Origin of the sequence: Methylobacterium sp. Leaf99, from assembly GCF_001422375.1 — a bacterium.
Lineage (GTDB): Bacteria > Pseudomonadota > Alphaproteobacteria > Rhizobiales > Beijerinckiaceae > Methylobacterium.
Map to the genome: position 1 here is coordinate 1 of NZ_LMMU01000007.1, position 225,454 is coordinate 225,454.

Annotated in this window: 213 protein-coding genes, 4 tRNA genes and 4 pseudogenes (1 of these 221 cut by a window edge); 105 read left to right on the plus strand and 116 right to left on the minus strand. The window is 70.1% G+C overall.

Annotated elements, in window-relative coordinates:
- From ASF28_RS11085 to ASF28_RS22490, 5 genes are all read right to left on the minus strand, one after another.
- Positions 1-408, minus strand: a 408-nt coding sequence (locus ASF28_RS11085) for a CsgG/HfaB family protein (protein WP_274533122.1), incomplete at its 3' end; no start/stop codon positions are given.
- A gap of 134 nt (positions 409-542) precedes the next feature.
- Complete coding sequence (locus ASF28_RS11090; RefSeq protein ID WP_082476486.1) at positions 543-1,103, minus strand: curli assembly protein CsgF; 561 nt, start codon at positions 1,101-1,103, stop codon at positions 543-545.
- Positions 1,104-1,151: 48 nt separating this feature from the next.
- Positions 1,152-1,880, minus strand: coding sequence for a hypothetical protein (locus ASF28_RS21775; protein ID WP_082476488.1), 729 nt, complete (start codon positions 1,878-1,880; stop codon positions 1,152-1,154).
- A 10-nt stretch (positions 1,881-1,890) separates the two neighbouring features.
- Complete coding sequence (gene csgH, locus ASF28_RS23710) at positions 1,891-2,226, minus strand: curli-like amyloid fiber formation chaperone CsgH (protein ID WP_443189733.1); 336 nt, start codon at positions 2,224-2,226, stop codon at positions 1,891-1,893.
- 74 nt (positions 2,227-2,300) lie between these two features.
- Positions 2,301-2,870 carry a helix-turn-helix transcriptional regulator gene (locus ASF28_RS22490; RefSeq protein WP_157085562.1) on the minus strand — a complete coding sequence of 190 codons (570 nt, stop codon included), beginning with the start codon at positions 2,868-2,870 and terminating at the stop codon, positions 2,301-2,303.
- A 766-nt stretch (positions 2,871-3,636) separates the two neighbouring features.
- Between ASF28_RS22490 and ASF28_RS22495 the strand changes: the two genes are divergently transcribed.
- The 6 genes from ASF28_RS22495 (at position 3,637) to ASF28_RS11105 (ending at position 9,419) form a co-directional block, all read left to right on the plus strand.
- Positions 3,637-4,710 carry a hypothetical protein gene (locus ASF28_RS22495; RefSeq protein WP_157085563.1) on the plus strand — a complete coding sequence of 358 codons (1,074 nt, stop codon included), beginning with the start codon at positions 3,637-3,639 and terminating at the stop codon, positions 4,708-4,710.
- Positions 4,711-5,946: 1,236 nt separating this feature from the next.
- Positions 5,947-6,615, plus strand: a complete 669-nt coding sequence (locus tag ASF28_RS23715) for a lytic transglycosylase domain-containing protein (protein ID WP_443189734.1) — start codon at positions 5,947-5,949, stop codon at positions 6,613-6,615.
- 138 nt (positions 6,616-6,753) lie between these two features.
- Positions 6,754-7,308, plus strand: coding sequence for a recombinase family protein (locus ASF28_RS11095; protein ID WP_056092104.1), 555 nt, complete (start codon positions 6,754-6,756; stop codon positions 7,306-7,308).
- 315 nt (positions 7,309-7,623) lie between these two features.
- Positions 7,624-7,956 carry a hypothetical protein gene (locus tag ASF28_RS11100; RefSeq protein ID WP_056092107.1) on the plus strand — a complete coding sequence of 111 codons (333 nt, stop codon included), beginning with the start codon at positions 7,624-7,626 and terminating at the stop codon, positions 7,954-7,956.
- A gap of 39 nt (positions 7,957-7,995) precedes the next feature.
- Positions 7,996-8,565, plus strand: coding sequence for a hypothetical protein (locus tag ASF28_RS22500; RefSeq protein ID WP_157085564.1), 570 nt, complete (start codon positions 7,996-7,998; stop codon positions 8,563-8,565).
- On the plus strand, positions 8,562-9,419 hold the full coding sequence (locus ASF28_RS11105; protein WP_056092109.1) for a DUF3102 domain-containing protein: 858 nt from the start codon (positions 8,562-8,564) through the stop codon (positions 9,417-9,419). The genes ASF28_RS22500 and ASF28_RS11105 overlap by 4 nt, the downstream gene beginning before the upstream one ends.
- Positions 9,420-9,512: 93 nt before the next feature.
- On the opposite strand, the gene ASF28_RS11110 is transcribed toward ASF28_RS11105, so the two are convergent.
- Positions 9,513-9,589 (minus strand) — tRNA-Arg (locus ASF28_RS11110).
- A 561-nt stretch (positions 9,590-10,150) separates the two neighbouring features.
- Between ASF28_RS11110 and ASF28_RS11115 the strand changes: the two genes are divergently transcribed.
- Positions 10,151-11,239, plus strand: coding sequence for an HD-GYP domain-containing protein (locus ASF28_RS11115; RefSeq protein WP_056092113.1), 1,089 nt, complete (start codon positions 10,151-10,153; stop codon positions 11,237-11,239).
- 204 nt (positions 11,240-11,443) lie between these two features.
- On the opposite strand, the gene ASF28_RS11120 is transcribed toward ASF28_RS11115, so the two are convergent.
- On the minus strand, positions 11,444-12,022 hold the full coding sequence (locus tag ASF28_RS11120; protein ID WP_056092116.1) for a fasciclin domain-containing protein: 579 nt from the start codon (positions 12,020-12,022) through the stop codon (positions 11,444-11,446).
- A 231-nt stretch (positions 12,023-12,253) separates the two neighbouring features.
- Between ASF28_RS11120 and ASF28_RS11125 the strand changes: the two genes are divergently transcribed.
- From ASF28_RS11125 to ASF28_RS11140, 4 genes are all read left to right on the plus strand, one after another.
- On the plus strand, positions 12,254-12,805 hold the full coding sequence (locus tag ASF28_RS11125; RefSeq protein ID WP_056092119.1) for a sigma-70 family RNA polymerase sigma factor: 552 nt from the start codon (positions 12,254-12,256) through the stop codon (positions 12,803-12,805).
- Positions 12,802-13,521 carry an anti-sigma factor gene (locus ASF28_RS11130; RefSeq protein WP_056092122.1) on the plus strand — a complete coding sequence of 240 codons (720 nt, stop codon included), beginning with the start codon at positions 12,802-12,804 and terminating at the stop codon, positions 13,519-13,521. Before ASF28_RS11125 ends, ASF28_RS11130 begins: the two co-directional genes overlap by 4 nt.
- A 117-nt stretch (positions 13,522-13,638) precedes the next feature.
- Positions 13,639-14,832 carry a Na+/H+ antiporter NhaA gene (gene nhaA / locus ASF28_RS11135; protein WP_056092124.1) on the plus strand — a complete coding sequence of 398 codons (1,194 nt, stop codon included), beginning with the start codon at positions 13,639-13,641 and terminating at the stop codon, positions 14,830-14,832.
- Positions 14,833-14,847: 15 nt separating this feature from the next.
- The gene (locus ASF28_RS11140) at positions 14,848-15,351 is read left to right on the plus strand and encodes a DUF2721 domain-containing protein (RefSeq protein WP_056092126.1); all 504 of its coding nucleotides are present in this window, start codon (positions 14,848-14,850) and stop codon (positions 15,349-15,351) included.
- Here the strand turns inward: ASF28_RS11140 and ASF28_RS11145 are convergent.
- The 12 genes from ASF28_RS11145 to ASF28_RS11200 form a co-directional block, all read right to left on the minus strand.
- On the minus strand, positions 15,317-15,880 hold the full coding sequence (locus ASF28_RS11145) for a hypothetical protein (protein ID WP_056092130.1): 564 nt from the start codon (positions 15,878-15,880) through the stop codon (positions 15,317-15,319). The two genes, ASF28_RS11140 and ASF28_RS11145, sit on opposite strands and share 35 nt — an antisense overlap.
- 82 nt (positions 15,881-15,962) lie before the next feature.
- On the minus strand, positions 15,963-16,202 hold the full coding sequence (locus ASF28_RS11150; protein ID WP_056092136.1) for a hypothetical protein: 240 nt from the start codon (positions 16,200-16,202) through the stop codon (positions 15,963-15,965).
- Positions 16,203-16,224: 22 nt separating this feature from the next.
- Entirely contained in the window at positions 16,225-17,265 is a 1,041-nt protein-coding gene (locus ASF28_RS11155; RefSeq protein ID WP_056092141.1) for a formate dehydrogenase subunit gamma, read from the minus strand.
- Positions 17,266-17,332: 67 nt separating this feature from the next.
- Positions 17,333-17,929 (minus strand): formate dehydrogenase FDH3 subunit beta, encoded by a 597-nt coding sequence (fdh3B, locus tag ASF28_RS11160; protein WP_056092144.1) that lies wholly within the window; start codon positions 17,927-17,929, stop codon positions 17,333-17,335.
- Between the two features lie 16 nt (positions 17,930-17,945).
- Positions 17,946-20,888: a formate dehydrogenase subunit alpha gene (locus ASF28_RS11165; RefSeq protein ID WP_056092146.1), complete on the minus strand. Its 2,943-nt coding sequence runs from the start codon at positions 20,886-20,888 to the stop codon at positions 17,946-17,948.
- 7 nt (positions 20,889-20,895) lie between these two features.
- A complete protein-coding gene (locus ASF28_RS11170; RefSeq protein WP_056094054.1) occupies positions 20,896-21,141 on the minus strand; it encodes a formate dehydrogenase in 246 nt (81 codons plus the stop codon).
- Between the two features lie 68 nt (positions 21,142-21,209).
- Positions 21,210-21,857 (minus strand): TorD/DmsD family molecular chaperone, encoded by a 648-nt coding sequence (locus ASF28_RS11175; RefSeq protein WP_056092149.1) that lies wholly within the window; start codon positions 21,855-21,857, stop codon positions 21,210-21,212.
- A 107-nt stretch (positions 21,858-21,964) separates the two neighbouring features.
- Positions 21,965-22,663 (minus strand): DUF3306 domain-containing protein, encoded by a 699-nt coding sequence (locus ASF28_RS11180; protein WP_056092152.1) that lies wholly within the window; start codon positions 22,661-22,663, stop codon positions 21,965-21,967.
- Positions 22,660-23,199 carry a DUF3305 domain-containing protein gene (locus ASF28_RS11185; RefSeq protein WP_056092155.1) on the minus strand — a complete coding sequence of 180 codons (540 nt, stop codon included), beginning with the start codon at positions 23,197-23,199 and terminating at the stop codon, positions 22,660-22,662. Before ASF28_RS11185 ends, ASF28_RS11180 begins: the two co-directional genes overlap by 4 nt.
- An 11-nt stretch (positions 23,200-23,210) precedes the next feature.
- Positions 23,211-24,221, minus strand: coding sequence for a DUF6352 family protein (locus ASF28_RS11190; protein WP_056092158.1), 1,011 nt, complete (start codon positions 24,219-24,221; stop codon positions 23,211-23,213).
- Positions 24,222-24,258: 37 nt separating this feature from the next.
- Positions 24,259-24,816 carry a DUF6505 family protein gene (locus ASF28_RS11195; RefSeq protein WP_056092162.1) on the minus strand — a complete coding sequence of 186 codons (558 nt, stop codon included), beginning with the start codon at positions 24,814-24,816 and terminating at the stop codon, positions 24,259-24,261.
- Complete coding sequence (locus tag ASF28_RS11200; protein ID WP_082476490.1) at positions 24,813-25,592, minus strand: biotin/lipoate--protein ligase family protein; 780 nt, start codon at positions 25,590-25,592, stop codon at positions 24,813-24,815. The genes ASF28_RS11195 and ASF28_RS11200 overlap by 4 nt, the downstream gene beginning before the upstream one ends.
- Positions 25,593-25,815: 223 nt before the next feature.
- Between ASF28_RS11200 and ASF28_RS11205 the strand changes: the two genes are divergently transcribed.
- Together ASF28_RS11205 and ASF28_RS11210 are read left to right on the plus strand one after the other, a co-directional pair.
- Complete coding sequence (locus ASF28_RS11205) at positions 25,816-27,807, plus strand: 4Fe-4S binding protein (protein WP_056092165.1); 1,992 nt, start codon at positions 25,816-25,818, stop codon at positions 27,805-27,807.
- An 8-nt stretch (positions 27,808-27,815) separates the two neighbouring features.
- Positions 27,816-28,310 carry a GNAT family N-acetyltransferase gene (locus ASF28_RS11210; RefSeq protein WP_056092167.1) on the plus strand — a complete coding sequence of 165 codons (495 nt, stop codon included), beginning with the start codon at positions 27,816-27,818 and terminating at the stop codon, positions 28,308-28,310.
- A 10-nt stretch (positions 28,311-28,320) separates the two neighbouring features.
- On the opposite strand, the gene ASF28_RS11215 is transcribed toward ASF28_RS11210, so the two are convergent.
- Positions 28,321-29,616: a c-type cytochrome gene (locus tag ASF28_RS11215; protein ID WP_056092170.1), complete on the minus strand. Its 1,296-nt coding sequence runs from the start codon at positions 29,614-29,616 to the stop codon at positions 28,321-28,323.
- A gap of 233 nt (positions 29,617-29,849) precedes the next feature.
- Here ASF28_RS11215 and ASF28_RS11220 point away from each other — a divergent pair, with 233 nt between their 5' ends.
- From ASF28_RS11220 to ASF28_RS11250, 7 genes are all read left to right on the plus strand, one after another.
- Entirely contained in the window at positions 29,850-30,935 is a 1,086-nt protein-coding gene (locus tag ASF28_RS11220) for a molybdopterin-binding protein (RefSeq protein WP_244474992.1), read from the plus strand.
- A gap of 2 nt (positions 30,936-30,937) precedes the next feature.
- A complete protein-coding gene (locus ASF28_RS11225; protein WP_056092172.1) occupies positions 30,938-32,908 on the plus strand; it encodes a molybdopterin biosynthesis protein in 1,971 nt (656 codons plus the stop codon).
- Positions 32,905-33,456, plus strand: coding sequence for a molybdopterin-guanine dinucleotide biosynthesis protein B (gene mobB, locus ASF28_RS11230; RefSeq protein ID WP_056092175.1), 552 nt, complete (start codon positions 32,905-32,907; stop codon positions 33,454-33,456). The genes ASF28_RS11225 and mobB overlap by 4 nt, the downstream gene beginning before the upstream one ends.
- Positions 33,440-34,693: a molybdopterin molybdotransferase MoeA gene (locus tag ASF28_RS11235; protein WP_056094062.1), complete on the plus strand. Its 1,254-nt coding sequence runs from the start codon at positions 33,440-33,442 to the stop codon at positions 34,691-34,693. The genes mobB and ASF28_RS11235 overlap by 17 nt, the downstream gene beginning before the upstream one ends.
- 107 nt (positions 34,694-34,800) lie before the next feature.
- Positions 34,801-35,496 carry an ABC transporter permease gene (locus ASF28_RS11240; protein ID WP_056092178.1) on the plus strand — a complete coding sequence of 232 codons (696 nt, stop codon included), beginning with the start codon at positions 34,801-34,803 and terminating at the stop codon, positions 35,494-35,496.
- A gap of 5 nt (positions 35,497-35,501) precedes the next feature.
- Entirely contained in the window at positions 35,502-36,212 is a 711-nt protein-coding gene (locus ASF28_RS11245; protein WP_056092179.1) for an ATP-binding cassette domain-containing protein, read from the plus strand.
- Entirely contained in the window at positions 36,185-37,018 is an 834-nt protein-coding gene (locus ASF28_RS11250; RefSeq protein WP_056092182.1) for an extracellular solute-binding protein, read from the plus strand. Before ASF28_RS11245 ends, ASF28_RS11250 begins: the two co-directional genes overlap by 28 nt.
- Positions 37,019-37,021: 3 nt before the next feature.
- Here the strand turns inward: ASF28_RS11250 and ASF28_RS11255 are convergent, their stop codons facing one another.
- Positions 37,022-37,243 (minus strand): hypothetical protein, encoded by a 222-nt coding sequence (locus ASF28_RS11255; protein WP_056092185.1) that lies wholly within the window; start codon positions 37,241-37,243, stop codon positions 37,022-37,024.
- 10 nt (positions 37,244-37,253) lie between these two features.
- Positions 37,254-37,907 (minus strand): PRC-barrel domain-containing protein, encoded by a 654-nt coding sequence (locus ASF28_RS11260; protein ID WP_056092187.1) that lies wholly within the window; start codon positions 37,905-37,907, stop codon positions 37,254-37,256.
- 157 nt (positions 37,908-38,064) lie between these two features.
- Here ASF28_RS11260 and ASF28_RS11265 point away from each other — a divergent pair, with 157 nt between their 5' ends.
- From ASF28_RS11265 to mnhG, 6 genes are read left to right on the plus strand one after another with little or no spacing between them, the layout of a single operon-like run.
- A complete protein-coding gene (locus ASF28_RS11265) occupies positions 38,065-40,995 on the plus strand; it encodes a monovalent cation/H+ antiporter subunit A (RefSeq protein ID WP_056092189.1) in 2,931 nt (976 codons plus the stop codon).
- Positions 40,995-41,333 (plus strand): Na+/H+ antiporter subunit C, encoded by a 339-nt coding sequence (locus ASF28_RS11270; RefSeq protein WP_056092192.1) that lies wholly within the window; start codon positions 40,995-40,997, stop codon positions 41,331-41,333. Before ASF28_RS11265 ends, ASF28_RS11270 begins: the two co-directional genes overlap by 1 nt.
- Entirely contained in the window at positions 41,330-42,895 is a 1,566-nt protein-coding gene (locus ASF28_RS11275; protein WP_056092195.1) for a monovalent cation/H+ antiporter subunit D, read from the plus strand. Before ASF28_RS11270 ends, ASF28_RS11275 begins: the two co-directional genes overlap by 4 nt.
- The gene (locus ASF28_RS11280) at positions 42,892-43,380 is read left to right on the plus strand and encodes a Na+/H+ antiporter subunit E (protein ID WP_056094065.1); all 489 of its coding nucleotides are present in this window, start codon (positions 42,892-42,894) and stop codon (positions 43,378-43,380) included. Before ASF28_RS11275 ends, ASF28_RS11280 begins: the two co-directional genes overlap by 4 nt.
- Positions 43,377-43,661 (plus strand): K+/H+ antiporter subunit F, encoded by a 285-nt coding sequence (locus ASF28_RS11285; RefSeq protein WP_056092197.1) that lies wholly within the window; start codon positions 43,377-43,379, stop codon positions 43,659-43,661. Before ASF28_RS11280 ends, ASF28_RS11285 begins: the two co-directional genes overlap by 4 nt.
- Positions 43,658-43,999 carry a monovalent cation/H(+) antiporter subunit G gene (gene mnhG / locus ASF28_RS11290; protein WP_056092199.1) on the plus strand — a complete coding sequence of 114 codons (342 nt, stop codon included), beginning with the start codon at positions 43,658-43,660 and terminating at the stop codon, positions 43,997-43,999. Before ASF28_RS11285 ends, mnhG begins: the two co-directional genes overlap by 4 nt.
- An 11-nt stretch (positions 44,000-44,010) precedes the next feature.
- On the opposite strand, the gene ASF28_RS11295 is transcribed toward mnhG, so the two are convergent.
- From ASF28_RS11295 to ASF28_RS11325, 7 genes are all read right to left on the minus strand, one after another.
- Positions 44,011-44,745 (minus strand): ABC transporter ATP-binding protein, encoded by a 735-nt coding sequence (locus ASF28_RS11295; protein ID WP_056092202.1) that lies wholly within the window; start codon positions 44,743-44,745, stop codon positions 44,011-44,013.
- A 7-nt stretch (positions 44,746-44,752) separates the two neighbouring features.
- On the minus strand, positions 44,753-45,601 hold the full coding sequence (locus tag ASF28_RS11300; protein ID WP_157085565.1) for an ABC transporter permease: 849 nt from the start codon (positions 45,599-45,601) through the stop codon (positions 44,753-44,755).
- A gap of 2 nt (positions 45,602-45,603) precedes the next feature.
- Positions 45,604-46,596 carry an aliphatic sulfonate ABC transporter substrate-binding protein gene (locus tag ASF28_RS11305; RefSeq protein WP_056092206.1) on the minus strand — a complete coding sequence of 331 codons (993 nt, stop codon included), beginning with the start codon at positions 46,594-46,596 and terminating at the stop codon, positions 45,604-45,606.
- Positions 46,597-46,649: 53 nt separating this feature from the next.
- Positions 46,650-48,695, minus strand: a complete 2,046-nt coding sequence (locus tag ASF28_RS11310) for a family 2A encapsulin nanocompartment cargo protein cysteine desulfurase (protein ID WP_056092211.1) — start codon at positions 48,693-48,695, stop codon at positions 46,650-46,652.
- Positions 48,682-50,085 carry a family 2B encapsulin nanocompartment shell protein gene (locus ASF28_RS23590; protein WP_056092213.1) on the minus strand — a complete coding sequence of 468 codons (1,404 nt, stop codon included), beginning with the start codon at positions 50,083-50,085 and terminating at the stop codon, positions 48,682-48,684. The genes ASF28_RS11310 and ASF28_RS23590 overlap by 14 nt, the downstream gene beginning before the upstream one ends.
- A 341-nt stretch (positions 50,086-50,426) precedes the next feature.
- Complete coding sequence (cysE, locus tag ASF28_RS11320) at positions 50,427-51,290, minus strand: serine O-acetyltransferase (protein ID WP_056092216.1); 864 nt, start codon at positions 51,288-51,290, stop codon at positions 50,427-50,429.
- Between the two features lie 44 nt (positions 51,291-51,334).
- The gene (locus tag ASF28_RS11325; protein ID WP_056092219.1) at positions 51,335-51,526 is read right to left on the minus strand and encodes a hypothetical protein; all 192 of its coding nucleotides are present in this window, start codon (positions 51,524-51,526) and stop codon (positions 51,335-51,337) included.
- A gap of 909 nt (positions 51,527-52,435) precedes the next feature.
- Here ASF28_RS11325 and ASF28_RS11330 point away from each other — a divergent pair.
- On the plus strand, positions 52,436-52,705 hold the full coding sequence (locus tag ASF28_RS11330; RefSeq protein WP_056092222.1) for a hypothetical protein: 270 nt from the start codon (positions 52,436-52,438) through the stop codon (positions 52,703-52,705).
- Positions 52,706-52,816: 111 nt separating this feature from the next.
- On the opposite strand, the gene ASF28_RS11335 is transcribed toward ASF28_RS11330, so the two are convergent.
- From ASF28_RS11335 to sbnA, 10 genes are all read right to left on the minus strand, one after another.
- Positions 52,817-53,227: a DUF1236 domain-containing protein gene (locus ASF28_RS11335; RefSeq protein ID WP_056092224.1), complete on the minus strand. Its 411-nt coding sequence runs from the start codon at positions 53,225-53,227 to the stop codon at positions 52,817-52,819.
- A gap of 359 nt (positions 53,228-53,586) precedes the next feature.
- On the minus strand, positions 53,587-54,999 hold the full coding sequence (gene pyk / locus ASF28_RS11340; RefSeq protein ID WP_056092226.1) for a pyruvate kinase: 1,413 nt from the start codon (positions 54,997-54,999) through the stop codon (positions 53,587-53,589).
- Positions 55,000-55,251: 252 nt separating this feature from the next.
- On the minus strand, positions 55,252-55,638 hold the full coding sequence (locus ASF28_RS11345; RefSeq protein WP_056092229.1) for a ParB N-terminal domain-containing protein: 387 nt from the start codon (positions 55,636-55,638) through the stop codon (positions 55,252-55,254).
- Complete coding sequence (locus ASF28_RS11350; RefSeq protein ID WP_056092233.1) at positions 55,635-56,846, minus strand: type III PLP-dependent enzyme; 1,212 nt, start codon at positions 56,844-56,846, stop codon at positions 55,635-55,637. The genes ASF28_RS11345 and ASF28_RS11350 overlap by 4 nt, the downstream gene beginning before the upstream one ends.
- Entirely contained in the window at positions 56,843-57,625 is a 783-nt protein-coding gene (locus tag ASF28_RS11355; protein ID WP_056092237.1) for an HpcH/HpaI aldolase family protein, read from the minus strand. Before ASF28_RS11355 ends, ASF28_RS11350 begins: the two co-directional genes overlap by 4 nt.
- Entirely contained in the window at positions 57,622-61,083 is a 3,462-nt protein-coding gene (locus ASF28_RS21785; protein ID WP_082476492.1) for an IucA/IucC family protein, read from the minus strand. Before ASF28_RS21785 ends, ASF28_RS11355 begins: the two co-directional genes overlap by 4 nt.
- Complete coding sequence (locus ASF28_RS22860; RefSeq protein ID WP_056092240.1) at positions 61,080-62,228, minus strand: hypothetical protein; 1,149 nt, start codon at positions 62,226-62,228, stop codon at positions 61,080-61,082. The genes ASF28_RS21785 and ASF28_RS22860 overlap by 4 nt, the downstream gene beginning before the upstream one ends.
- Positions 62,225-64,039 carry an IucA/IucC family protein gene (locus ASF28_RS11370; RefSeq protein WP_056092244.1) on the minus strand — a complete coding sequence of 605 codons (1,815 nt, stop codon included), beginning with the start codon at positions 64,037-64,039 and terminating at the stop codon, positions 62,225-62,227. Before ASF28_RS11370 ends, ASF28_RS22860 begins: the two co-directional genes overlap by 4 nt.
- Before the next feature lie 8 nt (positions 64,040-64,047).
- Positions 64,048-65,058 (minus strand): 2,3-diaminopropionate biosynthesis protein SbnB, encoded by a 1,011-nt coding sequence (gene sbnB, locus ASF28_RS11375; RefSeq protein ID WP_056092247.1) that lies wholly within the window; start codon positions 65,056-65,058, stop codon positions 64,048-64,050.
- An 85-nt stretch (positions 65,059-65,143) separates the two neighbouring features.
- Complete coding sequence (gene sbnA / locus ASF28_RS11380) at positions 65,144-66,139, minus strand: 2,3-diaminopropionate biosynthesis protein SbnA (RefSeq protein ID WP_056092251.1); 996 nt, start codon at positions 66,137-66,139, stop codon at positions 65,144-65,146.
- A gap of 572 nt (positions 66,140-66,711) precedes the next feature.
- On the opposite strand from sbnA, the gene ASF28_RS11385 reads away from it, so the two are divergent.
- Positions 66,712-68,913 (plus strand): TonB-dependent receptor, encoded by a 2,202-nt coding sequence (locus ASF28_RS11385; protein ID WP_200912673.1) that lies wholly within the window; start codon positions 66,712-66,714, stop codon positions 68,911-68,913.
- Between the two features lie 343 nt (positions 68,914-69,256).
- Here the strand turns inward: ASF28_RS11385 and ASF28_RS11390 are convergent.
- Positions 69,257-69,332, minus strand: a tRNA-Ile gene (locus tag ASF28_RS11390).
- A 199-nt stretch (positions 69,333-69,531) separates the two neighbouring features.
- Here ASF28_RS11390 and ASF28_RS22505 point away from each other — a divergent pair.
- A pseudogene (locus ASF28_RS22505) lies at positions 69,532-69,706 on the plus strand (IS256 family transposase); the annotation flags it as partial.
- Between the two features lie 130 nt (positions 69,707-69,836).
- On the opposite strand, the gene ASF28_RS11395 reads toward ASF28_RS22505, so the two are convergent.
- From ASF28_RS11395 to ASF28_RS11420, 7 genes and pseudogenes are all read right to left on the minus strand, one after another.
- A complete protein-coding gene (locus ASF28_RS11395) occupies positions 69,837-71,642 on the minus strand; it encodes a glycoside hydrolase family 15 protein (protein WP_056094074.1) in 1,806 nt (601 codons plus the stop codon).
- Between the two features lie 516 nt (positions 71,643-72,158).
- Positions 72,159-72,710, minus strand: coding sequence for a DNA starvation/stationary phase protection protein Dps (gene dps / locus ASF28_RS11400; RefSeq protein WP_056092254.1), 552 nt, complete (start codon positions 72,708-72,710; stop codon positions 72,159-72,161).
- 661 nt (positions 72,711-73,371) lie between these two features.
- A complete protein-coding gene (locus tag ASF28_RS11405; RefSeq protein ID WP_056092257.1) occupies positions 73,372-74,448 on the minus strand; it encodes a catalase family protein in 1,077 nt (358 codons plus the stop codon).
- A gap of 455 nt (positions 74,449-74,903) precedes the next feature.
- Positions 74,904-75,128 (minus strand): annotated as a pseudogene (locus ASF28_RS22510) (IS21 family transposase); the annotation flags it as partial.
- Positions 75,129-75,133: 5 nt separating this feature from the next.
- A complete protein-coding gene (locus ASF28_RS11410) occupies positions 75,134-75,532 on the minus strand; it encodes a hypothetical protein (protein ID WP_056092260.1) in 399 nt (132 codons plus the stop codon).
- A gap of 142 nt (positions 75,533-75,674) precedes the next feature.
- Positions 75,675-76,334: a 3-oxoacid CoA-transferase subunit B gene (locus tag ASF28_RS11415; protein ID WP_056092264.1), complete on the minus strand. Its 660-nt coding sequence runs from the start codon at positions 76,332-76,334 to the stop codon at positions 75,675-75,677.
- 23 nt (positions 76,335-76,357) lie between these two features.
- Positions 76,358-77,086, minus strand: coding sequence for a CoA transferase subunit A (locus ASF28_RS11420; protein ID WP_056092267.1), 729 nt, complete (start codon positions 77,084-77,086; stop codon positions 76,358-76,360).
- A gap of 286 nt (positions 77,087-77,372) precedes the next feature.
- On the opposite strand from ASF28_RS11420, the gene ASF28_RS11425 reads away from it, so the two are divergent.
- Positions 77,373-79,295: an AsmA family protein gene (locus ASF28_RS11425; protein WP_056092270.1), complete on the plus strand. Its 1,923-nt coding sequence runs from the start codon at positions 77,373-77,375 to the stop codon at positions 79,293-79,295.
- Between the two features lie 88 nt (positions 79,296-79,383).
- On the opposite strand, the gene ASF28_RS11430 is transcribed toward ASF28_RS11425, so the two are convergent.
- From ASF28_RS11430 to ASF28_RS11445, 4 genes are read right to left on the minus strand one after another with little or no spacing between them, the layout of a single operon-like run.
- Positions 79,384-80,175: an ABC transporter permease gene (locus tag ASF28_RS11430; protein WP_056092273.1), complete on the minus strand. Its 792-nt coding sequence runs from the start codon at positions 80,173-80,175 to the stop codon at positions 79,384-79,386.
- Positions 80,172-81,068, minus strand: coding sequence for an ABC transporter permease (locus tag ASF28_RS11435; protein WP_082476508.1), 897 nt, complete (start codon positions 81,066-81,068; stop codon positions 80,172-80,174). The genes ASF28_RS11430 and ASF28_RS11435 overlap by 4 nt, the downstream gene beginning before the upstream one ends.
- Positions 81,065-82,138: an ABC transporter ATP-binding protein gene (locus ASF28_RS11440; RefSeq protein ID WP_056092276.1), complete on the minus strand. Its 1,074-nt coding sequence runs from the start codon at positions 82,136-82,138 to the stop codon at positions 81,065-81,067. The genes ASF28_RS11435 and ASF28_RS11440 overlap by 4 nt, the downstream gene beginning before the upstream one ends.
- Positions 82,139-82,141: 3 nt before the next feature.
- The gene (locus ASF28_RS11445) at positions 82,142-82,828 is read right to left on the minus strand and encodes a Crp/Fnr family transcriptional regulator (RefSeq protein ID WP_056092281.1); all 687 of its coding nucleotides are present in this window, start codon (positions 82,826-82,828) and stop codon (positions 82,142-82,144) included.
- A 469-nt stretch (positions 82,829-83,297) separates the two neighbouring features.
- Between ASF28_RS11445 and ASF28_RS23595 the strand changes: the two genes are divergently transcribed.
- The 4 genes from ASF28_RS23595 (at position 83,298) to ASF28_RS11460 (ending at position 86,889) form a co-directional block, all read left to right on the plus strand.
- Entirely contained in the window at positions 83,298-83,426 is a 129-nt protein-coding gene (locus ASF28_RS23595) for a hypothetical protein (RefSeq protein ID WP_274533123.1), read from the plus strand.
- An 84-nt stretch (positions 83,427-83,510) separates the two neighbouring features.
- Entirely contained in the window at positions 83,511-85,385 is a 1,875-nt protein-coding gene (locus ASF28_RS11450) for an ABC-F family ATP-binding cassette domain-containing protein (protein ID WP_056092284.1), read from the plus strand.
- A 264-nt stretch (positions 85,386-85,649) separates the two neighbouring features.
- Positions 85,650-86,519, plus strand: coding sequence for a tetratricopeptide repeat protein (locus ASF28_RS11455; protein WP_056092287.1), 870 nt, complete (start codon positions 85,650-85,652; stop codon positions 86,517-86,519).
- A 106-nt stretch (positions 86,520-86,625) separates the two neighbouring features.
- Positions 86,626-86,889: a YARHG domain-containing protein gene (locus ASF28_RS11460; protein WP_056092288.1), complete on the plus strand. Its 264-nt coding sequence runs from the start codon at positions 86,626-86,628 to the stop codon at positions 86,887-86,889.
- A gap of 12 nt (positions 86,890-86,901) precedes the next feature.
- Here the strand turns inward: ASF28_RS11460 and glpX are convergent, their stop codons facing one another.
- The 3 genes from glpX to ASF28_RS11475 all read right to left on the minus strand — a co-directional run bounded on the left by glpX (position 86,902) and on the right by ASF28_RS11475 (position 90,184).
- Entirely contained in the window at positions 86,902-87,894 is a 993-nt protein-coding gene (gene glpX / locus ASF28_RS11465) for a class II fructose-bisphosphatase (protein WP_056092291.1), read from the minus strand.
- A 113-nt stretch (positions 87,895-88,007) separates the two neighbouring features.
- Positions 88,008-89,330, minus strand: a complete 1,323-nt coding sequence (locus tag ASF28_RS11470) for a homoserine dehydrogenase (protein WP_056092294.1) — start codon at positions 89,328-89,330, stop codon at positions 88,008-88,010.
- Positions 89,331-89,479: 149 nt separating this feature from the next.
- Positions 89,480-90,184: a ceramidase domain-containing protein gene (locus ASF28_RS11475; protein WP_056092296.1), complete on the minus strand. Its 705-nt coding sequence runs from the start codon at positions 90,182-90,184 to the stop codon at positions 89,480-89,482.
- Between the two features lie 96 nt (positions 90,185-90,280).
- Here ASF28_RS11475 and xth point away from each other — a divergent pair, with 96 nt between their 5' ends.
- Both xth and ASF28_RS11485 read left to right on the plus strand, forming a co-directional pair.
- Positions 90,281-91,069 carry an exodeoxyribonuclease III gene (xth, locus tag ASF28_RS11480; RefSeq protein ID WP_056092299.1) on the plus strand — a complete coding sequence of 263 codons (789 nt, stop codon included), beginning with the start codon at positions 90,281-90,283 and terminating at the stop codon, positions 91,067-91,069.
- Between the two features lie 78 nt (positions 91,070-91,147).
- Positions 91,148-91,774 carry a glutathione S-transferase family protein gene (locus ASF28_RS11485; protein ID WP_056092302.1) on the plus strand — a complete coding sequence of 209 codons (627 nt, stop codon included), beginning with the start codon at positions 91,148-91,150 and terminating at the stop codon, positions 91,772-91,774.
- Positions 91,775-91,804: 30 nt separating this feature from the next.
- Here the strand turns inward: ASF28_RS11485 and ASF28_RS11490 are convergent, their stop codons facing one another.
- From ASF28_RS11490 to mnmA, 4 genes are all read right to left on the minus strand, one after another.
- Positions 91,805-92,701: a tetratricopeptide repeat protein gene (locus tag ASF28_RS11490; RefSeq protein WP_056092306.1), complete on the minus strand. Its 897-nt coding sequence runs from the start codon at positions 92,699-92,701 to the stop codon at positions 91,805-91,807.
- Positions 92,688-94,418, minus strand: a complete 1,731-nt coding sequence (gene ilvD, locus ASF28_RS11495; RefSeq protein WP_056092310.1) for a dihydroxy-acid dehydratase — start codon at positions 94,416-94,418, stop codon at positions 92,688-92,690. The genes ASF28_RS11490 and ilvD overlap by 14 nt, the downstream gene beginning before the upstream one ends.
- A gap of 400 nt (positions 94,419-94,818) precedes the next feature.
- On the minus strand, positions 94,819-95,472 hold the full coding sequence (locus ASF28_RS11500; protein WP_056092312.1) for a methyltransferase domain-containing protein: 654 nt from the start codon (positions 95,470-95,472) through the stop codon (positions 94,819-94,821).
- Positions 95,473-95,509: 37 nt separating this feature from the next.
- Entirely contained in the window at positions 95,510-96,658 is a 1,149-nt protein-coding gene (gene mnmA, locus ASF28_RS11505; RefSeq protein ID WP_056092317.1) for a tRNA 2-thiouridine(34) synthase MnmA, read from the minus strand.
- A gap of 713 nt (positions 96,659-97,371) precedes the next feature.
- Between mnmA and ASF28_RS23345 the strand changes: the two genes are divergently transcribed.
- The 8 genes from ASF28_RS23345 to flbD all read left to right on the plus strand — a co-directional run bounded on the left by ASF28_RS23345 (position 97,372) and on the right by flbD (position 104,907).
- Complete coding sequence (locus tag ASF28_RS23345; RefSeq protein WP_244474993.1) at positions 97,372-98,463, plus strand: flagellar hook-length control protein FliK; 1,092 nt, start codon at positions 97,372-97,374, stop codon at positions 98,461-98,463.
- Between the two features lie 13 nt (positions 98,464-98,476).
- Complete coding sequence (locus ASF28_RS11515; RefSeq protein ID WP_056092322.1) at positions 98,477-99,154, plus strand: flagellar hook assembly protein FlgD; 678 nt, start codon at positions 98,477-98,479, stop codon at positions 99,152-99,154.
- A gap of 101 nt (positions 99,155-99,255) precedes the next feature.
- Positions 99,256-99,531, plus strand: a complete 276-nt coding sequence (gene sciP / locus ASF28_RS11520) for a CtrA inhibitor SciP (protein ID WP_018044452.1) — start codon at positions 99,256-99,258, stop codon at positions 99,529-99,531.
- 261 nt (positions 99,532-99,792) lie between these two features.
- Positions 99,793-101,406, plus strand: a complete 1,614-nt coding sequence (fliF, locus tag ASF28_RS11525) for a flagellar basal-body MS-ring/collar protein FliF (protein WP_056094080.1) — start codon at positions 99,793-99,795, stop codon at positions 101,404-101,406.
- A 45-nt stretch (positions 101,407-101,451) separates the two neighbouring features.
- Positions 101,452-102,504 carry a flagellar motor switch protein FliG gene (gene fliG / locus ASF28_RS11530; protein ID WP_056092325.1) on the plus strand — a complete coding sequence of 351 codons (1,053 nt, stop codon included), beginning with the start codon at positions 101,452-101,454 and terminating at the stop codon, positions 102,502-102,504.
- Complete coding sequence (locus tag ASF28_RS11535; RefSeq protein WP_056092327.1) at positions 102,501-103,088, plus strand: FliH/SctL family protein; 588 nt, start codon at positions 102,501-102,503, stop codon at positions 103,086-103,088. The genes fliG and ASF28_RS11535 overlap by 4 nt, the downstream gene beginning before the upstream one ends.
- Positions 103,089-103,139: 51 nt before the next feature.
- Positions 103,140-103,484, plus strand: coding sequence for a flagellar motor switch protein FliN (gene fliN, locus ASF28_RS11540; RefSeq protein ID WP_056092330.1), 345 nt, complete (start codon positions 103,140-103,142; stop codon positions 103,482-103,484).
- A gap of 55 nt (positions 103,485-103,539) precedes the next feature.
- Positions 103,540-104,907, plus strand: a complete 1,368-nt coding sequence (gene flbD, locus ASF28_RS11545) for a sigma-54-dependent transcriptional regulator FlbD (protein ID WP_056092333.1) — start codon at positions 103,540-103,542, stop codon at positions 104,905-104,907.
- A 3-nt stretch (positions 104,908-104,910) separates the two neighbouring features.
- Here flbD and ASF28_RS11550 read toward each other — a convergent pair whose 3' ends face one another.
- Positions 104,911-105,192, minus strand: coding sequence for a hypothetical protein (locus tag ASF28_RS11550; RefSeq protein ID WP_056092337.1), 282 nt, complete (start codon positions 105,190-105,192; stop codon positions 104,911-104,913).
- Positions 105,193-105,233: 41 nt separating this feature from the next.
- Positions 105,234-106,547, minus strand: coding sequence for a hypothetical protein (locus ASF28_RS11555; RefSeq protein ID WP_056092340.1), 1,314 nt, complete (start codon positions 106,545-106,547; stop codon positions 105,234-105,236).
- A 191-nt stretch (positions 106,548-106,738) separates the two neighbouring features.
- Between ASF28_RS11555 and ASF28_RS22980 the strand changes: the two genes are divergently transcribed.
- Both ASF28_RS22980 and ASF28_RS11565 read left to right on the plus strand, forming a co-directional pair.
- Entirely contained in the window at positions 106,739-107,233 is a 495-nt protein-coding gene (locus ASF28_RS22980; RefSeq protein ID WP_056092343.1) for a (2Fe-2S) ferredoxin domain-containing protein, read from the plus strand.
- A 67-nt stretch (positions 107,234-107,300) separates the two neighbouring features.
- Complete coding sequence (locus ASF28_RS11565) at positions 107,301-108,350, plus strand: lysylphosphatidylglycerol synthase domain-containing protein (protein ID WP_056092345.1); 1,050 nt, start codon at positions 107,301-107,303, stop codon at positions 108,348-108,350.
- A 2-nt stretch (positions 108,351-108,352) separates the two neighbouring features.
- Here ASF28_RS11565 and gmk read toward each other — a convergent pair whose 3' ends face one another.
- The 3 genes from gmk to mltG all read right to left on the minus strand — a co-directional run bounded on the left by gmk (position 108,353) and on the right by mltG (position 111,499).
- Positions 108,353-108,997, minus strand: coding sequence for a guanylate kinase (gene gmk, locus ASF28_RS11570; RefSeq protein WP_056092348.1), 645 nt, complete (start codon positions 108,995-108,997; stop codon positions 108,353-108,355).
- A gap of 11 nt (positions 108,998-109,008) precedes the next feature.
- Positions 109,009-109,887, minus strand: coding sequence for a YicC/YloC family endoribonuclease (locus ASF28_RS11575; RefSeq protein ID WP_056092351.1), 879 nt, complete (start codon positions 109,885-109,887; stop codon positions 109,009-109,011).
- Positions 109,888-110,146: 259 nt separating this feature from the next.
- Positions 110,147-111,499, minus strand: a complete 1,353-nt coding sequence (gene mltG, locus ASF28_RS11580) for an endolytic transglycosylase MltG (RefSeq protein ID WP_056094083.1) — start codon at positions 111,497-111,499, stop codon at positions 110,147-110,149.
- Between the two features lie 346 nt (positions 111,500-111,845).
- Between mltG and ASF28_RS22525 the strand changes: the two genes are divergently transcribed.
- On the plus strand, positions 111,846-112,199 hold the full coding sequence (locus ASF28_RS22525; RefSeq protein WP_147709454.1) for a hypothetical protein: 354 nt from the start codon (positions 111,846-111,848) through the stop codon (positions 112,197-112,199).
- Positions 112,200-112,418: 219 nt separating this feature from the next.
- On the opposite strand, the pseudogene ASF28_RS23350 reads toward ASF28_RS22525, so the two are convergent.
- The 5 genes and pseudogenes from ASF28_RS23350 to fabD all read right to left on the minus strand — a co-directional run.
- A pseudogene (locus tag ASF28_RS23350) lies at positions 112,419-112,592 on the minus strand (beta-ketoacyl-ACP synthase II); the annotation flags it as partial.
- A 195-nt stretch (positions 112,593-112,787) separates the two neighbouring features.
- Entirely contained in the window at positions 112,788-114,050 is a 1,263-nt protein-coding gene (gene fabF, locus ASF28_RS11585) for a beta-ketoacyl-ACP synthase II (protein WP_056092354.1), read from the minus strand.
- Positions 114,051-114,137: 87 nt separating this feature from the next.
- Entirely contained in the window at positions 114,138-114,374 is a 237-nt protein-coding gene (locus ASF28_RS11590) for an acyl carrier protein (protein WP_018044468.1), read from the minus strand.
- A 324-nt stretch (positions 114,375-114,698) separates the two neighbouring features.
- Positions 114,699-115,439, minus strand: coding sequence for a 3-oxoacyl-[acyl-carrier-protein] reductase (gene fabG, locus ASF28_RS11595; protein WP_056092357.1), 741 nt, complete (start codon positions 115,437-115,439; stop codon positions 114,699-114,701).
- A gap of 14 nt (positions 115,440-115,453) precedes the next feature.
- Positions 115,454-116,392: an ACP S-malonyltransferase gene (gene fabD / locus ASF28_RS11600; protein WP_056092359.1), complete on the minus strand. Its 939-nt coding sequence runs from the start codon at positions 116,390-116,392 to the stop codon at positions 115,454-115,456.
- Positions 116,393-116,639: 247 nt separating this feature from the next.
- On the opposite strand from fabD, the gene ASF28_RS11605 reads away from it, so the two are divergent.
- Complete coding sequence (locus ASF28_RS11605) at positions 116,640-117,851, plus strand: FAD-dependent oxidoreductase (protein ID WP_056092362.1); 1,212 nt, start codon at positions 116,640-116,642, stop codon at positions 117,849-117,851.
- Between the two features lie 58 nt (positions 117,852-117,909).
- On the opposite strand, the gene ASF28_RS11610 is transcribed toward ASF28_RS11605, so the two are convergent.
- Both ASF28_RS11610 and ASF28_RS11615 read right to left on the minus strand, forming a co-directional pair.
- Positions 117,910-118,632 (minus strand): carbonic anhydrase, encoded by a 723-nt coding sequence (locus tag ASF28_RS11610; protein WP_056092365.1) that lies wholly within the window; start codon positions 118,630-118,632, stop codon positions 117,910-117,912.
- Between the two features lie 620 nt (positions 118,633-119,252).
- On the minus strand, positions 119,253-120,101 hold the full coding sequence (locus ASF28_RS11615) for a LysR family transcriptional regulator (RefSeq protein ID WP_056092368.1): 849 nt from the start codon (positions 120,099-120,101) through the stop codon (positions 119,253-119,255).
- 100 nt (positions 120,102-120,201) lie between these two features.
- Here ASF28_RS11615 and ASF28_RS11620 point away from each other — a divergent pair, with 100 nt between their 5' ends.
- Positions 120,202-120,606: a tautomerase family protein gene (locus ASF28_RS11620; RefSeq protein WP_056092371.1), complete on the plus strand. Its 405-nt coding sequence runs from the start codon at positions 120,202-120,204 to the stop codon at positions 120,604-120,606.
- Positions 120,607-120,691: 85 nt separating this feature from the next.
- On the opposite strand, the gene ASF28_RS11625 is transcribed toward ASF28_RS11620, so the two are convergent.
- The 4 genes from ASF28_RS11625 to ASF28_RS11640 all read right to left on the minus strand — a co-directional run bounded on the left by ASF28_RS11625 (position 120,692) and on the right by ASF28_RS11640 (position 123,875).
- The gene (locus ASF28_RS11625) at positions 120,692-121,945 is read right to left on the minus strand and encodes a type II toxin-antitoxin system HipA family toxin (protein WP_157085567.1); all 1,254 of its coding nucleotides are present in this window, start codon (positions 121,943-121,945) and stop codon (positions 120,692-120,694) included.
- Positions 121,905-122,243, minus strand: coding sequence for a helix-turn-helix domain-containing protein (locus ASF28_RS11630; RefSeq protein WP_056092378.1), 339 nt, complete (start codon positions 122,241-122,243; stop codon positions 121,905-121,907). The genes ASF28_RS11625 and ASF28_RS11630 overlap by 41 nt, the downstream gene beginning before the upstream one ends.
- A gap of 92 nt (positions 122,244-122,335) precedes the next feature.
- Positions 122,336-123,085, minus strand: a complete 750-nt coding sequence (map, locus tag ASF28_RS11635; protein WP_056092381.1) for a type I methionyl aminopeptidase — start codon at positions 123,083-123,085, stop codon at positions 122,336-122,338.
- Between the two features lie 58 nt (positions 123,086-123,143).
- Entirely contained in the window at positions 123,144-123,875 is a 732-nt protein-coding gene (locus ASF28_RS11640) for a GDSL-type esterase/lipase family protein (protein WP_082476515.1), read from the minus strand.
- 120 nt (positions 123,876-123,995) lie between these two features.
- On the opposite strand from ASF28_RS11640, the gene rpoZ reads away from it, so the two are divergent.
- The 4 genes from rpoZ to ASF28_RS11660 all read left to right on the plus strand — a co-directional run bounded on the left by rpoZ (position 123,996) and on the right by ASF28_RS11660 (position 128,553).
- Complete coding sequence (gene rpoZ, locus ASF28_RS11645; RefSeq protein ID WP_056092390.1) at positions 123,996-124,400, plus strand: DNA-directed RNA polymerase subunit omega; 405 nt, start codon at positions 123,996-123,998, stop codon at positions 124,398-124,400.
- Positions 124,401-124,608: 208 nt separating this feature from the next.
- Positions 124,609-126,858 carry a RelA/SpoT family protein gene (locus ASF28_RS11650; protein WP_056092393.1) on the plus strand — a complete coding sequence of 750 codons (2,250 nt, stop codon included), beginning with the start codon at positions 124,609-124,611 and terminating at the stop codon, positions 126,856-126,858.
- Positions 126,859-126,938: 80 nt separating this feature from the next.
- Positions 126,939-127,529 carry an orotate phosphoribosyltransferase gene (pyrE, locus tag ASF28_RS11655; protein ID WP_056092396.1) on the plus strand — a complete coding sequence of 197 codons (591 nt, stop codon included), beginning with the start codon at positions 126,939-126,941 and terminating at the stop codon, positions 127,527-127,529.
- 346 nt (positions 127,530-127,875) lie between these two features.
- A complete protein-coding gene (locus ASF28_RS11660) occupies positions 127,876-128,553 on the plus strand; it encodes a LabA-like NYN domain-containing protein (protein ID WP_056092398.1) in 678 nt (225 codons plus the stop codon).
- A gap of 269 nt (positions 128,554-128,822) precedes the next feature.
- Here ASF28_RS11660 and smpB read toward each other — a convergent pair whose 3' ends face one another.
- Positions 128,823-129,296, minus strand: a complete 474-nt coding sequence (gene smpB / locus ASF28_RS11665; protein WP_056092401.1) for an SsrA-binding protein SmpB — start codon at positions 129,294-129,296, stop codon at positions 128,823-128,825.
- An 82-nt stretch (positions 129,297-129,378) separates the two neighbouring features.
- Entirely contained in the window at positions 129,379-130,278 is a 900-nt protein-coding gene (gene dapA, locus ASF28_RS11670) for a 4-hydroxy-tetrahydrodipicolinate synthase (protein ID WP_056094085.1), read from the minus strand.
- A gap of 197 nt (positions 130,279-130,475) precedes the next feature.
- Between dapA and ASF28_RS11675 the strand changes: the two genes are divergently transcribed.
- Positions 130,476-132,764 (plus strand): lytic transglycosylase domain-containing protein, encoded by a 2,289-nt coding sequence (locus ASF28_RS11675; protein WP_056092404.1) that lies wholly within the window; start codon positions 130,476-130,478, stop codon positions 132,762-132,764.
- A 173-nt stretch (positions 132,765-132,937) separates the two neighbouring features.
- On the opposite strand, the gene ASF28_RS11680 is transcribed toward ASF28_RS11675, so the two are convergent.
- From ASF28_RS11680 to ASF28_RS11720, 9 genes are all read right to left on the minus strand, one after another.
- Positions 132,938-133,864, minus strand: a complete 927-nt coding sequence (locus tag ASF28_RS11680) for a molybdopterin-dependent oxidoreductase (protein WP_056092407.1) — start codon at positions 133,862-133,864, stop codon at positions 132,938-132,940.
- Positions 133,861-134,742 (minus strand): cytochrome b/b6 domain-containing protein, encoded by an 882-nt coding sequence (locus ASF28_RS11685; RefSeq protein ID WP_443189735.1) that lies wholly within the window; start codon positions 134,740-134,742, stop codon positions 133,861-133,863. The genes ASF28_RS11680 and ASF28_RS11685 overlap by 4 nt, the downstream gene beginning before the upstream one ends.
- A 77-nt stretch (positions 134,743-134,819) precedes the next feature.
- Entirely contained in the window at positions 134,820-135,053 is a 234-nt protein-coding gene (locus tag ASF28_RS11690) for a hypothetical protein (RefSeq protein WP_056092411.1), read from the minus strand.
- 480 nt (positions 135,054-135,533) lie between these two features.
- Positions 135,534-135,812 carry a hypothetical protein gene (locus ASF28_RS11695; RefSeq protein ID WP_157085568.1) on the minus strand — a complete coding sequence of 93 codons (279 nt, stop codon included), beginning with the start codon at positions 135,810-135,812 and terminating at the stop codon, positions 135,534-135,536.
- Positions 135,813-135,822: 10 nt separating this feature from the next.
- Entirely contained in the window at positions 135,823-137,802 is a 1,980-nt protein-coding gene (locus tag ASF28_RS11700; protein WP_056092414.1) for a hypothetical protein, read from the minus strand.
- A gap of 89 nt (positions 137,803-137,891) precedes the next feature.
- The gene (locus tag ASF28_RS11705; protein ID WP_056092415.1) at positions 137,892-139,718 is read right to left on the minus strand and encodes an ABC-F family ATP-binding cassette domain-containing protein; all 1,827 of its coding nucleotides are present in this window, start codon (positions 139,716-139,718) and stop codon (positions 137,892-137,894) included.
- Positions 139,719-139,782: 64 nt separating this feature from the next.
- A complete protein-coding gene (locus ASF28_RS11710) occupies positions 139,783-139,992 on the minus strand; it encodes a hypothetical protein (protein WP_056092418.1) in 210 nt (69 codons plus the stop codon).
- A gap of 58 nt (positions 139,993-140,050) precedes the next feature.
- Positions 140,051-140,365: a polyhydroxyalkanoic acid system family protein gene (locus ASF28_RS11715; RefSeq protein ID WP_056092422.1), complete on the minus strand. Its 315-nt coding sequence runs from the start codon at positions 140,363-140,365 to the stop codon at positions 140,051-140,053.
- Between the two features lie 109 nt (positions 140,366-140,474).
- Positions 140,475-140,822, minus strand: a complete 348-nt coding sequence (locus ASF28_RS11720; RefSeq protein ID WP_056092425.1) for a septal ring lytic transglycosylase RlpA family protein — start codon at positions 140,820-140,822, stop codon at positions 140,475-140,477.
- A gap of 598 nt (positions 140,823-141,420) precedes the next feature.
- On the opposite strand from ASF28_RS11720, the gene ASF28_RS11725 reads away from it, so the two are divergent.
- Positions 141,421-142,614, plus strand: a complete 1,194-nt coding sequence (locus ASF28_RS11725) for a site-specific DNA-methyltransferase (RefSeq protein WP_274533124.1) — start codon at positions 141,421-141,423, stop codon at positions 142,612-142,614.
- 314 nt (positions 142,615-142,928) lie between these two features.
- On the opposite strand, the gene mutY is transcribed toward ASF28_RS11725, so the two are convergent.
- Entirely contained in the window at positions 142,929-144,275 is a 1,347-nt protein-coding gene (mutY, locus tag ASF28_RS11730; RefSeq protein WP_157085569.1) for an A/G-specific adenine glycosylase, read from the minus strand.
- 124 nt (positions 144,276-144,399) lie between these two features.
- Here mutY and ASF28_RS11735 point away from each other — a divergent pair, with 124 nt between their 5' ends.
- The 9 genes from ASF28_RS11735 to ASF28_RS11775 all read left to right on the plus strand — a co-directional run bounded on the left by ASF28_RS11735 (position 144,400) and on the right by ASF28_RS11775 (position 150,515).
- Positions 144,400-144,897, plus strand: a complete 498-nt coding sequence (locus tag ASF28_RS11735) for a DUF721 domain-containing protein (RefSeq protein ID WP_056092428.1) — start codon at positions 144,400-144,402, stop codon at positions 144,895-144,897.
- A 103-nt stretch (positions 144,898-145,000) separates the two neighbouring features.
- A complete protein-coding gene (locus ASF28_RS11740) occupies positions 145,001-145,657 on the plus strand; it encodes a thioredoxin domain-containing protein (RefSeq protein ID WP_056092431.1) in 657 nt (218 codons plus the stop codon).
- 171 nt (positions 145,658-145,828) lie between these two features.
- Positions 145,829-146,203, plus strand: a complete 375-nt coding sequence (locus ASF28_RS11745; RefSeq protein ID WP_056092434.1) for an AtpZ/AtpI family protein — start codon at positions 145,829-145,831, stop codon at positions 146,201-146,203.
- 133 nt (positions 146,204-146,336) lie between these two features.
- A complete protein-coding gene (locus ASF28_RS11750; RefSeq protein ID WP_056092437.1) occupies positions 146,337-147,092 on the plus strand; it encodes a F0F1 ATP synthase subunit A in 756 nt (251 codons plus the stop codon).
- Between the two features lie 109 nt (positions 147,093-147,201).
- Positions 147,202-147,429: a F0F1 ATP synthase subunit C gene (locus tag ASF28_RS11755; RefSeq protein WP_018044493.1), complete on the plus strand. Its 228-nt coding sequence runs from the start codon at positions 147,202-147,204 to the stop codon at positions 147,427-147,429.
- Positions 147,430-147,554: 125 nt separating this feature from the next.
- Positions 147,555-148,118: a F0F1 ATP synthase subunit B family protein gene (locus tag ASF28_RS11760; protein ID WP_056092440.1), complete on the plus strand. Its 564-nt coding sequence runs from the start codon at positions 147,555-147,557 to the stop codon at positions 148,116-148,118.
- A 112-nt stretch (positions 148,119-148,230) separates the two neighbouring features.
- The gene (locus ASF28_RS11765; protein WP_187273059.1) at positions 148,231-148,716 is read left to right on the plus strand and encodes a F0F1 ATP synthase subunit B family protein; all 486 of its coding nucleotides are present in this window, start codon (positions 148,231-148,233) and stop codon (positions 148,714-148,716) included.
- A gap of 117 nt (positions 148,717-148,833) precedes the next feature.
- Positions 148,834-149,757 carry an ABC transporter ATP-binding protein gene (locus ASF28_RS11770; protein WP_056092445.1) on the plus strand — a complete coding sequence of 308 codons (924 nt, stop codon included), beginning with the start codon at positions 148,834-148,836 and terminating at the stop codon, positions 149,755-149,757.
- A complete protein-coding gene (locus tag ASF28_RS11775) occupies positions 149,754-150,515 on the plus strand; it encodes an ABC transporter permease (RefSeq protein ID WP_056092448.1) in 762 nt (253 codons plus the stop codon). Before ASF28_RS11770 ends, ASF28_RS11775 begins: the two co-directional genes overlap by 4 nt.
- A gap of 43 nt (positions 150,516-150,558) precedes the next feature.
- Here the strand turns inward: ASF28_RS11775 and ASF28_RS11780 are convergent, their stop codons facing one another.
- Positions 150,559-151,323, minus strand: a complete 765-nt coding sequence (locus ASF28_RS11780; protein ID WP_056092450.1) for an alpha/beta fold hydrolase — start codon at positions 151,321-151,323, stop codon at positions 150,559-150,561.
- A gap of 125 nt (positions 151,324-151,448) precedes the next feature.
- Here ASF28_RS11780 and ASF28_RS11785 point away from each other — a divergent pair, with 125 nt between their 5' ends.
- The gene (locus ASF28_RS11785; RefSeq protein ID WP_056092452.1) at positions 151,449-152,279 is read left to right on the plus strand and encodes an FkbM family methyltransferase; all 831 of its coding nucleotides are present in this window, start codon (positions 151,449-151,451) and stop codon (positions 152,277-152,279) included.
- A 6-nt stretch (positions 152,280-152,285) separates the two neighbouring features.
- On the opposite strand, the gene sfsA is transcribed toward ASF28_RS11785, so the two are convergent.
- Complete coding sequence (gene sfsA, locus ASF28_RS11790) at positions 152,286-152,996, minus strand: DNA/RNA nuclease SfsA (RefSeq protein WP_056092455.1); 711 nt, start codon at positions 152,994-152,996, stop codon at positions 152,286-152,288.
- A 190-nt stretch (positions 152,997-153,186) separates the two neighbouring features.
- Between sfsA and ASF28_RS11795 the strand changes: the two genes are divergently transcribed.
- Complete coding sequence (locus ASF28_RS11795) at positions 153,187-153,969, plus strand: DUF937 domain-containing protein (protein ID WP_056092458.1); 783 nt, start codon at positions 153,187-153,189, stop codon at positions 153,967-153,969.
- A 10-nt stretch (positions 153,970-153,979) separates the two neighbouring features.
- On the opposite strand, the gene ASF28_RS11800 is transcribed toward ASF28_RS11795, so the two are convergent.
- The 3 genes from ASF28_RS11800 to ASF28_RS11810 form a co-directional block, all read right to left on the minus strand.
- Positions 153,980-154,207: a Flp family type IVb pilin gene (locus tag ASF28_RS11800; RefSeq protein WP_056092460.1), complete on the minus strand. Its 228-nt coding sequence runs from the start codon at positions 154,205-154,207 to the stop codon at positions 153,980-153,982.
- 215 nt (positions 154,208-154,422) lie between these two features.
- Positions 154,423-154,674 (minus strand): DUF3072 domain-containing protein, encoded by a 252-nt coding sequence (locus ASF28_RS11805; RefSeq protein WP_056092463.1) that lies wholly within the window; start codon positions 154,672-154,674, stop codon positions 154,423-154,425.
- 98 nt (positions 154,675-154,772) lie between these two features.
- The gene (locus tag ASF28_RS11810) at positions 154,773-155,660 is read right to left on the minus strand and encodes a branched-chain amino acid aminotransferase (RefSeq protein WP_056092467.1); all 888 of its coding nucleotides are present in this window, start codon (positions 155,658-155,660) and stop codon (positions 154,773-154,775) included.
- 251 nt (positions 155,661-155,911) lie between these two features.
- On the opposite strand from ASF28_RS11810, the gene ASF28_RS11815 reads away from it, so the two are divergent.
- From ASF28_RS11815 to ASF28_RS11830, 4 genes are all read left to right on the plus strand, one after another.
- Positions 155,912-156,484: a MarR family winged helix-turn-helix transcriptional regulator gene (locus ASF28_RS11815; protein WP_244475027.1), complete on the plus strand. Its 573-nt coding sequence runs from the start codon at positions 155,912-155,914 to the stop codon at positions 156,482-156,484.
- Positions 156,484-157,209 (plus strand): response regulator, encoded by a 726-nt coding sequence (locus ASF28_RS11820; protein WP_056092471.1) that lies wholly within the window; start codon positions 156,484-156,486, stop codon positions 157,207-157,209. The genes ASF28_RS11815 and ASF28_RS11820 overlap by 1 nt, the downstream gene beginning before the upstream one ends.
- 54 nt (positions 157,210-157,263) lie before the next feature.
- A complete protein-coding gene (locus ASF28_RS11825; RefSeq protein ID WP_244475028.1) occupies positions 157,264-158,607 on the plus strand; it encodes an ATP-binding protein in 1,344 nt (447 codons plus the stop codon).
- A gap of 101 nt (positions 158,608-158,708) precedes the next feature.
- The gene (locus ASF28_RS11830; protein ID WP_056092476.1) at positions 158,709-158,894 is read left to right on the plus strand and encodes a hypothetical protein; all 186 of its coding nucleotides are present in this window, start codon (positions 158,709-158,711) and stop codon (positions 158,892-158,894) included.
- A gap of 469 nt (positions 158,895-159,363) precedes the next feature.
- On the opposite strand, the gene ASF28_RS11835 is transcribed toward ASF28_RS11830, so the two are convergent.
- Both ASF28_RS11835 and ASF28_RS11840 read right to left on the minus strand, forming a co-directional pair.
- Entirely contained in the window at positions 159,364-162,501 is a 3,138-nt protein-coding gene (locus ASF28_RS11835; protein ID WP_056092479.1) for an efflux RND transporter permease subunit, read from the minus strand.
- Positions 162,502-162,517: 16 nt separating this feature from the next.
- The gene (locus ASF28_RS11840) at positions 162,518-163,744 is read right to left on the minus strand and encodes an efflux RND transporter periplasmic adaptor subunit (protein WP_056092482.1); all 1,227 of its coding nucleotides are present in this window, start codon (positions 163,742-163,744) and stop codon (positions 162,518-162,520) included.
- A gap of 221 nt (positions 163,745-163,965) precedes the next feature.
- On the opposite strand from ASF28_RS11840, the gene ASF28_RS22985 reads away from it, so the two are divergent.
- Positions 163,966-164,139 carry a hypothetical protein gene (locus ASF28_RS22985; protein WP_187273104.1) on the plus strand — a complete coding sequence of 58 codons (174 nt, stop codon included), beginning with the start codon at positions 163,966-163,968 and terminating at the stop codon, positions 164,137-164,139.
- 59 nt (positions 164,140-164,198) lie between these two features.
- Here the strand turns inward: ASF28_RS22985 and ASF28_RS11845 are convergent, their stop codons facing one another.
- Both ASF28_RS11845 and ASF28_RS11850 read right to left on the minus strand, forming a co-directional pair.
- Positions 164,199-164,429 carry a DUF6894 family protein gene (locus tag ASF28_RS11845; RefSeq protein WP_056092485.1) on the minus strand — a complete coding sequence of 77 codons (231 nt, stop codon included), beginning with the start codon at positions 164,427-164,429 and terminating at the stop codon, positions 164,199-164,201.
- 67 nt (positions 164,430-164,496) lie between these two features.
- Positions 164,497-164,586, minus strand: a tRNA-Ser gene (locus ASF28_RS11850).
- A gap of 265 nt (positions 164,587-164,851) precedes the next feature.
- Here ASF28_RS11850 and ASF28_RS11855 point away from each other — a divergent pair.
- From ASF28_RS11855 to ASF28_RS11865, 3 genes are all read left to right on the plus strand, one after another.
- Entirely contained in the window at positions 164,852-165,505 is a 654-nt protein-coding gene (locus tag ASF28_RS11855) for an ABC transporter ATP-binding protein (protein ID WP_056092489.1), read from the plus strand.
- A 134-nt stretch (positions 165,506-165,639) separates the two neighbouring features.
- Positions 165,640-166,881 (plus strand): hypothetical protein, encoded by a 1,242-nt coding sequence (locus ASF28_RS11860; protein WP_056092492.1) that lies wholly within the window; start codon positions 165,640-165,642, stop codon positions 166,879-166,881.
- A 91-nt stretch (positions 166,882-166,972) separates the two neighbouring features.
- A complete protein-coding gene (locus ASF28_RS11865; RefSeq protein WP_056092493.1) occupies positions 166,973-168,127 on the plus strand; it encodes a dimethylmenaquinone methyltransferase in 1,155 nt (384 codons plus the stop codon).
- 480 nt (positions 168,128-168,607) lie between these two features.
- Here ASF28_RS11865 and ASF28_RS11870 read toward each other — a convergent pair whose 3' ends face one another.
- Positions 168,608-169,852, minus strand: a complete 1,245-nt coding sequence (locus tag ASF28_RS11870; RefSeq protein WP_056092496.1) for an acyl-CoA dehydrogenase family protein — start codon at positions 169,850-169,852, stop codon at positions 168,608-168,610.
- A 238-nt stretch (positions 169,853-170,090) separates the two neighbouring features.
- Here ASF28_RS11870 and ASF28_RS11875 point away from each other — a divergent pair, with 238 nt between their 5' ends.
- The 4 genes from ASF28_RS11875 (at position 170,091) to ASF28_RS11890 (ending at position 176,367) form a co-directional block, all read left to right on the plus strand.
- Positions 170,091-171,467 carry a Wadjet anti-phage system protein JetA family protein gene (locus ASF28_RS11875; protein ID WP_056092497.1) on the plus strand — a complete coding sequence of 459 codons (1,377 nt, stop codon included), beginning with the start codon at positions 170,091-170,093 and terminating at the stop codon, positions 171,465-171,467.
- A 132-nt stretch (positions 171,468-171,599) separates the two neighbouring features.
- The gene (locus ASF28_RS11880) at positions 171,600-171,866 is read left to right on the plus strand and encodes a hypothetical protein (protein WP_056092499.1); all 267 of its coding nucleotides are present in this window, start codon (positions 171,600-171,602) and stop codon (positions 171,864-171,866) included.
- Between the two features lie 321 nt (positions 171,867-172,187).
- Entirely contained in the window at positions 172,188-172,820 is a 633-nt protein-coding gene (locus tag ASF28_RS11885; RefSeq protein WP_056092500.1) for a DUF4194 domain-containing protein, read from the plus strand.
- Between the two features lie 88 nt (positions 172,821-172,908).
- Positions 172,909-176,367, plus strand: coding sequence for an SbcC/MukB-like Walker B domain-containing protein (locus ASF28_RS11890; protein WP_056092502.1), 3,459 nt, complete (start codon positions 172,909-172,911; stop codon positions 176,365-176,367).
- Between the two features lie 116 nt (positions 176,368-176,483).
- Here the strand turns inward: ASF28_RS11890 and ASF28_RS11895 are convergent, their stop codons facing one another.
- Positions 176,484-177,464, minus strand: coding sequence for a LysR family transcriptional regulator (locus ASF28_RS11895; RefSeq protein WP_056092504.1), 981 nt, complete (start codon positions 177,462-177,464; stop codon positions 176,484-176,486).
- A gap of 107 nt (positions 177,465-177,571) precedes the next feature.
- On the opposite strand from ASF28_RS11895, the gene ASF28_RS11900 reads away from it, so the two are divergent.
- Positions 177,572-178,501, plus strand: a complete 930-nt coding sequence (locus ASF28_RS11900; protein ID WP_056094101.1) for a VOC family protein — start codon at positions 177,572-177,574, stop codon at positions 178,499-178,501.
- 63 nt (positions 178,502-178,564) lie between these two features.
- The gene (locus tag ASF28_RS11905) at positions 178,565-179,197 is read left to right on the plus strand and encodes an alpha/beta hydrolase (protein ID WP_056092507.1); all 633 of its coding nucleotides are present in this window, start codon (positions 178,565-178,567) and stop codon (positions 179,195-179,197) included.
- Between the two features lie 39 nt (positions 179,198-179,236).
- Here ASF28_RS11905 and ASF28_RS11910 read toward each other — a convergent pair whose 3' ends face one another.
- Complete coding sequence (locus tag ASF28_RS11910; protein ID WP_056092510.1) at positions 179,237-181,393, minus strand: TonB-dependent receptor; 2,157 nt, start codon at positions 181,391-181,393, stop codon at positions 179,237-179,239.
- Between the two features lie 484 nt (positions 181,394-181,877).
- On the opposite strand from ASF28_RS11910, the gene purB reads away from it, so the two are divergent.
- Positions 181,878-183,185, plus strand: a complete 1,308-nt coding sequence (gene purB / locus ASF28_RS11915) for an adenylosuccinate lyase (protein WP_056092513.1) — start codon at positions 181,878-181,880, stop codon at positions 183,183-183,185.
- Positions 183,186-183,246: 61 nt separating this feature from the next.
- Positions 183,247-184,107: a D-amino-acid transaminase gene (locus ASF28_RS11920; protein ID WP_056092516.1), complete on the plus strand. Its 861-nt coding sequence runs from the start codon at positions 183,247-183,249 to the stop codon at positions 184,105-184,107.
- 61 nt (positions 184,108-184,168) lie between these two features.
- On the opposite strand, the gene ASF28_RS23720 is transcribed toward ASF28_RS11920, so the two are convergent.
- A complete protein-coding gene (locus tag ASF28_RS23720; RefSeq protein ID WP_082476519.1) occupies positions 184,169-184,405 on the minus strand; it encodes an ion channel in 237 nt (78 codons plus the stop codon).
- A 758-nt stretch (positions 184,406-185,163) separates the two neighbouring features.
- On the opposite strand from ASF28_RS23720, the gene ASF28_RS11925 reads away from it, so the two are divergent.
- The 3 genes from ASF28_RS11925 to ASF28_RS11935 all read left to right on the plus strand — a co-directional run bounded on the left by ASF28_RS11925 (position 185,164) and on the right by ASF28_RS11935 (position 188,409).
- Positions 185,164-185,457, plus strand: coding sequence for a hypothetical protein (locus tag ASF28_RS11925; RefSeq protein ID WP_056092519.1), 294 nt, complete (start codon positions 185,164-185,166; stop codon positions 185,455-185,457).
- A gap of 144 nt (positions 185,458-185,601) precedes the next feature.
- The gene (locus tag ASF28_RS11930; protein ID WP_056092522.1) at positions 185,602-186,894 is read left to right on the plus strand and encodes an adenylosuccinate synthase; all 1,293 of its coding nucleotides are present in this window, start codon (positions 185,602-185,604) and stop codon (positions 186,892-186,894) included.
- An 81-nt stretch (positions 186,895-186,975) separates the two neighbouring features.
- The gene (locus ASF28_RS11935; RefSeq protein WP_056092524.1) at positions 186,976-188,409 is read left to right on the plus strand and encodes a hypothetical protein; all 1,434 of its coding nucleotides are present in this window, start codon (positions 186,976-186,978) and stop codon (positions 188,407-188,409) included.
- Between the two features lie 52 nt (positions 188,410-188,461).
- Here the strand turns inward: ASF28_RS11935 and rpoH are convergent, their stop codons facing one another.
- Both rpoH and ASF28_RS11945 read right to left on the minus strand, forming a co-directional pair.
- Entirely contained in the window at positions 188,462-189,352 is an 891-nt protein-coding gene (gene rpoH, locus ASF28_RS11940) for an RNA polymerase sigma factor RpoH (RefSeq protein ID WP_056092527.1), read from the minus strand.
- 253 nt (positions 189,353-189,605) lie between these two features.
- The gene (locus tag ASF28_RS11945; protein WP_056092530.1) at positions 189,606-190,610 is read right to left on the minus strand and encodes an RluA family pseudouridine synthase; all 1,005 of its coding nucleotides are present in this window, start codon (positions 190,608-190,610) and stop codon (positions 189,606-189,608) included.
- 199 nt (positions 190,611-190,809) lie between these two features.
- Between ASF28_RS11945 and ASF28_RS11950 the strand changes: the two genes are divergently transcribed.
- Positions 190,810-190,884: transfer RNA gene (locus ASF28_RS11950), tRNA-Glu, on the plus strand.
- Positions 190,885-191,196: 312 nt separating this feature from the next.
- Entirely contained in the window at positions 191,197-191,370 is a 174-nt protein-coding gene (locus tag ASF28_RS22990; protein WP_187273080.1) for a hypothetical protein, read from the plus strand.
- Positions 191,371-191,425: 55 nt separating this feature from the next.
- Here the strand turns inward: ASF28_RS22990 and ASF28_RS11960 are convergent, their stop codons facing one another.
- A complete protein-coding gene (locus ASF28_RS11960) occupies positions 191,426-192,325 on the minus strand; it encodes a metallophosphoesterase family protein (RefSeq protein ID WP_056092536.1) in 900 nt (299 codons plus the stop codon).
- Between the two features lie 71 nt (positions 192,326-192,396).
- A pseudogene (locus ASF28_RS11965) lies at positions 192,397-192,873 on the minus strand (VIT1/CCC1 transporter family protein); the annotation flags it as partial.
- A 366-nt stretch (positions 192,874-193,239) separates the two neighbouring features.
- Between ASF28_RS11965 and ASF28_RS11970 the strand changes: the two are divergent.
- The 4 genes from ASF28_RS11970 to ASF28_RS11985 all read left to right on the plus strand — a co-directional run bounded on the left by ASF28_RS11970 (position 193,240) and on the right by ASF28_RS11985 (position 196,964).
- Positions 193,240-193,962, plus strand: coding sequence for a lysophospholipid acyltransferase family protein (locus ASF28_RS11970; RefSeq protein WP_056092539.1), 723 nt, complete (start codon positions 193,240-193,242; stop codon positions 193,960-193,962).
- On the plus strand, positions 193,959-195,278 hold the full coding sequence (locus ASF28_RS11975) for a 3-deoxy-D-manno-octulosonic acid transferase (RefSeq protein ID WP_056092542.1): 1,320 nt from the start codon (positions 193,959-193,961) through the stop codon (positions 195,276-195,278). Before ASF28_RS11970 ends, ASF28_RS11975 begins: the two co-directional genes overlap by 4 nt.
- Positions 195,279-195,288: 10 nt before the next feature.
- Positions 195,289-196,266, plus strand: coding sequence for a tetraacyldisaccharide 4'-kinase (gene lpxK / locus ASF28_RS11980; RefSeq protein WP_056092546.1), 978 nt, complete (start codon positions 195,289-195,291; stop codon positions 196,264-196,266).
- Positions 196,267-196,331: 65 nt separating this feature from the next.
- The gene (locus tag ASF28_RS11985; RefSeq protein ID WP_056092549.1) at positions 196,332-196,964 is read left to right on the plus strand and encodes a LysE family translocator; all 633 of its coding nucleotides are present in this window, start codon (positions 196,332-196,334) and stop codon (positions 196,962-196,964) included.
- A gap of 298 nt (positions 196,965-197,262) precedes the next feature.
- Here ASF28_RS11985 and ASF28_RS11990 read toward each other — a convergent pair whose 3' ends face one another.
- Positions 197,263-198,195, minus strand: a complete 933-nt coding sequence (locus ASF28_RS11990; protein ID WP_056092552.1) for a metal ABC transporter solute-binding protein, Zn/Mn family — start codon at positions 198,193-198,195, stop codon at positions 197,263-197,265.
- 149 nt (positions 198,196-198,344) lie between these two features.
- Here ASF28_RS11990 and ASF28_RS11995 point away from each other — a divergent pair, with 149 nt between their 5' ends.
- The 4 genes from ASF28_RS11995 to ASF28_RS12010 all read left to right on the plus strand — a co-directional run bounded on the left by ASF28_RS11995 (position 198,345) and on the right by ASF28_RS12010 (position 202,979).
- Positions 198,345-200,126: an ABC transporter ATP-binding protein gene (locus ASF28_RS11995; RefSeq protein WP_056092555.1), complete on the plus strand. Its 1,782-nt coding sequence runs from the start codon at positions 198,345-198,347 to the stop codon at positions 200,124-200,126.
- 58 nt (positions 200,127-200,184) lie between these two features.
- Positions 200,185-201,222, plus strand: coding sequence for an aldose epimerase family protein (locus tag ASF28_RS12000; RefSeq protein WP_056092558.1), 1,038 nt, complete (start codon positions 200,185-200,187; stop codon positions 201,220-201,222).
- Positions 201,219-201,539: a YnfA family protein gene (locus ASF28_RS12005; protein ID WP_056092561.1), complete on the plus strand. Its 321-nt coding sequence runs from the start codon at positions 201,219-201,221 to the stop codon at positions 201,537-201,539. The genes ASF28_RS12000 and ASF28_RS12005 overlap by 4 nt, the downstream gene beginning before the upstream one ends.
- Positions 201,540-201,689: 150 nt before the next feature.
- Positions 201,690-202,979, plus strand: a complete 1,290-nt coding sequence (locus ASF28_RS12010) for an alpha-hydroxy acid oxidase (RefSeq protein ID WP_056092562.1) — start codon at positions 201,690-201,692, stop codon at positions 202,977-202,979.
- A gap of 114 nt (positions 202,980-203,093) precedes the next feature.
- On the opposite strand, the gene ASF28_RS12015 is transcribed toward ASF28_RS12010, so the two are convergent.
- The 6 genes from ASF28_RS12015 to tesB form a co-directional block, all read right to left on the minus strand.
- Positions 203,094-205,733: a DNA translocase FtsK gene (locus tag ASF28_RS12015; protein ID WP_056092565.1), complete on the minus strand. Its 2,640-nt coding sequence runs from the start codon at positions 205,731-205,733 to the stop codon at positions 203,094-203,096.
- Between the two features lie 77 nt (positions 205,734-205,810).
- On the minus strand, positions 205,811-206,173 hold the full coding sequence (locus ASF28_RS12020; protein ID WP_056092567.1) for a type II toxin-antitoxin system PemK/MazF family toxin: 363 nt from the start codon (positions 206,171-206,173) through the stop codon (positions 205,811-205,813).
- A complete protein-coding gene (locus tag ASF28_RS12025; protein WP_056092570.1) occupies positions 206,173-206,451 on the minus strand; it encodes an AbrB/MazE/SpoVT family DNA-binding domain-containing protein in 279 nt (92 codons plus the stop codon). The genes ASF28_RS12020 and ASF28_RS12025 overlap by 1 nt, the downstream gene beginning before the upstream one ends.
- Before the next feature lie 156 nt (positions 206,452-206,607).
- Positions 206,608-208,113, minus strand: coding sequence for an ammonium transporter (locus ASF28_RS12030; RefSeq protein WP_056092575.1), 1,506 nt, complete (start codon positions 208,111-208,113; stop codon positions 206,608-206,610).
- Positions 208,114-208,243: 130 nt separating this feature from the next.
- Entirely contained in the window at positions 208,244-208,582 is a 339-nt protein-coding gene (locus tag ASF28_RS12035; RefSeq protein WP_056094106.1) for a P-II family nitrogen regulator, read from the minus strand.
- 288 nt (positions 208,583-208,870) lie between these two features.
- Entirely contained in the window at positions 208,871-209,749 is an 879-nt protein-coding gene (gene tesB, locus ASF28_RS12040) for an acyl-CoA thioesterase II (RefSeq protein WP_056092578.1), read from the minus strand.
- 168 nt (positions 209,750-209,917) lie between these two features.
- Here tesB and ASF28_RS12045 point away from each other — a divergent pair, with 168 nt between their 5' ends.
- Entirely contained in the window at positions 209,918-211,237 is a 1,320-nt protein-coding gene (locus ASF28_RS12045) for an FAD-dependent monooxygenase (protein WP_056092581.1), read from the plus strand.
- A gap of 39 nt (positions 211,238-211,276) precedes the next feature.
- Here the strand turns inward: ASF28_RS12045 and ppa are convergent, their stop codons facing one another.
- The 3 genes from ppa to ASF28_RS12060 form a co-directional block, all read right to left on the minus strand.
- The gene (gene ppa / locus ASF28_RS12050) at positions 211,277-211,816 is read right to left on the minus strand and encodes an inorganic diphosphatase (protein WP_056092583.1); all 540 of its coding nucleotides are present in this window, start codon (positions 211,814-211,816) and stop codon (positions 211,277-211,279) included.
- A 157-nt stretch (positions 211,817-211,973) separates the two neighbouring features.
- The gene (locus tag ASF28_RS12055; RefSeq protein ID WP_056092585.1) at positions 211,974-212,297 is read right to left on the minus strand and encodes a hypothetical protein; all 324 of its coding nucleotides are present in this window, start codon (positions 212,295-212,297) and stop codon (positions 211,974-211,976) included.
- 72 nt (positions 212,298-212,369) lie between these two features.
- Positions 212,370-212,876 (minus strand): GNAT family N-acetyltransferase, encoded by a 507-nt coding sequence (locus ASF28_RS12060; RefSeq protein ID WP_056094109.1) that lies wholly within the window; start codon positions 212,874-212,876, stop codon positions 212,370-212,372.
- Between the two features lie 204 nt (positions 212,877-213,080).
- Between ASF28_RS12060 and ASF28_RS12065 the strand changes: the two genes are divergently transcribed.
- The 3 genes from ASF28_RS12065 to ASF28_RS23725 all read left to right on the plus strand — a co-directional run bounded on the left by ASF28_RS12065 (position 213,081) and on the right by ASF28_RS23725 (position 215,120).
- A complete protein-coding gene (locus tag ASF28_RS12065) occupies positions 213,081-213,806 on the plus strand; it encodes a fused DSP-PTPase phosphatase/NAD kinase-like protein (RefSeq protein WP_056092588.1) in 726 nt (241 codons plus the stop codon).
- Positions 213,807-213,863: 57 nt separating this feature from the next.
- Positions 213,864-214,325: a hypothetical protein gene (locus tag ASF28_RS23355; protein ID WP_244474994.1), complete on the plus strand. Its 462-nt coding sequence runs from the start codon at positions 213,864-213,866 to the stop codon at positions 214,323-214,325.
- Between the two features lie 153 nt (positions 214,326-214,478).
- Positions 214,479-215,120: a cell wall hydrolase gene (locus tag ASF28_RS23725; RefSeq protein WP_244474995.1), complete on the plus strand. Its 642-nt coding sequence runs from the start codon at positions 214,479-214,481 to the stop codon at positions 215,118-215,120.
- Positions 215,121-215,376: 256 nt separating this feature from the next.
- Here ASF28_RS23725 and ASF28_RS12080 read toward each other — a convergent pair whose 3' ends face one another.
- Together ASF28_RS12080 and ASF28_RS12085 are read right to left on the minus strand one after the other, a co-directional pair.
- The gene (locus tag ASF28_RS12080) at positions 215,377-216,234 is read right to left on the minus strand and encodes a prephenate dehydratase (protein ID WP_056092590.1); all 858 of its coding nucleotides are present in this window, start codon (positions 216,232-216,234) and stop codon (positions 215,377-215,379) included.
- 10 nt (positions 216,235-216,244) lie between these two features.
- Positions 216,245-216,988: a 3-deoxy-manno-octulosonate cytidylyltransferase gene (locus ASF28_RS12085; RefSeq protein ID WP_056092592.1), complete on the minus strand. Its 744-nt coding sequence runs from the start codon at positions 216,986-216,988 to the stop codon at positions 216,245-216,247.
- Between the two features lie 298 nt (positions 216,989-217,286).
- Here ASF28_RS12085 and ASF28_RS12090 point away from each other — a divergent pair, with 298 nt between their 5' ends.
- From ASF28_RS12090 to ASF28_RS12115, 6 genes are all read left to right on the plus strand, one after another.
- Positions 217,287-218,057, plus strand: coding sequence for a c-type cytochrome (locus tag ASF28_RS12090; RefSeq protein ID WP_082476523.1), 771 nt, complete (start codon positions 217,287-217,289; stop codon positions 218,055-218,057).
- A gap of 236 nt (positions 218,058-218,293) precedes the next feature.
- A complete protein-coding gene (locus ASF28_RS12095) occupies positions 218,294-220,192 on the plus strand; it encodes an extracellular solute-binding protein (protein ID WP_056092595.1) in 1,899 nt (632 codons plus the stop codon).
- A complete protein-coding gene (locus ASF28_RS12100; protein ID WP_056092600.1) occupies positions 220,189-222,045 on the plus strand; it encodes an extracellular solute-binding protein in 1,857 nt (618 codons plus the stop codon). Before ASF28_RS12095 ends, ASF28_RS12100 begins: the two co-directional genes overlap by 4 nt.
- Before the next feature lie 10 nt (positions 222,046-222,055).
- Complete coding sequence (locus tag ASF28_RS12105; protein WP_056092601.1) at positions 222,056-223,165, plus strand: microcin C ABC transporter permease YejB; 1,110 nt, start codon at positions 222,056-222,058, stop codon at positions 223,163-223,165.
- The gene (locus ASF28_RS12110; protein ID WP_056092603.1) at positions 223,162-223,665 is read left to right on the plus strand and encodes a GNAT family N-acetyltransferase; all 504 of its coding nucleotides are present in this window, start codon (positions 223,162-223,164) and stop codon (positions 223,663-223,665) included. Before ASF28_RS12105 ends, ASF28_RS12110 begins: the two co-directional genes overlap by 4 nt.
- A gap of 32 nt (positions 223,666-223,697) precedes the next feature.
- Positions 223,698-224,594, plus strand: a complete 897-nt coding sequence (locus ASF28_RS12115; protein WP_056092606.1) for an alpha/beta fold hydrolase — start codon at positions 223,698-223,700, stop codon at positions 224,592-224,594.
- 21 nt (positions 224,595-224,615) lie between these two features.
- On the opposite strand, the gene ASF28_RS12120 is transcribed toward ASF28_RS12115, so the two are convergent.
- A protein-coding gene (locus ASF28_RS12120) for an HD-GYP domain-containing protein (protein ID WP_056092609.1) crosses the window boundary here: on the minus strand, positions 224,616-225,454 show its 3' portion. The gene runs 556 nt beyond the window's last position; 839 of the gene's 1,395 nt are visible here — the last part of the coding sequence; its start codon lies off the right edge, out of view — the gene reads right to left on this strand; its stop codon occupies positions 224,616-224,618.

Sequence of the window (225,454 nt, forward strand, 5' to 3'; positions counted from 1 at the left end):
CTTGGCGTTGGTGCCCTCGAACTCCGTTCGCGTGGCGCGGATGAGCTGGCGCTCCTGAAGCAGCGACTGCAGGCCGCCGCGCTCGACCACGTTGAACCACTTGCCGCCGCCGGCCCTGCGCAGGGCATCGACCGCGAAGGCCGACCCGCCCTGGGTCACCGCACGCGAATACTCGGCGAAGTTGTCGCTCGGCTTGTTCTGACCGGTAAGGTCGGGGAACGCGTAGATGGCGACGTCGATGGCCCGCTCCGGCGGCGGCAAGGTCTCCAGGCCGATGCCGGTGGGCGAGGCGGGCGTRAGGATCGGCGCTTCCGCCAGGGTTTCGCGCTGYCCCARGGTCGTCTCGCACCCGRCCAGAATCAGGCAGGCCAGACCGGCGGCGAACAGGCGCTGTGGAAACAGGATCATCCGAGGAAACACCGGGAGATTCTTGAGGGGCGGCAGGCCGCTCGGATGGGATCGCGCCKGAGGCCCCACGCGGTCCTACGCTACGACGAGAAGGCGGAATGGCCGGAAAGCCGGGTTTCGCGCRGGTTGGTCCCTYAGAACCCGAGGGGCACCGTCACGGTGGAGACGGTCGCGCCGTCATTGACCGTGATCTGGACGTTGGGACCCGCCTGCTGGAACTGGATCGTSGTGCCCTGGACGACGAAGGTGCCGCTCTGCTGCGCGTTCTCGCCGAAGATCGCGTTGGTGATGCGGTCGGCGACGGCCGCCAGCAGGCGCGCRTTGATCACGGCGGCGAAGTTCGAGGCGGTCGAGGGGGTGTTGTTCGCCTGCTGTTGCTGCTGCGCGATCTGCTGGGCCACCGTGTCCGCGAGCTGGCGCTTGCGCACGAAGATGTTCTGCGCCGTCGCCTGCGACTGGAGCCAGTTCCCGTTGAGCGGAGAGCCCCCGAACGACGGGACCGTGTCCGCGAGCTGGCGCTTGCGCACGAAGATGTTCTGCGCCGTCGCCTGCGACTGGAGCCAGTTCCCGTTGAGCGGAGAGCCCCCGAACGACGGRTTCACCGGCTGGTAGTTGAGCGGGCTCGCCGAGACGGGCATCGCCAGAGCGATCAAGGCAAGCACAGCACGCGAACACAACCGCAAAGGCATCGCCATCCCCAATCATCAACCGTGGCGACATACCTTTCTAGGAAAGCATGAATGTCACCGCGTTGGACGTGTAGAGATTGCACCGCCAGTGGGTGACGACAACCCAATTGTACCTGCTGCGGCCGCTGCTGAAATACTTCTCTGCTCAATTGTGATATATTTATCACCAGGATTTGTGGATGCTGAGTTGAAATTGTAAAAAAGTCCCGACCCATCTTGTATATTTTTGATATTGTACCCCGAACCAACCACAGAAATATTTGAGGAATTTGAATTACCGGTCTGAATATTTGTTAAAATGTTGCTTTCACCGCTGGCCCGTAGGCTTGATTGATTATATATGCCTTCCTGTCTTTGATAAGTATTATTGCTTATTCCCGATGTGGTGGAAAATGAATTGTTAAATTGGCCAGTTTGAGATATTATGCTGTTGTTATCGGAACCCGACTGATTGATAGTACCACGATTACCTGAACCAGTTTGATTAATCTCGGCGATATTTCTGAGTTGACCGGCCGTCATCGGCCCAGACTGGCCGGCTCCAGTAACGATCGCAGACAGGCTGTTACTGGTCGCTGGGCTGGCGATTGGTAGGCCAGTGACAGCTGGGTTCGTAGCTAGGAGACGGGAATCGACCGCATTCTGATTCCCAGTACGCGGAGCCGGCACTGCAGCCGTCGGGTCGATTTGAGTGATATAGACGCCTTGTTGAGCAGCGGCGGGAGCTGTGAGGCCAAAGCCGAGGAGTACCGCCAGGACATGCTTGGAATAGGAGACTGTCATCAGTTAGACCTCATAAAGGTGTCGTGGGGGCAACGCTGGCTTCGCAGCTAATACGATGGCCCTCCACCTCAAGCGTTAGGGTTGCCTCGAATCCGGCATTCGGCTCCAGGTTGAAACCGACCTCACCGAGTCCGGTCTGGGCGCCCGCCGCGGCTTGAAACCGCCCACCTTGCGAGAGGCGCGACGTACCCCCGGGGCCGGTCTTGACCACCAGCAGAGTGTAACCACCTGCAGTGTCCGTCTTTGCAAAGGCGATCCCACGCAGTGTCGTTATGTCATTTGTAGTTTCCCGCTGAATGCGACAACGGATAGACGTTTCTGCAAGCGCTTCGTATGTCGGCCCCATGCTACTTGCTCCGGAAGCGAAGACCAAAAAGATGGTGCAAGCGATCGCGCTAAGGCGGAGGGGGACCGCACATTTTAGGGGAAGATAGCGACCCGTGTGAGTACCGCGATAAGTTCGGCTTGCCGACGCGTTTTCGTTTTGGTGAACACCGCCGAGAGTTGTGTGCGCAGCGTCGCGCTGCTGAGCCTCATCTTGGACGAGATTTCTGACAACATCTGCCCACTGGCGATCTCGATGGCAAGCCGTGCCTCGGCTGGTGTGAGATCGAAGAGTTTCTGTAAAACGCTTACAGTTGGGCGCGGATTGTATCGCAAATCGATCAGGATGACGATCGTGCTCGCAGCTGTCGTTCCTGGTCCCCCTAGAGGAACGGTGTGTAGGACCAGTGGAGCGCCGCAGTCCCGTGAAATGGTCACCCAGCATTCGCTGTTTATCTGAAGGTCTTGACCCGACTGGATAAGCAGGTTGCGAAGGACTCGCCCGCTTTCGGCCAGGGACGACAAACCGAGCGTCGGCGCGCCCTCTCGTCCAAGAATACGAATCGCCATCGTATTCGAGGCGATGGGCTCCCCTTTCATATCGACAACAATCGCCCCGCAACTCATCCGATCGAGAAACTGCAGAAGGGGGTAGGGCGAACTCACGATCACTTACCTGCGTTTCTAGAGTGCTCAGCACTCTTAGAATGGAACGTCTACCTTTATTAAGACGTCTTCGCTTAACAGCCGACAAATATCCCCGATGAAAACTGCGGATAGAATGCGTAGCATTATCACCTATAAGGATAATGCCCTTTGCGAAGTAGTGCATTGGAGGGTCGAATGAATGAGGTCTCACCTTCATGAGCCATCTGCCCACCCGGACGGGATGCAGGTGCGGATCCAATCTTCGGCATCGCTTACAGACGCGAAGATCAATCCCTCCGCTTCGAATGGTCCAAGCCCAAACTGTAAGAACCACCCGCCATCCGCTTCAACGAGAAGGGCAGCGAGGTGATTACGAACCCACACGAGATAGCCGCTCTCGTGATAAAAGCCCGATGCTGCGCTAATCACCTGAGACGTCACATGCGGCATGACAGCGAAACGCCAATCAAAAGGACAGGCCGATTGCCCGTCTGAATCATTCCTTGTAACGCCTTGGGCCTACCCGGCGCATCATCCATTCAGATGATTAAGCTTAACAATCGCTTGGCGCACCCTCGACACCCTCAATCCTAAACAAAATCTAAAACATCATTCAATTGGATGATGCGAACCCCCTGCATACGGTGTAGCTAACAAACCGTTAAGGATCGGACGCCGGTTGAAACGAGCGCTCAAATCCTCAAACGGCAACAGCGGCGTAAGTCCGCTAATCGACACTTGGGAGGGGGCGTGAGCCTCTACTCCGCACAGGGGTTCAGCTACTATGCATAAGCATCTTTTTGCCCTCTCCATAAGCGTTGCTACGCTCGCCTTTTCGACCTCCGCATTTGCTGAGGGGAATTACGTTAATCTCTATCAGAGCGGCTTAAAAAACGAATTTGATGCTAATCAGACCGGTAATGGCGGCAAAATTGGCATTCCAGGTAGCAATAGTGCTTACCAATCTGGTGACTATAACTACCTCAAGATCGATCAGAGTGGCAATAACAATACGGTTGGCGCTGCGGATACTAGTTCGAATGGCTCCATCAACGTTTCTGATCAGATTGGGAACAGAAACACCCTGAATATTCGTCAGGCAGGAAATAACAACACTACCCAGTTCCGGCAGAACGGCAATGGGAATGGGAATGGCGAGCTTGGCCTTGCCACCAATCTTACCAGCATAACCACTACTGGAAACGTAGTTCAGCAAGACGGCAGCTTTAATAAACTGGACTTAAAACAGACTAACGAAGGTTCCAATATTGTTGGAAATCTTCTTTTCGTGAACCAGGTCGGAAATGGTGGCAACATAACTCTGAATCAGACCAGCCGCAAAGACCCAAATGTTGCAGTCTTCGATCAATCTGGTTTCAATTCTTCCGCTAATCTCACCCAGACGTCTAGCATCAGCGCAGATGGTGCTAACTTTGCATCCATTCGCCAATACGCCAATGATTCGAAGGTAACTTCTACTCAGAACGGCGCACAGAACAGACTTGCTGTCCTTCAGACTGGGACTAACAATGTTGCAAATTCAACGCAAGACGGACTTACGAGTGTCCTCAGCATTACCCAGAACGGTACTGGCGCCCGGAATGAAGTGACGGCAGTCCAAACTGGTGGCAACCATAACCTTACTGTAAACCAAAATGGCGGTCTCCTCTTGACCAACATGGTACAGGATGGAAATACGCAATATGCTCAGATTGATCAGTCTGGCTTTAACAACCAGTTCATTGGTATGCAGACTGGATTTACTCACCGCTTGACAGTTGATCAGGGCGGCAACAATAACTCTGCCTATTCCAGCCAGTACGGCACATCCAACGTGGCAATGATCCGCCAGCGATAACCATAATGCGATGCAGGGGGAATATTCTCCCCTGCATCGCCTTGGTTGTATAGCAAATTGTTAATGTTCTAGCCAGAAACCTTATACCCAAACATAGAAAGCTGAGGGCTCGGCATTTTGCTTAAGAAAATGTCATTAGCATATCCACTTATCATTTTCTGGACCGCTTTGGGTGCGAGTTCCGCCTTTACGGTGATGTCTGCTACATCTTGGGCCGAGAATGCTGTTCCGCCTTTATCTGGAACTGCGATCAATGATACCGTTGCGACAAGCGAACGAACGTCAGCAGGTCCCCCCCCTTCCTCGCCAGTTTCCCCACCACTTGCATCCAACTGTGATGCATCTTGTGTTCGACTGAATTCCGAACGGGCTGCCCAGGCTTGTGCTCCCCAGATTGAGGCACAGGCACCCGACGATTTCGATTGGATCTACCGGCCTCAAACTGGCATTTTTCAAGAAGCAAACACTTCCGATGGATCCGGATCGAGTGTGGTCCGCTATCGGGGGGATTCCATTCGCTTCCAGAATTCTCAGAAAGAGTGGATCCGGGTTAACTACGAGTGCAGTTGGGACTCAGCAAGCGGTCGTATCGTATCACTGACTGTGAAGGTTGGCCGGCTTGGTAAACCAAAAACTAGCCCCGTTGCTACAGTACCGTTGGCGGGACCACCAAAAAAGATCTCTGAGCGCCCTCCTGAAGCAACTGCTACATCCTCGGCAGCGGCAACAACGGGGCAAGCGGCTGTCAAATCGACGTTTGTGAAGCCGAAAATCGATGAGCCATCAGAAACACAGGTACGGCAGGTGGTCCCGAAACCTGGATCGACACGCTAGGGAGGCGTGCTCCATCCGCCCACAGCATTAATCTACTTGAAAACGATTCAGAGGACCGCGCGGGTGAGCGGAGGCAAGATTGTAAACATTACTCTCGGAAAGCTAGAATTGCATTTGGAAAACGAAAACTTACTAAATAATGGATAACAAGCTCTGAAAAAGGGCGAAGTTCGAGGGGCATAAATGTACGCGCTTGTAGCCGTTATTGGCATGCTTATTTTTGGAGGAAGTGCTTTTGCTAGCGGCCGGGCCCTATCCGGTGCAGGAGAGGCCGAACTCTTGACCCAGATGCGTACCACTGTAGAACAGTCTGACGCAAGTCTTGTGCTTCTTAATACAGTATCAGTCGCTGGGTCGGTGATAGCCGCAGCTCCACGCTTTACGCGAACGAGCGCACCTACGGTGTTCGAGCCTTTGGCAGAGGCCGCCGCGAGCCGTTATGGTGTTGGCATAGACTTCTTCAAGCGCCTCATCCGGCAAGAAAGCGGTTACAACCCAAATGCCGTTAGCCGGGCTGGCGCACAGGGCATCGCCCAGTTCATGCCCGGTACGGCGGCGATGATGGGGTTAGACGATCCTTTCGATCCGGCTAAGGCCCTGCCGAAGTCCGCCGAGCTGCTGGCGGCCCTGCATCGCCGATTCGGCAACCAGGGCCTAGCGGCGGCTGCCTACAATGCCGGCGAAGGGCGGGTGCGGGCATGGCTGTCGGGCCAGAGCGGGCTCCCCCTCGAGACGCGCAACTACGTCCGGGCAATCACCGGCCGGGACGCCCACGAATGGGCGCCGGCGGGCCTCACTGCGACCCTGATGCCAGGCTCCCTCGCATCGAATCGCGCCCCCGCCTTCACCGGCCTTTCGGGCCGCATCTCCCCGGAATGGGCTTTCACTCTCAAGATCCTGCCCCGCGCAAATGGGCAGGTTCCCTTCACAAAAACTTCGAACACGAGCGTATCGAAGACAGCTCAAGCTTCTACAGCACTACGACAGACGGTTTTGCGCCCACTCTCTGGTGAAAGCGCATTATGCGAAAGTATGCGCAGTACGGGTTGTATCGTTGCGGCAGTCTACTGAGCGAAAGAGTCTGCCCATTCCAATAGGGCGTGCCCCTGTGGAACGTTCCACCGCCCTTCGAGACAGTTCCGCAAGCATGGTGTTTGCTATTTGGAACGATCCGAGTCAGGAGGTCATAGAACCTAGTGGGACGGAAGCATGCTCGGTGGATACGCCCGCACGTCAACCTTGGAACAGGAAGCCGGCCTTGAGGCTCAAATTCGCGATCTGACGGCTCTCGGATGCGAAAGACTGTACAAGGAGCAGGTCTCCTCTATTGGGCAGCGTGCGGCCTTGCAGGAGGCTCTTTCGTTCTGCCGCAGCGGCGACACGCTGGTGGTGACGAAGCTCGACCGGCTCGCCCGCTCCGTTACGCACCTGGGGTCGATCCTCGCCGATCTTGGGGCCAAGGGCGTGGCTCTGCGGATTGAAAATCTCGGGGTCGATACCTCGACCCCAACGGGCAAGCTGATGCTGAACATCCTCGGCGGCGTCGCGCAGTTCGAACGGGAGATGATGCTGGAGCGGCAGCGCGAGGGGATCGCGAAGGCGAAGGCTGAAGGCGTCTACAAAGGGCGAAAGCCTACCGCACGGGCCAAGACCACAGAGATCAGGGCCTTAGCCGCTGAGGGCCTATCTATGGCCGCGATCGCGGCGAGGCTCGGCATCGGCAAAGGCTCCGTGCATCGGGCACTTAGCGTCAAAGCGGAGTGACGAGGGCGCCTCCTCGCCGGCTATGTGACCGCCGCGCTACGCCCGATGTTTTCCCTTCGTTCCCCACCCCGAAGGCCTCGCTTCTGGAGGGACAGAGGATCACATTGAGGGCACACGCGCTCCCGGTCCTCTGCCATGCTGCTCGCCTCGCGCACCGTCCTGCATCAACACCGCGAGGTCGCCGCCGTGGTAGCAACCTATGGGATGTTCCTAAGTGGCATCTTGGCCCTCGCTTTCGCCATCTCTTAGTTCGCGCCCCGGCGCCGCATGCCCCCTGGTAGCGCCGCTTGGCCAGCTAGTCAGCGAGAGAGAGTTATGAGCGAGGTCGGTCAACGCATCCATGAGCAAATCCAGGCCAACCGCGCGCTGGGGATGAAAGGCGACAACTGGGACAACTGGGCAGTCGGCTTGCTCACTACCCAGCATGAGATTGAGGACGATGACGGCCAGATCGGTTACGTCCTGACCGATGCGACGCGGGACAAGATACTTCGTAACGGTCGCCAGGACGGGGCCCACGCCCTCGCTAACACCACCTCAATCCTCAACCGGGTCCACCAACTGACGCGCCTCGTTTACGTCCTCCTAGTTCTGGTGATCGCCATCGGGGGAGCCCTCGTCTACGTTCTCATTCGACAGGTGCATTGATTTGCGGACCCGGTGTTCGGGCAGAATTTCGGGGGCCGTATGGACACAGCAGCAGAGCAAAACCTTCAAGCAAGGCGGAATGCTTTCCACGACACCCTTTTCAAAGAGGACGATCTAGGACTTGTTATCAGAGGGCATATTCATGTTGAGAATGAACTGATCGAGTTCATTAAGATACGCCTTTCCCCACCCAATGCGGTTGATGCATTAAGCCTTGGTTACAAGGAAAAGTGTAAGCTTGCAAAAGTCCTTGGAATGCCTAGGGCATTGCAGGCACCGCTTAGTTATGCAGGAAATTTGCGGAATAAATTTGCCCATAATTTGGGTGTTACAATTGGCAAACAAGAAGCCGACAGCTTCAATATTGCCCTTAAAGAGCATGGTATAGAATACTTCCAAGAAGCATACCATAGGATCTATCCAACCAGTACTAAACGACTAAATTTCTGGAATGCTCATGACTTTGAGCCGAAAAATAGGATTGTTATATCTCTGATACTGCTTTGGAGTGGGCTTGCAGTCGCTAATATTGAAGCGAGGGCCGGCAAGAGAATTTTGGGGGAGAGGTCGACGGCGCCCTTGGCTCCTGGCGAGCCGCAGAATATTTGAACGACGCGCAACGAAGTTGCCTCCCCTCGGGCCCACGCACGGCGGCCGACATCATCGAGATCGGGCGGGACCTGATCGAGATCAAGGGCCAGCTCGGCCACGGCCACTTCCTGCCGTGGATCGAGGCCGAGTTCGGGATGAGCGTCGATACCGCGCACAATTTTATGCGTGTTGCCGACTGCTACTCCAAACTCGGAACAGTTCCGAATTTGCCGGCGACCGTCCTCTACGAGCTTACCGCCCCCTCAACTCCCGAACTCATCCGCGAGGAGGGCTTCCACCGGCTCGCCCCAGCTCGGGAAGCTGAGCTTGAGACGATTGCGTGCGAGGTCCGCACCGGGACCATCCGGGACGCGATCCTGCACTCCGCCGGGGCCAACACGACCCACGGCCTGCGCCGGTCGAACGCCGACAAGCGGCGAGCGGTCCAACTCCTCCTTGAGGATAAGGAGTGGTCAAAGTGGGCGGACCGTGAAATCGCTCGACGCTGCTTCGTTGGACACCCGCTTGTCGCCGGCCTTCGCGCCTTGGTCACTGGAAGAAATTCCAGTGAGGCCGAGCCCCGAACTTATCAGGATCGGCACGGCAACGTCACGCAGATGCGGACGTCGGCCATCGGCCGCCGGCCGCCCGAGATGCCCGAGCCCGAGGCGCCCGCTGAGCCTGCCCCTCCCGCCGACCTCCCTAACCCGGCAGAGCCGCCGGCCGATCCCACGAACGTGGTCGCGCTTAACTCGCGCCTCAGCTCGCTTCCGACCCCCGAAGCCATGGGCGGCCGTTTCCTCCACCTGGGGGCTTTCGTGTTCCATCCGTGTTGCACGGACCTGCCTGCGCCGGGTCGTAACTCATTGTAAAATAACGGAACGTGTTGCAGCATGTTGCAACACCGAATGACGAGCGATAGCCAAAAAAAACCCGCCAAGTCATTGACTTGACAGGCTAATTTTTGGCGACCCCGGTTGGGCTCGAACCAACGACCTGCCGCTTAGAAGGCGGCTGCTCTATCCAGCTGAGCTACGGAGTCGGAGTGCCAGGGCTGGTAGAAGCCATGGGGGCCGCTCCTGGTCAACCCCGCGTGCGGCCGCGTGCCCGTGGCCCTCGAGACGACGCGCCTGCGCAGTGCTGCGATGCACCAAGACGGGAGATTCATGCCGTCGCGACCGATGGTTCGCGCGTGCGATGATGAAGCAACGGGCCGTGCGATCCCCGGGGCGGCCCTTTGAAGGACCGAATCTTGCTAAAGTGATCGCTCGTTCTGGACCGAAATGGCGCAGTCTCCGGCACGGCATGGCGGTCCTCTTTTTCGGGGACTCTTCTTCGAGGACCGCGGTCGACAACGGCTCCGGGTGGTGTGTGCAGGTGCCCGATTGGAAGGAATGGGTATTTCCTTGGACACGAAAGACGCGGATAATCTATACGCGAGTTCCGGGCTTCTTGCAGCGCCGCGCGCAGCTTCCGTACGACGCCGGGAGCCACGCGTCCGGTTCGGCGCGATCCTCCGGCAACGCGGGCGTGGAAGACGCAGGACCTTGGACGCACGGGGTAGGGTCTTCGACGCATGGGATAGGGGCTTGGACGCACGGGAATGACTGACGGCGCGATCTTCCTCCTGACCGATCGTCCCGATCGCAGCGCGGCCCTCGAAACGATTCTCAACACCGTCGGTCGCTGCGCGGTCGTGGCCGGCGAGGAGACGCCGCCGCCGGGCGCACCGGTCGCCATCGTCTCCGATCTCACCCTCAGCCGGCGGGAATCCGTTGGACGATTGCGCGCGCTGATGCCCTCCGGTCAGGCCGCCCGCCCCGGGCCCGGCCCCGTGGCCGGTCAAGCGGGGCGCATTCCGGTCATCTGCCTCATGCGCTCGACCTCGGACGGAGATTTGCGGCAGGCGCGCGATCTCGGGGCCACGGTCTGCCTGCCGGCCTACACGTCCCCGCACGTCGTCGCACAGGTGATCCGGGATCAGGTCGCCGCGCGGGACGAGACCGCCAGGGGCGTGGCGGGCCAGGGGATCGTGCGGGCCACGGAGGCGCTCACCGGCTTGTTCGCCGGGGCTCGCGTCGGCGGCGTGACCCTCGGCGTGGTCGAAGCGGGCCTGACGCCGATCCTGGCGGCCGTGCGCGAGGGGGGCCTGACCCGGTGGCTCGATACCGTCTGGACCCACGACGACGCCACCTATCAGCACTGCCTGCTGGTGGCCGGCGTCTCCGCCCAGTTCGTCAACTTCCTGCGATTTCCCGAGCAGGACCGGCAGCATTTCGTCCGGGCGGCCCTGCTGCACGACCTCGGCAAGGCCCGTATCCCGCAGGCGATCCTCAACAAGCCCGGTCGCCTCGACGCCGACGAGATGGCGATCATGCGCACCCATCCGGTGATCGGCTACGAGATCCTGCGCGACAGCGGCTGCGACGACGCCACCCTGGGCGCCGTGCGCCATCATCACGAGATGCTGGACGGGTCGGGCTATCCCGACGGCCTCGTCGGGTCGGCCATCGGCGACACCGTGCGGCTCCTGACCATCTGCGACATCTACGCGGCCCTGACCGAGCGCCGGTCGTACAAGGAGCCGATGCCGACGCGCGACGCCCTCGCGGTCCTCGAGAGCATGGACACGAAGCTCGAATCCGGTCTCGTGCGGTGCTTCGGCGATGCCATGACGGCGGTGGCGCCATAGGGCGGACGGGGTGAAGCCGGTCTTCCGCGGGTCCCCGTGATCGGGTGCGCTCGGGCCGCAACATCCACACTCGCATGCCGCGCGGTGGTACCGGCGGATACGACGGTGCCGGACCTGTACGCCGATCCTTCGCGAAAAAGCCCCCCGGCCGAGGGCCGGGAGGCGTTCATCACGGTTCGGCCGAGGGGCAGACCCCCGAAGGAATCAGGGCTGGAGGACGCCGTTGATCACGTGGATCACGCCGTTCGACTGCATGACGTTGGCGATGGTGACCGTGGCGGTGCTACCCTTGGCGTCGGTCACGTAGACCTTCTTGCCCTTGGTCTGGACGGTCAGGGGCTCGCCCGCGGCGGTCTTGAGCTGGGCCTCGCCGCCGCCGTCCTTGGCGAGCTTCATCAGGTCCTTTGCGGTGTAGGTGCCCGGGACGACGTGGTAGGTCAGGATCTTGGTGAGCGTCGCCTTGTTCTCGGGCTTCACCAGGGTCTCGACGGTGCCGGCCGGCAGCTTGGCGAAGGCGGCGTTGGTGGGGGCGAACACCGTGAACGGACCGGGACCCGACAGGGTCTCGACGAGGCCGGCGGCCTTCACGGCGGCGACCAGGGTGGTGTGGTCCTTCGAGTTGACGGCGTTCTCGACGATGGTCTTCGAGGCGTACATCGGAGCGCCGCCGACCGTCGGGTTCTTGGCGAGGGCGGCGGCCGGGAGCGCCGCGCCGATGGCGAGGCTGAGGCCGAAGGCGGCCAGCTTGGAGACCAGCGGACGGCGTGCGGTAAGATTATGCATCGATTTCTTGTCTCCTCGGATGTCCCGGGCGGGACAATCGGGGTGACTTACGGCGCGTTCGGAATGAAAGTTTCAGGAAAGATCTGCTATGAGGTGCTTCGTGCGGTCCGCGCTGCTTTAAGGGATCGCTAAGAATGCCGAACAAGCCGCGACCTGGCGTCGATGCCGAGGTTTCGATGCTTGGAGCACGGCCGGGGGGACGGGGAATGGTGAGTTCGGTGGCGGTGCCGCGTGCCTGACGATGATCTGCTCCAGGCGCGCCTGACCGCCATCGCGGGCGGGGATCAGGCGGCGCTCAAGGCGCTCTACGACGAGACGGGGGCGAAACTATTCGGGCTCGTGCTCCGTATCCTCCGCAATCGTGAAGCCGCCGAGGACGTGCTTCAGGATGTCTATCTCCGGATCTGGCAGAATGCCGGGGCGTATGTCCCCACGGCCGGCCGCCCGATCACATGGATGTGCGCCATCGCCCGCAATCGGGCCATCGACGTGGTGCGCGCCCGAAAGGAAACCACCCTCACGGATCTCGTCGAAGGCGAGGATTGGATGAATCAGGTGCCCGATCCGCACGACGGCGAGAGCGACATCCTCGATCGCGGCGCCCTGGCGCTCTGCCTCGGCCGCGTCGACGCGATGCACCGGCAATGCCTCGTGCTGGCCTATTGCGAAGGATTTTCCCGCGAGGAACTGGCGGCCCGGTTCGAGCGGCCGGTGAACACCATCAAGACGTGGCTCCACCGCGGACTGGCGAACCTGCGCTCCTGCCTGGACGCCAACGCATGAGCGATGGCCCCGCCGATTTCCGCCCGCCCGACCGCGACATCCAGGCGGCCGAGTACGTCCTCGGCACCCTGCCCCTGGCCGAGCGCCTCGCCTTCGCGCGCGCCCTGGCGACGGAGGTCGATCTGCAGGCGGCCGTGGCGCGCTGGCAGATCCGCCTGACGCCCCTGGCCGACACCGTTCCGGAGGTCGCTCCCCCGGCGGGCCTCTGGCTGCGCATCCGGGCGGCCCTGAGCCCCGCCGGAGAAGACCCGCGTGTGCAAAGCCTCGCCCGGAGCCTGCGTCGCTGGCGTCTGGGGGCCCTCGGCGCCTCGGCCCTGGCCGCCGGCCTCGCCCTGGCGCTCGGCCTCGGCCGGTTCCTGCCGCCGGCGGACCCGGAGGCGGGTCAGTACGTCGCCGTGGTCAACCGCGGCGGCGAGCTGCCGGCCCTGGTGGTGCGGGTGGATACGCGGCGCGGGCTCGCGCAGGTACGGTCCGTGGCGGCGGATACGCCCCGGGAGAAGAGCCTGGAGCTCTGGTACATCGCCGGCGGCGGCACGCCGCGCTCCCTTGGCCTCGTCGAGGCCGGGCGCGCCAGCCTCGCCCTGCCGGAGGCCGCCCGCGAGGACGCCCGCCTCGACACTGCCCTCCTGGCCGTCACCGTCGAGCCGCCCGGCGGTTCGCCGAGCGGCGCGCCGACGGGGCCGATCGTCTACTCGGGCAAGCTCCTGCGGGACTGAAGTCGTCGCCCCGGCGGCCGCCTCCCCTGTACCGTGCCGGCCGGATCGGCCTCCGGCGGCGCGGCGCGCGCCCTCGACGGGTTGCCCGCATCCTCGATCGCTGGCACGCGTCGCGGCATGAAGGTTTCCTCCGCCATCCGCCGCCCGGTCTCCGCCCTTCGGGCCGCCCTGCGGACCGACGCCGGCGGCGGGCTGGTGCTCATGGCGAGCGCGGTGCTGGCGCTGCTCGTCGCCAACTCGCCCCTGGCTCCGGACTATTTCGCCCTGGTGGGCACGTATGTCGGGCCCTTGAGCGTGCTGCACTGGGTCAACGACGGCCTGATGGCGGTGTTCTTCCTGCTGGTCGGCCTCGAGATCAAACGCGAGGTGCTGGACGGCCGCCTGCGCACCTGGCCGGACCGCGTCCTGCCGGGCGTGGCGGCCCTCGGCGGCATGGTCGTCCCGGCCCTGATCTACGGGATGGTCAACCGGCATTCGCCCGACACCCTGCGCGGCTGGGCGATCCCGACGGCCACGGACATCGCCTTCGCCCTCGGCATCCTGGCGCTCCTCGGATCGCGGGTGCCCGTCTCCCTCAAGGTGTTCCTGACGGCGCTCGCCATCCTCGACGACCTCGGGGCGGTGCTCATCATCGCGGCCTTCTACACCGCCGACCTGCAGCTGCCGATGCTGGCCGGCGCCGGGCTCATCGTCGCGTTCCTATCCGGCCTGAACCGGGCCGGCGTGACCCGGCTGACGCCCTACCTGCTCCTCGGTGCGGTCCTGTGGGTCCTCGTGCTCAAATCCGGCATCCACGCCACCATCGCGGGCGTGGTCCTCGCCCTGACGATCCCCCTGCGCACCAGGCCGGCCAGGCCGGACGATCCGACCTCACCCCTCCATGGGCTGGAGCACGCCCTCCACCCGTGGTCGTCCTACCTCGTGCTGCCGGTGTTCGGCTTCGCCAATGCGGGCGTCGCACTGGGGGGCATCTCCCTCGCCATGCTGCTCGAACCCGTCACCCTCGGCGTCGCCCTCGGCCTCTTCCTCGGCAAGCAGATCGGCGTGTTCGGTACGGTCGTCGCCGCGATCCGGCTCGGCTTCGCCCAGCGTCCCGCCCAGGCCGGGTGGTGGCAGCTCTACGGCCTGTCGCTCCTGTGCGGCGTCGGCTTCACCATGAGCCTGTTCATCGGTCTCCTCGCCTTCGCGGAGACCCCGGCCCTGGAGACCGAGACCAAGGTCGGCGTGCTCCTGGGCTCGGTCAGCTGCATGGTCGCCGGCGCCCTCGTGCTCCTCCTCGCGCCGCGGCCGGTCGCCGACGTCCGCGACTGATCGTCAACGGATATCATGTTCGCACCGTCGCCGCCCGTCGCCCCCGACGACATCGCCCACGTCATTCAGATCGCCCTCGCGCCGGCCTTCCTGCTGACGGCCCTGGCGACGCTGCTGAACGTGTTCTCCACCCGCCTCGGGCGCGTGGCCGACAAGGTCGACGCCGCTTCGACCCGGCTGTGGGGCGCCAGCCCGGACGAGGCCGTCCGCCTGTCGCGGCAATTGTCATACCTGCGGCGGCGCTCGTTCGTGCTAGACGGCGCGGTGGTGCTGGCTTCGGCGGGCGGGATCATGACCGGGATCGCGGTGCTGACGCTGTTCGTCGGAGCGCTCCGCGACGCCGCCACCGCCTCGGTCCTGTTCGGATGCTTCGGCGTGGCGCTGGTCTGCACCGTGGCGGCCATCGCGGCCTTCCTCACCGAGATCCTGATGGCCGGGCGCGGGGTCCGCGACGAGGTCGATCGCCAGACCCGTCACGCCACCGCTATCGAGGGGCCTCCTGGCCGGTCTGGAACTTGAGATCGAGGGCAGCCAGCGCCAGGAGCGGTGGCGGCATCGGGACGCCGGCCTTGCGCATGACGAGGGCCGCTGCGCGGCAGCTCGCCTGATCGTTGGTCGCGGCCGCGGCCTCGATCCGAGCCACGGTGGCGGCATCGGGTTTCGGGGGCGGCGGCGATGCGGCCGGTGCGGCCGCCGCCTTGGCCGAGGCGTTCGCCTGCGCCAGGGCCGCCTTCCGATCGCCGGGGGCCACCGTGTCCGCCGATCCCGTTGCGCCGCTGAGGCCAGATTTCTGCTGCGGCTCGCCGCCGGAACCCGACGGCTTCGCGTCGCTCTTGCCCGATGGGTTCGACACCGCCGTCGCCTGGGACTGCGGTGTGGCCGCCTCCTGCTTCTTCGCCTCCGGCACCGTCACGAACGCCTTCAGTTCCTGGCATAGGTTGGCCGGGCCGCCCGCGGCGACCGGCGGGGCCGCATCCTGCGCGAGGGCGGGCAGCGCGAGCAGGCCGGCGGCCATGACGAGCGCGACGCGCGACGGGGATGTCCACATGCTGATGTCCTCAACCCTTCCCGGTCGTTGGCACGACCCCTTCACCCAGCGGCCGGGTCGGCCCGGCAGTGACTTCGCGCGGTCAGGACCGCTTCGGATGCGAGGCCTCGCCCTTGACCTTGTCGTGATCCTCGACGGTGGCCTCGCCGAGGACCGGAAGGCCGTTCCACTTCGAGCCGACCAGGTTCGTCCCCGGCTCCGACACCCGCGCGCCCGAGGTCGCGAAGGCCTGATAGGCGAACTTCTGGGAACTGGTGAGGGCGAGCATAGCCAGCACGCCCAGCGCGATGGCGGCGGCGACGGCAATGGCGAAGGCTTTCATGATCGGTTCTTTCTGGTCGATTCTACTCGGCCGGCGCGGGATGGCGGACCTTGAGCTGCGGACCGCTCAAGGTCTTGGCCTGCTCCTTCTCCACCCAGAGGTCGTGGTGTGCGCGCGCCCAGGCGAGGTCGACCTCGCCACTGCCCATGGCGTCGTAGGCGCCCTTCATGCCGAGCGTTCCGATGTAGATGTGGGCCAGGATGCCGACGATGAACGCGACGCCGATGAGGGCGTGGATCACCTGCATCACCTGCATGCCGTTGATGTCGAGAACCGTGAACGGGAACAGCATCATCAGGCCGGTGACGCCCATGGCGGCGCCGAAGCCGGCGACCATCCAGAACACGCCCTTCTGGCCGGCGTTGAAACGTTCGGCGTGGGGATGGCCGTGGCCGATGAAGCCGCCGCCGGCCTTGATCCAGGCCCAGTCGATCCGGTTCGGGATGTTGTCCTTCACCCAGACGGCGACCATGATCACCACGCCGAGCATGAACGGCCACGCGAGATAGACGTGGCTGTACTTGGCCCATTGCGCCAGGGTGCCGAAGGCCTCGGGGCCGATGACCGGCATCAGCAGGCGCTTGCCGAAGATGTAGTTCAGGCCCGACAGGGACAGGACGATGAAGCACGTCGCCGTCATCCAATGGGCGAACCGCTCGAAAGCGTTGAACCGCAGGATCTTCTTGCCCGATTCCTGGGTGTCGTCGGTGAGGATGCGCCCACGCCACATGAAGAAGGCGCCCAGGGCCCCGATCATGCCGAGGATGCCGAGCGCCCCGATCCAGGGCAGCCAGGATTCGCGGAAGGCACGGTATTCGCGGCCCTGCGGCTGGATCAGGTTGGCGGATTTCTGGTCCGGGATGCTGACGCGCCCGGTGATCTTGTCGGCCTGCTTGAACAGGAACTCCTCGTTGACCGAATCCGCCGTGGGCTTGGTGCCCATGGGGTTCAGCCCGTCCTGCTGTTGCGGGCTCTGCGCCTGCGCGGGCGCGAACACGCCCGGAGCGGCCAGGAGCGTCGCCGCGAGGACGAGGGTGCTGAAGAGCGTGACTGCCCGCCGCATCGGCGTTCCTTTCGAAGTCGTCTCGTACGGGTGGGGCCGCCCGTGGGCAGCGGCCCCGGAGCGGCGATCAGATCGCCACGGTCTCGCGGTAGGCGGTCTTCCAGCCCCAGGCGCCGGAGCCGTAGCCGCGCTTGACCACGCGCTGCTTGTAGATCTCGGCGATCATCTCGCCGTCGCCGGCGAGCAGGGCCTTGGTCGAGCACATCTCGGCGCAGAGCGGCAGCTTGCCCTCGGCGAGGCGGTTCGAGCCGTACTTCTCGTACTCGGCCACCGACAGGTCGGGCTCCGGTCCGCCCGAGCAGTAGGTGCACTTGTCCATCTTGCCGCGCGAGCCGAAATTGCCGACGCGCGGATATTGCGGCGCGCCGAACGGGCAGGCGTAGAAGCAGTAGCCGCAGCCGATGCAGATGTCCTTGGAGTGCAGCACCACGGCGTCGGCCGTGGTGTAGAAGCAGTTCACCGGGCACACGGCGGCGCAGGGCGCGTCGGTGCAGTGCATGCACGCCATGGAGACAGAGCGCTCGCCGGGCTTGCCGTCGTTGAGGGTGACGACGCGCCGGCGGTTGATGCCCCAGGGCACCTCGTGCTCGTTCTTGCAGGCGGTGACGCAGGCGTTGCACTCGATGCAGCGGTCGGCGTCACAGAGGAACTTCATACGGGCCATAATGGATGCGCTCCTCTCACGCGGCCTTGATCTGGCATAGGGTGCACTTCGTTTCCTGCATGCCCGTCACAGGATCGAAGCCGTAGGTGGTGACCGAGTTCGAGCTCTCGCCGAGCACCACCGGGTCGGTCCCCTTAGGGTAGTAGTCCCGCATGTCGCGGCCCTCGTACCAACCCGAGAAGTGGAAGGGCATGAAGGCGACGCCCTTGCCGACGCGGTCGGTGACGAGCGCCTTCATCTTGGCCTTCGAGCTGTTCTCGGCGCCCGTCACCCAGACGAACTGACCGTCCTTGATGCCGCGCTCGGTGGCGTCGCCGGTGTTGATCTCGACGAACATGTCCTGCTGGAGTTCGGCGAGCCACGGGTTCGAGCGCGTCTCCTCGCCGCCGCCCTCGTACTCGACGAGGCGGCCGGAGGTGAGGATGATCGGGAAGTCGCGGGCGACGTTGCGCTCCACCGCCGATTTCTGCACCGAGAAGCCGATATTCGGCATGCGGAACTGACGCTCGTCGGGGCGCGTCGGGTACTTCGCCACGAGATCGGGGCGCGGCGTGTAGATCGGCTCGCGGTGCACCGGCACCGGGTCGGGCAGGTTCCAGGCGTTGGCGCGGGCCTTGCCGTTGCCGAACGGGATCACGCCGTGGTCGAGGCAGACCCGCTGAATACCGCCCGACAGGTCGGTGGCCCAGCTCACGGTGTCGGGCTTCTCGCCGCCGATCTTGAGGATGGTGGCGCGCTCCTCCTCCGTGAGGTCCTTGTCCCAGCCGAGTTTCTTGAACACCCCGAACGTGAATTCGGGGTAGCCGTCGGTGAGGTCGGACCCCTTGGTGAAGGAGTTCTCGGCGAGCAGGGTTTCGCCGTTGCGCTCGGTGCCGAAGCGGGCCCGGAAGGTGCTGCCGCCGTCCTTCACGTGCAACGACGTGTTGTAGAGGATCGCCGAGCCGGGGTGCCGCAGCTCGGGCTTGCCCCAGCACGGCCACGGCAGACCGTAATAGTCTCCGCCGACTTCCGGGTCATCCTTGGGGGCGCGGAGGGTGATGAGATCGAACTTGGCCTGGTTGCGCATGTGCGCCTTCAGGCGTTCCGGGCTCTGGCCGCAATAGCCCGTCGACCAGCCGCCCCGGTTGATCTCGCGCAGGAGGTCTTCCGCCGAGGGAATGTTGTTCTCGATCTTGATGCCCTTGAACAGCGTGTCGGCGAAGCCGAGCTTGACGGCGAGTCGGTAGAGTACCTCGTAGTCGTTCTTCGACTCGAAGGCCGGCTGCACGATCTGCTCGCCCCACTGGATCGAGCGGTTCGACGCCGTGCGCGAACCGTCCATCTCCAGGGAGGTGCAGATCGGCAGGAGGTAAGTGTTGTCCTGCCGGGCATCCAGGGCCGCGAAGGTGGTGGGGTGCGGATCGGCCACCACCAGCAGTTCGAGCTTGTTCATGCCCTCCACCGCCTCGGGCAGGCGGGTGACGGTGTTGCCGCCGTGGCCGAACACCATGAAGGCCTTCAGCGGGCTGCGCTGGTCGATCTGCTCGGGCGGCAGGTTCACGGCATCGAACCATCGGGTCGAGGTGATGCCCGGAGATTCCATGTTCTCCTTACGGGTCCGGGCCTTGCGGCCGGCCGTGGCGGGCACCTCGTCGAAGCGCGACTGCAGCCACTCGTACGGCACGTCCCAGACGCGGGCCCAATGGCGCCAGCCGCCCTCGACGAGGCCGTAGTAGAGCGGCAGCGACGTGACATCGAGGCCGAGATCGGTGGCGCCCTGCACGTTGGTGTGGCCGCGGAAGATGTTGGCGCCGGTGCCCGGCTTGCCGACGTTGCCGGTGGCGAGACACAGGATGCAGAGCGCGCGCACGTTGGCGGTGCCGACCGTGTGCTGGGTCGCGCCCATGCACCAGATCAGGGTCGCGGGCTTTTCCTTGGCGAATTTCTCCGCCACGCGCTTGAGCTGCTCGCCGGGCACGCCCGAGACGCGCTCCACCTCTTCCGGGGTCCACTTGGCAACTTCGCGACGGACATCGTCCATGGCGTAGACGCGCTGGCTGATGAACTCCTTGTCCTCCCAGCCATTCTGGAAGATGTGCCACAGGATGCCCCAGACGACGGGGATGTCCGTGCCCGAGCGGATGCGGACGTATTCCGTGGCGTGGGCGGCCGTGCGGGTGAAGCGCGGATCGATGACGATCATATTCGCGCGGTTGATCTCCTTGCCCGACAGCAGGTGCTGCATGGAGACCGGATGAGCCTCGGCCGGATTGCCGCCGAGGATGATCATCGTCTTGGCGTTGCGGATGTCGTTGTATGAATTAGTCTGGGCGCCGTAGCCCCAGGTGTTGGCCACGCCCGCCACGGTGGTCGAGTGGCAGATGCGCGCCTGGTGATCGACGGAATTGGTGCCCCAGAACGCGCCGAACTTGCGCATGAGGTAGGCGGCCTCGTTGGTGAACTTGGCCGAGCCGAGCCAGTAGACCGAGTCGGCGCCGTTCTTCTCGCGGATCGCCGCGAGCTTGTCGCCGATCTCGTCGATGGCCTGATCCCAGGAAACGCGCTGCCACTGCCCGGCGACGAGCTTCATCGGGTATTTCAGGCGGCGGTCGGACGAGACGAGCTCGCGGATGGCCGCTCCCTTGGCGCAGTGGGTGCCGCGGTTGATCGGGCTCGCGTAGGACGGCTCCTGGCCGACCCAGACGCCGTTGACCACCTCGGCCGTCACCGTGCAGCCCACGGAGCAGTGGGTGCAGACGTTCTTCTTGATGACGGTCTCGGGGCCCACCGCCGAGGTACCGGCGGCGCGCGCCTGCCGCACGGAGCCGAGCTGAATCGAGCCGGCGGCGGCGAGGGCACCGGCGGCGAGGCCGGATTTCCGCAGGAAGCCGCGACGGTCGAGCATCCCGGCGGCGAGGCCCGCAGCCACCGCCTGATGCTTGGTGCGGCTCGCCGTGCCGCTCTTACGCTTCGTCAGCATGGCTGCCTCACTTCTTGCCGGCGTCGTTGGTGCTGTTCTTGAGCGTCTCGTACCCGTTGGTCCGGTAGAACGCCTTGACGTGGTCGGTGAGGCGGTAGCGCCCCTTGGTCTCGTCCTGGCCGGGGTCGTAGGCCTGGGCGTCCGTCGCCGTCATCGGCGTCGCCGCCACGCCCACGGCGGCCGCCACCGTTCCGCCGCCCAGCGCGCGGAAGAACTGACGACGACCGAGCTGGTCCTTCTGGTCCTGTCGCATGATCGGCACTCCTCAAACGGCGGGGGATGCGCGCTCGGCGCATCCGGGATTCTGATGGTCGCGGGCGCTCACGCGTCCATGGCGAAGGCCTGCGCCTCCACCGCGATGAAGGCGCGGCCGAGGCCGCCGACGGTCCGGTAGAAGCGGGCGGCCTTGGCCCCTTCCAGATCGGAGAAGAAGCGCCCGGCCCACGGCTCGAGATGCCTCGCGAAGAAGCCGCGCGCGGCGTCGGGCTCCGACGCGAACCGGCCCGCCACGAGGCCGGCCATGCAGTCGAGGAGGATCGCGAGGTGATCCTCCGGCTCGGTCATGCTCAGGTCCCGCTCGATCCCGAGGCTCTCGAGGTCCGCACGCACCCGGGCGAGGGGCCGCTCGTTGAGAAAGCCCGTGAGATAGTAGGATGCGTAGGGAAGCAGTTCCCCGCGGCCGACGCCGACGAAGAGGTCGTGATATTCGCGCGCCACCGTGTCCGGTGCCGCCGTGCGGCTCGCGCGCGCCACGGCCTCGACGGGCTGGCCGAGGACGCTGTCGTCACCGCGAAGACCACCGAGCGTCACCAGCAGGTCACGATCCGGCGCCCGCCCGAGGAGGACGGCGAGGAGATCGTAATGTTGCGCACGCTCCAGATCGACCGCATCGACGGTTCCGCTCACCGAAGCGAACCCGTCTCGAGGCCCCTCGTCCGCATGCTCGATAGCCACTGCGACGGAACCCATCCCACCCTTGAACCCGAACTCTGACCAGCGCCGTATCTTAGGCGGATCGCCTACATTGGAGCTAGGATAAAAAGCGTTCGAGATTGGCGCAATCGCGATTCCACGGCTCAGCTGGGCATTGCGCCGCCATGGCGTCGCAGGCGTGCCGTCGCAACTGTCGTTTCGGATGTTACGGAGGTCCGCTCCGGAAAATCTGCAGGACCAGGCGCCGGTATCGATGTCGTCGGGAGCGTCCGGCCGGGCTCGGGGTCCGACGTGATGTCCGGATCGAGCTGCACCAAATCCATTCGATCGACCTCCGCCCGATCGAAGTCCACCCGGTCGACGTCCGCCCGGTCGACCTCGGGCGCACCGGCTTCGGCCTCGGCGGCTTCGGACGGGTCGCGATTGAACAGCCGGCCGAGCATGGCCTTCACGTCGTCGCCCGGCAGGAGCGGACCGAGGCCCGGTACACCGCCGGGGGTGTTCCAGTCGTAGGCGTATTCCCGCGCTTCGCTGACGAAGTCGCGGATGGCCGGATCGACGGACCACATCTTCCGCAGGGCGGCGTTGCGCAGGGCCGCCGGCACGCCGGCGCGCAGGAATGGCAGCAGGTCGGTCTCCGCCGTGAGGTCGTCGAGGGAGGGGAGTTCGGCCAGGAGGTCGAGTTCCGCCTCGGTGCCGGCCGCTTCCGGTACGACGGCGTCGTCGCCCGGCACCGCTGCGGTCTCGACGGCTTCCATGTCCGCCGGCGGAGTCTCGGTTCGCTCGCTCTCGCGAACGTCGCGCTTGCGCCGGGCCCAGCGCGCGAGGAAGCCGTCGCTCATTCCCGCCTCCCCTTGCGGCCGGTCTCGGCGCCTCCGGCCTGCCGGGCCAGGGCCTCGGGGTCGGCCCGGTCGCGCTTGCGCTTCTCGAACACGCGCTCGATGTGGTGGGCCTCGAAGAAGGCCAGCAGCTTGGCCTGGAGGTCGGGCGGCATCGGCACCGCCTCGACCACCTCGCCGATGCCCTCGGCCATGGATTCGCCCTCGTAGGGATCGGCCGTCACGGTGGCGACCTCGTACTCCCCCTCGCCGAGCTTGCGCAGGGCGACCCACAGGGCGGGACGCCCGGAGACGAGGTTGTCCCGGTAATGCGCAGTCTCGGCCGGGTGCAGGTGCACGTCGTAGGCCCCAGCATAGTAGGTGCCCTCGTCCTCCGTGCCGGAGAGGCGCGTGCCCGGCGGTGCGGCGGGCGCCGCCGGCAGGACGGCGACGGGGAGCCAGGCATGGGTCGCCCACGGTCCCTTGAGGCGGCGCTTCTCCACCACCACGCCGACCTCGAAGTGGTTGTCGGGTTTTTGGAGGGGGGCGGGCTCTGACATGGTGGAGTTCCTCAGGCCGCCGGGTACGCGGCGCGCAGGGGCAGGCCGGCGACGATGTTCTGCGGCTTGACCTGGACGAGATGTGCGGCCGTGCCGGCGAGCAGCAGGTAGACCGGCCGCTCGCCGACGTTCGGATCGACCCGCGTGGGGTCGAGGAAGGTCAGCGCGAACAGGGCGACCACCCGCTCCTGCGTCGCCGCGTCGATGGCCTCTCCCCGCCACAGGGCGTTGCCGATGCGCGTGCCCTCCGCGTCGAGGCCGACGAACCAGCGCCAGTCCGTGTCCTCCAGCCGGTCGAGGGGCGTCACCGTCACCTCGGTGTTGAGAAGGTGGCGCACGAACACCTCGATGACGCGGGCGAGCGCCGCCCGGCTCTTCGGGCTCGAGCCGAGGTTGAGCGCCATGGAGAACGCGTCGGAGCGGCTCCAGTAGCTCCAGGCGTTCTCGTCGTTCAGCACGTCGAGCTCGTTGGCGGCTTCCTTGCCGAGCATCGCCACGAGGGGCGAGAGCGGGGCGGAGCCCTCGCGCGCCTCGATCACCTCGGCATCGGCCAGGAGCACGGCGCCCTCGTGCCGGCTCACCCGCTGGGTGCGGAAGAACAGCTCGGCCGCGCGCAGGACGTAGGGGTCGTCGCAGCCGTCGAGGGCGTTGCGCAGGATGAGGTGGACGAGCTGGTTGAGGAACAGGGACGGGGTCCCCTGCAGACCCTCGCGCACGAGACCGACGTAGGCCGCCTCGATGGAGCGCGCGCCGAGCAGCCGGTCGCGGAACGCCAGGAGCACCGCCCAGTTCTCGCGCGCATCGGCGTCCGCGATGGCCGCCACCGCCTCCGGTGCGATGGCGCGGCGGGGCTCGGCGCGAAGGTCCGCGTACAGGGCGCGCTCGGCCGCGCAGGCCTCCGCCGGCGGGATCAGTTCCGGCCGCGCCAGATAGGCCAGGATGAGCTCGTCCGTGACGCCGAGGCCGCCGCCCTCGGTGCGCCGGGTGAGATGGTGGCCGCTCGACACCCAGAACTCGGTCATGATGCGCGACGGTCCCTGTCGTGTGCGTGGCGTGCGGTCACGGTGTCCGGCTCCGTGCGAGGCCGATGAGGTCGGCGTGTTCCTCCGGCCCGTCGTCGTCGGTCTCGACGAACTGGAAGGCGCGGGCGCCGGCATGGAGGCGATCTTCACCGCCGGGTTTCTGGTGCAACGTGCGAAACGCTTCTGCGATCGCGCCGTTCGTCTCCGTGCGATGCAGCGCCACGACGGTGCCGACGGGCAGATCGCAGAGCGAGGCGGCGAAATCGATCTCTTCCCGCGCCGCCGCGAGGGCCGCTGCGCGGTCCGGGGCGCCGAGGTGGTCTTGGAGATGGCGGGCCAGGCTGGCGGCGGCGTCCTCACGCTCGCCCTCGCTCGCCTCGCTTACCACCACCAGGGTCGAGAACCCGAACGAGCGCACGCCGAGGAAGCCCGAGCGGAAGGCGACCCGCTCCTTGCCCGTCAGGCTCGCCGGATCCCGGTCCCAGAACAGGAACGAGCCGGTGACGGCCCATTCCCCGGGCTCGGCGGCCCGCGCGAACACGAAGCTGTCGGAGGGGTCGAGCCGCAGGGTGCGGGGCAGCTTGAGGGGGCTCACAGGCGCACCGTGCCGGTGGCGGGGTCGCGCCAGGCCGGCTCGGACAGGCCGGGCGCCAGGGCAAGTCGCCCGACCGTGCCGTCCCGCTCCAGCAGCGCATCGCCGTGGCGATCGATCTCCGCCTTCGCGCCGCCGGCCTGCGGCAGGTGGGCGAGGAGGCGCGCACCGATGCCGGCAAAGCCATCCTCCTCCCAGACGGCGAACGCCTTCATGAGGTTGCGGGAAAAGCTCTCCACCAGGGCGAGGCGGATGCCGGGGGCGAAGCCTTCCTCATCGAGGGCCGTCGAATCCGGCGTGAGGCCGGGGTCCCCGATCCGGGTCTTGGAGACGACGAGCATGGCCGAGAAGACCAGCCAGTCCGGCACGGCGTCCTCGGCGCAGCCCTCCGGCTGGCCGAGGCGCCCGCCGCCGAGGCGCGCGCCGTCGAACATCAGGGTGTCCGGCCAGAGCAAGGTGATGGGCATCTCCGGCGCGGCGTGGGTGCCCACCGCATCGATGAGGGCGAGAATGCCGACGAGAAAGGCCCGCCGCGCCGAAGCCAGGGGCTCGTCCGGGGCGAGGATCACGGCGAGATCGAGGATGTCCCCGCGCTCGACCAGCACCAGGGTTCCCGCGGCGTCGCCGGCCTCGTCCTCGGCGAGCGCACGGGCGCGCGAAAAGGCATCGTCGGCCGCCGGCGCGAGCACGCAGCGGAAGGCCGGCGGCAGCACGGGCGCGGCCGGCTCGGGGATGACCGGCCCTTGGACGACCGGCTCATGGACGAAGGACTGGGTCATGGGTGGTGCCGTGATGTCGAGAACCTTCGCGATGGGACCGAAACCGCCGCCGGTCCGGCGTGCGGCCCGTCCCCGGTGCGGTCAATTGGTCCGTTCGTAGTTTCGAACCGTTCGATTATATAACGGATGCGTCCGGCCCCGCGAAGGGGCCGCGCCCGCTCCCAATGCCTCAGGGTCAAACGTGTCCGATCGCATCGTGTTCGCCTGTTCCTGCGAGGGGACCATGCCCCTCGACGCAAGCGCCATCGCGCGCGGCTGTGGCGGCTCCCTGCGGACCGCCGACCAGCTCTGCGGGCGGGAGCTCGACCGCTTTCGCGAAGCTTTGGGTGAGGGCGGGCCCGTCACCGTGTCTTGCACCCTGCAGGCGCCCCTGTTCGACGAGGTCGCCGAGGAGCTGGGCGCGGAGGACCGCGTCACCTACGCCAAGATCCGCGAGACCGCGGGCTGGTCCACCGAGGCCGAAGCGGCCGGGCCGAAGATGGCCGCTCTCCTGGCCGCCGCCGCCGAACCCGTCCCCGACGCCGGCACCGTCTCCATGGAGAGCCAGGGCATCGCGCTGATCTACGGCCGGGACGCCGTCGCCATCGAGGCCGGGCGGCGGCTTTCGGACAGTCTCGACGTCACTGTGCTGCTGACCCGTCCGGACGCCGTCGAGCCGCCCCAGCGCAACGACTTTCCCGTGCTCCAGGGCACCGTGGCGGGCGCCACCGGCCGGCTCGGGGCGTTCGAGCTGCGGATCGACGATTACGCCCTCCCCGCCCCCTCGTCGCGCACGCATCTCGTCTTCGGTCCGCCCCGTAACGGCGCCACCTCGACCTGCGACGTGGTCCTCGACCTCACCGGCGGCACGCCGCTGTTTCCCGCCCATGATCTGCGCAGCGGCTACCTTCGCGCCGACCCGCGCGATCCGGCTGCGGTGGAGCGCGCCATCACGGCGGCGGCCGACCTCGTCGGCACCTTCGACAAGACGAAGTTCGTCACCTTCCACGCTGATCTTTGCGCGCATTCGCGTTCGCGCATCACCGGTTGCACCCGCTGCCTCGAGGTCTGCCCCACGGGGGCCATCGCGTCGGCGGGCGATACCGTGGCCATCGATCCCTACATTTGCGCCGGCTGCGGCAACTGCGCCGCCGTGTGCCCGACGGGGGCGGCGGCCTACGCCCTGCCCCCCGCCGATGCCCTGATGCGGCGCCTGCGGAGCCTGATGCTGGCCTACGGGGAGTCCGGGGGCCGGGGTGCTACGATCCTGTTCCACGACGGCGATCACGGCGAGCCGCTCATCGATGCGCTGGCCCGCCACGGCGACGGCCTGCCGGCCCATGTGTTGCCGGTGCGGCTCAACGAGATCACGCAGCTCGGCCCCGAGGCCATGGCGGCCCTGTTCGCCTTTGGCGCCTCCGGCGTGCGCGTGCTCGCCCGGGCGCGGCCCCATCACGACCTCGACAGCCTCCACCGGAGCGTGGCCCTGGCCGAGACCCTGGCCCAGGCCCTCGGATACGGCGCTGGGACGCCCGTGGTCTCCGTGATCGAGACCGACGATCCCGAGGCCCTCGGGGCCGCCCTGGCGGAGGTCCGCTCCGGCACGGCGTCGTCACGGCCGAGCCGGTTCATGCCCGTCGGTGGCAAGCGCGAGGTGCTGCGCTTCGCCTTCCGCGAGATGTACGAGGTGGCGCCCCGGCCCACGGCCTTCGTGCCCCTCGCGGCGGGGGCCCCCTTCGGCGGCCTCGACTTCCGTACCGAGGACTGCACCCTCTGCCTCGCCTGCGTCGGCGCCTGCCCGACAAACGCCCTGTCGGACAGCAGCGACCGGCCGCTGCTGGCCTTCGAGGAGAGCCTGTGCGTCCAGTGCGGCCTCTGCGCCGCCACCTGCCCGGAATCGGTCATCGATCTCCGCCCCGGGCTCGACTTCGAGGCCTGGACCGCGCCGCGCCGCATCGTGAAGGAGGAGGAGCCGTTCTGCTGCATCGCGTGCGCCAAGCCGTTCGGCACCCGCAGCACCATCGAGCGGGTCGTCGAGAAGCTGCGCGAGCGCCACTGGATGTTTTCGGGGTCCGGCGGGCCTGAGCGGATCAACGCCCTGATGATGTGCGAGGATTGCCGCGTCGAATCCGCCCTGAACCAGGGTTTCGACCCCCATGCCGGGCCGGAGCGGACGCGCACCCGCACGACGGAGGATTACCTTCGCGAGCGGGCGGAGCGGGGCGAGGCGGTCTGAGCAACGGCATGGAGGCCCTGCGCTGGCGGGCCATGGTGCCGGCCGATCTCGGGGCCGTCGTCGCCCTCGCCGATGACCTGTTCCCTGACCATTACGAGGCGCCCGCGCGCTTCGCCGAACGGCTCCGGGCGAGCCCCGCCCTGTGCCGGGTGCTGGCGCGCGAGAACGGGCCGATCCGGGGCTATTGCGTCGCCTATCCCTGGCCGCTCGGCCGCATTCCGCCCCTGAACCGGCCCCTGCCGAAGACCCTCGGCGCTGCGGGAGCGATCTACCTCCACGATCTCGGCCTGCATCCCGACGCCGTGGGCCATGGTTATGCCCGTCGGGCCGTCGCCGACCTCGTCGCGCACGCCAGCGCCACGCCCATCGCCCTCGTCGCCGTGAACGGCTCATCCGCCTTCTGGGCGGCGCAGGGGTTTTGCGAGGCGACGGGCGATCCGGTGCTCGCGAAAAAGCTCGCGGGCTACGGACCCGACGCCCGCTACATGATCCGGCACCCCTGACGGGGGCGCCTCACGGCAGGGCCGTCGCCTTTTCGAGGAAGCGCACGAGTGCCTCGCGGTCCTCGGCGGTGTTGATGGTCTGCTCGGGCATCCGCGTGCCCGGCGTGTAGCGGGCCGGACCGACCTCGAACAGGCGGGCGATGGCGGCGGCATCCCAGACGAGGTCCATGGATTTCAGCGCCTCGGAATAGCGGTAGCCGGGCTCGCTCGCGATGCGGCGGCCGATGATGCCGGCGAGATTCGGGCCGGCGCGCGGTCCGTCCCCCGGCCTGAGGGCGTGGCAGGCGACGCAGGCACGGTAGACCTCCGCGCCGCGATCCCCGTGGAAGGTCGCCAGGGTGTCGGCGGGGCGGGGCAGGCTGAGCGCACCGATGGGCTCGCCGGTCATGGCGTTCCAGCGCCGGACCAGCCGGTCGCTCCCGCCGGTGACGAGCTCGTCGCCGCGCCAGGCCACGGACCAGACCGGCAGGCCGGGCCCGACGAGGCGGCGCAGGATCGCACCCGTAGCGCGGTCGATGACCGCGACGGTGCCCCCCGCCGTGGCGGCGGCGAGGCGGGTCTCGTCGGGCGAGAGCGCCAGCGCGATCACCGGGTTCGGCCCGACCTCGCTGGCGGTCCGCTCACTTCCGTCCGGGCGCAGGAAGCGCACGATCGCATCCCCGCCTGCCACGGCGATCTCGCCGTCGCGGGCCACCGCGAGGGCGTTCAGCGGCGTCGGCAGGGTGATGACGCGGGGTGGCGCGTCCTCCGTCGGCCAGATCCGCAGGGTCGCATCGTAGCCCGCCGTGGCGATCCGGCCGTCGGGCAGGAAGGCGACGGCGTTGACGGGGCCCGCATGCCCCGCCAGCACCCGCGCCGGTCCGCCGGCCAGGGGCCGGACCCGCGCGTTTCCGTCCCAGGAGGCCGAGGCGAGACTGAGCCCGTCCGGGGACACCGCGAGCCCGGCCACCGGCCCGGTATGCTCGGCAAAGGTCCGCTCGGGCTCCGGCCGGCCGATCCGCCACAGGGCGATGCGGCCATCCTCCGAGGCCGTGGCGAATCCACCATCGGGCAGGGTGGCGACGGCATTCACGGCGCCCTCGTGGAAGCGCAGGACGCTGAGCGCGGTGCCGTTCGCGATCCCCCACACGATCACCGCCTGGTCGAACCCGCCCGAGATCGCGATCTCGCCGCCCGGCACCACGGCGAGCGCCCGCACCGGGCCGCCATGGCCGCGCATCTGCGCCAGGGCCGGCGGGGTTACGAGGGGGACGGCGAGCAGGCCGAACACTCCAAGGACGGATCGCACGAAACGCAGGCGCCGCATCGCTCTCCAGGTCCGGTCCCCCGGCCCGGCGCCGGTTCGGCTGGACCTTAGACGAGGTGCGCAGGTCCTGTCCCGAGCTCCACCCTGGGGCCCTGTGCCGCGCGCGAACACGCCGGGTAGGAAGACCGCCCGCGCTTGATCAACGCGGACGGATGCCGCATGCGATGGCGCATGACGTTCCTCGCCCTGACGGAAGCCGGGATCGGCCGACGGCGCGCCTTCGCGAGACCGGCGTGACGCGGTTCGCTTCAGCCGCCCTGATGCCCCTGGCCGACGCGGTGTCGGGCCTGATCGCGGGCGTTTCGCCCGTGGCGGAGCGCGAGCTGCCCCCCCGTGCGGCCCTCGGCCTCGCGGCGGCCCGTGACGTCATCGCCGAACGCGGCTGGCCCGAATGCCCCACGGCCCTGCGCGACGGCTGGGCGGTGCGAGCCGATGCCGTCACCGGGGCCTCGGCCTATTCGCCGATCCTTCCGAGCGCTCCGCCGGTCTGGGTCGAGGCGGGGGAACACCTTCCCGAGGGGCCCGACACCGTGCTCCCGCCCGAAGCCCTGGAGGGCCGGGCGATCGTCGCGGACGCTCCCCCCGGCGACGGCGTCCGCCAACGGGGCGAAGACGTCGCGGCCGGCACCCGCCTCCTCGCCGCCGGCATGCGTGTCGCCCCGCGCCATCTCCTCGCCCTGGCGGCGGCCGGCGTCGAGTCCGTCGCCGTGCGCGTCCCGCGCGTCGCCCTCATCGCCGCCGCGACGCCCTCGACCGATACGCTCTCGGTCCTGATCGCCCGCGAGGGCGTCGAGTTGGGGGAGCGCATCGACGCGCCCGATACCCTCGACGGCATCGCCGCCGCGATCCGCGCGGCGCGGGCCGATGCCGTGCTGGTCCTCGGCGGCACTGGTCCCGGTCGGACCGACCACGCCGTCGCCGCCCTGGCCCTGGCGGGCGAGGTCCTGGCCCACGGCATCGCGCTCCGCCCGGGTGAAACCGCTGCCTTCGGCCGCGCCGGGGGCCGTCCCGTCCTGCTGCTGCCGGGCCGCCCCGAGGCGGCGCTCGCGGTGTTCCTCACCCTCGGGCGTCCCCTGCTGGCGGCGTTGTCCGGCGTTCGCGTGCCTGAGCCCGAGGGCGGCACGCTGCTGCGCAAGGTCACCGCCACCATCGGCACCAGCGACGTGGTGTTCGTGCACCGCCACGCCGATGGCCTCGAGCCCCTCGGCGGGGCGGACCTTCCCCTGTCGCACCTCGCCGAGGCGGATGCGGCCATCCTGGTGCCGCCGGAGCGGGAGGGTTATCCGGAGGGCACCAGACTCGGGATCCTGCCGCTGTGACGATGACGGAGCGCGATCTTCCTTTCCGCGAACGCCTCGCGGCGGCGGCCCGGCAGGAGCAGTTCCTGACCGTGGTGAGCCGCGAGGAGGCGTCGGCGCGCTTCCGGGCGGCGGTACCCCACAGGACCCTGCCGTCCGAGTCCGTCGTCCTGGCCGAGGCCCTGGGCCGTGTCCTGGCCGGGGATGTGGCCTCCCCCATCGACGTGCCGCCCTTCGACCGGGCCCTGGTGGACGGCTTCGCCGTGCGGGCCACGGATACGCAGGGCTCGCGTTCCGCGAGCCCCCGGCGCCTGATCCTCAACCCCGAAATCCTCGCCTGCGGCGTCGCACCGCGCCTTGCCGTGGCCGAGGGCACCGCCACCCCCATCGCCACCGGCGGCGTCATCCCGCGCGGCGCCGACGCCGTGGTGATGGTCGAGCAGACGGAGTTTCAGGGTGAAGCGCTCGCCATCGACCTCGTCCAGGCGGCGCGGCCGGGCCAGTTCGTCGGTTATGCCGGGGCCGACATGGCCGCCGGCGAGACGGTCCTGCGCCAGGGCCTGCGGATCACCGCCCGCGAGATCGGCATGCTGGCCGCCTGTGGCCTTGCCCGTGTTCCGGTGGTGCGCCGGCCCCGCGTGGCGGTGCTTTCGACGGGCGACGAACTCGTCGCCGTCGGTGCGCCCCTCCCCCCCGGGGCGATCTACGATTCCAACGGGCCGATCGTCGCCGCCGCCGTCACCGAGAACGGCGGCGAGGCCGTGCCGCTGGGTATCGTCCGGGACGACGCGGCGGCCCTGCGGGAGGCCCTGCACCGGGCGCTCACCGAGACCGACATCGTCATCCTCTCGGGCGGCACCTCGAAGGGGGCGGGCGACGTCTCCCACCGCATCCTGAAGGACATCGGGGCCCCCGGCATCCTCGTCCACGGCGTCGCGCTGAAGCCCGGCAAGCCCCTGTGCCTCGCCGTGGCGGAGGGCAAGCCCGTCATCGTGCTGCCGGGCTTCCCGACCTCGGCCATCTTCACGTTCCACGATTTCGTCGTGCCCCTCATCCGCGCCATGGCGGGCCTGCCGCCGCGGGAGGACGAGGCCGTCGCGGCGGTGCTGCCGCAGCGCGTGGCCTCCGAACTCGGGCGGACGGAATTCGTGATGGCGTCCCTGGCCGAGACGCCCGACGGGATGGTCGCGCTGCCCGTGTCGAAGGGGTCGGGCTCCGTCACGGCGTTCTCCCAGGCCGACGGCTTCTTCGCCGTCCCCGCCGCGCGCTCGGGCGTCGAGGCCGGCGAGACCGTGTCCGTCACCCGGCTCGGGGCGGGCGTGCGCCCGCCCGACCTCACCCTGATCGGCAGCCACTGCGTCGGCCTCGACCGCGTCGTCGGTCTCCTGGCCGAACGGGGCTTGCGGGCCCGCACCCTCTGGGTCGGCTCCGCCGGCGGCCTCGCCGCCCTCCAGCGCGGCGAATGCGATCTCGCCGCCCTCCACCTCCTCGACCCCGCGACCGGCCTCTACAACAGCCCCTTCCTCGCCGAGGGCTTCCGTCTCGCCCCCGGCTGGGGCCGTCTCCAGGGGGTGGTGTTCCGGCGCGGCGATCCCCTGTTCGCGGATCGCGAGGCCGGGGCGGCGGTGGCCGCCGCGCTCGCCGTCCCCGAGGCCGTGATGGTCAACCGCAACGTCGGCTCCGGCACCCGCGCGCTCGTCGACGGTCTCCTGCGGGGGAGCCGGCCCGCCGGGTTCTGGAACCAGCCGCGCTCGCACAACGCCGTGGCGGCGGCGGTGGCGCAGGGGCGGGCCGACTGGGGCGTCGCCATCTCCACCGTGGCCCGCGCCTACGGCCTCGGCTTCCTGCCGCTCACGGAAGAGCGCTACGACTTCGCCTACGCGGCGGACAAGCGCGACACGCCGGCGCTCGCGGCCTTCCTTGACGCGCTCGCCGAGGAACGGACCCGCGCGGCGCTTCGCGACCTCGGCTTCCGCGTCGGAGAGGTTCCATGACCGCGCCCCGGATCATCGGCCTCGCCGGCTGGAGCGGGGCCGGCAAGACCACCCTGCTGACGCGGCTGATCCCGGCCCTCGTGGCGCGCGGCCTGCGGGTGGCGACCCTCAAGCACGCTCATCACGAGTTCGACGTGGACCAGCCGGGCAAGGATTCCCACCGCCACCGCGAGGCGGGGGCCGGCGAGGTCATCGTCTCGTCCGCCCGGCGCTGGGTCCAGATCCACGAGGTGGCGGATGGCCGGGAGGCGACTTTGGCCGATCTCCTCCAAAGGCTCTCGCCGTGCGACCTCGTCCTCGTCGAGGGCTTCAAGCGCGAGGCGCACGCCAAGCTCGAGGTTCACCGCGCCGCCAACGGCCGGCCGCCGCTCCATCCCGGCGATCCGCGCATCGTCGGGGTCGCGAGCGATACGGTTTTCCCCGAGGCGGGCGTGCCGGTGGTGGGCCTCGACGCGATCGCGGCCATCGCCGACCTCGTCCTCGCCCGTTCCGAACCCTTTGCTGCGACCCTGGACAGGCTTGGGAGGCGACATGGCGCAGCTGAGTGACGATTGCTTCGCCTTCGGCGGGGCCCTGATGCGGATCGAGGACGCGGCGAGCCTCATCGCCGCGCGCCTGCCCGTCCTGGCCGGGACCGAGTGGGTGCCGCTCGCCCGGGCCGACGGGCGGGTGGCGGCCGAAGATGTCATCGCCGGTCACGACGTTCCGCCGTTCGCGAATTCCGCCGTCGACGGCTACGCCGCGCGCTATGCCGATCTCCAGGCGAAGGGCGAGACCCGCCTGCCCGTCCGGGGCCGGCTTCCGGCGGGGGCCGTGCCGGACGGTATCGACACCCCCGGCGGCGCCGTACGGATCTTCACGGGCGCCGCCCTGCCGCCCGGCGCCGACACCGTGTTCATGCAGGAGGACGTGCGCCGCGACGGCGCCGCGGTCCTGCTGCCGCAGGGACTGAAGCGCGGGGCCAACGCCCGCGCCGCCGGCGAGGATGTCGCGCGCGGTGAGCGCATCATCGCCGCCGGCCGCCGGCTCGTGCCGCAGGACGTCGCGCTCGCCGCCGCCACCGGCCATGCGCGGCTGCCCGTCCGCACCCGCCTGCGCGTCGCCCTGTTCTCCACCGGGGACGAACTGGTGGAGCCGGGCGCCCCCCTCGGGGTCGGCGCCATCCATGATTCCAACCGGGTGATGCTCGCCGCCCTCCTGGTCCGCCTCGGGGTCGAGGTGGACGATCTCGGCATCCTGCGCGACGAACCCGGGGCCTTGGCCGCACGCCTCGCGGACGCCGCCCGCGACCACGACCTCATCCTCACCTCGGGCGGCGTCTCGACGGGCGAGGAAGACCATGTCCGCACCGCCGTGGAGGCGGTCGGCCAGCTCCTGTTCTGGCGCCTCGCCATCAAGCCCGGCCGCCCCGTCGCCATGGGCCTCGTGAACGGCACCCCGTTCGTCGGCCTGCCGGGCAATCCCGTCGCGGTCTACGTGACCCTGCTGTTCGTGGTGCGTCCCCTGCTCGCGCGCCTGAGCGGCGAAAGCGCCGTGCCGGTGGTTCCCCAGAGGGTGCGTGCCGCCTTCACCTATCGCAAGAAGACGGGACGCCGGGAATTCGTCCGCGTCACCGTAGCGCCCGGTTCCGACGGCGTGATGGAAGCGCGCAACTTCCCCCGCGAGGGCGCCGGCCTCCTCACGTCGCTGACCGGGAGCGACGGCCTCGCCGAACTGCCGGACGAGGCCATCGGCGTCGCGCCCGGCGACACCCTCGCGTACTATCCGCATGCCACGCTCTGGTAGCCCTGCGCGTCATCGATCGTCTAGGTCCGGCACATAGGAAGTGGGCTGCCTATTGATCTTGTCTGGCCGGGCGTAGCATCGCAGCGGACCCTCCGCATCCGGCCCGCATGACCGAGACCCTCCACGAGACGTTTTCACGGCTGGCGACCCTCGACCGCGACGTCGTCGCCATCGCGTGGCTGTCCCTGCGCGTCAGCCTGTCGGCCGTCGCCATCGGCCTGCTCCTGGGCATCCCCCTGGGCGCGTTCCTCGCCGTCGCGCGGTTCCGGGGACGGCCCGCGATCGTCGGGCTGCTCAACGCGTTCATGGGGCTGCCGCCGGTGATCGTCGGGCTGGTGCTCTACCTCGTCCTGTCGCGCTCGGGACCGTTCGGGCCGCTGGGCCTGCTGTTCACCCCCGGCGCCATGGTGGCGGCGCAGGCGGTGCTCGCCACCCCCCTCGTGGCGGCCCTCACCCGGCAGGTGATCGCCGATGCCGAAGACCATCTCGGCGAGCAGCTGCGCTCCCTCGGCCTGTCGGCGCCGCGCCGGGCATGGGTGCTGATCTACGACACCCGCTTCTCTCTGGTCACGACGGCGCTGGCCGCGTTCGGGCGGGCGATCTCCGAGATCGGCGCCGTGCTGGTGGTGGGCGGCAACATCGACGGGCACACCCGCACCATGACGACGGCGATCTCCCTGGAGACCCAGAAGGGCGATCTCAGCCTCGCCCTGGCCCTCGGGCTCGTCCTCATCGCCCTCGTCATCGCGGTGAATGCGGTGGCCGCCCTCCTGCGCGGCCACGCCGCCCGCGCCTACGGGTGAGCGGGATGGCGGGCATCACCCTCACGGACATCCGCCTGATCCTGAACGGCACCACGATCCTCGATGGCCTGAGCCTCGCGATCCCGCCCGGCGGCATCACCGCCCTCGTCGGTCCCAACGGGGCGGGCAAGAGCGCGACCCTGCGGGTGATCGACGGCCTCCTCGTCCCGACGAGCGGCAGCCTGCGGGTGCCGGGTGCGGCGCGCCGGGCCTTCGTGTTCCAGAAGCCCGCCCTCATCCGGGCGAGCGCCGCCGCCAACGTGGCGCTGGGCCTCGCGCGCCTCGGACTGCCCCGAGCCGAGCGCGGGGAGCGCACCCGCGCGGCCCTGGCCCGGGTCGGCCTCGCCCACCGGGCCGGCGACCCGGCCACGCGCTTTTCCGGCGGCGAACAGCAGCGCCTTGCCCTCGCCCGGGCCTGGGCGGCCCGGCCCGATCTCCTGCTCCTCGACGAACCGACGGCGAACCTCGATCCCGGCGCAACCGACCTCGTGGAAGCGCTCATCGCCGAGATGGCGGCGGTGGGCACCAAGGTCGTGCTCGTGTCGCACAACCTCGCGCAGGTCGCGCGGCTCGCCGCCGACGTGATCGTCCTCGCGCGCGGCCGCGCCGTCGAGCACGGCCCGACCCGCACCACCCTGCTGTCCCCGCGCACGCCCGAAGCGCGTGCCTATTTCGATGGAGAACTGCCTTGGACTTCCCTCGCCGCGGCTTCCTGACCCTCGGACTTCTCGCACTCCTGGGGACTTCCCCCGTGAGCGCCGAGCCGGCCTCCATCGTCGTGGCCTCCACCACCTCGACGGAGCAGTCCGGCCTGTTCAAGCACATCCTGCCCGCCTTCGCGGCGAAGACCGGCATCGCCGTGAAGGTGGTGGCCCTCGGCACCGGCCAGGCCCTCGACGCGGCGCGCCGGGGCGATGCCGACGTGGTTCTCGTCCACGACCGGCCGGCGGAGGACGCCTTCGTGGCGCAGGGCTTCGCCAAGGCGCGCTTCGACGTGATGTACAACGACTTCGTGCTGGTGGGGCCGAAGGGCGACCCGGCCGGCGCCAGGGGCACCGACATCACCGCAGCCCTCCGGAAGGTGGCGGCGGCCAAGGCGCCGTTCGTGTCGCGGGGCGACCGCTCCGGCACCCACAGCGCCGAGCTGCGGGCCTGGAAGGAGGCCGGGATCGATTTGGCCGCCGTGAAGGGCGAATGGTACCGCGACGTCGGCCAGGGCATGGGGCCGGCCCTGAACACGGCCTCCGCCCTCGACGCCTACCTCCTGGCCGATCGCGGCACCTGGCTCGCGTTCAAGAACCGGGGCGATCTCGCCATCCTGGTCGAGGGCGACAAGCGCCTGTTCAATCCCTACGGCGTGATGCTGGTCGACACGGACAAGCACCCCGCCGTGAAGGTGAAGGAGGGGCAGGCCTTCATCGATTGGCTCGTCTCGCCGGAGGGGCAGGCCTCCATCGCCGCCTACAGGATCGGCGGCGAGCAGCTGTTCTTCCCGAGTGCCGGGGCCGTTCGCGCCCCGTGACCCTCACCGCGCCCGGCGTCGCACGAGGTACCAGAGCGCAGCGCCGAGACCGATGACGACGAGGCTGGCCCAGACCCAGTTGAAGTCCATCGACGAGAGGGTGTTGGCGGCGGAATTGGAGCCCGCCGGCCCGGTCTCCGGGATCGGCGGCGCCGGGTTCATGGCCTGGGCGAGGGCGTCGCCTGCAGCCCCGATCAGGAAGAGGGCGGCCAGAACCTTGTTCATCGCGCGGTCCTCACGGTTGCTTTCCGTCGAATCGGAAGGCGGGGGCGGCGGCGAGTTCCGCCTTCGTCAGCCGCAGTTCGGCCCGGACGGGTGCGTTGCCCGAAGCGCCGGCCAGCACGGTCGCCTGTTCGCCCGTGGGCTTCTGCGCCTCCGTCGATCCGGTCGCGTCGGTGACCCGGCCGCTGTGCTTGTCTTCGACGGCGCCGAGGACGTCGCGGGTGGTGTCGCTGCCCGGCATCGTCTGCGGGCCGGCCTGGGCGGCCTCGGCCGTGGTCGCGGCGTTCCGTGGGGTGGCGACGGAGGTCGGTCCCGCCGTCAGGGGCACGTCGCCGACGTTCCAGGCCAGCAGGTCGAAGGGGACCGCGACGTACTTCTCGCCGAGGCCGAGGAAGCCGCCGACGCCGATTACGACGGTCTCGATCCGGCCATCGGCCGCCAGAAGTACGTCCTCGATGGTGCCGACGCGGACGTGATCCATGCCGATGACGCCGACCCCGATGATCTTGGAGACCCGCATGGTGCCCGGCGCCGGAGCAGTCGGGAACCGGGACTCCCGGCTTGCACCGGCGTCCTCGGCGGCCCGCGCGGATGCGCTCAGGGCCAGGGTGCCCGGCCCGCACAGGGAGGCGGCGAGGAGCACGGCGCTCCACCGATAGGTTTTCATGGGTGACTCCAGGGGGCCGTGACGCAGGCCTCGACGTGTCAATGCTCGGGCGTGCGGTTCGGTTCATCGGGGCCCCGTCGGGGATGCCGGGGCGACAAACTGCGAAAAATCGTCCAGAGCACGCGGCCGGACCCCGTTTTCGAGGCCCCTGCCCCTGATGCCTGCCGAGCCCCTCCTCGTTGCGGCCGCGCTCCTGCCCTTCCTCGGCAGCGTGGCGGCGGCCCTGCTGCCCCGGGACGCGCGCAACGCCGCCGCCCTGCTGGCCGGTTTCGTCACGCTCGCGAGCCTCGCCTGCGTCGGTGCGCTCTCTCCGCGCGTCGGCGCCGCGCCGGTGGTGCAGACCATCGATTGGCTGCCCTCGCTGGGCGTCGCGTTCACGCTCCGGCTCGACGGGTTGGCCTGGCTGTTCGCCGTCCTCGTCCTCGCCATCGGCGCCCTCGTGGTGCTCTACGCGCGCTACTACATGTCGGCGCGGGACCCCGTCCCGCGCCTGTTCTCGTTCTTCCTCGCCTTCGTCGGGGCGATGCTCGGCATTGTGCTGGCCGGCAACCTGATTCAGCTTGTGGTGTTCTGGGAGCTCACGAGCGTCTTCTCGTTCCTGCTCATCGGTTACTGGTACGACAACCGCGCGGCGCGGGACGGTGCCCGCATGGCCCTGACCATCACGGCCTTCGGCGGCCTGTGCCTCCTCGTCGGCATGGTGCTCGTCGGCCGCATCGTCGGCAGCTACGATCTTGCCGTGGTCCTGGCGTCCGGCGATGCCATCCGGACGAGCCCGCTCTACCTGCCCGCCCTCGTCCTGATCCTGGCGGCGGCCCTGACGAAATCGGCGCAGTTCCCGTTCCACATCTGGCTGCCCCGCGCCATGGCGGCACCGACGCCGATCAGCGCCTACCTGCATTCCGCCACCATGGTGAAGGCCGGCATCTTCCTGATGATCCGCTTCTGGCCGGTGCTGGCCGAGACCGACGCCTGGTACTGGATCGTCGGCACCGCCGGCATGGCGACGATGCTGGTCGGCGCCTGGAGCGCGATCTTCCAGCACGACCTCAAGGGCCTGCTCGCCTATTCCACCATCAGCCACCTCGGGCTGATCACGCTTCTGCTCGGCCTCAACTCGCCGCTGGCCGTGGTCGCGGCGATCTTCCACACGGTGAACCACGCCACCTTCAAGGCGTCGCTGTTCATGGCGGCCGGCATCATCGACCACGAGACCGGGACCCGCGACATGCGCCGCCTCAGCGGCCTGTGGCGGGCCATGCCCTACACCGCGACCCTCGCCATGGTCGCCGCCGCCGCCATGGCCGGCGTGCCCCTGCTCAACGGCTTCCTGTCGAAGGAGATGTTCCTGTCGGAGGCCGTCGACAACGTCGGCGACCACCCGCTCCAGCTCGCCCTGCCGGTGCTGGCGACCGTGGCCTCCGCCTTCACGGTGCTCTATTCCCTGCGCTTCATCCGCCAGACCTTCTTCGGGGCGCCGCCCCACGACCTGCCGAAGGCGCCGCACGAGCCGGAACGCTGGATGCGCCTGCCCATCGAGATCCTGGTCCTGGCCTGCATCAGTGTCGGCCTCGTCCCGAACCTCACCATCGGGCCGGCCCTGGAGACGGCGTCGCGCGCCGTGTTCGGCGAGGCCGGCCCGGCCTACGACCTCGCCATCTGGCACGGCTTCAACGCGCCCCTCGCCCTCAGCATGGGGGCGCTCGCCGGCGGTGTCGGCCTCTACCTCGCGTTCGGCCGGCGCATCAACACCAACCCCCGCGGCGGCCCCTGGCTCCTGCACCGCCTCGACGGCGGCTGGATGTTCGAGCGCGCCATGACCGGCCTCGTCCACGCGGCCCGCTGGCTCGAGCGGAGCCTCGGGGCGACGCGGGTTCAGGTACAGCTGCGCACCCTGTTCCTCGTCGCCATCATCGCCGGCCTGTCGGCCGTCCTCGCGCGCGGCCTTCCGCCGATGCCCGTCCCCGACCTCTCCGGGATCGATCCCGCCTTCGCGCTCCTGTGGCTGGTGGGCGGCGCCTGCGCCGTGGGTGCGGCCGAGCGCGCCAAGTACCACCGCCTATCGGCCGTGATCCTCACGGGCGGGGCGGGCCTCGTCGGCAGCCTCACCTTCGTCTGGCTGTCGGCGCCCGATCTCGCCGTCACCCAGCTCCTCGTCGAGATCGTCACCACGGTGCTGCTGCTGCTCGGCCTGCGCTGGCTGCCCAAGCGCGACGCGGCGATTCCCGCGCCGGCCGCCGAGCACCGCCGCGCGCGCCGCCGCCGCTTCACCGACTTCGCCGTCGCGGGGGCCGTCGGGACGGGGCTCGCCACCCTCGCCTACGCGGTGATGACCCGGCCGGCCCCCGAGGGGATCGCCCGCTGGTTCATCGACGAAGCCTATCCCCAGGCCGGCGGTCGCAACGTCGTCAACGTCCTGCTGGTGGATTTCCGCGCCTTCGACACCATGGGCGAGATCTGCGTCCTCGGAATCGTCGGTCTTACGGTCTTCGCTCTGCTCCGCCGGTTCCGCCCGGCCGCCGACAGCCTTGAGCGTCCGAAGCAGCAACTCAGGCAGGAGGCCGCCGATCGCGCCCACGAGGATCGCAGCGTCGGCGACACCGCCGCCGACGCCATGCTGATCCCCGGCGTGGTGATCACCTGGCTGTTCCCGTTCATCTGCGTGCTGGCCCTGCACCTCTTCCTGCGCGGGCACGACTGGCCCGGCGGCGGATTCGCGGCCGGCATCGCGCTCACCATCGCCTTCGTGCTCCAGTACATGGCCCACGGCGCCCAATGGGTCGAAGAGCGCCTGCGCATCCAGCCGATCGCGTGGATCGGCTTCGGCCTCCTCGTCGCCGTCCTGGCCGGCGCCGTGCCCTGGCTGTTCGGCCGCCCGTTCCTCACCGCCGCCTTCCAGTACGCCGACGTGCCGGTCCTCGGGAAAATCCCCCTGGCCAGCGCCGTGGCCTTCGATCTCGGCGTCGTCGTCCTCGTCGTCGGGGCCAGCGTGCTCATGCTCGTCGCCCTGGCGCGGCAATCCCTGCGCCGCGCCCGCGAGGCGGCGGCCGAGATGGAGACGGAAGCCTGCATGGAGACGAAGCGCTGATGGAGATCGTCCAGTCCCTGGGGATCGGCCTGTTCGCCGCCTCGGGCGTCTGGCTGCTCCTGCGGCCGCGCACCTTCCAGGTGGTCCTCGGACTGTCGCTGCTGACCTATGCGGTGAACCTGTTCATCTTCGCCATGGGCCGCCTGACGGTGGGTGCCCCGCCGGTCCTTCAAGCCGGCGCCGATGCGGCACGGATCGCCGACCCGGTGCCCCAGGCCCTGGTGCTCACCGCCCTCGTCATCAGCTTCGCGCTGACCGCCCTGTTCCTCGTCGTCCTCCTCGCCGCCCGGGGCATCACCGGCAGCGATCACGTCGATGGCCGCGAGCCCGGCGCATGAGTTCGGGAGCCGACCACCTCATCGTTCTGCCCGTCGTGCTGCCCATCGCGGCGTCGGGCCTGATGCTGCTCCTCGACGAGCGCCGCAGCGGCCTCAAGGCGGCCATCAGCCTCGCCACGACCACGGTGCTCCTCGTCACCGCCCTCCTCCTGGCGCGCGGGGCGATGGAGGCCCCCCAGGTCTACCGCCTGGGCAACTGGGCTGCCCCCTACGGCATCGTCCTCGTCGCCGACCGGCTCTCGGCGCTCATGCTGGTGCTGACGGGCGTTCTCGCCCTGGCCGCCCTCGTCTTCGCCGTCGCCCGCTGGGACCGGGCGGGACCGCGCTTCCACGCCCTGTTCCTGCTGCTGCTGATGGGGGTGAACGGCGCCTTCCTCACAGGCGACTTCTTCAACCTGTTCGTGTTCTTCGAGGTGATGCTGGCCGCCTCCTACGGCCTGGTGCTGCACGGCTCCGGCGAGACCCGGATCAGGGCCGGGCTTACCTACATCGCCGTGAACCTCATCGCGTCGCTGTTCTTCCTCGTCGGCGTCAGCCTGATCTACGGCACCATGGGCACCCTCAACATGGCCGACCTCGCCCGGCGCCTGTCCACCCCGGCGGGCGCCGAGGCCGGGCTGTTCGAGGCCGGATGCGCCGTGCTCGGCATCGCCTTCCTCATCAAGTGCAGCGCCTGGCCCCTCGGGTTCTGGCTGGCCCCGACCTATTCCGCCGCGAGCGCACCCGCCGCCGCCATCTTGGCGATCCTCAGCAAGGTCGGCCTCTACGTCGTCGTGCGCCTGAGCCTGCTGCTCTTCGGCACCGGCGCCTCGGCGGGGTTCGGCCAGGGCTGGCTGTTCGCCGGCGGGCTCGCGACCGTCGCGTACGGCACCATCGGGATCCTCGCCGCGCGCGACCTCACGCGGGCGGCTTCCTACGCGGTGATGATCTCGTCCGGCACCGTGCTCGCCGCCCTCGGCACCGGCAGCCCGGCCGCCCTGTCGGGGGCCCTGTTCTACCTCGTCGGCTCGACCCTCGCGGCGGGGGCGCTGTTCTTGCTGGGCGAGATCCTCCAGCGCGGCCGTGACCCGGCCGCCGCCTCCCTCGCCGTGTTCGCCGACGAGTACCACGACCCCTTCGACGACGACGGCGCCACCGAGACCGGCCGCGCGATCCCGGCGGCCGTGGCGATCGTCGGCGGCGGCTTCCTGCTCTGCACCCTGATGCTCGCCGGCCTGCCGCCGCTCGCCGGCTTCATCGGCAAGCTCGCGATGTTCTCGGGGCTGGCGGGCGGGGCGATGACGCCCCTGGCCTGGGGCTTCGTCCTCGTCTTGACCCTTTCCAGCCTCGGCACCCTGATGCCCCTGGTGCGCCTCGGCATCCAGGGGTTCTGGGTACCGCACGACGGTCCCGACCCGGTGATCGGCCGGCTCGAATTCGCCGCGCTGGCGGGTCTGCTGGCCGTCTGCCTCGGCCTCACCCTGTGGGGCGGGGCGGGGCTCGCCTACACCGACCGCACGGTGGAGTGGCTGGCGCAGTCCGCCGCCTATGTCCGCGCGGTCCTCGATGGGGGCACCCCCTGAACCGGCTCCTGCCCTACCCCCTGCTCTCCCTCGGCCTTTTCGCGACGTGGCTGCTGCTGAACCCGCCGCTGACGCCGGCGACGGGGCTTCTCGCGGTGACCGTCGGATGGCTCGTGCCCTTCGTCATGCGGGCCCTGCGCCCCGAGGCCGTGCGCGTGCGGGCGCCGGGGGTGATCCTGGGACTCGCGGGGCACGTTCTCGTCGATGTGGTGCAGTCCAACATCGACGTCGCCAAGGTGATTTTGGGCCTGCGCCGGGGGACCCGCCGCACCGGCTTCGTCTCGATCCCCCTCGACCTGCGCAGCCCCTACGGCCTCGCCGTGCTGTCGATCATCCTCACGGCGACGCCCGGCACCCTTTGGATCCAGTACGAGTCCAACACCGGCCGCCTGCTCCTCCACGTCCTCGACCTCGTCGATGGCGACGCGTGGGTCCGCCGGGTCAAGGATCGCTACGAGCGCCCGCTGATGGAGGTCTTTTCGTGAGCCCGACGCTCGTCCTCACCTATGGTCTGGGACTGGCTCAGGCCATGCTGGTCCTCGCCATGACGCTCGCCGCCTGGCGAGTCCTGCGCGGTCCGCGCGCGCAGGACCGCGTGCTCGGCCTCGACACGCTCTACCTCAACGGCATGCTCGCCATCGTGGTGCACGGGATGCGCACGGGCAGCGGGCTCTATTTCGAGGCCGCCCTGGTCATCGGCCTGCTCGGATTCGCCGCGACCCTGGCGCTGGCGAAGTTCCTGATGCAGGGCGAGGTGATCCAGTGACTAAGGCTGATCTGCCCGCCTGGGGCGCCTGGCTCGTGGTCGCCCTGGCGCTCACGGGCGCCGGCTTCTCGCTCACGGGCGCCGCCGGCCTCATCCGCCTGCGGACCTTCTACGAGCGCGTCCACGCCCCCACCCTCGGGGCGACCCTCGGCATGGCCCTGATCGTCGCGGCCTCGGTGGTGTTCTTCTCGGTGACGGAGGGACGACTGGTCCTGCGCGACCTCCTGATCGGCCTGTTCCTCACGGTGACCACGCCCGTCACCCTGATCCTGCTCGGCCGCGCCGCCACCTACCGCGACCGGGCCGAGGGCAACGCCGACGCCCCGCCCGACCCGTAGGACGCTTGCCCTCACGCGTTCTCCCGCAGGGAGGCGCCGAGGGCCGCCCTGAGCTGGCGGGTCGCCGCCGCATTGGCCTCCGGATCGTCCGGCCGGGGCGTCGCGATGTCGAAGATCGCGTGGATGCGACCCGGCTTCGGGCGCAGGACCACGGCCCGGTCGGCCAGCACGGCCGCTTCGCCGACATCGTGAGTGACGAGGACGATGGTCGGCCGCGTCTCCGCCCAGAGGCCGAGCAGATGGCCGTGGAGATCCTGCCGCGTCACCGCGTCGAGGGCCGAGAACGGCTCGTCGAGGAGGAGCACCTTCGGTTGCGCCACGAAGGCGCGGGCGATGGCGGCGCGCTGCTGCTGGCCGCCGGACAGGTCGCGCGGCCAGCGGTCGGCATGTTCCGCGAGGCCGACCCGGTCGAGGGCGTGCGCGACCCGCGCGCGCCGCTCCGGGGCGCCGTGCCCGGCGAGGCCGAAGCCGACATTCTGCGCCACGGTGAGCCAGGGCAGCAGGCGCGGTTCCTGGAACACGAGCCCAACGCCGGGATGGGGCCGGTCGAGCGCCTCGCCGTCGAGGTGGATCGCCCCACCGCTCGCCGTATCGAGGCCGGCGGCGAGGCGCAGGAGCGTGGTCTTCCCACAGCCCGAGCCGCCCACGAGGGCGAGGATCTCGCCCGGCGCCACCGACAGGGTGATGCCGGCCAGCGCCCGCGTTCCGTCCGCGTAGGTCTTGGACACGTTCCGGAAGGTGAGCATCGCGGCCTCAGAGGATGTCGCGCGCCACGTCCTGCCAGCGCAGGAGCGGCCGGGTGAGGACGACGAGCACCGTGTCGGCCGCCTTGCCGAGGATTGCGAAGGCGAGGATCGCGGCCAGGATCTGCTCCGGCTTGCCGAATTGCTGGCCGTCCACAAGGAGATAGCCAAGTCCTTCGGACGCCCCCATCAGCTCGGCCGCCACCACGAACAGGAAGCCGAGGCCGAGGCCGGTGCGGAGGGCCACGATGGTCGCGGGCAGGATTGCCGGGAGCAGGATGCGCCGGGCCAGGGCCGGTTTCGACAGGCGGAAGATGCGCCCGACCTCCACCAGCTTGCGGTCGACGGAGGCGATGGCCCCCGACACGCCGACATAGACCGGAAAGAACACGCCGACGGCGATGAGCACCACCTTGGGCGTCTCCAGGATTCCGAGCCAGAGGATGAACAGCGGCACCCAGGCGAGCGACGGCACCGCCCGCAGGGCCTGGAATGCCGGATCGAGGAGGTGGCGCGCCAGCGGCAGGGTCCCGGTCACGGCACCGAGCACGATGCCGAGGCTCGCCCCGAGGGCGAAGCCGGAGGCGACGCGCAGGAGCGTGGCCTCGACGTGGACCCGGAGTTCGCCCGACGCGGCGAGGGCCGCCAGGGTGGCGAGGACCCGGCTCGGCGGCGGCACGAGGCGGCCCTGGGCGAGGCCTGCCCGGACGGCCAGTTCCCACCCGATCGCCAGGCAGAGCGGGAGGACCAGCGCCAGCAGGGCGCGGGCCGCGCTATCCCCACGGACGATGGGTCCGGACCCCGACGCGGGCGCGTCCCGGGTATCCGCTTCGGCCGCGCCGGCCAGCCCCGAGGCCATGCTCAGCGCTGCGCCGCTGCGGGCGAGAAGCGCGTGTCGATGAGGCCATCGACGGCGGCCGTCACGTCCGTTTCGGCCGGGATGACGCCCGCCTGCTGCAGGGCGAGGCCGGCGGCGCGGATACTCTCCGCCTGGACCGGTCCGATGATGGGCTGGCTCAGATCGGTCCGCGTCAATTGCCGGGCGATGACGGCGTCGGGCAGCTTGGTGGCGGTGACCAGGGCCTGCTGGACGGCGGCTGGATTGGCGAGGGCGTAGGTGCGGGCGCGCTCGTAGGCGGCGATGACCGTGCGGACGAGCTCCGGATGATCCCGGGCGAAGTCCTCGCGCACGTCGAGGACGCCCCAGGTGTTGGCGGCGGCATCGCGGAAGAACAGGACGTTGCCGCCCTCGATCTCGGCGGCCGCCATCATCGGGTCGAGGCCGGCCCAGGCATCGACGTCGCCGCGCTCCAGGGCCGTGCGTCCGTCGGCATGCTGCAGCAGGACGAGCTTGGCGTCCTTCTCCGTCAGGCCGGCGCCCTGGAGGGCGCGGATGAGGAAGATGTGCGGATCGGTGCCGCGGGTGACCGCGATGCGCTTGCCCTTGAGGTCCGGGGGCTTGGCGATGCCGCTATCCTTGTGGGTGACCAGGGCCGTCCATTCGGGCTGCGAGAAGGCGTAGACGGCTTTCACCGGATTGCCGTTGATCCGCGCGAGCAGGGCGGCGGCTCCGGCCGAGGACCCGACATCGATGGCGCCGCCGTTGAGAAACTCCAGCGCCTTGTTGGAGCCGAGGGACTGCACCCAGCGCACGCCGATGCCCTTGTCCCTCAAGGCTTCCTCGAGGAAGCCCTTGTCCTTCAGGACGAGGCTCACCGGGTTGTAGGTCGCCCAGTCGAGGCGGACCTCCTTCACCTCGGCGGCCAGGGCCAGGCACGGTGCCGCCAGGAGCGCGAGGGCACCGCAGGCGGCGGCCAGAAACGTGCGGCGCGGAACGGATTTGAGATGACGCATGGGACGCTCGCTCATTCATCGCGGCGGCCCGCGGGCCGCCGCCGGTTGGGGGCTCAGCGGCGCGGCAGGGAATGCAGCGCCTTCAGGAACACATCGACGTCGTGGCGGGTGTTGTAGAAGGCGAGCGACGCCCGCACCGACTGATCGACGCCGAACCGGCGCAGGGCCGGCAGGGCGCAGTGGTGGCCCGAGCGCACGGCGATGCCGCGGGCGTCGAGGTGGTGGGCCACCGCCTCGTTCGCGTGCCCGTCGACGACGAAGGACATCACGCTGGCCTTCTGCCGGGCGGTGCCGATGAGGCGCAGGCCCTTCACCTCGGCGAGGCCGGCCTGCGCATATTCGAGGAGGTCGTGCTCGTAGGCGGCGATGCCGGGCAGGCCGACGCTTTCGAGGTAGTCCAGCGCCGCGCCGAGACCCACGGCCCCGGCGATGTCGGGCGTGCCCGCCTCGAATTTCTCCGGCGCGCCCTTGTAGACGGTCTTCGAGAACGTAACGTCCTCGATCATGTGGCCGCCGCCCTGCCAGGGGGGCATCGCCTCGAGCAGGTGCGTCTTGCCGTAGAGGGCGCCGATGCCGGTGGGGCCGAACACCTTGTGGCCGGAGAAGACGAGGAAGTCGGCGTCGAGTGCCTGCACATCGAGGGGGATGTGCGGCGAGGATTGGGCCGCGTCCACCAGCACCGGAACCCCGTAGGCATGGGCGAGCGCGATGATCTCCGCCACGGGGGTGATGGTGCCGAGGGCGTTGGCGACGTGGGTCACCGAGACGATCTTGGTCCGGCCCGAGAGCAGGGCGGCGAACTGTTCGAAGATGAGTTCGCCGCGGTCGTTGACGGGGATCACCCGCAGGGTGGCGCCGGTGGCCTGGGTCAGGAGCTGCCAGGGCACGATGTTGGCGTGGTGCTCGATCTGGCTGACGATGATCTCGTCCCCCGGACCGACATTGGCGCGGCCATACGAATTGGCCACAAGGTTGATCGCCTCCGTGGTGCCGCGCAGGAAGACGATGTCGTCCTTGGAGGGTGCGTTGAGGAAGCGCCGCACCTTCTCGCGACCGCCCTCGAACAGGTCCGTGGAGCGCGCCGCCAGGGTGTGGGCGGCCCGGTGGATGTTGGAGTTGTGGCGGGCGTAAAACGCCGACGTGGCGTCGATGACGCTCTGCGGCTTGTGCGTGGTCGCCGCGTTGTCGAGCCAGACCAGGGGATGGCCGTTGATGCTCTGGTGTAGCGCCGGGAAGTCCTTGCGGACGCGCTCCACGTCGAAGGGCGCGGCGACGGGGCTCGCCCCCTGCGTCGCGACATGCGGCGCATGCCCGTGACCCTGGCCGTGGCTCGGCTCCACCCGGGGCGACGCGCTGCCCGGCCGGCTGCGGTCGGCGAGGAAGTAGTATTCGCCTTGCGAGAACGGCTCGTCGGCGATCTCGATCTTGTGGGGGGATTCCTGTTCGAGGGGTGATTCCCGGCGGGCCGCGTCCGGAGAGAGCCGGCCCGTGCGCGAAAAGGTCTCCTGGGCCTCGTCCTTGCCGTGGCTGCCGGGCGACGCCGGAACCAGCGACGGGGCGAGGCCGTGGGCGAAGCCGTTGGCGCGCGGATGGTCCTCGGCGATCGTGCGGTGAAGGTCGACGCCGCCCGGGATGGCGGTGGCCACCTCGGGCACCCTCGGCACGAAGAACTCGGGCAGGGCCCGCCCCGGGCTCCCGGCCTCGGGATGGACGGACGGAAACGCCGAGGGCTGGGCGAAGCCCGGCGGCTGGGCGAAGCCCGGCCCGGTCAGGCCCGGCAGGCCCACCGGCGGCGCGCCGAACGAGCGCGCCCCGAGCTTCGCGGCATCGGGCTGGAGACCCGACGGCGCCGAACCGGAGGGAATCGAGGGCGTAGCCGGATCCGCCTTGGGCACCAGGGGGTGGCCGAAGCCCTGGGGAAGGTTCTCCAGGGCCTGCGGTACTTGCGGGGTCTGCGGCAGGTTTGGGGTGAGGGGCGCGGACGCCGCCTGCCCCTGACCGTGGATCTCGCGGGCGAGGCGCCCGACGAGATCGGAATGCGCCGCATCGCCGAACACGCCCGTGGGGAAGCCGACGGACGGCGCGTCAGGCGTAGTCATGGTAATTGCCCAGGAGCACGTTATCGAGGCGCGCGATGGCATCCTCCACCAGGACGGCGGCGGAGAAGTAGCGGGTCACGAGGTGCGACGCGATGGAGTGGTCGTTGGTGCCCATGTAGCGCACCGACAGGCCGGTCTCGATCTCGCCGGTGACGCCGGATTTCTGCAGGCCGACCACGCCCTGCTCGTGCTCGCCGACGCGCAGGAGCAGGATCGAGGTGGTCTGGGCCCCCGTCACCGGATCGATGTCGATGGGCAGCTTGTCGCTCGGCACGATGGGCACGCCGCGCCAGGTGAGGAAGGGCGAGCCGAACAGGTGGATCACCACCGGCGGCACCCCGCGCCGGGTCGCCTCCCGGCCGAACGCCGCGATGGCGCGGGGATGGGCGACGAAGAAGGCGGGCTTCTTCCAGACCAGGGTCAGGAGCTCGTCGAGGTCGTCCGGGGTGGGCGGGCCGCCGCGGGTGGGGATGCGCTGGCGCTGGCTGACCTCGTGGAGCAGGCCGAACTCGGAATTGTTGAACAGCTCCCACTCCTCGCGCTCCTTCACGGCATCGACCGTGAGGCGGATCTGCTCGCGGAGCTGGTCGATCTCGTTGGAGTAGAGATCGGTGACGCGGGTGTGGGTGTGGAGGATCGTCTGGATCGTCGAGAGGTGGTACTCGCGCGGGTCCTCCTCGTAATCCACGAAGGTGGTGGGCAGGCGCGGCTCGCCGGTATGGACCGCGAGCAACTCGATGCCTTGCTCGCCGTGGGAATTGGTGTGGCCCTTCAGCCGGTCACGCTCCTCCACGTACTGGGTGATGCGCGAGCGGAGGCCCTCGTCCTCGATGGCGGCCCGGTCGAGGGTGAGCAGAGTCACCGCCGACAGCGCCTTCACGGCCGGGGCCGGCGTGTTCTCGCCGACGAGGTCGCCGTCGCCGAAATAGTCGCCGCCCGTGGCCAGACCCTGGCGCAGGCGACCCTTGAACGGGCCGGACAGGGTGAGTTCGACGGTGCCGTCGGCCACCACCGTGAGGCTGCGATCCGAGGACCCTTCCTCGGCGATGACGTCGCCGGCCTTGTGCTGCGAGGCCGTGAATCGGGAGGCCAGGGCCGAGAGCTCGGCGTCGCCGAGCCGGCTGAACAGGGGGATGCGGCGCAGGGAGGCCGGGCGCACGGTGCGGGCGCCACCCTTCTCCTGACCGTCGGCGGTGAGTTCGATGCGGCCGGGCTTGGCCAGTACGACGGCGCGGCGGTTGACCCGGTAGACGCCGCCGGCGACGTCGACGAAGGGCAGCAGGCGGTGGAACCAGCGCGGGGTGTTGGCCGCGTTCTGGACTGAGGTGACGGTCGCGGTGGCGAGATTACGTGCCGCGGAGGCGCTCACGCTCAGACCTGGTCCACTCATTGATTTCGTCTCCGTGTTCCGGCGAGGGCATGGGGCGGCCGCGACGCGACATGGGTCGCATCGGAACCGCGCCCGCCGCGCGCCCGCTCAGTGGCTGAATTGGTTTTGCTCGATTGGTTTTACTTGCCGATCCAAAGAACATTCGTTTCGGAAGCGGCACCGGTTTAGCTTCCAGAGTTCGGCCGGGTCAACGAAACGAATTTCTGTATTCAAGGAGATTCATGGAACACATCGATCGTCTTTGCCGGCTTGCACCCGGATCGATTTCTTTTGGAATGCCTTGAGAGAAGATCCGCCTGGGCCCGGTGTGTTTCGTAGAAGGGCTCCGCCGGAAAATTCTTTCAGATTCCGTCGCCGAAGAACTGATCCATGCTCATGGCCGGGTCTTCGGCGGTCGTGATCCGCGACACCACCCGCGCGGGCACGCCCGCCACGGTGGTGTGGGCGGGCACGTCGTGCAGCACCACGGCCGCCGCCGCGACCTTCGCGCCCTCCCCCACCCGGATGTTGCCGAGCACCTTGGCACCGACGCTGAGCAGCACGCCGCGCTCGATCTTCGGGTGGCGGTCGCCGCTCTCCTTGCCGTTGCCGCCCAGCGTCACCGATTGCAGGATCGAGACGTCGTCGGCGATCACCGTGGTCTCGCCGATGACCACGCCGGTGGCGTGGTCGATGAACACCCCCGAGCCGATCCGCGCGGCCGGATGGATGTCGGCGCCGAACACCTCCGAGATCCGGCTCTGGACGTGGAGGCTCAGGGTCGCCCGGCCCTGGTGCCAGAGCCAGTGGGCGACCCGGTAGCCTTCCAGGGCCGCCAGACCCTTGTAGAACAGGAACGGGTCGAGGTAGCGCCGGCAGGTCGGATCACGCTCCCGGATGGCGACGAGGTCGCGCACCGCGTGCGCCCCGGCATGTGGGTCCGCCTCGAAGGCGGAGAGGCAGAGATCGCGCATGGACAGGCGCGCGAGGTCGCCGTCGCCGAGGCGGTGGGCGAGGCGATACGCGAAGGCGTGGGAGAGGCTGGGCTGATCCAGGATCGTCGCCTGGAGGATGCCGGCATAGAGCGGCTCCTCGACGATGGCCGCCTCCGCTTCCGCCCGCATGGCCCGCCAGACCTCGGCTTCCGCGGTGGTGTGGCTGGTGTTGCGCAGGGGCGGCCGCGTGAAGCCGGGGCGGGCGATGCCGGCCTGGAGGGCGCTCGTCATTCGATCCAATCCTGCGATGGGGGCTGTGGCGGATGGGCGGCCGTTCAGGCGACCCGCGTGAACAGCGAAGCGATGTAGCCGACGAGGACGCCGTGCCCGGCGAACTCCACATCGACGGCGAGGGGCTCGCCCCGCGCGGGATGGATGCCGACGACCCGCCCCGTGGCATGGCGCCAGATGCCCAGCACCTCCGCCACGTCGAGCCTCGCGAACACGACCTGATCGCCCTGAACCATGGTGTCGTCTCCCTGTGCCGGACCCGCGGGAGCGAGATCCGGACCGTGAGTGATTTCTTTCTTCCGAAGATCGTTTTATGGTTATGTCTGCTTCGATCTTATCGTTTCACAGTAATTATATTGTATTTGTCCTTATTGTACGACAGTGATCCGTGCATTCCAAGCTTTGGTGCGATCGATTTCGCATGAAAGGTCGGACCGGTCGTTGCCGGCCCGTCCAGCCGCCTTGCGGGAAAGCGGAAGAAACCACGCGCATGAGGCGCCAGATTCATGGAAAATGGCGCGATACGGACGAGTTGATCGAGTTGTTTCACGGGATGTCGAAAGATCCGTCCAATCGTACGGTATGACCGGGGACCATCTCACGACGAAAAACCTTGCCGCAATCTTGGCTTTCTGCGGTCTCGTCGTGCTGATGGTCCAGGACAGACCGAACTGGAACGCGACGTGTCTGGCGATCCTGTGCCTGATCGCCTGTGGTTGCCTCTGGCTACTGTCGCGACGGCCCCCGGTCCGGCGGGCCCCGGCCCGACGAATTCATGTCGAGATCATTCCGCCCGATGAATCCGGCGCTCGGAGGCTGAGGCTGCTCGAAGGTCATCCGGGCGAACTGGAATTCCTGTCGCCCGGACGGCCCCCGGCCTCGGTTCAGCAGCGCCGCCTGTCGCCACCGCGAAAACGATAGGGTCACGACGAAGACGGGGGTGCGCCTCGAAGCGGCCAGCGCGCATCCCGGCCGGGGCGGAACGGTCCGGACTTGGGGCTCCCCGGAGGTACCCTCAGGGCAGGCGCGGACCGAAGAGGGAGGAATGTTGCGACCAATTCGGCTCTCGTTCGTTGACCCGGCAAGCTGTTCCCACCGACGCGCTGCGCCGGGGGACTTTTGAACCCGACATCACGGAGCCATCCATGAAGACCTTCATCGTTGCAGCCACCCTCGTCCTGTCGCCCTTGGCCCTGTCCGCAACGGCCCAGGCTCAGGGTACCATCCGGGGTGCGGAGCGGGGCGTCGAGGACGGGAACCGGGCCGCCGGACCCGTTGGCGGCATCGTCGGCGGTGCGGTCGGTGCCGCCACCGGAACGGTCGGCGGCGTGCTCGGCGTCGATCCGGACCGTCGCGAGGACCGGATGGAACGGCGCGAGGAGCGCATGGAACGGCGCGAGCGCCGCGACCGCTGAGCCATCCACGGTCGGCTCCGGGTATCCGGGGCCGCATCGTCGATCCCAATCACTCGGGCGGCATCTTGCCACCCGAGTTTTTTGCATTCGCCGGTCGTACCAGCCCGGGGGTCAGTCGATCACTTCGACGATCCGGCGGGTCGCAGGGTCCACGAGGACCGGCAGGTCGTTGACGATCGTGTAGTTGTAGCCCTTCAGGGCGAATTCGGGCGGCACGTCGTAGTACACGACGCCGCCCTCCGGCAGCACAGTCCCGACCCGGACGGCCCCCGCATGGGCGAAGGACGGCCGCCGCTCCCCGCGCGTGTAGATGCGGAAACGCTCCCGCCGGTCGATCCCGAGAATCTCGTTGGCCGTTCCGACGGCACCCCCGATGGCACTTCCCACGGCCGCCCCCAGGGGACCGGCGATGTTGCCGCCGCGCTCGGCCCCATCCTGTGCTCCGCGCGCGAGGCCCTGTGCCTGGGCCGTGACGCCGAGGCCGCCGGCCCATAGGCCCAGGACGATCAGTGTAATCCGCATGGGTTTCGGCCTTCCGGGCATCATCGACGGGGCATCCATTCCGTGAGGCGACCGTCTTACGCGCGGATGGACACGGGCGCACCCCTCGGCGGATGCACCATGTCGCGGGTCGGCTCGAAGGCCCCCCGAGGGCCCTGCCCCGGAGCCCCCTTCGGCTTCAGGCGTCGCCGACCGGGTGGTGGTCCATGCTCTCAGGACCCTGTGCAGGCCGAAGCTGCGCGCGGGCAGGAGGGCGCGTTGAACTCAAAGGCTGGATGGATACCGTCCGGATGTCGATGCCAAAGCGCAAGCCGCATCCCGCCGACGGAGCGGAAATCCGGGCGGACGGCGGATGTGGTGACCGCAGTCCCGGCGGCCGGTCAGATTTGGATGACCCGGATGTTGTTGGTGTTGCCGACCGTGTGGAACGGGATACCCGCGGTGGTGACGATCATGTCGTTGGGCTTGGCGAAGCCCTCGTCGCGCGCATGCTGGGCGGCCTTGGCCGTCATCTCCTCGTAGGAATCGACGTCGTCGGTGTGGACCGGATGGGTGCCCCAGAGCAGGCTCAACCGCCGCGCGGTCGCGACGTTCGGCGTCAGGGCCAGGATCGGCACGGCCGGACGCTTGCGGGCCACCCGTGCCGCCGTCGTCCCGCTCGTCGTGTAGGTGACGATGGCGCTGGCATGGACGGCTTCGGCGAGCACCGCCGTCGCGGTGGCGACGGCGTGCGGCGGCGTTTCCGCCTCGCCCGGCTGCGAGGCGGCGACGATGGAGCGGTAGAGCTTGTGTCCCTCCACGCTGCGGATGATGCGGTCCATCATCGAGACGGCCTCGACGGGATAGAGCCCCGTCGCCGATTCCGCCGACAGCATGACGGCGTCCGCGCCGTCGTAGATCGCGGTGGCGACGTCGGAGGCCTCGGCGCGGGTGGGCGCGGGGGCGCCGACCATGGAGTCGAGCATTTGGGTCGCGACGATGACGGGCTTCACCGCGAGCCGGCAGGCGCGGATGAGTTCCTTCTGGCGGCCGGGCACGTCCTCGTGCGGAATCTCGACGCCGAGGTCGCCGCGCGCCACCATCACGGCGTCGGAGAGCCGGATGATGTCGTCGATGCGCTCCAGGGCCTGCGGCTTCTCGATCTTCGACATGATGCCGGCTCGGTCGCCGATGAGGGCGCGGGCCTCGATCACGTCCGAGGGCTTCTGGACGAAGGAGAGGGCCACCCAGTCGACCCCGAGGTCGAGGCCGAAGGCGAGGTCGGCGCGATCCTTCGCCGTGAGCGGCGACAGGTCGAGCAGGGTGCCCGGCAGGTTGACGCCCTTCCGGTTCGAGATCGGGCCGCCGTTGATCACCTCGGCCTCGATCGCTCCGGCCTCGAGGCCGACGACGCGAACCCGCACGCGGCCGTCGTCGATCAGCAGATCCTGGCCCGGCACGACGGCCGCGAAGATCTCGGGGTGGTGCAGGGGGATCGACCGGCGATCCCCGTCGCTGCCGTCGAGGACGAAGCGCACGGTCTCGCCGGTGACGAGGTCGAGGCGGCCGCCTGTGAGCGTCCCGATGCGGATCTTGGGACCCTGCAGGTCCTGCAGGATGCCGATGGGTCGGCCGACCTCCCGTTCGAGGGCGCGGATCGCGGCGTGGACCGCGGCGTGATCGGCCTGGACGCCGTGGCTGAAGTTCAGGCGGAAGGTGTCGACGCCGGCGAGGAACAGGGCCCGGAGTTTGTCGGGTGCCGAACTGGCGGGACCGACGGTGGCGACGATCTTGGCGTGGCGGTGACGGCGCATGGCTGATTCGGCCTCGCGGCCGCCTCCTCGAGGGGGATCGGACGTTCGGGCTCGCACGGACATCCGTCGGGGATCGGTCTTCGGTCCGGCGAGGATTTCATCGTCCCGGGGTTTGGGCAAGGCGTCGCGCCCGACGAACTCCTTCCCCTGCCCGAGCGCTCTGCCCCTGTCCAAGCGCTTCGGGCTCAAGCCCCTGCGCCCGGATCGGAGGCGCGGGCACGGGTCATCCTCGGTCCGAGACCGGCGCGCCCGTCAGGTCAGGCGAGCGAGTGCGATGGAGATCGTTTCCCCGGCCGTGAAGGTATGGCGCGTGGTCTTCGGCGGATACAGGTCGCCGTCGCGGGCGCGCCGCAGCACCTCCAGGCGGGTCGGGCACCAATCGTGGCGCCACGAGCCGAGTTCGACGCGCTCGTAATCGAACATCCGCACGGGCACGCGGGCAAGGCCGAGCTGCAGCGCGGCGGCGTGGCGATGGTGCCCGTCGAGGATCGCCAGCGACGCGCGCTCGACGCAAATGGGCTGCGTCCAGGCCTGCCCCGCGACGATGAGGGCGATCACCGCACGGACCCGATCGGGGTGAAACGCCTCCGTCGGGCGCAGGTCCGAAGGGGAGATCAGGATGAGGTCGGTGCCGGTCATGCGGCGTGTCCGCTCCGGTCGGTGGCGTCGAAGAAGTGGCGGTCCGGGTGGGCGTGGCGGAGGAAGTCGTGGTGGGAGATGTCCCAGCCATAGGCACCGGCCATGAGGAAGCAGACGCGGTCGCCGATCCGGACCCGCTCCACCGGCACGTCGTGGGCCAGGATGTCCTTGGGCGTGCACAATTCGCCGGCCAGGGTCAGCCGTTCCCCCGCGATTTCCGGCCGGGGCCAGGGATGGGGCCAAGCGTCGCGGGGCACGACGACGAAGGGATGGTCGTGCCCCCAGGAGCTCGGCAGGCGGAAATGATGGGTGCCGCCGCGCAGGAGCGCGAAGGCGCGCCCGTGCGACCGCTTGAGGTCGACGATCTCGCACAGGTAGGCGGCGTGATAGGCCGCCACGATCCGTCCGCACTCGAACTGCACGCGCGGCGCGCCGACCCCGAGGGGAAACAGCGCCCGGGCGAAGGCCTCCGTGTCGAAGCGCCAGGCGGGGTCGGCGTAGTCCACGCCCCAGCCGCCGCCGAGGTTGACGATCCGCAGGTCGAGGCCGTGCGTCGCCGCCCAATCGCGGGCGAGGCCCAGCTGCGCGGCGCAGAGGGCGGCGTGGCCGGCGGCGTCCCGGTCGTTCGAGACCGTGTGGAAGTGGAACCCCTCGAAGCGCAGACCCGGGCAATCGCGCAGGATCTCGATGGCCTGCGGGATCATCCCCTGCTCGATCCCGAACTGCGTCGCGGCCCCGCCCATGGTCAGGGTGGCGCCCGGCACCGGACCGGTGAGGTTCACCCGCAGCAGCACCGGCAGGATCGCGCCCGCCTGCCGGGCCACCGCATCGGCGAGGCGCAGCATGTGGGGGCTCTCCACGTGCAGGCGTTCGACGCCGTTGGCGAGGAGGAGGCGGATGTCGTCCGCGGTCCGGGCCGGCCCGCCCATGACGATGCGGGCCTGCGCGCCGACGGCCTCGCGCACCCGCAGGACCTCGCCGGCGGAGGCGACCTCGAACCCGCTGACACGGGGTGCCAGGGTGCGCAGGATGCGCGGGTCGTTGTTGGCTTTCACGGCGTAGAAGAAATCCACCGCCGCCGGCAGGGGCCGGCGCAGGGCATCGACCTGGCGCCGCAGGGCGTCGAGGTCGTGCAGGAAGGCGCAGGCCGGGGCCTCGCCTCCGGTGGCGGCGGCGATCTGGGCGGGGGTCGGACGGTACGGGGTCATGGCGCGGACGGCTCCGTTTCGCGCCAGGCGCGATGGGTCTCGGCGAGGGCTCGGCGCAGGAGGCCACGGTCGTTGGCGAGGACGAGGCCGCGGTGGCCCTCGGCGCGCAGGCGGGGCAGGTCGGACGCGTCGCGCGCGATGGCGAAGGCGTGGGTGCCGGCGGCCCGGCACTCCTCCGCGAGTTCCGTCCCGGCCGCCATCACCGCCGGGGCACGGGTCTGCCAGGGCCGGCCGATGGTCTGGGCGTAGTCGGCCGCCCCGAGAATCAGTCCGTCGATCCCGTCGAGGCGGGCGATGGCGCCGGCCGCGGCGAGTCCGTCCGGGTCCTCGATCATGGCGATCACCAGGGTCTCGCGGTCGAGGCGCGCCGCGAGGTCGGGCAGGTCGCAATCGCCGTAGCGGCCGAGGCGTCCGGCATTGACCCCGCGCCGGCCGCGCGGGGCGTAACGCGCGCGGGCCACGGCGGCCTCGGCGTCGGCGACGCCCCCGACGCGCGGCACGACGATGCCGGCGGCCCCCGCATCGAGGCACTGGAGAGTCCGTTCCGAGCGCGCGTCCGGCACCCGCACCAGGGCGCTGAGTCCGGCCCGGTCGGCGGCGGCCAGGAGATGGTCCAGGGCGGCGCCGTCGATGAGGGTGTGTTCGAGGTCGACGAGGACGAAGTCGAACCCCGCCACGGCGGCGATCTCGACGATCTCGGGCGCCGGGATCGAGACGAACAGGCCCCCGGCCGGTCGTTCGGCATCGAGGCAGCGCCGCAGGCGCAGGCGCGCGCTCATGCCGGGAGGCTCCGGGCGAGGGGCGCCAGGGGGTTGGGGCGCCGGCGCCCGGCGGCCCCGGCCGGATCGAGGCGGCGCCGGGCGAGATCCTCCACCACGAGGGTCTCGGCGGCGATGCGGTAGCGCAGGGCGCCCGCCCGCGCCGCCGGCCAGGCGGCGCAGTGGAGGCGCAGGGCGTCGACGATCCGGTCCCAGAACCGCATTTCGGGGTAGCCGAACCAGAGGTCGAGGCACCAGCCGAGTTCCGCGAGGTTCACGCCCAGGAGGGCGTCGAGGACGAAGTCGCGCACATCCTCCACGTCCCGCGCCTCGACGTAGGAATTGGCGTTGATCCGGGCGTGCTCGGCCGGCGTCGGCACGAGCAGCGGGCGCGGGCCGGCCAGGAGCTCGGGCACGAACCGGACCCCATCGTGAAAATCCTTGAGGGCGACGCGGGTCGGCCAGCCGTCGCGGTGGAGCAGCACCATGTTCTGCTGGTGGCTTTCCACGGCGATGCCCTGCGCCAGCAGGAGGTGCATCACCGGCAGGAGCGCTGCCCGCAGCAGGGCGTCGACCCAGGGTTCGGCGCCATGCCGGGCGATCCAGTCCGCGATCAGCGGGGCCGCCCCGTCGCGGTGGGTGAGCGCGGTGAACGGTACCGCCGCCTCGGTGCCGAGATGGGGGGCGACGGGATCGCGCCAGATCGCCGAGAGGGCGCCGTCGCGATCGGCCTCGGGCGGCACCGTCACCGCGACGCCCATGCGCTCGGCGAGCAGGATCGTGCCCGAGCCCCGCAGGAACGGGTCCCCCGCCCTCACCGCCTCCAGCCAGGCGCTGACGATGGGGGCGTTGAGCACCGTGTGGGGCGCGAGGGTCCGGGCCGTGGAGGTGTTGCGGATGGAGAGCGCAAGCTTCAGCGTCGGCGCATGGGGCGCCGTGCGGTCGGCGAGGGTGCGGATCGACTGCTGGGCAGAATAGGCGTGGCGGGCGGGCCCGAGGGGAACGAGCGTGCCGTCGCGGCGCAGGGGCGCCGTCGCGGCCTCCCCCAGCCGCTGCCATTGCCAGGGATGGACCGGCACCAGGTGGTAGTCCCGAGGCCGCCCGCCGCGCTCGGTGATCCGGGCGGCGAAGGCCGCGCGGGTCTCCGGGTCGAGGCTGAGGGCGATGAGATCCGCGTCCTGCCCGTCCGGCACGCCCATCGCCGTCGCCTCCGCGATCGACCGGTGGGCGGCGATCCAGACCGGATGGATCGGCGCGCCGAATTCGGGGCCGAAGGCGCGGTTGTCGGCGGGGCTGAAGCCGATGCGGGACTTGAAGCAGGGATGGTAGCGATGGCCGTCCGGCAGCGCGCCTTCGAGGTCGTCGTAGGGAAGATCGGCGAGGGTCCGGCCGGCGCCGTGAAGCAGGGCGTCGGCGTGGTTGTGCTGGGTCCGGGCGAGCTCGTCGGCGAAGCGGGCGTGGTCGGCGGCCCCGCCCGGCAGGTCGGGCAGGAGGTCTTCGAGGAAGGCGGCGGCCCGCGTCACCGGGCCGTCCTCCGTCGCGAGGCTGCCGGGCTCGATGAGCACCCGCCCGTAGGCGTGCATGCGGCGAGCACGGGCCCGGTAGCGGCGTCCGGTGCCGGACGGCGCGAGGCTCACCGCGAGGGCCGTGTCGGGTCCGACGAGCCGGACGACGGAACCGGGCAGCAGATCCTCGTGCAGGAGGGCGCCGAGCAATTGGCCGGCGACGCGCCGGCCGGCCTCGTCCCAGGCCCCGTCCCAAGTCCCGTCCCAAGCCCTGTCCCAGGTCATGTCCTCGCAAGCCGTTTCGTCCGGGTGGGATTGCGCGCGGATGCCGACACGCAGGGGATTCGCGATTGCCACGTAGTCCGGGCGCTCGCCGCGCCCGGCGAGGCAGCTCGCGAGGTTGGCCTTGGCCGGCAGGGTCTCGGCGCCGAGGAGGCGGTCGATGAGCGCACGGACCTCCGGGGATTCGTCGGCCGTCGCGAGGGTCCGGCCGAGGCCTGTCCACAGCGGGGCCTCGTCGATCCCGGCGGCGCGCGCCACCGTGGCGACCACGTGGGCGACCTGATTGACCACGAGGTAGTAGACGAGGCGCGCCCATGCCGCTTCCCCCGTGTAGCGCACCGTCGGATCGAGGGCGTGACCGGGGGCGGCGCGGGCGAAGGTCGCGGCATCGATGCTCACGCCTTCGAGGTCACGCACCACGAGGCGGGCCGGCAGCCCGTCCGCCAGGGCGAGGAGGCTGTTCTGCGCATGCGCCTCCAGGCCGATGCCGGTGGCGGCGAACAGGCGGAGGGGCGGCAGGATCGCGACGCGGGCATAAGCCGCGATCCAGGCCGCGGCAGCCGCCGGACCGGTGAGGTCGCAGCCCATCTCCGCGAGGATCGGCCGGCCGTCCCGCGGCGAGGGTTCGAGGAGGCCGGCGACCACGAAGGCTGTTCGCCCTGGGCCCTCGCGCACCAGGACGCCGGTGACGGCCTCCAGCTCCGGACCGTCGAGGGCGAGGGCTCCGCGCTCGCTGAGGATGTCGAGGCCGGCCTCCGCCACCGCGCCCGCGACGGCCCGGAGGGCGCGGGCGGCGGCGAGGCTGCGCGCCAGGTGCTCGCGGCTGTTGGTGCGCGCGAAGTTGGTGATCCGCGCGGCGATGGGCAGTTTGAGGAACAGGTTCGCCGTTTCGCTGAACACCGTGCGGACCGAAGAGGTCGGGCGCACCGGCGCACCGCCGGGCGGAGTCAGTTCGAGGCGGCCCTCGGCCATGAGGGCCGTCACCGTCGGGTCGGCGGCGAGCCGGGCCGCCTGCCAGGGATGGCTCGGGATGAGCACGCGGCCGGCGATCCGTTCAGGCGACAGGCCGGACAGGGCGGTCAGGGCCTCCTGCGTCGCCGCTTCCGCCCCGGCCTCGCGCCACTGGCCCGCGACGAGATCGGGATCGGCGAGGAACCACCGCAGGGCGAAGGCCGCCCCCCGCTCGGGCGCGTAGGCCGCCGCGTCGGCGTCCGTGAAGCCGTCGACGCTCTTCGCCAGCGGGTGGAACGGGTGACCGTGCCAGAGGCTCTGCTCCAGCCCGGCGGGGGTGCGGTCGGCGGCGCGGCCGGCGCAGGCTGCGGCATGGGAACGGGCGCGCTCCAGCCCGTCGAGGACCCGGCGCTTCGTCGCCTCGCGCACGGGCGTCGCCTCGGGGACGAGGGCGTCGATCATGCGGCGGGCGAGGTCGGCCGGGTCGTCGAGGGGCGTCGTGCGCCCGTCCGCCGCCCGCAGGCGCAAGGGGCCCCAGGCATGGAACCCGCCCGGCGAAGCGCGTAGGCACGGCGCCAGGACGGTGTCCGCGCCGATGGGAATCACCCGGATCTCGCCCCCGACGGGGTCGGGGCCATCGCCCGCTTCGCGGAGCCAGGTGTTGAGGAGGCGTTCGAGACCGAGCCGGGCCCAGGTGGCGGCGACGGGGTCCGGGCGCGGTTCGGTGAGAGGGTGCGTCATCGGGCACGGCTCCGGGCTGATGGGATCGGACGGGTGCGCGCGGCGAGGAGGCCCACGGCACCGGCGAGGGACAGGCCGGCCGCCGCCCACAGGGCGCCGCCGGGACCGAACGGGGCGAGCACGAGCCCGCCCGCCAGCGGGCCGACGAGCTGGCCGACGGTGAGGCTGGCCCGCGCCCGGGCGATGCCGGCGACGCGGCCGGGGCCGGCGGCGTCCATGGCGGCGAACAGGGCCGGGGCCTGGCCCGCGTACAGGCCCCCCTGGGCCAGGCGCAGGGCGACGATCGCGGAAAGGCCGGGGCCGAGGGGGATGGCCGCGAAGGCGAGCCCGGCCCCGACGAGGGCGAGCGCCAGGGCCGGCACCGGCGCCACGGCGTCGATGCCCCGGCCCCAGGCGGGGAGGATCAGCAGGGCGGCGAGCCAGCTCAGGCTGTGCAGGCCGCCGATGAGGCCGGGGGTGTAGAGCGCAGGATCGTGCGCCGTCGCCCAGGCGGGGAAGTACGCCACGAAGGCGAAGGCGCTCGCACTTCCGCACATGCCGGCGAACAGGAGCGGCCCTCCGCGCATCCGGCCGGCCCCCTCCGCGGCGGCGGGCTCCGGCGGCACGGCACGGAGGGCCGGGGCGGCCAGGAGCGCTGCGAGGACAGTCAGCCCACCGCCGAGGAGCATCAGCGCGCCGAAGCGATCGCACTCGAAGGCGAATCCGCCGAGCACCGGCCCGACGAGGCATCCGGCGGCCGATGCCTGCTGCATCCGGGTGAAGCCCGCGCCCGAGGTCCGGCCGGTGGCGCGGAACGCCAGGGCCAGGACGACGCCGCCCCCCGCCGCCCCCTGCATCAGACGGGCGAGGACGAGGAGGGCCGGATGCTCCGCCACGGCGATCATCGCGCAGCTCAACCCGCTCACGGCGCCGGTCCACAGCAGCAGGCTCCCGAGGGAGGCGCGGTGGGCGAGCCGCGTCCAGACCGGCGTCAGGGCCAGGGTGGTGACGGCCGGGGCGGCGAGCGCCAGGGCGGTCCAGAGGGCGGGCGACGCGCTCATCCGGGCGACGGTGAGGCCGAGGAAGGGCAGCAGCGCCAGGGGCACCGCCGTCACCAGGACCTGCAGGGCGAGGAGGGCGGCGGCGCCCGGCGCCGGACCGCTCATGGCGGGCTCCCGCGCCAGAGCGGGTTCGGCGCGGTGCCGACGTGGCTCGGCATTGCGGTGCCGAGGGTACCGGCGGCGAGGAGCGGCGCCAGCACCGCCTTGAACGGGGCGGTCTCGCTCCCGAGCATCCGCGCGGCGATCCCGTCGCGGCGCGGCGCCGGGATGTCCGCCCGCGCCAGCACCCGCTCCACCGTGGCGATCAGGATGGTGCGGGCGGAGTGCAGGGTGAACCCGGCACCGGCCGCCGCGAAGGTTTCGGCGACGGCCCGCAGGGCGACATCGATGGCCAGGGTCTGCACGTAGGCGAGAAGATCCTCCGGCCGGCGCAGGAGCAGGGTGTTCCGCACCGGATCGGTGATCAGGTAGGCCGGCACCGGCAGGCCGGCCTCGTCGAGCCAGGCGGGGGCGCAGCGCACGGTGTCGTGGTCGCGCAGCAGCAGGCGCGCCGGCACCCCGCCGGCCATCAGCACGAGGGCGTTCTGCCCGTGCAGTTCCGGCACGAACCCGAGGCAGGCCCCGCCGAGGGCGGTGCCGACGACGAGGTCGGCGAGGTCGGAGAACAGCACGGGCAGATCGGCGGCCCCGAGGCCGAGGGCGCGCACCACCGGTGGCAGGCCGCCCAGCGGCGCCACGGCGAAGGTCGCGAGCGGCACCGGCACGGCGCCCTCCGTCGGCAGGCGCCGGATGGCGCAGCCGAGCTGGGCCGGGCGGTTCGCGTAGAGGTCGCCGTCGGGCTCCGTGACGTGCCAGAACGCGGCCTCGTCGGCCAGGGCCACGTGGCGTGCGAACCACGGGTCGCGGGCGCGGCCGGCGGCGAGCAGACCGGCGCCGTGCAGGCCGTTGTGCAGGGATTGCGGCGGCAGGGTGCGCCGGACCCCGAGGGTCTGCACGTCCAGGGGCAGTTTCAGGTGCAGGCCCGGCCGCGCCGGGAACGCCAGGGTCCGCAGCGACGAGGTGGCGGCGGCCAGCGGCCCCTGAAAGGTCAACGGGATGAAGCGGCCATCGGCGAGTTCGTCGGCGAACTGTCCCGGCAGGATGTGCACCGCCTGCCAGGGATGCACCGGCAGGGGAACGTGCGTGGCGCCGAGGCCGCGCCGGCCGAGTTCGGCGTCGAGATGCGCGCGCTGGCCCGGTTCCAGCAGGGCGGCGGCCGGGCCGGCCGGATCGGCACCGGGCGCCGCGGCGACGCGACCGCGCGCGACGGCGTACCAATCGAGGGGGAAGAGGCGGCCGTGCTCGGCGCCGTAGGCGACGGCCTCGTCGGGGCTGAACCCGTGGCGGGCGCGCCCGAGGGGATGGAACGGCCGGTCGCGCCACGCCGCGAGGCGCTCGAAGGCCAAAGTCGATCCGGCAAGGACCGATCCGGCAAGGGCAGATCCGGCAAGGGCCGATCCACCGAGCGCCGCGGTCTCCAGCGCCTCGGCCGTATCGACCCAGAGGGCAGCCCCGTCGAGGATGGCGCGGCCCTGCGCGACGGTGCGCCGGGCGCTGCCTTCGGGCAGATCGGGGACGAATGCGAGGATGCGGGCGAGGAGGTCGGCCGCGTCGAGGTCCCGCGCGCCGGCGGCCGCTTCGTATCGGACCGATCCGGCGAGGCGAAGGCCCCGGCGCCAGCCGTCCGGCACCATCCGCGCCCGCAGGTGCCCGGCCCCGAGGACCAGGGCGTAGTCCCGCGCGCCGTCCGCGCCCCGAGGGTCGCCGAGGGCGGCCCGCGTCCTGAGGCCGCCGATATCCTCGATCCAGAGGGCATCGAAGGTCTCGGTGAGGAGGTCGCGCGCGAAATTCGGCCGGTGGTCGAGAAATGCCAGCACCGTGCCCCCTAGAACAGCGGCAGCAGAATGCCGGCCTGCGCGGCCTCGGCACGGGCCAGGATCGCGTGGGCGCAGGCGATGTCGTCGATGGCCATGCCCATGGGGTTGAGCAGGATGATCTCGTCGTCCGTCTCCCGGCCGGGCTTCCGGCCGACGACGATCTCGCCGAGCTCGGCATGCAGGCGTTCGCGGGAGAACTCGCCTGCCTCCACGAGGAGGTTGATGATCTTCTTCTCGCGGTTCGACTGGTCCCAATCGTCGACCACCACCTTGTCGACCTGGAGGAAGACCGCGCGCTCGACATCCATGATCGAGACGTTGGCGAGCAGCGTGCCGCGCGCGAGCCAGGCGAAGGGCAGGTAGGGCTTGTCCGTCACCGTGCAGGTGATCACCACGGGCGCCCCGCGCACGGCGGCCTCGGCGCTCGGCGCGAGGGTGACGGCGAGGTGCGGGAACCGGTCCCGGATGCGGGCCGACAGGTCCTCGGCGGCCTCCGGGCGCAGGTCGAACAGGCGCAGGCGCATCAGGCTCGGGAACTGCTCGGCCAGCATCGCGGCCTGACGCTCGCCGATGGGGCCGCAGCCGATGATGGCGGCCTCGGTGAAACCGTCGCGCGCGAGGTGGCGGATGGCGAGCCCGGTCACGGCGGCGGTGCGCATGGCGCTGATCAGGCCGGCCTCCATCACGGCGATGGGATAGTTCGTCTCGGGATCGTTGAGCACGATGACCGCGCTGGCGCGCGGCAGGCCGCGGGCGGACGGGTTGTCGTGCTTCGAGCCGATCCACTTCAGGCCGGCCATGGGCTGCGCCCCGCCGATCCAGGCCGGCATGGCGATGATGCGGTCGGCGATGTGGTCCGTGCGCGGGCTGCGCAGGTAGGGCTTGAGCGGCTGCACGAAATCGCCGGCGGCGTGCAGGCGGAACCCCGCCTCCACGGCCTCCATGTAGAGATCGGACCGGTCGCCGCCGAGGCCGGCGATGTCGGAGCGCGAGAGGTAGCGCAGGGTCGCTGCTGTCATCGGAGCATTCCGTTGCGGGGGACGGGGATGGGCATGGGCGGGCGGTCCCGGCGGAGGCGTCGGGCCGGGGATGCGCTCCGCGCGATCAGGCGGCGCGCCGGCTGAGGCGGCGGTAGGAGGCGGCGAAGGGCCGGGTGACGCGGCGCTCGGGGGCCGGCCAATCCTCGGCGTAGACCGTGTCGAGGTAGCGCTCGCCCCGGTCCGGCAGCAGCGTGACGATGCGCGAGCCGGCCGCCAGGGTCGGAATCAGCTTGGCGATGGCCGCCACCACCGTGCCCGAGGAGCCGCCGGCGAGGATGCCCTGGCTCGCCACGAGACGGCGGCAGCCGAGGGTGGATTCCCAGTCGGTGGCGGTGATCACGGCGTCGACCTCGGGCAGGGACAATTGCTCGGGCACGCGGCTCGCGCCGATCCCCGGAATGTCGCGGGAGCCGCCCTTGGCCCCGAAGATCACCGAGCCCTCGATGTCCACGGCGACGACCTCGATCTCGGGCCAGCGCTCGCGCAGGCGCCGGGCCAGCCCCATCAGGGTGCCGCAGGTGCTCACGGCCGCGACCACATGGGTGGGGGCCGCCGGCATCTCCCGCACGATCTCGGCGCCGAGCCCGTGATAATGCGCCCGCCAGTTGTCGGGATTGGCGTACTGGTTGAGCCAGACCGCGCCGGGCAGGGTCTCGACCAGGTCCGCGACGCGCCGGACCCGGGTCTGGAGGTAGCCGCCCTGGGCATCGGCTCGCGTGACCATGTCGATCCGGCCGCCGAAGACCTCGATGAGGTGCCGGTTGGCCGGCGCGATCTTGGGATCCACCACGGCGGTGAACGGCAGCCCATGGCGGCTGCAGATCATCGCCAGGGCGACGGCGAGGTTGCCCGAGGAACTCTCGACCAGATGGCTCCCGGCCGTGATCCGACCGGCCGCGACGGCCTCGGCCACCATGTGGCTGGCGGTGCGGTCCTTCACGCTGCCGCCGAGGTTGAGCATCTCGAGCTTGGCGAAGACCGGCACGATCTCGGGCGGGAACAGGCGATCCAGGGCCACGAGCGGCGTCTGTCCGACGGGCGGTCCGGCATTCGGCATCATCGCTGCTGCTCCGTTGCTGTCCTGTGTCCGAGAGGGAGCGCGTGAAGAGATCGGACTCTTCGTGCGCTCCGACCGGTCGGCATCGGCGCTGATTGAGGACATCCGCGGCGCTTATCAAGATCATACCCGGATAAAATTCAAAATTATAAAGCTATATCATTGGAAAAATTCAAATGAACACCGTGAATTTTTTAGAAAAGAACCAAAAATTACGATTTGTTGCTCGTCGTTCATCGGTCACTCTTCGATGGTCCATTTCCACCGAGGCGATTCTGAATCTCAGGGCGCCGGAGGGGACGGATCGCGAAGGCGCGCCGCGAGGACTGGCAGAAGTTTGCCGGATCGACCCGAACCAAAGAATAAAATATCCCATATTCCTGGAATTATTATAATGTATAGATGTGCTGATCCAGCAACGATGCTTTTCATAAGAAGCTATACAGCCGGATCTGACCTTGCCGCCGCGTCGATCTTCGACGATGAAACCCGCGGAGGCGGGGCATTCGAATGCTCGCCTCCTGGTCGCATTCCGAGGGAATGCAGCGTGTTCGCGTCGCCGCCGGAGTCGTCCGATGCCAAAGATCTCAACGGCACCCCGCCGTACGGAACGCCGGTTCGGAGCCGCCGCCAGCCTGTTCGCGGCCGCCGTCGTTGCCGCCCCCGGCATGGCGCCGGCCCAGGAGGCGGTCCGGCTCGACGAACTCTCGGTCCAGGGCAGCGGCACCGGGGGCCGCGCGCCGGCGAACCCCAACGCCGTCGTCGGCCCGCCGCCGCCGCCCTATGCCGGCGGCGCGGTGGCGTCGGGCTCCCGGCTCGGCTTCCTCGGCAACCGCAACGTCTTCGACCAGCCGTTCAGCAGCACGAGCTACACGGAGAAGCTGATCCGGGATCAGCAGGCCCGCAACGTCCAAGACGTGGTCAACAACGATCCCTCGATCCGCACCAACGTCCCGGCCTTCAGCGGCATCCTCGGCTTCTTCATCCGGGGCTTCCCGGTCTTCGCCCAGGACATCGGCTTCAACGGCCTCTTCGGCGTGGCCGACGCCTTCAATCCCGCCATCGAGCCCATCGAGCGCGTCGAGGTCCTGCGCGGACCCTCGACCCTGCTCTCGGGCATCCCGCCCTTCGGCAACATCGGCGGCGTGATCAACCTGATCCCGAAGCGCGCGGGCGACGAGCCCCTGAACCGCGTCACCGTTGGCTATTCGTCCGACGCACAGATCTACAAGGCCGTCGATGTCAGCCGGCGCTTCGGCGACAACAAGGAATGGGGCATCCGCTTCAACGGCGCGCTCAACAACGGCGACACCCCCATCGACAACCAGAGCCTGCGCTTCGGCGTCGCCGCCCTCGCCCTTGACTATCGCGGCGACCGCCTGCGGGCGAGTGCCGATCTCGGCTACCAGCAGCTCGATTTCACCTCGCCCCTGCGCAACCGCTCGGTGCTGTCGGGCTTCCCGATTCCCCGCGCGCCCGACCTCACCCTGAACCAGCATCAGCCGTGGGAGTACCGGACCAGCAGCAACAAGTCGGCCGCCTTCCGGGTCGAGTACGATCTGACCGAGAACCTGACCGCCTACGCCGCCTACGGCATGGCGAACTTCCGGCAGGAATATTTCGGCGGCGTGCTGCAGATCTTCAACGCGCGCGGCGACTATCGCGACCCGATTTCCTTCATCCCGTTCCGCATCCCCAACGAGACGGCGGAGGTGGGCCTGCGCGGCACCGTCGAGACCGGCCCGGTCAAGCACAGCTTCGGCATCGCCGCCGTGGGGTTCTGGCAGGACCTGTCCCAGGTTCCCGGCGTCACTGTCGGCCCGACCATCGTGTCGAACCTCTACGATCCGGTGATCGCCGCGCCGCGCTCGCCCGCCGCCCTGTCGCGCCTGACCCCGACCACCGCCATGCGGATCAACCGCAGCCTCGCCATCGCCGATACCCTGTCGTTCTTCGACGACCGGGTGCTCCTCACCCTGGGCGGGCGCTGGCAGGACATCGACGTGAAGTCGATCAGCCCGACCACGGGCCTGCGGACGGGAGCGAGCGACAGCGGCGCCTTCTCGCCGGGCTTCGGCCTCGTGGTCAAACCCCTCGAGCGCCTGTCGGTTTACGGCAACTACATTGAGGGCCTGACCTCCCCCGCCCCACCGGTTAACGCGGTCAACGCCTCGGCCGCCTTCCCGGCCGCCGTGTCGCGCCAGACCGAGATCGGCGCCAAGTACGATTTCGGCACCGTCGGCGTGGGCTTCGCCGCCTTCCGCATCGAGCAGCCGTTCGGCTTCACCGACCCGCGCACCCTGGTGTTCTCCGTGGACGGGCGCCAGCGCAACGACGGCGTCGAACTCACCGTGTTCGGTGAACCGGTCCCGGGCGTGCGCATCCTCGGCGGCGTCAGTCTCCTCGACGGCGTGCAGGTCGCCGCCCAGTCCCCCGCGAATGTCGGCAAGGTCGCCGTCGGCGTGCCGAGCGTGCAACTCAACCTCTACGGCGAGGTCGACCTGCCGCCCGCCCTCGCACCGGGCCTCAGCCTGACCGGCCGGGTGATCTACACGAGTTCGCAATACTACGACCTCGCCAACAGCCAGAAGATCCCCGACTGGGCCACCCTCGACCTCGGCGTGCGCTACGCCACGACCCTGAGCGACCGCCCCCTGACCCTGCGGGCCAACGTCGTGAACGTGACCGGCAACAACTACTGGGCGTCCACCGGCCGCGGCATCCTGAGCCAGGGCACGCCCCGAACCGTCCTCGTCTCCGCCACGGTCGACTTCTGAACGCACCGCCGATGTCGTCGGTCTGGCGGGCGCTGACTCGAGGCAGGCCTTGCCAAGGACCGCCTTGGCGGCTCCCGACAAGCGGGTCCGGCCCTTGTCCGGTCCCGGCATCGGGCGGCCGCCGCGGCGATAACCGCCCGCGGCCCGACACGGCGGTCGGCGTGGAAGCGGCCAGTCGCGTCACCAACATTCCCGCACGCGTGGGCAGGGTCTCAGTCAGGAGGCGGGTGCCGTCGTGTCCGGGTACGTCGTCATCTCGCGCTCGGGGGGCGAGGGGTGCACATCCCTTGAGTTCCAAGGGCGGTGCGCGGTGTGCGGTGGGGGCGATTTCGTCGGGAAATGGTGGTGGGCCCGGCAGGACTCGAACCTGCAACCAGACCGTTATGAGCGGTCGGCTCTAACCATTGAGCTACAGGCCCCACGCCCATTTTCGTAGAGGGAAAGCCACCCATTCGTCCAGTGGGTCGTGTCCCTGATGGTGGTGGAGCTTGACGGTGGCGAGGGATCCCGCTTGTGCGCGCCTCACGGCACTGTCGCAGGGGGGATTTTTCACGGGGTGGTCCTCGGCGAGGGCCGGGTCGGGTTGCGACGACCAACCCCGAACCCGAGAGGCCCCCGATGACCGACGAGACGAGGCGCCTTCGTGGCGTACTGGGAAGAGACGAACGCCGATCCGATGCGTGAGATGATCTGCTTTGCCGCCGGGCGGCTGGTGGAGCTGGAGGTTGGCGGGATGACCGGCGCGGCCCATGGCGAGAACAGCGCCGAGCGACTGGCTCGGCCCAACGCCTACGCGTGGCCCCGGTCGATGCCAAAGGCCGCGTTTGGCGCTCGCTGACATGCCGGCCACCGTTCAGGATCGCGACCTGCCCCGGGATCAATCATCTAAATCGCCTCGGAAAGCCGACATTCGCCGCACAAGCTCACAGTTCCTGACCCGACAAGGTCGCGGCCGCCTGGATCAGGGCGAGATGGGTCAAGCCCTGGGGTAGGTTGCCGAGGAACGCGCCCGTGTCGGGGTCGGCCATCTCCGAGTAGGTGCCGGAGTTGCGGTCGAGCGCCTCGACCAAGGCCTCGAACGTTCGCGCGGCCTCGTCCGTCCGGCCCAGCAAGGCCATGGCTTCCACCAGCCAGAAGGTGCAGGCGAGGAAACACCCCTCCTCGGCATCCGCCCCGGTGTAGCGGTAATGGTACGGACCGCGACCGAGTTCGCGGTCGATGGCCTTGCAGGTGGCGGTGAGGCGGTCGGCCCTGCCGAAGCGGTAGCGAACCGCCAGGGCCAACGACGCGTCGAGCCTGTCGCATCCCGGATGCATCACGTAGGCCTGCTTCGCCTCCGACCAGCAATGCTCCTCGATCCAGTCTGCGATGCGGTCCCGGGCGCGGGCCCAACGGTCCTTGCACGTGCCGGGCAGATGGCCGTTCTCGGCCATCTCGACGGCACGGCTGAGCGCCTGCCAGCAGCTGATCTTCGATCCGGTGTAGTGCTGCTGTTCCGGCAGTTCCCAGATCCCGGCATCCTTCAGCTTCCAGGTCTCGGCGCACTCGTCGGCGAGGCGGGCCAGCAGGGCGCCGCTGCGCAGATCGAGCATGCCGCCGCCGGTGACGAAGCGCGCCGCCGTCTCGAAGATGTCGCCGTAGATGCCGTGCTGATGCTGCCCGGAGGCGGCATTTCCCGTCCTGACCGGACGGGATTCGCGGTAGCCGGGAAGCTCGAGTTCCTCCACCGCGGACACGATCTCGCCGTTCAGGGTGTAGAGGACCTGGGCGCCATGCTCTTCGAGGCGACGCAGGAGCCACGTCAGCGCCGCACTGGCTTCGGCGTGCGCCCCGAGCCGGAGGAAGGCCTTGATGACGTAGCCTGCGTCGCGGATCCAGGCGTAGCGGTAGTCGTAGTTCTTCTCCCCGCCGATGCCTTCGGGCAGCGAGGTGGTCGCCGCCGCCGCGATGGCCCCGGTGGGCGAGTAGAGCAGGAGCTTCAGCGCCAGGGCGCTGCGCTCGACCTGCCTCCGGTACCGGCCCCCGTAGCCGAGGCGTTCGGTCCAGTTGCGCCAGGCCTCGCAGGACACCTCGATGCGTCGGTCGATGTCCGCGACTGGCACGACGACCAGGGGCTCGTGCTCGCCGGCGACGATAGCGACGATTTCGCTCTTGCCGGGGGTCACCTCCACGTGCGCCGTGATCGCATGGTCGTCCGCGGCGTCGAGTCGGACGCCGGCGCTGTATCGGAACAGTCCCATCAGGCCGGCGACATGGAAGGCGTGGCCGCTCGCATTCGCGGACAGGAACGGGCCGACCGTGTCGCCGCGGGTTCCGAAGACCAAATCGATCCGGAAGCGGACACGCCCCTCCAATCCCTCGATGCGGCGGGCGAGCTCGGCCCACGGCAGGCGACCGGCGGGACCGCTGTTCAGGCTCTCGGTCAGACGGGCCTTGCCCGTCGCTGTGCTGAAGACCGTCTCATGCACGTTGCTGCCGTCGCGATAGCCGATCTCGACGGTGAACGGCGCATCGGGGGTCACGGCGAAGTAGCCACCCCCGTGCGGAGACAGCAGGCGGTCGAACAGCGGCGGGGAATCGAGGTTCGGGCAGCACCACCAGTCGATGGACCCGTCGGCCCCCGACAGCGCCACCGAGCGCCCTTCACCGAGGGCCGCATAGGCTTCCAGGGGAAGATAGCCGTTCTGGCGTTCAACGGACCCGCCGGTGCGGGGAAAGGGCTTCGACACGCGCAACGACTCCTGGAGAACGGAACGGATTTCCCGTGTGGTCGGCCGGGCCCGAATTTCGGGCGGGATGCGGACGACCGATACCGTGTCGTTCCGGACCGCCCGAAGCGGGCGTGCCGCCAGGCCCGACATCGACCAAGCCCGACAGCGATAGGCTTGGGTCGATTCGTAACCATCGCGGTCGGCGAGACGGTCGCTTCAGGGGCAACACCGGCAACGACGACGCGGCCGATGCCGGCGGACCGCACGGCGGGCCGTGCGCTTCAACGTGATCCGCGACGGTTCGTTGCCGCCCATCGCAACCCGCGGCGGGCGAAGCGCCCAGACGGCCATGCCCGGGGGCGAGCCCAGCTCCAAACGTTCTCCGAGGCGACCGTCAAGGTTTCGGCGCCCCGCGCCGCTGCAGCAGGAATAGGGTGGGTTCGCTCACATCCGCGCGTGTCGGGCGGTGGCGTTCGGGCGGGGAGGCGCCGAAACACGGCGCCTCCCCGCCCTGATCGGAGGGCTCAGTCCCGCTCAGCGCTTCCCGGCGTGGTCGCCGTCGCGCATCGCACCGGTCGGCTCCTGGACATGGGCTTCGAGGAACCAGAGCTGCTTGTCGACGCCGCGCGAGACCTCGGTGAAGAGATCCGCCGTGCCAGCGTCGCCGGCCTCGTCGGTGTCGTCGATGTTCTGGCGCACGGCGTTCGCATAGACGGCGTAGCGGTCGATCAACGCCGCGAGATGGTCGGCGATGGCGTAGGCGTCGAGCGGGTACGGCGCCAGCTGCGATGCGGCGGCGACCGCCGTCGCCGTGCCGCGCGCGGTTCCGCCGAGCTGCGTGATGCGCTCGGCCACCTTGTCGTTGTAGTCGTCGAGTTCGTCGCGGAAGCCGTCCAGCATCAGGTGGACGCCGATGAACTGTGGGCCCTTCAGGTTCCAGTGCGCCTGCTTGACCGCCAGAGCCAGATCGATCCCGTCCGAGAGGCGCGCGTTGAGCGCGTCGGTGGAGACCTTCTTCGCGTTGGACTTGGTGTCGTTCTGGGTCTCGTGGAGCCGCTGTCCCGAGGTGGAGTTCGTGTTCGCCATGATGGGGTTCCCGTTGTGTCGACGGAGGGCCGAGACGCCCTCCCGCCGCGTGATGCGTTCGATGTCGTGATCCGCCTGGGGCCATCCGAGACGATCCCGTCGCGGACACGGCCCTGCCGGTGATGGACATCGCCTGTGCGCCGATCCCGCGCGGCGGCCTCGACGGTGCCGTAGGGAATCGACGCGAGACGTCCTCGCTCCATTCAAGACCGCCATGGCGCGCCGGTTCCTCCGCACCGGTCGAACGCACCGACGATGATCATCCGCGCCTGCCGATCCGGCGGAGTCGTGAGGCACAAGCCTGCGTCCGGCCATCCGGGACGGCGCCCGCGATCCGGGGTGAGGTTTCGCCGACCGCGCTCGGCGCCACGGTGACGAAATCCCCTTGGGGAAGGCGGCTTCGCGTCGTCCCGGGAGCCCTGGATCTTCGAAGGGCCGGGCCGACCGCCTCTGATGGTCCTCGGCCCATCGGATGGATCGGGTGACCTCGTCGACGGGCCTCTCGATGTCGGACAGGCTGCCGTGCGGTCTTGCGGTGGGTTTATGCATGCCCGCCGGTCCCCGGCGTCGCCTCAGCGCGCTTCGACCTTCGTGCAGGTGAAGGCGACGGGAAGCGTCCTGCCCCCCTCCGCGATGACGCTTCGCATCGTCGTCTACAGCCTCAACGTCCCGCACCCGGCTCGTGGATCGGGCAGCCGTTGAAGCGCTGGCGGAACTCGGCCGAGTGCTTGTAGGGCGCGTTGCGGGCGCGGTTGATGTTCCCCAGCGGCCGGTGGGCGGCGAGCCCGGTCCAGATGCTGAAGCGCATCTCCTCGTCGACCGCCTGAACCCGGGCCGCGTCCCAGCTGTCCTGCGGCTTGGCGGTGATCAGGCCGACCCGCTGGAACGGCGCCTCGTCCTGCTTCCACTCCACCGTCGGGTCCTCGACGGGCTGGCGTTCGAGGTCGCGGCAGAGTTGCACCCGGAACTCCCACACGCCCTCGATGCCCGCCATCTCGGACTGCACCGTCTCGCGGATCGCGTTCGGGCGACCGGAGGCGTCGATTTCGGTGCCGGTCAGCGCGGTCAGCCCCGGCGCGACGGGCGCGATCGAGAACTTGGCGATGTAATCGCCGTACCGGAACGGGGTGACGCTGTAGTAGGTCTCGCCGAGCGGATCGACATTGGGCGCACCCCCGAGGGATCCGATGGTCGGGCTCTCGATCCCGACCATCCCGAGCACGGTGTTGACGTTGCGCAGCACCGCCGAGGCGGCGACCTTCACACCCTCCATCCGGTCGGTGGTCTTGGCGAGCAGCTTGAGGCTGCCCAGGAACTTCTTGGTGTCCGGCGCCTGGAACACGGTCCCGTTGACCATGATGAAGTTTTGGGTCGTGCCCTCGGCGCCGGGCAGGCGCTCGCCGTCCACGTCGAGGACCTTCAGGGCGAGGCCGCGGGGCAGCGAGACGGCATCCGGCAGGATGTCGCCGGCGTTGGTCGACAGCCTCATGAAGACCTTGTGCTCGCCGGCCTTCGCGAACAGCCCCTGGGCCAGTTCCGGCGGGAGGCTCGGGTCGATCCGGAGGATGCCCTCAAGGATCCCGTGCGACTTGGCGTGCACGGACCTCACGGCGTGGCCCGAATCGTCGGCGACCGTCTGCAGGATGGTATCGAAGGTCTGGTTCAGCCCCTCGATGGTCTGATCTTCATCGGGTTTCACCACCTCGACGTCGGGGCTGTAGCGGACAGGCGCTTGCAAGATGCCGAACTCCAGAATTTTTCCTGACAGCGAAAAAACCGCGCTCGCCTCCGTCCGTTCCTCGTTCGCACGCGCTTCAATCAGACGTGAACGGTCGTCCGGAACGCCCGAACCCAGGGGGCGCTTGCCAGTCCGACGCCGGCTTTGAGGCCCAGAGCATCCACCGCCCGGCCGGTCGAACGGATCGCGCCGACAAGGCAACCTCGCCGGCGCGGGCAGGTCCAACTTGTCAGCGTTTGTCACCGAGACCATCGTCCGCCGAACGCGCGAATTCGCGACCACGACGGGATCGAAGCCCCGGCAGCCGGCGAGACCATCGCCACCATGACACGCGAGCGCGCAACACGAGGCCCTGCAGAACTCAGCCGACGTCGCCCTGCCGCTCGGGACCTCGCTGCCGTCAGGGCTTGGCGCAACGAAGTCAGTGCGAGCACATCTGCGCGGCACTTGTCGGCGCGTTCGCGCTTCCAGGTCTTGGCATGGCGCCGAACGGCATCGCAGCCGAGCCCGCGCAGCGCCTCGTAGATCCGGATCGGCGTCATCCGCCCGCCGGTGGACTTACCAGCGTGGCTTGCGAGCAGCCGATCGAGATCGTCGCGTGATGGCGCGAGCTCGGGCAACGGCTGCACTTCGCGCTCCCAGGCGAAGGCGGTGGCCCCCGATCGGCTGACCTTCCGGACCCTGGTCAGGCCGGCTGCTCGAACAGGAAGCCGTCGACGGCCGGAATCGTCACGGCGAGGCTGGCGCCGTAACTCGCCTTCGTGACGCGCCAGGGACGCTCGGGTCGGGCGCGGATGGCTTCGGAGGGACGCAGGCGCCGGAGCGCGCCGTCCGCGTCGATCTCCTCGATGGTCAGGAAGCCGTAGACCTGGAGGCGGGCGGCGATGAGCTTAGTCTCGCGGTCGCCGGCGGCCACCGCCAGGGTGCCGGTGGCGTAGACCGCATCCATCACCGCGCGCTGGTCGCCGCGGCGCGTGGCGTTGGTGGCCTTGCGCGGGGGGCTCGCCCCACGGGGCTGGGCCGGGGGCGGGGCCGCCCGCCGGAACGGCACGACATTGTCCATCCTTGCCGGAACGCTATCCATCACGCCGTCACCCTCGTCTCACGCAACGCAGGCCGGGGAACGATCGGTCCACGGCCTGCGCTGACACTTCGACGGTTCGGCTTAACGGCCGCTTAGCCATGCCGGCGCCGGACCCGGCCCCGGCGTCCCGAAACGAGGCGGATCAGGCGAGGCGCGTGGTGAAGGCGCCCTGCGTCTTGGCGCGGATTTCGTCCTCGGTGACGCCGTCGGCGAGTTCGACGAGGGTCATGCCGCCGTTCCCCTTCTTGTCGATGGTGAAGACGCCGAGATCCGTGATGACCATGTCGACCACGTGGGTGCCGGTGAGCGGCAGGTCGCATTCGGCCAGGAGCTTCGGCGCCTCGGAGCCGTCCTTGCCCTTGGCGACATGCTCCATCACCACCACGACCCGCTTCACGCCCGCCACGAGGTCCATGGCGCCGCCCATGCCCTTCACCATCTTGCCGGGGATCATCCAGTTGGCGAGGTCCCCGTTCTCGGCCACCTGCATGGCGCCGAGGATCGACAGGTTGATGTGCCCGCCCCGGACCATCCCGAAGGAATCCGACGAGGAGAAGTAACTCGTGGTCGGCAGTTCCGTGATGGTCTGCTTGCCGGCGTTGATGAGGTCGGGGTCCTCTTCGCCCTCGAACGGGAACGGGCCCATGCCGAGCATGCCGTTCTCCGATTGCAGCTGCACCGACATCCCCTCGGGGATGTAATTCGACACCAGGGTTGGAATGCCGATGCCGAGGTTCACGTAGAAGCCGTCGCGCAGTTCCTTGGCGGCGCGCTCCGCCATCTGTTCGCGGGTCCAGGCCATGGGGTGTGTCTCCTGCGTTCTCGTCAGACGGCGGCGGGGGGGATGGCGGGCTCGCCGCGCGTGCGCGTCGTGCGCTGCTCGATGCGCTTCTCGCGGATCGCCACGTGGATCATCCGCTTGATGAAGATGCCCGGGGTGTGGACCGCGTCGCCGTCGATCTCGCCGGGCTGCACCAGGTGCTCGACCTGAGCCACGGTCACCTTGGCGGCGGTGGCCATCATCGGATTGAAGTTGCGCGCCGTCTTCCGGTAGACGAGGTTGCCCTCCGTATCGCCCTTCCAGGCGTGGACGATGGCGAGATCGGCGAACAGGCCGCGCTCCATCACGTAGCTCTCGCCGTCGAATTCGCGGACCTCCTTGCCCTCGGCGATGAGGGTGCCCACACCCGTCTTGGTGAAGAAGGCCGGGATGCCGGCTCCGCCGGCGCGGATGCGCTCGGCCAGGGTGCCCTGCGGGTTGAACTCGATGGCGAGCTCGCCGCCGAGGTACTGCCGGGCGAATTCCTTGTTCTCGCCGACATAGGACGAGATCATCTTGGCGACTTGGCGGGTCTCAAGGAGCTTGCCGAGGCCGACGCCGTCGATGCCGGCGTTGTTCGAGATCACCGTGAGGTCCTTGACCCCCGATTCGCGGATCGCGTCGATGAGTTCGTCGGGGATGCCGCACAGGCCGAACCCCCCGGCCATCACCGTCATTCCGTCCTTGAGGAGACCGGCCAGGGCCTCCGTCGCATCGTTGCGTACCTTCTTCATGAACGCCCTCCCCCAAAGGTCTCCGGCAACGGTTCTCGAGCCTGCCGTCAGCATCGCGCTTCGTTGCGGTTACGCCAAGCAATTCGTGATGACCAGCGGGGGGTTACGGTGCTCCCCGACAGGTCCGTGCGGGTGTCACCCGATTCGGACGCCAACCCGCGCCCCGACATCGACCGGTGCACGGCCGTCCGCCCCGGGAGACAAACCGCTCCGGAGCGGATAGGAGTTTGGATCGCATCAGCGTTCGTCGCCGGGTGGGGGCGCCCGCGACGACCATCGGCTGGACGTGCCGGAAGGGTCCGGCCCGCCCTCCGCACGGAGTGCCCAGTCGCTGCGACGTCTCGTTCCCCTTCTCGGCCTCGGTGCCGTCGCGGCCGGTCTCGCGGGCGCCTGCCTGCCCTGGACGGTGCCGACGCAGCGCGCGGTCGCCTTCGTCGGTGGTCCCCTGGCCCAGAGCTACGGCATCGCCCTGACGGCTTCCGGCCCGGCGGAGGTGGCGCTCCTGCCCCTGCCCCGTCTCAGCCTCGGGGGCGTCCGCTTCGCCGCGACCGCGGGCGATGCCGCGCCCCTGGCCGAGGGCGGGGCCCTCAAGCTCCAGCTCAACCTGTTCGCCCTCCTCGCCGGGCGGATCGAGGTCAACACCGCCTCCCTGGAGGGTGGGACCGTGAGCCTGCCCACCCGCGACGACGACGCGCGCTGGGCCGCCCCGAGGGCCCAGGCCGCCCGCCTCGTCGAGCCCGGATCCGCCCATCCCCGTCGCCTCACCCTGAGCCAGGTCACGGTGACGGGACGCGACCCGCGCGACGGCCGGGTGCAGACGGCCCGGGAGGTCGATCTCACCGTGTCCTGGCCCAGCTGGAGCGCGCAGGTCGATGTGGCCGGCGCGTTCCGGTGGAACGCGGTCCCGGCCCGCTTCACCCTCACCGGCCTGCGGGTCGCCGACCTCGCCACGGGTGCGCGCAGCCCGTTCGCCGCCACCGCCGACTGGCCGGCGGGCAGCCTCTCCGTGGAGGGCGAAGGCTCGCTCGGCAGCGGCTCCCCGGACGGAGGATTGGCCCTCACCGGAAGCGCCAGCCTCCGGACCCGGTCCCTGCCCGAGACCCTGGGCTGGATGGGCGGCGATCTGGCCTTGTCGCCGATGATCGAGGCGTTCGCCCTTGCCGGCGCCTTCGAGGTGCGGGACCGGACCCTGCTCCTGCCGAGCCTGCGTCTCGACGTCGGCGACAATCGCTTCGAGGGCGCCGGCTCCGTCGCCCTGGCGGGGGGACGTCCGGCCATTCAGGCGACCCTGGCGGCCGAGACCCTCAACCTCGCGCCCCTCGTCGCCGAGACCTTGCGCCTGTTCGGGCTCGATGAGGCCGAGGCGGCGGGCTGGAGCGGCCGCAGCCTCGCCCTGCATCCCCTCACGGGCGGCGACCTCGATCTGCGGGTCTCGGCCGGCGGCGCCCGGATGGGCCCGCTGCTGTTCGAGGACGTCGCCGCCAGTGTCCTGGTGCGCCGGGGCGGAATCGAGGCGGCCCTGAGCCGCGCGACCCTGCAGGGCGGCCTCGTGAAGGGGCGCCTCGGCCTCACCCCTGCCGCGGACGATCCGCGCAGGACCGAGGTCAGGCTCCAGGGCGCCTTCGACGGCCTCGACCTCGGTGCCGTCCTGGTCGATCTCGGCCAGGACCGCTGGGTGTTCGGGGCCGCGCGCGGGCAGGTCGCCCTGGAGGGCGCGGGCGCGACGCCGGACGTGCTCATGCGACACCTCGACGGACGCGCGACGCTCGCCGTCGACGGCGGCGCCCTGGCGGGGATCGATCTCGCCGACGTCGTCCATCGCAACGGAACCCCCGCGGCCGGAGCCTTGGCCCGCCGCAACGGCCGCACGGCCTTCGAGCATGCCGGCCTGACCCTGCGCGTCGTCGATGGTGTCGGGGAGATCGCCGATGGCGTCCTGCGGACGTCCGCCCTGACCGGGACCCTGACGGGTGCCGTGGTCCTGCCCGAGCGCCGCTTCGAAGCGCGGGCGCAACTCCTGCCGCGCGCGGCCGCCGACGGCACCGCGCGCCCGGGACCGACCTACGCCATCGCGGGCCCTTGGGACGCCGTCGTGGTCCGCAAGGCCGCCCCCGAGGATGGCGGCGGCCTGACATCCACCGGTGCCCTGCGCCCCGGGACCGCCGGCAGACCGGGCCTGCCGGCGGCGGCTCGCGCCTACGCGCCCTGAGACCGCGTTCACTTAAACGGCGCTGTGACGGCTATCGGGCCGTTCGGACGGCGCCGAGGACCCTTGATTTTCCGCCCTCGCGCCGCGGTCAAGCGGTGCCCGCATGGGACCGGTCGCCTCCGCGCGCCGACAGCCAGGAGGCGCCGAGGACGATGAGGGTCACGCCGCCCACCAGCAGGGTCGAGGCGGCGTTGATCTCCGGGTTCACCCCGAGACGGACCTGGCTGTAGAGCCGCATGGGCAGGGTGGTGGCCCCGGGCCCGGCAACGAAGCTCGCGATGACGAGGTCGTCGAGGGACAGGGTGAAGGCGAGGAGGAAGCCCGCCGCCACCGCCGGGGCGATGAGGGGCAGGGTGACGGTGGCGAAGACCCGCAGCGGGCCCGCGCCGAGGTCGGCGGCGGCCTCCTCCAGGGTGCGGTCGAACCCCTTGAGCCGGGCGCCGACGATCACCGCGACGAAGCCGAGGCCGAGGGTGGCGTGCGCCACCACGAGGGTCACGAGGCCGCGCTCGAAGCCGGTGGCGACGAAGAGCAGCAGGAGGGCGAGCCCGGTGATCACCTCGGGCATCACCATGGGGACGTAGAGGAGCCCGGTGAAGGCGGAGCGGCCGGGAAAGCGCCCGCCACGATCGAGGGCCAGGGCCGCGAGGGTGCCGAACAGGGTGGCGAGTGCCGCCGCCGCCAGGGCGACCCGCAGGGAGACGAGGGCGGCGGCCAGGAGCGGACCGTCGGCGAACAGCACCCCGTACCAGCGGGTCGAGAATCCGCCCCAGACCGTGACGAGGGCCGAGGCGTTGAACGAGAACGCCACGAGGACGAGGATCGGCCCGTACAGGAATGCGAGCCCGAGGCCGAGGGAGAGGCGACCAAAATGGCTCACCGGACCGCGTTCCGGTCCGGCGTGCCGGATTCGCGCAGGAGGACGAGGGGCACGACCACGAGGGCGAGCATGAGGATCGCCACCGCAGAGGCGAGGGGCCAGTCGCGGTTGGAGAAGAACTCGCTCCACAGCACGCGCCCGAGCATTAGGGTGTCGGAGCCGCCCAGCAGATCCGGGATGATGAACTCGCCGACCATCGGCACGAAGCACAGGAGCGCCCCGGCGGCGAGGCCCGGCCGGGCCAGGGGCAGGGTCACGCTCCAGAACACCCGGATGGGCGAGGCGCCGAGATCGGCGGCGGCTTCGCGCAGGTTCGGATCGAGGCGGACCATCACGGCGTAGAGCGGCAGCACCATGAACGGCAGGTAGGCGTAGGTCAGCCCGACGAGGATTGCGGCCTGCGTCCCGAGGATCTCGAGGGGGCGATCGATGAGGCCAAGGCGCAGGAGGGCGGCGCTCAGGAGCCCTTCCGGCTTCAGAATCGCGATCCAGGCGTAGATGCGGATGAGGAAGCTCGTCCAGAACGGCACGATGACGAGGGCGACGAGGAGCGGCTGTAGTCGCGCCGGAGACCGCGCCATGGCGTGAGCCAGGGGCGTGCCGAGGAGCGCCAGGATCAGGGTGGCGAGGCCGGCGAGCCACAGGGATTGCAGGGCGGCATCCCGGTAGAGGGCGTCGCCCAGCAGGGTCTCGAAATTGGTAAAATCGAGGGCTTCGAGGAAGCTGCCCCAGCCCACCGGTCCGGCGCTCCAGTCGAGGACCGGCAGGTAGGGCGGTTGCGCGGTGGCCGCCGCGGACAGGCTGATCTTGAGGACGATCAGGGCGGGCACGAGCACGAAGGCGGCGAGCCACAGGGCCGGCACGACGGCGATGAGGCGGGCGGGCCGCTTCATGCCGGAAGAAGCCGGCAGGCTTCGGGGTCGAGGTCGAGGCGGATCGCGGCGCCGACCCCATGCGGGTCCGGCGCGTGTCCGCCCGCCGGCCCGCTCGCCCGCAGGAGGGTGCCGTCCGCCATGCGGACCTGTCGGCGGATGCGCTCGCCGAGGAAGGTCACGTCCGTGATCGTGCCGGCCGGACCCACCCCGGCGCCGAGGCCGACGCGTTCCGGACGGATGACCAGGGTCGCTGCCTCCCCCTCCCCCGGCGTGGGGCCGGACGCGCGGGCGCGCACCGGACCGAACCCGGTCTCGACCACGGCCCAATCGCCGTCCCGCCCGCTGACCCGGCCGGGGATCAGATTCACGTCGCCCAGCAGCCCGGCGACGAAGCGGGTCGCGGGGCGCTCGTAGAGGGCGGCGGCGTCCCCCACCTGCACGAGGCGGCCCCGGTCCATCACCCCGATGCGGTCGGCCAGCGCCATCGCCTCGCCGGGAGCGTGGGTGACCATTACGAAGGTGATTCCGAGGCGGCGCTGGAGGGCGCGCAGCTCGCCTTGCGTCTCCTCGCGCAGGCCCCGGTCGAGGGCGCCGAGGGGCTCGTCGAGGAGCAGCACGCCCGGCTCGCGGGCGAGTGCCCGGGCCAGGGCCACCCGCTGGCGCTGGCCGCCCGACAGGGTGTCGATCCGACGCGTCCCGAAGCCGTCGAGGCGCACGCGAGCCAGAAGGTCCCTCACCCGGCCGGCCCGGTCCGCCCGGTTCAGGTTCGTGAGGCCATACGCGACGTTGCCGGCGACATCCCTGTGCGGGAACAGGGCGTAGGACTGGAACATCATGTTCACCGGCCGCCGGTGCGGCGGCAGCCCGGCCAGATCCCGCCCGTCGACGCGGATGAGACCGGCGCTCGGCGTCTCGAATCCCGCCACGAGGCGCAGGAGGGTGCTCTTGCCGCAGCCCGACGGCCCGAGCAGGCAGAAGAACTCGCCCGGCGACAGGGCCAGGGAGACATCCGCCACGGCAACGCCGTCACCGAACCGCTTCGTGACGCCTTCGAGATCGAGGCGCGGCGCCGGATCCGTCCCGTCCAAGGCTCAGCTGTCCTCCCGCAGGGCCTCGGCGACGCGGGCCTCCAGGAGGTCGGGCCGGCGGATCACGAGGGCGCCGCGGGTGCGGTCGATGAGGCCGTCGGCGGCCATGACGGTGAATTCGCGGGTCACCTGCTCGCGGCGGCAGCCGATGCGGGCGGCGAGCACGTGGTGGTAGGGCGGCGGGGTGACGACGCGGGCACCGTCCCCGCCCGTGCGCGGCACCGAGAGGCGCAGCAGCTCGGCGTAGAGGCGATGGCGCAGGTCGAGGAGCGCGTGCTCCATGATGCGGGTGTTGAGCTCGCGGACCCGCTTGGCCAGCAGGCGGAACAGCCGGTCGGCGATGGCCTCGGACGCGAAGATCATCTGACGGAAGATCGGGGCCGGCACGACGCAGACCTCGCCCCGCGTCAGGGCGGTGACGTTGGCCGAGCGGCCGATGCCATCGAGGGCCGCGAGCTCCCCGAAGAACGCGCCGCCGCGCATCTCGCCGAGGATCACCTCCTTGCCCGATTGCGACCGGTTGAGGATGCGCACCTCGCCGGAGGCCAGGAAATACACGTCGGTGGAGACGTCGTCGTAATCGACCAGAACCTCGTTCTCGTCGAACCTGCGCCAGTGGCAGCGCGTCTCGTAGGACGACAACTCGATTCCCGGTTCCTTGAAGAACGGGATTGTCGCCAGCCGACTCATCGAAAAACTCCTGGTGGCGCCCTGCGCCCGATCCTGACCCCGCGGGGATCGCTGCCGATCCGGCGCGCCAACCCAGCCCACGGCAGGCCCATGCTCCCGGATGCATCGGACGTCCGACGATCCAATCGGTCGATCGTGACGGCCGGGTCCGGGCCGGTCAAGCCGTAGCCTCCCGATGGACGTGGATAGGCTTAGTGGCCGCGCCGGGCTGTTGCCTTGGCGTCCCGGTTTCGACGCGAAACAGCGGCCAATGAGGACGGACGCTCCTCGCCCGCTTGCCAAGATTAAATCGGATGATAGCCGAATTTGTCCCCGATGAGCACGTATCGCGCCGGATCGGGGTGGAATTTCGCAATGACAATCCAATCATAATCTGGAACTATACTTTTTAATCCGGATGAGGGCACTGTTTCCCTCGATCTGGTTCGGGCGGGAGCCTCGTCGGCCGGCCTGGCCCAGGCCACCCTGGGTGCGGCCCTCACCCTTTCCGGGCGTGGCCGTGCTGGGCCACGTCACCGCCCGGCATACGGGCCACACCCTCAACCACGCCCTCGTGGCGGCGCTCCTCGCCGACCCCGCCACCTGGGAACGCGTCTGATCCGGGCGGCCCGGCGGCCCTCACGCCCCGGAAACCGCCATACGCCGCTTGCCACGGCCGGGGCACGGCGCCAGAACGCCGCTCATGCTGCGCGTCAACGACCTCACCTACCGCATCGGCGAACGCCTGATCCTCGACGGCGCCACCTTCGTGATTCCGGACCGGGCCCGGGTCGGGCTCGTGGGCCGCAACGGCGCCGGCAAGACCACCCTGTTCCGGGCGATCCTCGGCGAATTGCCGACGGAGGGCGGCACCGTGTCGATGCCCAAGGGCATGCGCATCGGCGCCGTGGCGCAGGAGGCCCCGGCCGGGCCCGAGACCCTCCACGCCGTGGTGCTCGCCGCCGACACCGAACGCGCGCGCCTGATGGCGGAGGCCGAGCATGCCGACGGCCTGCGCCGGGCCGAGATCGAGACCCGGCTCGTGGACATCGAGGCGCATTCCGCGCCGGCCCGCGCGGCGGCCATCCTGCACGGACTCGGCTTCGATGCCGCGGCGCAGGGCCGCCCGTGCTCCGACTTCTCGGGCGGCTGGCGCATGCGCGTGGCGCTCGCCGCCGTGCTGTTCTCCGAGCCGGACCTGCTGCTGCTGGACGAGCCGACCAACTACCTCGACATCGAGGGCACCATCTGGCTCTACGACTACCTCGAGCGCTATCCGCGCACGGCGGTGATCATCTCCCACGACCGCGACCTGCTGGACGAGTGCGTCGATCACATCCTGCACCTCGACCGGGGCAAGCTCGCCATCTACCGCGGCGGCTACACCTCGTTCGCCCGACAGGTCGCGGAGAAGCGCACGCTCCAGGCCAAGGCCAAGGTGAAGCAGGACGCCGAGCGCGCCCATCTCCAGAGCTTCGTCGATCGGTTCAAGGCCAAGGCGACCAAGGCGCGTCAGGCCCAGTCCCGCGTCAAGCGGCTCGCTAAGATGGAGATCATCGCCTCGGTGATCGAGGACGACGTGCCGGCGTTCCGCCTGCCGAGCCCGGAGCGCCCGCTCTCGCCGCCCATCGTCGCCATGGAGCGGGTCCAGGCCGGCTATCCCGACCGCATCGTGCTGTCAGGCCTCAACCTGAGTCTCGCCCCCGACGACCGGGTGGCGCTGCTCGGCGCCAACGGCAACGGCAAGTCGACCTTCTGCAAGCTCATCGGCGGGCGCCTGCCGCCGCTCAGCGGCGAGATGCGGCGCTCCGGGAAAATGGAGGTCGCCTACTTTGCTCAGCACCAGCTCGACGAGTTGCGCCCCGCCGAGAGCGCCTACGCCCATGTCCGGGACCTGATGCCGGACGTGCCGGAATCGAAGGCGCGCGCGGCGGCCGCGCGCCTCGGCTTCTCCGGCACCAAGTCCGAGACGCCGGTCTCGCAGCTCTCCGGTGGCGAGAAGGCCCGGCTGCTCATGGGCCTCGCCGCCTTCAACGGCCCGCATCTGCTCATCCTCGACGAGCCGACGAACCACCTCGACATCGAGAGCCGGCAGGCGCTGGTGGAGGCGATCAACGATTACGAGGGCGCCGTCATCCTCGTCTCCCACGATCGCTTCCTGGTCGAAGCCTGCGCCGACCGACTCTGGCTCGTCGCCAACGGCAGCGTGAAGGCATTCGAAGGCGACATGGACGATTACCGCCGCCTCGTGCTCGCCGGCCCCGAGCGTCCGGCGGAGAAGGAGGCGGTCGAGACCGTCGGCGGGGTCAAGGCGGTGGAGCGGCGCTCCAACGCCGAGCGCCGGGTGGCCCTCGCGCCCCTGCGCAAGAAGATCGAGGCGGTGGAGGCGCGTATGAAGAAGCTCGCCGAGGCCATGGCCAAGATCGATGCCGCGCTCGCCGACGGCACCGCCTTCCAGGCCAATGCCGCCAAGGCGGGGGAACTCGCCAAGATGCGCTCGGATGCCGCCGGCGCCCTCGAATCGGCCGAGGAGGAATGGCTCGACCTCAGCGGTGCCATCGAGGCGGCGGAAGCCTGACGGCCGCCCGGATCTGCGGCTCCGGCACCACACGCCGGAAGCGATTGCCCGGCGCCGCGGCTCCCCGGGCCCGATCGTCGCCGGGAGCCATATGTTCGCCACACGGGCGGGCTTGAGGGTCGGGAACGGCGCCGTCTTAAGCGCGCGTTCACCGCGATGCGCGACCGTTCCGGCGCGGACGCGCGGATCGGGGCGGTCCGGGTTCGGGCACAGGTTTATGGGGCGGGGCCGTGCCGTGCGCGGACGCCCGGGGGGAGCGGGTTCATGACGGTTCTGACGCTGCGGGCATCGAAGGCGGGGCTGATCGGGGCCGCCCTCGTGGCGGCCGCGCTCGGCGGGTGCGAGACCTACGGCAATGCCGGTGCGCCGAAGCAGTTCGCCGTGCTGGAGACCGACACCACGGGCGCCACCAACGTGAACATCGCCTCGCTCAGCGAAGTGATCCAGCGCAACCCCAACGACGCCGCCGCTTACGTCACCCGCGGCGCCGCCTATGCCCGTTCGGGCCAGTTCAACGACGCCATCGGCGATTTCACCAAGGCGGTGCAGATCGATCCGAACTCGGCTTCGGCCTACAACAACCGGGCGCTCGCCAACCGCCAGATCGGCCGCAACGACGCGGCGCTCGGCGATTTCTCCAAGGCCATCGCGGCGGACCCGAATTACGGCCCGGCCTATATCGGCCGCGCCAACGTCCTGCGCGCCCAGGGCGACCTCGACGGTGCCGGCAACGACCTCAACCAGGCGATCCGCCTGACGCCGGAATCGGCCGAAGCCTACCACGCCCGCGGCCTCGTGCGGCAGAAGCAGAACCAGAACACCCAGGCCATCGGCGATTTCGACGCCGCCATCGACCGCAACCCGTTCGTGGCCGCCCCCTACGCCGCCCGCGGCCAGAGCCTCATCGCCACCAATCAGTTCGACAAGGCCATCGAGGACTACAACGCGGCCCTCAACGTCAACAATAAGGACGCGACTTCCTGGGCCTATCGCGGGGTGGCGTACGAGAAGTCCAACCGTCGCAAGGAGGCGATGGAGAGCTACCAGCGCGCCGCTCAGCTCGATCCCGGCAACGCCATCGCCAAGCAGGGTCTCGGCCGCGTGCAGGGCGGCGTCGGCTCGCTGTTCAACTGACGCGACGCCCGCCGTCCGACGGCGGGCTTCCCTCGGGATTGGCCGCCGGACACCTTGCGGCGGGTGAAAAACCCGCCAGGATCGCCCATCTCCGGGAGTTCCCTGAATGCGCCGCTTCGCCCTCGCCTGCCTCGTGATCCTGCCCGCCGCGCCAGCCCAGGCCGCCTTCCCGTGCGATGAACGCTGGGGCGAGCGCAACGCCGTCTATGCCGAGGCCGGCTACTGCTTCCGCACGGTCCGCGCCATCAAGGCCTTCGGCAACGCCAACTGCCGCTACGACGGCCTCCGCGATGTGCCGCTCTCCGCCCGCGATCGGGAGAAGGTCGCCGACATCGTGCGTGAGGAACAGCGCAACGGGTGCCGGGATTGATCCCCGCCTCCGTCAGCCCTCGAAGGGCTGCATCCGCCGGTGTTCGCCGATGATGCGGCGCACGGTGCCGGTGGCCGAGCGATAGACCACCGTCTCGGTCTCGACGTGGCCCTGCTTGAACCGCACGCCCCTGAGAAGCGCCCCGTCCGTGACGCCGGTGGCGGCCACGATGACATCGCCGCGCGCCATGTCGTGGAGCTCGTATTTCCGGTTCGGATCGCTGATGCCCATCCGCGCCGCGCGCTCGCGCTTGTCGTGGCTGTCGAGGATGAGGCGGCCCTGCATGTGGCCGCCGATGCAGCGGAGCACCCCGGCGGCGATGACGCCCTCGGGGGCGGCCCCGATCCCGAGGTAGATGTCGGCGCCGGTCTCGTCCGGGCTCGTCGTGTGGATGATGGCGGCGATGTCGCCGTCCGAGATCAGGCGGATGCCGGCCCCCGTCGCCCGCACGGCGGCGACCAGGGCCATGTGGCGCGGCCGGTCGAGGATGATGGCGGTGATCTGGGCCGGGTCGATGCCCTTGTGACGGGCCAGCGCGGCGATGTTGTCGGCGGGGCTCGCGTCGAGATCGACGAGCCCGGCCGGGTAGCCGGGGCCGATGGCGATCTTCTGCATGTAGACATCGGGGGCGGCGAGCAGGGAGCCGGATTCCGCGAGGGCCATGACCGCGATGGCGCCGGGCATGTCCTTGGCGCACAGTGTGGTGCCTTCGAGGGGATCGACGGCGATGTCGACCTTCGGGCCGGTGCCGGTGCCGAGGCGTTCGCCGATGTAGAGCATCGGCGCCTCGTCGCGCTCGCCCTCGCCGATCACCACGGTGCCGTCGATGGGCAGACTGTTCAGCTCGGCCCGCATGGCGTCGACGGCGGCCTGATCGGCCTCACGTTCCTTGCCCTGGCCGCGCAGGTGGGCGGCGGCGATGGCGGCGCGCTCGGTCACCCGCGCCAGCTCCAGGGCGAGTGTGCGATCGACGGTACCGCCGGGGGTTGTCTTGCCATACGCCATGGACCTGTCCGCGCCTTTCGCCGTTCGTGCGCTCTCTATGAACTAAAGTTCGAGAAACACTACCATTCGGGGCGATTTCTTCATGCGGTCCGGCGGAATCCTGCGCGGGACGCCTATTCCCGTTCGATCCGGATGAGCTGGGGCGCCTCGGCCAGGAGCCCGTCGGCCGCGATGGCGTCGAGGGCGGCCCGGATGGTCCCCTCCGTCGCCGCATAGGTGATCAGCACCAGGGGGACCGGCTGGCCCGAGCGGCCGTGCGGGTCCTTCGAGGCGGCGCTCTCCGAGCGGCGCTGGAGGATGCTCTCGATGGAGATGTCGCGCTCGGCCATGCGGGTGGCGACGCCGGCGGCCACGCCCGGCCGGTCATGGACCGTGAGGCGGATGTAGTAGCCGCCCTCGTGGCGCTGCATGGCGACGCGCTGCGCCGGACCGAGCTCCGCATGGGGCCGTCCGAAGGTCGGACGGCTCACCCCCGCGGCGATGTCGGTGATGTCGGAGACCACCGCGGAGGCCGTGGCCTCGCCGCCGGCCCCGGGCCCGATGAGGGTGAGTTCGCCCACCGCGTCGGCGTCGATGGTGACCGCGTTGGTGACGCCCATCACCTGGGCGATGGCCGAGGATTTCGGCACCATGGTCGGGTGGACGCGCTGCTCGATGCCGCCCTCGGCCACCTGGGCGACGCCCAGCAGCTTGATGCGGTAGCCCAGCTCCTCCGCCATGGTGAGGTCGAGGGGCTGGATCGCCGAGATGCCCTCCACGGAGACGCCCTCGGCGTCGATCTCGACCCCGAACGCGAGGCTCGTGAGGATGGCGAGCTTGTGGGCGGTGTCGAAGCCCTCGACATCGAAGGTCGGGTCGGCCTCGGCGTAGCCGAGCGCCTGCGCGTCCTTGAGGCAGGCCTCGAAGGTCAGGCCCTCGCGCTCCATCCGGGTAAGGATGTAGTTGCAGGTGCCGTTCATGATTCCGTAGACGCGCGAGACCGCGTTGCCCGTGAGGCCCTCGCGCAGGGCCTTGATCACCGGAATGCCGCCGGCGACGGACGCCTCGTAGGCGAGGCTGACGCCCTTCGCTTCCGCCGCCCGGGCCAGGGCAGCGCCGTGCCTGGCCAGCAGCGCCTTGTTGGCGGTGACCACGTGCTTGCCCGCCGCGATGGCGGCCTCCACCGTGGCCTTGGCCGGGCCCTCGGCACCGCCGATGAGCTCGACCACGCAGTCGATGTCCGGGCTGGCGGCGAGCGCCACGGGATCGTCGAACCAGGTGACGCCGGCGAGATCGAGGCCCCGGTCGCGGCCCCGGTCACGGGACGACACGGCGGTGATGCGGACCTCGCGGCCGCTGGCGGCGGCAAGCGCGTCGGCCCGGCGGGCGACCATGCGGACCACGGCGGCACCGACGGTGCCGAGGCCGGCGACGCCGAGGCGGAGGCTCTGTTTCATGGCGCGCGATCCGTCATCTTCCATGGGCCGTCCGGGGCGGGCCCGGTACGGGGCGACCGTCCACGGGTCGTTCCGTTCGCTCCGGTCGGGGAGCGGCGGGCTCTTCTGCAACGAATCCCAGGGGGGTGCAACAAATCCGCCGGTGGGGTTCAGCCTCGGCGCGCCCGGTAACGGAGCGCCGTGACGAGGAGACCGCCGAGCACCCCGGCGTTGAGGACGTGCCAGAGGAAGTGCGTGCCCAGGGGCAGGCTCGCACACAGGCTCCGGTCGAGGGTGCGGAACGCCAGTGACAGGGCGAACAGGCCGGCGAGGCCGAGCAGGCTGACGCCGGCCGCACGGCGCGCGGGGTCGTGCCCGCCGCCCCGGGGCATGAGCAGACCGGTCCCGACGCCCAGGAGGGCCAGGATCGCCGGAGCGTAACCGAGGGAGCCGTTGGTGGCGGCCGCGAGCGCGGGGCCGAAGAGGATGTCCAGCGCCGGCTCAAGGCCGAAGCCGAAGGCTGCGAACAGCAGGGTCGCGGCCAGCGCCGGTCCGGGCCCGAACGCGAAGAAGCGCCGCATGGCCAGGAAGAAGTAGGCGTGGATGAACGCCGCGATGGGGATGACGTCGGCCAGGAGCGACCAGCGCACGGCGAGGGTGTGGAACAGGAACGAGCCGAGGCCGATCACGGCGACGAGGCCGGCGAGCCCCAGGACAACGGGATCGCGCCGTGGTGCCCGGCGCTCCCGCCAGGCGACCGCTCCGGCGGCGATCAGGAAGGCGGCATTCGACAGCGCGTTGACGGGCTCGGCCCAGAAGCTGCCATCCGCTCGCTCGCAATAGGCGCAGACGGGCGCGAACCACGTCTCATCCATGTTGGCCCCACCCCCTGCGAAAAACCCATCCCGCTTGCCACCGCCCCGCGAAGCCACGATGACGGGCATGCCGAGAGTTCAGGACACCCAGCCCCCATGCGGATCGCCACCTGGAACGTGAATTCCATCAAGCAGCGGGTCGGCCATCTCGTGGGATTCCTCGACGGGGCCAAGCCCGACGTGGTCTGCCTGCAGGAGCTGAAGTGCCAGGACGAGGCGTTCCCGCGCGCCGAGATCGAGGCGGCGGGCTATGCCGTCGAGACCCTCGGCCAGAAGGCCTATAACGGCGTCGCCCTGCTGGTGCGCGCGCCCCTCACCCTCGGTGAGGTCCGGCGCGGCCTGCCCGGCGACGAGGCCGATGAGCAGTCCCGCTACATCGAAGGCCTGGTCTCGGGGGAGGATACGGCACCCGTGCGCGTCGCCTCGATCTACCTGCCCAACGGCAATCCCGTCGACAGCCCGAAATACCCCTACAAGCTCGCCTTCCTGGAGCGCCTGCGCCGGCACGCCCGCACGCTCCTGGACCGCGAGGAGGCCGTGGTCCTCGCCGGCGACTACAACGTGATCCCCGAGCCCGAGGACGCGTCCGATCCGGCGGCCTGGGTGAACGACGCCCTATTCCTGCCCCGGACACGGGCGGCCTTCCGCGCCCTCCTGGCCGAAGGCTTCACCGAGGCCTTGCGCGCCTGCGATCCGAAGCCCGGCCTCTACACCTTCTGGGACTATCAGGCCGGCGCCTGGAACCGGAATGCCGGCATCCGCATCGACCACCTCCTGCTTTCGCCGCAGGCCGCCGATCGCCTCGTCTCGGCCTCGGTGCAGAAGCACCTGCGCGGGCAGGAGAAGCCGTCCGACCACGTGGCGGTGACGGTGGAACTCGCCTGACGCGGGGCGGCCCCTCCTGAACCAAGCGGCCCGTCATGGGTTGGCACGCCATCCCCCCGGCAAAAGGAGCCTTCCCACGTGAAACTCTACGGTACTGGCTACTCCCCTTACGTCCGCAAGGTCCTCGTGGCCCTCGCCGAGAAGGACGTGAGCGCCGAGCACATCCCGCTGTTCTTCCATGATCCCGATGCCGCGTTCCAGGCCGCAAGCCCGCTCGGCAAGATCCCGGCCATCGACGATGACGGCTTCCTCCTCGCCGATTCGTCCGCGATCCTGTTCTACATCGAGGCGAAGCACCCGAGTCCGGCCCTGTTGCCGACGGAAGCCAAGGCCCGCGGCCGCGCGATCTGGTTCGACAAGTTCGGCGATACCGAGATGTTTCCGGTGATCATCGCACCGTTCGCCAACCGGATCGTGAAGCCCAAACTCCTGGGCCAGCCCGGCGACGAGGCCGCCGTGACGAAGGCGCTGACACAGGATCTGCCGAAGATCTACGACTACCTCGAGGCGCAGATCGACGGACCGTACCTCGTGGGCGACGCCTTCAGCATCGCCGACATCTCGGTGGCGACGGGCTTCCACAACCTGCATCTGGCCGACGAGACGGTCGATGCCGGCCGCTGGCCGAAGCTCGCCCGGTACGTCGCCGCGACCCTGGAGCGTCCGTCCTTCGTCACGTCGCTCGCCGCACGCACGAATCCGTAAGATCAATCGGCCGACGCTGGGAGGGTTATCTCAGCGTCGGCGTCGGGCCGAGCCCGTCACCTGGGTCTGGGCCTGCGAAGCCTGGGCTTGCGCGGTCTGGCGGTCGTCCTCGCTCGCCGCCGTCCAGGCCTTGTCGTAGAGGGCGACGATCCAGTCGTCCTTGCGGCCCTGCGCCGCCTCGCGGGCCAGGGACAGCCACATCAGGCCGCGGGCGCGCTGCTTCGGCACGCCCTGGCCGTTGACGAGCAGTTCGCCGAGGAGCGCCTGAGCCGGAGCGTGGCCCTTCTCGGCCGCGAGATTGAACCAGCGTGCGGCCTGGCGCGGATCGGCCTCGACACCGGTGCCGTCGAGGTAGAGCCGGGCGAGGTTGTACTGGGCGTTCGGATCGCCGAAATACGACGCCGCGTAGTTGAACATGTCGTAGGCGCGTTCCGGGTTCGGGCGAACGTAGGTGCCCTTGATCCCGTCGAGGAAGTAGGCGCCCAACGCCGTGAAGGCGCTGGCCATCACGCCCGAGTTCTGGGCGTCCGGGCCGTCGTCGGTGGTGTCGTCGGCGATGCGGGAAAAGAACTCGAACGCCTTGAGATCGTCGTGGGGCACCCCGTCGCCCTCGGCGTACATGCGGCCGAGCTTCCACAGGGCGAGGGCGTGGCCCTGGCCGGCGGCGTATTCCAGGGCGCGCGCGGCGCCCTCCTTGTCGCCGGCGTTGTAGTCACGAACCCCGGAGCGCAGGGCCTCGCGGGCCGTGCGGTAGCCCGCCGGGGGCACGGGCGTGCGTGCGGTGGCGTCCAGCGCCTCCACGGGAATTCCGCACAGGAGCAGGAGCCCGGCCGCCATGGCGACGCGCAGCCGTCCGCGCGTGGGCCGACCCGGAGCGGCCCGGACCGGCCGCGCGGGGCGGCCGAGGGCGGTCCTAGATGTCGGCATAGGTGTGCGTCTCCTGGGCGCCGCCCGGATGGGTCACGGCGCCGTCCACGGCGGGACCGACGGTCTGCATGTACTTCCACAGGTAGCCGGAGGTCGCCGTGTTGGTGCGCGGCGTCCACGCGGCCCGGCGCGTGGCGAACTCCGCGTCGCTCACGGCGACGTCGAGGGTGCCGTTGATGGCGTCGAGGGTGATGATATCGCCATCCTTCAGGAGACCGATGGGGCCGCCGATGGCGGCTTCCGGCCCGACATGGCCGACGCAGAAGCCGCGCGTCGCGCCCGAGAACCGCCCGTCGGTGATGAGCGCGACCTTGTCGCCCATGCCCTGGCCGTAGAGGGCTGCGGTGGTGGAGAGCATTTCGCGCATGCCGGGACCGCCCTTCGGGCCCTCGTAGCGGATGACGAGAACCTCGCCCTCCCGGTAGGTGCGCTTCTGGACGGCCTCGAAGCAGGCTTCCTCGCCGTCGAACACCCGGGCCGGACCGGTGAAGACCTGGGCCTCCGCCGGCATGCCCGCGACCTTCACGATGGCGCCCTCGGGGGCCAGGTTGCCGCGCAGGCCGACGACGCCGCCGGTCGGGGTCAGGGGGGTGTTGGCGGCCCGCACCACGTCCTGGTCGGGGTTCCAGTGCACGCGCTCCATGTTCTCGGCCATGGTGCGGCCGGTGACCGTCATGCAGTCGCCGTGCATGAAGCCGTGGTCGAGGAGCGTCTTCATGAGGAGCGGGATGCCGCCGACCTCGAACATGTCCTTGGCGACGTAGCGCCCGCCCGGCTTCAGGTCGGCGATGTAGGGCGTGCGCTTGAAGATCTCGGCGACGTCGAACAGGTCGAACTTGATGCCGCACTCGTGCGCGATGGCGGGCAGGTGCAGAGCCGCGTTGGTGGAGCCGCCCGACGCCGCGACGGCGGCCGCCGCGTTCTCGAGGCTCTTGCGGGTGACGATGTCGCGCGGACGGATGTTCTTGGCGATGAGCTCCATCACCTTCTCGCCCGCCGTCATGCAGAATCTGTCGCGGATCTCGTAGGGGGCCGGGGCGCCGGCCGAGTACGGCAGCGCGAGGCCCATGGCCTCGGACACGGTGGCCATGGTGTTAGCGGTGAACTGCGCGCCGCAGGCGCCGGCCGAGGGGCAGGCGACCTGCTCCAACTCGTCGAGGTCGTCGAGGCTCATGTCGCCCACGGCGACCTTTCCGACCGCCTCGAACAGGTCCTGCACGGTGACGGGCCGGCCGCGGAACGAGCCGGGCAGGATCGAGCCGCCATAGATGAAGATCGACGGCACGTTGAGGCGCACCATGGCCATCATCATGCCGGGCAGGGACTTGTCGCAGCCGGCGAGGCCAACCAGGGCGTCGTAGGCGTGGCCGCGCATGGTCAGCTCGACGGAATCGGCGATGACCTCACGGGACGGCAGGGAGGCGCGCATGCCGGCATGGCCCATGGCGATGCCGTCGGTGACCGTGATGGTGCAGAACTCGCGCGGGGTGCCGTGGGCGGCGGAAACGCCCTTCTTGACCGCCTGCGCCTGGCGCATCAGCGAGATGTTGCACGGGGCCGCCTCGTTCCAGCACGATGCCACGCCGACGAGGGGCTGATGGATCTGCTCCTTGGTGAGACCCATGGCATAAAGGTACGAGCGGTGGGGCGCGCGCTCGGGTCCCTCCGTCACGTGACGGCTCGGGAGCTTGGACTTGTCGGTGTTGCGCGCGTCCATGGTCAATCTCGCCGCCCCGGCCTGCTACGCTCAACCGTGAGGTCCGGTCGTCCGGCGTCCCGACGGGGCGCGCGAGCCCTCAGCGGACGGCGCGCGAACCCACGTGGATCACTCTCGGAATGACTCGGAACTCTGCGGTAAAGCGTTGGGGGGACTACCGTTTACCGCACGGCCTGAGGTGGTCCCGGTTTATGGCGGGATCGCGGCGGGGGCAGGCGCCTCCCAAGGCAAAGTCTGGATGGTTTTGGGGTGTTGCGACCTCGCCACAGCCACGCTTCGGCCCGGATGCACCGCGTGGAGGAGGCTCGTGAGAGGATGAAATTCCAGGGCGACGGCACGAAAAAGCCCGGGGCGCGGTGAACGCTCCGGGCTCGACCTTCGGGGGCGCGGGGGCGCGGCCTCAACCGGGCTTGCGCATCCGCAGGATCTTGAAGAAGCCGCCCGGGAAGGTCGGGGCGACGCCGATGAACTCGACGCCGTGTGCCCGCGCCCAGGCCTCGATCCGCGTGGACTTGAAGTCCGACGACCAGCCGATCTTGGTGCAGAGCGGGGCGACGATCTCCTCGACCTTGGCCATGGGGCCGTCGGTCTGCCCGAAATGATTGGCGAGTACGATCTCGCCGCCCGGGCGCACTACCCGCAGGAACTCGGACAGGGCGCCCTCCGGGTCCGGCACCAGGGTGATGAGGAACTGCGCCACCACGGCGTCGAAGCTGGCATCGGCGTAGCCGAGGCGGCAGACATCCATCACCTGGAGACCGCGCACGTGGGTGAGGCCGCGCCGACGCACCTTGGCGCGGGCGCGCTTGAGCATGTCCTCGGACAGGTCGACCCCGCAGACGAAGCTGGTGCGCGGGTAGTAGCCGAGCGACAGGCCGGTCCCGACGCCGGCCTCGAGGATGCGGGGCCCGCAGGCCACGGCCGCCTCCACGGCATCGCGCGCGGCGGGCTCCGTCAGCTTGTCGTAGACGACGTCGTAGACCGGTGCCCAGCGGGCATAGGCCTTGCGCATCAGGGCCGTGCTCGGACCGGCCTCCCGCGGCTCGCTCAGCATGTCGATCTCGAAGTCCTGTAGGGGAGTGAAGGGTGGATCAGGCCGCCTGCGCGGCCCCAGCCTGCAACGCGTCGACCCGCCGGATGGTGCCGCCGCCGAGGACGCGCGCGCGGGGGTCGTCATCGGCGTAGATCACGCAGGCCTGTCCCGGCGAGACGCCGTCCTCGGGCGTCGCCAGGACAATCTCGGCGGTGCCGGTGGCGGCGTCGAGGGTGAGGTGGGCCGGGCGGGGTTCGCGTGTCGAGCGCACCCGCACGGCGACGGGCAGATCCACGGGCGGCCGGTCGGAGAGCCAGTTCACGTCCGTCAGCCGGATACGACTGGTGGCCAGGGCCTCGCGCGGGCCGACGACGACCCGGCCGGCTTCGGGCTCCAGGCGCACGACGTAGAGGGGCTCGCCGACGGCGAGGCGCAGGCCCCGGCGCTGACCGACGGTGTAGTGAATGATGCCCTCGTGGCGGCCCAGTACCCGCCCCGAGAGATCGACGATGTCGCCGGCCCGGGCCGCGTCGGGCCGCAGGCGGGCGATCACGTCGGCGTAGCGTCCCTGCGGCACGAAGCAGATGTCCTGGCTGTCGGCCTTCTCGGCCACCGACAGGCCGAGTTCATGGGCGAGGCGCCGGGTCTCGTCCTTGGGCAGTTCGCCCAAGGGGAAGCGCAGGAAGTCGAGCTGCTCTGCGGTGGTGGCGTAGAGGAAGTAACTCTGGTCGCGGGCCGGATCGAGGGCACGGTAGAGACCGCGCCCGCCCTGCGGCAGGGCGCGGCTCGCGACGTAATGGCCCGTGGCCAGGGCGTCCGCGTCGAGGTCGCGCGCCGTCGCCAGGAGGTCGCGGAACTTGATGGAGCGGTTGCACTCGACGCACGGGATCGGGGTCTCGCCGGCGAGATAGCTCTCGGCGAAGCGGTCGATCACGGATTCCCGGAAACGGTCCTCGTAATCGAGGACATAGTGCGGGATTCCCAGGGCCTCGGCGACGCGGCGGGCGTCGTGGATGTCCTGACCGGCGCAGCAGGCCCCCTTGCGATGGGTCGCCGCGCCGTGGTCGTAGAGCTGGAGGGTGATGCCGACGACGTCGTAGCCCTCGCGCTTCAGCAGCCCGGCCACGACGGAGGAATCGACGCCGCCGGACATGGCGACGACGACGCGCGTCTCGTGCGGGGCCTTGGGAAGATCGAGGGAATTCATCGCGCCCAGTTTCGCCGGCGGGGCCGATCCGGTCCCGGGCGCGAGTCTATAGCGGTCCTCGCGTCCGAGTTCCAGGGAGGCGTCCCGCGCTCCCGGGGGGCGACCCGGCAAATCCTGCCGGGCGCCGGGCAGGTTCGGCCGGACCGTCCGCCGACGATGTCGGAAATATCCATATGGATCAGAGGATTGACCGGTCGAGCGGTGTGGCTCGGCCCTTGCTCCACCCTGGCCAAGGAGACCTCGGACCCATGGCGCAAGCGTTTCTCGAAACGGATTTCCTCCTGCGCCGTGCGACGCCGACCCCGGCCCGTGCCCAGGCGCCGGCGGCGTCACGGCCCGTCTTCGCGATCCGCGATCCCGAGCCTGACCGAACGCAGCCGCGGTCGCAGGAGATCCGCGCACAGACGACCCGCACCCAGGACCGCTCCTTCCAGGGCACGGGTGCCCGAGACTTACGAACCCGGGATACTGGAACGCAGGACGTGCGATCACGCGATGCGCGAACCGAGGATGTCCGTTCGCAGCGAGACCGCCCGGACAAGTCGGTCCGATCCGAGCGGCCCCCTGCGCCGGAGCGGATCGCCCGCGACCGACCCGCCTCCCCTGAGACGGCGACGGCGCCGACGGATGCGGACCCGTCGGGCCAGGTGTCCTTGGGGCAGAAGTCCTTAGGCCAAGCTTCCTTAGGCCAAGCCTCTTTGGGCCAAGGAGGCTTGGGCAAGGCTCCCCTGGATCAGACCGGGGCCGAGGTGACAGGAGCGGCGCGCGACCGAGCCGCTGCCGCGGCAGCCGGCACGACGGGGTCGCCCGAGGCGGCCGTGGCGGCCACGGTGATCGCCGGTGCGGGAACGACCGTCGAGACCGGCGCCGCGGAGGAAACCGTCACGGACGGGACGGAGGACGACGGCGAAGCCGCGGAGGCCTCCATCGAAGAACCGGACGCCTCGCTCCTCGCCCTCGGTTTCCTCCCGCCACCGCCCCCTCCCCCGAGTCCGGTGCCGCACAGCCCGGTGCACCATGGCGCTCAAGCCTCGACCGCCGAGGACGAGGCGCCCGCCAATCCAATTCCATCCTCGTCGGGCGCGGTCCAACCCCCGGCCGGCGCGCTCGGGCCATCGCAGGGCGAAGGGCCAGGCGCCGCCGCCGACGCTCGGCCTGGGGCTGCCACGGCGGGCAAGGCCGACCCGGCGGTGGCGGTGCACGACGCCAAGGCCGCCGTCGGAGAGATCGCCCTGCCGGATGGCCTACCGCAGGTTCGGGAGAGCTTCGATTCCCTGCTGCCGGGCGCCTCCGTGGCATCCACCGCGTCGACCCAAGCGCCATCGGTGGCAGCGACCCAGCCCCCTGCGCCGGCGGCGGCCGCGGTCCCCCTCGGCGCCGTACCGATGACCATCGGCCTGCGCTCGCTCCAGGGCTCGAACCATTTCGAGATCCGCCTCGATCCGGGAGACCTCGGCCGCATCGACGTCAGCCTCGACATCGACAAGGAGCGCGGCACCGTGATGGCCCACCTCGTGGTCGACCGCGTCGAGACCCTCGCCCTACTCCAGCGCGACACCGGTAGCCTGCAGCAGGCCCTGTCGCAGGCCGGCCTCGACGCGTCCGAGGCCAACATCAATGTTTCCCTGCGCAGCGACACGCAATCCGGCGGCCGGGGCGCCGACGGCCAAGGATCGGACGGACGCCATCCCGATGGCCGTCCGGGCGGTCCGGGCCTTCCCGGCCAGCCCGAGGGCCGCGCCGCCCTCGCGCCCGTTCCCGTGCGCAGCTTGAGGGGCCTGACCGGCCTCGACATCCGAATCTGAGGGGCACCCCATCATGTCATCCGGCATCAGCAGCGTCGCGAACGCCGCCGCTTCGGCGAGTTCCGCCACCAAGACCTCCTCCCAGGAGATCGCGGGCAACTTCACCCAGTTCCTGACGCTGCTCACCACGCAGCTCAAGAACCAGAATCCCCTCGACCCCATGGACACGAATCAGTTCACCCAGCAGCTCGTGCAATATGCCGGCGTCGAACAGCAGCTGAAGTCGAACGACCGCCTCGACTCGATCCTGACCAACGCCAAGGCGTCGAGTTCGGCCTCGGCCACGGGCTTCATCGGTCAGACCGTCACCGCCGATGGCAAGACGGCGGATCTGGCCGATGGGTCGGCCACCTGGACCCTGACGCCCTCGCGCGCCGCCACCCAGGCGACCATCACCATCACGGACGCGAAGGGCAACGTGGTGGCGACCCAGTCGAAGGCCATGCCGGCCGGGGCACAGACCTATCTCTGGGACGGGCGGGCGTCCACGGGCATGAATGCGCCGGCGGGGACCTACTCCATCAAGGTGGACGCCCGCGACGCCACCGGCACCCAGGTCAGCGTCGATACGCAGATCACCGGGAAGGTCGACGGCGTCGATCTCAGCGGCACCGCGCCGGTGCTCCTCATCGACTCCGCCCGGGTGCCCATCGGCAGCGTGCGGAGCATCGGAACAGGGTTGTCCACATGAGCGTCGTGACGAATCAGATGCGATCGTTCCGCTTCAACATATTTTAAGTGGGCGCAAGTAGCTTCCAATCTCGACAGGTCAGTCGAGTTGTAGAGCGTATCATGACCGAACCAAGCCGCCCGAGAGTGAAGTACGTGATCGGGCCTGATGGTAGTCCATTAACCATTGCCGATCTTCCGCCGACGACCACCCGTCGCTGGGTGATCCGTCGCAAGGCCGAGGTGGTCGCCGCCGTGAGGGGTGGCCTGCTCAGTCTCGAAGAGGCCTGCCAGCGCTATACCCTCACCACCGAGGAGTTCCTGAGCTGGCAGTTCTCCATCGACCAGCACGGTCTGGCCGGCCTGCGCACCACGCGCATCCAGCACTACCGGCACTGACGGAGCCCGCCGCCGCTGCGATGGTCACGGCTCACGAGGCCACCGCCATCGCCCCCTGGATCAGCGGCGGAGACCCCCGGTGATCCCCCGAAAGACCGCGCCCTCCCCGGGGCGCGGTCTTTTCGCATTCAGGGTGCCGCGGGCCCCGGTTTTCCGGGGTGCCCGCCCATTCGTTAACCGGCCGCTAACCACGGCCTGGGCAAATTTTGCCGGGCGAAGGCGGGCGGTCCGCCACGCCGGTTCGGTTGGGTGCGTCGCGCGGTGAAGTCGGTTCTCGAACTGGTGACGAAGTTGGGGCCGGCGCGGCTGGCCGCCATGGCCGCCGTCACCATGACCCTGATCGGCTTCTTCGCCTTCGTGATCCTGCGGGTTTCCAAGCCCGATATGGGCGTCCTGTTCGCCGACCTGTCCATGTCGGACTCCTCCGCCGTGATCCGCGACCTCGATGCGCGCGGCATCAAGTACGAGACCAAGGGCGACGCCGGGCAGACCATCATGGCCCCGCGCGCCGATCTGCCCCGCCTGCGCATGGATCTCGCCGGCAAGGGCCTGCCGAGTCAGGCCGGCGTCGGCTACGAGATCTTCGACAAGGGCGACGCCTTCTCGTCGACCAACTTCGTCCAGAACGTGAACCACCTTCGGGCCCTGGAGGGCGAGCTGTCCCGCTCGATCCGCGCCATCGGCCGGGTCCAGGCGGCGCGCGTCCACCTCGTCATCCCCGAGCGGCGCCTGTTCGAGCGCGACCGCGAGGTGCCGAGCGCCGCCATCGTCCTCAAGCTCATGGGCGACCTCGACCCGTCCCAGGTCCGGGCCATCCGCCACCTCACCGCCTCGGCGGTGGAGGGGCTCAAGCCCGAGCGGGTCTCCATCGTCGACGAGCGCGGACGGCTCCTGGCCGATGGGGCCCGCGACGCCGAGGCCGACAAGGGCCTCGGCCTGGAGGAGAAGCAGGTCGGTCTCGAGCGGCGCCTGCGGTCGCAGATCGAGGAGATCGTCGCCGGCATCGTCGGTGCCGGCCGCGCCCGGGTCCAGGTCAGCGCCGAGCTCGACGTCAACCGCATCGAGAGCCGCTCCGAGAGCTTCGACCCCGAGAGCCGCGTCGTGCGCTCCACCCAGACCCGCACGGAGAATTCCCTGACGGGGGGTGCGGAGGGGGCGGTCAGCGTCGGCAACGAGCTGCCGGGCGCCAACCAGCCGGGCGCCGCCCCGGCCCAGAAGGATTCCACCAACAAGAACGAGGAAACCACCAACTACGAGATCTCGCGGGTGACCAAGACCGAGGTGGTCGAGGGCGGCCGGGTCAAGCGGCTTTCCGTGGCGGTCCTCGTGGACGGGGCCTACGCCCCGGGGGCGGATGGCAAGCTCGCCTATCAGCCGCGCCCGGCGGCCGAGGTCGAACGCATCGCCACCCTCGTGCGCATGGCCATCGGCTTCGACAAGGCGCGGGGCGATCAGGTGGAGGTGGTCAACCTGCGCTTCGCCGAATCGCCGGCCACGCCCGAATTCGTCGAGCCGAGCCTTCTCCAGTCCCTAATGTCCCCCTCCAAGGAGGACGTCATGCGCATCGTCGAACTGACGGTCCTGGCGATGCTCACCCTCATCGTGCTGCTCGCCGTGGTGCGGCCGCTCCTGCGCAAGGTGCTCACCACCGAGCCCGTCGCCATCGCCCTCGTGGCCGGCCCGTCCGCGACCACCGGCGACCCGGCCCTGGATGGGATGCTGGCGCCGCGCGACAACCCCACCGCCCGGCTCGTCGATTTCGCCAAGATCAACGGTCAGGTCCAGGCCGAAACGGTGCAGCGCGTGGTCGATATGGTCCGCGCCAGTCCGGGCGAGACCGTCGAGGTCCTGCGCAACTGGATCAACGACAACTGAGATTCGTCCGCCTGTCCTTCGTGCGTCGTCCTGGGAGTTGAGGCCATGTCCTCGGGTTTGAACATCGCATCGGCGCTGACCGATACCGGGAGTGCGGCCTTCGCCGCCATGCCCGGTACGCAGCGCGCCGCGGCCCTGCTGCTGCTGCTCGGCGACACCGACGGCGCGCCGATCTGGCAGATGCTCGACGAGGACGAGATCAAGAAGGTCTCGCACGCCATGGTCCAGCTCGGCTCCCTCGAAGCCGAGACCGTGGAGAAGCTCATCGTCGATTTCGTCTCGCGCCTGTCGTCGGGCGGCGGCATCACCTCGAACTTCGAACGGACCGAGTCGCTCCTGCTCAAGATCTTTCCGCAGGATCAGGTCTCCTCGATCATGGCGGAGATCAAGGGCGCCTCGGGCAAGCGCGTCTGGGCCAGCCTGACCCAGATCGACCCCGAGATCCTCGCCTCGTTCCTGCGCAACGAGTATCCGCAGACGGTGGCGGTGGTGCTCTCGAAGGTCCGCTCCGAATACGCCGCGAAGGTGCTGACCATCCTGCCCGAGGACTTCGCCATCGACGTCCTGAACCGAATGCTGCGCATGGAGACGGTGCAGAAGGAGGCCCTGCGCCACATCGAGGAGACCCTGCGCGTCGAGTTCGTCTCCACCATCGCCCAGACGACGCGCCGGGACGCCCACGAACTCATGGCCGACGTGTTCAACGCCTTCGACCGCCAGACCGAGGGGCGCTTCCTCTCCGCCCTCGATCAGGCCAATCGCGGTTCGGCAAAGAAGATCCGCCAGCTCATGTTCACCTTCGAGGATCTGCTCAAGCTCGATCCGGGCAGCGTGCAGACCCTCCTGCGCAAGGTCGACAACGACACCCTGTGCCGGGCCCTGAAGGGCGCCGACGAGCGCGTCCGCGGCTTCTTCCTCGGCAACATGTCCACCCGCGCGGCCAAGAACATCACCGACGAGATGGGGTCGCTGGGGCCGATCCGCCTCAAGGACGTCGATGAGGCCCAGGCCAAGATGACCGAACTCGCCAAGGAGCTGGCCGAGAAGGGCGAGATCATGATCGCCAAGTCGAGCGGCGAAGAGGAGCTGGTCTATTGAACGCCCGCCCCTTCCTGTTCGACACCGACTTCCGGCCTCGCCCGAGCAGCGCCGCCACGGTTCAGGAGGACCTGTCCCTGGCCGCCGCCGTGGCCGAAGCCCACGCCCGGGGCATGCAGGAGGGCCGCGCCCAGGCCGAGGCGCAGGCGCAGGCTCGCATGGCCGACGCCCTCACCCGCATGGGCCTCGCCGCCGCCGGCCTTCTCGGCCAGTCGGATGCCCGCGACGCCGAGCGCGATGCCGAGGCCATGGACTTCGCCGTGGCGCTCGCCCGCCGCCTCGCCGGCGAGGCCCTGGACGCCCAGCCCCTCGCCGCCATCGGCGACGCGGCCCGGGCCGCCCTCCAGCACCTGCGCGGCGTGCCCCACCTCGTGGTGCGCGTCCACGAGAGCCTCGTCGACGAGGTCGAGACCCTGGTGAAGCGCCTGGCGCGCGAGCGCGGGTTCGAGGGCCGGCTCGTGGTGCTGGGCGAACCCGACCTCGCCCCCGGCGACGCCCGCATGGAATGGGCCGATGGCGGCGTGGTGCGCGACCGCGCCCGCATCGAGGCCGCCGTGCTCGACGCCCTCGGCATACCGACCTGATCGATCCGCCGACCTGAGTTTTCGCCCGTTCCACGTCCCTGAAAGTCCCCGATGTCCGACGACTTCACCCTGCCGCAGCTCAACGGAATGGATGCCTCCTTCGACGGGCTCGGCACCGAATCGATCCGCGAGGCGCCGACCACTCCGAAGAGCGCGGCCGATCTCGAGCAGGTCTTCGACGTGCCCGTGGTGGTCTCGGCGGTCCTCGGCTCCTCGCGCATGCCCATCGGCGACCTGCTGCGGCTCCAGCCCGGCGCGGTGCTCGAACTCGACCGCAAGGTCGGCGAGGCCATCGACATCTTCGTCAACAACCGCCTCGTCGCCCGCGGCGAGGTCGTCCTCGTCGAGGACCGCCTCGGCGTGACCATGACCGAGATCATCAAGAACGATCACTGACCCATCCCGGCCCACCGCGCGCCCGCGCGAGGCCCCGACACGGAGACCTTGAGCCATGCGGCTTCTCATCATCGGACGCCTCAACGGCGAACTCGTCACCGCCTCCAAGATCGCCATGAACCGGGGCGCGGCGGTCACCAACGCCGAGAGTCTGGCGCAGGGCCTGGCTGTGTTGCGCGCCAAGGGCGCCGATCTCATCATGATCGACGTCGGCCTGCCGATCCGCGAGCTCGTCACGGCGCTCACCGACGAGCGCATCCGCACCCCCGTCATCGCCTGCGGCATCGCCACGGACGCCAAGGCGGCGGTGGCGGCGATCCAGGCGGGCGCCCGCGAATACATCCCCCTGCCCCCCGATCCTGAACTCATCGCCGCGGTGCTGCAGGCGGTCTCCGAGGACGGGCGCGCCTTCGTCTGGCGCGACGCCTCCATGGAGCGCGTGGTCAAGCTCGCCGATCAGGTCGCCCGCTCGGAGGCCTCCGTGCTCATCACCGGCGAGAGCGGAACCGGCAAGGAGGTGCTGGCCCGCCACGTCCACGGCAAGTCCAACCGCACGGCCAAGCCCTTCGTCTGCGTCAACTGCGCGGCAATCCCCGAGGCGCTCCTCGAATCCGAGTTGTTCGGCCACGAGAAGGGCGCCTTCACCGGGGCCGTGGCGCGCCGCATCGGTCGGTTCGAGGAGGCCAGCGGCGGCACGCTCCTCCTCGACGAGATCTCGGAGATGGACGTTCGGCTGCAGGCGAAGCTGCTGCGCGCCCTGCAGGAGCGGGTCATCGACCGGGTCGGCGGCTCGGCCCCGGTCAAGGTCGACATCCGGGTGCTCGCCACGTCGAACCGCAACCTCCTCGACGAGGTCCGCAAGGGCACTTTTCGCGAGGACCTGTACTACCGCCTCAACGTCGTCCACCTGAAGCTGCCGCCCCTGCGCGAGCGCCCGGCCGACATCCTCGAACTCGCCGGCCACTTCGCCCGGAAATACGCCGAGGTGAACGGCGTCCCCGTGCGGCCCCTCAGCCGCGCGGCGCAGACCCTGGTCTGCGCCAACCCCTGGCGCGGCAACGTGCGCGAGCTCGAGAACACCCTCCACCGCGCCGTCCTGCTGGCGTCCGGCCCGGAGATCGGCCCGGACGCGATCCTGACGCCGGAGGGCGAGAGCATCGGCGGGGCCGCCGCCGGCCCGGCCGAGCGCGCCGCGCGCGTCGCCGAGGCCGCGACCCGCGGCCTCGTCGGCCAGACGGTGGCGCAGGTGGAGTGCGACCTCATCCTCGACACTCTGGACCATTGCCTCGGCAACCGGACGCACGCGGCCAAGATCCTCGGCATCTCGATCCGGACCCTGCGCAACAAGCTCAACGAGTATGTCGATGCGGGCCTCAGCGTGGCCGAGCCCGGCAGCGTGCGGGCGGCTGCGGCCTACGGTTGAGGCTCAACGCCGCCGCGCCGCCGCCGCCTCGTCGGCGACCTGCGCCGCGTGCGCCCGCTCGAGCTTCTCCAGGGAGGTGAAGCGGGCGATATCGGCTTCGACGTCGCGGATCGTCTCCTCGACGAGGTGCTGCTGCAGGGCGATGCGCGGATCGTCCGGCTCCATCCCGTCGCGGGTCTGGAGCCGCTGGACCGCCTCCTTGACCACGCCGTAGACGGATTCCCGCGCCTCCCGGGTCATGGACGGATTGACGGCACGGGCGATGAGGTCGGCGAATTCGGACATGGTTCCTCGGACCCGACGCGGGGGCGTGTGGGAGGGCCGGCCTACAGGCGCTGGTCCTTCAGGCCGGCGACGATGAGGGCGATGGAGCTCCACAGCACCAGGAAACAGAAGAACCCGACGGTGAGGGCGTAGCCCCGCTGCGGGTACATGGAGGCGATGGGCACGTCTGGCGGTACGAACGTCGCCAGGAAGATCTGCTGCTTGTTGGCCGCAATGCGCGCCCGATCGACCATGAGATTGGCCGATTCGTTGAGCTTGCCCGCGATGGTCTTCTCGACCTGGAGGCCCTCGTATTCGAGCAGCGCCCGGGTCATGTTGTTCGACGGATCGGAGCCCGAGAGCCCTTCCGTCGTGAGCTGATCCTGCAGGCGCTTGGTCTGCTGCTGGATCGCCGCGAGGTTGGCCACGAGGGTCTGGATGCTGCGGGACTTCTCGTCGAGGTTCGAGCCGCGCAGGACCTGCAGGTCGGTCTCGGCCTTGAGCTGATCCTTGCGCAGGCCGGCCAGGGTGGTCAGCGTCGCCTCCGCCGCCTTGACTGGGTCGATGATGCCCCAGCGGTTGCGGAAGGTCTGCAGGGCGAGGTGGGCCTCGCGCAGGCGGGTCTGCGCCCGGACCGCGTCGGCCTCCGCATGGGCGATGAGGTCGTTCTGGGCGTTGCGCGAGATCTGGTTGATCAGCACCTCCGTGCGGGCGATCACCGCCTTGGCGATGGTCAGCGCGTCCTGCGGGGTGAAGGCGCGGACCGTGAGGGTGATGACGCCCGAGATCACGTCGATCCGGGCGACCACGTGCTTGCGCCAGTAGCGGGTCAGATCCTCGATGGGCTGGGGCGGCCGGTAGCGGCTCCAGAAGTCGGCTTCGTCGCGGGAGAACATCGCCGAGACCTTCAGCGATTCCTCCATCTTGGCCACGAGGGTCTGGCTCTGGATGTAGTCCTTGACGATGAAGCTGTCCTGGCTGTTGTGCTTCTGGATCAGGTCGGCGAACTGGCCGACCGATGCCTCTTCCATGGGCTCGACATTGCCGCGGACGGTGAACTGTGCCTCCGCGACGTACTGGTTGGAGGCGAAGCCGTAGAGGTAGATCGCCAGCATCAGGGTCGGCAGCAACACGAAGACGCCGAAGTTGCGGATCAGGTCGATGGTGAGGTTGGGCGGCTTCGAGGACGCCGGGCGCAGGCCCGGCAGGCGCCGCCAGTCGAGTCGCTCGCCGGCCTTGCGCAGGAAGGCCGGGGCCCGGCCGGACGGGATCGGCGCCACGGTCTCGGCGTTGCGCCGCAGGTCCGGAACCGCCCGCAGGGCGAGGTCGATGACCCCGCGCAGGCGCTCCGACTGCTTGACCTCGTCGACATTCATCACATCGGGTTCCTGAAGGCTCGGCGCGCGAACGCGGCCCCACGCCGCGCATCCGGTGCCGCATCGCGCTCGGGCGCGGCGCGGAGCCCTTTCGACCCCATGCCGTTACCCTGCCGAGTCCCGCGTTTTTCGGCCCTTTTTAAGGCGTGGGCGGCGGAGACGCCGGGGACGCCACCCCGCCGAGGACCCCGATGACACGAGACCCGAACGACGAAACGCGTGCGGATTCGAAGGCCCGGCGCGCGCAATCGCGGACGGCGAAGCGCGCCGGCACCGAAGCCGCGCCGCGGGCGCCCGAGAAGATCCGCTACGCCAGGGCGAAATTCGGCGACGTCGTCCTCGTCTGCACCAAATGCGCCAAGCGGCAGGGCCTGCCGAAGGGCTACATCCGCACCGTCCTCAAGCAGGCCCTGAAGGCGCGTGCCGGGGCGTTCGAGGAGCGCATCCCGAAGGGGCGCATCCCGAAGCCGCGCCTCGTCGAGGTGGGCTGCCTCGGTCCCTGCCCGAAACGGGCCGTGGCGGTGGCGACGACGGCGAGCCTCGCGCAGGGGCGCATCGTCCTCGTCGATCCGTCCGGCGATCCGGACGCGATCCTCGACGCCCTCCTCCCCGATTTCGGCCCCAAAGCCACGCTAACGCCGCCGGGTGCGCCGGAGGATGACAGGTCCGGGTCGCGCATCCCCTGAACCGGAGGCTGGCGGCGTCCGCGATGAAGCCCGTTCGTAGCGTCTCGATCCGGCAGGATCGCCCCGAATGACCCCGCCCGCCACCGGACGGAGGCGGATCGGCCGGGCGATCCTGCGCCGGCTCCCCTTGCTCGGCACGGTGCTGGGCCTCGGGCTCGGCATCTGGCTCGTGGTGACCCACGACCTCCATGCGGTGGCCGACGCCTTCGGGCGGATCGGCGCCGTCGGCCTCATCGGCATCGTCCTCGTCCGGGCGGCCATCGTCGCCGTGTGCGGGCTCGCCTGGCAGCGGCTCCTCGGCGGCCTCGCCAAAGTGGAGGCGGGGGCGTTCCTCATCCTGCGGTTCGTGCGCGAGGGCATCAACGTGCTGCTGCCCGTGGCCTCGGTGGGGGGCGACGTGGTGGGCGGGCGGCTGCTGACGTTCTGGGGCGTGGCGGGGCCCCTGGCGGCGGCCTCGATCCTCGTCGACATGCTGATGCAGGTGGCGACGCAGGGGCTGTTCGCGCTGCTGGGCGTGGTGCTGCTGACGCGGGTGGGCGGCGGCACCGCCGAGGCCTTGGCGACGTGGACGGCGGGGGCCCTCGCCGTGACGGCGGTGATCGTCGCGGCCTTCTTCGCGGTCCAGCGGAGCGGCGCGGCCCGTAACCTCGTGCGCCGGTCCACGGGCCGGATGCGCCGCTGGGCCGGCGCGGCCGTGGCACCGCGGAACGGCGCGCCGGGCGGGGTGTACGACGCCCTCGACGCGGTCTGGGCCCCGGGCCGGCGCGGCGACATCGCCGCCGGGTTCGGGCTCCACCTCCTCGCCTGGGGCATGGGCGCCGTGGAGATCTGGATCGCCCTCGCCTGCATCGGAATCGCCGGGGTGAGCTGGACCGAGATCCTGGTGATCGAGGCGCTGAGTCAGGCGATCAAGTCGGCGGCGTTCCCGGTGCCGAGCGGCCTCGGGGTGCAGGAGGGCGGGTTCGTGCTGCTCGGCGGCCTGTTCGGCCTCGACCCCGGCACGGCGCTCGCCCTGTCCCTGGCGAAACGCGTGCCCGACGTGGTGCTGGGCGTGCCGGCGCTCATCGCCTGGCAGATGCTGGAGGCGCGCCGCGCCACGGTGGTGGCGCCGGACTAGGATCAGTCCGGTTCCGCCAGAAGCCCCTCGACGAACGGCGTCAGGCCGGTGCGGCGGTCGCGCTTCAGGCGCTCGGCGATGAGGATGCCCTCCAGCGAGCGGAAGGCGTCGTCGAGGTCGTCGTTGACGATGACGTAGTCGTACTCGCTCCAGCGCTGGATCTCGAGGCGGGCGTTGGCGAGGCGCTTCTCGATGGTGTCGGGCGAATCCTCGGCCCGGCGCTCCAGGCGGTGGCGGAGTTCCGCCAGGCTGGGCGGCAGGATGAACACCGTCACCACGTCGTGGCTGAGCTTGGCCCGCACCTGCCGGGTGCCCTGGTAGTCGATGTCGAAGATCATGTCCCGGCCGGCCCCCAGCACCTTCTCCACGGGCCTGCGCGGGGTGCCGTAGAAATTGCCGTGGACCTCGGCCCATTCGAGCAGGTTGTCGGCGGCGCGGAGGGCATCGAACGCCTCGCGGTCGATGAAGTTGTAGTGCTTGCCGTCGATCTCGGACGGGCGGCGGGCGCGGGTGGTCACCGAGATCGAGAGGTCGAGGCCCCATTTCGGATCGCCGGCGACGGCCCGGGTGAGTGTGGTCTTGCCCGCGCCGGAGGGCGAGGACAGGATGAGGATGAACCCGCGCCGCTCGATGGCCGTCGCCTGCATCGCAAAAAAACCTACTCGACGTTCTGAACCTGCTCGCGGAATTGCTCCACCACGGCCTTCAAGTCGAGTCCGATCCGCGACAGCGTGATGTCGCCCGCCTTGGCGCACAGGGTATTGGCCTCGCGGCCGAGCTCCTGGGCGAGGAAATCGAGCTTGCGCCCGATGGCGCCGCCCAGGGCCAGGAGGTCGGCGGCGCTGGCGAGATGGGCCCCGAGGCGGTCGAGTTCCTCCCGGACATCGGCCTTGGCCGCGAGGAGCACCGCCTCCTGGTGCAGGCGGTCGGGGTCGAGGTTGCCGATGGCGACGAGGGTCGAGACCGTGGCGGCGAGGCGCGCCCGTACGGCCTCGGGTTTCCGCGCCGGACACTCCTCGGCGGCGCGGGTCAGGCGGCTGATCTCGGCGAGCTGACCCTCGATGATCCCCCGGAGCTGGCGCCCCTCGGCGCGGCGGGCCTCGACGAGGTCGGTGACGAGGCGCACCACCCCGGCGGCGAGGTCGCGGGCGAGGGCGTCGGCGTCGACGCCCGCCTCGTCCTCGGTCTCGATGACGCCGCGCAGGGCCAGGAGCCCGTCGAGGGTCGCCGGGGCGACGCCCTCGGGCCGCGGCACCCGCGCCACCGCCGCCGCGAGCTCGGCCAGCAGCCCTTCGTTGATTCTGATGCGCGGGGCGGCGTCGGGGCGGGAGAGGTTGAGCGACAGCTGGCACTGCCCCCGCGCCAGGGTCTTTTGCAACGCGGTCCGGGCGACCTCCCCGGCCGCATCGTAGCCGTTGGGCACCCGCAGGCGCACCTCGAGGCCGCGCCCGTTCACGGCGCGGACCTCCCAGGCCCACTGCACCGGCCCGGTGGTGCCCGTGGCCCGGGCGAACCCCGTCATGCTGGAGAGGATCATGGTTTTGGGGGACCGTGTTCGGAGGAAAGCCACACCGGTTGCCGCCCCCCTCTCCCCGCCGGGCGGGGAGAGGCCTGCCTGCACCCCGGCGTGCAGGCAGGGAGCGCAGGCGGAGCCGAAGCGGGGGTGAGGGGGTCTATCCGGTGGAGGCTCGTTCGGAGCCGCCCCCTCACCGTCGGCTGCCGCCTCGCCGCGCCGACGACGGGGTCGTCGCGGCCCTCTCCCCGCAAGCGGGGCGAGGGGATGCACACGCCCCCCCTCACTGCGGCTTCAGCACCGGCACGTTCTTCGGCGAATTCAGATCGAAGGTCTTGTTGCGCAGGGGGTCGAGGCGGGTGCCCTCCGAGGCGTCGAAGGCCTTCGGGCGCGGCGCGGACGGATCGGCGCCGCCGGCGAAGTTGGTGTCGGCGGGGGCGTAGGCCGAGGCGCGGCCGGGGTCCGGATTCGGCTCGACCTTGTCGACGGCGGCGTCCGGGGTCGGGGCCTGGCGGGCGCGCTCGACCTGGCGCCAGCGGGCGACGTTGCGCGAGTGGCCTTCAAGCGTCTCGGCGAAGGCGTGGCCGCCGGTGCCGTCGGCGACGAAGAACAGGTCCTTGGTGCGCGACGGGTTGGCGACGGCTTCGAGCGCCGCGCGGCCCGGATTGGCGATGGGGCCCGGCGGCAGGCCCTCGATGACGTAGGTGTTGTAGGGCGTGGCCCGCTCGATCTCCGTGCGCTGGATGCCGCGCCCGAGGGTGCCGCGTCCGCCCACCAGCCCGTACACGATGGTCGGGTCCGATTGCAGCTTCATGCGCTTGTTGAGGCGGTTGACGAACACCCCGGCGACGCGGGGCCGCTCGTCGGCGCGCCCGGTCTCCTTCTCGACGATGGAGGCCAGCGTCACCATCTCGGCCGGGGTCTTGACCGGGATCTCGGCGGAGCGGCGCTTCCAGATGTCGGCCAACACCTCGCGCTGCTTCGCGCGCATGAGGTTGACGATCTGCTGGCGGGTGGCGCCGCGCTCGAACTTGTAGGTGTCGGGCAGGAGCGCGCCCTCGGCCGGGATCTCGTTGATGTCGCCGGAGAGAATGTCGTTGTCGTTGAGCCGCGCCACGATCTGCTCGCTCGTCAGCCCCTCCGGGAAGGTGACGGCGTGCTGGACCTGCCGGCCCGACGACAGGGTCTCGATGGCGTCGTTGATGCTGGCATGGGCCTTGAACGTGTACTCGCCGGCCTTGAGGGCCTTGCCGCTCAGGCGGGCGGCCCACTCGAACAGGGCCGTGTGGGTGATGACGCCCTCGCGCGACAGGGCCTCGCCGATTTCCGAGGTGCCGCTGCGGGGCGAGATCACCACGACCTTGTCGGCGGGCAGCGGCCCCGGCTCCTTCACCTGGCGCTCGAACAGGGTCATGCCGATCATCACGCCGATGGCCAGCACCACCGACAGGGTGAGCAGCCCGGAGACCGTGGCGAGCAGGCCGCCCCGGCGGCGCTCGGGCAGGTCCGGCGGCGGCGGCGCGGCCGTGGGCTTGATCGCCTCGCTCGGGCTGCGCGGCAGGGCGCGCTGGGGCAGAGCCCGCTCCTCGGAGGCGGCCGGCACGGGCTCGGGGTTCGGGCGCTTGCGGAAGAACATGGACATCCTGTTCGGGCCTAGGGCCCCCTCCCCCCGTCCTTTGCAGGGCATGGGGCATGCTCGCGCGACGCCGGGCGGGCGCGAGGGGCTGACCGTTAAGCGTGCGAGCTTAGTCGGTTTTGTGGCGAAATGGGGGATTTGCGGAAGGGGCGAAGGAACACGGCGTGCGCGTGCCCTCCGATGTTCGGACGCGGCCGAGTGGCGACGTTTCTGACCCGCCGCCCACGATACCCTTCCGCCTATCGCGGACCTAGACAGGGGTCGGGAAGGCTTCTTTCATGGTCAAGGTCGTGCCCGTATGATCTAAACGAAGACGATCCCTCTTGAAGGTATGAGGACCATCGAGATGAGACGCGGAAACATCATTGCTGGATTTTTGCTGACTCCGTTCTTTATCATGTTAGTATTCTTGATCGCACGACAACCGATAGGTTGTCCGGGTGATAACGGGGCGTTTATAATTGTATATGTTTTTAGCTGTTTAATGGGTATGGGCAGTTTTTTGTATTTGATCACCAAGAATGGGGCGCATCTTCAAAAGTCAGCCCCAATTACATTTGCAATCAGGCACATCAATGTTCTTCGGGCGATTGTATTTATTTTGAGCGTTCTTGTAGCTCTTTCGGTAGCCTTCGCGCCGAAAAAGCCCATCACGCCGACGAAGGATGCGCAAACCCGTCCACCTTCACTGCGCCTGTAGCAGGCGGGACAGCATCGGCTTGGCCCTGGCGGGAACACTGCGCTCAAGTTGCACAGCGATAGATCGTTGCGCGGCGTAAGATTGTAAATATAAAAGTAAATGATACTGCGTTCGACGCAGTATCGGCTCTCCGTGCCTCCATGGAGGCAACATTTGCGTCAAATAATAGGACTGCAATGCTAAGCGGTATAAAATTGCATTATTGACCGATAGTCGTGTTCAATCCACCCGCCGCATCACCAAGCTCGCATTCGTCCCACCAAATCCAAAAGAGTTCGACAGCACGACATCCACCCGCTTGCGCTTGGCCTCGTGCGGTACGCGGCCGTTAGCGGTGTCCACCGAGGGGGTGTCGAAGTTGAGGGGCGGCGGCAGGACGCCATCGCGGATCGAGCGGCCGCGACGCGCCCCCTCTCCTTCCAGGAGAGGGGACCCGCGCTGCACCTCATACCGCAGCGGTCTAGGCGATGGGCCGCACTGAATCGTCGGGGATGGTCTCGAAGAGGCAAGCACCCCTTTCGGGCAAGCACAGCGTCCGAAGAGGTTCTGATCAGTCGTCAGAGATCGGACTGATGGGAGGCTTTGGCCTCAATCCACCCGCCGCATCACCAAGCTCGCATTCGTCCCACCGAACCCGAACGAATTCGACAGCACGACATCGACGCGCTTGCGCTTGGCCTCGTGCGGCACGAGGTCGATGGCGGTGACCACGGACGGGTTGTCGAGGTTGAGGGTCGGCGGCAGGACGCCGTCGCGGATGGTCAACACCGAGAAGATGGCTTCCACGGCGCCGGCGGCGCCGAGCAGGTGGCCGATGGCGGATTTGGTGGAAGACATGGCGGCGTTGGCGGCGTGGTCGCCGAGCAGGCGCTCCACGGCCTTCAGCTCGAGTTCGTCGCCCATGGGCGTCGAGGTGCCGTGGGCGTTGATGTAGTCGATGTCGGAGGCCCGGATGCCGGCGCGCTTGACGGCGGCGCTCATGCAGCGGAAGGCGCCGTCGCCGTCGGGGGCCGGCGAGGTGATGTGGTAGGCGTCGCCCGTGAGGCCGTAGCCGACCACCTCGGCGTAGATCTTCGCGCCGCGGGCCTTCGCGTGCTCGTACTCCTCCAGCACGACGACGCCGGCGCCCTCGCCCATGACGAAGCCGTCGCGGTCCCGGTCGTAGGGGCGCGAGGCGCGGGTCGGGTCGTCGTTGAAGCCGGTGGAAAGGGCGCGGCAGGCGGCGAAGCCCGCGAGCGCGAGGCGGTTCACCGGTGATTCGGCGCCGCCCGCCACCATGACGTCGGCATCGCCGAACTGGATCAGCCGGGCGGCGTCGCCGATGGCGTGGGCGCCCGTGGAGCAGGCGGTGACGACGGAGTGATTCGGGCCCTTGAGGCCGTGGGCGATGGAGACCTGGCCCGAGGCCAGGTTGATGATCCGGCCGGGGATGAAGAACGGCGAGATCCGGCGCGGACCCTTGTCGTGCAGGGTCACGGACGCGTCGTAGATGCCGCCGATGCCGCCGATGCCCGAGCCGATCATCACGCCCGTGGCGCACTGGTCTTCGTGGCTCTTCGGGTGCCAGTCGGCGTCGTCGAGGGCCTGGCCGGCGGCCGCCATGGCGTAGACGATGAACGGATCGACCTTGCGCTGCTCCTTCGCCTCCATCCAGGCATCCGGATCGAAGGTGTCGTTGGAGCCGTCGCCGAACGGCACGGAACAGGCGATGCGGCAGGCGAGGTCGTCGACGGGGAAGGCCGTGACCACCTTGGCCGCCGACTCACCCGCGATCAACCGGCTCCAGGTGGCCTCGACCCCGCTGGCCAGCGGCGTCACCATGCCCAAACCCGTCACCACTACCCGACGCATCGCGCTATCCCGAACCGGTCCCATCGTGAAACGAACGGCGCGCGGGGTCTGGCCGACCCCGCATCCGGCGCCTCGTCTCGGTGTGAATTAGGCGGAGTTCTTCTCGAGGAACTTCACCGCGTCGCCGACCGTCTGGATGGTCTCGGCGGCGTCGTCGGGGATCTCGACGTTGAATTCCTCCTCGAACGCCATCACGAGCTCGACGGTGTCGAGGCTGTCGGCGCCGAGATCATCGATGAAGTTCGCGCCCTCGACCACCTTCTCCGGCTCGACGCCGAGGTGTTCGACAACGATCTTCTTCACGCGCTCAGCGATATCGCTCATCGGTCTTGGTCCTTAGCTCTTCAAGAGTCGTGATGGTGTCGCCGTGGCCGCCGGCCCGTGACCGGTTGTGCTGGTCCGGGATGCGGCCGGTGTGTTCGCTCGCGCGCGTTTCGGGTGGCCCTCGGGCGAGTGGTCCTCGACCTGGTCCACATCGTTATGGGAATCTCCGCAACACGCCGAACCGTCAACCCCCCTCGCACGGCAGGCGGGGTGTTAACACAGGGTTCCTGCCCTGGCGAGGCCCGGTTCACAAGCCGTTCATCGCCGTGGCTTTTTCCGCCCGCCCGGGGCTTTTGCGGGTGTGCGGTGCAGCAAAGCTTGCCCTCACACCATCGCCATGCCGCCGTTGACGTGGAGGGTCTGGCCGGTGACGTAGCCGGCCTCGTCGGAGGCGAGGTAGAGGGTGGCGGCGGCGATCTCAGGCCCGGTGCCGAGGCGGTTCATGGGCACGCGGGTGAGGATGCCCTCGCGCTGCTTGTCGTTGAGCGCATCCGTCATCGGCGAGGTGATGAAGCCCGGCGCGATGCAGTTGACCGTGAGGTTGCGGGTGGCGACCTCGGCCGCCATGGCCTTGGTCATGCCGACGAGGCCGGCCTTGGCGGCGGCGTAGTTCACCTGCCCCGGATTGCCCGTGGTGCCGACCACCGATCCGATGTTGACGATGCGGCCGTGGCGGCGCTTCATCATGCCCTTCACGGCGGCCCGGGACAGGCGGAAGGCGGCCGTGAGGTTGACGGCGATGACCGCGTCCCATTCGTCGTCCTTCATCCGCAGGACGAGGTTGTCGCGGGTGATGCCGGCGTTGTTCACCAGCACGTCGAGGCCGCCCATGGCCGCCTCCGCCGCCGGCACCAGGGCCTCCACCGCCGCCTTGTCGGAGAGGTCGCACTCGACGATGTGGAGGCGCTCCCCCCCGAGGTCGGCCACGAGGGCTTCGAGGGCCGGGCGCCGGGTGCCCGACACCGTTACGGTGGCCCCTTGCGCGTGCAGGGTCCTGGCGATGGCGCCGCCGAGGCCGCCCGTGGCGCCGGTGACGAGGGCCCTGCGGCCGGTGAGATCGAACATGGGTCGTCCTGTGCTCAGAAGGTGGGGAACGCGGTGACGTCCTCGGGGGTGCCGACGGCGCTCGCCGCCGCCCCCGGCGCGATGCGCTTGACGAGGCCGGTGAGCACCTTGCCGGTGCCGATCTCGTTGAAGATGTCGATGCCGGCCGCCGCCATGGCGGCGACGCCCTCGCGCCAGCGCACGGTCCCGGTGACCTGGGCCACCAGGGCGTCGCGGATGGCGTCGCGGTCGGTGACCGGGGCGGCCAGCACGTTAACGTAGACCGGCACCACGGGACTGTGCATGGCGACGTCGCCCAGAGCGGCCCGCATGGCCTCGGCGGCCGGGGCCATGAGCCGGCAGTGGAACGGTGCCGAGACGTTGAGCATCACCGCGCGCTTGATCCCGCGCGCCTGCGCCAGGGCCACGGCGCGCTCCACGGCAGCCCGGTCGCCCGACAGCACCACCTGGCCGCCGCCGTTGTCGTTGGCGACATCGCACACGGCGCCCTCCCGCGCCTCCTCGGCGATGGCCTGGGCGGCCTCGATCTCGGCGCCGATGAGGGCCGCCATGGCGCCCGCCCCCGGCGCCACCGCCGCCTGCATCGCCTGCCCGCGGATACGCAGCAACCGCGCCGCGTCGGCGATGGAGAAGGTGCCGGCGGCGGCGAGGGCCGTGTACTCGCCCAGCGAGTGGCCGGCGACGCAGGCCACGTCGCGCCGGAGGTCGAGGCCGCGCTCGGCCTCCAGTACCCGCAGGGTCGCGAGGGACGCGGCCATCAGGGCCGGCTGGGCGTTGGCCGTGAGGGTGAGTTCCTCCACCGGCCCCTCGAACATCAGGCGCGAGAGATTCTGGCCCAACGCCGCATCGACTTCCTCGAACACGGCGCGGGCCTGCGGGAAGCCGTCGGCGAGCGCCTTGCCCATGCCGACGGCCTGGCTGCCCTGGCCCGGAAAGATGAGTGCGCGCGCCATGGATTCCCCGTCCCGGAAAGGGCGGCCCACTCGCATCGCGGGACGCGCAAGTCAATCACGCGTCGCAAAATGGCACGGTTCACCTCGTCCGGGGCCGCGCACGGGATTTGCGCGGAGCCCCCCGTCCGGCCGCCGCGATGTTCCAGAGCGTTTCGTTCTGCCACGGCGACCCAGGAGCCGTCCCGCCATGTCCCAGCCCGAAACCGCCGATCCAGTCCCAGGTTCCGTCGCGCCGACCGTCCAGTCGATGGATCCCATTCTCTACGACGCCCTGGTGATCGGCGCCGGGATCGCCGGCCTCAGCTTCGCTGCGGCGGCGGCGCGCGAGGGGCGGCGCGTCCTCCTCGTCGCCGCCCGGGACGCGCATCCGCGCGAATTCCGCGCCGAGAAGTTCTCGGGCCGGGAGATGGACGTCCTCGATCGCCTCGGTCTCGGGGCCGGCGCCCGCACGGCGGCGACGCAGATCCACACGGTGGTGGAGGGCCGCTGGAGCCGGCTGATCAAGCGCGTGCCGTCGCGGGAATACGCCGTCCATTATCCCGACTTCGTGGATGCCGTCCGCGCCGCCATGCCGGACACCGTCCGGAACGTGACGGGCCGGATCACCGGGATGACGACGGGGGCCGAGGTCCAGACCCTGACCCTGGCGGACGGCCGGCGCTACGCGGGCCGGCTCCTCGTCATCGCCACCGGCCTCGGCGAGGCGCTGACCCGCTCCCTCGGTTTCGAGCGGCGCGTGGTGAGCCAGGGCCACGCCCTGGTCTACGGCTTCAACACCGCCTGCAGCTACGCCCTGTTCGCGGGGGAGCAGCTGATCTGGAGCGCCGAGGGCGGCGGCGACGGCATCGCCTACCTCACCCTGTTCCCCCTCGGCACCCAGGTCCGCGCCAACCTGTTCACCTACTGGCCCCGGGGCGGGGCCGCCGCCGAGGCCTTCCTGGCCGATCCCGCAGCGGCCTTGCAGCGCCTGATGCCGGGCCTGACCCGGACCTACGGAGCGGTCGAGGCCGTCGGCCCCGTCCAGCACCGCCCCATCGACATCGTCGAGATCGCCAACCCCGTGCGCGACGGCGTGGTGGTGATCGGCGACGCCTTCTGCACCACCTGCCCCGGCTGGGGCACCGGCATCACCAAGGCCCTCTCGGACGTGACCGTGCTGATCCGGCACCTGCCGGATTGGCTCGCCACCCCCGGCATGGACAGCGCCAAGATCGCGGCCTTCTACACCGACCCGGACAAGGTCGCGGCCGATCAGCTCTCCGTCGGCAAGAGCCTGCGCATGCGCCGGATGAAGATGGGCCGCGACGTGGCCTCGCGCTTCCTCGCCCTGCGCAGCACGGTCTTCCGCCGCGGCGAACAGGCCCTGACCGATGCCACCGCGCATCTGCGCACCGCCGTCGTGCAACTCCGCTCCGCCGCCGCGCGCGTTCGCTCGAAGGCGCCGGCGGCGAACCCGTGAGCGGTCCCCGCGGCGCTGTTGATCGTGCTCTTGGGCCGGGTCAGGCCCCTGGGCCGGGTCAGGCCTCGTTGAAGAAATCCACCGTGCCGGTGTCGAGGCTGTAGGCGGCGCCGACGATGCGCAGCTTGCCCGCCTTGAGGGGGTCGATCAGGCTCGGCTCCGAGGCGCCGCGCAGGCGGGCCACCACCCGGTCGACGTTGGCGCGGACGCAGTTCTCGACGAAGTCGCCGGGTTTTTCGCGTTGGGACAGGACCGCCGGCACGATGGGTTCGATCATCCGGCCGATGGAGCCGGGATAGACGGTGTTGTTCTTCACCACATCGATGGCGGCCTCCACGGCGCCGCAGCGGCTGTGGCCCATCACCAGCACCAGGGGCACGCCGAGCTGCGACACGGCGTATTCGATGGAGCCCAAGGCCGCCGTGTCGACGCAGTTGCCGGCGTTGCGCACGATGAAGAGTTCGCCGAGGCCCCGGCCGAACAGGATCTCGGGCGAGACGCGGGAATCCGAGCAGCTCACCAGAACCACGAACGGCGTCTGGCCCAGGGCGATCTCGATGCGGCGCTCGCGGCCCTGCACGGCGCGCACGGGGCTGTCGGTCTGGTAGGCGCGGTTGCCCTGCTTCAGGGTCTCCAGGGCCTCGTCGGCGGTGAGCGTGGTCTTCTTCGTCGATGGGCTCGCGGCGAACGCACCGTTTGGTAGGCCGGTGGCGGCGAAGCAGGCGGCGCCGAGGCCGCAGCCGCAGGCGAGCAGGCTGCGTCGGCTGAGCAAGGTCTTCATGGGCTTGGGGCTCCGCTTGTCCGGTCTCGCGCGATGATAGTCATATTTTTACAGGCTACCGGATTCAAACAACTGCGAATGGGCCGATTCCGTGCCGCGGCAGGCATCCGGATGCGGGCGGGAGGCGCACCGGGGCTCCCTCTCCTTCCAGGCTACGGCATTCACACATCTCAAGGGCAGCGCGGGTCCCCTCTCCTGGAAGGAGAGGGACAGGGTGAGGTGTGTGACCTTTCCGGAGAGACCTCTCACCTCACCCCAACCCTCTCCTTCCAGGAGAGGGAGCACCGATGGGCCTCACGCCCGCATCCGGTTGCTGTCAGGGGCCCTGTCTCTGCACGAGATCGACCCGTTCGCGATTGTGTGAATCCAGTAGCCTTCCAGGAGAGGGGACCCGAGCATCCCGCGAGATGTGTAAATGCCGTAGCCCAAACAGGAGAGGGAGCACTGATGTGCTTCACGCCCGCATCCGGATGCCTTCCGGGACCCCGTCTCTGCACGGGACCGGCCCGCGCGACGATAGGGGGCGTCCGCGGCGTTGTCGCCGGGGTAAGTTGCGGCGGGTGGCGAACGGATTGAGACGCACCCCTCGAACGTGCGCGGGGGGCTGTCGACCCGGGCCGTCACGTCGTCCGCAGCATGGTCCGGACCGCCGCTTCGAGGGCCCGTGCGGCGGCGCTCGCCGTCGGGGACCCGGTGCGGGCGAACATCACGATCTCCGAGGGCGGCAGGTCGGGGAGACCGAGGCGCGCGCCGGCGTCGCCCATGCGCCCGGAGGCGACGGCTCCCATGGGGGCGATGCCGAGCCCCGCCCTCACGGCGGCCGCGAGGGCGATGCAGCTCCCGCCGACGAAGGCTTCCCGCCACGGCCGGTGGGCCGCCTCGAGGCGCCGGATCGCCATGGACCTGACCCCGCAGGCCGGCCCGAGGGTGACGAGCGGGAGGGGACGGTCCGGCGCGACGGCGTTCCCGTCCGCGCACCGCCAGCCGAGGGGGTCCGTGCCGAGCACTTCGCCGTCCGCGCCGCCCGCTTCGCGCCGGACGATGACGGCATCGAGGTCGCCCCCGTCGAACAGGGCACGGACCTGCTGGGACACGCCGAGGCGGAGTTCGAGGGCGCTCGTCGGCGGCAGCGCCGCGCGGACGTGGCGGATCACGTCCTCCAGCCCCGTCCCCAGGGCGTGATCGCTGGCGCCGATGGCGAACCGCGCCGTCGGCGCGTCGTCGAACCGCGTGGCCGCGTCGTGCGCGGCCATCAGCGCCCGGGCCTTGGCGAGGAAGGCCAGGCCATCCTCCGTCGGCCGGACGAAGCGGGGCGTGCGTTCGAGGAGCTTGCGACCGAGGGCCGCCTCCAGGCCCTTGAGGCGCGTGCTGACCACGGGCTGCACCGTCCCGGCCGCCTCCGCGGCCCGCGTGAGGTTGCCGAATTCCACCGCGAGGATGAACAGGCGGACCGAGGCCAGGTCGAGCATGATACCGAACCGCTATGATCAGGAGTGTGCATCATAGCGTTCCACGGAGATGGAACCAGGGGCAGATTGATCTCCGCACCCATGCCGAGGAGGTTTTTCGATGCCCATGATCACCGTCCGCTACGTCACCGCATCGCCGCGGCCCGATCTCCGGTCGGACATCGCCCGCCTGGCCGCCCGCCTCGGGGCCGAGCGGCTCGGCAAGGACCCGGAGGTCACGGCCGTGCTGGTCGAGGAAGCCGACCCGCAGGGCTGGTTCATCGCCGGGACGCGCCCGACGGAGGCGGGGCTGTCGGCGTTCTGGCTCGACATCAAGATCACCGCCGGGACCAACACGAAGGCCGAGACCACGGCCTTCGTCCGCGCCGCCTTCGACGGGATGGCGGACCTCATCGGCCCGCTGCACCCGGAATGCTACGTCTTCGTCCACGCCGTCGACGGCGACACCTACGGCTACGGCGGCCGCACCCAGAACGGCCGCTGGGCCGTCGCCAACCCCGGCTAGACCGAACGCCGGCGTCCGGTGGAGAAAGACGGGACGCCGGGGAAAGAGCGCGCGTTCGACGCGGCGTCCGACGCGGCGCCGGGGATCACCCGGGACGCTCCAGCTCCGTCGAGAAGGCCCGCGCGAGCCGCCCGATCGTGACCGCGTCGACGCCGTCGGCGGCAAAATCCTGCCGCCAGGATCGCATGCGGGCAGCGAGGTCGGCGACAAGTCCGCGGGCATCGTCTTGCGAGAGGTCGAAATCCGCGGCCCGGGTCAGGCCGTTGCCGATCGTCGGGTAGCTCCCGGATCGGCCGACCCCGATGGCCTGCTGCGGATCCATGTCCGGTTGAGGAACCACGTCGAAGGCCGGGGACAGCCGCCACGCGCCGTCGCGCCGTAGGACGGCGTGATTCTTGAGGTGGTCGTCCCGGTTGCCGCACAGGACGTTGAACACCATGCGGCGGAAGAGTTCATGGCGGTCCGATACGTTCCGCGCGCCGTGCCGGAGGAGGAAGAGGGCGAGTTCGGGGTAGGAGCCGGAATCGGACGTCTCGTCCAGTCCGAGGGCGGTCAATCCGCTCAGGTAATGGGCCGTCGGTTCGTGCGTGACCGGATCGCGGTCGAAGCGCTTGACCAGGATGACCTTGCGCGGCCCGACAGGGAGCAGCTTGGTCTCGGCGGCGTCGATCCCGCACCGGGATGCCAAGCGCATCGTCGCATGCTCGGCGCCGCATTGGTCGTAGGTGTCGTCCCGCCGCTGGAACTTGGCGATCCATAGGGTGCCCTGGTGTTCCACGACGGCCTTCGGCCGGGCGCCGCCCATGCTTGCCCCCGCGCTCCAGAGGCGGGCCGCCAGCCCTTCGACCGCCTCACCGCGTTCCAGACGTTCGAACCCGTCCGCAATGCCGTCGAGGTCGGCAGTGACCGCGTAGCCGGGATGGGGTGGCGGCGGGGCCGGGGTTTCGGAGAAGGCGAGGCATCCGACGCGCTCGTCCCCGGTGGCGAGCAACCAGTCGCCCGCCGTCATCGGGGACCTGTCGACCGGCCGCCGATGCGCGATGAGCCGCCGGCCCCAGCGGTCCGGGGTGGCATCCGCCAGGACGCCCGGAAGCCGGCCGCGGCCGGTGCTCCTGAATGGCCCCGGCTGAAGCGGCAGGTGTTCCGGGTCGAGGGCGAAGGCCCGGCCATGATCGTTCCTCAACCAGGACCCGACATAGGCGAATTCGCCGTAGGGTTGCCCGGCCGCCGGCGCGACGCGGCGATACCGGCCGGCGAGGTCCGTGGCGCCGCCCCGGTGGCGGACATGGACATAGACCTCAGAGGTCATCGAGATTCGCTTCGCGCGGGCGACGCGCACGGCTGGGAAGGCGGGCGGTTTCCATGGCGGCGGCGAGGTGGTCGTTCTCGGGACTGACCGCGTGCCGGACGGCCGGAAGGAGGCCGAGGACCCAGGCGGCCTTGGCGAAGACGCCGAGCGAAACCGTCGGGTCTCCGTTCTCGAGCTTGCGCAGGGTCGGAAGGGACACCCCCACGCGGGCCGCGAGGTCGGCTGCGGGCTGACGTCGGCGCAGGCGCGCGGCCCTGAGGGCCCGTCCCACCTCGCGCAGCCCGTCCAGGACCTCGAACGGCGTCTGTGTGGCGCGCTCGTATTTCATGCCATCAGAATTGCACGGAAGTGGCCTTAAGTGAAAGCCTGCTTTCCATCTTGGAGAGCCGTCCCCATCGGAGGCGGGCCTCCGTCCCCCGATCACCCCGGCCGCGTCACCACCAGGGCGCCCTGGCGCGTCGCCACGACGGTGTGCTCGTACTGGACCGTCGGGGCCCTGGGGTCGCCGAACAGGGTCCAGCCGTCGTCGCCGCCGTCGGCGAAGGTGCTGCCGAGGGAGAGGAACGGTTCGATGGTGAAGACGAGGCCTTCGCCCATGATCCGCCGCTCGGAGCGGTCGGGCCAGGTGGCGATCTCCTTCGGCTCCTCGTGGAGGGACTGGCCGACCCCGTGGCTCGCGAGGTTGCGGACGAGGGTGTAGCGGTTCTTCCGCGCGAAGTCGCCGATGGCCAGCCCGATGCCAGCGAGGGGCCGGTCGGCCCCGACCTGCCGGATGCCGGTCCACAGGGCCCGGCGCCCGTCCCGGCACAGGCGTTCGACGGATTTCGTCACGGGCGGCACGGCGAAGGAGGCGCCCGTATCGGCGAAGATCCCGTTCTTCTCCGCCGAGACATCGATGTTCACGAGGTCGCCGGCCCCGATCCGGCGCGGGCCCGGGATGCCGTGGGCGATCTCCTCGTTGACGCTGATGCAGGTCGCCCCCGGGAAACCGTAGGACAGCTCGGGTCCGGGCCGGGCCCCGGCGGCCTCCAGGATGCCCCGGCCGATCCGGTCCAGTTCCGCCGTGGTCATGCCGGGCTCGAGGGCCGCGCCCATGGCCGCGAGGGCGTTGGCGACGATGCGCCCGATCTCTTCGAGGAGGACGAGGTCGCCGTCGTTGGAAATGGTCATGGGCGATCCGAAGGGAGGATGGGACGTGGTCGGGACCGGGCGGCCCCAGGGCGGGCGCTCACGGGGCGGGCGCCGGGGCCCGCCGGGCGCGGATGGCGGCGCCGAGGGCGGCGTATCCCTCCGGCGTGAGGTGGACCATGTCGGGCAGGAAGGTCGGACATTGGTCGTCGGCGCAGCGCAGGGCGGCGTCGGCGCCCTCCACCAGGACGGCGCCGCCCCGCCCCGCCAGGAGCTCCGCCACCGCGCGGTTCAGGGCCGTGCGCGCGTCATCGCGGAACGCCGATTTCCTGCCCCGCGGCGGGGTGCCGACGACGACGAGGGCGGGCCTGTGCCAGAGCGCGTCGATCCGGTCGACGATCCGGCGGATGCCGTCGAGGATGGCGCAGGCCTTGTCGCCGTAGCCGAGGTTGTTGGTGCCGATCATGAGGAACACGGTCCGGGGCGCGAGCCGGGCGTAACGCGCGTCCTGCAGGCGCCACAGCACGTTCTGGGTCCGGTCGCTGCCGACGCCGAGGTTGAGGAGGCCATCGCCAAAAGTCTCGCGGGCCAGGGCCTCGGGCCACAGCTCCGTGAGACTGTCGCCGAGCAGCACGATTCCTGCGCCCGGCGCCTGCGCGGCGGCGCGCCCGACGAGTTCGGCGCGCCGGTAGGCCGTCGCGCTCTGGGGCGGCACCGGGATCGTCGCGACGGCGATGTCGGCGGCATCGCAAGGGGGCTCCTCGGCCCGCGCGGGGCCGGCGAGCAGAACACTCAGCGCCACCACGGCCCGGACGTGTGATCCCCGCGTCATCCGCCCCGTCCTCCGCTTGGCCCCGTCCCCCTCCCGGAGGCACGTCTTGTTGCCGCGCGTCAAGGGGTGTAAGAGGCCGGTTCAATTCCCTAAACCCTGTTCGAGGAAGGAGCCGCCCCCATGGCTCGCGTCACCGTTGAAGACTGCATCGACAAGGTCGAGAACCGGTTCGAGCTCGTGCTGCTCGCCAGTCACCGCGCCCGCCTGCTCGCCGCCGGCGCGCCCCTGACCATCGACCGCGACCGCGACAAGAACCCCGTCTGCGCCCTGCGCGAGATCGGCGACGCGACCATCACGGCCGACGACCTCAAGGAACAGCTCATCCACTCGATGCAGAAATACGTCGAGGTCGACGAGCCCGAGGCCGAGACCGTGCCCCTGCTGTCGAGCTCGCCCGCCGCCGCCGCCGTCGCCCCGCAATCCACCAGCGACGACGTGCAGTTCGACCGCATGAGCGAGGAAGACCTTCTGCGCGGCCTCGAGAACCTCGCCCCGCCGACGGAGACGGACGAAGAGGCCGAGTAATCGGCCGCCTTCACGGCGCGCGACCAGCAACCCGGCCCCGCGGCCGGGTTTTTTCTTGCCTCCCACCGGCCGAGAACCCGTCCTGCGGCGCCTTAAATGCCGGCCTGCGGCGCTTTCGGGCTGGCGTGGGCGCGTGCGATGCGGGACAAATTGCGCTCCGGCCCGTGTGATGCGGGCGTCGAAGTCGCAAAAAGGGTCTCACTCGCGGATGATGCGCCAATACGAGCTTGTCGAGCGGGTCAAGCGCTACAACCCCGCCGCGGACGAAGCCCTGCTCAACCGCGCCTACGTCTACGCCATGCGCGCCCACGGCACCCAGAAGCGGGCGTCCGGCGATCCGTTCTTCGCCCATCCCCTCGAAGTCGCCGCCATCCTCACCGACCTGCGGCTCGATGACGCCACCATCGTGGCCGCCGTGCTGCACGACACCGTGGAGGACACCGCCGCCACCCTCGACGAGATCCGCGAGATCTTCAGCCCCGAGATCGGCGCCCTCGTGGACGGCCTGACCAAGCTGAAGCGCCTCGACCTCGTCTCGAAGCGCGCCGCCCAGGGCGAGAACTTTCGCAAGCTGCTGCTCGCCGTGGCAGCGGACGTGCGCGTGCTGCTGGTGAAGCTCGCCGACCGCCTCCACAACATGCGCACCCTCCACCACATGCGCGTCGACAAGCGCGAGCGCATCGCCGAGGAGACCCTCGACATCTACGCGCCGCTCGCCGGCCGGATGGGCATGCAGGAGATGCGCGAGGAGCTGGAAGACCTGGCCCTGCGCAACCTCAAGCCCGAGATCTACGCCACCATCGCCCAGCGCCTCGCCGACCTCTCGGCGAAATCCGAGCGCCTGGTCGAGAGCATCGAGCAGGACCTCACCGCCCGCCTCGCCGCGCAGGGGATCACCGCCGCGGTGACGGGGCGTCAGAAGCGGCCCTACTCGATCTCGGCCAAGATGGAGCGCAAGTCCGTCGCCTTCGAGCAATTGTCGGACATCTTCGGCTTTCGCATCATCGTCGAGACCCTCGCCGACTGCTACGGGGCGCTGGGCGTCGTCCACACCACCTGGCCGATGGTGCCGGGGCGGTACAAGGACTACATCTCGACCCCGAAGCAGAACGATTACCGCTCGATCCACACCACGGTGATCGGCCCGAAGAGCCAGCGCGTCGAGCTGCAGATCCGCACCGCCGCCATGGACGAGATCGCCGAGTACGGCATCGCCGCCCACGCCCTCTACAAGGAGGCGGGTGCCAAGGACGGCGGTGGGAAGGATGACGCCGGCGCCCCGCCGCGCCTCGCCACCGAGAGCGGCGCCTACCAGTGGCTGCGCCGCACCATCGAGCTGCTCGCCGAGGGCGACAGCCCGGAGGAATTTCTGGAGCACACCAAGCTCGAGCTGTTCCAGGACCAGGTGTTCTGCTTCACGCCGAAGGGCCGGCTCATCGCCCTGCCGCGGGGCGCCACCCCCATCGACTTCGCCTACGCGGTCCACACCGATGTGGGCAACTCGGCCGTGGGGGCCAAGATCAACGGCCGCATGGCGCCGCTCCTGCACGAGCTCGTCAACGGCGACGAGGTCGAGATCGCCCGCGCCGATGGCCAGTCGCCCCCGGCCGCCTGGGAATCCCTCGTGGTGACCGGCAAGGCGCGGGCGGCCATCCGCCGGGCGACGCGCTCGGCCGTGCGGCGGCAATATGCCGGCCTCGGGCGCCAGATCCTCGACCGCGCCTTCGAGCGGGCGGCCAAGAGCTTCTCCGAGGACAAGCTGCGCGGCGCCCTGCCCCGGCTCGCCCGGACCTCCACCGAGGACGTGTTCGCCGCGGTGGGCCGGGGCGAGATGTTCTCGGGCGACGTGGTGCGGGCGGTCTATCCCGACCATAAGGACGAGCGCCGCCCGGTGCCCTCCCCCCTTCAGCAGCCCGCCGCCGGGGGCGCGGGCCGCCTCAGCCTCTCGAAGGACCAGACCATGCGTCTGACCTTCCCCGAGGGGCCGGGCGAGGCGGGACGGCCCGACGCGATCCCCATCCGGGGCCTCGACACCGACCTGCCGGTGAGCTTCGCGCCCAATGGCGGCGCCGTGCCGGGCGACCGCATCGTCGGCATCCTCACCCCCGGCATCGGCGTGACCATCTACCCGATCCAGTCGGCGGCCCTGGCCGCCTTCGACAACGAGCCCGACCGCTGGCTCGACGTGCGCTGGGACGTCGAGGCCGGCGCCAGCGAGCGCTTCCCGGCGCGCCTCGCCCTCCAGTCCATCAACGAGCCCGGCGTGCTCGCCTCCATCGCCCAGGTCATCGCCGACCACGACGGCAACATCGACAACCTGTCGATGAAGCGAAAGACCCAGGATTTCACCGAGATCGTCATCGATCTCGCCGTCTGGGACCTGAAGCACCTCAACGCCATCGTGGCGGAGCTGCGCGCCAAGCGCACCGTGGCGCGGGTGGACCGGGTGAACGGGTGAGCCCCGGCTTGCGCCCGTCCTCCGCCCCTGCTTACACACGGACCGATTTCCGAAGACCGCGAAGAAGACCGGAGCCGACCATGACCCCTGAGCAGGTGCTCGCCGAATTCCGCGACGCGAACGCCCTGTTGGAGGGGCATTTCGTCCTCAGTTCCGGCCTGCATTCCGGGGTTTTTCTCCAGAAGATGGCGATCTTCTCCGATCCGGTCCGCACCGAGCGCCTGTGCAAGGCCCTCGCGGCCGCGATCACCGAGCGGTTCGGCCCCATCGACATCGTGGTCTCGCCGGCCATCGGCGGCATCGTGCCGGGCTACGAGACCGCGCGGCACCTCGGCGCCCGCGCCATCTTCGTGGAGCGCGATCCCGGCGGCCCCTTCACCCTGCGGCGCGGCTTCAGCATCCCGGCGGGGACGCGGGCCGTCATCGTCGAGGACATCGTCACCACCGGGCTCTCGGCCCGCGAATGCCTCGCCTCCCTCTCCGGCGAGGCCGGCGAAATCGTCGGCGCGGCCTGCCTCATCGACCGCTCGGGCGGGCGCGGCAAGATCGGCCTGCCCCTCGTCACCCTCGTGACCCTCGACATCCCGGCCTACCCGGCCGACGCCCTGCCGCCCGAACTCGCGGCCCTGCCGGCGGTCAAGCCCGGCAGCCGGGTCGTGCCGAAGGCCTGAGGCCGTCGCATGGCTCCGGCGCAGCGGGATCGAGCCGGCCAAGACGGCGGCCCGGCTTGAGGAGAGATTTATTTCCGGTTTCGGTAGAATTTCGACTAAACCAGTCCGGGAAACTTAGAATTTCTACACTTAATACTGGTCAAGCTTGACATAAATCGCCTCGGTGCCCTACTACGCGCGGCTGTTTCGCCGCGCGCCGGCGAGCCGTCGCCATTTTATCGATTTCGTTGATTAAAATCCGGTCGAAGACGGTCGAAAGACAGACTCTAGATTGCGAAATTCGACAGAGATCATGATGCGCGAAGCGGCCGCGGCCTGACTTCGTATCGGAAAATTGGATCGTTTCATGAGCGCACAACAGCGCAGCGCCCTGTTCATCGACGGGGCCAATCTCTACGCCGCGACCAAGGCCCTCGGGTTCGACATCGATTACCGTCGTCTGTTGAAGGAGTTCCAGGCGCGCGACAATCTCATCCGGGCCTTCTACTACACTGCCATGGTCGAGGACCAAGAATACTCGTCGATCCGTCCGCTCATCGATTGGCTCGACTACAACGGCTACCGGGTCGTGACCAAGCCCGCCAAGGAGTTCGTCGATTCGGCCGGGCGCCGCAAGATCAAGGGCAACATGGACATCGAGCTCGCCATCGATGCCCTCGAACTCGCACCCCGCATCGACCACATGGTGCTGTTCTCCGGCGACGGCGACTTCCGCTCCCTCGTCGAGGCCATGCAGCGCAAGGGCGTGCGGGTGACCGTGGTCTCCACCATCCAGACCCAGCCCGCCATGGTGGCCGACGACCTGCGCCGGCAGGCCGACGAGTTCCTCGACCTCGTCCACCTCATCCCCCGCGTCGGCCGCGACCCGGGCGAGCGCAACGTCCGGTCCGCGCCCGACCGGTCGGCCCCCGGCGACACCGGCACCCGCTCGCGCGGCGAGACCCCGGAGCGCTCGGCCCGCCCGAGCCCCGCCCTCGAGACCCGCTACGGCATCCGCCAGGGCGAGGAAAACCCCGAGGGGTAGGGACGAACGGGCCGCCCTGCGGCCCTTCCCCGGACGGGTGGAGCGCAGCGGAACCCGATCCGGGGGCCGGCACGAAAAGTCGCGACGCGTCGTTATCGACGGTGCCGCCAAGATCGAGCCGCTGACGCGGCGCGTCCTGCGCTGGGTCCCGGCTCGCCTTCCGCGACGCTGCAGGCGTCCGGGACAACGGGTCTACGCCCCGTGTCGAGCCGGGCGATGACCGGCGCTGCGGTCCGGGCGGCGTCGGCCCGGCCACCAATCTCAAAAAATCAGCCGCGGTCGCGCATGATGCGGGCGCGGTCGCGCTCCCAGTCGCGCTGCTTCGTCGCCTCGCGCTTGTCGTGGAGCTTCTTGCCGCGGCCGAGGCCGAGTTCGATCTTCGCCCGGCCGCGCTCGTTGAAGTAGATCTTGAGGGGCACCACGGTGAAGCCGTCGCGCTGGGTGGCGCCGATGAGCTTGTTGATCTGCTTGCGGTGCAGCAGGAGCCGGCGCGGGCGCTTGGTCTCGTGGTTGAAGCGGTTCGCCTCGACGTATTCCGGGATGTAGGCGTTGAACAGCATCAGGTCGGAGCCCGACGGCCCGGCATAGGCCTCGCCGATGGTGGCCTTGCCCTTGCGCAGGGATTTGACCTCGGTGCCCGTGAGCGCGAGCCCGGCCTCGATGGTGTCGGTGATCTCGTAATGGTAGCGGGCGGCGCGGTTGTCGGCGACGACGCGGCGGTCGGGATCGGGTTTGGGTGCCATCACATCGTCGTTTCAGGCCGGCCGCAGGGCGCGGCCGGGCCGAGGGATATGGTCCGTCCGGGCCGATTGCGCCAGACGGTATTCAGCCGTCGAGGAGTCCGGCGTGGCGGAGCGCCGCGTCGATCGCCGCCTTGCTCGCGTCGCCCACGGGCAGGAGCGGCAGGCGCAGGTCCTCGCGCATGCGGCCGAGGCGGGCCAGGGCGTACTTGGCCGGCGCCGGGTTCGGCTCGATGAACATGGCGGTGTGGAGCGGCATCAGGATATCCTGCAGGGCCAGCGCCTTGGCGTAGTCGCCGGACAGCGTCGCCTCCTGCAGGTCGGCGCACAGGCGCGGGGCGACGTTCGACACCACGGAGATGCAGCCGCAGCCGCCCTGCGCGTTGAAGCCGAGGGCCGTCGCGTCCTCGCCGGAGAGCTGGATGAAGTCCGGCCCCATGGCCTGGCGCTGGAGGCTGACCCGGTCGAGCTTGGCCGTCGCGTCCTTCACCCCGGCGATGTTCTTCAGCTCGTACAGGCGCGCCATGGTCTCGACGCTCATGTCGACGATGGAGCGGGCGGGAATGTTGTAGACGATGATCGGGATGCCGACGGCGTCGTTGACGGCCTTGAAGTGGGCGTAGAGCCCGGCCTGGGACGGCTTGTTGTAGTACGGCGTCACCACCAGCACGGCGTCGGCACCGGCCTTCTCGGCGTGGCGCGCGCGCTCCACCGCCTCGGCGGTGGAGTTCGAGCCGGCGCCGGCGATCACCGGCACGCGCCCGGCGGCCACTTCGATGCAGATCTCGACGACGCGGTCGTGCTCGGCCGGGGTCACCGTCGGGGTCTCGCCCGTGGTGCCGACGGGCACGAGGCCGTGGATGCCCTGCTCGATCTGCCAGTTCACGAAGGCGCGGAACGCGGCCTCGTCGAAGGCGCCGTCGCGGAACGGGGTCACCAGGGCGGTCATCGCGCCCTTCAGGCGCCGGGTCGTCGTGTCGGTCATCCTGGTGTCGGTCATCCTGGCGTTCCCGGCCCCGGGGGCTCGTCATGCGCCGGGGCCCGGACCGGCCCCGCATCAGGCGGCGAGACATAAGGCCTCGGCCGCACGGGCGCAAACGCTGCTTTGACGGGGTTAATGCCTTCTTAACGCCCTCTGGATGAGTTTGAACGACGCCCGCACTCTCAGGGATTCGTGAGACCATGGTGTTCCGGACGTGTTCGCATCGCGCCGCCCTGGCCCTCGTTCTGGCGGGCACGGCCCTGACCGGGACGCTCGTCGCGTCCGGCGTGTTCGCGGCGGGCTCGGAACCGCTGCCCGTGAGCGACGCCGCCGCCCCGTCGCGGGCCCTCTCCGACACCCGGACCCCCGATCCCGTGGCGGCCGACGCCCTGAAGCTCGAGGCCAAGAGCGCCGAGACCCCCGCGGCGGCGGCCCCCGCCTCGTCCCTGCCCGTCTCCGCCAAGGCCTACGCCTCGGCCGATCCGGAAGCCGGCATCGCCTTCCCCCTGCCCGACGCCGCCGTGTCGCCCGTGGCCCCCGTGCCGGAACTGCCCGACCCGGCGCGGGCCGCGCGCATCGCCCCCGACATCGACGTGCCGGCCCTGCGCCAGGCCATCGACGCCTACCGCAAGGGCAAGGTCGCGGAGGGTGACCGCCTGCGCGACGGCTTCAGGGACCCCGCCGCCCGCGCCCTCCTCGAATGGGTCGCCATCCGGGCCGGTGCCGGCATCGGCTTCGAGCGCACCATTTCCTTTACCCGCGCCAACCCCGACTGGCCCGCCGGCCCGCTCCTGCGCCGCCGGGCGGAAGAGGCCCTGCTCATCGAGCGCAAGGGGCCGGCCATCGTCCGGGCCTACTTCGCCACGTCGAAGCCCGCGAGCGCGCCGGGAAAATTCGCCCTGGCCCTGGCCTTCCGCGCCGACGGGCTCGACGCGGACGCCGCCGCCCTGGTGCGCGACCTGTGGCGCTCGGAGACCTTCGGGCGCAGCCTGGAGGGCAAGGTGATGGACGCCTTCCCGGGCGTGCTCACCCGCATCGACCACCGCTTCCGCATGGAGCGCACCCTCCTCAAGGAGGATTACGAGACCGCCGGCCGGGCCGCCGCCTTCGCGGGCGGTGGCTACGCCACCCTGGTCCGCGCCCGCCGTGCCGTGGAGGACAAGAGTTCGTCGGCGCCCAGTGCCCTCAACGCCGTGCCGCCGTCGCTCCGGGGCGATTCGTCCTACATCCTGTCGCGGGCGCAGCACCTGCGCCGCACGGACAAGTACGCCGAGGCCGCCGCCCTGCTCTCCGTCGCGCCGACGAACCCTGAGGTCCTCGTCGACGGCGACGAGTGGTGGGTCGAGCGCCGCATCGTCGCCCGCAAGCTCGTGGATCTCGGCGACGCCCGCACCGCCTACGTCGTCGCCGGCCGCCACAGCGCCCGCACGGTGGAGAAGCGCATCGAGGCCGAGTTCCACGCCGGCTGGATCGCCCTGCGCTTCCTCGACGATTCCGCGACGGCAGGCCGTCATTTCGACGCCGCCGCCGCCATCGCCGAGACGCCGATTTCCCAGGCCCGCGCCGCCTACTGGCAGGGTCGCGCCGCCGAGGCCGAGGGGCGGACCGACGCGTCCAAGGCTGCCTACGAGCGCGCCGCCCTCCAGCCCATCGCCTATTACGGCCAGCTCGCCCGGGCCAAGCTCGGCCGCACCAGCCTGGCGCTCCGCTCGATCCCCGAGCTCGACGCCCCGGCCCAAGTCGCCTTCGCCGACCGGTTCTCCGTCCGGGCCCTGCGCATGCTGGAGGCGGCCTCCCTCAAGGACCTGGCCCTGCCGCTCTACATCGACGCGGCGACGAAGCTCACCGACCCGGCCGAACTCGACGCCCTGGGCAACATCGCCGCCGAGGTCCGCAACGCCCGGGCCCTGGTGGCCATCGGCAAGATCGCCGTGCAGCGCGGCCTGCCCCTGGATGCCCACGCCTACCCGACCATCGGGATTCCCGCCTACGAGGCGTCCGCCGCCGTGCCCCTGGTGGAGAAGGCCATGGTCTTCGCCATCGCCCGGCAGGAGAGCCAGTTCGACCCCCTGGCGCAGTCGAGCGTCGGGGCGCGCGGCCTGATGCAGATGATGCCGGCCACCGCCCAGCGCACGGCCCGCCGGGTCAGCGCCGCCTTCGACCAGGACCGCCTCACCAGCGATCCCGCCTACAACGCCCGCCTCGGCCAGGCCCATCTCGGCGAACTCATGGACGACTGGCGCGGCTCCTACATCCTCGCCTTCGCCTCCTATAATGCCGGCGGCGGCAACGTGAAGAAGTGGATCGACGCCTACGGCGACCCGCGGAAAGCCGGCGTCGACCCCATCGACTGGGTCGAGCGCATCCCGTTCACCGAGACCCGCAACTACGTCCAGCGGGTGATGGAGAACCTGCAGATCTACCGCACCCGCCTCGACACCAAGAGCGCGCTCCTCATCGACGGCGACCTGCAGCGCGGGGCGCGCTGAGGGGAGAGCGTCGCGGCCGGTGGAAGGAAGCCGACGCGTGAGATCCGTTCGGAGAGGCCGGGCCGGGTGGGGTTCTGCCCGTCCGCTACTCGTCGGCGAAGTTTCGACCGTCCGCCGCCGCTCGTGAGACGTTGATCGAGGTCACCGTTCGAAGCCGGGAGCACGCGGACGGCTCAGATGCCGGCATACCAGGCGTAGCCCTGGTCCTCCCAGTAGCCGCCCTTGCCCTCGCCGAGATGGGCGAAGCCCTCGACCACCTCGATGCGCATCACGTACTTGGCCTGCTTGTAGCCGAGGTTGCGTTCGACCCGCAGGCGCAGGGGCGCGCCGTTCGAGACGGGAAGCGCCTTGCCGTTCAGGTCGTAGGCGAGGATCGTCTGCGGGTGGAACGCGTCCACGAGGTCGATGCTCTCGTAGTACCGGACCGGCGCTCCGCCGCTGACCGCACTCTCTTCCGACGCCTGCTGGCCGCCGGAATCCGTCCGGCTCTCGCCGTCGCCCGACTGCTTGGTCATGGCCGGGTTGGCGTTGCCCGCGGGCGCCGCCGCGTCCGTCTCCGCGCCGTCGCCCCCTCCTTCGAGGGGATTGCCCTGGTCCATGGTGTCGGCGCAGTGGAACACCACGTAGCGCGCCTCCGGCTTCAGCTTGGCCCGGGTCAGGAGGTCGGCCAGCGGCACCCCGGTCCACTGGCCGATGGCGCTCCAGCCCTCGACGCAATCGTGACGGGTGATCTGGGTGCGGGCGGGAAGCGTGCGAAGCTCGGCTAGGGACAGCCGGAAGGGCGCCTCGACGAGGCCGCCGACCTCCAGGTGGTACTTGGCGAACTTGCCCTTCGCCAGGGCCTTGTAGTCCTTGTCCGGCGGGTCCTCGGTGCCGTTCGGCTTGAACCACGGCGAAAGGTCGGCCGCCGTGTATTCCGGTGCCAGGGACCGCTCGGTCAGGAGCAGGCGCTGGACGAAGAGGTTGGCATCCTCGCCGGTCTTGAGGGTGCGCTGGAACCACGCCGCGTTGCCGAGGCGGTCGCATCCGCCGAGCATGGCGGCCGCGGCCGTGGCGGAAGCCCCCGTCAGGAGGGCGCGTCGGCTGGGAAGACGGCTCATGCCCGCGGCTGCTCCGTGGCGCCGGCCGGCTCGACCTTGCGCTCGATGACGAACCAGCCGGTGAGCATGCCGCGCATGTTGTTCCAGAAGCCCGACAGCAGGACCAGGGCGACGTGCACGACGACGAACAGGACCAGCAGGGCCGCCACGACGAAGTGCACCGTGCGGGCCGATTGGCGTCCGTCGAACAGGGTCAGCAGGAACGGGAAGGCCGCGTTCATCGCCGGCGACATCGCGAGGCCGGCCAGGACCTGCACCGGCAGGAGCACGAACAGCACGACGAGGTAGGTGAGCTTCTGAATGACGTTGTAGCGCTTGGCCTCGTCCCCTTGCGGGAAGCGCAACGTCAGGTGCTCCCGCACCGAGGCGCCGAAATGCCGGAGCTGATCGCGCGACGGGATCACGCGGAACCGAAGCTGTCCGCTGACCAGCCCGTAGAGCAGGTAGGCGAGCCCATTCAGGACGAAGGCCCAGGCAAAGAAGAAGTGCCAGGAGCGGCCGCCCGTGAGGTCCTGGTCGCTCGGCAGGGTCGCCCAGGCCGGGAAGCCGCGGTCGGCCGGTTCTCCGTTGGACCCCGTCGACGAGCCGAGCCAGCCCGTCGTTTCGAAGCCGCGTCCGAAGACCGTGGTCACACCTTTGGGCGGCTCGTCCTCCGTCGACGACATCGCCATCAGCGGCGTATCGAAGGTCGAGACGTTGCCCCAGTACAGGGCCGGGTGGGCGTTGAAGATCTGCAGGCCGCTCATGAGCAGGACCAGGAGGCAGACCGCGTTGACCCAGTGGGTGATGCGGATGACGGCGGGGTGCCTGAACATCCATCGGCGGCGCTCGATCTCGCCGATCTCGGGGGCGGAACGGGTGAGGTCGGTTCGCGCCAAACGGTCTTCCTCGAAGTCGTGGCCGTCGGGGTGGAGGCCCCTGGGGCGGGACCTCCGAAAGTGTCAGACGTTCGAGATCACATGCCGCGGTTCATCATCCGCTTCTTCATCATGCGGCGCTTCATCATATTCTTCCGCATCATGCGCTTCTTCATCATCATCCGCTCACCGCGGTCCATGCGGACCTGGGTGACGCCGCTCTCGGACTGAAGACCGTTGACGGACATCGGGGCGGCCGTGGCCGAACCGGCGGCGAGGGCGATGCCGCCGAGGGCGGTCAAGGCGGTCAGCGCAAGGGTGAACTTCTTCATGTGGGATCTCCTGTGGAGGTGAACATCTTATCCAACCCACAGGACAACGGTATTATTCTATCGTTGTTCCTCGAAAATAAAGAATGACTTTCCTATACTATGATGATTTTGCAATAGAAATTCCGCGCTCACATCAAGGCTTTCGGCCTGGGCGCGATCCTGTTCTCGGCTATCGTTACGGAACCGGTCCGCGAGAAGTTTCAGCCCTCGGGCGGGAAGCCGCCGAACCGGATCGCGACCTTGGACAAGCGGGCGACTTCGACCTGACGCCGTCGAGGCCACCCGCATCGGGGCTCACGCCTGCACCGGAGGCGGCCCGTCTCCCGCTTGCGGGAGAAGGCCCACAGATGGGCGCTGCCGCCGCCATCACGGATCGACGAACGACGGCCTTTCCGCGGATGGCGCCGGGTGGTTTGTACGACGAGGTCTGGTCGTGAGCGGACGGGGCCCCAGTGTTGACTTCGACCACGCGGCGACGGTTCAGGCGGACGCCTGTCGCCCGACGGAGACCGCCCCGAGGCCGGCGCCGGCGAGGTAGGCGGCGAGGATCAGGGCCCCGACCTCGACCCACAGGCCCGGCCGGCCGGGGACGAGGCCGGCGACACTCAGGCCGCCGGCGAGGGCCGCCGCGAGCATCAGGACGAAGGTCCCCGCCACGCTCGCCCGCGTGCGGGGCCATCCGGCCAGCCGGCCCACCACCGCCCCGAGCAGGAAGCCGAGCACCAGGGCCGGCCCGATCAGCGTCAGCAGGGCGATCACGACGGACTCCTCATGGCCGCAGGGCCAGGCCGATGCCCTCGGCGGGGGGGCGGGCTTGCGTGGCCGGATCGGCCGTGACCCGGTCCGGCGGCAGGCCGGCCTGGAGCAGGTAGTCGACCAGCGCCAGGGCGCGCTGCCGCGGCAGGTCCGGTTCGGGCTCGGCCGGCGCGTCCGCCTTGGCGGGCGTCTTGTCGGGGGCCGCTTTGCCGTCCGCAGCCTTGGCGGGCTTGGTCGCCTCGGGTTTGGCCGCCTCGGATTTGGCCGCTTCGGGTTTGGTCTTGCCCGGCTTCGCCGGTGCCTTCGCGTCCGTGCCCTTCGCATCGACGGACGCCGTGCTCTCCACGGCGCTGTCGAGGACCGGTTTCGGGGCCGCCGCGCCGGCCGGGTCGGCGTGGCCCGTGACCGCGATGCGTCCCGTCGGACAGGCCTTGGCCCAGGCCGCCACGGTGTCGAGGAAGGGATAGAACGCCGCCGTCGGGGTGGCGCTGCCGGGGACGAACCGCAGGGCCTGGGGCGGCTCGAGTTCGGTGAACCGCGCGGCGCAGGCCTCCGGGGCCGGGCCGGTGGCGACGCCCGGCACCGCGATGGCGGCCTCGCCCCGCCAGCCGGCGGGCAGGGCACGGGGCAGATCGGCCTCAATGCGCCGGGCGCTCTCGGGATAGAGGCTGTCGCCCGTGAGCGTCAGGGCGCGGTCGGCCACCCGGACCTCGCCCCGCGCCAGCACCGCCAGGGTGGCGATGCCCGCCTCCAGGGCGCCGGTCAGGCCGTCGGGCGCGCCCTCCGCCACGCGACTCCGGTCGATGATCCGCTCGCGGAAAAATCTCGGGCGCAGGGCCGCGAGGATGCGGTCGCGGGTGGCCGCATCCGGCACGTGGCCGCCGAGGGTCACGCTGTCGGCCTCGCGCCGGAGCTGGACCCGGTAGGGTTTGAGCGGCCGGGTCTCGAGGGTCGCCGGGCCGGCTTCGACGCCGGCCGGGCGCCCGTCGCGCAGGAGGGCGGCGATCTCGTCGACGGCCTGCGGGTCGAGGGCGATCCCCGTCACCGCCATCGCGCCGTGCGCGAAGGTGACGCCGCCCTCCTGCAGCAGGGCGACGAGGCGCAGGGCGAAGGCGGTGAGGCCGGCCGGATCGATGCGGGCGTCGAGGCCGCGCGCCGTGTGGGTCTCGTCGAGGATGCCGGCGCCCTCGGCGATCTCCGCGGCGCGGGCGCGGAGCGCCGCGCGGGCGGTTTCCGAGACGACGTGGCCGGTGAGGGTCAGGGCGCCGCCGGTGGCCCGCACGAGGCCGAAGCTGAAATCCGGGACCTTGGCCGGCAGGATCTCGATGGTGCCGAGGCTGAAGCCCGCCGGCGGGGTCGCGAGGGCCGCGCGCAGGCGCGCCTCGTCCTCCGTCGAGATCGCCTCCCCGTGGATCGACAGGCGGGTGTCGGCGAGTTCGGCCCGGGCGCCCGGCTGCAGGGCCTTCAGGGCGGAGACCGCCTCCGCGGCGGCCGGCCCGAACTCGGCCGGCGCGCCGTAGGCGGCGTGGGCGGTGTCGTCGAGGCGGGTGCCGGCCGGGAGCGCCGGGGCCAGCCGGTCGGCGAGGGCGTGCGGGCCGATCTCGGCCGGGCGGTTGCCCGTGAGGGCGATGCGGTCCGGCCCCGTGCGCGTCGCCGTCCAGACGAACGGGGCGGCGGTCTCGACGAGGCCCAAGGTTCCATCGATCCGGCGCAGGCCCGGCAGGGCGGCGAGGCGCGCCAGGGCGTCGTCGCGCGCCGCCGCGTCCGGGGCCTCGCCGAGGATCACGAGGTCGCGCCCCCGCGCGGTCACGCGCAGCCACGGCTCGGCCCCCGCCCGTGCCGTCCCGCGCACGACCGCGCCGGCCTCCGCGTCGAGGCGCGCTTCCAGGGGCGGCGTCACCAGGGGCACGGCGACGCCGAGGATCGCGGCGAGGCCGGGCAGGCCGACGAGCCAGCCGAAGCGCCGGATGGGGGCGGAGGGAGAGGCGGACACGTTCGATCCCGATGGCAGGCGGCTTTTCGCGATGCGGCTATTCGCGAAGCGAACCACACCACATCGCCTTCACGGCATCATGAAGGCCGTCACGCGTCGCGCAGCATCTCCAGTTCGAGCCAGCGGTCCTCCGCCGCACCGAGCTGGGTCTCGGCCTCGCTGAGCAGCCCGGACGCCTTGGAGAAGCGGGCCGGATCGCGGGCGTAAAGCTGCGGGTCGGCCAGGACCGCCCGCAGCTTGCCGATGTCGGATTCGAGCTTCTTGATCCGCTCGGGCAGGGTTTTGAGCTCGTGCTGGTGCTTGAAGTTGAGCTTGCCCTTGGGCGGGGCGGCGTCGGCCTTCGCGGCCTCCTGCGCCTTGCCGCGCTCGCGCTGCTCGGCCCGGCCCGCCCGCGTGGTCGAGGCGACGGTGCGGGCCTGCACGCCCTCGCCGCGCTGGGCGATCATGTCGGTGTAGCCGCCCGCATACTCGATCCAGGCGCCCTCGCCCTCGCTGACGAGGACGCTGCCGACCACCCGGTCGAGGAAGTCGCGGTCGTGGCTCACGAGGATCAGGGTGCCGGAATAGTCCGTGAGCATCTCCTGCAGGAGGTCGAGGGTCTCGAGATCGAGGTCGTTGGTCGGCTCGTCGAGGACCAGCAGGTTGGCGGGCTGGGCGAGCGCCCGGGCGATGAGCAGGCGGTTGCGCTCGCCGCCGGACAGCACGCTGACCGGGGTCCGGGCCTGCTCGGGGGCGAACAAAAAGTCCTTCATGTAGCCGATGACGTGGCGGCTCACGCCCCCCACAGTCACCGAATCGCCGCTGCCGCCGGTGAGCACTTCGGTGACCGTCATCGACGGCTCCAGCACCGCGCGGGTCTGGTCCAAAAGCATCATCTTGAGGTTGGTGCCGAGCGCGATGGTGCCGGAATCCGGCGGCTGCTGGCCGGTGAGCAGGTTGATGAGCGTGGTCTTGCCGGCGCCGTTGGGGCCGACGATGCCGAGGCGGTCGCCGCGCATCACCCGGATCGACAGGTCGGTGACGATGGTGCGCTCCCCGTAGGCCTTGGCGGCGCCCTTGGCCTCGACCACGAGGGCACCCGACGGATCGGCCTCCGTCGAGCTCATGGTGGCGGTGCCGACGGGGCGGCGGTCCTCGCGCCGGTCCTTGCGGAGCTGGTGGAGGTTGCCGAGGCGCCGGACGTTGCGCTTGCGCCGGGCCGTGACGCCGTAGCGCAGCCAATGCTCCTCGTCGGCGATCTTGCGCTCGAGCTTGTGCCGGTCGCGCTCCTCCTCCTCGAAGAACGCGTCGCGCCACGCCTCGAAGGTGGAGAAGCCCTGCTCGATCCGCCGCGTGGTGCCGCGATCGAGCCAGACCGTGGTCTTCGACAGGGCCGAGAGGAAGCGCCGGTCGTGGGAGATGAGGATGAGGGCGCCGCGCACGCTCTTCAGCTCGGCCTCCAGCCACTCGATGGCCGGCAGGTCGAGGTGGTTGGTGGGCTCGTCGAGGAGCAGCACGTCGGGCTCGGGGGCGAGGGCCTGGGCAAGGGCCACGCGCCGGCCCTCGCCGCCGGACAGGCGGGCCGGGTCCTCCTCGCCGGTCATGCCGAGGCTCTCCAGCAGGTAGCGGGCGCGGTAGGCCTCGTCGCCGTGGGTGAGGCCGGCCTCGACGAAGTCGAGGGTGGTCTTGAACCCGGAGAAGTCGGGTTCCTGGGCGAGGTAGCGGATGGTGGTGCCGGGCTGGACGAAGCGCACGCCCTTGTCGGGCTCGACCAGGCCGGCGGCGATCTTCATGAGCGTCGACTTGCCCGAGCCGTTGCGGCCGACGAGGCAGGTGCGCTCGCCGGGCGAGATCGCGAGTTCGGCCCGCTCGATGAGGGGCGTGCCGCCGAAGGTGAGGGCGACGTCTTGGAGGGTGAGAAGCGGGGGAGCGGCCATGGCCGGGCTTATGGCAGTGCCGGCGCCCGCGAACAAATGGTTCGGGGCGCCGTGTGCGGAAAGCCTACATCACCGGGTTGGCGGGCCCCGTGGGCGCGGGGCCGACATCGGGGCCGACGCCCGGATCGTTCACCGGGATCTCGTCCGGCGTCACGTCGGGCGCCTCCGTCGGCATGTGGCCGGGGAACTCGGGCGCGGGCAGATCGGGGCCGGGCGGCGGCGTCTGCGGCGCCTCGTAGGGCGTCTCGGGAACGGGGGCACCGGGATTCGACATGGGGGCCTCGCGAAAAGGTCGGGCGTGAGGAACGGGCGCCCGGCGCGCCGGTTCCGCCTTACTTCTTCGTGAGCAACAGGTTGCCCTCCTGGCCGAGCTTCTTCTGGATGCGCTCGGCGAACAGGGCCAGCAGCAGGGGCAGCCGCACCTCGACCCGCACGGTCTGGGGGCCGACATCCACCTGCCCGTCCACCTTCTGGCCCATGGCCGCCATGGCGAAGTCGAGGCGGTCGTCGGTCCAGGCCAGCTTGTCGACGGCGACCCCGGTCTTGTCGAGGAGCCCCTGGACCTGGCCCATGCCGTCGGCGATGCGCCGGCGGGCTTCGGCCAGGCCGAGCTCATGGGGGATTTCGACGATCAGGGGCTTGGCCATGGGGGTCCTGCACGTTCGGCTCGGACCCCCGACATGGGGACGGCCACCGGCGAGACAACGCCGGCGGCCGCCGATCGACCCATTTTCGGAACGGTTCAGCCTGCGCCGGTCAATGCACGACGCTGAGCGCCACGTGGGTCACCCCGCCCAGGCCGATGGCGCGGGCCGGGCCCTTGGCGAGATCGATGATCCGGCCGCGCACGAACGGGCCCCGGTCGTTGATGCGCACCACCACGGAGCGGCCGTTGCGCTTGTTCTGAACCAGCACCCGGGTGCCGAAGGGCAGGCTGCGATGGGCCGCCGTCATCCCGTTCGGATTGAAGCGCTCGCCGTTGGCCGTCTGACGGCCGCTTCCGTACCACGAGGCGCCACCGCTCTGGGCGGCGGCGGGCAGGCTGGCGAGGGTCACGGCGGTTCCAACGAGGGCGGCGGCTACGCGAACGGGCTTGATGTTCATTCGATCTTGCTCGGTTGTTTCGGATGGCCGGCAAAATGAGTTCGAACGGGGCCAAAATGAGACCGCTGACAATGAGGCACTATCCGCCGCATATGAGGCTAGAGCCGCGGGCTTAGTTCAGGGTGTGCCGCGATGTAGTGTGGATCGCTGTGGGGAAGTCGGAAACGCCAGTGGTGTCAGGCGAATACTGACGAGCCGCAGGTCCGGCGCCGCGCCCCGTCAGCGCGGAATAAAACCGCCCTGCACGGAGCGAGACCCAGCCATGTGCCGCGTTTGGGGCGGCTCGAACGAAAGAATTTTTTGCGGCCGCCGTGTTGCAGGGGCGATCTCACGCGTCGGACCCGGTCAGGTCCCCGTCCCTCCCTGTCGCCTCGACTTGAGGATTGCTCCGACTTCACCAAGAAAGTCTCGCGAAAACCTGGAGAAAGCGCATCACCGTGCGGCAGGGCGGACAACTCTAGCCTGCGGGTGGCAATGGCAACGCACCCGGCAAAAACTGCAGCCCCAAATCGAGACGCATTCGCCTCAACCCGGCAACCCGCCCTTTACGTTAACGGCCCCATGGTCCGTCTTGTCAGTCGCGTAACCGGTGTTTGCCATGGCTTCCCCGCGTACCGTGGTTGCCGGCACCGCCGCCCGGAAAAATGTCTCGCGTACCGGGCGGCTCGTGTCGGCGCCGCGGATGGGTCTCGTACCCTCCGTCCAGCGTCTCCCCCTCGACGAAATCCTCGTCGGAGACTGCATCAGTGCCATGAACGCCCTGCCGGCGGGCAGCGTCGACTGCGTGTTCGCCGATCCGCCCTACAACCTCCAACTCGGCGAGGGCTCGCTCCTGCGGCCCGACCAGAGCCGCGTCGACGCCGTCGACGACGCCTGGGACCAGTTCTCGAGCTTTGCCGCCTACGACGCCTTCACCCGCGCCTGGCTCACGGCCGCCCGCCGGGTGATGAAGCCGAACGCGACCCTCTGGGTCATCGGCTCCTACCACAACATCTTTCGCGTTGGCGGGGCGTTGCAGGACCTCGGGTTCTGGATTCTCAACGACATCGTCTGGCGGAAAGCCAACCCGATGCCGAACTTCCGGGGCAAGCGCTTCACCAACGCCCACGAGACCCTGATCTGGGCCTCGCGCTCGGCCGAATCGAAGGGCTACACCTTCCACTACGAGGCGCTGAAGGGCGGCAACGACGACGTCCAGATGCGCTCGGACTGGTTCATCCCCCTCTGCACCGGCGACGAGCGCCTCAAGGGCGCCGACGGCCTCAAGGTCCACCCGACCCAGAAGCCCGAAGCCCTTCTCGCCCGCACGATCCTGTCGGCGACGAATCCCGGCGACGTGATCCTCGACCCGTTCTTCGGCACCGGCACCACCGGGGCCGTGGCCAAGCGCCTCGGCCGCCGCTTCATCGGCATCGAGCGCGAGACCGTCTACGCCGACGCGGCCCGCGCCCGCATCGACGCCGTCGAGCCGCTCTCCCAGGCGGCCCTCATGGTGGCGCCGACGAAGCGCGCCGAGCCCCGCGTCGCCTTCCTCAGCGTTCTCGAGGCCGGCCACATCCGCGCCGGCGAGACCCTCACGGACGCGCGCGGCCGGCACAGCGCCGTGGTCCGCCCCGACGGCACGATCATGGCCGGCCCGGCCTCGGGCTCGATCCACAAGATCGGCGCCCTCGTCCAGGGCCTGCCCGCCTGCAACGGCTGGGACTTCTGGCACGCCACCCGCGACGGCAAGCCCGTGGTCATCGACGTGTTCCGGGCGCGGATGCGGGCGGCCATGGGTTCGGCCGCCTGAACGACAGCCGGATGAGTCGCGGGTTCCTTCTCCCCCCTGCGGGAGAAGGTGGCCCGCGCAGCGGGTCGGATGAGGGGAGCGCCGGTTCCGGAGAGGTCGCTCCCTCTTGCGGGACTTCGTCCCGGCCCGCCTGCTCCGCGACCACCCTCCCCTACGGAAGCTGTCGTCTTCACACATTTCGCAGGCAGCGCGGGTCCCCTCTCCTGAAAGGAGAGGGAGCACGGCGTGCTTGAAGCGGTCTTCCTGAGGCTTTCGGATACAGTTGTCGGGCAGATGCCTGAGGCCGCAGCGCGCAAAGGGGGAGGGTTCGCCCCCTACCGCCCGCGCGTCTTCGGCCGTCCCCGCTTGCGCGCCACCGCCGGCGGGGCCGCCTCGTCCGGGTCCTCGAAAAACCCCTCCCCGTCCTCGGCCGGCGCTGCCGCGACGGCGCGGGGCGCCGGCTTCGGCACCGGGCGGAAGCTCGGCGGGGGCGGCGGCGCCTCGTCCTCCGGCTCGGCGAAGAGCGGCGTATCGGCCATTGCCCGCATGGCCTTCGGGCGCCCGCGTTTCAGCGGGTCCGGCTTCGGATCGAAGGCGTGGGCCAGCACCTTCTTCATCACGCCGGGCAGGGGCTCGTCGTCCAGATCCCGCCGAGGCGTGAAGCGCATGCCGGCGGGGGCCTGGGTGCTCAGCGCCACGCGGGAAAAAAACACCGTCAGCTCCAGGGGGAAATGCGTGAAGCCGTGGCGGACGAGGCCCGGCAGACGCTTCCAGCGGGCGTCGAGGGGCGCGTCCAACAACGCCTGGGCCGGGTCGTAATCCGGCTCCCACGGGCTCATGGGCGGCTCGGCCATGGCACCGAGCAGGCCTTCCGGCGGGCGGGTGCGCAGGAGGATCGCCTCGTCGCCGGCCCGGACCGCCACGAAGGCCGCGCCCCGGCGCAGGGTTCCCTTCACCGCCTTGAGCTTTCGCGGAAACGTCTCCTGCGTCCCCGAGGCGCGGGCCCGGCACGGGGCCATCCACGGGCACAGAGCGCAGGCCGGGCGCTTCGGCGTGCAGATGGTGGCGCCGAGATCCATCACCGCCTGCGCGAAGTCGCCCGGCCGATCCGTCGGCACGAGATCCTGCGTCACCACGCGGACCTCGGCGCGGGCGGCGGGCATCAGGGTCTCGATGGAAAAGAGCCGCGTCATCACCCGCTCGACGTTGCCGTCGACGGCGGCCTCCGGGCGGTCGAACGCGATGGCCGCGATGGCCCCGGCCGTGTAGGCGCCGACGCCGGGAAGCTTCCTCAGGCCCACCAGGGTGTCGGGGAAGGCTCCGGCCGCCGCCACCGCCTTGGCGCAGGCGTGGAGGTTGCGCGCCCGCGAATAGTAGCCGAGCCCGGCCCAGGCCGACATCACCGCCTCCTCGGGCGCCGCCGCCAGGGCGTCGAGGCTCGGAAACCGCTCCAGGAACTTGTGGAAGTAGGGTTTGACCGCCGCGATGGTGGTCTGCTGCAGCATCACCTCCGAGAGCCAGATCCGGTACGGGTCCGGCGCCTGCCCCGGCAGGGCGCGCCAGGGCAGGACGCGGCGATGCCGGTCGTACCAGGCGAGCAGATCTTTGGCCTGCGGCGCTTGCAGATCTTGCGCCCTGGGGCTCGGGAAACGTGCGTCGGTCACGGGGCTCGGCACTGGCATGGGCGCCCGTCCTTACCCCGGCCGGTCAACGGCTCCAACCGGTCCTTCGGCGTGAGGGAACGCCGTGCTAACCATTCGGGCGCGATACCGGGTGGATCGTCGGCGGGAGAGCGGAAAGGTGCGCATGGCGCGGGTCAAGCCCCTGGCCGAACTGCTCGATGCCTGCATCGGCCCGGCCTTCGCCGCGCAGGGCTTCGCCTCCACGGACATCCTCGCGGCGTGGCCCGAGATCGTCGGCGAGCGCCTGGCGCGCTACTGCCAGCCGTCCAAGCTCGAATGGCCGCGCCGGCGCCGGCGCGAGGAAGAGGGCCGGCCCGACCCCGGCACCCTGGTGGTGCGGGTGGAGGGGGTGTTCGCCCTCGAACTCCAGCACCTCGCTCCCATCGTGATCCAGCGGGTCAACGCCCATTACGGCTGGGCCTGCGTCGCCAAGATCGTCATGCGGCAGGGCCGGGTCGACCGCATCGGCCGGACGGTGCCGCCGCCCGTGGTCGATCCCGTCCGCCGCGGCGAAGTGGCGCTCGCGGTCCGGACCATCGACGACGACGCCCTGCGCGACGCCCTCGACCGCCTCGGCACGGCGGTGGTCGCCACGGCCCACAAAGCCGTGCCCAGGCGCTGAGTCGGACGCGGAGTCGGGCGCCCGCGCCTTGTCAGGACGGCCCGCAGATTCTACCGCAGGCGTCAGACGAACCGTTCGCCCGCACGCGGAGCCTGTCACGACCATGATCACCCGGCGCGACGCCCTCAAAGCCACCGGCCTCGCCATCGGCGCGGCGGCCCTCCTGCCCCGGTTCACCCTCGACGCATTCGCGCAGGGCGGGGCGAATCTCTCGACCCTCATGGAGCCCGGGCCCCTGGGCGACGTCTGGCTCGGCCCCAAGGACGCCAAGGTGACGATCATCGAGTACGCCTCGATGACCTGTTCGCACTGCGCCGCCTTCCACAAGACGACGTATCCGGTGCTCAAGGAGCGCTACATCGACACCGGCAAGGTGCGCTTCACCCTGCGGGAATTCCCCCTCGATCCCCTGGCCACCGCCGCCTTCATGCTGGCGCGCTGCGACGGCGACGCGAAGTACTACCCCATCACCGACCTGCTGTTCGATCAGCAGCAGGCCTGGGCCTACGTGCAGAAGCCGCAATCGCCCGTGGACGCCCTGGAGCAGATGCTGCGCCAGGCCGGGTTCTCGAAGGACAAGTTCGAGGCCTGCCTCAAGGACCAGAAGCTCTACGGGGCCATCAACACGGTCAAGCAGCGCGGCATGGACACGTTCAAGGTCGATTCCACGCCGACCTTCTTCATCAACGGCGAGCGCTACACCGGCGAGATGTCCATCGACGGCATGGAGAAGGTGATCAAGCCGATTCTCGGCGCCTGACCCATCGCTTTTTCCGCGCCGGGGCAAAACGACGAATTCGCCAGCGGGTGCAATGCGTTAAGTCAAGTCGGGGTCGCCTTGACACTCAAGGTGGGCGAAACTATGTTGCCGCCCGCTTGGAGGAGGCGTCCCGGCCGGTTCCTCCGCTCCCGCCAATGTGAGTTTTCGCGTATGAGCGGCAACGACGCAGGGGACGGGCGCGGCACCGGCGGGGAGCAAGCGCGGGACGACGACCTCTCCCAGAGGCTCAAACGTCTCGAGACGCAGATCGAACGGAAGCGGCCCAGTGCCCCTCCCGGTCCGTCATCGCGTTCCGGTTCGTCGACCGGGCCCTCTCCTCTCGGTCAGGCGATGCGGCTCTCCACGGAGTTCATCGCCGGTGTCCTGGCGGGGGGCATTCTCGGCTGGATGTGCGATCATTTCCTGGGGACGAAACCCTGGGGCCTGATCGTCCTGCTGATGCTGGGCTTCCTGACCGGCGTCTACAACGTCATGCGTGTCTCGGGAGCCCTCTCGAAGGCGCCGACGAAGGAACAGGATCGCTAGCGGTTCTGGCAAGAACGCCGCTCGCGCGGCTATCAAGAGCGCCGCTCGCGCGGCGATCAACAACGCCGCTCGCGCGGCTAATCGGTGGTGGCGGGCCTTCGGCCCGTTCGGTTTCAGAAGGACGGGAGCGGCAATGGCCGTAAAGATGGATCCGATCCACCAGTTCGAGCTCAAGCCGCTCGTCTCGTTCGGTCATATCGGCAACCAGGAGATCGCGTTCACGCAGTCGTCCCTGTACATGTTCGCCGCCGTGGGGATCATCGCGCTGATCACCATCGTGGCGACGGCGCAGCGCTCGGTGGTGCCGGGCCGCATGCAGTCCATGGCCGAGGTGTTCTACGAGTTCATCGGCTCGACCCTGCGCCAGTCCGCCGGCCACGGCTCCGAGCGGTTCATGCCGCTGATCTTCTCGCTGTTCATGTTCGTGCTCGTGCTGAACATGCTCGGCATGATCCCCTACGCCTTCGCGGTGACCAGCCACATCATCGTCACCTTCGCCCTGGCCTTCCTCGTGATCGGCACCGTGATCGTCTACGGGTTCATGGCCCACGGCACCAAGTTCCTGAAGGTGTTCGTGCCCTCCGGCGTGCCCGGCTGGCTCCTGCCGATGATCGTCGCCATCGAGATCGTGTCGTTCATCTCGCGCCCCATCAGCCTCGCGGTGCGTCTGTTCGCCAACGTGCTCGCCGGCCACATTGCCCTCAAGATCTTCGCGGGCTTCGTGCCGGCCCTGCTCGCCGCCGGCGCCTGGGGGGCGATCTCGCCCCTGCCCCTGGCCCTCAGCGTCGCCGTCACCGCCCTCGAATTCCTCGTGGCCGGTCTGCAGGCCTACGTCTTCGCCACGCTCGCTTCGATCTACCTCAGCGACGCGCTGCATCCCGGCCACTAGGGCCGGGTCATCCCGGCCCCAGGCCGGGACGCCCCCTTCCGTCCCCGGTGCGCCCTCGCGGACCGGATTTCTCTCCACGCAACACCGAACCGACCCCAGGAGCAATTTGATGGATCCCTTAGCTGCCAAGTACATCGGTGCCGGCCTCGCCTGTCTCGGCATGGCGGGCGCCGCCATCGGCCTCGGCAACCTCTTCGGCCAGTTCTACGCCGGTGCCCTGCGCAACCCGTCGGCCGCCGACGGCCAGCGCGGCAACCTGCTCCTCGGCTTCGCCCTCACGGAAGCGCTCGGCATCTTCTCGCTGCTCGTCGCCCTGCTGCTCCTGTTCGCCGTCTAAGACCGCGAACCGATACCGGACCGGACGCGGCGTCCCCGAGGGGATGCGGCGCCCCCGAGGGGATGCGAGACGCGTCCGGTCCCACTTTCCTGATTTGACCGCCCCCGATTCGACCGAAGGACGTCATGGCTCAGCCGGCTCATCCGACCGCAACGCATGAAGGCTTCGCCGCAACGCCGGCCTCCGAGCATGGCGGCGGCTTCCCGCCCTTCGAGAGCCACACCTTCGCGTCCCAGCTCATCTGGCTCGCCCTCGCCTTCGGGCTGCTCTACTACCTCATGGACAAGATCGCCCTGCCGCGCATCCAGTCCATCCTGAACGATCGCGCCACGCGCCTGTCGACGGACCTCGACGAGGCCCAGCGCCTCAAGACCGAGGCCGACGCCGCCGGCGCCGCCTACGAGAAGTCCCTGAGCGACGCCCAGGCCAAGGCCCAGGCCATCGCCCTGGAGACCCGCACAGCCCTGACGCAGGAGGCCGAGACCAAGCGCAAGGCGCTGGAATCCGAGCTGAACGCCAAGATCGCCGGCGCCGAGGCCACCATCCGCAGCCGCACGGCCGAGGCCATGGGCAACGTCCGCGGCATCGCCGGCGAGACGGCCTCGGCCATCGTCGAGCGCCTGACCGGCCGCTCGCCGGACGAGGCCGCCCTCGCCAAGGCCCTCGACAGCGTCGCGCTCCCGCACTGAGCGGGTCCGCTCACCACACACCTTACCGGCCGGCGGCCCCTCGGGGCCCGTGACGGCTTCGCCCAGGCCGGTCCTCCGGTTCGGGCGCCAGCGAGTTGGGACGACGAGCATGTTGTTGGAAGCCGAATTCTGGGTCGCAGTCGCCTTCGTGCTGTTCATGGCCCTCGTTTGGAAGGTCGGTGGCTTCAACCAGATCACCAACGGCCTCGACGGCCGGGCCAAGCGCGTCCGCGCCGAGCTCGACGAGGCCCGCCGCCTGCGCGAGGAAGCGGCGGGCGTGCTCGCCGACTACAAGAAGCGTCGCGCGTCCGCGGAGGCCGAGGCCGAGGCCATCGTCTCGGGCGCCCGCGCCGAGGCCCAGCGCATCGCCGACGAGGGCCATGCCCGCCTGAACGAGTTCATCGCCCGCCGCACCAAGTCCGCCGAGACCAAGATCGCCCAGGCCGAGGTCCAGGCCACCGCCCAGGTCCGCGCCGCCGCCGCCGACGCGGCCGTGAAGGTCTCGGAAGTCATCCTGCGCGAGCGCATGCAGGGCGACGCCGCCCAGGATCTGGTCCGCCGGAGCCTCGGCGAGGTCCGCACCCGCCTCCAGGCCTGACCCCAGCTCCATCGATCGACGAGGAAGCCGCCGCGAGGCGGCTTTTTCGTTTGTCGGACGCCCCCGGCCGGGCGTGCTAGAAGCCGGCCGACGCGCACGCCCCCCAGCGGAGACCCGATGCCGCCGATCATTTCCATCGCCAACCTGTCCAAGGTCTACGCCACCGGGCACGCCGCCCTGAAATCCATCTCCCTCGACATCCACAAGGGCGAGATCTTCGCCCTGCTCGGCCCCAACGGGGCCGGCAAGACCACGCTGATCAGCATCGTCTGCGGCATCGTCACGGCGAGCGAAGGCAGCATCCGCGTCGACGGGCACTGCATCGACACGGACTACAAGGCCGCCCGGCGCAAGATCGGCCTCGTGCCGCAGGAACTGACCACCGACGCGTTCGAGACCGTGTGGGCGACCACCGGCTTCAGCCGGGGCCTGTTCGGCCTTCCCCCCGATCCGGCCCATATCGAGCGGGTCCTGCGCGACCTGTCCCTGTGGGACAAGAAGGACAGCCGGATCATGACCCTGTCGGGGGGCATGAAGCGGCGCGTGCTCATCGCCAAGGCGCTGGCGCACGAGCCGCAGATCCTGTTCCTCGACGAGCCCACCGCCGGCGTCGACGTGGCGCTGCGCCAGGACATGTGGCGCCTCGTGCGCCGCCTGCGCGACCAGGGCGTCACCATCATCCTCACCACCCACTACATCGACGAGGCCGAGGAGATGGCCGACCGGGTCGGCGTCATCCGCAACGGCGAGATCATCCTCGTGGAGGACAAGGCCGAGCTCATGCGCAAGCTCGGCAAGAAGCAGCTCACCCTGCACCTCGACGCCCCGCTGTCCGAGGTCCCCCCTGCCCTGTCCGGCCACCACCTCGAACTGACGCAAGGCGGGCGCGACCTCGTCTACACCTACGACACGAAGGCCGACGCGGCCCTCACGGGGCTGCTCGCCGACATCGCCCGGGCTGGCATCGGCTTTCGCGATCTCGACACCAAACAATCCTCCCTGGAGGACATCTTCGTCGACCTCGTGAAGGAACGCGCATGAACTGGTACGCGGTCCGCGCTCTCTACCGCTTCGAAATGGCCCGCTTCTGGCGCACGGCCCTGCAGAGCATCGTCGCCCCGGTCATCGCCACGGCGCTCTACTTCGTGGTGTTCGGCGCGGCCATCGGCTCGCGCATGGCCTCCGTCGACGGCATCGCCTACGGCGCCTTCATCGTGCCCGGCCTGATGATGCTGTCGCTCCTGACCCAGAGCATCGCCAACGCCTCGTTCGGCATCTACTTCCCGCGCTTCGCCGGCACGATCTACGAGATCCTGTCGGCGCCGGTGTCGCCCCTGGAGATCGTGCTCGGCTACGTCGGCGCAGCGGCCTCGAAATCGATCCTCATCGCCCTGATCATCCTCGCCACCGCGACCCTGTTCGTCCCCATCCGCATCGAGCACCCGTTCGTGATGGTGGGCTTCCTGCTGCTCACGGCGGTGACGTTCAGCCTGTTCGGCTTCCTCATCGGCCTGTGGGCGGACGGGTTCGAGCGGCTGCAGCTCGTGCCCCTGCTCATCGTCACGCCCCTGACCTTCCTCGGCGGCAGCTTCTACTCCATCGACATGCTGCCGCCGGTGTGGCGGACCCTCAGCCTCGCCAACCCCGTGGTCTACCTCATCAGCGGGTTCCGCTGGGCGTTCTTCGGCAATTCCGACGTGAGCATCGGGGTGAGCCTAGCCATGGCCCTGGTCTTCCTCGCCCTGTGCCTCGCCGGCGTCACCTGGATCTTTCGCACGGGGTATCGTCTGAAGAGCTGAGTGGTCCCCGCGAAACGCCCGGGCGTTTCGCGGGAGCCCACGATCATGGCCGCCCGTCGAGGAACGCGAGCACGCCCGTCCGATGTCCCCGGTCGCCCACCGCCGTGCTGTGGTCGCGGTTCGGCAGCTCCAGCGACTGGGCGTTGGGCATGAGCGCCACGAGGGCCGGCCCGGGGCCCGAGACGGTGTCGAGGGTGCCGACGGTCACCAGGGTCGGCGCCCGGATCTCGGCGACCTCGGCCCGCGACAGGGTCTGGCGCGAGCCGCGCATGCAGGCGGCGAGCGCCCGGAGATCGCTCTTGGTCTGCTCGGCGAAGGTGCGGAAGGCGGCGGCCGTGGGGTTCGGCGCCGGCGCGCCGGGCTCCGCCTCCAGGGCCTCGGCGATGCCGTCGGGCAGGCCCCTGCCCTCGACGAGGTGCAGGCCGAGGCCGCCGAGGAGGAGGGAGCGCACGCGGGGACCGTCGTCCAGGGCGAGGTAGGCCGCGATGCGCGCGCCCATGGAATAGCCCATGACGTCGGCCCGTGCGATGTCGAGATGGTCGAGGAGCCGGGCCGCGTCCTGCGCCATGAGGTCGGAGCCGTAGGCCTCCGGATCGTAGAGCTTCTGGCTCTCGCCGTGGCCGCGATTGTCGAGGGCGATGACCCGGCGCCCGGCCTTCGCCAGGGTCTTGACCCACTGGGTGTTGACCCAATTCACGGCGTGGTTCGAGGCGAAGCCGTGGATCAGCAGGATCGGATCGCCGGCGCCATGCTCGGCGGGCGTGTCGAGGTAGGCGATGCGGACGCCGTCGGAGAGGAAAGTCTGCATGGCACGCTCGGGGTACGGCAGCGGGTGGGATTGATGCCCTTTTGGTCCGCCCCGGCGATGGAGGGAAGCCCCAGGATGGAGCCGGCGCTTGCCCCGGCCGGATCGGGCTGGCATCACCCCCGGCGATGAAGGACACCCAGCCCTACGGCACCTATGCCCCCACCGGCCTCGTCGCGCGCATCGCCGAGCGCACGGGCCGCCTCTCCTACGGGAGCTGGGGCGCCCGGCGCCTCGCCCTGTTCCTGCGCCGGGTCGGCATCGGCCTCCTGCGCGGGCGCCCCCTCGACGTGGAGCGCTACGGCGCCCGGATGCGGCTCTACCCGTACAACAACAATTGCGAGAAGAAGGTGCTGTTCACGCCGCAATTCTTCGATCCCGAGGAGCGCGCGCTTCTCCGGGCCCGCCTCGAACCCGGCTGCACCTTCCTCGACATCGGCGCCAACATCGGCGCCTACGCCCTGTTCGTGGCGGCCTTCGCCGGCCCCCGCGCCCGCATCCTCGCCGTCGAGCCCCAGCCCGACGTGTTCGACCGGCTGACCTACAACATCGCCCAGAACCCGTTCGGCACGGTCAAGGCCGTGGCCTGCGCGGTGGCCGACAAAGCCGGCGAGCTCACCCTGTTCGTCGATCCGCGCAACCGCGGCGAATCGAGCCTGAAGATCGTCGGCACCAACGAGGGCGCGCAGATCCGCGTGCCGGCCGTCACCCTGCTCGACCTCGCCCAGGGCGAGGGCATCACCCGCATCGACGCCATCAAGCTCGACGTCGAGGGCGCCGAGGACCTCATCCTCGAGCCGTTCTTCCGCAGCGCGCCGGTCTCCCTGCATCCGCGCCTGCTGCTCGTCGAGAACGGCACCGCCCAGTGGCAGATCGACCTGCCGGCCCTGCTGGAGGCCAACGGCTATCGGCTCCTGGCCCGCACCCGCCTGAATCTCATCTTTGAGCGGGGTGCGTGAGGCGGGTCACCCGACGACGGGGATCGCCTCCGCGAGGGTGACGCCGTCGGGATCGACCCGGCAGAGGTGGGCGTGGACCGCGACGCCGGCGGCGCGGGCGGCCCGGAAGGCGGCGTCGAAGGCCGGGTCGATGTCGCGGGCGACGTCGAAGCGCTCCGCCCGCATCTGGACCACGACGATGAGCATGGCCCGGCCGCCCTCCGCCACCACCCCGGCGAGATCGGCCATGTGCCGGGCGCTGCGGGCCGCCGTGCAGTCGGGGAACTCGGCCAGCCCGGGCGTGCGCAGGAGGTGGCAGTTCTTCACCTCGACGTGGCAGGGCACCAGCCCCGCCCCCTGGGCCAGGAAGTCGACGCGGCTCGCTTTCGCGTAGCGGACCTCCGGCTTCAGGCTCGTGTAGGCGGCGAGCTGCGGCAGGGCGCCGGCCGCGAAGGCCTCCGCCACCAGGGCGTTGGGGCGCTGGGTGTCGATGCCGACCCATTGCCGCCCGCCGGCCAAGTCGGCCTCCACGAGCTCCCACGAGAAGCCGAGTTTTCGCGCGGGGTTGGTGGAGGCGGACAGGAGCGTGCGGGCGCCCGGTGCCAGGAGGCCGAGCATCGCCCCCGGATTGGCGCAATGCGCCGTGACCACGCTGCCGTCCGCGAGCTCCATGTCGGCGAGGAAGCGCTTGTAGCGCCGCACCAGGCGCGCGGGAATGAGGGGCGCGGGAAAGCGCATCGGATCACCTGATCGAACGGCGGCGGCGGATTTCGGCCGGAAATCCCGGCCTGGGCGGTCATTCCCGGCGTTCGGGAGGGGGCATCGCCGCCGGCGGGCTGGTAAGTCAACCGGCGATGCGACAGACTTGGGGCCGCATGACCGCGAACCCGACCCGGAGCGGCGCCACCCGTCCGTCCACGAGGCCCCCATGTTCAACCTGTTCGATATCCTCCAGGCGCAGGCCGGTCCGGGCGCTCAGGGCTTCGGACAGCAGTTCGGCCTGTCGCAGGACCAGACCCGGCGGGCCATGGAGGCGCTGCTGCCCGCCTTCAGCATGGGACTCCAGCGCAACGCCGCCAACGACCCGACGGGGTTCGCGCACCTGTTCAGCCTCGCGGGGGCCGGCGCCACGGCACCGCGCGCCTCGGCCTCGCCGCAGATGGACATGCTGGTGAGCCAGCTCTTCGGCTCGCCGCATCTGAGCCAGGCGGTCCTCCAGCAGGCGGCGGGGGCGAGCGGCATCGCCACGCCGGTCCTCAAGCAGATGCTGCCGGTGATGGCCGGGATGATCGTCGCCGGCATCGTCCACGTGATGGTCAACCAGACGCCGCAGGCCGCCGCTCCGGCGCCCGCGCCGAACGCGTTCGGATTCCCCCCGAACCCCTACTGGACCGACATGGTCAACGCCTTCATGAATGCGGGCGGCGCCCTCGCGCCGAAACCCGCCGCGTCGAAATCGCCCGCCGCCCGGCCCGCACCGGTACGGGGCGCCGCCCGCACGACGCGGCTCGGCGCGTCGCCCGCCGCCCGGCCCACCAACGACGCGGCCCCGTTCGAGCTGTTCCAGCAGATGTTCCAGACCGGCCTCGACGTTCAACAGGAGAACGCCAAGGCGATGCAGTCCCTGTTCGATACGTTCTGGCAGGAGGGGGACCGCACGGGCGGACAGGACGGCGGCCCGTCGCCGAAGGTCGGGGGCCGCGACCGCTGAGGCGGTCCGATCAGGGCGGCGTCAGCGCTGCGGCGAGGGTCTGGTAGACCAGAACTATCTTGTCCGAGTAGATCCGCATGCCCGCGATGAGGGCGAGGCCGATGAAACCGGCGATGAGGGTGTATTCCACCGCCGTGGTGCCGCCCTCGTCCCCGGCGAACCGTGCGTGGGTTCGCCGGACCGACCGGGTCCCACCAGCGCCGAGGGCGCCCTCACCTTCGTCCGATCCGCGTGCCATCGTTCGAAGGTTCCCCAGTCAGATCGAAGCCGCCGACCATAGGCCGCGGTCCGTTGCCGGGGGCTTAAGCCCATCCTGGAATCTTGGCCGTATTCGTCGGAAGCCGGCTTGCGAAAGCCGGCTTCGCACCTTTAGCGAAACACCCCGCCGGCGCCCCGGCGGTGGTTTCGCGCACGGTGGCCGGAAGGGCGATCCGCGCCTCGACAAGCCTCACTCTACTTGCCGGTTTCCTTGCGCAGGGCGTCGATGCGCTGGGACGCTTCCGCCTTGTCAAGGTCCGGCTCGAAGGCGTCGGGGTCCTTGGCCTGCTCCGACAGGGTCTTGAGGTAGGAGGCCTGGGCGCCCGTCATCGGCTCGCCGCCCGTGGTCCACTCGCTCGGGTCCTTGATCTGGTTCGAGGTGTCCTTCGGGTCGATCTTCGGATTGGTCTCGTCGGTGTCGACGGCCTTCTGCGCAGCCTTGGTCATGGTCGCCTCGCGTTCATGGAATGTTCCAAGCGAACGCGGGCCCGGGGCCGAGGTTCCGGTCCGCCCGGCCCATTCGGAGCCGGGCGGAACGGAGGCGATCAGGCCGCGACGGCCTTCGGCTGAACCTCGGCGGTGTAGTCGTCCATCAAGGTCTTGGTCAGGGACGCCGGCACGAACCGGTACGGGCCGATCTCCGACACCGGCGTCACCTCGGCGGCCGACCCGGTGATGAAGCATTCCGAGAAGCCTTTGAGCTCGGCCGGCAGGATGCGCCGCTCGACCACCTCGACGCCGCGGCGGCGGGCCAGCTCGATCACCGTCTGGCGGGTGATGCCGTTGAGGAAGCGGTCGGCGAGCGGCGTGTGCAGCACGCCGTCGCGGACGAAGAACACGTTGGCGCCGGTGCACTCGGCGACGTTGTCCTCCCAGTCGAGCATGAGGGCGTCGGCGTAGCCCTTGTTCTCGGCCCGGTGCTTGGAGATGGTGCAGATCATGTAGAGGCCCGCCGCCTTCGAGCTCGATGGGGCGGTGCGGGGGTCGGGCCGGCGATAATCGGCGATGTCGAGGCGGATGCCCTTCATCTTGGTCTCGGGATCGAAGTAGCTCGGCCATTCCCAGGCGGCGATGGCGAGGTGGATGGTGTTGTTCTGGGCCGCCACGCCCATCATCTCCGAGCCGCGCCAGGCCACCGGGCGCAGATACGCGTCCGTGAGCCCGCTGGTCTTGAGGACGAGGTCCTTGGCCGCCTCGATCGCGTCGGCCGTGTAGGGGATTTTGAAGTCGAGCAGTTCGGCCGAGCGCAGCAGGCGCTCCGCGTGCTCGCGGCTCTTGAAGATGCGCCCCCCGTAGGCCCGCTCGCCCTCGAACACCGACGAGCCATAATGCAGGCCGTGGGAAAGCACGTGGATCTTGGCGTCCTTCCACGGCACCATCGCGCCATCGTACCAGATGGTGCCCTCGCGCGCGTCGAACGGGATCAGGGACATGGTCGGCTTCCTCGACACGCGGGCTTGCCCTCGAAGCCGGCGTCAGATGGGTGTGGGGAGGTCGGGCGGCGGAACAGGCCGGGAATCGTAACGAGCCCGGAATCGGAACAGGCTGCGGGTCGGGACGCCCTACCGGAAGGCTTGACGGGTAGCAACGCGCCTGAAATATGTCAATAACACTGACATAAACCGAGGCCGCTCCCGACGTGACCCTCCCCGCCACCGAGAACGCCCCGGCCGAGAACACCGCGGTGGAGAACGCCGCGATCGAGAGCCCCGCCACCGAGAGCCCCGGCGACGACCTCATCGAGCTGCTGTTCTTCGCCTATCGCGATTTCGTCGGTGACCCCGACCGCATCCTGGCGCAATACGGGTTCGGCCGGGCGCACCACCGGGTGCTGCACTTCGTCGACCGCTATCCGGGCCTGACCATCGCCGAACTCCTCGATATCCTGCGGATCACGAAGCAGAGTCTGAACCGGGTGCTGAAGGACCTCATCGAGCAGGACTACATCGTCCAGAAGACCGGGACGAGCGACCGGCGCCAGCGGCTGCTGTTCTGCACGGAACGCGGCACCGCCCTGGCCGGCGACCTCATCCGCGTGCAGACCCGCCGGGTGACGCGGGCCCTGGCCGATCCGGAGGACGGGATTTTGGAAGTCGGGACTTCGGAGGACAAGTCTTCGGCGAGCGGGGCTTCATCCGGAAAATCTTCGGAGGGCGGGACCGTCTCGGCCCAGAACTTCCTGCTCGCCATGATCGAGCCCGAGGAGCGCGCCACCGTGCGCCGCCTCATGGCCCGCCGAGCCCGGAGCGCCGCCTGATGTCCCTCCCCGGCCTGAAGGCCAGCGTCGAGCTGCCCGACCACGCGCCCCACGTCCTCGTGGTCGACGACGACCGGCGGGTGCGCGAGCTCCTCAGCCGCTTCCTCTACGAGCAGGGCTTCCGGGTCACCGCCGCCGCCAACGTCGCCGAGGCGCGCACCAAGGCGCAGTGCTTCGTGTTCGACGCCCTGGTGCTCGACGTGATGATGCCCGGCGAGAGCGGGTTCGACTACGCCCGCCAGGTCCGCGAGACCTCGCGGGTGCCGATCCTGATGCTCACCGCCCGCTCCAACCCTAACGACCGGGTCATGGGCCTCGAGATCGGCGCCGACGACTACCTGCCGAAACCCTTCGAGCCGCGCGAGCTGATCCTGCGCCTCAACAACATCATCAAGCGGCGCGCGGAAGGGTCCCCGGCCCGCGAGCCCGGCCTCGAGACCGTGACCTTCGGCCCGTTTTCCTACCGCATCGACCGGGGCGAACTGCGCCGCGAGGACGAGACCATCCGCATCACCGAGCGCGAGCGCGAGATTCTCACCGTCCTGGCGCAGGCCGCCGGCGCCAATGTCGAGCGCGAGGCCCTAGCGGGCGCCGGCGGGTTGGCGGCCGAGCGCAGCATCGACGTGCAGATCAACCGCCTGCGCCGCAAGACCGAGGTCGATCCGGCCAACCCCCTGTTCCTGCAGACCGTGCGGGGCGTCGGCTACCGCCTCGCCGTCGACTGATCGCCCATGCCGCAGGCGCGCCCGCTGAACCGCCTGCTCGCGGCCCTCGCCCGGATGCCGCCGCCGCGCCGCCTGTGGCGGCTCCTCAGCCGCGCCATCGGCGACGTGCTGCCCAAGGGCCTCTACGCGCGCTCGCTCATCATCATCATCGCCCCCGTGGTGCTGCTGCAATCGGTGATCGCCTACACCTTCATGGAGCGGCACTGGCAGCTCGTGACCCGTCGCCTGTCGGCGGCGGTGACGGCGGACGTCGCCGCCCTCATCGACGTCTACGAGAGCTACCCCCAGGACAAGGACGCCGAGACCCTGACCCGCATCGCCGGGACGCGCCTCAACCTCGACCTCGACATCCTGAAGGGCGCGACGCTGCCCGTCGCCGGCCCGCGGCCGTTCTTCTCGATCCTCGACGAGGTCCTGTCCGACGAGATCAAGCGCCAGATCCGCCGGCCGTACTGGATCGACACGGTGGGCCGCTCCAGCCTCATCGAGATCCGTGTGGCGATTCCCGACGGGGTCCTGCGGGTCACGGCGCGGCGCAGCATGGCCTACGCCTCGAACTCGCACATCTTCCTCCTGTGGATGAGCGGCTCGTCCCTGGTGCTGCTCGGCGTCGCGATCCTGTTCCTGCGCAACCAGATCAAGCCGATCCTGCGCCTCGCCGCCGTGGCCGAGAGTTTCGGCAAGGGCCGCGAGATCGAGTTCCGTCCGCGCGGCGCCCGCGAGGTCCGCCAGGCCGGCCACGCCTTCATCGAGATGAAGCGCCGCATCGAGCGGGCCATGGAGCAGCGCACGACCATGCTCAACGGCGTGAGCCACGACCTGCGCACCATCATCACCCGGTTCAAGCTCACCCTGGCGCTCATCGACCAGACGGCCGACGTCGAGGATCTCCAGCGCGACGTCGACGAGATGAGCCGGATGCTGGAAGCCTACCTCGCCTTCGCCCGGGGCGATTCCGGCGAGGCGGCGGTGCCCACCGACATGCGCGCCCTGCTGGAGGACCTGCGCACGGACGTGGAGCGCCTCGGCGCCCACGTGGAGGCCGTCGAGATCGAGGGTGAGGCCGAGGTCACCCTGCGGCCCGACGCCATCCGCCGCTGCCTGTTCAACCTCGCGGCCAACGCCGCGCGCTACGGCGACACCGTCGCGGTGGTGGGCCGGCGCGAGGTCCGCAGCTTCCTCGTCTCCATCGACGACGACGGGCCGGGCATTCCCCTCGACCAGCGCGAGGAGGTGTTCAAGCCGTTCGTGCGCCTCGACGACGCGCGCCAGGATGCCGGCGGCTCCGGCCTCGGCCTCTCCATCGCCCGCGACATCGCCCGGGCGCATGGCGGCGACGTCAGCCTGCACGATTCTCCGTTGGGGGGCCTGCGCGCCACCGTGCGGATTCCGGCCTGATGCGACCCTTGGCGCCGCGCACCCCGGAGTGCTAAGGGGGTGGACGTCATCATGATCCGACGGGCCGGTGCACCGGGTCCGCGTTGAGGCTGAGTGTCCCCATGAACCCGCTGACCCCGATCCTGGCTCTCCTGCTCCTGCCCATCAGCGCCATCGGCCTGCTGCTCTACACGGATACGGGCATCGAGCCGGCCCTGTTCTACTCCACCGTGAAGACCTTCGTGGTGCTGTTCATCATCGCCGGCGGCCTCTGCTTCGCCGCCAGCCGCCTCGCCGAGCGCGCCTGAGCTTTTTTCGGTTTTTTCGATGTGAGTGTGCGGCCCGGACCTTTGGTTCGGGCCGTTTTCGTTTCAAAGGATCTTCACTTGATCGGCTCGGGGATGGGCCGGGCGCGGACCCCCTCGCCTCCCAGGCCAACGGTCTCACACAGCGGCGAGATCGCCGATCGCTCCGATAGGGCGCGGGTCCCCCCTCCCCCTGGCGGCAGGGCGATGGCAGATGAACCGCGACGGGCCCCCTCTCCTGTTTGGGAGAGGGCTGGGGTGAGGGTCGTGGACTCTCCGAAAAGTTCGCACACCTCACCCTGTCCCTCTCCTTCCAGGAGAGGGGACCCGCGCTATCCGCGGGAGATGTGAATGTCGTCGCCTGGAACGACAGGAAGCCCGTCGCGCCTCACGCCTTCAGTCTTCGCGCGGCAATGCCTCGGCGGGCCCGTGACCCCGGTCCGCCGCGAGGGGAACGCGAACCGAAAAACGATCACTCCGCCGCGATGCGCGGCGAGAACCCCTTGCGGTCGTTGGCCGACGCGGCCGGCAGGGCGAAGGGGCCGTCCTCCGGCTCGTCCTTGCGGCCGATGAAGCGGGCGAACAGCCGCACGAACAGGCGCGAGAGGTCGTCGACGAGGACGAAGATCGCCGGGACGAAGATCAGGGACAGGCCCGTCGAGACGATGAGGCCGCCGATGACCGCGATGGCCATGGGGGCGCGGAACTCGCCGCCGATGCCGAGCGCCATGGCCGAGGGCACCATCCCCGCCGCCATGGCGATGGTGGTCATCACGATGGGCCGCGCGCGTTTGCGACCCGCGTCGATGATGGCGGTGGCCCGGTCGACGCCCTTGGCCATCTCCTCGAGGGCGAAGTCCACCAGCATGATGGCGTTCTTCGTCACCACGCCCATGAGCATCAGGATGCCGATGACCACCGGCATGGAGATGGGCTTGTTGAAGATGAGCAGGCCGAGGATCGCTCCGCCGATGGAGAGCGGCAGGGAGAACAGGATGGTCAGCGGCTGCAGGAAGTTGCCGAACAGCAGCACGAGGACGCCGAACACCATCATCAGGCCGGCGCCCATGGCGAGGGCGAAGCCCTCGAACACCTCGCCCATGACCTCGGCGTCGCCGGTCTGGCGGATGACGACGCCCGGCGGCAGGTCCTTGGCCGCCGGCAGGTCGAGGACGGCGGCGATGAGGGAGCCGAGGGCGTCCGAGCCCTCCATGTTGGCTTCCAGCGCCACGCGGACGGCGCGGTCGTAGCGGTCGATGGCGGTGGGGCCGCGCCCGAGGCTGAGGTCGGCCACCGTCGAGAGCGGCACGGAGGCGCCGCCCTTCACCGGCACCTTCAGGGTCTCCAACTGCGAGAGGTCGCCGCGCAGGCGCTCGGGCAGCATCACGCGGATCGGCACCTGCCGGTCGACGGCGTTGAACTTGGCGAGGTTGGCGCCGATGTCCCCGATGGTGCCGACCCGCACGGTCTCGGCGATGAGGTCCGTCGACACGCCGAGATCGGCCGCGACCCCGGCTTTCGGGCGGATGCGGATTTCCGTGCGGTCGAGGGGGGCGGTGGAGAGCACGTTGACGAGGTGGGGCACCGTCGCCGCCTCGCGCTGGAGCCGGGCGGCGACCTCGGCCACCACGGCCTTGTCCGGCCCCGAGATGATGAGGGTGAGGTCGCGCTGGCCGCTCTCGCGCAGGGCCCAGGAGCGGATGTCGGGCTCCTGGCGCAGGAGGGCGCCGATGGCGACGTCCATCTCCTTCTGGGTGCGAGCCCGCGCGTTCTTCGGCGTCAGGTTGATGGTGAAGGTGGCGAGCCGGACCTCCTTCTTGCCCGGCAATTGCCGTCCCCCGTCGACGAAGACGCTGCGCACCTCCGGCAGGGTCCGGATGCGGTCGACGAGGCCGTCGCTGACCCGGGTGGTGTCGGCGAGGCGCGCCCCCGGGGGGAGCTCGACGACGAAGATGGTGCGGGCGGCATCCTCGGCCGGGAGGAAGCCCGCCGGCAGGAGGCGCGTCGACAGGATCGAGGCGGCAAAGCACGCCAGCCCGACCACCAGGGTGATGAACTTGTGGCGCACGGACCACGCCACCACGCGGGTATAGGCCCGCATGACCGGGCCCTCGCGCTCGTCCTCGGGACCGTGGTCGCGCAGGAAGTAGGCGGCGAGGAGCGGCGTGATCAGGCGGGCCACCAGCAGCGACATGAACACGGCGGCCGCGATGGTGAGGCCGAACTGCTTGAAGTACTGCCCGGCGATGCCGCTCATGAACGACACGGGGGCGAAGATCGCCATGATGGTCGCCGTGATGGCGATGACGGCCAGCCCGATCTCGTCGGCCGCCTCCAGGGCCGCGCGGTAGGGCGATTTCCCCATGCGCATGTGCCGGACGATGTTCTCGATCTCCACGATGGCGTCGTCGACGAGGATGCCGGTGACCAACGTGATGGCGAGCAGGCTGACGGCGTTGAGCGAGAAGCCCAGGGTGTTCATGATCCAGAACGTCGGCAGCACCGACAGGGGCAGGGCGATGGAGGCGATGAGGGTCGCGCGCCAGTCCCGCAGGAACAGGAACACCACGATGACGGCGAGCGCCGCGCCCTCGACGAGGCTGAGCATGGCCGAGTGGTAGTTGCCGACGGTGTTGGTGACGGAGGTGTCGATGAGGTCGAAGCGCACGCCCGGATGCTTGCCCCGGAGCTCGTCGATCTTCCTCGCCACGGCGGTGGCGACCTCGGCGTCGCTCGCCCCCGTGGCCCGCGAGATGGCGAAGGCGACCACGGGCTCGCCGTTGAAGCGCGCGAAGGTGCGCGGCTCCTCCGAACCGTCGACCAGGGTCGCGAGCTCGTCGAGGCGGACCTTGCGGTTGCCCGGCACGATGATGGAAGTCTGCGCCAGGGTGTCGAGGCTCGCGGCCCCCGCCAGCGTGCGGATCGACTGCTCCTGGCCGCCGAGTTCGCCGCGCCCGCCGGCCATGTCGGCGGAGGTCAGGCGCAGCTGCCGGTTCACGTCTGCCGCCGTGATGCCGAGCGCCAGCAGGCGGTCGGGCTTCAGGGTGACGCGGATCTCGCGGGCGACGCCGCCGAGGCGCTCGACGCCGCCGACGCCCTTCACCCCCTGGATCTGGCGGGCGATGACGTCGTCGATGAGCCAGGACAGGTCCTCGGGCGTCATCGCCGGGGCGGCGGCGCCGTAGATCATGATCGGCAGGCCGGCGATCTCGACGCGGTTGATGATCGGCTCGTCGATGGTGCGCGGCAGGTTCACCCGCACCTTCGAGATGGCGTCCTTGACGTCGTTGACCGCCCGGTCGGTGTTGGTCTCCAGGCGGAACTCGATGGTGGTGGTGGAGATGCCTTCGGTGATGGCCGAGATGGTGTGCTTGACGCCCTTCACGCCGGCCACGGCGTCCTCGATCACCTTCGTCACCTGCGTCTGCAGTTCGGACGGGGCGGAGCCGGCCTGCGTCACCGTGACGGCGACGATGGGGATGTCGATGTTGGGGAATCGGGTGATCGGCAGGGCGCGGAAGCTGACGAGGCCCAGCACCACCAGCACCAGGAACAGCACGATGGACGGGATCGGCTTGCGGATGGCCCAGGCGGAGACGTTGAGGCGCATGGCGTCGGGTCCGATCTCAGCGCGGCGGGTCTGAGCGGGGCGCGGCGTCGGCGGCGGCCGTCGCCGGCTGGACCGCCCGCACCCGGTCGCCGTCGCGCAGGAACGAGCTGGCGCGCGCCACCACGGCCTCGCCGGCCTCGACGCCCGAGCGGACCTCCATGATGCCGTCGGCGGCGAGTCCCGGCACGATCCGGCGGGCCTCGACCCGGTCGTCCTTCACCACGAACACCGACGCGGCCCCGTCCGTGGCGTAGAGCACCGCCGAGAGCGGCACGCCGATCCCGCGTCGGCGCGCCACCTCGACCTTGCCGCGGGCGAAAGCGCCGATGCGGAGGGACGGGTCGGGCGAAAGCGCGATGCGGACCCGGCCGAGGCGCGTCATCCGGTCGACCTCCGGGTCGATGCGGCGGACGCGCCCGGTGAGGGTCCGGCCCTCCTCGCCCTCGAGGGTCACGGGATCGCCGAGCTTCAGGCGCGGCATCGAGACTTCCGGGATCTCGCCCTCGAGCTCGATCTCGCCCCGGGCGATGAGGCGGAACATCGGCTCCCCGACGGCACTCGCCGTGGCGCCGACCCGGGCGGTGCGCCGGCTGACGATGCCGCCCTCCGGCGCGCGGATGTCCGTGCGGGCGCGCCGCAGGGCGATCTCGGAGCCCTGCGCGCGGGCGGTGGCCCGGTCGGCCTCGGCGAGCTGGAGTCCGCCGCGGGCGGCGGCGACACGCCCCTCCCCGCCCTGCGCGGCCGAGACGCGCTGCTCCAGGACGGCGGCCGTGGCGTTGCCGGTCTTCACCAGGCTGCGGGCGCGCTCGAGGGCCAGGTTGGCCTCGGTCTGCGCCGCCTCCGCCTGGACGATCTGGCTGCGGGCCTGGACGATGGCGGCGTCGGCCCGGGCCAGGGCGGCGGCGTTGGCGGCCTCCTGCGTGACGATCATCTCCAGGGACAGGCGGGCCAGGGGCTGGCCCTTCTCCACCCGTGCGCCCTCCTCCACCAGGAGTTCGGTGATGCGGGTGCCCTCGATCTCGGGCGCCACCAGGATCTCGTCGCGGGGCACCAGGGTGCCGGTGACCACGGCCCGCTCGACCACCTCGCGCGCCTCGGCCGGCACCACCGTGACGGCGGGGGCCAGGGCCGCCGCGTCGGGGACGGCGGCGGTCTCGGCGGCCTGCGCGGCGAACGGGATCGCGAACAGGATGGGGAAGAACAGGACGGGGAAGAGGACCGGCAGAAGCTGTCGCGCGCGCATGGGGCTCTGGATTCGCTCGTTCTGCGCCCACCGGGCCGGTGATGTAGGCCCGGAGCCGTGACGCCCGACACGGACCTTTTCAAGGCGTTCCCGCATCGTTCCGGCCCGCGATCATAGGCGACGCGGCGGGAAAAACGAAGGCGCGGGCGCAGGGCCGCAACCGCGGCAGCCCTCGCGCGTTCTGACCTCAAGCATCCCGCAGCAGCCTGGGCGAACGCATCATGAGCATCTTCCAGATCAAGCAGAAGACCAACGGCGCCGTCCTGTGGACCGGCAGCGCCGCCGATGCCGTGGCGGCCCTCGACGCCATGGCGCGCGAGGCCGGCTACATCGATTTCGCCGCCCTGCCGGAGACCATCCGGGCCGCCTGCCCAGAAGCCTCGAAGCTCGACTGAGTTTTTTTCGTTCACTGCGGACGGCGTCGGCGGCTCCTGCCACCGGCGCCGTTTGCATGTCAGGGCCCCGTGATGGCTTCCGTGAAGGGGAATTCGAGGACGATCTCCCCCTCCGCGTCGGTGACGACGACGACGGCCCGCATCAGCCGCTGGTCGCCGCTCGCCGCCCAGATCTCCCGCGCGAGCCGCCCGGCCTCGTCGAAGGCCTGATCGGCATCGCGCAGATGCCGGAACACCGGCTCGTGCGGCGCGTGATCGTCGATGGTGACGGTGAAGCGGTAGGCCGGCATGGCGATTACGCCGATCGCCGGGCCGGGATGTCGTCCGGCCGGTTCATCGTGTGGTGCGGTTGAGGCGTGGCGGAGGGAGCGGGATTCGAACCCGCGATACCGTTTCCGGTATACACACTTTCCAGGCGTGCGCCTTCAACCACTCGGCCACCCCTCCAGCCCCCGCATCGCGACCGACGGCGTCCGGGTGGTTGAACCGGGGGCCTGCAGGGTCGCCGCGATGGCGCGGGTGGCACGCTGTACAAGCCGTCTCGGCGGGGTGCAAGGCGCGATTCCACGGTTCAGGGCGCGACGTGACGATTTTTGGCCGGCCGCGCCTGGGCGCGCCGGGACCGGGGGCCCTCAGATTCGCCGTTTTCGTCGGCGATCGTTCGCGGGTCCGGCTTCCCCGGGCACGAGCCCGCCGGAGCGCCAAGCCGACCGTGATCCGTTTCGAGAACGTCACCAAGATCTACCGGACGGACGGGCACCGCCGGACGATCCTCGAGCGCGTGTCGTTCACGCTCAAGCCCAACGTGAGCTACGGCATCCTCGGGATCAACGGCGCCGGCAAGTCCACCATGATGCGCCTCATCGCCGGGACCGAGGCCCCGTCGCGCGGGCGCGTCAACCGCACCATGCGAGTGTCGTGGCCGCTCGGCTTCGGCGGCGGCTTCCACCCGCAGATGACGGGCCGGGACAACATCATCTTCGTGGCCCGCATCTACGGCGAGGACCCGAAGAAGGTGCTCGAATTCGTCGAGGACTTCTCCGAGCTCGGCAGCTACCTCGACGTGCCGATCCGGACCTACTCCTCCGGCATGGGCTCGCGCCTCGCCTTCGGGATGAGCATGGCGATCCCGTTCGACTGCTACCTCATCGACGAGGTCACGGCCGTGGGCGACGCGCGCTTCCAGAAGCGCTGCGAGGAGGCCTTCGCGGCCCGCCGCGTCAATTCCAACGTGATCATGGTCTCCCACGGCATGGAGACGATCCGGACCTGGTGCCAGCAGGGCATCGTGCTCATCAACGGGCGCGCCATCCTGTACGAGGACGTCAACGACGCCATCGAGGTCTATCGCCGCCTCAACGCCTGAGGCCGTCCCGCCCGCCGCGGCGCGCCCTCGGACATGCTTTCGCCGTTTCGGCGGCGGACTAGGGATCATCGGCGCGCGGCGGAGGGCGGCGCCCCGAACGGAACGGACGGCGAAGGCCCAATGAGCGTCGAGACATGAGCGTCGAGATCCGCACCCCCACGGGCCAGCCCGTCACCACCGCCGACCGCTCGCACGCCGTGGCCGAGTCCCTGCGCCAGGTCGCGCGCGTCTCGCGCTTCGCCGACCGCAAGAAGGGCATCCGGTCCTACCAGAGCCACAACAAGTCCGACCCCGTCATCCCGATCCTGTTCGCCCTCTGCTTCGCCCTGCCGACGCTGCTCGGGGTGATCTATTACGGACTCCTCGCCTCCGACCGCTACGTCACCGAGGCCCGCTTCGCCCTGCGGCCGGCCCTGGGCTCCACCGAGAAGGCCTCGTCCGATCAGGTCGGCACCAGCAAGGGCGTCGTCTCCCAGATGGTGGCCCAGGACAGCCTGGTGGCGATCAACTACATCCACAGCCGTCCGATGATCGAGGTCCTGGAGAAGGACCTGCCCGTGCGCGAGATGTTCGCCCGGGACGGCATCGACTACCTCTCGCGCTTCAACGCCGACAAGCCCATCGAGCGCTTCGTGCACTACTGGAACGAGCGCGTCGCCACGAAGATCGAGAGCGGCTCCGGCATCATCAGCCTGACGGTCAACGCCTTCGACCCGGCCGAGTCCCTGGCCCTCACCCAGGCGATCCTCAAGGAGAGCGAGCGCATGGTGAATGCGCTCAGCGACCGGGCCCGGGCGGACGCCGTGGCCGAGAGCGCCCGCGAGCTGAAGCTCGCCGAGGAGCGGATGACGAAGATCCGCCTCGCCCTGGCGAGCCTGCGCAACCGCGAGGGCGTCCTCGACGCCAAGAAGACCAACGAGGGCAACCTCAAGGTGATCGGCGAGCTGCGCACGGCGCGGATCAACCTCGCGGTCCAGCTCAGCCTCGGCCAGCGCGACCTCGGGCCCGAATCCCGCCGCATCGTGGACATCAAGTCCCAGATCAAGGATCTCGACGACGCCATCGCCCGCATCGAGAGCCAGTCGGCGAGCGAGGACCCGGAGCAGCGTCGCATCCTGGCCGATGCCCTGACCAAGTTCGAGGCCTTCGAGAGCGACCGCGAGGAGGCGGAGAAGTACTTCGCCAAGGTCCTGTCCGCCTACGAGCGCTCGCGCATCATCGCCAGCCGGCAGGTCGAGTTCTTCAGCATGATCGTCCAGCCGGTGAAGGCCGAATCCGCCCAGCAGCCCCGCCGCCTCCTCATGATCAGCCTCATCGCCGGGGGCGCGGCCGTCCTGTTCGCCGGCGCCGTGTTCGCCCGCAAGCAGACCACCTGAGCCGTTCGGGTCGTCGGCCGCGACGGTTCGGGTCGCGGCCGGCGGGAAAACCCGTCATAAGCCCGGTGCGCCGCTCGCCGAGGACCCCGTCTTGACCGTCACCCAGATCACCCATCACGACCTCGACGGCTACGGCGCCTCCACCATCGTCGGCCGCTTCGTGCCCGTCTCCCGCATCGTCCACGTGCCGCGCTACAGCGACGTCGGTCCCGTGGTCGAGGGCGAGCTGAAGCGCCTCGGCCGGACGCGCCAGCCCGAGACCCTGATCCTCACCGATCTCGGCCTCGAGCCCGTGGCGGTGACCTTCATCCGCAACTTCGCGGCGATGAACCGGGGCCGGGCCGAGGCCGAGCGGCACCGCCTCATCGTCCTCGATCACCACGCCTCCTCCATCGACCGCCTGCGCGAGCAGGCCCTCGAACCGGTGCCGGAGCCGGACGACCCCGGCGTGATGCGGTTCGACCTCGACGATCCGGCCATCGTCGTCCTCATCGACGAGGGCCGCTGCGCCACGAAGCTCGCCTATCACCGCCGCACCCTCTATGCGCCGGATGCGACGCAAGGCGACGCCGACCTCCTCGCCCTCGTCGAGGCCGTGGACGCCGTCGACCTGTGGCGCAAGGACCGGCCGACCTTCCCGGGCGGCCACGCCCTCGACGAGGTGTTCTGGGACAACGTCTCCAACCTCGTACCCATCGGCCACGCTTGGCACGACCGTTTCGTCAGCGACCTTCTCGTCGCCCTCGCCGGCCGCCTGCGCGCCGGGGCCTCGCCCGCCGAACTCGAAGCGGCGGTCGGGGCCATCCGCACGGGGATCGTCGACGGCTACCTCGCCGGCGACGGGACCGACGATCCCCGCCTCACCACCCGCATGCGTATCGCCCGGGTGCTCGCCCGCTCCGACCTGTTCCAGCCGCTCTCGGACGGGACCTACCTGTCGTTCGGCCTCGATTCCGGGACGTTCCAGCGGGTCTCGGACCTCATCATGGACGCGGGCAAGGCCAAGCGCGTCCTCAACGTCCAGCGCACGGGCAACATGTCGTTCCGCTCCAACGACGAGACGGCCCTCGAAGGCGCGCGCCGGTTCCGCGGCGGCGGCCACAAGGATGCCGCCGGCGGCAAGCTGCCCACGGGCTCGGCCTTTTCCCTCGCCGACGCCGTCGCCCAGGTCGAGCCGATCCTCAACCCGCCCCCGCCCGACCCGTCGAGCAGCCCGTTTGCCGCCCTGAAGGGCTGGAAGGGGTAGGCCCGATCCACATTACTTGGGGCCGCTTTCGCGAGCCTTCATAAGTCGGCGCAGAGGACGACAGACTCCCTCTCCTGGAAGGGGACTGGGTCACACACCTGCGGATGGCACGATCCCGTGCGGAGGCGGGGCATCGGACTGCATTCGGATGCGGGCCTGAAGCGTACCGGTGCTCCCTCTCCTGTTTGGGGTACTGGATTCACACAATCGCGAATGGGTCGATCTCGTGCAGAGACAGGACCCCTGACGGTATCCGGATGCGGGCGTGAGGCTCACGGGTGCTCCCTCTCCTGAAAGGAGAGGGCTGGGGTGAGGTGTGTGGACTCTCCGAATAAGTCCCACACCTCACCCTGTCCCTCTCCTTTCAGGAGAGGGGACCCGCGCTCCGCGTCATCTGGCGGCGACCGGCAACTCGAAGTTCGAAGTGAGGCGATCAGCCGGACGCCGCATGAGGCAACAACCCCCGCCCCGGCCGCGCGCTCACGGCCGGGGCAGCATCCGGTCGCTGATGATCCGGCGCTGGATCTCGCTCGTGCCCTCGAAGATCGTGGTGAGGCGGGCGTCGCGCCAGTAGCGCTCGACCCGGCGCTCGGTGGTGTAGCCGTTGCCGCCGTGGAGCTGCATCGCCTGGTTGGTCACCCGCACGGCCATCTCGGTGGCGAGCAGCTTGACCATGGCCGATTCGCTCTCGGCCGCCTCGCCGGCGTCGAGCAGGTGGGCCACCTGCTGCCAGAACGCCCGTGCTTGAGCGACCTCGGCCGCCATGTCGGCCAGGGCGAAGCGCAGGGCCTGAAAGTCGCCGATGGGATGGCCGAACTGCTCGCGCTCCTGCAGGTAGAGCTGACAATCCTCCACCGCTGCCCGGGCGACGCCGACGGCGCGGGCCGCCGTGTGCACGCGGGCGATGTTGAGGCCGCGCTGCACCGAGGCGAAGCCGCCGGAATCGGCATCCGCCCCCTGGTCGCCGTAGAGGCCCGTGAGCCGGTCGCTCTCGGGCACCCGCACGCCGTCGAGGGCGAGCTCGAAGGTGAGGAAGCCGTGGTATCCGATCTTGTCGATGACCTGGCCGGTCATGCCGTCCGGGAAGGTGCCCGGCTGCTTGACCACGAGAAACGGCTCCAGGCCGGCCGAGCGGGATTCGCCGGGCTCCGGATCGCGGGTGCGGGCCAGGACCTCGACGAAGTCGGCCCCTTGCGCGAACCCCGCCCAGCGCTTGGTGCCGGTGAGCACCCAGGTGTCGCCCTCGCGGACCGCCCGGGTCTGAACCCCGGCGAGGTCCGACCCGGCGGTGGGCTCCGACAGGGCGATGCTGCCGATCCAGTCGCCCCGCGCCGAGCGGGCGAGGAGCTCGGCCCGGCGCGCGGCGTCGAGGACCTGCGTGCCGAGGCCCTGTCCCCGCGCCAGGATGCTGCCGACCGAGAGCCACGCCCGCGCCAGTTCCTCGGAAACGAGGCAGTACTCGAACACCCCGAGGCCGAGGCCGCCATGCTCCTTCGGGATGGTGATGCCGAACCAGCCCTTCTCGGCCATGGCCTCAATGAGGCTGCGCGGCATCTCGGCCTTCTGCCGGTCGAGCTCGTCGGCCATGGGCATCACCACGTCGCGGGCGAAGGCCCGGGCCTCGGCCTGGAGGGCGGCGCGGGCCTCCGTGCGCCACGGCGTCGCCAGTTCGGGCGGACGGGGCTCTTGACGTGGACGGGACTCTTGGCGATCCGGCTTCGGCATGGGGTCTCCCGTGATGTTTTCGCGACGCCTTCGCGCGGCGCCTTGCCCCGCTCCTAGCATAACGGCGTGCCCGCCACCCAAGTCCCCCGGGACGCACTTCCCCCCGGGACGCACTTCCCCCCGGGACGCACTTCCCCCCAGGACGCACTTCCCCCCGGGATAGCGCCCGATCGGTCCCGTCGCGGCCTCCGGATCGATTGACAGCCGCCGCCCGGACGGGCTGTCGTCCGCCCCAGTCATGCTGTTCACCCGCCTCTCCGACGACCTGTTCCGGCCGCTGGCCTCCCCGAGCCGGGCCTTCAACGCGGCCCTGCTGCTGCACCTGCACGCGCGGGTGTTCGGCGACACGGCCGAGGCCCTGCGCAAGACCGAACTTTTGGCCGCCATCGGCGATTTCTCCGCCGATTACGCGCAAGGGGAGATCGCCGACGACGAGACCACCCCCGTCGATCCCATCGAGCGGCGCTCCGCCGTCTATCGGCGCCTGCTCGAGGCCGGCTGGCTGGTGGAGCGGCGCGAGCGCTACGTGCCGGTGGTGGATTTCGATCCCGAGGCCCGCATCCTCATCGAGGAACTGGCCCGCCTCGACCGGGGCGAGACCCGTTCCTACGGCGGCGCCGTCCTCGACGTGCTCGGCAGCCTGGAGAGTGCCACCGCCAACCCGGCCGAGCGCTCCGAGGCCCTGGTCAACGCCGCCAAGGCGTCGCGGGCCTTCCTCAGCCACCTGCGGACGCTGGCGGGCTCCATGCGCAAGATCGAGGCCCGCATCCTGGCCCAGGAGGACCAGCGCGCCGCCTTCCGGCTCTATTTCGACGAGTTCGTCGCCCGCCACATCGTCAGCGACTACCGCACCCTGCACACCCGCCTGAACCCGTTCCGGTTCCGCTCCGGCATCGTGCGCGAGGCGGGCCGGGCGCTGCGCGACCCCCTCACCCTGCGGGCCCTCGCCGAGGCGGGCCTGCGCGAGGGCCGGGCGCCCGACGTCGAGGCGGCGGAGCGGGCCGTGCGCGCGGATCTCGCCGAGATCCTGGCGATCTTCGAGGGCCTCGACCGCCACCTCGACGCGGTCGCCGACATCGTCGCCCGCCTGGAGCGGCGGATCGCGGCGGCCTTACGCTACATGGACCACCGCGATTCCGACCGGATCGAGCGCACGGCCGCGGCGCTCCGCGCCGTCGCCGGGGCGCCCGAGGCGATGGCGGACATGCCGCCCGCCGGGATCTCGCTCCTGCGCCCGCCCATCGGCGCCGTGCATCTCTACGCGCCGCGCCTCAAGCGCCCGCCCATCGACTGCGAGCCCCTGCCGGAACTCTTCCTCGATCCGGCCGTGGAGGCCTTCATCGCCGCCAAGGACGCGTTCCGGCACCGTGTCGCCGTGACGCCGGACCGGATGGCGGACTTCGTCGAGGACAGGCTCGGGCGCAAGGGCGCCATCCGGGGCTCGCAGATGCCCATCGCCGACGTCGACGCCTTCGTGGTGTTCCAGCGCCTGCGCGAGATCGACGTGCTGTTCGATGGCAGCCTGAGCGGGCGCTACCGCCTGTCCCGCGTCGAGGGCCGGGTCGCCAACGGCTGGCTCGACTGCCCGGATTTCCTGCTGGAGCGGACCCGCTGATTGGTGCGCTGCAATAACGGCGATAGCTGAGACTTCGGCCTTTCGTCTGACGACTGCCCTTGGCATCTGCGAAGACAGGGTTCATCCTGCCGGTGACCCGCGAAAGGATGCGGCGTCTTCGGGAGATGGGCCATGGTGTCCGGCAAGTGCTTGATCAAATCCGCCTGGGTCGCCGTCGAGGTCGGGCGTGAGCGCTGCGAGCGGGTGTTGGTGGTGGAGACCTACATCGCCGTGAGCCCCCTGGAGCAGAACTACGACGCCGCCCGCTACGACGGCATCGTCGCCGAGGTCCGCCGGGTGCTCGCCGCCAATCCGTCCCTCGACCGCGCCTCGATCCTGAGCATGCACCGGGACACCAAGAGCATTTCGCTGTTCAAGGCCGAAGCCGCCGCCGCCTGAGCCGGGCGGCGTCCTACCTCGGGCGAGGGAAGGGCTTCCTCGATTGGCGTGAAGCGCCCCGGTCCCCCCTCTCCTGGAAGGCTACAGGATTCACACAACTGCGAATGGGCCGATTCCATGCAGCGTCAGGCATCCGGACGGGGGCGGGAGGCGCACCGGGGCTCCCTCTCCTGGAAGGAGAGGGTTGGGGTGAGGTGTGCGAACTCTCCGAATAAGTCCCACACCTCACCCTGTCCCTCTCCTTCCAGGAGAGGGACCCGTTGGCGCCGCGCCGCCCGGACGGATAGACACGGCGCTCCGTTCGCGTCCCGGACCACCGCCATGCTCGAACCCTTCCGCGCCATCGTCGACGGCGACGAGCCGCCGCCGCCCGGCGCCCGCGCGCCCTCCGACGAGGAGCTGACCCGCGCCCTGCAGGTGCTGCTGAAGAGCCAGTGCGTCTATTCCGGCACCCCTGGCATCGGCCGGACCTACGACCTCGCCCGCCACTACGCGCCGTTCTTCCAAGGCTACTTCGCCTGCCTCGGGTACGGTTTCGAGGTCTCGCACCGCGACCAGATGGTGTTTTTGCGCGTGCCCGCGGACGGCGTGCGCCACGACGGCCAGGCCGAGCGCCTGCGTAAGGACGAGACCCTGGTGCTGCTCGCCCTGCGGCTCGCCTACGAAGAGGGCCTGCGCGATCACCGCGTCACCACCGAGGGGGTGGTCGAGTGCACCACCGACGACATCGCCGAATCGATCCGCACCGCCACCCGCAGCGACCCTCCGGAAGAGACCCGCCTGTTGGAGATTCTGCGCCTGTTCTCCCGCAAGGGCGCCCTGCGCCTGGGCGAGCGCGACAAGACCGAAAAGCTCACGCCCCTGATGGTCCTGCCCGGCATCGGCGTGCTCTCGCCCGACGCCTGGATGGAGCATGTCCGGGCCTGGGCTTCCGCCGGGGATGACGCGGCCTGATCGGTCCGGCCGGCTTGCCTCGCCGCCCCCGCCCATGCGACCGAAGGCCCGACGATCCTTCGCTGCGTGACAAGACGATCCGGCCTTCGTGTATCGCCTCACCGACATCGCCCTCTCGAACTGGTACCTGATCCGGCGCGAGCAGATCCGCATCCGCGGCGCGACGGCCCTCGTCGGGCCGACGGGGGCGGGCAAGTCGACGATCTTCGACGCCGTCGGCACGGTGCTGGCCGGCAACAACGCCAGCCGGCTGGCCCTCAACGCCTCGGCGTCCGGCCGCTCCGCCCGCACCGTGCGCGATTACTGCCTCGGCTGGATCAGCGACCCGGCCGAGGGCGGGCGACCGACCCGCGAGGCCTGCGAGACCCTCATCGTCCTGGTGTTCGAGAACCCGGTCTCGGGCCGCGTCGTCTCCGTCGGGCTGGCGCTCGCGGCACGGGCCGAGGACAGCCGCGAGACCACCCTGTCGCGCTTCGTCTGCACCGGCCACCGCTTCGAGATTGCCGACTACGTCCGCGAGACCCCGGACGGCTCCTTCGTCGCGCCCTGGACCGAGATCGCCAAGGACCTGCGCATCCGCTCCGAAACGTTCGAGGAGTTCCGTGCCTCGGGCGAGCGCTTCACGGCGGAGGTGCTCGGGCTCCTGCGCGAGGGCGCGCCGGTGCCGGAACCCCGCCACTTCCTGCGCACCTTCTCCAACGCCGTGGCGTTCAAGCCGATCTTCGATTCCTCCGCCTTCGTGCGCTCCTTCGTGCTGGAGCCCGAGCCCCTCGATGTCGCCCGCATCCGCCAGTCCGTGGAGAACTGGCGCCGCCTGCTCGAGACCATCGAGGAGCTGGAGCGGCGCCTGTCGCATCTCGGCCGCATCCTCGCCCGCTACGAGACCTGGGCCGAGGCGAGCCTGTCGGCCGCCCTCGACGACCTGCGCGCCGCCGGCGCCGATCTCCGCCGCCGCGTGGTCGAACACACCACCGCCCGCACCGGCCTCGCCGATGTGGCCGAACGCCTGCGCATCGCCCGTGAGAGCGTGACGACGAGCCAGGGCTTCGTGCGCGACATCGACGGCGAGATCGCCGCCAAGAAGGCGATGATGGCCGGGACCCACGCGCAGGGACGCCTCGCCGCCTCCGATGCCGGCCTGTCCGTTCTCACCCGCGATCGACGCGACCTGACCCTGCGGGTCACCGGCCTCGTTGGCCTGATCCACGACGTAGCACGCCTGTCGGCGGTGATCGGCGAAATCCGCCGCATCGACGCGGGGGCCGCCCGCTTCGTCGAGGCCTGCACCCGCGCGGGGCTCCGCCGCGAGGCCCCGCCGGAGGAAACCCTGCGCTCGGACGGTCCCCTCGGGGGCCTGGTGGCGGGGCTCATCGACCTGCCCGACATCGCCGGTCCCCTCGACACGGCGGCCGAGGACATGGCCCTGCGCGCCCGCGCGGCGGAAACGGAGGCGCAGGCCCTGTCGGCGCCCTTCGCCGGCGGCGGGGCGGCCAAGGGCGCGCGCCTGTCCTCCGACGTGGCGGCGTTCCGCGACGAACTCGCCCGCCTCGGCATCGACGCCGTGCCGGTCTGCGAGCTCGCCGAGATCGTCGAGCCGAAATGGGGCATGGCCCTGGAGGGCCTGCTCGGCGGCGCCCGCGAGGCCCTGGTGGTCCAGCCCGACCGCCTGAACCAGGCCTTCGCCCATCTCGAAGCCCGCAAGGCGCAGTTCTACCGCTGCCTTCTGGTGAAGACCACGGACACGGCCCGGCGCCGGGGCGGACGCTACGACGACGGCCCCCTCGGCATGATCGAGACCCGCGATCCCCATGCCGAGGCGTTCCTCGCGGCGCGGCTGGGGGGCTACGACCTCGCCCCCGACGATGCGGCCCTTGCCCATATGAGCCGCGCCGTGGCCCCGAGCGGGCGCTCGACCTCCGGCATGGCCTATTCGGTCGTCCGCCCGGTCCAGCTCATGATGACGCGGGGCAGCCGCGGCCCGACCGAGGCCGGCCGCGAGGCCATGGAGCGGGCGGTGGCCGAGGCGCGGCGCCTGCGCGGCGAGGCCGGGGTCCTGCGCGAGGCCGCCCGCATCGCCGCCGGGCTCAGGCTCCGTCTGGCCGAAGCGCCCATCGATCTGCCGGCCCTGCGGGCCGAGTGCGACGCCCTCGAGGGCCGTCGCCGCAGCCTCGCCACCGAGCGCGAGAGCGTCGAGAAGGCCGATACCGGCGCCCTCGAAGCCGAGCTCAAGGAACTCGCCAAGGAGCGCTCGGCCTACCTCACCGAGCTCGTGCAGGTGCTGGAGCCCAAGCGCGACGCCCTGCTCGGCGAGGAAGCCGGCCTGAAGGCCAAGGTCGCGTCCTCCCGCGAGGCCGCGCGCGCGGCGCTCGGTGCCCGGCGCTCGGCCCATGCCCGCTGGGTCGGCGGCGACACCGTCCGCATCCGGCTGGTGCGCCCCGAGGGGTTCGATCCGAGGGCCGTGGCGAAGGCGCGCGCCGACCTCGCCGGCCTCGACGCCAAGGAACTCGGGGCCGCCGCCGCGGCCGCCCGCAGCGCCGCCCGCGAGGCCCTGGAGACGGCCCGCACGCAAGGGCGCACCGCCGAGCGGGATCTCGCCGAGTATTGCGTGCAGTGGCGCATCGACAATCCCCTCGGGCGCGGCGACGCCCCGGCCTCGTTCGGCTACGGCTGGACCCGGCGCGCCTACGACGAGGTCGCGGGCCACGAGTTGCGGCGCTACCGCGACCAGGCCGTGCGCGCCGAGGGCGAGATGCGCCGCCTCATGACCGAGGATCTGCTGACGCGCCTCGCCGACAAGTTCGAGCGCGTCCGCGCCCGCCTCGACGCCCTGAACGAGCGCCTGTCGAGCCAGACCTTCACCGGCCAGACCTACGCCTTCGAGGCCGCCGTCGACCGCCGCTACGCCGCCGTCCACGCGCTGGCCACGGAAGTCGCGCGTTCGCCCGACGCGGCGCAGGCAATCCTGCCGGGCGAGGGCACGACGCCCCCCGACGGCCCGCTCTCGGCGGCCATCGAGGAGATCTCCGCCCTCATCGCCGGCGAGGAGAGCGCGGCGCGGCTGGCCGATTACCGCAACTACTTCGTCTACGAGATCGGCATGCGCGACGCCGCCGGCAACCGCACCACCATGTCGAACCGGGCCCTGCGCGGCTCCGGCGGCGAAGCGCAGGCGCCGTTCTACGTCGCCATCGCGGCCTCCCTCGCCTCGGCCTACTATCCCGGCGACCGGCCCGGCGACGAGAATCCGGGGCTGGGCCTCTGTCTCCTCGACGAGGCGTTCTCGAAGCTCGACGTGCGCAACTCCCAGGCCCTGGTCGATCTCTACCAGGCCTGGGGCCTGCAGCTTCTCATCGCCGCGCCCGAGGACAAGCGCACGACCCTCACCGAGGTGATGGACACCATCGTCACCGTCTACAAGAGCCCGGACCTCAAGGGCGTGCGCATCGAATCCGAGCACCCCCTTGAGGCCGCCAAGCGCGCGCTGGCCGCCATCAACCCGGAACGCCAGGGGATCGAGGGGTTTCGCCTGCCCGGTGCTGCGGCGTGACATCGGTTCTATTCAGCGGAAGCGCGCACCGGCCGGTGTCAGACGCGACGCGCTCCCTCTCCTGAAAGGAGAGGGTTGGGGTGAGGTGTGCGAACTCTCCGGAGAATCCACACACCTCACCCTGTCCCTCTCCTTCCAGGAGAAGGGACCCGCGTCTCGTTCGGAAATCCCTGCGTGGAAGGTCGTTCCGGTTGCGCCCAGGGCGCGGCCGAGAGGGCGCGGGCGAGGTAGTCGGCGAGCGCCGTGACCCGCGCCGGGCGCGGATCGCCGGGCGGCGTCATCAGGTGGAGGGCGATGGGCGGGGCCGACCAGCCGGGCAGGACCCGTTCCAGGCGCCCGGCCGCGAGGTCGTCCCACAGCATGAAGTCGGGCTGGACGGCGAGGCCGAGCCCGGCCCGCAGGGCCGGCGCCAACGCATCGGCGTTGTTGGCGCGTAGCGGCCCGCCCGGAATCACCACGGCCTCGGTGCCGTCCGGGCCGAGGAAGCGCCAGCGGTCGGGGCTCGGCAGGTAGGCGTAGCCGAGGCAGGCGTGGCGGGCGAGGTCGTGCGGATGCGTCGGCCGGCCCTGCGCGTCGAGATAGGCCGGCGCGCCGACGAGGGAGCGGTGGACCGTGCAGAGCCGGCGCGTCCGCAGGGACGAATCGGCCAGCGCCGCGATGCGCAACGCGATGTCGAACCCGCCGCCGACGAGGTCGACGAGGGCGTCGCTGAGATGCAGGTCGATGGTTAGGCCCGGATGCGCCGCCAGGAAGTCCGGCAGCAGGGGCGCCACGTGCGTCACCCCGAACGACATGGGCGCGGCGAGCCGCACCCGCCCGCGCGGGGCCGCCGCCCCGTCGCGGGCCTCAGCCTCCGCCGCTTCGCCCTCGGCGAGGAGCCGGGCCGCGCCGTCCCGCGCGGCGAGGCCCGATTCCGTCAGCGCCAGCTTGCGCGAGGTCCGGTGGAACAGGCGGGCGCCGATGCGGGCCTCCAGGCGTCCCACCGCCTTCGACACGGTGCCGGGCGAGACCCCGAGGTCGCGGGCCGCCTGCCCGAACGAGCCGGTCTCGGCCACCTTGGCGAACACCGCCCAGGCCTCGAAATCGGGGAGCTTCATATGCGCATTCCGGAAACGATGTGTTTCCATCGTTTCCGTTTTCGCGCGTGTCGGCAAGGGCCATGTTGTTTCCAGCAGAAGGAAACGGACCCATGACCGCCAGCGACATGACCCATCACGGCCTCCACCACGTCACCGCCTTTTCCGGCTCGGCGGCGCGCAACCTCGGTTTCTACACGGAGACCCTCGGCCTCCGGCTGGTGAAGAAGACCGTCAATTTCGACGATCCCGGCACCTACCACCTGTATTACGGCGACGAGACCGGCCGGCCCGGCACCATCCTGACGTTCTTCCCCATCGCCCATGCGGCCCCCGGCCGGGTCGGTGTGGGCGAGACCAGCGAGACGGCGTTCCGGGTGCCGCGGGCTTCCATCGGCTGGTGGCTGCAGCGCCTCGTCGAGGCGGGCGTCGTCCACGAGGCCCCCGTCGCGGTGATGGGTGAGCCGACCCTGCGGTTGCGCGATCCCGACGGGATGATGCTGGCCCTCGTGGGCGTCCCTGATCTGGACGATGCAGCGGCCTGGACCGGCGGCGACGTCCCGGCCGAGCACGCCATCCGGGGCCTGCACGGGGTCACCCTGCTGCTCGGCGAGGCGGAGCCGACGGCCGCGATCCTCACCGAAATCCTCGGCTTCACCGAGGATGCGCGGGAAGGGTCCTCGACCCGCTACGCCAGCGGGGCGACGGAGGGCGGCTTCGTCACCCTGCGGGCGGTCGGCGAGTCCCTGCGCGGTCGCCAGGGGGCGGGCTCCGTCCACCACATCGCCTTCCGGGCGGCGGACGACGCCGCGCAGGCGGCCATGGTCGCGGCGCTGACCACGCGCCACGGCCTCGGCGTCACCGAGCAGCGCGACCGGGCCTATTTCCGCTCGGTCTACTTCCGCGAGCCCGGCGGCGTGCTGTTCGAGATCGCCACCGACGTGCCGGGCTTCGACGCGGACGAGGCCGTGGCCGACCTCGGCACCGGCCTGAAGCTGCCCGCCGGTCTGGAGCCGCACCGCGCCCAAATCGAAGCCGCCCTGCCGCCCCTCGCCTGAACCCCCCGGCCCGCATCCCCTGCGGGCCGGCCCCCGCCAAATGCATCGCCCCGGAGAGCCGCCATGACCGCGTCCGCCCCGAAATCCCTCGCCTTCGTCCACCGCTTCGAGGCGGCGACGGTGGCGGACCGCCCGCCCCTGCTCGTCCTCCACGGCACCGGCGGCGACGAATCCGACCTCCTGCCCCTCGGCCGCGAAGTGGCGCCGGGATCGGCCCTGCTGTCGCCGCGCGGTCCCGTGCTGGAGAACGGGATGCCGCGCTTCTTCCGGCGCCTCGCCGAGGGCGTGTTCGACGAGGACGACGTCCGCCGGCGCGCCGCCGATCTCGCGGCCTTCGTCGGTCAGGCGCGGACGGCCTACGGTCTCCCCGCCCCCGTGGCCCTCGGCTTCTCCAACGGCGCCAACATCGCCGCCGCCGTGCTGCTGCTGCATCCGGGCGTCCTCGCCGGGGCCGTGCTCCTGCGTCCGATGCGGCCCCTGGCCGTACTGCCGGAGCCCGACCTCACGGGCCTGCCCGTGCTGATGCTCTCGGGGGCCCTGGACCCCATCGTGCCGGAGGCGAATGCGCGGGCGCTCGCCGACCCTTTTCGCGCATCCGGCGCCGTGGTCCAGCACACGGTGCTGCCCGCGGGGCACGGCCTGTCCCGGGCCGACCTCGCGGCGGTCCGGACCTGGCTGGCGGGGCTCACGGCCTGAGATGGACGCCGGCGGCGCGGCCGGCGTCCCACCGCGGGGTCAGAAGCTCGCCACCAATTGGAACCGCACGAGGCGCGGCGCGCCGGGGCTGATGTTGTTGTTGCCGTCGGCGCTGGCGAGATAGGCGCGATCGAGGAGGTTCTCGACGTTGAGCTGTGCCCGCAGCCCATCGCCGACCTGGTAGAACAGGCCGAGGTCGAACCGGGTGTAGCCGGGCAGCCGGACGGTGTTGTCGGCCGACGCGAAGGTGTGCGTCTGGTGGATCGCGCCGACGCCGACGGAGAAGTCTGGCGTCACGGAGAACTTGTTCCACAGGGTGATGGCGTTGAACGGCACGAGGCCGATCTGGTTGCCCGGAACGATGAGGGCGGAGCCGAAGCCGCTGACGATGCGCGCATCGGTGAAACTGTACCCGCCCGCCACCTGCCACCAATCGGTGAGAGTGCCGTTCGCGCCGATCTCGATCCCCTTGGCGTTGGTCTGGCCGCTGGTGAGGAAGAACCCCGGACGGTTGGGGTCCGCCAGGCGCTGGTTGAAGCGGTCGAGGTCGTAGAGGGCCGCCGTGAGCTGGAGGGTGGGCGACACGTCCCACTTCGCGCCGAACTCGCGGTTCTCGAACCGCTCCGGCTCGGCGATGGCGAGGCCGGGCGTCAGGGCGCCGAACTGGTCGCCGGCGGACGGCAGGTAGGACACGCTGACGTTGCCGTAGAACGCCAGGGTCTCTACCGGCTTGAACACCGCACCGGCCCGCGGCGACAGCAGGTCGTCGACCCGCGTGCTGGTGATGCCGCTGCGCCGGTCCGTGGACGCGAAGTCGAAGTGGTCGTAGCGCAGGCCGCCGATCAATTGCAGATGCGGCCCGATCTCGATCTGATCCTGGGCGTAGACCGCCGCCAGGCCGAGATCGTAGCGGTTGTTGGCGCCGGACGCGAGGTTGCGGAAGCTGACCGGGACCCGCGACAGGGGCGAGAGCGGGTTGACGATGAGGCTCTGCGTCCCGGTGGTCGCGAAGACGCCGTCCTCCCGGTAGGTGATGCCCTCCTGACGGCCGAGTTCGAACCCGGCGAGCAGGGTGTGGGCCAGGGGCCCGGTGGTGAACCGGTAGGTGAAGTCGTTCTGGTTGAAGACGTTCGTCCGCGGCGTGTCGTTGTTGAACGCGCTGAGTTCGAGGGTGGTCCCGGCCGCGTTCACGGCGCCGCCCGCCCGGATGCTCGGATAGACCACCTGATACGCCTTGGCGTAGTCGGCGTACCGGACCTGGCTCCGCAGCTCGACGCCCGATGCGAACCGGTGGTCGAGGGTCGCCGTCGCGATGTGGGCGTCGACCCGGGCGTAGCTGAGGTCCGGGTTGCCGAAGAAGGTGCGGATGTTCCGGCGGTAGCGGTAGGGCCGTCCGAATTGCGAGGGAATGCCGCGGTCGGCGGTGCGGTCGTCGTGGAAGTACTCGTAGGAGAGCTTCAGGGTGGTGTCCGGGCCGATGAGCAGGGTGGCCGTCGGATTGAAGCCCCAGCGGCGCAGATCCACGTGATCCCGGAAGGTGCCGCTGTCCTCGAACAGGCCATTGAGCCGGACGAACGCCGTGTCCGAGAGGCGGTCGCCGACATCGACGGCCATGCGCCGGGTGCCGAACTGACCGCCCTGAACGACCATCTCGCGCAGTGGGAGGCCGTCGGCCTGCTTGAGCACGCGGTTGACGACCCCGCCGCCGCCGCCGCGCCCGAAGATCATCGCGTTCGGGCCCTTCAGCACCTCGACCCGCTCGACGTTGTAGAGATCGCGAAAGTACTGCGCGTCGTCGCGGATGCCGTTGACGTAGAAATCGGCGCTCGAGGTCTGGCCGCGGATCACGACCTCGTCGCGGTTGGCGGCGCCCTGATGCAGGAACACCCCCGGCACGTAGCGCAGGGCCTCGGTGACGCCCTGGAAGCCCTGGTCGCGGATCTGCTCCCGCGTCACCACGGTCACCGCTTGCGGGGTGTCGATGAGGGCCGTGTCCGTCTTCGTCGCGCTGCGCGCCCGCGTGGTCCGGTAGCCGCTCGGGCCGCCGACCCCCTCGACACTGAGTTGCTCCAGGTTGACTTCCGCCTGGGCGGTCTCGGCCGCCGCCCGTCCTTGCGCGCTCGCCCCACCGGCGAACAGGAGGCCGGCACTTCCGGCCAGGATCGCGAAGGATCTTCGATTTATAGTTCCATGCATGACGGGGCGATCTCTCCGGAACGAATTATGGTTCGTTCGATCGGCGTCCTATCCTTTGGATCGACGCACGTGATTCATGCTTAGGCATGCTATTCTGATAAATGAACCGGTATCAGCTGATAAAAGTCCGTCTCAGGTCTTGTTGAGAATGGTAATAATTCTCGGTCATTGATCAAGTGTCGCGCGGTCCAGGGCTTTTTCCCCGCACGGCGGCTTTGGCCGCGGCGCGCCGGCGGGGCGAACGGTTCGCGGTGGTGCGAAAACAACACAGGGGGCTCGCGCCCGGGATCCGCCCGTTCGCGTTGAGCGCGGCCGCCGCCCATGCTAGGCGCCGGCCCGGTGCTTCACGAAACGATTCCCCGTCGCCGGGGTCCGAAGCGGGTCATGTCCGAAGCCGGCCATGCCCCGGGCCGACCAGGACGGCGCGGCGCACGGTTCGTGAGAAACACCCGATCTCCGCTGCTGCGTTTGACCCGAGGCGTCCATGATCCCCCGTTACAGCCGCCCCGAGATGACCGCGATCTGGTCGCCCGAGACCCGCTTCAAGATCTGGTTCGAGATCGAGGCCCACGCCACCACGGCGCTCGCCGAGATTGGCGTGGTGCCGAAAGCCGCCGCCGACACGATCTGGGAGAAGGGCCGCGACGCGGTGTTCGATGTCGCCCGCATCGATGCCATCGAGGCGGTGACGAAGCACGACGTCATCGCCTTCCTGACCCATCTCGCCGAGATCGTCGGCCCCGAGGCGCGCTTCGTCCACCAGGGCATGACCTCGTCGGACGTCCTCGACACCTGCTTCAACGTGCAGCTCGTGCGCGCCGCCGACCTGCTCATCGCCGATGTCGACGCCCTGCTCGCCGCCATCAAGCGCCGGGCCTTCGAACACAAGATGACGCCGACCATCGGCCGCTCGCACGGCATCCACGCCGAGCCCGTCACCTTCGGCCTCAAGCTGGCCCAGGCCTATGCCGAGTTCGAGCGCAACCGCGCCCGCCTCGTGGCCGCGCGCGAAGAGGTCGCCACCTGCGCCATCTCGGGGGCGGTCGGCACCTTCGCCAACATCGACCCGCGCGTGGAGGAGTACGTGGCCAAGGCCATGGGCCTGTCGCCCGAGCCGGTCTCGACCCAGGTGATCCCGCGCGACCGCCACGCCATGTTCTTCGCCACCCTCGGCGTGGTGGCGAGCTCGGTGGAGCGCCTCTCCATCGAGGTGCGCCACCTCCAGCGCACGGAGGTGCTGGAGGCCGAAGAGTTCTTCTCGGAGGGCCAGAAGGGCTCGTCGGCCATGCCGCACAAGCGCAACCCCGTGCTCACCGAGAACCTCACGGGCCTCGCCCGCATGGTGCGCTCCTACGCCCTGCCCGCCATGGAGAACGTGGCCCTGTGGCACGAGCGCGACATTTCGCACTCGTCGGTGGAGCGCATGATCGGCCCGGACAGCACCGTGACCCTGGACTTCGCCCTGGGCCGCCTCACCGGGGTCATCGACAAGCTGCTGATCTACCCCGAGCAGATGCAGCGCAACCTCGACAAGCTCGGCGGCCTCGTCCACTCGCAGCGCGTGCTCCTGGCCCTGACCCAGGCCGGCGTCTCGCGCGAGGATTCGTACCGGCTGGTCCAGCGCAACGCCATGCCGGTCTGGCGCGGCGAGGGCGACTTCCTCACCCTGCTAAAGGCCGACACCGACGTCACCGCCGCCCTGAGCCCGGCGGAGATCGAGGCGTGCTTCGACCTCGGCTACCACTTCAAGCACGTCGACACGATTTTTTCACGAGTCTTTGGGGCGGCCTGAGCCGAACCGCACGAATCCTGCGTCGCGCGTCTTCCTCTAAGCGATTCAAAGGTCCCGCCCCGTGTCGAACCCCCGCATCGTCTACCTCAACGGCGACTTCCTGCCCTTCGACGAGGCGCGGGTGCCGATCATGGATCGCGGCTTCCTGTTCGCCGACGGCATCTACGAGGTCTCGGCGATCCTCGACGGGCGTTTGGTCGACAACGAGGCCCATCTCGCCCGTCTCGACCGGTCGCTCGGTGAGATCGACATCGCCAACCCGCACACGCTGGCGGAGTGGGTCGGCCTGCAGACGGAGCTGGTGGCCCGCAACGGCGTCACCGAGGGCCTCGTCTACATGCAGGTGACCCGCGGCGTGTACGAGCGCGACTTCGCCTATCCGCCGGCCGGCACCCAGCCGACCGTGATGATGTTCACGCAGGCCAAGACCGTGGCGGCCAATCCCCTGGCCGCCAAGGGTGCGCGGGTCATCACCGTGCCGGATCTCCGCTGGAAGCGCCGGGACATCAAGTCCATCGCCCTGCTCGCCCAGGTGCTGGCGAAGCAGCAGGCGGCGGCCGCCGGCGTGGCCGAGGCCTGGATGGTCGAGGACGGCGCGGTGACGGAGGGCTCGTCCTCCACGGCCTTCATCGTCACCGCCGGCGGCACCCTCGTCACCCGCCCGCTCTCCACGGCGCTCCTGCCCGGCATCACCCGGCAGGCGGTCTTGCGTCTCGCCGCCGAATCCGGCCTCGGCCTGGAGGAGCGCCTGTTCTCCGTGGCCGAGGCCCATGCGGCGGCGGAGGCGTTCTACACCAGCGCATCGGCCTTCGTGATGCCGGTGGTGGAACTCGACGGAAAACCCATCGGCACCGGCGCCCCCGGTCCCCACACCCTGCGCCTGCGCGAGCTCTACCTGGAACTGGCCCGCGCGGGCGTATAAATAAGTTACATATGGTTATAAGAATAAAAATTGGATATATCTCAAGATTTGCGTGGCTAGCTTATGGTTTATCTGTATCTTTCAGGCTTATTATTGGAGAAAATAAGCTTAGCACTCTTGCGAAAATAATTATTACAAAAATAGTCGATATAAAGCTCTGAAATACAACAAGTATCTTAAGGAAGCCAATTGGTAATATGTCGCCATAGCCAATTGTAAACTGAGTGATCGCGCTAAAGTAATAGCCATCGATAGAGTGCTTTGCGTTTAGGAGATGCTCCAAGTTTGATGAGTACATATTTCCAAATAATAATATCAATTATGCATAATTGATTACAATCATAATTACTGCTCGGTGGCTGTTCGCCACGATTTGATCTGGCCTTTTAATGTTATCAAATATTGTAAGATTGATGTTCACCTGCAAAATTTCTATTATTCTAATTAAAGAAAAGACTAGTATAAATTCTTTTAAATAACAAGGCAAAAAGCTGTGTTGAAGTAGCGACAAAAATATAAAAGATATAATTGAGAAAAAAATCCAGAATGATACATAGAGGTCGATTAAGAGGGCTCTTTTATGGGTGAATGCGCTGTTTCTAAACTCGCTCTCGTTTAATTCTCCCCGGCTTTTATACGCTGGTATAAAGAAAGATAGAATTTTCATTAAAGACACAAATTTCAATAGATTAAATAAGTATATCACAAAAACAGTAATGAATCCGGAATTTTTGCCGATTATATTAGTCATGATTAAAACTCCACTATGAGGTGTTTGTATTTGTATTTTACTATTCGATTTCCAGTTAGAAGACAATGAGTATAATCTATTTCAGCATTCATGGTGAGCAGATATATTTTATCCAACAATGCCACGCCGTTTTACTATTTTTGTATAAGTGAAATCTTTTTAAGGGATGTCTGTTTTGTGCGGCGGGGCGCAGCATTTGGCGCCTCGTGCGCCGTTGAAAATCCTATCTCTCAAGTGCGCTCTGGAACGCTTGAGTGTCGGACATGTTTTCTTTCAAATCGCAACTTTGAAATTGAAGGTACGATATGCGTTCGATCCTCACCCTGGCCGCCGGCCTGAGCCTGCTGGCGACCGCCGCCTTCGCCCAGGTAACCGCGCCGAACAGCACCGTGCCCGACAAGATCCAGCCCGATGCCGGTCCCCCCGGCACCGGCGGCACCTTGAGCGACCGCCTCGAGAAGAACGACGGCGTGATCAAGCCGCCGTCCAACACCGCCCCCGGCATGGTGGTGCGCCCGCCCGACCCGAGCCCCGGCTCGATGCCGGTGATCAAGCCCGGCGACCTGCCCGGCCGCGAGCCCGGCACGGAGGCGAAGTAGGCTTCGTCCCCCGGCGATTCGGGCCCGGATCGGCCCCTTGCTTGATTTCCGCCGGCGGATCGCGGAAAGACCCGGAGATCGTGGGATGGTCCGGCCTCAGGCCGGGCCGTCTTCGCGCGGGTCCTCCGGACAGGTCTTGGGTGAATGGCAAACGTCGTCGTCGTAGGCGCCCAGTGGGGTGACGAAGGCAAGGGCAAGATCGTCGACTGGCTCTCCGAGCAGGCCGACGTGGTGGTCCGCTTCCAGGGCGGCCACAATGCCGGCCACACCCTCGTCATCAACGGCGTGACCTACAAGCTCGCCCTGCTGCCCTCGGGCGTGGTGCGCGGCGGCAAGCTCTCGGTCATCGGCAACGGTGTCGTGGTCGATCCGTGGCACCTCGTCGACGAGATCGCCCGGCTCCAGGCCCAGGGCGTCGAGATCTCGCCCAAGACCCTGCGCATCGCCGACAACGCCACGCTGATCCTGCCGCTGCACCGCGAGCTCGACCATTTTCGCGAGACGTCGAATGCGGGCCTGAAGATCGGCACGACGAAGCGCGGCATCGGCCCGGCCTACGAGGACAAGGTCGGCCGCCGCGCCATCCGGGTCGTCGACCTCGCCGACGAGAGCACGCTCGCCGCCAAGATCGAGCGGGTGCTGACCCACCACAACGCCCTGCGCCGCGGCCTCGGGATCGAGGAGGTCGATGCCGACGCCCTCCTCGCCGAGCTGAAGGCCATCGCGCCGACCATCCTGCCCTACGCCGACACCGTCTGGAAGCTCCTCGACGAGGAGCGCCGGGCCGGCAAGCGCATCCTGTTCGAGGGGGCCCAGGGCGCCCTCCTCGATGTCGACCACGGCACCTACCCGTTCGTGACCTCGTCCAACATCGTGGCGGCCCAGGCCGCGACGGGGTCCGGCATGGGTCCGTCCGCCATCGGCTACGTGCTGGGCATCGCGAAAGCCTACACCACCCGCGTCGGCGAGGGCCCGTTCCCCACGGAGCTGTTCGACGAGATCGGCGAGACCATCGGCGCCAAGGGCCGCGAGTTCGGCGTCAACACCGGGCGCAAGCGCCGCTGCGGCTGGTTCGACGCCGTGCTGGTGCGCCAGACGGTGAAGACCTCGGGCATCGACGGCATCGCGCTGACCAAGCTCGACATCCTCGACGGGTTCGAGACCATCAAGGTCTGCACCGGCTACCGCCTCGGCGATCAGATCCTCGACCACCTGCCCGCCAACCAGGCGGCTCAGGCCAAGGTGGAGCCCATCTACGAGACCATCGAGGGCTGGACCGGCACCACCGCCGGCGCCCGCTCCTGGGCCGACCTGCCGGCCCAGGCGATCAAGTATGTGCGCCGCATCGAGGAACTGATCGGCGCGCCGGTGGCGCTGCTCTCGACCTCGCCGGAGCGCGACGACACCATCCTGATGCACAGCCCCTTCGAGGATTAACGCGTCTGAGAGGATGGGCGGCGCATCCGCTCCCGGGCGGGGGGCGCCGTCCCGCCCGAGAGCGAGCGGACCCCAGTCACGATGGCCGACTACTATCCCCTCCTGGCGCGCGCCCTCGAAGCGATGCCGGATCGCTCGCCGGCCCTGCGCAAGGCCGTCTACGAACGCGCGCGCAGCGCCCTGATCGGCCAGCTCCGTTCCCTCGACCCGCCCCTGTCGGACGCGGATATCGATCTCGAGGCCCGGGCCCTCGAGACCGCCATCGACCGCCTCGAGACCGAGCACGCCCCGCCGCCCGAGCCGGTGCGGGAGCCCGAGCCGCTCCCCGAACCCGCTCCGCCCGTCCCGGTGGAGACCCCGCTGGACCTGCCCGAAGCGACGCCGCCCGAGCCCGAGCCCGAACGGAAGCCCGAGCCCCTTCCCGCGGCCGCAGCGCCCGAGCCGGCCGCGCCGCCGTTCCTGCCCCCGGCGCCGCCGCCCGACCTCGGCGCGACGCCCTTCATGGCGCCGGAGCCGCCCGCCGGCCCGCCGATCATCCCGATCCAGGCCCGCAAGGGCCGGCCTTCGGCCGCCTCGCCCGCCGCGCCCGAACTTGTCGAGGCGCCGGCCGAATCCGCTCCGCCGGAGCCGACGGGGGCCGACCTCGTGGCCGATCCCTCCGGCGGGCGGCAGCGCCCGCGCATCGACGTGGTCTCGCCGCGCGCCGGCCGGTCGCGCCTGCTGCGCAACGCCGTGGTGGGCGCGGTGCTGTTCACGGTCATCGGCCTCATCGCCGTCGCGGCCTTCCTCCTGCGCGACAAGCCGGCGGACCTGCAGCCCGTCGCCGCCGAGCAGCAGGACGCGGTACCGGACGGGGCCGAGAGCAAGTACGCCGACCGCATCGGCGGCGAGGCCGTCACCCCGCCGGCCGCGCCGACGCGGGTCGCGCCGACGCCGGCGAGCCCCAACGCCGCCGCGCCCGACGTCACCGTGGCGCAGCGCGCCGTCCTCTACGAGGAGAACACTTCCGCCACCAACGCCCAGCCGACGACGATCCCGGGTCGGGTCCAGTGGCGGCTGGAGACGGTCAACGGCGAGCGTGGCCAGCCCCTGGAGACGGCCGTGCGGGCCAATGTCGAGTTTCCGGATGCCGGAATCAGCCTTGCGATGACCCTCAAGCGCAACCTCGACGCGACCCTGCCGGCCTCGCACACCATCGAGCTCGTCTTCACCACGGACAGCGCCAACGCCGCGCGCCGGACGGTGCAGGATATCGGACTGCTTCAGACCAAGGACGAGGAGAACACCCGCGGTTCGCCGGTCTCGGGACTGCCCGTGCGGGTCCGGGACAACCTGTTCCTCATCGGCCTGTCGTCCCTGCGCAACGACATCGACCGCAACACCGACATGCTGCTGCACCGGAACTGGATGGAGCTCGCCGTGAAGTTCAGCAGCGGCTCGCGGGCGATCCTCAACTTCGAGAAGGGCGCCGCCGGGACGCAGGTGCTGGAGAAAGCCTTCGCCCAGTGGCGCTGACGGACGGGGGCGGCCCGACGCATCGGGCCGCCCTCCGTTCGAACGGCGAGGCTCAGGCGTGGGCCGCCGCGCGCGGAGCCTCGCGGGACGCCAGGTTGCGCTTGACCGCCTCCTGGATCTTCTCGAAGGCGCGGACCTCGATCTGACGGACGCGCTCGCGCGACACGCCGAACTCGCCGGACAGATCCTCCAGGGTGATGGGGTCGTCGGCGAGGCGCCGCGCCTCGAAGATCCGGCGCTCGCGGGCGTTGAGGACCGAGAGGGCGTCGCGCAGGGCCGTGAGGCGGTTCTGCCCCTCTTCCTCGCGGGCCAGCACGGTCTCCTGGCTCGGGCTGTTGTCCACGAGCCAGTCCTGCCACTCGCCCTCGCCTTCCTCGCGCAGGGGGGCGTTGAGGGAGGTGTCGCCGGAGAGGCGACGGTTCATGTCGATCACCTCCTGCTCGGGCACGCCGAGCTTGACGGCGATCTGCGCCACCTGGTCCGGCTTGAGGTCGCCCTCTTCCAGGGCCGAGATCCGGCCCTTGGCCTTGCGCAGGTTGAAGAACAGCTTCTTCTGGTTGGCGGTGGTGCCCATCTTCACCAGGGACCACGAGCGCAGGATGTATTCCTGGATCGCCGCCTTGATCCACCACATGGCGTAGGTGGCGAGCCGGAAGCCCTTGTCGGGCTCGAAGCGCTTGACCGCCTGCATCAGGCCGACATTGCCCTCGGACACGACCTCGCCGATGGGCAGGCCGTAGCCGCGATAGCCCATGGCGATCTTGGCCACGAGGCGCAGGTGCGAGGTCACGAGGCGGTGGGCCGCGCCGCGGTCGCCTTTCTCCCGCCAGTCCTTCGCGAGCGTGAACTCCTCGTTCGGCTCCAGCATCGGAAACTTGCGGATCTCATCGAGGTAGCGCGACAGGCCACCCTCGGTGGCGAGCACGGGCAATGCGCCGGCCATGGTCTTATCTCCCTGAATGGTCCCCCGACGGGGCGGACCCGATTCGAACCGCCGCTCCCTTGAGCCGGCGTTCCGATTCCCCATTTCTACCGGGAAACGCGAAACGCCGGAAGCCGGTCCGGTGCACGAACATCGCAGTCAACGCGCGATGTCGCCGTTCGGTCATGGGTGGCACGAAACGCCGCGTCCGGCGGTGCCGTTCCGCACCCCCACCGGGCCGAGGCTTGACCGTGGCCGATGGGCCACGCCGGCCCTAGGTCGTCGCCCCCTTTTTCCGGAGGGCCGCCAGGAGCGCTTCCATTTCCGGCGGCAGCGGACTCTCGAAATGCAGGGTTTCCCCCGTGCGGGGATGGGCGAAGCCGAGGACGCTGGCATGCAGGGCCTGCCGCCCGAGGGACAGCAGGGCCGCGCGGGCTTCGTCCCCGAGGCGGGACGCCTTGGTCTTGAACGCGCTGCCGTAGACGGCGTCCCCGAGGAGCGGATGGCCGCGATGGCTCATGTGCACCCGGATCTGGTGGGTGCGGCCCGTCTCCAGCTCGCACCGGACCAGGGCGACGAGGCCCGTGGCGTCGAGGGCTTCCTCGACGTGGTAGTGGGTGATGGCCTCGCGCCCGGTCTCGCCTCGGACCACGGCGATCTTTTCGCGATTGCGGATGCTGCGGGCGAGGAACGCGTCGATGGTGCCGACGCGCGGCTCCGGCACGCCCCAGACCAGGGCACGGTAGACCCGCTCGAGGGGCCCGGTGCGGCCGTGATCGGCGAACTGCTCGGTCAGGCCCTTGTGGGCCCGGTCGTTCTTGGCCACCACCAGGAGCCCGCTGGTGTCCTTGTCGAGGCGGTGGACGATGCCCGGACGCCGGACCCCGCCGATGCCCGACAGGCTGTCGCCGCAATGGGCGATAAGGCCGTTGACCAGGGTGCCGGAATCGTGGCCGGGCGCTGGATGCACCACGAGGCCCGCCGGCTTGTCGATGACGATGAGGTCGTCGTCCTCGTAGACCACGACGAGGTCCTGGGTCTCGCCCCGCGGCGTCGGCGCGATCGCCGTCGGGATCGTCACGGCGAGTTCCGTGCCCGGCCCGACCTTCACCGACAGGTCGAGCACCACCGTTCCGTTGCGCGTCACCTGGCCCGTTCGGATGAGTTCCTGAAGGCGCGCCCGCGACACATCGGGAAACGCCCGCGCCAGGGCGCGGTCGAGGCGCTCCGGCGTCACATCGTCGGCGAGCGTCGCCCGACGGTCCTCTGGTTGCTGCAACGATCGTCCCTCCGCCTCGAAGATCGCGACCCGGACGGGCCACGTAAAATCACGTCCGGGGGCACTTGCCCCCTCGCGGGACCGTCGCTATACGATCGCCACACCGCCGGGAAGCTTCCCCCGCCGGACGGTCCCACGGGATCGGAACCACCCGGAAGCGACGCAGGCACCCGACGGGTGTCGCGTAGGATTGAAGACCGCGCCCATCGTCTAGCGGTTAGGACAGGTCCCTCTCACGGATCAGACCGGGGTTCGATTCCCCGTGGGCGCGCCAATCCACGATACTGGAATTCCAGATGTGTTCGAGGGCTTGGCAATCATACTTTGTATGTGGCTAAGTATCTCCTGGGCCGGTCAAGCTCGGTGAAATCGTATGCCGCCCGCATGACGCGGTGCGAAACGTCCAAGCGCCCCCAGGACCTTGCGAAATTCGGTATCGACCCGGCCCTGTGCTGCCCCGATGGCGCGCTGCCGCATCGAAAGTCTTGTGCGCGTTCTGTCGCAGCGCTTGCCTCCGATTAAGGATGGGTTACCATCGGCGCCTCCACAGCGTTCGACGTCTACCCCTCGAGACAAGGTGTTCGCCATGTCCCAGACGATTCGCGTCAAGCCGACCCACGACGGCACCTATACTGTCTATCGTGGCAGTGAGGTCTTGGTGAGCGGCCTCACCCGCCCGCAGGCCGAGCACTACGAAGCGAGCCTCGGCCTGCTTCCGTCCCTCGCCGCCGCACGGGGGCCGGCCACGCTCTCCGCCTGAAAAGAAATTTTCGCGGACAAAGAATTTTCACGCGTCGCCCGCACGCGGGCGGCGCTCACGACGGCGTCAGGCGCACCGGACCGAGATCGGCGATGAGGCCGGCTTCCGTGAGGCCCCGCGCCGCGCCGGTGATGCCGAACCCGTCCGGGCCCCGGACGATGGTGTAGAGGTAGTAGCTCGCCCGCCGGGTCGGACCGCCCTCGCGGGCCGAGGCGGAGGGACAGCCGACCACCGGCACGGGCCGGCCCCCCGGACCGGGCGCGAAATGCACGCTGCCGACGTGGTTGTGGCCGTGCAGGATGAGATCGGCCCCGGCCTGCGCGATCATCGCCATGAACGCCGCGGCATCCTTCAGTTCCCGCCCCGACGAGGCCCCGCCCGGATGGGGCGGATGGTGGATCATCACCACCCGGCACGGCGGCTCGGCCTCGGCGCCGAGGCGCTCCAGCATGCCGCGCGCCGCCACGATCTGCGGCGGGCCGAGGCGTCCGCTCGCCACGAAGGGTTTCGTCGGAATCGCCGAGGACAGGCCGATGAGGGCCACGGGGCCGCGCCGGCGCAGGTAGGGGAACACCCCCGGCGCGCCGTCGTCGTCCGTGGTCCAGGCGCCGCAGGCGGCGAGCAGACCTTCGAGGGAGCCGCGCACGTAGGCGTCGTGGTTGCCCGGCACGAAGCTCACGGCGTCCGGGTTGCCCAGGGCCTCCAAGAACACCCGCGAGGTCGCCCACTCGCTCGGCAGGCCGATGTTGCAGAGGTCGCCCGTGCAGGCGATGTGGTCGTGGGGCTGGCCCTGGAGATCGGCTACGAGGGCGGCGAGCAGATCCATGTCGTGGGCGTGCTTGCGGCCGCGCCGCCAGTTCACGTAGCCGGTGGCGCGCTTGCTGAAGAGCTGGCGCAGGCGCGGGCGCGGCAGCGGCCCGACATGCGGGTCGGTGATGTGGGCGAGGCGGAACATGCGTGTCCGTTTCGGCTGGGAAATTTCCTCCGCATCGCCACTCGCGTCCCCGGGGTCAACCCAGACTCCCGTCACGCGCTTCCGATCACGACGCCGGCCGCCAGGACGAGGGCGCCGCCCAGCACCACCTGCATGGCCGCCCGCCAGAAGGGTGTGGCCATGTAGCGCGTGCGGATGCCGGCGATGACGGCGAGTTCGACGACGACCACGACGATGGCGAGGCCCGTCGCCAGGGCGAACGCGTTCGGCCAGGTATCGGGGATGAGGTAGGGCAGCGTGTGCCCGAGGCCGCCCAAAGCGGTCATCGCCCCGCAGACGAGGCCGCGCATCCACGGCGAGCCGCGCCCGGTGATCGATCCGTTGTCCGACAGCGCCTCGGTGAAGCCCATGCTGATCCCGGCGCCGAGGGAGGCCGCGAGCCCGACAAGAAAGGTCGCTCCGTTGCTGTGCGTGGCGAAGGCCGCGGCGAAGATCGGCGCAAGGGTCGAGACCGAGCCGTCGATGAGGCCGGCCAGGGCCGGCTGTACGTAACGCAGGACATGGGCCCGGTGGGCCTCGGCGGCCGCGTCGAGGGCGGGGTTTTCGTCGCGGGCCGTTCTCGGATCGCGGAGTCTCCCCGGGTCGAGGGCGAGGGTCGGTAAGGGCGGCGCGGCGCCGGCATCCAGGATCATCGGACGGACTCCAGTTTGTATTTGTTCTAATCTATAGATTGGAACAGCTACAAACAATGGGGTTTTACCCTTGGTGGCCGGGATTTGAGGGTTGCAAGGGCGTCCGCCACCCGCGCAGGGCGGGTGCACGGCGTTGCGTCGGCCCGGGGAACGGCGCTAGACACCGCCCGGCGCCGGCCGGAGGCAGTCCTCTCCGGACCTCGCACCGGGTGGGTCGCGAGCGGCGCCGCGAAGGCGATCTCCATGAGTGTCCTCAAGCGCATCGGCCGCGCCCCGGCGGTCCAGCAGGCCCTCGGCCGTGTCGCCGGCGGCTACCTGCGCCTCGTGCGCGCCACCAACCGCTTTGCCGTGGAGCCGGCCGATCCCGATCCGTGGCTCGACGATCTCGGGCCGTTCATCGCCGGCATGTGGCACGGCCAGCATACGATGATCTCGTTCATGCGCCGGCCCCACGACCGCATCGCCACGATCATCTCCCGCTCGGCCGACGGCAACATCAACACCATCGCGCTGGAGCGCATGGGTGTGCGGGTGATCCGCGCGTCGGGGGCTCGCGGGCGGCCCGTGCGCGACGTCAAGGCCAAGGGCGGGGCCGAGGGCCTGCGTGCCATGCTGCGGGCCTTGAAGAACGGCGAATCCGTCGCCTTCAGCGCCGACGTGCCGAAGGTCTCGCGCCGGTGCGACGCCGGCATCCTGACGCTGGCCCGCTTCTCCGGCCGGCCCATCGTGCCCGTGGCCGTGGTCACGAGCCGCCACCTGCGGCTCAACAGCTGGGACCGCGCCTGCTTCGGCCTGCCGTTCGGCCGGGGCGCCATGGTGTTCGGGACGCCGATCCGGGTGCCGCGCGACGCCGAGCCCGAGGCGTTCGAGGTTTTGCGCCTGGCGGTGGAGGCCGAGATGAACCGCGTCCACGACCGCGCCTACACCCTCGTGGGGCGCCCCGACCGCGTCGGACCTCCCGCATGAAGCCGCCCGTGACCAAGGCCCCGCCCCTGACGGCGATCCTGAAGCTCTATCGCTACGGCCTCATGGTCGGCGAGCCGGCGGTGGCCGGCCTGCTGGCGTGGCGCTCGCGTCAGGGCAAGGAGGACCCCGGCCGCCTGCCCGAGCGCCGGGGCCTGCCGGGACGCGCCCGCCCCATCGGCCGCCTCGTCTGGATGCACGGGGCCAGCGTCGGCGAGATCCTCTCCCTCGTCGGCCTCGTCGACGGCATGATCGCCCGGGGCTTCTCCGTCCTCGTCACCACGGGCACCCGCAGCGCCGCCGACCTCATCGGCAGCCGCCTCCCCTCCGGGGCCGTGCATCAGTACGTGCCCCTCGACGCGCCGCGCTGGGTCGGGCGCTTCCTCGACCATTGGCGCCCGGACCTCGCCCTCGTGGCCGAATCCGAGATCTGGCCCAACACCCTCGTCGGCCTGCACGCCCGCGCGATCCCCCTCATCCTCGTCAACGGGCGGATGTCCGCGCGCTCGTACAAGGGCTGGGGCCGCAGCCCGCGCACGGCCCGCGCCCTCCTGTCGCGCATCGCCGTCTGCCTCGCGCAGACGGACGAGGATGCGGCGCGCTTCGCCCGGCTCGGAGCCCCCCGGGTCAGCGTCTCGGGCAACCTCAAATACGATTCCGACGTGCCCCCCGTGGACGAGCAGCAGCTGGCCCACCTGCGCGACTGCGTCGGCGACCGCCCGGTCTGGGTCGCGGCCAGCACCCATCCGGGCGAGGACGCCGTGGCGGCCCGCGTCCATGCGGCCCTGAAACGGCGCTGGCCGACGCTCCTCACCATCGTGGTGCCGCGCCATCCCCATCGCGGCGGCGACGTCGTCGCCCGCGCCGCGACGGAAGGCCTGCGCAGCGCCCGGCGCTCCCAGGGCGGACGCCCGCACGGGGACGTCGACCTCTACGTCGCCGACACCCTCGGCGAGCTCGGCCTGTTCTACCGCCTGACCGCGCTGGTCTACCTCGGCGGCTCCCTGGTGGAGCGGGGCGGGCAGAACCCCATCGAGCCGACGCGGCTGGGCGCCGCCGTCCTGCACGGCCCCCACATCTTCAACTTCACCCAGGTCTACCGGGCCCTCGACGGGGCCCGCGGCGCCCGCTGCGTCGCCGACGAGGCCGAGCTCACGGCGGCCCTCGCCGACCTCCTCGCCGATCCGACCCGCATCGACGCCATGGTCCGGGCGGGGGCGGCGGCGCTGGCGCCGTTCGAGGGCGCCGTCGACCGCACCCTGGCGGTGCTCGATCCCTTCATCGCGCAGATGCGGCTCACCGCCCTGGCGGCCCAGTGAGCCCGGCCTGATGCGGCCCCCGGCCTTCTGGCATGCCGGACCGGGGCACCCCGCCGCGCGGGCGCTGGCGCCCCTCGCCGCCCTCTACGGCCGCCGCAGCGCCGCGCGGATGGACCGGCCGGGCGCGGCCGGCCCCTGCCCCATCCTGTGCGTCGGCAATTTCACCCTCGGCGGCGCCGGCAAGACGCCGACCGCCCTGGCCCTGGCCGGATTCCTGCGCGGCCTCGGCGCCGCTCCCGCCTTCCTGACCCGCGGCTACGGCGGGCGCCTCGCCGGCCCGGTCCGCGTCGATCCCCACCGGCACGGAGCCGCCGACACCGGCGACGAGCCCCTGCTGCTGGCCCGCCACGCTGCCACCATCGTGGCGCGTGACCGGTCGGCCGGGGCGCGCCTCTGCGTCGCCCACGGCGCCGACGTGATCGTCATGGACGACGGGCTCCAGAACCCGGCGCTGGCCAAGGATCTCGCCCTCGCGGTGGTGGATGCCGGCGGGGGCGTCGGCAACGGGCTCGTGTTCCCGGCCGGCCCCCTCCGGGTGCCGCTGGCCCGGCAATGGCGCCACATCCACGGCCTCGTCCTCATCGGCGACGGCGCAGGGGGCGAGGCCGTGGCCGGGGAAGCCGCCCGGCGCGGCCTGCCGGTGCACCGCGCCCACCTCGTCCCCGGAGGCGACTGGGCCGGGCGCCGGGTCCTGGCCTTCGCCGGGATCGGCCGACCCGAAAAAATGTTCGCGACCCTTCGCGAGGCCGGCGCCGACCTCGCCGGCACACGCGCCTTCGCCGACCACCATCCCTACACGCGCGCCGAGCTCGATGCCCTCTCGGCCGAGGCGGCGCGCCTCGGGGCCGACCTCGTCACCACCCACAAGGACCATGTCCGCTTGCCGCCGGCTTTTTCCGGCCGTGTCGCGATCCTGCCCGTGACCCTCGAATTTCGGGAGTCCCGCCCCCTCCTCGCGCAGCTCGCGAAAAGTCTCGGCCGGCCCTGACTGTCCGGCGCAACGGCGAAGAACTGTCCCTGGCCCGGAGCGTGCTGCGAGCTTAGCCTTGGGTCATGCCCGACCTGTCCAGCCTCCTCGCCTTCGCCCTCGTCTCCCTCGGCCTGGTGCTGACGCCGGGGCCGAACATGATCTACCTCGTCTCGCGCTCCATCGCCCAGGGGCCCCACGCCGGTCTGATCTCGCTGGGCGGCGTGGCGCTGGGCTTCGTCGTCTACATGCTGTGCGCGGCCTTCGGCATCACCGCCCTGCTGCTGGCCGTGCCGTTCGCCTACGACACCCTGCGCTGGGCCGGAGCGGCCTACCTGCTCTATCTCGCCTGGCAGGCCGTGCGGCCGGGCGGGCGCAGCCCGTTCGCGGCGCGTTCCCTGCCTCATGATGGCCCCGGCCGGCTGTTCGCCATGGGGTTCGTCACCAACCTGCTGAACCCCAAGATCGCGGTGATGTACCTGTCGCTGCTGCCGCAGTTCATCGATCCCGCGCGGGGCAGCGTCCTCGCCCAGGCGCTGATCCTCGGCGCGATCCAGATCGTGGTGAGCGTCGGCGTCAACGCCCTCATCGCCGTCGGTGCCGGATCGGTGTCCGCGTTCCTCGGCGGCCGCCCGGCCTGGCAGGTGGCGCAACGCTGGCTCATGGGCACGGTGCTGGCCGGCCTCGCCCTGCGCATGGCCGCCGAATCGCGGCGCTGAGATCGACCATCCCGTAGCAGTTTTGACCGACGCGTGGGGCGCGGCGGGCTCCCTCTCCTTCCAGGCTACTGGATTCACACAAATGCGAACGAGCCGATCTCGTGCAGAGACAGGGCACCTGACGGCATCCGGATGCGGGCGTGAGGCTCACGGGTGCTCCCTCTCCTGGAAGGAGAGGGTTGGGGTGAGGTGTGCGGACTCTCCGGAATAGTCACACACCTCACCCTGTCCCTCTCCTTCCAGGAGAGGGGACCCGAGCATCCCGTGAGATGCCGAAATCCCGCGGCGTTCAGGAGCGTCAGCGCGGGCCGAGCGCCTTGGCGAAGGCGTTCAGGTTGCTGCGCATCATCGCCACGTAGGTCGGTGCCGGTCCGTTCGGGCCTGACAGGGCGTCGGAATAGACCTTGCCGCCGATGGCGGCCCCGCTCTCGCGGGCGATCTGCTCCATGAGGCGCGGATCGGCGATGGTCTCGAGGAACACCGCCGGAATCTTCTCCGCCCGGATCTGCCGGACGATGCGGGCCACGTCGCGCGGGCTCGCCTCGCTGTCCGTCGAGACCCCCTGCGGCGCGATGAAGGTGAGGCCGTAGGCGGCGGTGAAGTAGCCGAAGGCGTCGTGGGTGGTGATGATCCGGCGCTGCGCGGGGGGGATTTTCGCGATGGTGGCGCGGACCTCGCCCTCCAGGGCGTCGAGCTCGGCGAGATAGGCCGTGGCGCGGGCGGCGTAGTCCGCCGCATGGGCCGGATCGCGCTTGGCCAGACCGTCGCGGATGTTGGCGACGTAGACCTTGGCGTTGGCGATGCTCTGCCACGCATGCGGGTCGGCGTGATGGTCGTGGGCATGGCCGTGGCCGTGGTCGTCTGCTTCCTCGATGGCCTTGATCCCCTTCGAGGCCACCACCACGGGCGCCTTGGCACCGGACGCCTTGATCAGGCGGTCGATCCAGCCCTCCAGGCCGAGGCCGTTGACGACGACGAGGTCGGCCGCCGCCAGGGTGCGGGCGTCACCGGGGGCAGGGGCGTAGCCGTGGGCGTCGGCATCGGGCTTGACCAGGGTCGTCACCCGCACGCGGTCGCCGCCGACTTGGGCGGCGAGGTCGCCCAGGATCGAGAACGTCGCCACCACGCCGAGTTTTTCGGTGTCCGCCAGGGCTGGCCGCACGCCGCAGAGGACGGCGAGCAGCAGGACGAACGCCATCGGCAGTCCGGTCGAGGGGCGTCCACGGGGCATCGGCAAAAGTCCTCGGTTCAGGGTATTTCAGCCAGTAATGTAACATTATCACATTGCCAAGCCTGGATGCCTCGACTTGATCTCTCGCCCCCCCGGCCGCAAACACCGGCCGGGCCTGTGTGCAAGGGCATTGGGACTTACGAAAAAGCATGGCGCGTCGGCCGCTCCTGAGGGGTGACACCCTCCCCCTCCTCGGCCGCGTCTGGCGCGAATGGCTGAGCCCCCACCGGGCGACCCTCGCCGTGGTCCTCGTGCTCATCGCCATCGTGGGCGCCGCGACGGGGTTCTACCCGGCCCTGATCAAGGGCGCCTTCGACGCCTTCGACGGCAAGGACACGGCGGCCCTCGCCTACGGTCCCCTCATCGTCATCGCCATCACGTCGATCCGGGGCTTCGCCCTGTTCGGCCAGACGGTGCTGACCAACCGGGTGGTGACGCGGGTCGAGGCCGACATGCAGGCGGCGCTCTACGCCCACCTCATCGATTCGGACCTGGCCCAGCTCGGCCGCGAGAGCCCGGCCGCCTTCACCCAGCGCTTCACCACGGATTTCGCCTTCATCAAGGAGGCGCTCACCCGCATCTCCACGGTGCTCCTGCGCGACATCGCCATGCTCATCGCCCTGGTGGCGGCGCTCGTCTGGATGGACCCGCTCCTGACCCTGGTGGCGGGCGTCACCGTGCCGTTCGTCGCCGGACCCATCGGCCGCGTCGGCAAGAAGCTGCGACGGGTCTCGACGACGACGCAGGAGCAGATGGGGCTGACCGCGAGCCTCATCTCCGAGAGCCTGCAGGGTGCGCGCATCGCCAAGACCTACGCCCTCGAAGGCTACCTCAAGGGCCGGGCGCAGGGCGCCTTCGACGAGGTGCGGCGCCTCAAGATGAAGGCCGCCAACGCGCGCGGGCGCCTCGATCCCCTGCTTGAGATCGGCGGCGGCTTCGCCGTGGCCGCCGTGCTGGTGCTGGTCGGGCAGCGGGTGATGTCGGGCGAGCGCACGGTGGGGGATTTCACCGGCTACGTCGCCGCCCTCCTGCTCGCCGCCCAGCCGGCCCGGGCGCTCGGCACCCTCAACGCCATCCTGCAGGAGGCGGGCGCGGCCCTGCAGCGCTACTTCGCCCTCATGGACGAGGCGCCGCTGATCCGCGAGGCGGCGGATGCCAAGGCGTTGCAGGTCGCGGGCGGGGCGATCCGCTTCACCGACGTGCGCTTCCGCTATCGCCCCGACGCGCCGGCCCTGGAGGGCATCGACCTCGCCGTGCCGGCCGGCGCCACCGTGGCCCTCGTGGGGCGCTCGGGCTCGGGCAAGTCCTCGCTCCTCAACCTGGTGCCGCGCCTCTACGACGTCGAGGCCGGGGCGGTGTCCATCGACGGGCAGGACATCCGCGGCGTCACCCTCGCGTCCCTGCGCCGGGCCGTCGCGGTGGTGTCCCAGGAGGTGGTGCTGTTCGACGACACCATCGCGGCCAATATCGGCTTCGGGCGACCGGGGGCGAGCCGGGCCGAGATCGAGGCGGCGGCGGAGGCGGCGGCGGCCCACGGCTTCGTCGCGCGCCTGCCCGAGGGCTACGAGTTCCGCGTCGGCCCCGCGGGCGGGCGCCTGTCGGGGGGCGAGCGCCAGCGCATCTCGCTGGCCCGCGCCTTCCTCAAGGACGCGCCGATCCTCCTCCTCGACGAGGCGACGAGCGCGCTGGATAGCGAATCCGAGCGCCTCGTTCAGGCCGCGCTCCTGCGCCTCATGCGCGGGCGCACCACCCTCGTCATCGCCCACCGCCTCTCGACGGTGCGCGACGCCGACCTCATCGTGGTGATGGAGGCCGGCCGCGTCGCCGAGACCGGCACCCACGACGACCTGATGCGCCGCGGCGGCGCCTATGCCCGCCTGCACCGGATGCAGCTCTCGGGCGATGCGCCCGACGAGACCCTGGCGCCCTGAGGCGAACGGGCGCCGAACGCGTTCACCCCATCGCAAGCGCGGCGGAGGGCCGGACCCGATGACTCAAGAATCCTACGGCCGCACGAAGGACGGACACGCCGTCTCGTGCTACACCCTCGCGCGGGGACGCCTCACCGTGCAGATCCTCGATTACGGCGGGATCGTCACCCGGATCGAGGCGCCCGACCGCGCGGGCCGGATCGCCAACGTGGTCCTGGGCGCCGCCGACCTCGCCGGCTACGAGGCCAGCGACGCGCATTTCGGTGCCCTCATCGGGCGCTACGCCAACCGCATCGCGAACGGCCGGTTCAGCCTCGACGGTCAAGTCTACGACCTTCCCCGCAACGAGGGCCGCAACACCATGCATGGCGGCCCGCGCGGGTTCGACCGCGCGGTCTGGCGCGTCGAGGCGGCCACCGGCACGGCGCTCACCCTCGCCCACCGCTCGCCCGACGGGGACCAGGGCTTTCCCGGCACCCTCGACGTGCGGGTGACCTACAGCCTGTCCGACGACGAGACCCTGTCCATCGCCTACGCAGCCGCGACCGACCGGCCGACGATCCTCAACCTGACCAACCACAGCTACTTCAACCTCGCCGGCGAGGGTGCGGGCAGCGTGCTCGATCACGCGGTCACGGTGGCGGCCGACGCGTATCTCACTGTCGACGAGAGCCAGATCCCCACGGGCGAGCGCCGTTCCGTCGCCGGCACCCCCTTCGATTTTCGCGCGGCCACGGCCCTCGGCGCCCGCATCCGCGCGGCCGACCCCCAGCTGATCCGGGGCCGCGGCTACGACCACACCTACGTCCTGCGCGACCCCGGTACCCTCCGCCCCGTCGCCACGGCCCACGATCCGTCGAGCGGCCGGCACCTCGCCGTCGCCACCACCGCGGCGGGCCTGCAGCTCTACACCGCCAACATGCTCGACGGCACGGTGACGGGCTCGGGCGGCGGGCTCTACCGCGCCGGGGACGCCGTGTGTTTCGAGGCGCAGGGGTTTCCCGACGCGCCGAACCATCCGGATTTCCCGAGCACCACCCTGCGTCCGGGCGAGCGGTTCGCGGCCCTCACCACCTACCGGTTCACCGTCCGATGACGGTCCTCGTCTACGCCGCCGCCGCCCTGTTCGAGATCGGCGGATGCTTCTCGGTCTGGGCCTGGCTGCGGCTCGGACGCTCGGCCTGGTGGCTCGTGCCGGGGGCCGTGGCCCTGGGGCTGTTCGCCTGGCTCCTCACCCGCGTCGAGAGCGAGGCGGCGGGCCGCGCCTACGCCGCCTATGGCGGCCTCTACATCGTCGCCTCGCTCCTGTGGATGTGGGGCGCGGAAGGCCAGCGACCCGACCGCTTCGACGGGTTGGGGGCCGCCCTGTGCCTCGCCGGCGCCGGGGTGATCCTCTACGGGCCCCGGGCCTGACGGGCGTCTCAACCTCGGGATGCAGCCGGGACACACCCCAGAAATTTGCACTGCAACATGCCTGGTTTGCACTGCGGTAGGTTGGCCCTGGAATTCGAATAGATCAAAACGACAATTGATCGACTTCGGCCAGCGAGATAGATATTTCCTATGTCACGACCCACTCAGCAGAATAACGGCGAGACGACCACGCTCAATCGCAGGAAACTGCTGGAGTTCCTGTCGGCCAGCCCGATCCTGGCGCCCGGTGCCGTCAGCGCCGTGGCCGGGTTCCTCGCCGCCGGCACGTCCGGCGCCCTGGCCCAGAGCTACGACGTCCTCCGGCAGGCCCCCGTCATGGACGGCGACCTCATCGCCAATCCGGCCCAGGCCCTCAACGTGTTCGATTTCGAGGCGGTGGCGAAGAAGGCCCTGCCCCCGGCCCATTACGGCTACCTCGCCAGCGGCGTCGACGGCGACGAGACCCTGAAGGCCAACCGCGACGGCTTCGAGAAGATCGCCATCCGCGCCCGCCGCCTCATCGACGTGCGCAAGATCGACACCACGGTGAAGATCTTCGGCGAGACCTGGGGCAGCCCCATCGCCCTGGCACCCATCAGCAGCCAGGGCGCGTTCCACCCCGAGGCCGAGGGCGCCGTCGCCCGCGCCTGCAAGGCGAAGAACCACCAGATGATCCTGTCCACCGTGGGCAGCACCTCCATCGAGGACGTGATCAAGGAGCGCGGCGCGCCGGTCTGGTACATGCTGTACCCCACCGACGACTGGGCCGTGACCGAGGCCCTGGTGAAGCGCGCCGAGAAGGCCGGCGCCCCCGCCATCGTCCTCACCGTCGACCGCCAGGGCGGCCGCAACACCGAGACCCTGTTCCGCGAACGCCGGAGCGACACCCGCACCTGCACCGACTGCCACACCCCCGGCTTCAAGAACGAGGTGAGCCGCAAGCCGATGTTCGACGACCTCGACGTGTCGAAGGTGACGAACCTCTACGGCACCGGCATGACCTGGGACTACGTCAAGCGCCTGCGCGGCATCGTGAAGGGCAAGCTCGTCCTCAAGGGTATCGTCACCCACGAGGACGCCAAGAAGGCCCTGGAATACGGCGTCGACGCGCTCATCGTCTCGAACCACGGCGGCCGCGCCGAGGAGAGCCTGCAATCGACCATCGGCGTCCTGCCCGAGATCGTGTCGGCCGTGAACGGCAAGGTCCCGGTCCTCATCGACGGCGGGTTCCGCCGCGGCACCGACGTGATCAAGGCCCTGGCGCTCGGCGCCACCGCCGTCTGCGTCGGGCGTCCCTACGCCTGGGGCCTCGCCGCCTTCGGCCAGCCCGGCGTCGAGATGGTGCTGACCCTCATGCAGCGCGAGTTCGAGACGATCATGCGCCAGGTCGGTGCGACGAAGATCGCCGAGATCAACGCCGCCAGCGTCAGCCGCGTCTAGTTTTCGCCGCGCGAGGCGGGACCCGGCCCCGCCTCGAGATCGGGTCCCGCACAACGAAAACCGCCCCGGGGTGTCCCTCCGGGGCGGTTTTCGTATGGGGACGATGGCGCCGGATCAGCCGGCGTGGGCCTCCGCCTCCACCAGGATCTCGCGCTTGCCGGCGTGGTTGGCCGGGCCGACGATGCCCTCCATCTCCATCTTCTCCATGAGGGAGGCGGCGCGGTTGTAGCCGATCTGCAGGCGGCGCTGGATGTAGGAGGTCGAGGCCTTCTTGTCCCGGAGCACCACCTGCATGGCCTGGGCGTAGAGGTCGCCGCCGGCCTCGCCGAAGCTGCCCTGGTCGAACACGGCGCCGTCGAGTTCGACCTCGTCGGAGGCCCCCTTGCCACCCTCGCCCTTGCCGCCCTCGCCATCGTCGGCGGTGACCGCCTCGAGGTAGGACGGCCGGCCCTGGCGCTTGAGATGGGCCACCACGCTCTCGACTTCCGAATCCGAGCAGAACGGCCCGTGCACGCGGGTGGTGCGTCCGCCGCCGGCCATGAACAGCATGTCGCCCTGGCCCAGGAGCTGCTCGGCGCCCATCTCGCCGAGGATGGTGCGCGAATCGATCTTCGACGTGACCTGGAAGGAGATCCGGGTCGGGAAGTTCGCCTTGATGGTGCCGGTGATGACGTCGACGGACGGCCGCTGCGTCGCCATGATGAGGTGGATGCCCGCCGCCCGCGCCATCTGGGCGAGGCGCTGGATCGCCCCCTCGATGTCCTTGCCGGCCACCATCATCAGGTCGGCCATCTCGTCGACCACGATGACGATGTAGGGCAGCGGAGTGAGGTCCATCTCCTCGTTCTCGTAGACGGCCTCGCCGGTGTTGCGGTCGAAGCCGGTCTGCACGGTCCGGGTCAGGACCTCGCCGCGCCCCCGCGCCTCGGCGAGGCGGGCGTTGAACCCATCGATGTTGCGGACACCGACCTTGGACATCTTCTTGTAGCGCTCCTCCATCTCGCGCACGGCCCATTTGAGGGCGATGACCGCCTTCTTAGGGTCGGTGACCACGGGGGAGAGCAGGTGCGGGATGCCGTCGTAGACCGACAGTTCGAGCATCTTCGGGTCGACCATGATCAGGCGGCACTGCTCCGGCGTCATCCGGTAGAGCAGGCTGAGGATCATGGTGTTGATGGCGACCGACTTGCCGGAGCCGGTGGTGCCGGCCACCAGCAGGTGCGGCATGCGGGCGAGGTCGGCGATGATCGGCTCGCCGCCGATGTTCTTGCCGAGGCACAGGGCGAGGCTCTGCTTGGTCTCGGCGAAATCGACGGACGCCAGCAACTCGCGCAGGTACACGGTCTCGCGCCGGGCGTTGGGCAGCTCGATGCCGATGGCGTTGCGGCCCGGCACCACGGCGACGCGGGCCGAGACCGCCGACATGGAGCGGGCGATGTCATCGGCGAGCGAGATGACGCGGCTCGACTTGGTGCCGGGGGCCGGCTCCAGCTCGTAGAGGGTGACGACGGGGCCGGGGCGCACGGCCAGGATGTCGCCGCGCACGCCGAAATCGCCGAGCGTGGCTTCGAGCAGGGTGGCGTTCTGCTCCAGGGCCTCCGACGAGACCTGGGCCGAGGGCGAGACAAGGGGCGGCTCGGCCAGGAGGCCCAGGGCCGGATGGGCGTAGGAGCCCGGATCGTGCGGCGGCGCCGGCGCGGGCCGGCGCTGGGGCACGGGGGGCGCCGGCGGGGCCGCGACGCGCGAGCGCGCATCCGCGGCCGGGGGCTGCGGCGCCGGCGCGAAAACCGGCTCTTCGCCGCCGTCGTCGGGCTCGTCGTCGTGCAGGACCGGGGCGGCCCGGCGCGCGGGCGCGGGGGCGGTTCCGGGCACGGCCTCGAAGACGGGCTCGCGGCGCGCGTCGTGCGGTGCCGGCGCCTCCCAGGGCGCCGCATCGTCGGAGAAGGCGCGCCGGGCCGCGAGCGCCGGCGACGCCCCGTCATGCGCCAGGACCGCCTGGGCGGCCCGGCCCTCGCGCCAGGTCTCGACCCGCGAGGCCAGGGCCGCGCGGCCGCCCATGAGCATCTGCGCCAGGGCGCCCAGGGACACGATCCCGAGGCTCGGTTCGTCGTCCTCGTAGCGGTCGTCGGCGCGGGCGCGGGACGCCGTCCGGACCGGATGGACGGGCTCTTCCTCCTCGTCCGGGACCTCGCCGACGCGGCAGGCGCCGGTGAGGCTGAGGATGGCGAGGCCGGCGAAGACGAAGCCCACGAGGGCGGCGGCCGGGGATGCGACGATGCCCACGATGGTGCGGGCGGCATGGATCAGGGCATCGCCGGCGACGCCGCCGAGGCCCGTCGGCAGGGGCCAGCGCGCCGTCGACGGCAGGGCGCTCGCCACGGCGCTCGCCGAGAAGAAGCCGATGATCCAGAGCGTGATGCGCAGGCCCCCGCGCGGCAGGGCGCGGGAGCGCATGAGCTGCACCCCCCACAGGGCCGGCGGCAGGACGAAGGCGAGGGAGCCGAGCCCAAGGAGCTGCATGGCGAGGTCGGACATCACCGCCCCGCTGGTGCCGAGCACGTTGTGGGCGGCGTGGTCGGTGGCGTGGTTCAGGCTCGGGTCGTCGATGGACCACGTCGCCAGGGCGACGGTGAGCGCCATGGCAGAGGCGAACAGGATGAGACCGCCCAACTCCGTCATCCGCTTGGCCAGGAACGGGCGAAAGCTGTCGACGAACGTGTCGTAGGGCGATGCGGAACGGCGAAGCGAGCGCATGCTGTACCAGACGCGATGGGGAAACGGTCCGGTAACGCTAACGGGCACGCGGTTAATGCGGGTTTAAGTGCCCCGTCTCACGCCGGATCGATGACGCTGGCGACCCGGGCGGCGATCTCCGCCGCGACTTCGGGCCGGGCCTCGCCCGCATAGGTGGCGCTGCCGTCCGCCATCCGAGCCCGAATATCGAAGCTCCGGACCTGGTTGCAGACGGCCACGCCCGTGACGCCGCCGCCGCTCACCGGGACGGTGAGTCCGGCGGCGCGGGCGCCGTGCGCGACGGTGTTGATCACGACCACGATGGAGACCCCGTGGGCGTTGATGGCTTCCGGGGTCACCACCATCCAGTAGTGCCGGTTCTTCATCTCCCGGCCCGCCACCGGGTTCGGATCGACGGAATAGATCTCGCCCCGCTTCGGAATCTTCGGCTTCGGGCCCATCAGCCGGCCTCGTGGCCGACCGGATCGCCGTCGAGGGCGCCGGCCACGCCGGCAGAGACCTCCGGCAGATGCTCGGCCCCGACCAGAAGCTCGGCCAGGGTGTAGCGCCGCCCCGGCGCGGCCGCGGCATCGGGAACCGGCGTGGCGACGATCGCCCCATCCCGAACGGAGAAGGCGAAGGCCGCCCCCGTATCGGCGCCCACCTGTGCCAGGATCGCGGCTGGCAGGGTAATGATGCGTGCGCCACCCTGCTTGCGCACTCTCGATACGGCTGCCACGGACGCTCCACCTCGAACACTGTGCTACTCGAGTAGCACATTCCCGGCGCTTTCGGAGCGGGCCGACGGACGAAAAAAGCCCCGGATCGCGCGATCCGGGGCTTTCCGCCAAAGGCCGTTTCGGGCCGCCCCGAGGGGCGGGCCCGAACGCTCGTCCTAGTAGTTGTAGGCGCGCTCGCCGTGATCGGCGATGTCGAGGCCTTCGCGCTCCTCGTCCTGGGTCACGCGCAGGCCGATGGTGAGATCGACGAGCTTGTACAGGATCGCCGAGCCGATGCCGGACCACAGGATGGTGAAGCCCACCGCCTTGAGCTGCGAGAGCAGCGCGGCGGCGGTCTCGTAGGTGCCCACCGCGAGTTCACCGGGCTTCGAGGCATAGTCCGGCAGGCCGACGCCGCCGAAATCGGGGTTCACCAGGATGCCCGTGGCGACGGCGCCGAGGATGCCGCCGATGCAGTGCACGCCGAACACGTCGAGGGAATCGTCGTAGCCGAGGGCGTTCTTCACCGTGGAGCACATGACGAAGCAGACGGCGCCGGCCACGAGGCCGAGGACGATGGAGCCCATGGGGCCGGCGAAGCCGGCGGCCGGGGTGACGGCCACGAGGCCCGCGATGGCGCCGGAGAGCATGCCCAGCAGCGACGGCTTGCCCTTCAGCATCCACTCCACGAACAGCCAGGAGAGGGCGGCGGCGGCGGTGGCGACGAAGGTGTTCAGCATCGCCATGGCGGCGGTGCCGTTGGACTCGAGGTTGGAGCCGGCGTTGAAGCCGAACCAGCCGACCCAGAGCAGGGAGGCGCCGATGGCCGTCATGGTCAGGGAGTGCGGCGCGAGCAGGTCACGGCCGTAGCCGATGCGCTTGCCGAGCATGAGGCAGCCGACGAAGCCCGCGACGCCTGCATTGATGTGCACCACGGTGCCGCCGGCGAAGTCGAGGGCGCCCCACTTGAACAGCAGGCCGGCATCGGCGTTCACGGCGTCGAGGGCCGCCTGCGCGGTCGCCTTCGAGGCGTCGTCGGTGGCGGCGGCCAGCGCCTTGGCGGCGTTGCCGACGGCATCCGGGCCGCCCCAGTACCAGACCATGTGGGCCATGGGGAAGTAGATGAGCGTGGTCCAGAGGATCATGAACACGACCAGGGCCGAGAACTTCATCCGCTCGGCGAAAGCGCCGACGATGAGGGCCGGGGTGATCATCGCGAACGTCATCTGGAAGCAGATGTAGACGTATTCGGGGATCACGACGCCGTTGGAGAAGGTGGCGACGGTGGAGTTCGCGTCGATCCCCTTGAGGAAGGCCTTGGAGAAGCCGCCGACGAAATCGTTGAGGCCGCCGCCGTTGGTGAAGGCGAGGCTGTAGCCGAAGATCACGAACAGGAGGCTGGAGATGCAGGCGATGGCGAAGACCTGCGTCAGCACCGAGAGCATGTTCTTGGTGCGCACGAGGCCGCCGTAGAACAGGGCGAGGCCGGGCACGACCATCAGCAGCACCAGGGCGCTGGAGATGAGCATCCAGGCGGTGTCGCCCTTGTTCGGGACGGGCGCGGCGCTGGCGGCGGCCGGCACGGCCTCCGTGGTCGGCGACTGCGCGAGGGATGGCTCGACGAACAGGAGCGCCAGGGCGGCGCCTCCCATTCCGAGCGCCAGGGCATTGCGAAGTTTCATGGAAACAGGACTCCCGGTCGCTGTGCGGTGCTGAAGGGGACAATCAGAAGGACGGGCAGAAGGGCGGGGGCCTGTGGCCCGACTCTCCCCAGGCCCGTCGAAACGGGCGCGCGGTGGAAGCGGCCGGCCCTCAGAGGGCGTCGACGTCGGTCTCGCCGGTGCGGATGCGCACCGCCTTCTCGAGGGGCAGGACGAAGATCTTGCCGTCGCCGATCTGGCCCGTGCGGGCGGCGGCCGCGATGGCGTCGATGACGCTGCCGGTGAGGTCGGAGGCCACCGCCACCTCGATCTTCAGCTTGGGCAGGAAGCTCACGGCGTATTCGGCACCGCGGTAGATCTCGGTATGGCCCTTCTGGCGGCCGTAGCCCTTGACCTCGGTGACGGTGAGCCCGTGCACGCCGATGCCGGTCAGGGCGTCCCGGACCTCCTCCAGCTTGAACGGCTTGATGATAGCCATCACGATTTTCATGGGCGGCGCCCCCTTGTCCCGAGTGGTCACCCGGCCGGCGCGCTTTCGCGTCGCGACCCGGCTGGTCCGGTTGATTCCGCGCGGATCGGAATGACCCTGACGCTCGACCGCCTCATTCAAGGACTATGCCAACGGGAACTTTTTCCCCATGGCCGGTTCTGCCCAGAAACTGTCCGTCCCCTGCCGCCGATGCAGGCGTGATTCCAGCCAAGTTTGCAATCTTTGAGGGCATGTTGCCGTAAAAACCGGCAAACCCGGGGCTGGCGGACCCGCCTCCGTGGCGGAAACTCAGGCCTTCGGGCGACGTGGCCGGATCATGCCCTCCTGGGCGACGGAGGCCACCAGGGTGCCGTCCCGGGAAAAGATCTGGCCGCGGGCAAAGCCGCGGGCGCCCTCGGCGCTCGGGCTGTCCTGGGCGTAGAGCAGCCAGTCGTCGGCCCGGAACGGGCGGTGCAGCCACAGGGCGTGGTCGAGGCTCGCCGACTGGATCTCGCCGTCGAACACCGTCTGCCCGTGCGGGATCAGGGTGGCGTCGAGCAGGGTCATGTCGGAGGCGTAGGCGAGCACCGCGCGGTGGATCGCCGGATCGTCGGGGAGCCGGTCGACGGCGCGCATCCAGACGTGGAAGCGCGGATCGCGGGGCGCGCGGCGGAGATACCGCTCGATCTCCACGGGCCGCAGCTCGATGGGACGCTGGCGCCCGAAGTAGGACAGGATCGGCGCCGGGATCACCGCGCCGTCGCGGGCCGCCTGCGCGGCGGCGGCCGGCGCCTCGGCCACGTCCTCGGGCGGCGGCACGTCCGGCATCGTCGCCTGGTGGACGGCCCCCTCCTCCGCATCGTGGTAGGACACTGACATGGCGAAGATCGCCCGGTCGTGCTGGGTCGCCACCACCCGGCGGGTGGCGAAGCTGCGCCCGTCGCGGATGCGCTCGACGGCGTAGTCGATGGGGGCCTTGGGGTCGCCGCCGAGCAGGAAGTAGGCATGCAGGGAATGCGGCGGCCGCGTCTCCGGCACCGTGCGCGAGGCCGCCACCAGGGCCTGCGCCACCACCTGCCCGCCGAACACCCGGAACCAGCCGGTCTGCAGGCTCTCGCCCCGGAAGCGATCCGCCCCCAAGGGCGCGAGATCGAGGATGTCGAGGAGTTCGGCGACGATGCCGGCCATGGGGACCCCCGGTGGTGGAACGGACGATCCGGCCGCCATAGCAAGCTTGGGTGGCGCGATCCATGTTGCGTGATCCCTGCGGGCGGCGACGATGCCGCGGCCGGCCTCCGTGCGTTGCCCTGAGGTCCGGGGAGTGGCACTCCGGGCGGATCGGGACGGGGACGCGACATGGCGGGATCGGGGCAGCGCAGGGTGGTGGTGGCCGGGGCCGGGATTCCGGGTCTGAGCCTGGCGCTCGCCCTCAAGCAGGCCCACGGCCCGGCCCTCTCCGTCACCGTCTGCGATCCGGCCCTGGCCTCCGGCGCGGCGCGTCACCGCGGCCGGGCCTTCGCCGTGGCGGCGGGCGGGCGGCGGATGTTCGAACGCCTCGGGGTCTGGGACACGGTGCTCGCGGCGGCCGAGCCGATCCGCGACATGGTGGTGAGCGACAGCCGCCTCGCCGACCCGGTCCGCCCGGTCTTCCTCACCTTCGCGCAAGAGGCTTCCGCGCAAGAGGCTTCCGCGCAAGAGGCTTCCGCTCAAGACGCTTCCGCACAGGACGCGCAGGCCGGCGAACCCTTCGCCCACATGGTCGAGGCCGAGCCCCTGGTCGACGCGCTGCTGGCGGCCTGCGCGGCGGCGGGCGTGGTCCTCGATGCCGTCGGGATCGCGGCGGCCGATCCCGGCCCCGAAGCCATCGAACTCCGGCGCACGGACGGACGGACCGAATCCGCAACCCTCCTCGTGGCGGCGGACGGGGCGCGCTCGCGCCTGCGCGAGGGGGCCGGCATCGGCTGGGTCGGCTGGTCGTATCCGCAAGCGGGCATCGTTGCGACCATCGGGCACGAGCGCCCGCACGGGGGCCGCGCCTGGGAGCATTTCCTGCCGAGCGGCCCCTTCGCCATCCTGCCCCTGGTCGACGGCGGCGACCTTGGAGGTGGGAAACCCGGGCACCGCTCGTCCATCGTCTGGACCGAGCGGGCGGCCGATGTCCCCGCCCTCCTCGGCGGCGGCCCGGACGAGATCCTGGCGGAGATCGAGCGCCGGTTCGGCCACGGCCTCGGCCGGATCGTGCTGGAGGCGGGCCCGAGCGCGCATCCCCTCGCCTTCGGCATCGCGCGCCGGTTCCGGGCCGACAGGCTGGCGCTGCTGGGCGACGCCGCCCACGTCATCCATCCCATCGCCGGCCAGGGGCTGAACCTCGGGCTCGCGGGCGCGGCCTCCCTCGCCGAGGCCGTCACCGACGCCCTGCGCCTCGGCCTCGATCCGGGCGCGCCCGACGTGCTCCGGGCCTACGAGCGCGACCGCCGGTTCGAGACCCTCGCCATGGGGGCGATGACGGACGGGCTCAACCGCCTGTTCTCCACGGACGCCCTGCCGGTGCGCCTCGCGCGCGACCTCGGCCTCGGCCTCGTCGACCGCCTGCCCGGCCTCAAGCGCCTGTTCATCGGGCAGGCCGCCGCCGCGCGCGGCACCCTGCCGAGGTTGTTGCGCGGGCAGGCCCTGTAGCCGCCCGCGCCCGTTTGCGCTTGCTTGGCCTTTTCGAGCCTACTTGGCCTTGTTGGCCTTGGCGCGCTCGACGCCCTCGAGGATGAGGCGGTGGGCCTCGGTCTTGTCGCCCCAGCGCACGATCTTGACCCACTTGCCGGGCTCGAGATCCTTGTAGTGCTCGAAGAAGTGCTGGATCTGGTGGATCGTGATGTCGGGCAGGTCGGTGTAGTTCTCGACGCGGTCGTACCGCATGGTGAGGTGGCGCGACGGCACGGCGATGATCTTCTCGTCCTCGCCGGCATTGTCCTCCATCACCAGCACGCCGACGGGGCGCACGCTCATGACGGCGCCCGGCGCGATGGCGCGGGTGTTGGCGACGAGCACGTCGCACGGGTCGCCGTCGCCCGAGAGGGTGTGGGGAATGAAGCCGTAATTGCCCGGGTAGTGCATCGCCGTGTAGAGGAACCGGTCGACCACGAGGGCGCCGGATTCCTTGTCCATCTCGTACTTGATCGGGTCGCCGCCGATGGGAACCTCGATGATGACGTTCACGTCGTCGGGCGCGTTCTTTCCGATCGAGACGTTGTCGATGATCATGAGCTGTTTCTCCCGCGTTTTCCGGGCCGCCAGGGCCTCTCCCGGCGTGTCTTAGGGCCGTTGCGTCACCAAGGAAATCGCCGGCTCCGTTGCCCGGCTACGTTTGGCGGGGATTATCACGCGTCCGCCGGCAACATCCCGACCACCCGGAGGACGTCTATCGCTTGAAGGACGCCTTCGCGCGCGCCCAGGTCGCCGCGATCCAGCGCGCGCTGCGCTCCAGGGGCACCTTGAGGCCGGGAATGTCCTCGCTCAGGAGGGCGAGGCCCACGGGCAGCATCCACAGGCCGAGGACGGGCAGGATCGAGAACACCCCGCCGAGGATGAACAGGCCGGCCGCGACCATCCGGATGATCCGCCGCGACGGTTCGCGCAGCCAGTCGAGGGCCCGGCCCAGGCGCGCCGGCAGCTTCTCCGTGAGCCGCGCGACGCGGTCGTCCCAGTCCCGCGCGGTGACGGTCTCGTGCCCGGTGGCGTCCATCGGCTCTCCCTCCGGCCGGCGACCCGGCCCGGGCTTCAGGTGGGGAGGCCATCGCGGTTTGGCGAGGCGGCGTCAGGCGAAGCGATAGCCGACCTTGGGCAGCACCGAGCCGGCGATGCTGTCGGTGCCCCGCCCGGCGACGGTGGCGCCGAGCCCTAAATAGAACGTCTCCGCCCGGTCGTTGCCCTCCAGCGCCCAGACCCCGACCGTGTGGAGACCGTGGTCGTGCATGTCGTTGCGCACGGCGCGGAACAGGCGGCGGCCGAGGCCGAGGCCCTGGTGCTCCGGGCGGATGTAGAGCTCGTCGATCTCGCCCTCCGTGCCGAGGCCGCGGCTCCGGGCCGGTCCGTAGACGGCGTAGCCCACCACGCCCTCGCCCGTCTCCACCACCACGAGGGGGCGCCGGCGCTGGGCGGCGCCGAGCCACCATTGCGCGCTGCGCCGGGCGATCATCCGTTCCAGGGAGACGCCCGGAATCAGCCCCCGATACGCCTCGCGCCAGGTCTCGTCGAACACGTCCGACAGGCGGTCGGCATCGGTGGGGCGGGCGCGGCGGATGCTGGTGGTGCTCGTGCTCATGACGGTCCCCGCGCTCGACGGCATCGCTCCGACGACGGTATCGGAGATGACGATCCGGGCAAAGACAAGGCAAGGCCGATGCCGGATGGCTCGTGCCCTCCGGTGGCGCCGATGCCGGATCGCCTGCCCGGCGGTTTGCCCGGCCGATGCCCGCCTGTTAGACGCGGGGCCTTCCCCCCAGACAGCCGCGACGTTCCCCGCCCCGTGTTCAAGCGCTTCCTCAAGCCAGAGACCCGCTACGCGCGGCGCATGGCCCGCATCGCCCGGTTCGAGCGGCCCATCGCCGGCCCGGTCTCGCGGGCGAAGGCCTGGGCCAACATGCTGCTCGTCGATCACGGCGTGTTCCGGCTGGCCTATCTCAACCGCCACCGGGTCGGCGAGGGCAAGCTGTGGCGCTCGGCCCAGCCGACGCCGCACCAGCTCGCCTGGTTCAAGCGCCAGGGCGTGCGCACGGTGATCTCGCTGCGGGGCGGGCGCGAGCACGGTTCGTGGCCGCTCCAGCGCGAGGCCTGCGAACGCCAGGGCCTGACCCTGGTGGAATTCGTCCTGCGCTCGCGGGAGGCCCCGTCCCGCGAGACGATCCTGGCCGCCAGGGACTTCTTCGCGGGCGTCGAATATCCGGCGATGATGCACTGCAAGTCGGGCGCCGACCGGGCCGGCATGGGCGCGGTGCTCTACCTCATCCTGCACGAGGGCCGGCCCGTCGCCGAGGCCATGGGCCAGCTCTCGGCCCGCTACGGCCATTTCCGCTTCGCCAAGACCGGCATCCTCGACGCGTTCTTCGCCACCTACCTGCGCGAGGGCGAGGCGCGCGGCCTCGATTTCCTCACCTGGGTCGAGACGGCCTACGACCCCGAGGCCCTGAAGCGCGACTTCCGCCCGGGCTTCTGGTCCGACCTCGTGGTCGATCGGCTGATCAAGCGCGAGTAACCCTCCGTTAACCAAATCGGGCCGAACTGGTGCTTCCGCACAGTGACTGGACCCGCGATGGCAGCCTCTCCCCTCCGGCCGACCGCGCCGACCCTGGCGAAGTATCCGATCCCCGTCGAGCTCATCACCACCCTGTACCGGGCGCGGGGCGCCGAGCTCGACGCCCTCATCGCCGGCATGCCGGAATATGCCCGCGCCCGGGTGGCGGCCTACTGCGTCGAGCGCGAGCGCCTCCTCGACCTCGGGGAGCGCATGGCCGGCACCTGCGGCGAGGCCACCCTGATCAAGGCGGCCGGCGCCAAGGCGGGCGCCGACCTGTTCGCCCGGTCGCGCCCGGCGCCCGTTGACGAGGCCCTGCTCCCCGAGCCGACCCCGTCAGAGTCTGCCGCGCCCGAGCCGGAGGCATCCGCCACGGCGGTCCTGCGCATCCTCGAGTTTCCGCCGGCCCCCGTCCCGGGTGAGGCCGATACGGCACAGTCGCCGGCGACGTGCGCCGCAGCCCGTCCGAAAGCCGCCTGACCTCGGGCGCTGCCCGAAAAAGACCCGAATGACGGCCAAGCCTGACCGTCACCCATCGCCCCGGCCCCGCGCCACGGCGGACACATCACCATGGAGCGAGACGGCATGCAGGGTTCTTGGGCGGCGAAAACGGGTTCTCTCCTCGGTCTAATCGTGGCGATCCCCTCCCTCGGTGCCTGCAATTCCACCCTGATTCCCGGCCAGACCACGGGCTCCCTCGTCCAGCCCGTCGCCGCCACGGAGGCGGAGCGCGACTGCCTCGGGCGGGCCATGTACTTCGAATCGAACCGCAGCGACCGCGACGGGCTGCTGGCCGTCGGCACCGTGGTGATGAACCGCGTGCAATCGGCGCCCCAGGGCAGCGGCATCTGCTCCGTGGTCGGCCAGCCCCGGCAATTCGCGCCCGGCGTGCTGACGAAATCCATGGAGGCCAAGGATCTCCAGCGCGTCGCCGAGGTGACGGACGCGGTGCTCGACGGGCAGCGCCATCCCAAGGTCGGCCGGGCCATGCACTTCCACACGGCTGGCCTGCGCTTCCCCTACAACAACATGCATTACGTGGCGGTGGCGGGCGGCAACGCCTTCTACGAGAAGCGCAAGCCGGGGGCTCCCGCGGCCCCGAGCGTTCCCACCACCGCCATGGCCTACGCGTCCGCCTCCCCGGCGGTCTCGCCGATCCAGGCCCGTATGGTCGAGGCCGACCGCGACGTGCCGGCGGCCCAGACCATCCTCAACGAACCCGCCAAGGACATCTGCCGGACGGCGGGGCTGGCCGGCACCAGCCGGGGCGGCTAGGGCCGCTCCCGCCGGGTCGAACCCGGCTTCGAGACTGCGTCCCGGCCGGCCCTCGGGTGACGCAAAGCGGCCATCGCGTCGGAAACCAGTTCGATCCGCCTTCGCGTTGATGGCGCCGAGGCCGGATCAGCTGTCCGGTTCCCCGATCCGCAGGACGGTCGAGCCATGGTGGATCTCGAAGAGGCAAGGCGTGGTGTCTGAGGTGTCGGGCATCCCGCTTCCATTCGGTTCGCTCTGTCTCGTTCGAGCGATGCGCCTACTCCGCCGCCAGCCGGCTCACCTCGCGATAGGGATCGGCCGGATAGGTGCCGATGATCCGGACCTCCCGCGAAAAGTAGGCGAGCTCCTCGAGCGCCCGGGCGAGGCCCGGCTCGTCGGGGTGGCCGTCGACCTCGGCGTAGAACTGGGTCGCCGAGAACTGGCCCTCGACCATGTAGCTCTCGAGCTTCGACATGTTGACGCCGTTGGTGGCGAAGCCCCCCAGCGCCTTGTAGAGGGCGGCCGGAATGTTGCGCACCCGGAAGATGAAGCTCGTCACCGCCGGGCCGGCACCGGCGCCGAGGGGCTCCGGCTCGGGCGAAAACACCACGAAGCGGGTGGTGTTGTGGCTCTCGTCCTCGACGTCCCGCGCCACGATCTCCAGGCCGTAGACCTCGGCCGCCAGGGCCGGCGCCAGGGCGCCCCGGCTCGGGTCGTTCGCCTCGGCGACCTCGCGGGCGGCCCCGGCCGTGTCGCCCGCCACCACGGCGCGCAGCCCCAGGCGCCGGATGATCTTGCGGCACTGGCCCAGGGCGTGGACGTGGCTGTGCACGGATCGCAGCGCCTCGACCTTCGTCCCCGGCAGGACCATCAGCTGGAAGTGGATCGGCAGGAAGTGCTCGGCGACGATGTGCAGGCGCGCCGTGGGGATGAGGTGGTGGATGTCGGCGACGCGGCCCGCGATGGAGTTCTCGATGGGGATCATCGCCCGGTCGGCGCGGCCCTCGTTCACCGCCGCGAAGGCGTCCTCGAAGGTCGGGCACGGCAGCGGCGTCCAGTCGGGATAGGCCTGGGCGCAGAGGATGTGCGAGTTGGCGCCGGGCTCGCCCTGGTAGGAGATGGTGCGGTGGGGCATCGGATTCTTCTCAGTTCAGGCGCCGGGCCGAGAGCACGGCGCGCGCCCGCTCCAGGTCGGCCGGCGTGTCGACGCCCAGCGGCAGGTCGTCGACCAGGATGGCGTCGATGCGCAGGCCGGCCTCCAGCGCCCGCAGCTGTTCGAGCTTTTCGCGGACCTCGAGGGTGCCGGGCGGCAGGGCCATGAACTTCGCCAGGGCCCGGCGGCGATACGCGTAGAGGCCGATGTGATGGTAATGCGGCCCCTCCCCCCACGGCGCCCGCGCCCGGGTGAAGTAGAGCGCCCGTAGGCGGTGCGGGCTGAGGTGATGACCCACGAGCTTGACCACGTTGGGATCGTCGCGCTCCGCCTCGTCGGTGATAAGGGCGCACAGGGTGGCGATGTCCACCGCCTTGTCGGCGAGCGGCAGGATCGCGGCGCCGATGATGGCCGGATCGATGGTCGGCAGGTCGCCCTGCACGTTGACGACGATGTCGTGGTTGCCCTGCGGATCGATGATCTCCAGGGCCTCGGCGAGGCGGTCGGACCCCGACGGATGGTCGGCCCGCGTCATCACCGCGATGCCGCCCTCGGCCTCGATGACGTCGCGGATGGCCGTCGTGTCCGTCGCCACCACCACGGGGCCGATCCCGGCCTCCACGGCCCGGCGCCAGACATGGACGATCATCGGCGCGCCGCAGAGATCGAGGAGCGGCTTGTCCGGCAGGCGCGTCGCGGCGAGGCGCGCGGGGATGAGCACGAGGGGGTCGGACATGGTTTTCGCCCATCGCTCCGGCTGGCCGCCGCGGGTCTCGTCTCGTAGAGGCCCGTTCGCGGCGCGTTCGAGGCCCGTCGCTTAGCAGCGGGGGGGGATGTTGTCATGCGCCGGGCCGATCCCCGGCGGCCACACCGGTGACGGATCGGCCTCTGCGACTACGCGGCGTCCCCGCCCGCCATTGTCAAGATCGGGCTCCAGCGGCTAAGCACCCTCGACTGTTTCCAAAGTCCGACACGCCTTCGTGTCCGGACCCGCCCGCAAGCGCGCCCAGCCGGACGCATCGGAGTTGTCGAGAATGGACTCTTTCGAGCTGAACAAGGTCGCGGGTGCTGCGCTCGGCGCACTCCTGTTCGCCGTGGGGTCCGGGTTCGTCGCCGAGCTGATCTATCATCCCAAGCCCCCCGGTGCCGCGGGCTACGCCCTGCCCGAGCCCCAGGCCAAGGCCGCCGGCGGCGGCGCCCCCGAGGCGAAGGCCGAGCCCCTGCCGATCCGGCTCGCCAGCGCCAGCGCCGACAAGGGCCAGTCGGCGGCCAAGAAGTGCGCCTCGTGCCACAGCTTCGACAAGGGCGGCCCCAACAAGGTCGGTCCCCATCTCTGGGGCGTCGTCGAGCGCCAGAAGGCCCACGAGAGCGGATTCGAGTACTCGGCCGCCCTCAAGGAGAAGGGCGGCGCCTGGACCTACGACGACCTCGACCACTTCCTGACGAGCCCCAAGGGCTACGCCGCCGGCACCAAGATGGCGTTCGCGGGCATCACCTCGCCCACCGAGCGCGCCGACGTGATCGCGTATCTGCGCACCCTCGCCGACACCCCGGCGCCCCTGCCGGCGGCCGAGAAGAAGGCCGAGGCCAAGCCCGCCGAAGCCAAGCCGGCCGAAGCCAAGCCCGATGCTGCGAAGCCGGCCGACAAGCCCGCCGAGGCGAAGCCGCCCGCGTCCGAAAAGCTCCCGGCGCCCCCGGCCGAGACGCCGCCCGCCCCGCCGGCTCCCCCGGCCGACGCCCCCCCTGCCCCGCCGGCGCCCCCGGCCGACGCTCCGCCGGCCCCGGCGCCGAAGCCGGCCGAGTAGGTCGGCGAATCCCATCACGATCGCGAAGGCCGGGCTCAGTCCCAGCCTTCTTCGTTTGGGGGTCAGGGAGAGCTGCGAGGAGGCGCACCCTTGCCCTGCGCGGACGCGCACACTCCACTGCGCGGACGCGCGCTCTTGGCGCCTCCCCTCCGTCCGTCCTAGAACGGCGGCCTGCTGTCGTCGCGCGGACGGCATGCGGGAGGCCCTGGACCAACCGGAAAGACCGCCCCATCGTGATGCGACACGCCCTGATCGGACGATCCTTCGCCCTGTCCCTGGCCGCCGCCCTGGCCCTCGGCGCGATGGCGCCCGCGGCGCGCGCCGCCCCCGATCCGGTGGCACAAGCCCCCTCCGGCGACTGGCGCCACGCCGTCACCCTCATGGGCGAGCCGAAGTACCCGGCCGACTTCAAGCATTTCGAGTACGCCGACCCGGCCGCCCCCAAGGGCGGCCTCGTGCGCCTCGGGGCGCAGGGCGGGTTCGACAACTTCAACATCGTCGTGGCGGGCCGCAAGGGCGACCTCGAGAACGGCATTGCGCAGCTCTACGATACCCTGACGACGGAATCCGCCGACGAGCCGTTCTCGTCCTACGGCCTCGTCGCCGAGGGGTTGCGCCTCGCCGACGACCTCTCGGCCGTGACCTACCGCCTGCGCGAGGGCGCGCGCTGGCACGACGGCAAGCCGATCACCCCCGAGGACGTGGTGTGGTCCTTCACCGTGCAGAAGGAGAACAGCCCGTCGCTCGCCGCCTACTACCACAGCGTGACCAGGGCCGAGGTTACCGGCCCGCGCGAGGTGACCTTCCGCTTCGCCGAGGCCGGCAACCGCGAGCTGCCGCAGGTCATCGGCCAGCTGCGCGTGCTGCCAAAGCACTGGTGGACGGGCACGGACGCGCAGGGGCGCCCCCGCGACGTGACGCAGACCACCCTGGAGATGCCGCTGGGCTCCGGTCCCTATCGCCTCGCGAAGTTCGAGCCCGGCCGCAGCGCCACCTACGAGCGCGTGGCCGATTACTGGGGCAAGGATCTGCCCGTGAACGTCGGCCGCAACAACTTCGGCACCATGCGGTTCGAGTATTTTCGCGATTCCACCGTGCAGATCGAGGCCCTGAAGGGCGACCTCTACGACTTCCGGGCCGAGAACGTCGCCCGCAATTGGGCCACGGCCTACGACGAGTTCCCGGCCGTGAAGGAGGGCCGCCTTCTCAAGGAGGAGTTCCCTGATCGCGGCAACGGCAACATGCAGGCCTTCGCCTTCAACACCCGCCGGGCGAAGTTCGCCGATCCGCGCGTGCGCCGGGCCTTCAACCTCGCCATGAACTTCGAGGAGATGAACCGGTCGCTGTTCTTCGGCCTCTACAAGCGCATCGACTCGTACTTCTACGGCTCGGAACTCGCGTCCTCCGGCCTGCCCCAGGGCGACGAACTCGCCATCCTGGAGAGCGTCCGCGACAAGGTCCCGGCCTCCGTCTTCACCACGCCCTACACCAACCCCGTCGCCGGGACGCCGGATGCCGTGCGGACCAACCTGCGCGAGGCCGTGCGCCTCCTGAAGGAGGCCGGCTACGAGCTCCGCGGCGGCCAGATGGTCAACGCCAAGACCGGCGAGCCCCTGACCGTCGAGTTCCTCGAGTTCCAGAGCGTGTTCGAGCGGGTGGTGCTGCCGTTCGCGGCCCAGCTCAAGCTCATCGGCATCCAGAGCAACCTGCGGGTCATCGACCAGGCGCAGTACCAGAACCGCCTGCGCGCCTTCGACTTCGACATCACCACGAGCTCGTGGCCCGAATCCCTCTCGCCCGGCAACGAGCAGCGCGAGTACTGGGGCTCGGCCGCCGCCGACAAGGAGGGCTCGCGCAACCTCATCGGGATCAAGGACGCGGGTATCGACGCCCTGGTGGAGAAGGTCGTCTACGCGAAGGACCGGCCGGGCGTGCTGGCCGCCACCCATGCGCTGGACCGGGTGCTGCTCGCCCACGATTACGTGGTGCCGCAATGGGCCTCCAACGTCTCGCGGACGATCCGCTGGAACCGGTTCGCCCGCCCCAGGATCCTGCCGACCTACGGCAGCTCGGGCTTCCCGACCACGTGGTGGTACGACGAAACCCTCGCCGCCAAGACCGGGGCCCCGCGTTGAGCGGCCCGAGCCGGCGCACCCTCGTCCTCGGGGCCGGGGCCCTCGCCGGTGCCGCCGCCCTGCCGGGGCTCGGCCGGGCCCAAGGGACGGCCCGCCACGGCCTGTCGAGCTTCGGCGAACTCAAGTACCCCGCCGACTTCCGGAGCTTCGACTACGTCAACCCGGAGGCGCCGCGCGGCGGGCGTTTCTCGGCGCAGCTCGCCTCCACCCTGGGCAATCAGGCGAGCGACACCTTCAACACCCTTAACGTCTACGTCCTGCGCGGCGACGGCGCGGCCGGCATGAACCTCACCTTCGATTCCCTGATGGTGCGGGCGCTGGACGAGCCCGACGCCCTCTACGGGCTGCTCGCCCGCTCGGTGGAGATCTCCGAGGACGGCCTGACCCACCGCTTCGCCCTGCGGCCCCAGGCCCGGTTCCACGACGGCTCCCGGCTCACCGCCCGCGACGTCGCTTTCTCCCTCATGATCCTCAAGGCCAAGGGCCATCCGAGCATCGCCCAGATGCTCGGGGACATGAGCGAGGCCGTCGCCGAGGGCGACGAGACCGTCATGATCCGCTTCGCTCCCGGCCGCAGCCGCGACCTGCCCCTGTTCGTGGCCGGCCTGCCGGTGTTCTCGGCGGCGTACTACGACAAACGCGACTTCGAGGCCTCGACCTTGGAGGCGCCGCTGGGCTCCGGCCCGTATCAGGTCGGCCGCTTGGAGCCCGGCCGCTTCATCGAGCTGCAGCGCGTGGCCGATTACTGGGCCGCGGACCTGCCGGTGAATGTCGGCCAGAACAACTTCGAGGCGATCCGGTACGAGTATTTTCGCGATCGGCAGGTGGCGTTCGAGGCGTTCAAGAGCGGCGCCTTCACCTTTCGCGAGGAATTCACGTCGCGGGTCTGGGCAACGCTCTACGATTTTCCCGCCGTCACCGAGGGCCGGGTCCGCAAGGAGATCGTGCCCGACGCGCGCCCCTCCGGTACCCAGGGCTGGTTCCTCAACACCCGCCGCGAGGCGTTTCGCGATGCCCGGGTGCGGGAGGCCATCGGCCTGTGCTTCGATTTCGCCTGGTCGAACAAGAACCTGTTCTACGGGGCCTACATCCGCACGGCCTCGTACTTCGAGAATTCCGACCTCAAGGCCACGGGCACGCCGCACCCCGACGAGCTCGCCCTCCTCGATCCCCTCCGCGCCGACCTCCCGGCTGCGGTGTTCGGCGAGGCCTGGAGCCCCCCGGAGTCCGACGGCTCGGGCCAGGACCGGGCCAACCTCAGCCGCGCCGTGGCTTTGCTGCGCGAGGCCGGCTGCACCCGCGACGGCGGAATCGTCCGGCTCCCCGGCGGCAAGCCCCTGGAGATCGAGTTCCTCGACAGCGATCCCGTGTTCGAGCCGGTGACGCACCCGTTCATCCGCAACCTCGGCCTCATCGGCATCAAGGCCCGCATGCGGGTGGTCGACGCCTCGCAGTACCAGTCCCGGCTCAAGGATTTCGACTTCGACGTGACCTCCCGGCGCTACGCCAGCGGGATGACGCCGGGCGCCGAGCTGCGCGAGGCCTACGGCTCCGGGAGCGCGGCCACGCCCGGCTCAAACAACCTCGCGGGCATCGCCAGTCCGGCCATCGACCGGCTCATCGACAAGGTCGCCAACGCGGCCTCGCGGGCCGACCTCGTCACCGCCTGCCGCGCCCTCGACCGGACCCTGCGGGCCGGGCGCTACTGGGTGCCCATGTGGTACAAGGCCGACCATCGCCTTGCCCTGTGGGACGTCTACGGCCGCCCGGCCAAGGGTCCCGCCTACGACCTCGGCGCGCCCGCCCTGTGGTGGTACGATGCCGCCAAGGCCCGGCGCATCGGCCGAAACTGAGGTCCCCCGCTTGCTCTCCTACATCCTGCGCCGCCTCGCCCTCATGGTGCCGACCATCCTCGGCATCATGCTCATCACCTTCGTCATCGTGCAGTTCGCCCCCGGCGGGCCCGTCGAGCGGGTGCTGGCCCAGCTCCAGGGCCAGGGCGAGGGCAGCCTGTCGCGGGTGACCGGCGGGGCCGGCGACCTCGGCGGGGCGGCCAAGTCCGGGGCCGGCGGCGGCGGCGAGGGCAGCGCGCGCTACCGCGGGGCGCAGGGTCTCGACCCGGCCTTCATCAAGAAGCTCGAACAGCAGTTCGGCTTCGACAAGCCGGCCCCCGAGCGCTTCCTGAAGATGATCTGGGACTACGCCCGGTTCGATTTCGGCAACAGCTACTTTCGCGATGTGTCGGTGCTGCAATTGATCCGCGAGCGGCTGCCGGTTTCGATTTCCCTGGGGCTGTGGATGACGCTGATCTCCTACGCCATCTCGATTCCGCTGGGCATCCGCAAGGCCGTGCGCGACGGCTCGCGCTTCGACCTCTGGACCTCGGGCGTCGTCATCGTCGGCTACGCGATCCCGAGCTTCCTGTTCGGCATCGCCCTCATCATCCTGTTCGCCGGCGGCTCGTTCTTCCAGATCTTCCCCTTGCGCGGCCTCACCAGCGAGAACTTCGACACCTTAAGCCTGTGGGGCAAGGCGGTGGACTACGCCTGGCACATGGCCCTGCCGCTGGCCGCCCTGGTGCTCGGGGCCTTCGCCACCTCGACCCTGCTGACGAAGAACTCGTTCCTCGACGAGATCCGCAAGCAGTACGTGCTCACCGCGCGGATGAAAGGCCTGTCCGAGCGCCGGGTCCTCTACGGGCACGTGTTCCGCAACGCCATGCTCATCGTCATCGCGGGCTTCCCGGCGGCGTTCATCTCGGCCTTCTTCACCGGCTCGCTCCTCATCGAGACGATCTTCTCCCTCGACGGTCTCGGGCTCCTGTCCTTCACCTCCATCGTCGGGCGCGACTATCCGGTGGTGTTCGCGACCCTGTACATCTTCTCCCTCGTGGGGCTCGCGGTGAACCTCCTGTCGGACCTGATCTACACCTGGATCGACCCGCGCATCGACTTCTCGGCCCGGGCCACGTGACCTCCCTGCCGCTCATCCTGCGGACGGAGCATCCCGGGGACGCCGAGGCCATCGAGCGCCTGCATGCCCGCGCCTTCGGGCCGGGGCGCTTCGCCCGCACCGCCTACCGCCTGCGCGAGGGCGCCACGCCCCTGACCGACCTGTGCTTCACGGCGCTGGTCGGCACCTACCTCGTCGGCTCCGTGCGCCTCGGGCCGGCGGAGGCGCAAGGCCCGCTCCTCGTGCTCGGACCCCTCACCGTCGATCCGAGCTTCGAGGGGCGCGGCATCGGCGGCGCACTGATGCGGGCGAGCCTGGACGCCGCCCGCGCCGCCGGCCACGGCCTCGTCGTGCTGGTGGGCGACGCCCCCTATTACCGCCGCTTCGGCTTCAGCCCGGTGCCGCCGGGCCGGCTGATCCCGCCCGGCCCCGTCGATCCCGCCCGCTTCCTGTGGTGCGAACTCGTGCCCGGCGCCGCCGAGACGGTTGCGGGGAACGTGAGCGCGGTGCGCACGCGTTGACCCTCCGCGCGACGGCCGCGCGGGAGCGAACGATGACGGACAGCCCCTCGACGATCCGCCACGAGACCGTGCGCGCCAACGGCATCGACCTCCACGTCGCGCGCGCGGGACAGGGCCAGCCCCTCGTGCTCCTGCACGGCTGGCCGGAATTCTGGTTGACCTGGGAGCCGGTCATGACCCGGCTGGCCGACCGCTTCGACCTCATCGTCCCGGATCTGCGGGGCTTCGGCGCCAGCGAGAAGCCCGATCCCGGCCCCTCGGACAAGGCCGGCGCTGACGTCCACGCCGCCGACATTCTGGGACTTCTCGACGTCCTCGGGATCGAACGCGCCGGACTCGTCGGCCACGATGTCGGCGCCTATGTCGGCCAGTCCCTGGGCCGCCGCGCCCCCGAGCGCCTCACCGGCCTGTTCTTCTTCGATTGCCCCTATCCGGGCATCGGCCCGCGCCTGGCGGCACCCGAGATGCTCGCCGAGATCTGGTACCAGTCGTTTCACGTGAAGCCGTTCGCCGCCGCCCTCGTCGGCACCTCGCGCGAAGCCTGCCGGCTCCATATCGGCCACTTCCTGCGGCACTGGGCCGGCGGCAACCCGGCCGCCTTCGACGACGTGCTCGACGCCTTCACGGACAATTTCATGGCCCCGGGCAACCTCCAGGGCGGCTTCAACTGGTACGTCAGCGCGCAAGGTGGCCGCCTCGCCATGATCGAAGGCAAGGCCCCGCCCCAGGCCCCCATCGCCGTGCCGACCTGCATCCGCTGGGGCACCGCCGACCCGCTGTTCCCCTACGCCTGGACCGACCGCCTTGGCGAGACGTTTTCGGACCTCGACCTCGCGCCCCTGGAGGGCGTCGGGCACTTCCCGCATCGGGAGGCCCCGGACCGGGCGGCGGCGGAGATCGCGCGGTTCTTCGCCGGCCGGGGGGCGTGAGGTCGGCCCCCGGCGGGGCGGTCAGGCCGCGTCCCGGAGCGCGTCGAGCTTCGACAGCGCCCGTTCCAGGGCCGCGAAGCACCGCGGGTCGAACGACGTCCCGACCTCGGCCCGCATGATCCCGAGGGCCTTCGGGATCGGCATCGCCGCCCGGTAGGGGCGGTTGGCCGTGAGGGCGTCGAACACGTCCGAGACCGAGACGATGCGGGTCTCCATGCAGATGGCCTCACCCGCGAGGCCCCGGGGATAGCCCTTGCCGTCGAGGCGCTCGTGGTGCCCGCCGCCGATGCGCGCCATGTCCCGGAAGGCGATGACCCGGCCGAGGATGTTCTCGGAGAGGGCCGCGTGGTTGCGCATCGCCACCCATTCGGCGTCGTCGAGCTTGCCGTTCTTGTCGAGGATGGCGTTGGAGACCCCGAGCTTGCCGATGTCGTGCAGGAGGGCGGCGCGCTTGAGCCAGCGACGGCGCTCGCAATCGAAGCCGAGTTCCTCCGCGATGAGGTCGGCATAGACCGCGACGCGCTCGGAATGGCCGGAGGTGAACGGGCTCTTCGAGTCGATGATCTGCGCGAAGGCCCGGGCGATGTCGTCGAGGTAGTCGGCATCGACCACGATCTGGCGCCGGGCCGGCTCGAGGGCGAACACCGCGTCCTCGACATCGTCCGACGCCAGGACCGTCCAGAACGCCTCCGATCCGGCGACGCGCTCGAAGGCCGCCACCACCTGCGGATCGAACCACGTGCCCGTGCGCGAGCGGATCTCCGCCATGGCCGCGTCGCGGCCGGCCGAGCGGTGGAACACGTCCACGATCTGCGCCAGCAGGGCGATGCGGGCATAGAGCGGGATCGCCGGGCCTTCGA

Coding starts and splice junctions, on each gene's coding strand:
- ASF28_RS11835 (WP_056092479.1), bottom strand. CDS start 162,501: ATGCGCCTCAACGTCTCCGCCTGGGCCATCCGCAAGCCGATCCCGTCC.
- ASF28_RS22860 (WP_056092240.1), bottom strand. CDS start 62,228: ATGAGCGGTCCGGCGCCGGGCGCCGCCGCCCTCCTCGCCCTGCAGGTC.
- ASF28_RS11155 (WP_056092141.1), bottom strand. CDS start 17,265: ATGCGGCGGGCAGTCACGCTCTTCAGCACCCTCGTCCTCGCGGCGACG.
- ASF28_RS11310 (WP_056092211.1), bottom strand. CDS start 48,695: ATGACTACGCCTGACGCGCCGTCCGTCGGCTTCCCCACGGGCGTGTTC.
- ASF28_RS11215 (WP_056092170.1), bottom strand. CDS start 29,616: ATGCGGCGCCTGCGTTTCGTGCGATCCGTCCTTGGAGTGTTCGGCCTG.
- ASF28_RS11325 (WP_056092219.1), bottom strand. CDS start 51,526: ATGGTTCAGGGCGATCAGGTCGTGTTCGCGAGGCTCGACGTGGCGGAG.
- ASF28_RS11930 (WP_056092522.1), top strand. CDS start 185,602: ATGGCAAACGTCGTCGTCGTAGGCGCCCAGTGGGGTGACGAAGGCAAG.
- ASF28_RS11210 (WP_056092167.1), top strand. CDS start 27,816: ATGGAGGCCCTGCGCTGGCGGGCCATGGTGCCGGCCGATCTCGGGGCC.
- ASF28_RS12080 (WP_056092590.1), bottom strand. CDS start 216,234: ATGCCCCACCGCACCATCTCCTACCAGGGCGAGCCCGGCGCCAACTCG.
- ASF28_RS11960 (WP_056092536.1), bottom strand. CDS start 192,325: ATGTTCCGCCTCGCCCACATCACCGACCCGCATGTCGGGCCGCTGCCG.
- rpoH (WP_056092527.1), bottom strand. CDS start 189,352: ATGGCCGGCGCATTGCCCGTGCTCGCCACCGAGGGTGGCCTGTCGCGC.
- ASF28_RS11745 (WP_056092434.1), top strand. CDS start 145,829: ATGAGCGGCAACGACGCAGGGGACGGGCGCGGCACCGGCGGGGAGCAA.
- ASF28_RS12005 (WP_056092561.1), top strand. CDS start 201,219: ATGACGGTCCTCGTCTACGCCGCCGCCGCCCTGTTCGAGATCGGCGGA.
- ASF28_RS11925 (WP_056092519.1), top strand. CDS start 185,164: ATGCGTTCGATCCTCACCCTGGCCGCCGGCCTGAGCCTGCTGGCGACC.
- ASF28_RS11335 (WP_056092224.1), bottom strand. CDS start 53,227: ATGCGGATTACACTGATCGTCCTGGGCCTATGGGCCGGCGGCCTCGGC.
- ASF28_RS11740 (WP_056092431.1), top strand. CDS start 145,001: ATGATCACCCGGCGCGACGCCCTCAAAGCCACCGGCCTCGCCATCGGC.
- ASF28_RS11300 (WP_157085565.1), bottom strand. CDS start 45,601: ATGGCCTCGGGGCTGGCCGGCGCGGCCGAAGCGGATACCCGGGACGCG.
- ASF28_RS11500 (WP_056092312.1), bottom strand. CDS start 95,472: ATGCTGAGCGAGCCGCGGGAGGCCGGTCCGAGCACGGCCCTGATGCGC.
- ASF28_RS11200 (WP_082476490.1), bottom strand. CDS start 25,592: ATGACCCAGTCCTTCGTCCATGAGCCGGTCGTCCAAGGGCCGGTCATC.
- ASF28_RS11630 (WP_056092378.1), bottom strand. CDS start 122,243: ATGAAATACGAGCGCGCCACACAGACGCCGTTCGAGGTCCTGGACGGG.
- ASF28_RS11225 (WP_056092172.1), top strand. CDS start 30,938: ATGACGGAGCGCGATCTTCCTTTCCGCGAACGCCTCGCGGCGGCGGCC.
- smpB (WP_056092401.1), bottom strand. CDS start 129,296: ATGGCACCCAAACCCGATCCCGACCGCCGCGTCGTCGCCGACAACCGC.
- ASF28_RS11270 (WP_056092192.1), top strand. CDS start 40,995: ATGGAGATCGTCCAGTCCCTGGGGATCGGCCTGTTCGCCGCCTCGGGC.
- ASF28_RS11885 (WP_056092500.1), top strand. CDS start 172,188: ATGCTCGAACCCTTCCGCGCCATCGTCGACGGCGACGAGCCGCCGCCG.
- ASF28_RS12090 (WP_082476523.1), top strand. CDS start 217,287: ATGGACTCTTTCGAGCTGAACAAGGTCGCGGGTGCTGCGCTCGGCGCA.
- ASF28_RS11470 (WP_056092294.1), bottom strand. CDS start 89,330: ATGAAACAGAGCCTCCGCCTCGGCGTCGCCGGCCTCGGCACCGTCGGT.
- ASF28_RS11810 (WP_056092467.1), bottom strand. CDS start 155,660: ATGTCCCTGATCCCGTTCGACGCGCGCGAGGGCACCATCTGGTACGAT.
- ilvD (WP_056092310.1), bottom strand. CDS start 94,418: ATGGACGCGCGCAACACCGACAAGTCCAAGCTCCCGAGCCGTCACGTG.
- ASF28_RS11725 (WP_274533124.1), top strand. CDS start 141,421: ATGGCTTCCCCGCGTACCGTGGTTGCCGGCACCGCCGCCCGGAAAAAT.
- ASF28_RS11245 (WP_056092179.1), top strand. CDS start 35,502: ATGGCGGGCATCACCCTCACGGACATCCGCCTGATCCTGAACGGCACC.
- ASF28_RS11150 (WP_056092136.1), bottom strand. CDS start 16,202: ATGAAAGCCTTCGCCATTGCCGTCGCCGCCGCCATCGCGCTGGGCGTG.
- ASF28_RS23590 (WP_056092213.1), bottom strand. CDS start 50,085: ATGAGTGGACCAGGTCTGAGCGTGAGCGCCTCCGCGGCACGTAATCTC.
- ASF28_RS11690 (WP_056092411.1), bottom strand. CDS start 135,053: ATGAAGAAGTTCACCCTTGCGCTGACCGCCTTGACCGCCCTCGGCGGC.
- ASF28_RS11145 (WP_056092130.1), bottom strand. CDS start 15,880: ATGTGGACATCCCCGTCGCGCGTCGCGCTCGTCATGGCCGCCGGCCTG.
- ASF28_RS11910 (WP_056092510.1), bottom strand. CDS start 181,393: ATGCATGGAACTATAAATCGAAGATCCTTCGCGATCCTGGCCGGAAGT.
- ASF28_RS12055 (WP_056092585.1), bottom strand. CDS start 212,297: ATGGACGCCACCGGGCACGAGACCGTCACCGCGCGGGACTGGGACGAC.
- ASF28_RS11715 (WP_056092422.1), bottom strand. CDS start 140,365: ATGGCCAAGCCCCTGATCGTCGAAATCCCCCATGAGCTCGGCCTGGCC.
- ASF28_RS11860 (WP_056092492.1), top strand. CDS start 165,640: ATGAGCGTCGAGATCCGCACCCCCACGGGCCAGCCCGTCACCACCGCC.
- ASF28_RS11265 (WP_056092189.1), top strand. CDS start 38,065: ATGCCTGCCGAGCCCCTCCTCGTTGCGGCCGCGCTCCTGCCCTTCCTC.
- fdh3B (WP_056092144.1), bottom strand. CDS start 17,929: ATGGCCCGTATGAAGTTCCTCTGTGACGCCGACCGCTGCATCGAGTGC.
- ASF28_RS11705 (WP_056092415.1), bottom strand. CDS start 139,718: ATGGCCGCTCCCCCGCTTCTCACCCTCCAAGACGTCGCCCTCACCTTC.
- ASF28_RS11435 (WP_082476508.1), bottom strand. CDS start 81,068: ATGAAGCGGCCCGCCCGCCTCATCGCCGTCGTGCCGGCCCTGTGGCTC.
- ASF28_RS21785 (WP_082476492.1), bottom strand. CDS start 61,083: ATGACGCACCCTCTCACCGAACCGCGCCCGGACCCCGTCGCCGCCACC.
- ASF28_RS22525 (WP_147709454.1), top strand. CDS start 111,846: ATGAGACGCGGAAACATCATTGCTGGATTTTTGCTGACTCCGTTCTTT.
- ASF28_RS11130 (WP_056092122.1), top strand. CDS start 12,802: ATGAGCGATGGCCCCGCCGATTTCCGCCCGCCCGACCGCGACATCCAG.
- ASF28_RS12115 (WP_056092606.1), top strand. CDS start 223,698: ATGACGGACAGCCCCTCGACGATCCGCCACGAGACCGTGCGCGCCAAC.
- ASF28_RS11820 (WP_056092471.1), top strand. CDS start 156,484: ATGTCCCTCCCCGGCCTGAAGGCCAGCGTCGAGCTGCCCGACCACGCG.
- ASF28_RS11590 (WP_018044468.1), bottom strand. CDS start 114,374: ATGAGCGATATCGCTGAGCGCGTGAAGAAGATCGTTGTCGAACACCTC.
- ASF28_RS11770 (WP_056092445.1), top strand. CDS start 148,834: ATGCCGCCGATCATTTCCATCGCCAACCTGTCCAAGGTCTACGCCACC.
- ASF28_RS11660 (WP_056092398.1), top strand. CDS start 127,876: ATGAGCGCACAACAGCGCAGCGCCCTGTTCATCGACGGGGCCAATCTC.
- ASF28_RS11175 (WP_056092149.1), bottom strand. CDS start 21,857: ATGGGTTCCGTCGCAGTGGCTATCGAGCATGCGGACGAGGGGCCTCGA.
- ASF28_RS11345 (WP_056092229.1), bottom strand. CDS start 55,638: ATGACCGGCACCGACCTCATCCTGATCTCCCCTTCGGACCTGCGCCCG.
- fliN (WP_056092330.1), top strand. CDS start 103,140: ATGTCCGACGACTTCACCCTGCCGCAGCTCAACGGAATGGATGCCTCC.
- mutY (WP_157085569.1), bottom strand. CDS start 144,275: ATGCCAGTGCCGAGCCCCGTGACCGACGCACGTTTCCCGAGCCCCAGG.
- ASF28_RS11800 (WP_056092460.1), bottom strand. CDS start 154,207: ATGGCACGCGGATCGGACGAAGGTGAGGGCGCCCTCGGCGCTGGTGGG.
- ASF28_RS11450 (WP_056092284.1), top strand. CDS start 83,511: ATGCTGCGCGTCAACGACCTCACCTACCGCATCGGCGAACGCCTGATC.
- ASF28_RS11760 (WP_056092440.1), top strand. CDS start 147,555: ATGGCTCAGCCGGCTCATCCGACCGCAACGCATGAAGGCTTCGCCGCA.
- ASF28_RS11445 (WP_056092281.1), bottom strand. CDS start 82,828: ATGAGTCGGCTGGCGACAATCCCGTTCTTCAAGGAACCGGGAATCGAG.
- ASF28_RS11170 (WP_056094054.1), bottom strand. CDS start 21,141: ATGCGACAGGACCAGAAGGACCAGCTCGGTCGTCGTCAGTTCTTCCGC.
- ASF28_RS11840 (WP_056092482.1), bottom strand. CDS start 163,744: ATGCGCGCGCGACAGCTTCTGCCGGTCCTCTTCCCCGTCCTGTTCTTC.
- ASF28_RS12010 (WP_056092562.1), top strand. CDS start 201,690: ATGTCACGACCCACTCAGCAGAATAACGGCGAGACGACCACGCTCAAT.
- ASF28_RS12045 (WP_056092581.1), top strand. CDS start 209,918: ATGGCGGGATCGGGGCAGCGCAGGGTGGTGGTGGCCGGGGCCGGGATT.
- dps (WP_056092254.1), bottom strand. CDS start 72,710: ATGGCGAACACGAACTCCACCTCGGGACAGCGGCTCCACGAGACCCAG.
- ASF28_RS11805 (WP_056092463.1), bottom strand. CDS start 154,674: ATGACCAAGGCTGCGCAGAAGGCCGTCGACACCGACGAGACCAATCCG.
- csgH (WP_443189733.1), bottom strand. CDS start 2,226: ATGGGGCCGACATACGAAGCGCTTGCAGAAACGTCTATCCGTTGTCGC.
- sciP (WP_018044452.1), top strand. CDS start 99,256: ATGACCGAACCAAGCCGCCCGAGAGTGAAGTACGTGATCGGGCCTGAT.
- ASF28_RS11900 (WP_056094101.1), top strand. CDS start 177,572: ATGACCCATCACGGCCTCCACCACGTCACCGCCTTTTCCGGCTCGGCG.
- ASF28_RS11605 (WP_056092362.1), top strand. CDS start 116,640: ATGGATCCCATTCTCTACGACGCCCTGGTGATCGGCGCCGGGATCGCC.
- purB (WP_056092513.1), top strand. CDS start 181,878: ATGATCCCCCGTTACAGCCGCCCCGAGATGACCGCGATCTGGTCGCCC.
- ASF28_RS11305 (WP_056092206.1), bottom strand. CDS start 46,596: ATGCGTCATCTCAAATCCGTTCCGCGCCGCACGTTTCTGGCCGCCGCC.
- fabF (WP_056092354.1), bottom strand. CDS start 114,050: ATGCGTCGGGTAGTGGTGACGGGTTTGGGCATGGTGACGCCGCTGGCC.
- ASF28_RS11385 (WP_200912673.1), top strand. CDS start 66,712: ATGCCAAAGATCTCAACGGCACCCCGCCGTACGGAACGCCGGTTCGGA.
- ASF28_RS11240 (WP_056092178.1), top strand. CDS start 34,801: ATGACCGAGACCCTCCACGAGACGTTTTCACGGCTGGCGACCCTCGAC.
- ASF28_RS11995 (WP_056092555.1), top strand. CDS start 198,345: ATGGCGCGTCGGCCGCTCCTGAGGGGTGACACCCTCCCCCTCCTCGGC.
- ASF28_RS11140 (WP_056092126.1), top strand. CDS start 14,848: ATGTTCGCACCGTCGCCGCCCGTCGCCCCCGACGACATCGCCCACGTC.
- ASF28_RS11475 (WP_056092296.1), bottom strand. CDS start 90,184: ATGGATGAGACGTGGTTCGCGCCCGTCTGCGCCTATTGCGAGCGAGCG.
- ASF28_RS11330 (WP_056092222.1), top strand. CDS start 52,436: ATGAAGACCTTCATCGTTGCAGCCACCCTCGTCCTGTCGCCCTTGGCC.
- mltG (WP_056094083.1), bottom strand. CDS start 111,499: ATGTTCTTCCGCAAGCGCCCGAACCCCGAGCCCGTGCCGGCCGCCTCC.
- ASF28_RS11970 (WP_056092539.1), top strand. CDS start 193,240: ATGAGTGTCCTCAAGCGCATCGGCCGCGCCCCGGCGGTCCAGCAGGCC.
- ASF28_RS11880 (WP_056092499.1), top strand. CDS start 171,600: ATGGTGTCCGGCAAGTGCTTGATCAAATCCGCCTGGGTCGCCGTCGAG.
- ASF28_RS23355 (WP_244474994.1), top strand. CDS start 213,864: ATGGCAGCCTCTCCCCTCCGGCCGACCGCGCCGACCCTGGCGAAGTAT.
- ASF28_RS11415 (WP_056092264.1), bottom strand. CDS start 76,334: ATGGCCTGGACCCGCGAACAGATGGCGGAGCGCGCCGCCAAGGAACTG.
- ASF28_RS12060 (WP_056094109.1), bottom strand. CDS start 212,876: ATGAGCACGAGCACCACCAGCATCCGCCGCGCCCGCCCCACCGATGCC.
- ASF28_RS11680 (WP_056092407.1), bottom strand. CDS start 133,864: ATGAGCCGTCTTCCCAGCCGACGCGCCCTCCTGACGGGGGCTTCCGCC.
- ASF28_RS11275 (WP_056092195.1), top strand. CDS start 41,330: ATGAGTTCGGGAGCCGACCACCTCATCGTTCTGCCCGTCGTGCTGCCC.
- ASF28_RS11870 (WP_056092496.1), bottom strand. CDS start 169,852: ATGCCGAAGCCGGATCGCCAAGAGTCCCGTCCACGTCAAGAGCCCCGT.
- glpX (WP_056092291.1), bottom strand. CDS start 87,894: ATGGCGTATGGCAAGACAACCCCCGGCGGTACCGTCGATCGCACACTC.
- pyrE (WP_056092396.1), top strand. CDS start 126,939: ATGACCCCTGAGCAGGTGCTCGCCGAATTCCGCGACGCGAACGCCCTG.
- ASF28_RS11180 (WP_056092152.1), bottom strand. CDS start 22,663: ATGAGCGACGGCTTCCTCGCGCGCTGGGCCCGGCGCAAGCGCGACGTT.
- ASF28_RS11295 (WP_056092202.1), bottom strand. CDS start 44,745: ATGCTCACCTTCCGGAACGTGTCCAAGACCTACGCGGACGGAACGCGG.
- dapA (WP_056094085.1), bottom strand. CDS start 130,278: ATGACCGACACGACGACCCGGCGCCTGAAGGGCGCGATGACCGCCCTG.
- ASF28_RS11350 (WP_056092233.1), bottom strand. CDS start 56,846: ATGACCCCGTACCGTCCGACCCCCGCCCAGATCGCCGCCGCCACCGGA.
- ASF28_RS12015 (WP_056092565.1), bottom strand. CDS start 205,733: ATGCGCTCGCTTCGCCGTTCCGCATCGCCCTACGACACGTTCGTCGAC.
- ASF28_RS11675 (WP_056092404.1), top strand. CDS start 130,476: ATGGTGTTCCGGACGTGTTCGCATCGCGCCGCCCTGGCCCTCGTTCTG.
- ASF28_RS11555 (WP_056092340.1), bottom strand. CDS start 106,547: ATGAATGTCGACGAGGTCAAGCAGTCGGAGCGCCTGCGCGGGGTCATC.
- ASF28_RS11455 (WP_056092287.1), top strand. CDS start 85,650: ATGACGGTTCTGACGCTGCGGGCATCGAAGGCGGGGCTGATCGGGGCC.
- ASF28_RS11845 (WP_056092485.1), bottom strand. CDS start 164,429: ATGCCGGCCTACCGCTTCACCGTCACCATCGACGATCACGCGCCGCAC.
- nhaA (WP_056092124.1), top strand. CDS start 13,639: ATGAAGGTTTCCTCCGCCATCCGCCGCCCGGTCTCCGCCCTTCGGGCC.
- ASF28_RS11755 (WP_018044493.1), top strand. CDS start 147,202: ATGGATCCCTTAGCTGCCAAGTACATCGGTGCCGGCCTCGCCTGTCTC.
- lpxK (WP_056092546.1), top strand. CDS start 195,289: ATGCGGCCCCCGGCCTTCTGGCATGCCGGACCGGGGCACCCCGCCGCG.
- ASF28_RS11990 (WP_056092552.1), bottom strand. CDS start 198,195: ATGCCCCGTGGACGCCCCTCGACCGGACTGCCGATGGCGTTCGTCCTG.
- sfsA (WP_056092455.1), bottom strand. CDS start 152,996: ATGCGCTTTCCCGCGCCCCTCATTCCCGCGCGCCTGGTGCGGCGCTAC.
- ASF28_RS11610 (WP_056092365.1), bottom strand. CDS start 118,632: ATGAAGACCTTGCTCAGCCGACGCAGCCTGCTCGCCTGCGGCTGCGGC.
- ASF28_RS12085 (WP_056092592.1), bottom strand. CDS start 216,988: ATGTCCGACCCCCTCGTGCTCATCCCCGCGCGCCTCGCCGCGACGCGC.
- rpoZ (WP_056092390.1), top strand. CDS start 123,996: ATGGCTCGCGTCACCGTTGAAGACTGCATCGACAAGGTCGAGAACCGG.
- ASF28_RS11975 (WP_056092542.1), top strand. CDS start 193,959: ATGAAGCCGCCCGTGACCAAGGCCCCGCCCCTGACGGCGATCCTGAAG.
- ASF28_RS22500 (WP_157085564.1), top strand. CDS start 7,996: ATGGACACAGCAGCAGAGCAAAACCTTCAAGCAAGGCGGAATGCTTTC.
- ASF28_RS11420 (WP_056092267.1), bottom strand. CDS start 77,086: ATGAAGAAGGTACGCAACGATGCGACGGAGGCCCTGGCCGGTCTCCTC.
- ASF28_RS23720 (WP_082476519.1), bottom strand. CDS start 184,405: ATGTACTCATCAAACTTGGAGCATCTCCTAAACGCAAAGCACTCTATC.
- ASF28_RS11190 (WP_056092158.1), bottom strand. CDS start 24,221: ATGACCGAGTTCTGGGTGTCGAGCGGCCACCATCTCACCCGGCGCACC.
- ASF28_RS12030 (WP_056092575.1), bottom strand. CDS start 208,113: ATGAAACTTCGCAATGCCCTGGCGCTCGGAATGGGAGGCGCCGCCCTG.
- ASF28_RS11720 (WP_056092425.1), bottom strand. CDS start 140,822: ATGAACATCAAGCCCGTTCGCGTAGCCGCCGCCCTCGTTGGAACCGCC.
- ASF28_RS11100 (WP_056092107.1), top strand. CDS start 7,624: ATGAGCGAGGTCGGTCAACGCATCCATGAGCAAATCCAGGCCAACCGC.
- ASF28_RS11785 (WP_056092452.1), top strand. CDS start 151,449: ATGAAGGACACCCAGCCCTACGGCACCTATGCCCCCACCGGCCTCGTC.
- mnmA (WP_056092317.1), bottom strand. CDS start 96,658: ATGAATTCCCTCGATCTTCCCAAGGCCCCGCACGAGACGCGCGTCGTC.
- ASF28_RS11735 (WP_056092428.1), top strand. CDS start 144,400: ATGGCGCGGGTCAAGCCCCTGGCCGAACTGCTCGATGCCTGCATCGGC.
- ASF28_RS11355 (WP_056092237.1), bottom strand. CDS start 57,625: ATGAGCGCGCGCCTGCGCCTGCGGCGCTGCCTCGATGCCGAACGACCG.
- ASF28_RS11185 (WP_056092155.1), bottom strand. CDS start 23,199: ATGTCAGAGCCCGCCCCCCTCCAAAAACCCGACAACCACTTCGAGGTC.
- ASF28_RS11935 (WP_056092524.1), top strand. CDS start 186,976: ATGGCCGACTACTATCCCCTCCTGGCGCGCGCCCTCGAAGCGATGCCG.
- ASF28_RS11260 (WP_056092187.1), bottom strand. CDS start 37,907: ATGAAAACCTATCGGTGGAGCGCCGTGCTCCTCGCCGCCTCCCTGTGC.
- ASF28_RS11235 (WP_056094062.1), top strand. CDS start 33,440: ATGGCGCAGCTGAGTGACGATTGCTTCGCCTTCGGCGGGGCCCTGATG.
- fliG (WP_056092325.1), top strand. CDS start 101,452: ATGTCCTCGGGTTTGAACATCGCATCGGCGCTGACCGATACCGGGAGT.
- ASF28_RS12095 (WP_056092595.1), top strand. CDS start 218,294: ATGCGACACGCCCTGATCGGACGATCCTTCGCCCTGTCCCTGGCCGCC.
- ASF28_RS11575 (WP_056092351.1), bottom strand. CDS start 109,887: ATGATCCTCTCCAGCATGACGGGGTTCGCCCGGGCCACGGGCACCACC.
- ppa (WP_056092583.1), bottom strand. CDS start 211,816: ATGATCATCGACAACGTCTCGATCGGAAAGAACGCGCCCGACGACGTG.
- ASF28_RS22495 (WP_157085563.1), top strand. CDS start 3,637: ATGCATAAGCATCTTTTTGCCCTCTCCATAAGCGTTGCTACGCTCGCC.
- ASF28_RS11985 (WP_056092549.1), top strand. CDS start 196,332: ATGCCCGACCTGTCCAGCCTCCTCGCCTTCGCCCTCGTCTCCCTCGGC.
- ASF28_RS11750 (WP_056092437.1), top strand. CDS start 146,337: ATGGCCGTAAAGATGGATCCGATCCACCAGTTCGAGCTCAAGCCGCTC.
- ASF28_RS11620 (WP_056092371.1), top strand. CDS start 120,202: ATGCCCATGATCACCGTCCGCTACGTCACCGCATCGCCGCGGCCCGAT.
- ASF28_RS11165 (WP_056092146.1), bottom strand. CDS start 20,888: ATGCTGACGAAGCGTAAGAGCGGCACGGCGAGCCGCACCAAGCATCAG.
- ASF28_RS11095 (WP_056092104.1), top strand. CDS start 6,754: ATGCTCGGTGGATACGCCCGCACGTCAACCTTGGAACAGGAAGCCGGC.
- ASF28_RS11460 (WP_056092288.1), top strand. CDS start 86,626: ATGCGCCGCTTCGCCCTCGCCTGCCTCGTGATCCTGCCCGCCGCGCCA.
- cysE (WP_056092216.1), bottom strand. CDS start 51,290: ATGACGAGCGCCCTCCAGGCCGGCATCGCCCGCCCCGGCTTCACGCGG.
- ASF28_RS11710 (WP_056092418.1), bottom strand. CDS start 139,992: ATGTCGAATCCCGGTGCCCCCGTTCCCGAGACGCCCTACGAGGCGCCG.
- mobB (WP_056092175.1), top strand. CDS start 32,905: ATGACCGCGCCCCGGATCATCGGCCTCGCCGGCTGGAGCGGGGCCGGC.
- ASF28_RS11905 (WP_056092507.1), top strand. CDS start 178,565: ATGACCGCGTCCGCCCCGAAATCCCTCGCCTTCGTCCACCGCTTCGAG.
- pyk (WP_056092226.1), bottom strand. CDS start 54,999: ATGCGCCGTCACCGCCACGCCAAGATCGTCGCCACCGTCGGTCCCGCC.
- ASF28_RS11115 (WP_056092113.1), top strand. CDS start 10,151: ATGACTGACGGCGCGATCTTCCTCCTGACCGATCGTCCCGATCGCAGC.
- ASF28_RS11205 (WP_056092165.1), top strand. CDS start 25,816: ATGCCCCTCGACGCAAGCGCCATCGCGCGCGGCTGTGGCGGCTCCCTG.
- sbnB (WP_056092247.1), bottom strand. CDS start 65,058: ATGACAGCAGCGACCCTGCGCTACCTCTCGCGCTCCGACATCGCCGGC.
- ASF28_RS12020 (WP_056092567.1), bottom strand. CDS start 206,173: ATGGGCCCGAAGCCGAAGATTCCGAAGCGGGGCGAGATCTATTCCGTC.
- ASF28_RS11830 (WP_056092476.1), top strand. CDS start 158,709: ATGAACCCGCTGACCCCGATCCTGGCTCTCCTGCTCCTGCCCATCAGC.
- fabG (WP_056092357.1), bottom strand. CDS start 115,439: ATGTTCGATCTCACCGGCCGCAGGGCCCTCGTCACCGGCGCCACGGGC.
- ASF28_RS11490 (WP_056092306.1), bottom strand. CDS start 92,701: ATGCCGACATCTAGGACCGCCCTCGGCCGCCCCGCGCGGCCGGTCCGG.
- flbD (WP_056092333.1), top strand. CDS start 103,540: ATGCGGCTTCTCATCATCGGACGCCTCAACGGCGAACTCGTCACCGCC.
- ASF28_RS22980 (WP_056092343.1), top strand. CDS start 106,739: ATGACACGAGACCCGAACGACGAAACGCGTGCGGATTCGAAGGCCCGG.
- ASF28_RS11565 (WP_056092345.1), top strand. CDS start 107,301: ATGACCCCGCCCGCCACCGGACGGAGGCGGATCGGCCGGGCGATCCTG.
- tesB (WP_056092578.1), bottom strand. CDS start 209,749: ATGGCCGGCATCGTCGCCGAACTCCTCGACATCCTCGATCTCGCGCCC.
- ASF28_RS11895 (WP_056092504.1), bottom strand. CDS start 177,464: ATGAAGCTCCCCGATTTCGAGGCCTGGGCGGTGTTCGCCAAGGTGGCC.
- ASF28_RS11640 (WP_082476515.1), bottom strand. CDS start 123,875: ATGACGCGGGGATCACACGTCCGGGCCGTGGTGGCGCTGAGTGTTCTG.
- ASF28_RS11875 (WP_056092497.1), top strand. CDS start 170,091: ATGCTGTTCACCCGCCTCTCCGACGACCTGTTCCGGCCGCTGGCCTCC.
- ASF28_RS22985 (WP_187273104.1), top strand. CDS start 163,966: ATGAGCATCTTCCAGATCAAGCAGAAGACCAACGGCGCCGTCCTGTGG.
- ASF28_RS11515 (WP_056092322.1), top strand. CDS start 98,477: ATGTCATCCGGCATCAGCAGCGTCGCGAACGCCGCCGCTTCGGCGAGT.
- ASF28_RS11650 (WP_056092393.1), top strand. CDS start 124,609: ATGATGCGCCAATACGAGCTTGTCGAGCGGGTCAAGCGCTACAACCCC.
- gmk (WP_056092348.1), bottom strand. CDS start 108,997: ATGCAGGCGACGGCCATCGAGCGGCGCGGGTTCATCCTCATCCTGTCC.
- ASF28_RS11550 (WP_056092337.1), bottom strand. CDS start 105,192: ATGTCCGAATTCGCCGACCTCATCGCCCGTGCCGTCAATCCGTCCATG.
- ASF28_RS11825 (WP_244475028.1), top strand. CDS start 157,264: ATGCCGCCGCCGCGCCGCCTGTGGCGGCTCCTCAGCCGCGCCATCGGC.
- ASF28_RS11410 (WP_056092260.1), bottom strand. CDS start 75,532: ATGGATAGCGTTCCGGCAAGGATGGACAATGTCGTGCCGTTCCGGCGG.
- ASF28_RS11120 (WP_056092116.1), bottom strand. CDS start 12,022: ATGCATAATCTTACCGCACGCCGTCCGCTGGTCTCCAAGCTGGCCGCC.
- ASF28_RS11780 (WP_056092450.1), bottom strand. CDS start 151,323: ATGCAGACTTTCCTCTCCGACGGCGTCCGCATCGCCTACCTCGACACG.
- ASF28_RS11255 (WP_056092185.1), bottom strand. CDS start 37,243: ATGAACAAGGTTCTGGCCGCCCTCTTCCTGATCGGGGCTGCAGGCGAC.
- map (WP_056092381.1), bottom strand. CDS start 123,085: ATGACCATTTCCAACGACGGCGACCTCGTCCTCCTCGAAGAGATCGGG.
- ASF28_RS21775 (WP_082476488.1), bottom strand. CDS start 1,880: ATGACAGTCTCCTATTCCAAGCATGTCCTGGCGGTACTCCTCGGCTTT.
- ASF28_RS11615 (WP_056092368.1), bottom strand. CDS start 120,101: ATGCTCGACCTGGCCTCGGTCCGCCTGTTCATCCTCGCGGTGGAATTC.
- sbnA (WP_056092251.1), bottom strand. CDS start 66,139: ATGATGCCGAATGCCGGACCGCCCGTCGGACAGACGCCGCTCGTGGCC.
- ASF28_RS12035 (WP_056094106.1), bottom strand. CDS start 208,582: ATGAAAATCGTGATGGCTATCATCAAGCCGTTCAAGCTGGAGGAGGTC.
- ASF28_RS22990 (WP_187273080.1), top strand. CDS start 191,197: ATGTCCCAGACGATTCGCGTCAAGCCGACCCACGACGGCACCTATACT.
- xth (WP_056092299.1), top strand. CDS start 90,281: ATGCGGATCGCCACCTGGAACGTGAATTCCATCAAGCAGCGGGTCGGC.
- ASF28_RS11775 (WP_056092448.1), top strand. CDS start 149,754: ATGAACTGGTACGCGGTCCGCGCTCTCTACCGCTTCGAAATGGCCCGC.
- ASF28_RS11795 (WP_056092458.1), top strand. CDS start 153,187: ATGTTCAACCTGTTCGATATCCTCCAGGCGCAGGCCGGTCCGGGCGCT.
- ASF28_RS12000 (WP_056092558.1), top strand. CDS start 200,185: ATGACTCAAGAATCCTACGGCCGCACGAAGGACGGACACGCCGTCTCG.
- fabD (WP_056092359.1), bottom strand. CDS start 116,392: ATGGCGCGCGCACTCATCTTTCCGGGCCAGGGCAGCCAGGCCGTCGGC.